Source organism: Streptomyces sp. NPDC048639 (genome assembly GCF_043199075.1).
Lineage (GTDB): Bacteria > Actinomycetota > Actinomycetes > Streptomycetales > Streptomycetaceae > Streptomyces.
In genome coordinates, this window is record NZ_JBICVP010000003.1 from 16966 (window position 1) to 247651 (window position 230686).

Annotated in this window: 190 protein-coding genes, 3 tRNA genes, 2 pseudogenes and 1 riboswitch (1 of these 196 cut by a window edge); of the genes and pseudogenes, 58 read left to right on the forward strand and 137 right to left on the reverse strand. The window is 70.6% G+C overall.

All coding sequences use genetic code 11. The features are described 5' to 3' along the window. Positions 1–268 precede the first annotated feature (268 nt). Positions 269–1450, reverse strand: a complete 1182-nt coding sequence (locus ACGFNH_RS08435; RefSeq protein WP_393652285.1) for a WXG100 family type VII secretion target — start codon at positions 1448–1450, stop codon at positions 269–271. Beyond that, positions 1447–1755, reverse strand: coding sequence for a hypothetical protein (locus ACGFNH_RS08440; protein WP_393652286.1), 309 nt, complete (start codon positions 1753–1755; stop codon positions 1447–1449). The genes ACGFNH_RS08435 and ACGFNH_RS08440 overlap by 4 nt, the downstream gene beginning before the upstream one ends. A 318-nt stretch (positions 1756–2073) precedes the next feature. On the opposite strand from ACGFNH_RS08440, the gene ACGFNH_RS08445 reads away from it, so the two are divergent. The 8 genes from ACGFNH_RS08445 to ACGFNH_RS08480 all read left to right on the forward strand — a co-directional run bounded on the left by ACGFNH_RS08445 (position 2074) and on the right by ACGFNH_RS08480 (position 18728). Beyond that, entirely contained in the window at positions 2074–2475 is a 402-nt protein-coding gene (locus ACGFNH_RS08445; RefSeq protein WP_393652287.1) for a hypothetical protein, read from the forward strand. Between the two features lie 117 nt (positions 2476–2592). Beyond that, positions 2593–3078, forward strand: a complete 486-nt coding sequence (locus ACGFNH_RS08450; RefSeq protein ID WP_393652288.1) for a hypothetical protein — start codon at positions 2593–2595, stop codon at positions 3076–3078. Between the two features lie 119 nt (positions 3079–3197). Further along, positions 3198–11081: a toxin glutamine deamidase domain-containing protein gene (locus tag ACGFNH_RS08455; RefSeq protein ID WP_393652898.1), complete on the forward strand. Its 7884-nt coding sequence runs from the start codon at positions 3198–3200 to the stop codon at positions 11079–11081. Next, the gene (locus tag ACGFNH_RS08460) at positions 11078–11374 is read left to right on the forward strand and encodes a hypothetical protein (RefSeq protein WP_393652289.1); all 297 of its coding nucleotides are present in this window, start codon (positions 11078–11080) and stop codon (positions 11372–11374) included. Before ACGFNH_RS08455 ends, ACGFNH_RS08460 begins: the two co-directional genes overlap by 4 nt. Positions 11375–11601: 227 nt before the next feature. Then, on the forward strand, positions 11602–13767 hold the full coding sequence (locus tag ACGFNH_RS08465; RefSeq protein ID WP_393652290.1) for an SUKH-4 family immunity protein: 2166 nt from the start codon (positions 11602–11604) through the stop codon (positions 13765–13767). 1013 nt (positions 13768–14780) lie between these two features. Further along, positions 14781–15098, forward strand: coding sequence for a hypothetical protein (locus ACGFNH_RS08470; RefSeq protein WP_393652291.1), 318 nt, complete (start codon positions 14781–14783; stop codon positions 15096–15098). A gap of 126 nt (positions 15099–15224) precedes the next feature. Further along, the gene (locus ACGFNH_RS08475) at positions 15225–17294 is read left to right on the forward strand and encodes an ATP-binding protein (protein ID WP_393652292.1); all 2070 of its coding nucleotides are present in this window, start codon (positions 15225–15227) and stop codon (positions 17292–17294) included. Positions 17295–17408: 114 nt separating this feature from the next. Next, positions 17409–18728, forward strand: a complete 1320-nt coding sequence (locus ACGFNH_RS08480) for an SUKH-4 family immunity protein (protein WP_393652293.1) — start codon at positions 17409–17411, stop codon at positions 18726–18728. 169 nt (positions 18729–18897) lie between these two features. Here ACGFNH_RS08480 and ACGFNH_RS08485 read toward each other — a convergent pair whose 3' ends face one another. Together ACGFNH_RS08485 and ACGFNH_RS08490 are read right to left on the reverse strand one after the other, a co-directional pair. Further along, positions 18898–19260, reverse strand: coding sequence for a hypothetical protein (locus tag ACGFNH_RS08485; protein ID WP_393652294.1), 363 nt, complete (start codon positions 19258–19260; stop codon positions 18898–18900). 134 nt (positions 19261–19394) lie between these two features. After that, positions 19395–19787, reverse strand: a complete 393-nt coding sequence (locus ACGFNH_RS08490) for a hypothetical protein (RefSeq protein WP_393652295.1) — start codon at positions 19785–19787, stop codon at positions 19395–19397. A gap of 111 nt (positions 19788–19898) precedes the next feature. On the opposite strand from ACGFNH_RS08490, the gene ACGFNH_RS08495 reads away from it, so the two are divergent. After that, a complete protein-coding gene (locus tag ACGFNH_RS08495) occupies positions 19899–20960 on the forward strand; it encodes a hypothetical protein (RefSeq protein WP_393652296.1) in 1062 nt (353 codons plus the stop codon). 69 nt (positions 20961–21029) lie between these two features. Then, positions 21030–21431 (forward strand): hypothetical protein, encoded by a 402-nt coding sequence (locus ACGFNH_RS08500; RefSeq protein WP_393652297.1) that lies wholly within the window; start codon positions 21030–21032, stop codon positions 21429–21431. 97 nt (positions 21432–21528) lie between these two features. Here the strand turns inward: ACGFNH_RS08500 and ACGFNH_RS08505 are convergent, their stop codons facing one another. From ACGFNH_RS08505 to ACGFNH_RS08555, 11 genes are all read right to left on the reverse strand, one after another. Then, the gene (locus ACGFNH_RS08505; RefSeq protein WP_393652298.1) at positions 21529–21900 is read right to left on the reverse strand and encodes a hypothetical protein; all 372 of its coding nucleotides are present in this window, start codon (positions 21898–21900) and stop codon (positions 21529–21531) included. A gap of 247 nt (positions 21901–22147) precedes the next feature. Then, a complete protein-coding gene (locus ACGFNH_RS08510; RefSeq protein ID WP_393652299.1) occupies positions 22148–23473 on the reverse strand; it encodes a S8 family serine peptidase in 1326 nt (441 codons plus the stop codon). A gap of 83 nt (positions 23474–23556) precedes the next feature. Then, the gene (locus ACGFNH_RS08515) at positions 23557–25026 is read right to left on the reverse strand and encodes a hypothetical protein (protein ID WP_393652300.1); all 1470 of its coding nucleotides are present in this window, start codon (positions 25024–25026) and stop codon (positions 23557–23559) included. A 59-nt stretch (positions 25027–25085) separates the two neighbouring features. Continuing rightward, entirely contained in the window at positions 25086–25403 is a 318-nt protein-coding gene (locus ACGFNH_RS08520) for a hypothetical protein (protein WP_393652301.1), read from the reverse strand. Between the two features lie 496 nt (positions 25404–25899). Continuing rightward, the gene (locus tag ACGFNH_RS08525) at positions 25900–27258 is read right to left on the reverse strand and encodes a S8 family serine peptidase (protein ID WP_393652302.1); all 1359 of its coding nucleotides are present in this window, start codon (positions 27256–27258) and stop codon (positions 25900–25902) included. A gap of 89 nt (positions 27259–27347) precedes the next feature. Continuing rightward, on the reverse strand, positions 27348–28982 hold the full coding sequence (locus tag ACGFNH_RS08530) for a hypothetical protein (RefSeq protein ID WP_393652303.1): 1635 nt from the start codon (positions 28980–28982) through the stop codon (positions 27348–27350). Between the two features lie 52 nt (positions 28983–29034). Continuing rightward, a complete protein-coding gene (locus ACGFNH_RS08535) occupies positions 29035–29343 on the reverse strand; it encodes a hypothetical protein (RefSeq protein WP_393652304.1) in 309 nt (102 codons plus the stop codon). Then, positions 29336–30529: a type VII secretion-associated serine protease mycosin gene (gene mycP / locus ACGFNH_RS08540; RefSeq protein WP_393652305.1), complete on the reverse strand. Its 1194-nt coding sequence runs from the start codon at positions 30527–30529 to the stop codon at positions 29336–29338. Before mycP ends, ACGFNH_RS08535 begins: the two co-directional genes overlap by 8 nt. A 214-nt stretch (positions 30530–30743) precedes the next feature. After that, the gene (locus ACGFNH_RS08545; protein ID WP_393652306.1) at positions 30744–31034 is read right to left on the reverse strand and encodes a WXG100 family type VII secretion target; all 291 of its coding nucleotides are present in this window, start codon (positions 31032–31034) and stop codon (positions 30744–30746) included. A 77-nt stretch (positions 31035–31111) separates the two neighbouring features. Further along, positions 31112–31432: a WXG100 family type VII secretion target gene (locus ACGFNH_RS08550; protein WP_393652307.1), complete on the reverse strand. Its 321-nt coding sequence runs from the start codon at positions 31430–31432 to the stop codon at positions 31112–31114. Positions 31433–31637: 205 nt separating this feature from the next. Beyond that, positions 31638–33257, reverse strand: coding sequence for a type VII secretion protein EccB (locus ACGFNH_RS08555; RefSeq protein ID WP_393652308.1), 1620 nt, complete (start codon positions 33255–33257; stop codon positions 31638–31640). A gap of 206 nt (positions 33258–33463) precedes the next feature. Here ACGFNH_RS08555 and eccE point away from each other — a divergent pair, with 206 nt between their 5' ends. From eccE to ACGFNH_RS08570, 3 genes are all read left to right on the forward strand, one after another. Further along, positions 33464–34789 carry a type VII secretion protein EccE gene (gene eccE / locus ACGFNH_RS08560; protein WP_393652309.1) on the forward strand — a complete coding sequence of 442 codons (1326 nt, stop codon included), beginning with the start codon at positions 33464–33466 and terminating at the stop codon, positions 34787–34789. Then, positions 34789–35634, forward strand: a complete 846-nt coding sequence (locus ACGFNH_RS08565) for a hypothetical protein (RefSeq protein ID WP_393652310.1) — start codon at positions 34789–34791, stop codon at positions 35632–35634. The genes eccE and ACGFNH_RS08565 overlap by 1 nt, the downstream gene beginning before the upstream one ends. Before the next feature lie 226 nt (positions 35635–35860). Then, on the forward strand, positions 35861–39085 hold the full coding sequence (locus ACGFNH_RS08570; protein ID WP_393652311.1) for an SCO5717 family growth-regulating ATPase: 3225 nt from the start codon (positions 35861–35863) through the stop codon (positions 39083–39085). Between the two features lie 208 nt (positions 39086–39293). On the opposite strand, the gene ACGFNH_RS08575 is transcribed toward ACGFNH_RS08570, so the two are convergent. From ACGFNH_RS08575 to rimP, 8 genes are all read right to left on the reverse strand, one after another. After that, positions 39294–40244 (reverse strand): bifunctional riboflavin kinase/FAD synthetase, encoded by a 951-nt coding sequence (locus ACGFNH_RS08575; protein WP_393652312.1) that lies wholly within the window; start codon positions 40242–40244, stop codon positions 39294–39296. Between the two features lie 187 nt (positions 40245–40431). Further along, positions 40432–41337, reverse strand: a complete 906-nt coding sequence (truB, locus tag ACGFNH_RS08580) for a tRNA pseudouridine(55) synthase TruB (RefSeq protein WP_393652313.1) — start codon at positions 41335–41337, stop codon at positions 40432–40434. Further along, a complete protein-coding gene (rbfA, locus tag ACGFNH_RS08585) occupies positions 41334–41792 on the reverse strand; it encodes a 30S ribosome-binding factor RbfA (protein WP_393652314.1) in 459 nt (152 codons plus the stop codon). The genes truB and rbfA overlap by 4 nt, the downstream gene beginning before the upstream one ends. A gap of 61 nt (positions 41793–41853) precedes the next feature. Beyond that, positions 41854–42150, reverse strand: a complete 297-nt coding sequence (locus ACGFNH_RS08590) for a DUF503 domain-containing protein (protein WP_393652315.1) — start codon at positions 42148–42150, stop codon at positions 41854–41856. A 169-nt stretch (positions 42151–42319) separates the two neighbouring features. Beyond that, positions 42320–45412 (reverse strand): translation initiation factor IF-2, encoded by a 3093-nt coding sequence (infB, locus tag ACGFNH_RS08595; RefSeq protein WP_393652316.1) that lies wholly within the window; start codon positions 45410–45412, stop codon positions 42320–42322. A gap of 161 nt (positions 45413–45573) precedes the next feature. Continuing rightward, positions 45574–45849, reverse strand: a complete 276-nt coding sequence (locus tag ACGFNH_RS08600; RefSeq protein WP_393652317.1) for a YlxR family protein — start codon at positions 45847–45849, stop codon at positions 45574–45576. A 151-nt stretch (positions 45850–46000) separates the two neighbouring features. Then, on the reverse strand, positions 46001–47002 hold the full coding sequence (gene nusA, locus ACGFNH_RS08605; RefSeq protein ID WP_393652318.1) for a transcription termination factor NusA: 1002 nt from the start codon (positions 47000–47002) through the stop codon (positions 46001–46003). 2 nt (positions 47003–47004) lie between these two features. Continuing rightward, positions 47005–47532 (reverse strand): ribosome maturation factor RimP, encoded by a 528-nt coding sequence (gene rimP / locus ACGFNH_RS08610; protein WP_393652319.1) that lies wholly within the window; start codon positions 47530–47532, stop codon positions 47005–47007. 246 nt (positions 47533–47778) lie between these two features. Here rimP and ACGFNH_RS08615 point away from each other — a divergent pair, with 246 nt between their 5' ends. From ACGFNH_RS08615 to ACGFNH_RS08625, 3 genes are all read left to right on the forward strand, one after another. Continuing rightward, a complete protein-coding gene (locus tag ACGFNH_RS08615; RefSeq protein ID WP_393652320.1) occupies positions 47779–48351 on the forward strand; it encodes a hypothetical protein in 573 nt (190 codons plus the stop codon). A 67-nt stretch (positions 48352–48418) separates the two neighbouring features. Then, positions 48419–48922: a ferritin-like domain-containing protein gene (locus tag ACGFNH_RS08620; RefSeq protein WP_393652321.1), complete on the forward strand. Its 504-nt coding sequence runs from the start codon at positions 48419–48421 to the stop codon at positions 48920–48922. Between the two features lie 88 nt (positions 48923–49010). Further along, positions 49011–49949, forward strand: coding sequence for an aminoglycoside phosphotransferase family protein (locus ACGFNH_RS08625; protein ID WP_393652322.1), 939 nt, complete (start codon positions 49011–49013; stop codon positions 49947–49949). A 279-nt stretch (positions 49950–50228) separates the two neighbouring features. Here the strand turns inward: ACGFNH_RS08625 and ACGFNH_RS08630 are convergent, their stop codons facing one another. The 11 genes and pseudogenes from ACGFNH_RS08630 to ACGFNH_RS08680 form a co-directional block, all read right to left on the reverse strand. Continuing rightward, entirely contained in the window at positions 50229–51926 is a 1698-nt protein-coding gene (locus ACGFNH_RS08630; RefSeq protein WP_393652323.1) for a proline--tRNA ligase, read from the reverse strand. 79 nt (positions 51927–52005) lie between these two features. Then, on the reverse strand, positions 52006–52545 hold the full coding sequence (locus ACGFNH_RS08635) for a GNAT family N-acetyltransferase (RefSeq protein WP_393652324.1): 540 nt from the start codon (positions 52543–52545) through the stop codon (positions 52006–52008). A gap of 48 nt (positions 52546–52593) precedes the next feature. Next, the gene (locus ACGFNH_RS08640; RefSeq protein ID WP_393652325.1) at positions 52594–53439 is read right to left on the reverse strand and encodes a GNAT family N-acetyltransferase; all 846 of its coding nucleotides are present in this window, start codon (positions 53437–53439) and stop codon (positions 52594–52596) included. Positions 53440–53635: 196 nt separating this feature from the next. Next, positions 53636–54790, reverse strand: coding sequence for a flavodoxin-dependent (E)-4-hydroxy-3-methylbut-2-enyl-diphosphate synthase (gene ispG, locus ACGFNH_RS08645; protein WP_393652326.1), 1155 nt, complete (start codon positions 54788–54790; stop codon positions 53636–53638). Positions 54791–54956: 166 nt separating this feature from the next. Further along, positions 54957–56258, reverse strand: coding sequence for a M50 family metallopeptidase (locus tag ACGFNH_RS08650; RefSeq protein WP_393652327.1), 1302 nt, complete (start codon positions 56256–56258; stop codon positions 54957–54959). Further along, the gene (gene dxr / locus ACGFNH_RS08655; protein WP_393652328.1) at positions 56255–57505 is read right to left on the reverse strand and encodes a 1-deoxy-D-xylulose-5-phosphate reductoisomerase; all 1251 of its coding nucleotides are present in this window, start codon (positions 57503–57505) and stop codon (positions 56255–56257) included. The genes ACGFNH_RS08650 and dxr overlap by 4 nt, the downstream gene beginning before the upstream one ends. Positions 57506–57637: 132 nt before the next feature. Continuing rightward, entirely contained in the window at positions 57638–59575 is a 1938-nt protein-coding gene (locus ACGFNH_RS08660) for an acyl-CoA dehydrogenase family protein (protein WP_393652329.1), read from the reverse strand. A gap of 350 nt (positions 59576–59925) precedes the next feature. Beyond that, on the reverse strand, positions 59926–61371 hold the full coding sequence (locus tag ACGFNH_RS08665; RefSeq protein ID WP_393652330.1) for an aldehyde dehydrogenase family protein: 1446 nt from the start codon (positions 61369–61371) through the stop codon (positions 59926–59928). Between the two features lie 353 nt (positions 61372–61724). Further along, positions 61725–61878, reverse strand: a pseudogene (locus tag ACGFNH_RS08670) (NlpC/P60 family protein); the annotation flags it as partial. A 99-nt stretch (positions 61879–61977) separates the two neighbouring features. Then, positions 61978–63624, reverse strand: coding sequence for a PucR family transcriptional regulator (locus ACGFNH_RS08675; protein WP_393652331.1), 1647 nt, complete (start codon positions 63622–63624; stop codon positions 61978–61980). A gap of 378 nt (positions 63625–64002) precedes the next feature. After that, positions 64003–66309, reverse strand: coding sequence for an ATP/GTP-binding protein (locus ACGFNH_RS08680; protein ID WP_393652332.1), 2307 nt, complete (start codon positions 66307–66309; stop codon positions 64003–64005). A gap of 328 nt (positions 66310–66637) precedes the next feature. Here ACGFNH_RS08680 and gabT point away from each other — a divergent pair, with 328 nt between their 5' ends. Further along, positions 66638–67987 (forward strand): 4-aminobutyrate--2-oxoglutarate transaminase, encoded by a 1350-nt coding sequence (gene gabT, locus ACGFNH_RS08685; RefSeq protein ID WP_393652333.1) that lies wholly within the window; start codon positions 66638–66640, stop codon positions 67985–67987. A gap of 404 nt (positions 67988–68391) precedes the next feature. Further along, a complete protein-coding gene (locus ACGFNH_RS08690) occupies positions 68392–69066 on the forward strand; it encodes a phosphatase PAP2 family protein (protein WP_393652334.1) in 675 nt (224 codons plus the stop codon). Here ACGFNH_RS08690 and ACGFNH_RS08695 read toward each other — a convergent pair. The 6 genes from ACGFNH_RS08695 to ACGFNH_RS08720 are packed head-to-tail and all read right to left on the reverse strand — an operon-like array spanning position 69026 to position 76203. After that, positions 69026–70468: an NAD(P)/FAD-dependent oxidoreductase gene (locus ACGFNH_RS08695; protein ID WP_393652335.1), complete on the reverse strand. Its 1443-nt coding sequence runs from the start codon at positions 70466–70468 to the stop codon at positions 69026–69028. The genes ACGFNH_RS08690 and ACGFNH_RS08695 overlap by 41 nt on opposite strands. Before the next feature lie 4 nt (positions 70469–70472). Then, on the reverse strand, positions 70473–71258 hold the full coding sequence (locus ACGFNH_RS08700) for an ABC transporter permease (protein WP_393652336.1): 786 nt from the start codon (positions 71256–71258) through the stop codon (positions 70473–70475). Beyond that, entirely contained in the window at positions 71258–72193 is a 936-nt protein-coding gene (locus ACGFNH_RS08705) for an ABC transporter permease (RefSeq protein WP_393652337.1), read from the reverse strand. Before ACGFNH_RS08705 ends, ACGFNH_RS08700 begins: the two co-directional genes overlap by 1 nt. Beyond that, the gene (locus tag ACGFNH_RS08710) at positions 72190–73368 is read right to left on the reverse strand and encodes an ABC transporter ATP-binding protein (protein ID WP_393652338.1); all 1179 of its coding nucleotides are present in this window, start codon (positions 73366–73368) and stop codon (positions 72190–72192) included. The genes ACGFNH_RS08705 and ACGFNH_RS08710 overlap by 4 nt, the downstream gene beginning before the upstream one ends. 45 nt (positions 73369–73413) lie before the next feature. Further along, positions 73414–74661, reverse strand: coding sequence for a spermidine/putrescine ABC transporter substrate-binding protein (locus ACGFNH_RS08715; RefSeq protein ID WP_393652339.1), 1248 nt, complete (start codon positions 74659–74661; stop codon positions 73414–73416). 27 nt (positions 74662–74688) lie between these two features. After that, entirely contained in the window at positions 74689–76203 is a 1515-nt protein-coding gene (locus ACGFNH_RS08720) for a gamma-aminobutyraldehyde dehydrogenase (RefSeq protein WP_393652340.1), read from the reverse strand. Between the two features lie 211 nt (positions 76204–76414). On the opposite strand from ACGFNH_RS08720, the gene ACGFNH_RS08725 reads away from it, so the two are divergent. Continuing rightward, positions 76415–76999: an NADAR family protein gene (locus ACGFNH_RS08725; RefSeq protein WP_393652341.1), complete on the forward strand. Its 585-nt coding sequence runs from the start codon at positions 76415–76417 to the stop codon at positions 76997–76999. 52 nt (positions 77000–77051) lie between these two features. On the opposite strand, the gene ACGFNH_RS08730 is transcribed toward ACGFNH_RS08725, so the two are convergent. After that, entirely contained in the window at positions 77052–77789 is a 738-nt protein-coding gene (locus tag ACGFNH_RS08730) for a DUF4190 domain-containing protein (RefSeq protein WP_393652342.1), read from the reverse strand. Positions 77790–78000: 211 nt separating this feature from the next. Between ACGFNH_RS08730 and ACGFNH_RS08735 the strand changes: the two genes are divergently transcribed. Then, positions 78001–79023 carry an adenosine deaminase gene (locus ACGFNH_RS08735; protein ID WP_393652343.1) on the forward strand — a complete coding sequence of 341 codons (1023 nt, stop codon included), beginning with the start codon at positions 78001–78003 and terminating at the stop codon, positions 79021–79023. Beyond that, positions 79011–79691: a glycerophosphodiester phosphodiesterase gene (locus ACGFNH_RS08740; RefSeq protein ID WP_393652344.1), complete on the forward strand. Its 681-nt coding sequence runs from the start codon at positions 79011–79013 to the stop codon at positions 79689–79691. Before ACGFNH_RS08735 ends, ACGFNH_RS08740 begins: the two co-directional genes overlap by 13 nt. A 188-nt stretch (positions 79692–79879) precedes the next feature. Here ACGFNH_RS08740 and ACGFNH_RS08745 read toward each other — a convergent pair whose 3' ends face one another. Together ACGFNH_RS08745 and ACGFNH_RS08750 are read right to left on the reverse strand one after the other, a co-directional pair. Beyond that, on the reverse strand, positions 79880–81079 hold the full coding sequence (locus tag ACGFNH_RS08745) for a spermidine/putrescine ABC transporter substrate-binding protein (RefSeq protein WP_393652345.1): 1200 nt from the start codon (positions 81077–81079) through the stop codon (positions 79880–79882). A 120-nt stretch (positions 81080–81199) separates the two neighbouring features. Next, positions 81200–82636 carry a gamma-aminobutyraldehyde dehydrogenase gene (locus tag ACGFNH_RS08750; RefSeq protein ID WP_393652346.1) on the reverse strand — a complete coding sequence of 479 codons (1437 nt, stop codon included), beginning with the start codon at positions 82634–82636 and terminating at the stop codon, positions 81200–81202. 178 nt (positions 82637–82814) lie between these two features. Between ACGFNH_RS08750 and ACGFNH_RS08755 the strand changes: the two genes are divergently transcribed. Then, positions 82815–83288, forward strand: coding sequence for an Lrp/AsnC family transcriptional regulator (locus ACGFNH_RS08755; protein ID WP_393652347.1), 474 nt, complete (start codon positions 82815–82817; stop codon positions 83286–83288). Beyond that, a complete protein-coding gene (locus ACGFNH_RS08760) occupies positions 83273–84652 on the forward strand; it encodes an aspartate aminotransferase family protein (RefSeq protein ID WP_393652348.1) in 1380 nt (459 codons plus the stop codon). Before ACGFNH_RS08755 ends, ACGFNH_RS08760 begins: the two co-directional genes overlap by 16 nt. Before the next feature lie 197 nt (positions 84653–84849). On the opposite strand, the gene ACGFNH_RS08765 is transcribed toward ACGFNH_RS08760, so the two are convergent. Then, positions 84850–86448, reverse strand: a complete 1599-nt coding sequence (locus ACGFNH_RS08765; protein WP_393652349.1) for a PucR family transcriptional regulator — start codon at positions 86446–86448, stop codon at positions 84850–84852. Between the two features lie 144 nt (positions 86449–86592). On the opposite strand from ACGFNH_RS08765, the gene ACGFNH_RS08770 reads away from it, so the two are divergent. The 4 genes from ACGFNH_RS08770 to ACGFNH_RS08785 all read left to right on the forward strand — a co-directional run bounded on the left by ACGFNH_RS08770 (position 86593) and on the right by ACGFNH_RS08785 (position 92300). Next, positions 86593–88068: a sodium:solute symporter gene (locus ACGFNH_RS08770; RefSeq protein WP_393652350.1), complete on the forward strand. Its 1476-nt coding sequence runs from the start codon at positions 86593–86595 to the stop codon at positions 88066–88068. 449 nt (positions 88069–88517) lie between these two features. Next, a complete protein-coding gene (locus tag ACGFNH_RS08775) occupies positions 88518–90158 on the forward strand; it encodes a thiamine pyrophosphate-binding protein (protein WP_393652351.1) in 1641 nt (546 codons plus the stop codon). 220 nt (positions 90159–90378) lie between these two features. Then, the gene (locus ACGFNH_RS08780) at positions 90379–91107 is read left to right on the forward strand and encodes an ABC transporter ATP-binding protein (protein WP_393652352.1); all 729 of its coding nucleotides are present in this window, start codon (positions 90379–90381) and stop codon (positions 91105–91107) included. Further along, positions 91089–92300, forward strand: a complete 1212-nt coding sequence (locus tag ACGFNH_RS08785; protein WP_393652353.1) for a hypothetical protein — start codon at positions 91089–91091, stop codon at positions 92298–92300. The genes ACGFNH_RS08780 and ACGFNH_RS08785 overlap by 19 nt, the downstream gene beginning before the upstream one ends. 64 nt (positions 92301–92364) lie before the next feature. On the opposite strand, the gene ACGFNH_RS08790 is transcribed toward ACGFNH_RS08785, so the two are convergent. The 5 genes from ACGFNH_RS08790 to ACGFNH_RS08810 form a co-directional block, all read right to left on the reverse strand. After that, positions 92365–93396 carry an ABC transporter ATP-binding protein gene (locus ACGFNH_RS08790; RefSeq protein WP_393652354.1) on the reverse strand — a complete coding sequence of 344 codons (1032 nt, stop codon included), beginning with the start codon at positions 93394–93396 and terminating at the stop codon, positions 92365–92367. Continuing rightward, the gene (locus ACGFNH_RS08795; protein WP_393652899.1) at positions 93397–95049 is read right to left on the reverse strand and encodes an ABC transporter permease; all 1653 of its coding nucleotides are present in this window, start codon (positions 95047–95049) and stop codon (positions 93397–93399) included. A gap of 56 nt (positions 95050–95105) precedes the next feature. After that, the gene (locus ACGFNH_RS08800) at positions 95106–96182 is read right to left on the reverse strand and encodes a thiamine ABC transporter substrate binding subunit (RefSeq protein ID WP_393652355.1); all 1077 of its coding nucleotides are present in this window, start codon (positions 96180–96182) and stop codon (positions 95106–95108) included. Beyond that, a riboswitch (TPP riboswitch) is annotated at positions 96178–96287 on the reverse strand. Its footprint overlaps the gene before it by 5 nt. 31 nt (positions 96288–96318) lie before the next feature. Beyond that, the gene (rlmN, locus tag ACGFNH_RS08805) at positions 96319–97425 is read right to left on the reverse strand and encodes a 23S rRNA (adenine(2503)-C(2))-methyltransferase RlmN (RefSeq protein WP_393652356.1); all 1107 of its coding nucleotides are present in this window, start codon (positions 97423–97425) and stop codon (positions 96319–96321) included. Positions 97426–97757: 332 nt separating this feature from the next. Next, positions 97758–98531 carry a hypothetical protein gene (locus ACGFNH_RS08810; protein WP_393652357.1) on the reverse strand — a complete coding sequence of 258 codons (774 nt, stop codon included), beginning with the start codon at positions 98529–98531 and terminating at the stop codon, positions 97758–97760. A 127-nt stretch (positions 98532–98658) separates the two neighbouring features. Here ACGFNH_RS08810 and ACGFNH_RS08815 point away from each other — a divergent pair, with 127 nt between their 5' ends. Then, the gene (locus ACGFNH_RS08815; protein WP_393652358.1) at positions 98659–99642 is read left to right on the forward strand and encodes an asparaginase; all 984 of its coding nucleotides are present in this window, start codon (positions 98659–98661) and stop codon (positions 99640–99642) included. 78 nt (positions 99643–99720) lie between these two features. Here the strand turns inward: ACGFNH_RS08815 and ACGFNH_RS08820 are convergent, their stop codons facing one another. From ACGFNH_RS08820 to rpsB, 5 genes are all read right to left on the reverse strand, one after another. Continuing rightward, on the reverse strand, positions 99721–100842 hold the full coding sequence (locus tag ACGFNH_RS08820; RefSeq protein WP_393652359.1) for a phosphatidate cytidylyltransferase: 1122 nt from the start codon (positions 100840–100842) through the stop codon (positions 99721–99723). Next, complete coding sequence (frr, locus tag ACGFNH_RS08825) at positions 100842–101399, reverse strand: ribosome recycling factor (RefSeq protein ID WP_393652360.1); 558 nt, start codon at positions 101397–101399, stop codon at positions 100842–100844. Before frr ends, ACGFNH_RS08820 begins: the two co-directional genes overlap by 1 nt. A 151-nt stretch (positions 101400–101550) precedes the next feature. After that, the gene (gene pyrH / locus ACGFNH_RS08830) at positions 101551–102336 is read right to left on the reverse strand and encodes a UMP kinase (protein ID WP_393652361.1); all 786 of its coding nucleotides are present in this window, start codon (positions 102334–102336) and stop codon (positions 101551–101553) included. A 190-nt stretch (positions 102337–102526) separates the two neighbouring features. Beyond that, positions 102527–103363 (reverse strand): translation elongation factor Ts, encoded by an 837-nt coding sequence (tsf, locus tag ACGFNH_RS08835; RefSeq protein WP_393652362.1) that lies wholly within the window; start codon positions 103361–103363, stop codon positions 102527–102529. Positions 103364–103454: 91 nt separating this feature from the next. After that, positions 103455–104381 (reverse strand): 30S ribosomal protein S2, encoded by a 927-nt coding sequence (gene rpsB, locus ACGFNH_RS08840; RefSeq protein WP_393652363.1) that lies wholly within the window; start codon positions 104379–104381, stop codon positions 103455–103457. Between the two features lie 656 nt (positions 104382–105037). Between rpsB and ACGFNH_RS08845 the strand changes: the two are divergent. Continuing rightward, positions 105038–105472: pseudogene (locus tag ACGFNH_RS08845) on the forward strand (peptidoglycan DD-metalloendopeptidase family protein); the annotation flags it as partial. A 339-nt stretch (positions 105473–105811) separates the two neighbouring features. Here ACGFNH_RS08845 and ACGFNH_RS08850 read toward each other — a convergent pair. From ACGFNH_RS08850 to proS, 18 genes are all read right to left on the reverse strand, one after another. After that, positions 105812–106369 (reverse strand): TetR/AcrR family transcriptional regulator, encoded by a 558-nt coding sequence (locus ACGFNH_RS08850; protein ID WP_393652900.1) that lies wholly within the window; start codon positions 106367–106369, stop codon positions 105812–105814. 106 nt (positions 106370–106475) lie between these two features. Continuing rightward, positions 106476–107312 carry an RNA polymerase sigma factor WhiG gene (gene whiG / locus ACGFNH_RS08855; RefSeq protein WP_393652364.1) on the reverse strand — a complete coding sequence of 279 codons (837 nt, stop codon included), beginning with the start codon at positions 107310–107312 and terminating at the stop codon, positions 106476–106478. Between the two features lie 242 nt (positions 107313–107554). After that, positions 107555–108766: a DNA-processing protein DprA gene (gene dprA / locus ACGFNH_RS08860; RefSeq protein ID WP_393652365.1), complete on the reverse strand. Its 1212-nt coding sequence runs from the start codon at positions 108764–108766 to the stop codon at positions 107555–107557. Then, positions 108763–110376 carry a YifB family Mg chelatase-like AAA ATPase gene (locus ACGFNH_RS08865; RefSeq protein ID WP_393652366.1) on the reverse strand — a complete coding sequence of 538 codons (1614 nt, stop codon included), beginning with the start codon at positions 110374–110376 and terminating at the stop codon, positions 108763–108765. Before ACGFNH_RS08865 ends, dprA begins: the two co-directional genes overlap by 4 nt. Beyond that, the gene (locus ACGFNH_RS08870; protein ID WP_393652367.1) at positions 110376–110750 is read right to left on the reverse strand and encodes a YraN family protein; all 375 of its coding nucleotides are present in this window, start codon (positions 110748–110750) and stop codon (positions 110376–110378) included. The genes ACGFNH_RS08865 and ACGFNH_RS08870 overlap by 1 nt, the downstream gene beginning before the upstream one ends. Positions 110751–110859: 109 nt before the next feature. Further along, the gene (locus ACGFNH_RS08875; protein ID WP_360846720.1) at positions 110860–111186 is read right to left on the reverse strand and encodes a DUF2469 domain-containing protein; all 327 of its coding nucleotides are present in this window, start codon (positions 111184–111186) and stop codon (positions 110860–110862) included. 54 nt (positions 111187–111240) lie between these two features. Then, positions 111241–111771, reverse strand: a complete 531-nt coding sequence (locus ACGFNH_RS08880) for an NUDIX hydrolase (protein ID WP_393652368.1) — start codon at positions 111769–111771, stop codon at positions 111241–111243. Then, complete coding sequence (lepB, locus tag ACGFNH_RS08885) at positions 111755–112510, reverse strand: signal peptidase I (RefSeq protein WP_393652369.1); 756 nt, start codon at positions 112508–112510, stop codon at positions 111755–111757. Before lepB (ACGFNH_RS08885) ends, ACGFNH_RS08880 begins: the two co-directional genes overlap by 17 nt. 38 nt (positions 112511–112548) lie before the next feature. After that, a complete protein-coding gene (gene lepB, locus ACGFNH_RS08890) occupies positions 112549–113358 on the reverse strand; it encodes a signal peptidase I (protein WP_393652370.1) in 810 nt (269 codons plus the stop codon). 40 nt (positions 113359–113398) lie between these two features. Further along, positions 113399–114466 (reverse strand): signal peptidase I, encoded by a 1068-nt coding sequence (gene lepB, locus ACGFNH_RS08895; protein WP_393652371.1) that lies wholly within the window; start codon positions 114464–114466, stop codon positions 113399–113401. Next, positions 114459–115244 carry a signal peptidase I gene (gene lepB / locus ACGFNH_RS08900; RefSeq protein ID WP_393652372.1) on the reverse strand — a complete coding sequence of 262 codons (786 nt, stop codon included), beginning with the start codon at positions 115242–115244 and terminating at the stop codon, positions 114459–114461. The genes lepB (ACGFNH_RS08895) and lepB (ACGFNH_RS08900) overlap by 8 nt, the downstream gene beginning before the upstream one ends. A gap of 44 nt (positions 115245–115288) precedes the next feature. Then, positions 115289–115639, reverse strand: a complete 351-nt coding sequence (gene rplS / locus ACGFNH_RS08905) for a 50S ribosomal protein L19 (RefSeq protein WP_393652373.1) — start codon at positions 115637–115639, stop codon at positions 115289–115291. Between the two features lie 134 nt (positions 115640–115773). Continuing rightward, complete coding sequence (trmD, locus tag ACGFNH_RS08910) at positions 115774–116595, reverse strand: tRNA (guanosine(37)-N1)-methyltransferase TrmD (protein WP_393652374.1); 822 nt, start codon at positions 116593–116595, stop codon at positions 115774–115776. Then, on the reverse strand, positions 116592–117113 hold the full coding sequence (gene rimM, locus ACGFNH_RS08915) for a ribosome maturation factor RimM (protein WP_393652375.1): 522 nt from the start codon (positions 117111–117113) through the stop codon (positions 116592–116594). Before rimM ends, trmD begins: the two co-directional genes overlap by 4 nt. 148 nt (positions 117114–117261) lie before the next feature. Further along, a complete protein-coding gene (locus ACGFNH_RS08920) occupies positions 117262–117501 on the reverse strand; it encodes an RNA-binding protein (RefSeq protein ID WP_360846703.1) in 240 nt (79 codons plus the stop codon). 2 nt (positions 117502–117503) lie between these two features. Continuing rightward, positions 117504–117947 carry a 30S ribosomal protein S16 gene (gene rpsP, locus ACGFNH_RS08925; RefSeq protein ID WP_393652376.1) on the reverse strand — a complete coding sequence of 148 codons (444 nt, stop codon included), beginning with the start codon at positions 117945–117947 and terminating at the stop codon, positions 117504–117506. A gap of 217 nt (positions 117948–118164) precedes the next feature. Next, positions 118165–118755: a hypothetical protein gene (locus ACGFNH_RS08930; RefSeq protein ID WP_393652377.1), complete on the reverse strand. Its 591-nt coding sequence runs from the start codon at positions 118753–118755 to the stop codon at positions 118165–118167. Between the two features lie 245 nt (positions 118756–119000). Continuing rightward, on the reverse strand, positions 119001–120416 hold the full coding sequence (proS, locus tag ACGFNH_RS08935; RefSeq protein WP_393652378.1) for a proline--tRNA ligase: 1416 nt from the start codon (positions 120414–120416) through the stop codon (positions 119001–119003). A gap of 267 nt (positions 120417–120683) precedes the next feature. Between proS and ACGFNH_RS08940 the strand changes: the two genes are divergently transcribed. Next, positions 120684–121529: a class I SAM-dependent methyltransferase gene (locus ACGFNH_RS08940; protein ID WP_393652379.1), complete on the forward strand. Its 846-nt coding sequence runs from the start codon at positions 120684–120686 to the stop codon at positions 121527–121529. A gap of 112 nt (positions 121530–121641) precedes the next feature. On the opposite strand, the gene ffh is transcribed toward ACGFNH_RS08940, so the two are convergent. From ffh to ACGFNH_RS08965, 5 genes are all read right to left on the reverse strand, one after another. After that, positions 121642–123219, reverse strand: coding sequence for a signal recognition particle protein (ffh, locus tag ACGFNH_RS08945; protein ID WP_393652380.1), 1578 nt, complete (start codon positions 123217–123219; stop codon positions 121642–121644). A 112-nt stretch (positions 123220–123331) separates the two neighbouring features. Then, complete coding sequence (locus ACGFNH_RS08950; protein ID WP_393652381.1) at positions 123332–125899, reverse strand: [protein-PII] uridylyltransferase; 2568 nt, start codon at positions 125897–125899, stop codon at positions 123332–123334. A gap of 53 nt (positions 125900–125952) precedes the next feature. Next, complete coding sequence (locus ACGFNH_RS08955; RefSeq protein WP_360846688.1) at positions 125953–126291, reverse strand: P-II family nitrogen regulator; 339 nt, start codon at positions 126289–126291, stop codon at positions 125953–125955. Further along, a complete protein-coding gene (locus ACGFNH_RS08960) occupies positions 126288–127649 on the reverse strand; it encodes an ammonium transporter (RefSeq protein ID WP_393652382.1) in 1362 nt (453 codons plus the stop codon). The genes ACGFNH_RS08955 and ACGFNH_RS08960 overlap by 4 nt, the downstream gene beginning before the upstream one ends. A 439-nt stretch (positions 127650–128088) precedes the next feature. After that, complete coding sequence (locus ACGFNH_RS08965) at positions 128089–129579, reverse strand: hypothetical protein (RefSeq protein WP_393652383.1); 1491 nt, start codon at positions 129577–129579, stop codon at positions 128089–128091. A 437-nt stretch (positions 129580–130016) separates the two neighbouring features. On the opposite strand from ACGFNH_RS08965, the gene ACGFNH_RS08970 reads away from it, so the two are divergent. Continuing rightward, positions 130017–130688, forward strand: coding sequence for a bifunctional DNA primase/polymerase (locus ACGFNH_RS08970; RefSeq protein ID WP_393652384.1), 672 nt, complete (start codon positions 130017–130019; stop codon positions 130686–130688). Positions 130689–130899: 211 nt separating this feature from the next. Here the strand turns inward: ACGFNH_RS08970 and ftsY are convergent, their stop codons facing one another. Beyond that, the gene (gene ftsY / locus ACGFNH_RS08975) at positions 130900–132123 is read right to left on the reverse strand and encodes a signal recognition particle-docking protein FtsY (RefSeq protein WP_393652385.1); all 1224 of its coding nucleotides are present in this window, start codon (positions 132121–132123) and stop codon (positions 130900–130902) included. Between the two features lie 208 nt (positions 132124–132331). Here ftsY and ACGFNH_RS08980 point away from each other — a divergent pair, with 208 nt between their 5' ends. Together ACGFNH_RS08980 and ACGFNH_RS08985 are read left to right on the forward strand one after the other, a co-directional pair. After that, positions 132332–133858 carry a purine-cytosine permease family protein gene (locus ACGFNH_RS08980; RefSeq protein WP_393652386.1) on the forward strand — a complete coding sequence of 509 codons (1527 nt, stop codon included), beginning with the start codon at positions 132332–132334 and terminating at the stop codon, positions 133856–133858. A 99-nt stretch (positions 133859–133957) separates the two neighbouring features. Further along, complete coding sequence (locus ACGFNH_RS08985) at positions 133958–134947, forward strand: LLM class flavin-dependent oxidoreductase (protein WP_393652387.1); 990 nt, start codon at positions 133958–133960, stop codon at positions 134945–134947. A 43-nt stretch (positions 134948–134990) separates the two neighbouring features. On the opposite strand, the gene ACGFNH_RS08990 is transcribed toward ACGFNH_RS08985, so the two are convergent. The 4 genes from ACGFNH_RS08990 to ACGFNH_RS09005 all read right to left on the reverse strand — a co-directional run bounded on the left by ACGFNH_RS08990 (position 134991) and on the right by ACGFNH_RS09005 (position 141801). Continuing rightward, positions 134991–136418, reverse strand: coding sequence for a sugar porter family MFS transporter (locus tag ACGFNH_RS08990; protein ID WP_393652388.1), 1428 nt, complete (start codon positions 136416–136418; stop codon positions 134991–134993). A gap of 196 nt (positions 136419–136614) precedes the next feature. Then, positions 136615–140730 carry an AAA family ATPase gene (locus ACGFNH_RS08995; protein WP_393652389.1) on the reverse strand — a complete coding sequence of 1372 codons (4116 nt, stop codon included), beginning with the start codon at positions 140728–140730 and terminating at the stop codon, positions 136615–136617. A gap of 192 nt (positions 140731–140922) precedes the next feature. Then, the gene (locus ACGFNH_RS09000) at positions 140923–141135 is read right to left on the reverse strand and encodes a hypothetical protein (RefSeq protein WP_360846670.1); all 213 of its coding nucleotides are present in this window, start codon (positions 141133–141135) and stop codon (positions 140923–140925) included. Between the two features lie 384 nt (positions 141136–141519). Then, on the reverse strand, positions 141520–141801 hold the full coding sequence (locus tag ACGFNH_RS09005; RefSeq protein ID WP_393652390.1) for an acylphosphatase: 282 nt from the start codon (positions 141799–141801) through the stop codon (positions 141520–141522). Positions 141802–141934: 133 nt separating this feature from the next. On the opposite strand from ACGFNH_RS09005, the gene ACGFNH_RS09010 reads away from it, so the two are divergent. Then, the gene (locus tag ACGFNH_RS09010) at positions 141935–142789 is read left to right on the forward strand and encodes a CAP domain-containing protein (protein WP_393652391.1); all 855 of its coding nucleotides are present in this window, start codon (positions 141935–141937) and stop codon (positions 142787–142789) included. 28 nt (positions 142790–142817) lie between these two features. Here the strand turns inward: ACGFNH_RS09010 and ACGFNH_RS09015 are convergent, their stop codons facing one another. The 11 genes from ACGFNH_RS09015 to ACGFNH_RS09065 all read right to left on the reverse strand — a co-directional run bounded on the left by ACGFNH_RS09015 (position 142818) and on the right by ACGFNH_RS09065 (position 155083). Further along, on the reverse strand, positions 142818–144107 hold the full coding sequence (locus ACGFNH_RS09015; protein ID WP_393652392.1) for a glycosyltransferase 87 family protein: 1290 nt from the start codon (positions 144105–144107) through the stop codon (positions 142818–142820). A gap of 245 nt (positions 144108–144352) precedes the next feature. Continuing rightward, positions 144353–145234 (reverse strand): bifunctional DNA-formamidopyrimidine glycosylase/DNA-(apurinic or apyrimidinic site) lyase, encoded by an 882-nt coding sequence (mutM, locus tag ACGFNH_RS09020; RefSeq protein WP_393652393.1) that lies wholly within the window; start codon positions 145232–145234, stop codon positions 144353–144355. Between the two features lie 292 nt (positions 145235–145526). Next, positions 145527–146363 (reverse strand): ribonuclease III, encoded by an 837-nt coding sequence (gene rnc / locus ACGFNH_RS09025; RefSeq protein WP_393652394.1) that lies wholly within the window; start codon positions 146361–146363, stop codon positions 145527–145529. 19 nt (positions 146364–146382) lie between these two features. Then, positions 146383–146556, reverse strand: coding sequence for a 50S ribosomal protein L32 (gene rpmF / locus ACGFNH_RS09030; protein WP_065965136.1), 174 nt, complete (start codon positions 146554–146556; stop codon positions 146383–146385). A 2-nt stretch (positions 146557–146558) separates the two neighbouring features. Continuing rightward, entirely contained in the window at positions 146559–147188 is a 630-nt protein-coding gene (locus ACGFNH_RS09035) for a YceD family protein (protein WP_393652901.1), read from the reverse strand. Between the two features lie 183 nt (positions 147189–147371). After that, positions 147372–148445: an ATP synthase F0 subunit B gene (locus tag ACGFNH_RS09040; protein WP_393652902.1), complete on the reverse strand. Its 1074-nt coding sequence runs from the start codon at positions 148443–148445 to the stop codon at positions 147372–147374. Positions 148446–148571: 126 nt separating this feature from the next. Further along, complete coding sequence (gene coaD / locus ACGFNH_RS09045) at positions 148572–149057, reverse strand: pantetheine-phosphate adenylyltransferase (protein WP_393652903.1); 486 nt, start codon at positions 149055–149057, stop codon at positions 148572–148574. Between the two features lie 26 nt (positions 149058–149083). Next, on the reverse strand, positions 149084–149683 hold the full coding sequence (gene rsmD / locus ACGFNH_RS09050; protein WP_393652395.1) for a 16S rRNA (guanine(966)-N(2))-methyltransferase RsmD: 600 nt from the start codon (positions 149681–149683) through the stop codon (positions 149084–149086). A gap of 128 nt (positions 149684–149811) precedes the next feature. After that, positions 149812–150330, reverse strand: a complete 519-nt coding sequence (locus tag ACGFNH_RS09055) for a hypothetical protein (protein ID WP_393652396.1) — start codon at positions 150328–150330, stop codon at positions 149812–149814. Between the two features lie 214 nt (positions 150331–150544). Further along, positions 150545–152761 (reverse strand): ATP-dependent DNA helicase RecG, encoded by a 2217-nt coding sequence (recG, locus tag ACGFNH_RS09060; protein ID WP_393652397.1) that lies wholly within the window; start codon positions 152759–152761, stop codon positions 150545–150547. Positions 152762–152893: 132 nt separating this feature from the next. After that, complete coding sequence (locus ACGFNH_RS09065; RefSeq protein ID WP_393652398.1) at positions 152894–155083, reverse strand: DAK2 domain-containing protein; 2190 nt, start codon at positions 155081–155083, stop codon at positions 152894–152896. Between the two features lie 254 nt (positions 155084–155337). On the opposite strand from ACGFNH_RS09065, the gene rpmB reads away from it, so the two are divergent. Beyond that, on the forward strand, positions 155338–155523 hold the full coding sequence (gene rpmB, locus ACGFNH_RS09070; protein ID WP_014628431.1) for a 50S ribosomal protein L28: 186 nt from the start codon (positions 155338–155340) through the stop codon (positions 155521–155523). Between the two features lie 136 nt (positions 155524–155659). Here rpmB and thiD read toward each other — a convergent pair whose 3' ends face one another. Beyond that, on the reverse strand, positions 155660–156484 hold the full coding sequence (gene thiD, locus ACGFNH_RS09075; protein ID WP_393652399.1) for a bifunctional hydroxymethylpyrimidine kinase/phosphomethylpyrimidine kinase: 825 nt from the start codon (positions 156482–156484) through the stop codon (positions 155660–155662). A 104-nt stretch (positions 156485–156588) separates the two neighbouring features. After that, complete coding sequence (locus ACGFNH_RS09080; protein WP_393652400.1) at positions 156589–157557, reverse strand: thiamine-phosphate kinase; 969 nt, start codon at positions 157555–157557, stop codon at positions 156589–156591. 188 nt (positions 157558–157745) lie between these two features. Between ACGFNH_RS09080 and ACGFNH_RS09085 the strand changes: the two genes are divergently transcribed. Both ACGFNH_RS09085 and ACGFNH_RS09090 read left to right on the forward strand, forming a co-directional pair. Then, positions 157746–157979: an Lrp/AsnC family transcriptional regulator gene (locus ACGFNH_RS09085; protein ID WP_064070330.1), complete on the forward strand. Its 234-nt coding sequence runs from the start codon at positions 157746–157748 to the stop codon at positions 157977–157979. Positions 157980–157999: 20 nt separating this feature from the next. Next, entirely contained in the window at positions 158000–158503 is a 504-nt protein-coding gene (locus tag ACGFNH_RS09090; RefSeq protein ID WP_393652401.1) for a DUF3515 domain-containing protein, read from the forward strand. A gap of 50 nt (positions 158504–158553) precedes the next feature. Here ACGFNH_RS09090 and ACGFNH_RS09095 read toward each other — a convergent pair whose 3' ends face one another. Genes ACGFNH_RS09095 through ACGFNH_RS09105 form a run of 3 tightly spaced genes read right to left on the reverse strand, consistent with a single transcriptional unit; the run spans position 158554 to position 161547 of the window. Then, complete coding sequence (locus ACGFNH_RS09095; protein ID WP_393652402.1) at positions 158554–159699, reverse strand: D-alanine--D-alanine ligase family protein; 1146 nt, start codon at positions 159697–159699, stop codon at positions 158554–158556. A gap of 34 nt (positions 159700–159733) precedes the next feature. Further along, the gene (locus tag ACGFNH_RS09100; RefSeq protein ID WP_393652904.1) at positions 159734–160684 is read right to left on the reverse strand and encodes an NAD(P)H-dependent glycerol-3-phosphate dehydrogenase; all 951 of its coding nucleotides are present in this window, start codon (positions 160682–160684) and stop codon (positions 159734–159736) included. Between the two features lie 47 nt (positions 160685–160731). Further along, positions 160732–161547, reverse strand: a complete 816-nt coding sequence (locus tag ACGFNH_RS09105) for a lysophospholipid acyltransferase family protein (protein ID WP_393652403.1) — start codon at positions 161545–161547, stop codon at positions 160732–160734. Positions 161548–161696: 149 nt separating this feature from the next. Between ACGFNH_RS09105 and cofC the strand changes: the two genes are divergently transcribed. Both cofC and ACGFNH_RS09115 read left to right on the forward strand, forming a co-directional pair. After that, the gene (gene cofC, locus ACGFNH_RS09110; RefSeq protein ID WP_393652404.1) at positions 161697–162479 is read left to right on the forward strand and encodes a 2-phospho-L-lactate guanylyltransferase; all 783 of its coding nucleotides are present in this window, start codon (positions 161697–161699) and stop codon (positions 162477–162479) included. A 99-nt stretch (positions 162480–162578) separates the two neighbouring features. Beyond that, entirely contained in the window at positions 162579–162782 is a 204-nt protein-coding gene (locus ACGFNH_RS09115) for a hypothetical protein (RefSeq protein ID WP_393652405.1), read from the forward strand. A gap of 151 nt (positions 162783–162933) precedes the next feature. Here ACGFNH_RS09115 and ACGFNH_RS09120 read toward each other — a convergent pair whose 3' ends face one another. From ACGFNH_RS09120 to leuC, 4 genes are all read right to left on the reverse strand, one after another. Then, a complete protein-coding gene (locus tag ACGFNH_RS09120; protein ID WP_393652406.1) occupies positions 162934–163584 on the reverse strand; it encodes an HU family DNA-binding protein in 651 nt (216 codons plus the stop codon). Positions 163585–163732: 148 nt separating this feature from the next. Further along, entirely contained in the window at positions 163733–163960 is a 228-nt protein-coding gene (locus tag ACGFNH_RS09125) for a hypothetical protein (protein WP_393652407.1), read from the reverse strand. 114 nt (positions 163961–164074) lie between these two features. Then, positions 164075–164668: a 3-isopropylmalate dehydratase small subunit gene (leuD, locus tag ACGFNH_RS09130; RefSeq protein WP_393652408.1), complete on the reverse strand. Its 594-nt coding sequence runs from the start codon at positions 164666–164668 to the stop codon at positions 164075–164077. Between the two features lie 5 nt (positions 164669–164673). Beyond that, positions 164674–166098, reverse strand: a complete 1425-nt coding sequence (gene leuC / locus ACGFNH_RS09135) for a 3-isopropylmalate dehydratase large subunit (protein WP_393652409.1) — start codon at positions 166096–166098, stop codon at positions 164674–164676. A 187-nt stretch (positions 166099–166285) separates the two neighbouring features. Between leuC and ndgR the strand changes: the two genes are divergently transcribed. Further along, complete coding sequence (gene ndgR, locus ACGFNH_RS09140; RefSeq protein ID WP_393652410.1) at positions 166286–167002, forward strand: IclR family transcriptional regulator NdgR; 717 nt, start codon at positions 166286–166288, stop codon at positions 167000–167002. A gap of 3 nt (positions 167003–167005) precedes the next feature. Here the strand turns inward: ndgR and ACGFNH_RS09145 are convergent, their stop codons facing one another. Then, positions 167006–167491, reverse strand: a complete 486-nt coding sequence (locus tag ACGFNH_RS09145; protein ID WP_393652411.1) for a DUF4188 domain-containing protein — start codon at positions 167489–167491, stop codon at positions 167006–167008. Between the two features lie 86 nt (positions 167492–167577). Between ACGFNH_RS09145 and ACGFNH_RS09150 the strand changes: the two genes are divergently transcribed. After that, the gene (locus ACGFNH_RS09150; RefSeq protein ID WP_393652412.1) at positions 167578–168216 is read left to right on the forward strand and encodes a MerR family transcriptional regulator; all 639 of its coding nucleotides are present in this window, start codon (positions 167578–167580) and stop codon (positions 168214–168216) included. A gap of 66 nt (positions 168217–168282) precedes the next feature. Here ACGFNH_RS09150 and ACGFNH_RS09155 read toward each other — a convergent pair. The 4 genes from ACGFNH_RS09155 to ACGFNH_RS09170 form a co-directional block, all read right to left on the reverse strand. Further along, a tRNA-Glu gene (locus ACGFNH_RS09155) sits at positions 168283–168355 on the reverse strand. A gap of 66 nt (positions 168356–168421) precedes the next feature. Continuing rightward, positions 168422–168494: transfer RNA gene (locus tag ACGFNH_RS09160), tRNA-Glu, on the reverse strand. Positions 168495–168532: 38 nt separating this feature from the next. Continuing rightward, a tRNA-Gln gene (locus ACGFNH_RS09165) sits at positions 168533–168604 on the reverse strand. Between the two features lie 157 nt (positions 168605–168761). Continuing rightward, a complete protein-coding gene (locus tag ACGFNH_RS09170; protein ID WP_393652413.1) occupies positions 168762–169214 on the reverse strand; it encodes an ATP-binding protein in 453 nt (150 codons plus the stop codon). Positions 169215–169335: 121 nt separating this feature from the next. On the opposite strand from ACGFNH_RS09170, the gene ACGFNH_RS09175 reads away from it, so the two are divergent. Genes ACGFNH_RS09175 through ACGFNH_RS09185 form a run of 3 tightly spaced genes read left to right on the forward strand, consistent with a single transcriptional unit; the run spans position 169336 to position 170595 of the window. After that, positions 169336–170175 (forward strand): Scr1 family TA system antitoxin-like transcriptional regulator, encoded by an 840-nt coding sequence (locus tag ACGFNH_RS09175; RefSeq protein WP_393652414.1) that lies wholly within the window; start codon positions 169336–169338, stop codon positions 170173–170175. Between the two features lie 2 nt (positions 170176–170177). After that, positions 170178–170378 carry a DUF397 domain-containing protein gene (locus ACGFNH_RS09180; protein ID WP_393652415.1) on the forward strand — a complete coding sequence of 67 codons (201 nt, stop codon included), beginning with the start codon at positions 170178–170180 and terminating at the stop codon, positions 170376–170378. Positions 170379–170391: 13 nt separating this feature from the next. After that, a complete protein-coding gene (locus ACGFNH_RS09185; protein ID WP_393652416.1) occupies positions 170392–170595 on the forward strand; it encodes a DUF397 domain-containing protein in 204 nt (67 codons plus the stop codon). A gap of 68 nt (positions 170596–170663) precedes the next feature. On the opposite strand, the gene gltX is transcribed toward ACGFNH_RS09185, so the two are convergent. The 3 genes from gltX to ACGFNH_RS09200 form a co-directional block, all read right to left on the reverse strand. After that, positions 170664–172139, reverse strand: coding sequence for a glutamate--tRNA ligase (gltX, locus tag ACGFNH_RS09190; protein ID WP_393652417.1), 1476 nt, complete (start codon positions 172137–172139; stop codon positions 170664–170666). Continuing rightward, the gene (locus ACGFNH_RS09195; protein WP_393652418.1) at positions 172132–172914 is read right to left on the reverse strand and encodes a fumarylacetoacetate hydrolase family protein; all 783 of its coding nucleotides are present in this window, start codon (positions 172912–172914) and stop codon (positions 172132–172134) included. Before ACGFNH_RS09195 ends, gltX begins: the two co-directional genes overlap by 8 nt. Before the next feature lie 202 nt (positions 172915–173116). Continuing rightward, complete coding sequence (locus ACGFNH_RS09200) at positions 173117–173296, reverse strand: hypothetical protein (protein WP_393652419.1); 180 nt, start codon at positions 173294–173296, stop codon at positions 173117–173119. Between the two features lie 472 nt (positions 173297–173768). Here ACGFNH_RS09200 and ACGFNH_RS09205 point away from each other — a divergent pair, with 472 nt between their 5' ends. The 8 genes from ACGFNH_RS09205 to ACGFNH_RS09240 all read left to right on the forward strand — a co-directional run bounded on the left by ACGFNH_RS09205 (position 173769) and on the right by ACGFNH_RS09240 (position 183977). Continuing rightward, the gene (locus ACGFNH_RS09205) at positions 173769–177350 is read left to right on the forward strand and encodes a nitrate- and nitrite sensing domain-containing protein (RefSeq protein WP_393652420.1); all 3582 of its coding nucleotides are present in this window, start codon (positions 173769–173771) and stop codon (positions 177348–177350) included. A 9-nt stretch (positions 177351–177359) separates the two neighbouring features. Further along, complete coding sequence (locus tag ACGFNH_RS09210; protein WP_393652905.1) at positions 177360–177773, forward strand: roadblock/LC7 domain-containing protein; 414 nt, start codon at positions 177360–177362, stop codon at positions 177771–177773. A 133-nt stretch (positions 177774–177906) separates the two neighbouring features. Further along, entirely contained in the window at positions 177907–178314 is a 408-nt protein-coding gene (locus ACGFNH_RS09215) for a DUF742 domain-containing protein (RefSeq protein WP_360846608.1), read from the forward strand. Beyond that, positions 178295–178876, forward strand: a complete 582-nt coding sequence (locus ACGFNH_RS09220; RefSeq protein ID WP_393652421.1) for an ATP/GTP-binding protein — start codon at positions 178295–178297, stop codon at positions 178874–178876. The genes ACGFNH_RS09215 and ACGFNH_RS09220 overlap by 20 nt, the downstream gene beginning before the upstream one ends. Before the next feature lie 330 nt (positions 178877–179206). Continuing rightward, positions 179207–182326 (forward strand): nitrate- and nitrite sensing domain-containing protein, encoded by a 3120-nt coding sequence (locus tag ACGFNH_RS09225; RefSeq protein ID WP_393652422.1) that lies wholly within the window; start codon positions 179207–179209, stop codon positions 182324–182326. Between the two features lie 10 nt (positions 182327–182336). Beyond that, positions 182337–182750 carry a roadblock/LC7 domain-containing protein gene (locus ACGFNH_RS09230; RefSeq protein WP_356195306.1) on the forward strand — a complete coding sequence of 138 codons (414 nt, stop codon included), beginning with the start codon at positions 182337–182339 and terminating at the stop codon, positions 182748–182750. Positions 182751–182845: 95 nt separating this feature from the next. Next, positions 182846–183418, forward strand: coding sequence for a DUF742 domain-containing protein (locus ACGFNH_RS09235; RefSeq protein ID WP_393652423.1), 573 nt, complete (start codon positions 182846–182848; stop codon positions 183416–183418). Then, a complete protein-coding gene (locus tag ACGFNH_RS09240; protein ID WP_360846600.1) occupies positions 183399–183977 on the forward strand; it encodes an ATP/GTP-binding protein in 579 nt (192 codons plus the stop codon). Before ACGFNH_RS09235 ends, ACGFNH_RS09240 begins: the two co-directional genes overlap by 20 nt. A gap of 103 nt (positions 183978–184080) precedes the next feature. Here the strand turns inward: ACGFNH_RS09240 and ACGFNH_RS09245 are convergent, their stop codons facing one another. Both ACGFNH_RS09245 and ACGFNH_RS09250 read right to left on the reverse strand, forming a co-directional pair. Beyond that, positions 184081–184287 carry an acyl-CoA carboxylase epsilon subunit gene (locus tag ACGFNH_RS09245; RefSeq protein WP_393652424.1) on the reverse strand — a complete coding sequence of 69 codons (207 nt, stop codon included), beginning with the start codon at positions 184285–184287 and terminating at the stop codon, positions 184081–184083. A 29-nt stretch (positions 184288–184316) separates the two neighbouring features. Then, positions 184317–185900 carry an acyl-CoA carboxylase subunit beta gene (locus ACGFNH_RS09250; RefSeq protein WP_393652425.1) on the reverse strand — a complete coding sequence of 528 codons (1584 nt, stop codon included), beginning with the start codon at positions 185898–185900 and terminating at the stop codon, positions 184317–184319. 325 nt (positions 185901–186225) lie between these two features. Here ACGFNH_RS09250 and ACGFNH_RS09255 point away from each other — a divergent pair, with 325 nt between their 5' ends. Further along, positions 186226–186852 carry a YceI family protein gene (locus tag ACGFNH_RS09255; RefSeq protein WP_393652906.1) on the forward strand — a complete coding sequence of 209 codons (627 nt, stop codon included), beginning with the start codon at positions 186226–186228 and terminating at the stop codon, positions 186850–186852. A gap of 109 nt (positions 186853–186961) precedes the next feature. Here ACGFNH_RS09255 and cimA read toward each other — a convergent pair whose 3' ends face one another. The 3 genes from cimA to ACGFNH_RS09270 all read right to left on the reverse strand — a co-directional run bounded on the left by cimA (position 186962) and on the right by ACGFNH_RS09270 (position 191546). Next, complete coding sequence (gene cimA / locus ACGFNH_RS09260) at positions 186962–188575, reverse strand: citramalate synthase (protein ID WP_393652426.1); 1614 nt, start codon at positions 188573–188575, stop codon at positions 186962–186964. A gap of 442 nt (positions 188576–189017) precedes the next feature. Further along, on the reverse strand, positions 189018–190121 hold the full coding sequence (locus ACGFNH_RS09265; RefSeq protein ID WP_393652427.1) for a branched-chain amino acid aminotransferase: 1104 nt from the start codon (positions 190119–190121) through the stop codon (positions 189018–189020). Positions 190122–190505: 384 nt separating this feature from the next. Then, positions 190506–191546: a 3-isopropylmalate dehydrogenase gene (locus ACGFNH_RS09270; RefSeq protein ID WP_393652428.1), complete on the reverse strand. Its 1041-nt coding sequence runs from the start codon at positions 191544–191546 to the stop codon at positions 190506–190508. A 130-nt stretch (positions 191547–191676) separates the two neighbouring features. On the opposite strand from ACGFNH_RS09270, the gene ACGFNH_RS09275 reads away from it, so the two are divergent. Next, positions 191677–193263 (forward strand): purple acid phosphatase family protein, encoded by a 1587-nt coding sequence (locus ACGFNH_RS09275; protein ID WP_393652429.1) that lies wholly within the window; start codon positions 191677–191679, stop codon positions 193261–193263. A 427-nt stretch (positions 193264–193690) separates the two neighbouring features. On the opposite strand, the gene ACGFNH_RS09280 is transcribed toward ACGFNH_RS09275, so the two are convergent. From ACGFNH_RS09280 to ACGFNH_RS09290, 3 genes are all read right to left on the reverse strand, one after another. Further along, positions 193691–193828 (reverse strand): hypothetical protein, encoded by a 138-nt coding sequence (locus ACGFNH_RS09280; protein WP_393652430.1) that lies wholly within the window; start codon positions 193826–193828, stop codon positions 193691–193693. A gap of 633 nt (positions 193829–194461) precedes the next feature. Further along, positions 194462–196093, reverse strand: a complete 1632-nt coding sequence (gene pruA / locus ACGFNH_RS09285; RefSeq protein ID WP_393652431.1) for an L-glutamate gamma-semialdehyde dehydrogenase — start codon at positions 196091–196093, stop codon at positions 194462–194464. 65 nt (positions 196094–196158) lie between these two features. Continuing rightward, on the reverse strand, positions 196159–197085 hold the full coding sequence (locus tag ACGFNH_RS09290) for a proline dehydrogenase family protein (RefSeq protein WP_393652432.1): 927 nt from the start codon (positions 197083–197085) through the stop codon (positions 196159–196161). 234 nt (positions 197086–197319) lie between these two features. Here ACGFNH_RS09290 and ACGFNH_RS09295 point away from each other — a divergent pair, with 234 nt between their 5' ends. Further along, on the forward strand, positions 197320–198795 hold the full coding sequence (locus ACGFNH_RS09295; RefSeq protein WP_393652433.1) for a helix-turn-helix domain-containing protein: 1476 nt from the start codon (positions 197320–197322) through the stop codon (positions 198793–198795). A 225-nt stretch (positions 198796–199020) separates the two neighbouring features. On the opposite strand, the gene serA is transcribed toward ACGFNH_RS09295, so the two are convergent. The 6 genes from serA to ACGFNH_RS09325 form a co-directional block, all read right to left on the reverse strand. Further along, the gene (gene serA / locus ACGFNH_RS09300) at positions 199021–200613 is read right to left on the reverse strand and encodes a phosphoglycerate dehydrogenase (protein WP_393652434.1); all 1593 of its coding nucleotides are present in this window, start codon (positions 200611–200613) and stop codon (positions 199021–199023) included. Between the two features lie 266 nt (positions 200614–200879). Next, on the reverse strand, positions 200880–201878 hold the full coding sequence (ilvC, locus tag ACGFNH_RS09305) for a ketol-acid reductoisomerase (RefSeq protein WP_393652435.1): 999 nt from the start codon (positions 201876–201878) through the stop codon (positions 200880–200882). Between the two features lie 73 nt (positions 201879–201951). After that, positions 201952–202476 (reverse strand): acetolactate synthase small subunit, encoded by a 525-nt coding sequence (gene ilvN, locus ACGFNH_RS09310; protein WP_393652436.1) that lies wholly within the window; start codon positions 202474–202476, stop codon positions 201952–201954. A gap of 43 nt (positions 202477–202519) precedes the next feature. Next, positions 202520–204397 (reverse strand): acetolactate synthase large subunit, encoded by a 1878-nt coding sequence (locus tag ACGFNH_RS09315; protein ID WP_393652437.1) that lies wholly within the window; start codon positions 204395–204397, stop codon positions 202520–202522. 202 nt (positions 204398–204599) lie between these two features. Continuing rightward, the gene (locus tag ACGFNH_RS09320; protein ID WP_393652907.1) at positions 204600–207518 is read right to left on the reverse strand and encodes a putative bifunctional diguanylate cyclase/phosphodiesterase; all 2919 of its coding nucleotides are present in this window, start codon (positions 207516–207518) and stop codon (positions 204600–204602) included. A gap of 383 nt (positions 207519–207901) precedes the next feature. Continuing rightward, positions 207902–208840 (reverse strand): 2-hydroxyacid dehydrogenase, encoded by a 939-nt coding sequence (locus ACGFNH_RS09325; RefSeq protein WP_393652438.1) that lies wholly within the window; start codon positions 208838–208840, stop codon positions 207902–207904. Positions 208841–208917: 77 nt separating this feature from the next. Here ACGFNH_RS09325 and ACGFNH_RS09330 point away from each other — a divergent pair, with 77 nt between their 5' ends. Next, positions 208918–209979: an aldo/keto reductase gene (locus ACGFNH_RS09330; RefSeq protein WP_393652908.1), complete on the forward strand. Its 1062-nt coding sequence runs from the start codon at positions 208918–208920 to the stop codon at positions 209977–209979. Between the two features lie 28 nt (positions 209980–210007). Next, positions 210008–211207 carry a PQQ-dependent sugar dehydrogenase gene (locus ACGFNH_RS09335; protein WP_393652439.1) on the forward strand — a complete coding sequence of 400 codons (1200 nt, stop codon included), beginning with the start codon at positions 210008–210010 and terminating at the stop codon, positions 211205–211207. 72 nt (positions 211208–211279) lie between these two features. Here the strand turns inward: ACGFNH_RS09335 and ACGFNH_RS09340 are convergent, their stop codons facing one another. From ACGFNH_RS09340 to mnmA, 13 genes are all read right to left on the reverse strand, one after another. Beyond that, positions 211280–211492 carry a hypothetical protein gene (locus ACGFNH_RS09340; protein ID WP_393652440.1) on the reverse strand — a complete coding sequence of 71 codons (213 nt, stop codon included), beginning with the start codon at positions 211490–211492 and terminating at the stop codon, positions 211280–211282. An 827-nt stretch (positions 211493–212319) separates the two neighbouring features. Beyond that, positions 212320–214809 carry an MMPL family transporter gene (locus tag ACGFNH_RS09345; protein WP_393652441.1) on the reverse strand — a complete coding sequence of 830 codons (2490 nt, stop codon included), beginning with the start codon at positions 214807–214809 and terminating at the stop codon, positions 212320–212322. 198 nt (positions 214810–215007) lie between these two features. After that, positions 215008–217113, reverse strand: a complete 2106-nt coding sequence (locus tag ACGFNH_RS09350; protein ID WP_393652442.1) for a phosphocholine-specific phospholipase C — start codon at positions 217111–217113, stop codon at positions 215008–215010. A 409-nt stretch (positions 217114–217522) separates the two neighbouring features. Next, positions 217523–219028, reverse strand: coding sequence for an Asp-tRNA(Asn)/Glu-tRNA(Gln) amidotransferase subunit GatB (gatB, locus tag ACGFNH_RS09355; protein ID WP_393652443.1), 1506 nt, complete (start codon positions 219026–219028; stop codon positions 217523–217525). A gap of 14 nt (positions 219029–219042) precedes the next feature. Continuing rightward, positions 219043–219282, reverse strand: a complete 240-nt coding sequence (locus ACGFNH_RS09360) for a hypothetical protein (RefSeq protein WP_393652444.1) — start codon at positions 219280–219282, stop codon at positions 219043–219045. Continuing rightward, positions 219279–220772, reverse strand: coding sequence for an Asp-tRNA(Asn)/Glu-tRNA(Gln) amidotransferase subunit GatA (gene gatA, locus ACGFNH_RS09365; RefSeq protein WP_393652445.1), 1494 nt, complete (start codon positions 220770–220772; stop codon positions 219279–219281). The genes ACGFNH_RS09360 and gatA overlap by 4 nt, the downstream gene beginning before the upstream one ends. A gap of 2 nt (positions 220773–220774) precedes the next feature. Beyond that, entirely contained in the window at positions 220775–221071 is a 297-nt protein-coding gene (gatC, locus tag ACGFNH_RS09370; RefSeq protein WP_393652446.1) for an Asp-tRNA(Asn)/Glu-tRNA(Gln) amidotransferase subunit GatC, read from the reverse strand. Between the two features lie 787 nt (positions 221072–221858). Continuing rightward, positions 221859–223988: a putative bifunctional diguanylate cyclase/phosphodiesterase gene (locus tag ACGFNH_RS09375; RefSeq protein ID WP_393652447.1), complete on the reverse strand. Its 2130-nt coding sequence runs from the start codon at positions 223986–223988 to the stop codon at positions 221859–221861. A 218-nt stretch (positions 223989–224206) separates the two neighbouring features. Further along, positions 224207–226387, reverse strand: coding sequence for an NAD-dependent DNA ligase LigA (gene ligA, locus ACGFNH_RS09380; RefSeq protein ID WP_393652448.1), 2181 nt, complete (start codon positions 226385–226387; stop codon positions 224207–224209). A gap of 15 nt (positions 226388–226402) precedes the next feature. Then, positions 226403–227413, reverse strand: coding sequence for a methionine synthase (locus tag ACGFNH_RS09385; RefSeq protein WP_393652909.1), 1011 nt, complete (start codon positions 227411–227413; stop codon positions 226403–226405). Positions 227414–227418: 5 nt separating this feature from the next. Next, positions 227419–228108, reverse strand: coding sequence for an SDR family oxidoreductase (locus ACGFNH_RS09390; RefSeq protein WP_393652449.1), 690 nt, complete (start codon positions 228106–228108; stop codon positions 227419–227421). A gap of 15 nt (positions 228109–228123) precedes the next feature. Then, positions 228124–228663, reverse strand: a complete 540-nt coding sequence (locus ACGFNH_RS09395) for a TIGR00730 family Rossman fold protein (RefSeq protein ID WP_393652450.1) — start codon at positions 228661–228663, stop codon at positions 228124–228126. Positions 228664–228783: 120 nt separating this feature from the next. Continuing rightward, entirely contained in the window at positions 228784–229959 is a 1176-nt protein-coding gene (mnmA, locus tag ACGFNH_RS09400; RefSeq protein ID WP_393652451.1) for a tRNA 2-thiouridine(34) synthase MnmA, read from the reverse strand. A 79-nt stretch (positions 229960–230038) separates the two neighbouring features. Between mnmA and ACGFNH_RS09405 the strand changes: the two genes are divergently transcribed. After that, on the forward strand, positions 230039–230686 hold the 5' portion of the coding sequence (locus ACGFNH_RS09405; protein WP_393652452.1) for an N-acetylmuramoyl-L-alanine amidase. Its footprint extends 54 nt past the window's final position; only the first 648 of its 702 coding nucleotides appear in the window; its start codon is at positions 230039–230041; its stop codon lies beyond the right edge, outside the window.

Here is a 230686-nt window from a genome sequence, read left to right on the forward strand (position 1 = left end):
CCGCCCCCCCCCCGGGGGCGGGGCGGGGGGGGGGGGGGGGGCCCCCCCCCCCCCCCCCCCCCCGCCCCCCCCCCCCCCCCGGGGGGGGGGGGGGGTGCCCCCCCGGGGCCCCCCCCCCCCCCCCGCTTCTGTCGGGCCGTGTTGGGCCGTGTTGGGCCTCCCGAGGGGAAGTTCACCGGGGGCGGTACGCGGTGAGTTTGCGGCACAGAGGGTGTGTGCGGCTCGGGCTCAGCGCGTCGTCGCCGCCTCGCCCCCGTGGGTATGGGTCTCAGCCGAAGGTGCCGCGGCTGCGCGGGTCGACCGCGGTCTTGTCGAGGCGGGCTCCCTTGCGGGGCCGAGGTTCCTGTCCCGAACGGCCCGTCCCGCCGGTTCCCGGTGGCTGATCGGCGCCGGAGTTCTCCCCGGTGCGGGAGGTTCGATCGTTTCCGCTCGCCCCGGCCTGCTCACCGGGGCGAGAGGGGCGTCCCCCATCGGCCCCTGGGCGGCGCGGATCCGCCGGGGCGTTCCCGTCCGCGCCTTCCGCATCGGGTTCGGGGCTGCGAGCAGCCCCTCCGGCCCTGGTCCCGCCGACGGATTCGCCGGGTGGTGCTCCGGCCCCCGCCCCGCCCGTCGCCGCAACCGTCGTGGCCGTCGTCGCCGCGGGCCTGTCCTCGGACCGTGCAGGCGCTGCCGCCTGCCCCGCGGGGCAGGCGTCCGGCTCCGCGGAGCCGTCGAGCCGTGGAAGAACCGGGGCGGGCGATCCCGTACCGCCTGTCCTCCTCCCCCGGGCGATGCCGAGCCCACCGCTCAGCCGCTGCTTCCGCTGGTCGTTCGTCTCCGGCGGGCCGAACGGATCGGCTGTGCGCGGGGCTTCACTCTCACCGTGGGCCCCGGCCCGGGCCAGCGAGGAACGCCCTCCCTTGCCCGCGCCCGACCCTCCTCGCTGGAAGGAGGAGAGGGCAGCGCCGATCTGAGTGAGGGCGGTCATGGCGTAAGCGGCCTGGAAGGCAGGCGGAGTGGAGACCTCCCCCTGCTCCGGTCCACCGTGGGGCGTGGATGCCGTGTCCGAGGAGTGCACCGTGGTGGATGTCGACTCCGGATCACGGCCGGCTTGCAGCTGGCCCTCCTCCCACCCCTCCCCACCGAGGCGGTTGTTGGAGGCGGCTCCTGAGGAGCCCTCGACGGGACGCCCCGCAGCGGCGCCCCGGGGCCTCTCCATGTGCTCGGCTGCGGAGTCCAGATCTGTCGCGGCCGATGCGAAGGCCGGCAGGGCCTCGTCCACGGATTTCCTCAGCCGGCTCCAGTTCTCGCCGAAGGCTTCCGCCGCCGGACCCTTCCAGTAGGTGGCGAAGGCCGAGCCCGTGCTCTGGTCGAGAGAGTTGATGATCTCTTCCAGCTGACGTGCCATGTCGCGCCAGCCGGCGGACGCTTCGCGGAGCGTCTCCGCGTTCCCACCGGCCTCGTCGGTCACCGGACCCCCCTTATCAGCGCGGCCATGTCCAGCTCGGTGGCCTCGGTGTCGATGGCCCCGGTCCTCATTCCGCTCCCCATCTCGTCCAGCTGATCCTGGAGTTGCCCGAGAATACTTCCGGCCAGCTCGGAGAGCTCGGCGTAGCGCTCCGCGTCCTCCGACCCCCCCAGGCTCTGGCGCAGCGCCTCCGCGTCGGTGCGCCGCTTGAAGTCCGAGAGGTGGCGCCCCAGGTCGTAGGCGTGCGTCGCGAACGCCGCACCGAGTCTCCGCAGTTCATCGGTATCGGTGTGGACTTCGTCGGACATTTTCTCTCCCGGCGTGAGGACTCGGCGACGCGGCCGACCCAGGTCTAGCACACCCCCTTGCGCGCCCTGGGGCGCGCGTCCCCGGTGGGGGACGGCGCCTTCGCGGTACGAAGCGGACGGCCCGGACTCCGACGGGTCCGGCCTCGCCTCCGTACACGCGTTTGGGGAAGGTTCCGGTTTCCTCCCCGCGCGGCTTCTTCCTGGCTGCTCCATCTGTTACATAGCCCTGACAGGTGATGGATTGACGGTGCGTTCGATGCCGTCGCTAGACTCGTGGCAGCTACACATTCGCCATGGCCATGCTCGAAGGGGGATCGAATGAGCCAGGAGCGGGAGATCCGCGACGACGACCTCAGGGACGTCGCGCAGAACGACGAACAGGCCCAGCGCCTGCACAAGGCGCTGCGAACTCTGGCCACCAACCCGAATGTCGGCGGACCTCTTCAGCAGATGGCCAAGGAAGTCCTCTCCGGCAGGATCGGGATGCGGGACGCCATCCAGACCGAGTCGTACATGGACGCGCTGGGCGCCCGTATGACCGAGATCCGGCGAGCCGCCGAGAACGAGACGCCCAAGGAGCGGGAGGCCAAGCGGGAGCAGGTCGACCGCTGGCAACAGGCCCAGCAGGCGGAGGACGACCGCGAGCGTGCGCAGCGCGACGGACCGTCCCGGCGGGTCCACGGTACCGACCGGCACCGGCCCCGCGGCCACCGGCCGTAGAGCCCAGAGTCGGTCAAAGTCTGGCGCTGCACTGGTAGTTGAAGTGTTGTCAGCCCGCGCCGCTAAGCTCTGGCGCAAAGATCGCGGTGCGTGATCACGTGGAGAACGGGGGACGTTATGGGGCTGGACGGCCTCAAAGCCAATGCGACCACCCTCAAGAGCGAGGGTCGCCAATTCACGGACATCGGCAAGGACTTCGACGGTGCGGTCAGGCGCCTCATGGACAATCTCCATGCGCTGAACGCCGGTCCTCCCAGCAAGCAATCCGCGAAGGACGCCCCGCCACCTCCGCCCCAGCCGGGTGTGGTGGACCAGTTCGTGACCGGTCTGACGACACTGGACAGCAAGTCGGGCGCCCCGCCGTGGGGCGACGACGAGATCGGTGAGAATTTCGGCGTCGCCTACGAGGGCCTGCGCGACGGCATGTACGAGTCCATGGGCCACTTGGCCGCCAAACTCCAGGAAATCGGCAAGGCACTGGAGGGCATGGCCAAGAACCACGAGGCCAACGAGGACTTCAACGAATCGCTGATGAAGCAGCACGTGGCCAACTCCCAGGGCAACAGCAAGGCCATCTGGTCGATGAAGTCACCTCACCACTGAACCGCCCGACAGCACCGTCACCGAGCCGCCCGGCGGCTCAATCGCTGAACCGGTGAACCACCGAACTCGCCGTTCGACGAACTGCACATGCATGACAACGGGGGAACACAACTGTGTTGATGCTGCCTGACTCGCTCGAGTGGGTCCTGGAGATGCTGGGCTTCCAGTGGCCGACCGCGGACGAGGACAAGCTCATCGAATGCGCGCAGGTCTGGCGGCAGTTCGCGAACGAGGTCACCGAAGTCCAGGTGAGAGGCGTCACCTCGGCCGGCAATGTCCTGAGCGAGAACTACGGCGACTCCATCGAGGGCTTCAGCACGACCTGGGAGAAGTTCTCCGGCGGCTCGGGCTACCTCGACGACGCGCGGATGGCGGCCGAGACGATCGCCTTCACGCTCGAGGCGGCCGCGGCACTGGTCATCGGAATGAAGATCGCCGTGATCGCACAACTGGTGATCCTGGCGGTGGAAATCATCGCCGCCCAAGCGGCGGCCCCCTTCACACTGGGCCTGTCCGAACTCGGTGCGATGGGCGCTGTGGCGGCGACCCGTCTCATCGTCCGCCAGATCATCAAGGAGTGCGCCCAGCAACTGCTGCAGGCGGTCCTGGAGGCCGCCAAGGAGCCGTTCGTCTCGGCCCTCCAGGCCATGATCTCGGACGTCATCGCCCAGACGGTCAACCAGAACTTCGGCGCTCAGAGCGGCTACGACCTCGGGCGGACCGCCAAGGAGGGCAAGGACGCGGGCGTCGACGCCTTCAAGAACACCGGCCAGACGCTGGGCGAATCGCTCCGCGACGGCGCGGGCAGCCGGGCAGGGCGCAGTGCCCGCGACGGTATGGATTCCGCCGCGGGCCACGGCAGCGACGGTGGCGACGACGGCGGGGACGGCGGGAGCGGCGCGTCGGACAGGGGTTCGCCATCGAGCGGTTCATCGTCGGGTGGGTCGTCCTCGGACGGGTCATCCGGTGGTTCGTCGACCGGCGCTTCGTCGACCGCAGGCGCGGGGTCGTCGTCCGGCTCGGGCTCCGGCTCGGGCTCGGGCTCGGGCTCGGGCTCGTCATCGGGCGGGACGGGCGGCACGACATCGACGGGCGCCAACTCCAGTGGATCCAGTGACAGTTCCGGCGGAACGGGTGGGTCCTCGGACGGTTCGTCCGGCAGTCCGTCGGGCGACGGCGCGGACAGCGACTCCTCCAACTCGCGGAACGACCCCAGGTACGCCCCTCCCACGGATACCAGCAACCAGGACTACGCCGACAACCCCTTCGACGCGCCGCGCAACGCAGACGCCGGGCAGAGCCCTGCCTCCTCCGGCCCCGACTCCTCGCCGTCGTCCGACGGCGGCACGACGCCGACACGGTCGGACGAGGGGGCACCGCGAGGCGAGAACATCCCGGACGACAACGCGCCGACCCGCCCGACCGGCGAGACGCCGCGCGGGGAGAACATCCCCGACAACAACTCACCCACGGCCGGGGACAACGGGCGCCCGGAACCCTCGCCGTCGGCCGACAGGTCCGCCGCTCCCGATCCCCGTACAGCCGCAGACACCAACGGCCCGTCGAGCTCGCCCACGCCGGACGGCGCACGCTCGGCCACCCCCGACTCCGGTCCGTCCTCGTCTCCGTCTTCATCCCCGTCCCCGTCCCCGTCCCCGGATGCGGCACCGCATTCCAGCCCCTCGCCGAGTCCGGACTCCGGTAACCAGAACGCCGGTACGCCGGACTCCGGCCACCGCGCCACCCAGGACACCCCGTCACCGTCGCCCGACAACGGCACCCCGGCGGCCGCCCAGCACGCCACCACCGCGCCCTCCTCAGACGGCAACGGCCAGACGCAGAACGACAACAGCGGCAATCAGGGCACCGGCCGCACGTCGATGCCGCAGACATCGATGCCGCAGGGCGGTGGACCGGACCGTTCGCACGCCAACCCGTACCAGCAGCAGTCGCAGTCCCCCTCGCCCGACCCGGACGACGACGGCATGCAGCTCCAGGGGTCGGGCACGGCCACGGCTCCTCCGCCCACCACGACCACTCCCCCTGCCGACCCCACGCCCTCGCCCGCCCAGACGAACCAGCAGGCGAACACGCCGCAGACCGGGCCCATACCGGGGCCGACCCCGGGTGCCCAGCAGGCACAGCCGGGGCCGGCCACGAGCAGCAACCGCCCGACCGACCCCCGTACGAACCGTCCCGCCCCGCCGAGGGACGGCAACATCGCCGACGCCTCGCGTCAGACGCCGACCTCGCGCCCGCACAACCCGCGCCTCGACGGCTCGCGCCGGGAAGAAACGTCCCGGCCCTACAACCCGCGCCTCGACGGGCCACTCGGGGACGACGGCCGCCCGCGGAACACGGGCAACCCCTGGGACGACGCGTCCGGCAGGGACGCCGGCCCCCGCGACGAAGGCCCCAACCGCCGCGACGAGACGGGCCGTCCGGAGTCGCCGCGCATTCCCGAGCAACGCCAGGACAGCGGCACTCGGCAGGAACCGCAGCAGCAGCGACAGGACGACCGCGAACGCTCCGAACGGCCCGACCACGCACCCCACGAGGACAGCTCCACGCCGGACCCTGCCCATTCGGACCAGCCGAGCTCCGACCAGCCCGAGGGCGGCATCCCCGACTCCAGCGGGCCCAACAACGAGAGCACCGCACCGACATCGCCGACTCCGCCCGACGCCGGTGCGGGAGCGTCCCTCCACGACATCCGAGCCGGACTTCAAGGGGGCACCGGCGGACTTCGCCCGCCGTACGCCATCGACCAGCGTCTGCTGGAAGACGCCGTTCCTCGCAACCCCGACGGGACCCCGCAGCGCCATCCCGATCCGTTCCAACAGTGGAGCCGACTCCAGAACGACGGCGGCCCGACGATCCCGGGCCGGTCGAACAACTGCGCCGACTGCAGCAGGTCCTTCCTGGAGACGTGGTACGGCCGTCCGCAGGTGTCCGCACCACGCACGTGGGACACCGGCCCGGATGGCAATCTGGATCGGCGGTCACCGGAGCGGGGAAGCACGGACAACGTTCAGCTCTGGGCAGGCACTCCTCTCCGGTATACGGGCGAAGGAACCGCCAGCTACGGACAGATCGCGCGTGACCTCGAAGCAGCCGGGCATGGCGCGTCAGCCGTCGTTGTTGTCGAGTGGCCTTCCCCTCCAGGCTCGAATGTGCGCAGCGGCCATGCCTTCAACGCTGTGAACCACAACGGACATGTGGTGTGGGTGGACTCGCAGAGCGGCCAGGTCAGTCATGACCCCATCCACATGCAAGCGGTGAAGGTCTGGCACCTGACCCTTGACTCGAACGCGAATCCGGTCATCCAGCAGCCTTCAGCCCAGCCCAACGTCAGCAATCAGCAGTCGAATCAGCCACATCAGCACACGAGCCCGCAGCAACAGCCCCAGGCTCAGCAGCAACAAACCCCGTATGCGGCGCCGCAGCAGAATCCGCATACGCAGCCGAGTCCGTACACGCAGACCCCGTACACCCAGCCAAGCCCGCAGCAGTTCCAGAATCCGTACACCCAGCCATACCACCCACAGCACCCGGCCGGGGCGCCCCCAGAGTCCTCGGGCAGCGCTCCCCCATCCGACACACCTTCCGAGCGCACCGAACCGCCCAGCGCGGCAGATGCCACTATCGGAGAGCCGGCGCAGGGCAATGTCCCGGACACCCCCAACCCAGACACCGGAGCCGATCCGGTCGAGGGTCGGGACAGTGAGACGGACACCAGCCCTAACTCGGAGCCTGACACCGAGCGGGCGCAAGACCAACCGACGTTCCCGTCGTCGGAGAACCGTCCCTACGACATCGACCCCGGAGGCGTCCAGCGCCCCGACCCGTGGGACCAGCAAGCCCTGGAGAACAGCGTCCCGCGCAACCCGGACGGCACCCCGCAACGCCACCCCGATCCCAACGAGGGCAGCTGGCTCAACGACGTCAACGGCCAGAACACCAACGACGACGGCCGCAACAACAACTGCGCCGACGCAGCCCTTTCCTTCGCCGACACCTACTCCGGCCACCCCACAGTCGCCGCCCCCCGCACCCCCGACCTCACCCCAGAAGGAACACCCTCCGACCGCGGCGAGACCGCGGGCCGCGACCGCATCGAGAACACCCTCGGCGCTCAATTCAGCGACCAGGGCGACGGCCCTGAAGCCTTCAACCGCTTGGAGACCACTCTCCTCAACAGCGGCCACGGCTCTCAGGCAGTCATCATCACTCAAGACTCCAACGGCCGCGCCCACGCCTGGAACGCCGTCAACCACAACGGCCAGATCACCTACGTCGACCCCCAAACCGGCCTGCGCAGCAACTCCCCTCTCCACAACGGCAACAACGGCGTCTTCGCCATCCCCCTCGACACCAACCGCCGGCCGATATCCGGCACCCGACCCACCAACACGCCCACCACGGAGAGCGCGTCGAACCGGGAGACAACGGCAAGCCGAATAGATCAGTCCCGCAGGGCCGGGGCTGATGCAATCGCGGCCCCATTCGGCAGTAACCGTCATCCGACGGCATCCCCGGCCGGGGCAACCAGCCCGCTTCAGGATCCGAACAGCGCAGATGCCACACGCGCAGAACGGAACGCGACTCTCCCTGCCCCTGAACGCGTCGATGCAGAGCAAGCCAGTCTCGCGCCGGACGAGTCCCAACAGAGAGTCCGCGATCACGAGGGCGAGGGCCACCAGGTCCACAGGATTCCGCTGACCACGGTCCATGACCACATGCGACAGTGGGCCCAGCGCGACGATGCACCACTCGCCCGACTCCTACAGATCTCCGGCGAGCGTCGGCGTGCCTACGAGGCGACCACTCAGCCTGTCAGGGATGCCAAGAAGGCCCTCGACCAGGCGAGAAAAGACGTCGCCGACGCCAAGCGGGCCCGGACCAAGGCACGCAAAGACGCGAAGAAGGCCACAGGCGAGGCGAAGCAAGCAGCCGAACAGGCACTCGCAGAAGCCAGGCAGGCCCTGGAGGAGGCAAAGAAGGCTGTTCCCGAAGCCGAGAGGGCGCACAAGGCCGCCCAGGAGGCACACAGGGATGTCAGGGTCCCGGAGACCGCCTTCACGGAACGCGAACTTCGGGAGATCCTCGCTCCGGAATTCGCGCAGATGAATGACGGGGAAAGGTACGCCGTCGTTGCAACCTTGGCCCGGATGAGCCTGGCGTTTCACGCGAACCAAGCCGTGGGCCGCGGGCCGGAGCCGACACACGACAACGCACCATACGCGGACGCACCGCCCAAGAGGAGCGGGGCGGACGATCCAGCCACCGAACACCATGAATCAGTTGCCGCATGGCGACGGGAGAGCGCTGCAGAGACCCCGGACACAGCACGGGCGTTCCCCCCCATGTACCGGAGAGAGAACAGTCCCACCGATCGAGCACTCCGCGACCTCCAAGAGGCGTCCCATCGGGAAAGCATTATCGACCTGTTGGAGGACGCCGAACGCAATGTCCCGGATTTTTCAGACAAGAATTATGCCGTTCTGGAACTGGTCGATGAGAGCGGCAACAGCACATACATCGTCGACTCCTCACTTCCCACAGGGTCGGACGGAGTCGTTCCGCGTCACTCGGAGAAACATCTCCTGGATTGGGTGAATCGACTCAACGAGGGCAGGCAGACGGAGCAGGCACCCGGGTACAAGATTGCTGGCCTATACACCGAGCGGGAGCCCTGTGGCCTCCGGACGGGCAATTCCGGGCATGCAGACTGCTCGAAGGTCATCCGCGATGCCATGTCCATGCACGGCGTTCCTGTCTACTACAGCACCACATACCGAGTCGATCCTGCCCGACGAGACTTGCAGCAAGCCGTGCGCGCCGAACTGCGCGAGCAAGGCAGGCCTGCCTCCGAAATTCAGAGAGTGGCCTCGGACACATACACACCCAATCAGCAGCGGATGAAAGCGGAGATGCGCCGCCACCTTCGCGTCGTTGGCGAATTGTGGGCCCGAACCAGGCTCCAGATGGTTCGAATTGAGCAGGATGACTCCGACTCAACGGCTTCCGATGGCCGCACACCACCGCCCGACCCGGCCGGCGCCAATCCCATGACCGAGACGCCGACCAACGCCACCAGCCTGAACCCGCAAGCCGTTCAGGGAGCTGAGAACCGGGAGGACGCTCAGACCACGGAGCCGGGCGGGACTATTGCAGCCGAAGCCTCCCCTTCCCAGGAAACGCCGCAGTCGACGGAACCGGACACTCCCACGTTCCCGTCGTCGGAGAACCGTCCCTACGACGTCGACCCCGGAGGCGTCCAGCGCCCCGACCCGTGGGACCAGCAAGCCCTGGAGAACAGCGTCCCGCGCAACCCGGACGGCACCCCGCAACGCCACCCCGATCCCAACGAGGGCAGCTGGCTCAACGACGTCAACGGCCAGAACACCAACGACGACGGCCGCAACAACAACTGCGCCGACGCAGCCCTTTCCTTCGCCGACACCTACTCCGGCCACCCCACAGTCGCCGCCCCCCGCACCCCCGACCTCACCCCAGAAGGAACACCCTCCGACCGCGGCGAGACCGCGGGCCGCGACCGCATCGAGAACACCCTCGGCGCTCAATTCAGCGACCAGGGCGACGGCCCTGAAGCCTTCAACCGCTTGGAGACCACTCTCCTCAACAGCGGCCACGGCTCTCAGGCAGTCATCATCACTCAAGACTCCAACGGCCGCGCCCACGCCTGGAACGCCGTCAACCACAACGGCCAGATCACCTACGTCGACCCCCAAACCGGCCTGCGCAGCAACTCCCCTCTCCACAACGGCAACAACGGCGTCTTCGCCATCCCCCTCGACACCAACCGCCGGCCGCTGGAGAGGATGGCCTCCTCTGCCCACCCCAGGACTGGGCAACCACCGGCGCCTCGCACCAGCCGTACGGCTCCAAGCACCCCTGGCAACGCCGAGCGCCCGACCGACGTATCAGCAGGTACAGCTGAGGACAGCCCCAAGCGCCCTCGGGACCCTGTCCAGTCAGAGGCAACTCGGCCACCGGACCACCAGCCCGGTCCTTCACGCGACGGCAGGCAGAACGACATCCCGCCCGAGGTTCTTGCCAGGATTGACGCCGTGCTGGAAGACCACCCAGACCTTGCCGACGTCGTCGTGAAACTGGTCATGGACCACGGCGATCACCCGCTCAATGTGAACGGGGATATCCTCAACCCAGACCTCCGGGATCGAGCACTCGAACTTCTTCGAGAACTGGCTGAGGGGCGGGTCTTGCATGACCGCGACTTGCAGACCTACCTGAGAGAGTGCCCCGGTCGCGGCCCGGTCTTCGACAGCATTCACGAGGACGTCAACGTCACGGAAGACGGCAACTCCCGTAAACAGGAGTTTATCGACGAGAGCAAGCGCCGCGATCCGGCGCGAAACATCGGCGCGGAACCAAGTGACGACGAGCGGCGTCTGCTCCAAGAGTACGCGGACACATTGGCAATCTCCGTCGAGTCGGCGGTGCGCCGTGAAATTGCGGCCATCTGCCCGGAGGGCGCGAGTTCCAGCGTCCGAACCAAGGCCGCCAATGCCCTACTTGACAAGGTAAGGCGGATGAGCCAGGGCAGCCCTGGCCGGCCTGGGCGTCCGAACTATCGGGTGGGCGATGTCATCGACGCCGTGGGCGCACGGATCACGGTCGAAGACATGAACCAGCTGGCCGAGGCGCTGGGCAATGTGCAGCAGAGATTCGGAGTGGGAGACACAGGACGTATCCTCGAGGTTGAGAACATGTATGCCGAGCCCAAGTCCAAGAACCCCGAGTATCGGGTGATCCCCATGGTGGTGAGAATCGACGTCGACGGCGATCCGTTTACGTTCGAACTACAGCTGACCACCCGTAGGGCCTCGGTCGCTGCCGACGTCGAGCACAACACGCTGTTCAAGCCGTATCACGAGCTCAGCGACGCGCAGCGCGAACAGATCAAGAGAATGCAGTCCGAGGCGGCTGCGCTCGACCAAGAGGAGACCCGGTCGTGACCGAGGAATCGGACAACAGCGAAGAACTGCGACTTATCAGAACCTGCTTCGTTGCCAAGCCTGATGGTGACGTCATCGCCGCCTTCGCAATCGACGGACGCCGCTACACCGATGCTCACGTTGCGCGCCAGATCTACGAAGAGGCAAGAGGTGAGATGAGTCGGCGCTGGGCGGCTTGGGAGTGGGAGACACATACCTCAACCCCGAACGAGCCCTATTCGAAGCTGCCGAGCTGGGAGGAGTATCGGATGAGCCTTGACGAGACGCACCCCCTCCCACGTTTCAATTCATGAAGACAGTCTCCCACTTGCCCCCAGCAAACTACCTGTCCAGGTATCGCTCTTTGCGAGGGAGTCCGATCCGTCTCTGATATCGCCAAATTCAACATGTGTAACATTCCTGCATCACCACATGGCACACGTCTCTGAGGTGGCGACGGGTTGGAGCGCGGAAAATACACCTCCGGCGCTTGAGCATGAAGCAACCAAGCCGAGCATGAACTGGAAACGACAGGAGCAGAATGACCGAAGTACCGGCTGAGTTCCCGGGCACCAAGATCGCTGCCCTTGTACGCGACTGGTGGCGCGAACACCGCCCCGGAGCCAATACGGCGTACGTCGTCGCCCCGCCCGGCACGGATGGCGAGCCGGTCTTGGGTGAGATTCACCGCTGTATCGAGGGCAGCGTCCTCCTGGATGCCTCCGGGTTCACCGCAGAAGAAGTACATCGGCAGGCTCTTCTCCACCTCGGGGTAGAGCTTGGCGAAGGTGAGTGGGATGACTGGCCATACGCTCTGGACAACCTGGCCGAGGACCGGTTGTTGGTGATCGTCAACGTGCACCGGGCGGGGGCAACTCGCCGCTCGCATGAACCGGAACGTCTGATGTCAAGGAGCGTCACCGCGCTGGCCCGAAGCAAGGTGGCAGTACTGGCCCACGTCACTCCACACGAACTCTCTGACGACGGTGCACGGGCCGGGGTCGTATTTCGCCTGCCGACACCGGACGCCACAAGGACCGTGGAGTCGGCGGCGCTGCACGCGCTTGCATTGGCAGAGCCTCGGGTGGTGCCGATGCAGGCATGGTCCGAACTCGTTATCGGTCTGACAGGCCAATCAGTGACCGAAGGTGGGCTCAATGCCCTGCTGCAGGACCATCCCGACACACTGGTGTCGAGCCCGAATGGCATCTCGTTCGTCGATGACGCTCTGGCAGACGCACTGCGTCGGGAGACAGATGCGGATGAGTTGCGCCAGGTCAACCGGCACATGGTCCGGTGGCTGGGGGGCCTAGAATCTGACATCCGCAATCCGGACGGGTGGGCGCACTCCGGCCCTCTAGGCCGTTACGCCGCAACCGGTCTAGCCATGCACGCAGTCCAAGCGGGCACATTCGAAGAGTTGTTGCGAGATGGCGGTGCTCTCGCCAACATTCCGCAGACGGTGCTGATGGACGCCGCTCACTGTGCTCTGGAAGACGGCATTCCCGGAAACAGTGCGGCGGCCGACGGCATCTATCTCTGGTCCTACGGCGTGACACCTTCCCGGCAGTCCGAGTGGGCCTCGTGGCTGCATCTGATGGCCTCCGCTCGCAACGACCACATCTTCGCGTCAGCCGTTCGCGAGTCCGGGGTACACCTCCCATGGCAGGTCAAGTGGACGCACTGGCGCCCGCCGGGCGGCTATCACGTGAGCTACCTGCGCACGCAAATGATCGATGAGTTGGTCGAGGTTCGCTGGCGAGGGCGCCCTGCTGTTGCGGGCCTGCGCCATTCCCGGTCTCAGACCACGATCTGGGATGCTGAAACCGGAGAACTCCTCGCCGGCCCATGGCTCGGGGAGACGATTCCCGAGGATCATCACGCGGAACTCGCCTGGCCCACCTCATCCGGACATGACAGCCTGGGCCCGAGGACGTTCCGGGAGCTGCGCGCTGACCCTCCGATCGGCCGCGGGGTGCATCCGTACATCCTCCCTTCCCCGGCGCTGACGGTCGGAGACCTTGTTGTCCTCGGAGGGCCCGGCGGTCTCTTTGCGATCGAGTCCACTACGCTGGACAGCATCTCAGGCCTTGCCTCGCCAGGTCTTGAGCCGTTGACGGGGTCGTTCGCACCCGCAGGCGAGATCTGCCCCGTCGATGCAGATCCGCCGAGCCCGGCAGACCTGTTGGAGCTGTACGGAGACGAGGAAATCGTCGAACTCGAGCCGGATGAAGTGCCCGACGGACTGAGCCACGAACCCACCCGTCGGCTGCTCCTGGAATTCGGTCTGCCCGACCTTCACGAAGGCGGCATGGGTATCTATCCATACGGGGACCACCGCATGGATGTTCTCGACGAAATGCCCTGGCCTGACGACATCGACCCCGTGGCGGAGAGTGGACCGTTTTTCCAAATCGGCTTCTGGATGGGCGGCGAACTTGTCATCGACGGCAGCACCGGGCACGTTCTTCGAGTCCCCACAGAGCCTGACCAAGAGCACCTCGCCGGGCTTCCCGCAGCGACCAGCCTGGAGAAATTCCTCACCATGATCGCGCTGTGGGTCACAGGCATGCGCACTCGGGAGACCATCGTGGGAAGTGACCACGAAGCATCCTTGTTGCCCCAACACGTGCTCGTTGCCCTCTTGCACGTTGACCGCAGATGCGGCCTTGCGCCAGCCTGGTCGCACATATTCTACAACGAGTGAAATGGGCTCTTATTCGATTAGAGATGAGTCACCCGCATCCCCGTCGGATCGACCTAGTCGAGTGACCCACCATCCATGAAGATCCAAGGAGGCCAACATGGATCCACATTCTGAGAACGAGAGTCGGCGTGTTCCAACGAATTCCGACGAGGCGCGAGAGATAGGAAGAACCCAATTCCCTGCCGTCTGGCCGGACGGCACTCCGGTCGCCCTCCACGTGCACGAGTTCGACATCGGATTTCTGGTCTACGCGTTTCCGACATCCACTGACTCTGACGACACACCCCCCCCTGTGGGCGGAAGCAATCTTGTGATCTCGAAGATCAATGGAGATATCTCCGACGTTCCCAACTATCCTCCGGAGTCTGCCATCGAGACGTACCGCAGATTCCATCGCCCCCCTACCACATAGCACCTGCGATCGCGGGCAGACCGGCACACCGGTTCGGCCACTGACTCCGGGCATTCCGCCGGCTATCCGGCTCGGCCCGAGGCGAGGAGCTGGTGAACAACTCGCCACAAGTAGGCCACGTCGGGTACATCGCCTTTGCGGTCTTGTGGAGCCGTGGTCGGACACCACGATGCAGTCCAGCATGGTTCGCCCCGTCGTATTGGACTGGTCTCAGCAGGAGGAGCGATGGTCATGCATGCTCGGTCCAGAGGCGATGGACCGGCAAATGCCGAAGACGCGCTGAGGGCGGCCCGTGCACGATTCACTCCCGTCTGGCCGGACGGCAGCCCGGCCCCGCTCGATGTCCGGGAGTTCGACATCGGCTTTCTGGTTACCGCCCGGCTTCCCCCGCGGCCCGAGCCGACGGAGCAGCCGACGGGTCGGCCTCGCCCCCGGGGCAATCCGGGGGGCACCTGCGTCGTCGTGTCCAAAGCAACCGGCAAAGTCAGCACCCTGCCCTACCGGCCCCCGGCCACAGCCATCGCGCTCTACCGCAAGACCCACGGCTCGGACTCGCAGTAGACCAGCGCCCCTTCAGCCGCACACGCAAACGGAAGGACCCATGACACAGCCCCACGACCCCGAGTCATCACCGTCCCGACCGCCCACCAGTGCTGAAGAGGCACTCGACATCGCCCGCGTCGAGTTCCAGCCCCGCCTCCCGGACGGCACACCCGCCCCACTGCGGGTCCACGAATTCGACCTCGGATTCCTCGTGACCGGCGTCTTCCCGCCCCGCACCGACCGCACGGCCCCCTCCCCTCAGGGCGGCAGCCACGTCGTGGTCTCCAAGGCAACCGGCAAACTCGGCTATGTGCCCAACCTCCCACCAGAGGTGGCGATCGACGTCTATCGCAAGCAGTACGGTCCCCACGCCTGACGCCGCAACAACCACCCGGGGCAGAGATGCCCGCGGACGTTATCCACAGGCTCACCGGCCATAAGATCAGTCCCGTACGGTTGGCATGTCATCGGTAACGGCGGCGGACGTATCACGGGGGAGAGCATGACCAGTCCGACCCAGGGTCACGGCCACGTACAGGCCGAAGTTCCGGGCCAGTACCAGCCGGGAGCCCAGTCGCAGACGCAGGCGTACGAACCGCACCCGTTCATCGGCGGGCGGAATGCCGCTCTGCGCGCGCTCACCGCCTGGCGGGCCGGAGCACCCGAAGCGCCACGCGTCGTCGCGCTCACCGGCAGCCCGGGGACGGGGTGTTCGCGGCTGCTGACCGGGTTCCTGATGCTGTGCGATCCCGAGTACCGCAAGCAGTTGCCGCTCGACGCGCTCGACCCCGCGACTGTGCCGCCGGAGTTGCCGGCCCCAGCCGTGCCCGGTCCCGACGGGCTGACCGCGGCCCAGCTTCTGTGGGTGCTCGCCGACCACTACGACCTGGCCGCCACCCGCGCCGCCGACGTCTACGCCGAACTCGGGGCGCGGACCGGGCCCGTGACGGTCGTTGTCCCGGACGTCGACCGTGCCGGACCCGTTCGGGCCGCGAGCGAGCCCGCACGCCTCGTACGGGAGGTGCTGAAGCCTCTCGCGGCTGTCGAGACCGTACGTCTGCTCGTTGACGTTCCGCGCACCCTCGCCACCGAACTGGTTGAGGGCCTCCCGCCCGGCACCGCCCTGATCATCGATCTCGACGACCCCCAGTGGGCCGACCCGGAAGGGCTGGTCCTGCAGGCCGATGCCATGCTGCGGCCGGAATTCGGTGCTCCTGAACTGCCGTTCACCACTGATGACGCCGCGCGGCGCGCGCTCGCCACAGCCATCGCGCGCCGGGCCGGCGACGGAGCTGGCAGCCGGCTGACCGTACAGCTCGCCGTGCAGTCCATCCTCACGCAACCGGACGGATTCGACCCCGCCAACGAGAGTCAACTGCCGCGCAGCATCGGCGAAGCACTCAATCTGCACGCAGTGCGCCTGGGCGCCGAACCGCTGTCGCTGCGCCGGATCCTGGCACCACTCGCCCTGGCGGAAGGTGACGGGCTTCCCCCCGCGCTGCTGGCTCCGCTGGCGTCCGCCGCGGCGGGCGAGGACATGAGCGAGGCCGTGGCGGGTGGCATGCTCCTCGCGGCGCCGTTCATCCAGGCCTTGGGGATTGAGGACGAGAGCGTCCCCGAGCCCGACCGCACCCTGATCCGACTGCAGCATCCCGGTATCGCCGCAACGATCCGCGCCGGCCTGCCCGACATTCCCGGCGCCCAGGCCCGGATAGCGATGCACCTGCTCGAGGGGGTCCCCGAGCAGAACTGGGCCAAGGCCGCGCCGTACGTACGCGACCACATCGCCGCGCACACCCTCGAGGCGGGGATCCTCCCCCAACTCCTCACCGATCCGGGGCTGTTCGTGCACTCAGACCCCGTGCACCTGCGGGCGGCCGTCGAAGCCGTGCCCGTCGAGTCGCTCGATTCCCCTGCGCGCACCTATCTGCGCACCGCCCCGCTGCTCACCCGCACCGAAGCGCCGGCCGTGTTGAGGGCAGCCCTGCTGGAGACGGCGTTCGTCGAGGACGGTCTGTCCGACTACGCCGATGCGGTGCGCCGCACCGTTGCCGGTCTCCCCTGGCACACCCTGTGGAGCGCCCCCGTCGAGGGCGTCAGCGCCGTGAGCGTGGGCCGGCTCCCCCGGACCGCAGCCGCACAGAGTCCGGGTGAGAACCCCGAGAGCGCGTCGGACAGGGAACCCGAGAGTGCATCGAGCGAGCAGGAAGCCCTCCCGGTCGTCGCACTCGTCGTCCCCGTCGGCACCCCGGGCGCCCGCCCTGTCGATGATGCCGACGGTCCAGCCGTGCTGCTGTACGGCCTGACGGAGCCCGGCCATGCGGACGGCGACCCCGCGCAGGTCCTGCGCCCTTCCGAGGACGAACGGGCCGCCGCCCCGCTCGCCTTCAGCAGGGGCGCCGACTATGTTCGGGTCTGGGACCGTGCCGACGAAGATGTCGTGGCCGCGCTGATCTCCGACACCCCCGTCACCGCGGCCGACCTCTCCCCCGACGGTGTCCTGGTCGTGGCGACGGAACGCGGGGTGAAGGCTCTGCGCATCCTGTCGCACACACCAGCGATAGCCTCGTAGCAGACAAGCTGACGTACTGCCCAACCTGCCGTACGGACCCCGCTGTCGTACCGACCGCACGCTGCCGAACCACCCACAGCCTCCCCACCCCGAAGGTCTCGAAGGAGTCCCGTCTTGATCAGCCAGGCGCAGGCCGTCGCCATCGCAGACCGGTGGCTCAATCCGCAGGGCGCGCAAGCTCCGCAGCGCCAGGTGGCCACGCATGAGTTCGACCTGGGCTGGGTGGTCTGGGCTGTGCCGCCCCCTCCCGAGCGCGACCCGGTGACCGGGCAGCGCCGCCCTCCGGCCGACATCGGGAACGCGTGCGGTGTCGTGGACCGCCGCACCGGCGAGCTGACCGTGTGGCCGTCCGTGCCCGTCGAAGAAGTCGTGCGGATGTACCAGCAGAAGCATGGGGGCGCCGCCGTGTCCGCTGCCGAGCGCCCCGTGACCGGCCCCGGCAACACCACCGTGTTCACCTACGTCGACCCGTCGAACGGCGAGGAGACCAGCCTCTTCCGCAACTCGGCGCCCGGCCTGCCGCACTCCGAGTATCAGGCGATGGCCGAGATCCAGCGGATGGGCGTCCCGCCGCAGAACGTGGTCGCGATCCACACGGACCTGAGCTCGAGCCTGCTCCCCGGCGGCTACCCGGGCGACATGCTCCGCGGCGCCTTCCCCAACGCCCAGTTCTCCTGCACGCAGAACTACGGTCTGCGTCCCGAGGAGCGCGCCGAGGGTGTTGCCGCTCTGCTCCAGCACGTCGAGATGATGCACCAGATCTCCGGGCAGCAGCCCCCGCCCCGCCCGCATCGCGTACCGGTGCCGTCGGCTGTGACGCTGGCCGAGCCCATGCGGGACGTGGCTCTCGGCCGCCGCCTCGCCGAGGTGTTCGGCCCCGACGGCGTACGACGGTACGACGCGGACGATGTGGCGCATACGCAGCTGCCCGAAGACGCCAAGGCGACGCTCACCTGGGGCGGACTTCCCGCGGACATCCCGTTCTTCTTCACGGCCGACCGGGCCGACGCTCCTCCGCAAGGCGGGCTGTTCACGGATGCGGCGACCTTCATGCGCGAGGTCGGGACCCGGGCCAACGAGACGACGCTGGAAGTGCTGTCCGGGCACGTCAGGATCGGCTCCGACGGCGTGGCCGCCATGACCGTCCAGTGCACCTCCCCGGAGCACATGCCGACCCCGGTCGGCCAGGTCTGGGCGGTCCCGCCGCAGGATGCCATGGGCCGCCGTGTGAACGTGTCGGTGTCCGCCTTCGTCCGCTCGCTCTCGCTCCTCTCCACCACGCGGGAGCTGATGCAGGGCATGGACCCGATCGCGGCGGGCGAGGCGGTCGCCGCCTTCCAGGAGCAGTTGGTGGCGATCGACGCGTCGGCGCTGGACGACCCGAAGAACTGGTGGTCCGTGATCGTCGAGCAGATGTGGCACGGGCTGTTCTGACCGCGCCGCCCCGCAGGGCGCTCATCCGCGTTCCCGCAGGGGCGCTCATCCGCGATCGACGCCACGCTGGCGCTCGTCCCGGACCTGCACGCAGGCACCGTCCATTCTCCGGACCGCACTGTCGATCCGCAGGAGCGCCCTGCCACAAGGGCCGTTGGGACCAGGGCCGTCAGCGCTGGAGCGCCTCGACGAGCGATGCGCCGAGCATGCACAGGACGATCGCCCAGAATGCGGCACGGGTACGTCCTCGACGCCCCAGTTCGGCGGCCACCCCGCATACAGCGACGGCCACCCCGAAGGCGGCGATGAGCGCACCGGACGCTCCGGAGCCGATCGCCTTGACCAGGCCCGTGATCGCCCCGGCCATGAGGACCAGGCCCACGAGCACCATGGCGTGACGTGCCGTCTGCGGAGCGGTGCGCGCCCGGTCCTCGCGCAGCATGGTGCGCCGCTCGGCATTCGTCGTCGACGTCGCCCAGCGCAGGGCAAGGTTCTGCTTGTGCTCGAGGTCGTCGTCCTGGGAAGGCGCCATGGGCCGACAGCATAGACCGCGCCGTGCAGGTGCTTGCACGACGTTGTACGGGTGCACTCGACGGAGGCGCCCCCCGGGGGCGCTCGACGGGTGCGTCGCTGCCGGGCCCACGGGCGGCCGAGCGTGCGGAGCCCTCAGGCGCGCACGGTCAGCACCAGGACGGCGGCCCAGGCGAGTTCCGCCACGATCGCGCCCGCCAGCCACCGCAGGTTGCGGTTGCGCCGCGCCCTTAGGGCGAGCACGCCGGCCGCGGCGATGACCGGAACGCCGATGCCGGCCGTCACGCGGGCCGCGGTTCCGTAGCGCGACGGGTCGGTGGTGAAGCCGATCACGAGCAGGGCCAGGCAGGCACCTCCGATCATGGCCGCCAGGAGCAGGGCGAAGATCAGGCCCTGGCTCCACATACGGTCGGACAGCTCGGGGTCGGCGAAGCGCCCGCTCCCGCGATTCCCTCCGGAGCCGCTTCGCGAGCCGGTTCCCGAGCCGTCAAGATCAAAATGGACGTCGTCATTCCTGTGGTTCCACACGCCCTGTAAGGTACCCACGCCCCGGACGGCGGCGAAAGGCGCCGCGAACAGGGGCCGGATTTCGGAACGTCGGGGGTCTTCGTGGGCGACTTCGCAGTGGAACATGCCGATTTGACCGGCTACTCGAAACAAATCGCACGTGCTGCCGAAGATCTTGAACAGGCCAAGCGGTACTGCGGCGACAACAGCGAAGTCGGCGTCTCCAACGAGGGCCTGATCACCCTCTGCCTCACCACGCACACGGCGACCGTCCAACAGGTCACCGCTGCGCTGAGGACCTCTCAGGAAACCGTCCGGGCATCCGGCCGCGAAATGGCCGGCGCCGGCACGTACTACCGCGAGACGGACGCCGAGAACGCCGCGAACGTCGACGCGACATACCCGGCGAGCAAGCGCGGGAACAGCGCTCCGCCGCCATCGGGCGGCAGTGCGTCCGCATTTCCCGACAAGGTCGAACCGACCAGCTTCATGACTCCCCCGAAGCCTCCGGAGGAGTTCTCACAAGGGCTCCTCCTGGACACGTTCAACGACGCCAGCGATCTCATGAGCCCGACGTACTGGATCACCGAGGCGTACAACATGATCTTCGGGTTCAATCCGCTCGACGAGGTCATCCAGTGGTTCGCCGGTGACTGGGAATCCTTCGCCAAGTGCGCGGAGTTGTGGACAAAACTCGGCAAGGCTTTCGAAGGCGTGGCGTCGAATCTCGCTGCCGGCAACACCACGCTCGACGGCACCTGGAGCGGCAACGCGGCCGACGCCGCCTTTGTCTATTTCGAAGGGCTCATCAAGAACCTCAACGAGGCGAAGGACACCCTGGATTCGCTGTGCACCGAGTACGGACAGCTGGCCCATGCCGCGTACTCGTCCGCCGAGGCCATCAAGGGAGTCATCGGGGGCATCATCGACGGACTGCTCATCGTCGCCCTCGAAATGGCGGCCGGCACGCTGCTGTCGTGGACCGGCGTGGGGGCCGCGGTCGGCTACGGCCTGGCCGCCCTGGAGATCGCCAACATCCTCCGGCTCTGGGGTCAGGCCACGGCGATGTTCGCCAAGGCTCAGGCGATCGTCAACGGCGGCGTGGGCGTGATCGAGGCCCTCGGCACCACGATCTACCACTCGTCGGTGACATTCCCCGCGCCCGGCAAGACTTACGACCATCCCGCCGCCTAGCCCGGCCGATCGCGACATCAACCATCCGACTCCGCCCCTCGCAGCACCCCACACGGAAAGCACCCGCCCATGAGCCACGACGACCGGCAGATCGGCGACGCCGACCTCACCGACATCACCCGCGGCGACGAGGTCCGCGCCCGCGCGCTGCGCAAGACCCTGCAGAAGCTGGCGGGCAGCGAGCAGGCCGGTCCGGCGCTCCAGGAGATGGCACGGGAGGTTCTCTCCGGGCGCACAGGCCTGCGAGACGCGATGCGGAACGGCTCGTACGCGGAGGCCCTCGGCGAACGCGTCGCCCAGGCACGCCAGGCGTACGAGCAGCTGCCTCCCGACGAGCTCGAGCGGCAGAAGGAGGAGGCGCAGCGCTTCCTCGACGCCCAGCGCGAGGAGATCGAGGAGGAGCGGCGGGAACGGGGCGGTTCCGGCCCCGGGCGCCCGCCTCGCCATGACGGCCGGGACTGGAGGCTGTAGGCCGTCGCTACGGGGCTGTCGGGTCGTGGGAAAGCGGCCTCGGGGACGAGTGCGGTGCGACGGTTCGGCCGTAGTGAACTACGGCCGATTCGCGGCCTCAAGAGCGGAGCAGCAGCGCGTCCCCCGCGATAGTGGCAAGAACTCCGGTGATCATCATCCACATCCCCAGCCGGGTCCGGCCGCGGCGGCTCAGCTCGATGACCACGCCGCACAGGATGAGCGCCAGTCCGTAGACACCCACGACGAGCACCGACGACTGCTGGGCAAGCCGTAGGGCGAGACCGGCCGCCATAGCGACCATGAAGAACACGCTGATGCCGATGTGAATCCGGCGCGCCTGACGAGGCGTCAACGCCCTCCGCTGGGCTTCGTCCGGCAGGGACTCCCCGGACGGGGCATCCAAGACAGCGGCCCCGACCGGGGGGACTTGCTGATCGCGTTCGAGTTCATCATTGCCGGTTGAGGTCATGGCCCAAAGCCTAGACGCTCAGCGACAGTTGGTGCGCAGAGGGCGACTGCAGTGACGGATCGGCGGCCGTCGAGACGGTCAGCGGCCGACCCCGCGGATCACGGAGAGCGTCGAGACGTACGAGGCAGACGTCACGCGGGCCATCCTCGGCCTGGAGCAGGATCAGGACTCTGGACAGAGAACCCGAAAAACCCTTGGTGCGGCGACCCCACCAAGGGTTCCCAGGAGAGCCGTCCGGCTCCCGGTGCTACTGGCCGGGCGGCTGAGTCGGAGGACCGGACTGATAGCCGCCGGGGGACGTGGGCTGCTGCTGCGGGTTGTACTGGTGCGGCGGCACCTGGCCCGGACCAGGCTGCCCCGGGTACGACGCGTACGGCGCGCCGCCACCTGGGCCTTGCCCCTGGCCACTGCGGCGACGCCTGGAGAGGACGATCAGCAGGGCGATGATGCCGCCGACGACCACGATACCGCCGCCGATGAGGGCGAGTTCGGTGGTGCCGATGTTGCCGGAGGAGGACGAGGAATCACTGGCCTTATCAGGAGTGGTTCCGGAGTCCGACGCCTTGGGCATCGGAAGCGGACCTTCCTTGGGCCCTGCGGGGATGTCCCGCGACAGCGCGGCCCTGGGCTGGATGTAGCCGTAGCCATAGTGCTCGTCGGGAAGCTTGGCGTTCTTCATGTCATCTGGAAGGCCCGCGGTCTTGACCAAGCGGTTTGCTACCTGACCAGCGGTCAGGTCGGGGAACTTGGCACGAACGAGGGCGGCGGCAGCGGCGACGTAGGCGGTGGAGAGGGAAGTACCTTCACCATCCACCTGATACCGGATTCCCTTCCCCACGGCGGCGTTCGGAACGTCAACGCCGGGGGCCAACAAATCGACGGAAGAGTTGTAGTTGCTGCCGTCCCAAACCTTTCCGTATTTGTCAACCGCACCGACACCAATCACCCCAGGATACGCAGCCGGGTATTGATCTTTCGGAAGGCCATCATTTCCGACACCGGCGACTAGAACGACGTTACGTTCCAACGCATACTGGATCGCCTTAGGAGTGTCTCCGTCGGCAGAACCAGCAAAAGACATGCTGATCACTTTTGCTCCGTGATCCACTGCATAGCGAATGGCGTGGTAGAACTGGTTCCCCTCAGGTCTACCACTGATCTGAGTCTTCACGGGCAGGATGCGCACATCAGGAGCCAACCCCTTCAGCCCCTTGCTCCCTCCCGGACCATGCCCCCGAGCTGCGATGATGCTCGCCATAGCAGTTCCATGGTCCCGCCTGTCGACTACCCCGTCATTGGGATCCAGGTTTTTCCATTTGCCGCCAGTGACGTCGGTCCCGGGAAGGAACCTCCCCTTGAGATCGGGATGGCTCCTGTCGAACCCTTCGTCAATGACAGCGACGGTGACGCCCTTGCCCGTCGACATCTTCCAGATATCTGCAGCGATGAATGCCTCAAGGGGCCATTGTGCATCGCGAACTTCATCCGCGGCAGCCGAGCCGCCCGTGCCGATGAGCATCGCTCCCGTCAGCACGGCAGCGCCGACGGACCGCCGCATGTGCGTGAAGCTCATTGCCATGTCCTCTCTCAGGCAGTGGGGGCGCAACCACAAGGCTGCGCCCCCACATTTCCTTGCTTCTAGGCGTCCATCAAACGCTACTCGACGACCTTAGGAGCAACATTGCGATCCGGCGTCCACGTCTCCTCGTCCTCGACAAGGTAGTCGGGACGCTTGCCACGCTCCTTCTCATCGTTCGCGTTTGCGCCGCGTCCGCCAGGCACACCCATACCTGGGCGGCCTGTGTTTTTGCCCGCTTGGCTACCACCACGACTGCGGTGCAGACCGGATCCACCCTGGCCACCGGTTCCGGCGCCCTTCGCGGCACCCACTACGCCGCCGCGCTGGCGAGCGAGGCCACCTTTACCTCCGGCGCCCTTGGCGCCTCCGGTACGCCCGCCGGGCCCACCACCCATGCCCGGCGCCCCAGCACGTCCGCCGGCACCCCCACCACCGCGAGTCATGCCACCACTGACAGGGCCTGGCAGTCCTACGCTCCCGTTGCCCGAGCCAGCTCCCACGTTCCCGGAGCCTGCACCGAGGCTGCCACCGCCGCCGAGCTTTCCAGCGCCACTACCGGTTCCAAGGCCACTACCTCCACCCGAGATGCCGTCGAGGCCTGTACCGATCTGGGAGCCGGACTTCGGGGAGTTTCCGATGCCTCCGGAGATTCCGTTGGTCCGAGATCCTGTCGGGGACTGGCCCGGCTGAACCATGCCGATGCCCTTGTTCGCCCCAGCTGAGTACGGCTTCACGCTCTTGGGGCTTGCTGCGCCCCCCGGGGTGGGCATGACCACGGGAGGAGGAGGCGTGGCTGCTATGGGCTCCGTGGGCCAGTCACCCCCCGGGGGGTCTTCCGGAGGCTTGATACCCCTGTGACGCGAGTAGTTGAATGCCAGCTCCTCCATCACGATGACTGCCTCAACCTGACGCTCCTTGCTCAGCGACAGATTGCCTCTGTTGAGCTCAAGTGCCGTGCGGGCGTCGATGTTGGGGTTGGCCATGTCACGGTGGAACTGGGAGTCGTCCCGAGAGCCATCGTCGAGCTTGTCCTTGGCTCTGTCCACTGTGCCCGGGGGTTCGATCTGCTTCATCGTCGCCTGGGCCTTGCGCAGGTTCGCCGCGATGCCGACGTCCCGGCCGGTCTCCCGCGTGCCGATCATGGACATCTCAGCGTTTCGCGCGTGGCCGTACGTGCGGTCGATCTTCTTCAGGACCTCGTTCGCCGCATCGAGGAACTTCTCCGACGCGGGACCATGCCAGTGCTGAAGGGCGTGATCGATCGCGTCCTTGAAGGACTTGCGGATACCACCAGTGCCGTCGACGCCACAAAGCTGGTCGGCCGCTGCGCGCCAGTGATCGCCGGCCCGGTCCACCTGGTCCGGGTCGGCGTTCTCGATCATGGACTTGAGCTGCTCAAGGCCATGGTGATGGAAGTCCGAGGCAGATACAGGAATCTTCCTCTTGCCGTCCGGCTGCAGTTCCTTCAGCTTGGCATCGCGCTCGCGCTTGTCGTTGGCCTTCTCGTACTGCTGCGCCGCTCTGTGCTCGCCCATTGCGTCAGCCACGGTGCTCCCCCTCTTCCGACATCGACGTATCAGCCGCCTGCCTGCTCACTCGCACTCCGTCAGCCACCCATGGACTTCTGGGTGTCATGCTCTGCATCGTCGTAGGCACCGTGGACCGACTGCGTCTTCTTCCCGAAGTCCTGGATGAACTGCTGCAGCTTCTTGAGCGTCTCAGTCATGTACGTCTGCATCTCATCGTGAGCCGACGCGAGTTCCTCGGCCTCGCCGAAGTTCACGCCCAGAGCCGTCTTCGAGATCGAAGTGCCGTAACCCACCTTGGAGCAGGGCTCATCCATGTCCTTGTCCAGGGACTTGAGCCGTGACACGACGCCGTCCAGCTCACTGAGGTCAACCCGGTACTGCTCCCGTTCAGCCATTCACTGCCTCCCCGTTACCCATCCAACCTGCTTGAACTCTGCTGTGGCGTCGGCCCACCCCAGACTGACCGGTGCTCCCGTGCGGCGAGCACAGCAACCACCGGATGTCGGCCAGCATCTGACGTCGATTCCTGGCACGTCTAGTGTAGTTGGCCGGTGAGACACGGCCCTGGGGTGGTTCGGTCGACGAGATCTCAAATCGGCGACTCTTTTGGAGCCCCCGCTGCGAGGGGTGCGGTCCTTGCCCAACCCACTCGCTGTTACGCCAGGCGACCCAAGAACCGGCGTATGCCGAATGGCACAAAATTCGGCAACTGGGGTGTACCGCCCCAGCCCTGACCTTCGAGACCTTGAACTCCCTGTCGCACGATCGTCGTTGGCTGACGGCAAGGGTCCGTCGAACCCGGATGCACCCTGACTGGCGGCGCAGCACTGGCTCTCCTTTGGGAAGCGACGTGTTCGATCGAGTGGCGCAAGGTACGAGATCTGATCGGGCCTACTGACCAGGCGGCTGTTGCGGCGGCCCAGGCGGGTAGTAACCCGGCGCAGCAGGCTGCTGGTAGGCGCCCGGCTGCGGGGGATACTGGCCCGGCTGCTGCTGCGGGAAGCCCGGGGCACCCGCGCCAGGGCCTCCCCAGCCTCCCGGACCGCCGGGGCCGCCCGGAGGCGGGCCATTGCGGCGGTTGCCGCGCCGCACGACCACGATGACGACGACGATGATCGCGATGACCGCGAGCCCACCGACAGCGATGCCGACCACAACGCCCGTTCCCAGCCCGGACTTCGGCTTCTTCAGCTTGGCACCGCTCTGCGTCGCCTTGCCGTCGCTGCCGTCGGGCCCGTTCGCCCCCGCTGACGGCGCCTCAGGCATCTTGAGCGGGCCGTTCTTGGAGCCCGCCGGAATGTCCGCGGTCAGGGCGGTGTAGGGACGGATGAAGCCGTAGCCGTACCTGCGGTCAGGAAGCTTGAGGCCCTTCTTCTGCTTCGGAAGACCAGCTGTCTTCACCAGGCGGTTGGCGACCTGCCCGGCTGTGAGATCGGGGAACTTCGACCGAAGGAGAGCAGCGGCCCCCGAGACGTAAGCCGCCGAGTCGGAGGTTCCGTTGGAGAGCCGGTACGGCTTGTTGGCCCCCGCGGACCTGATGTAGACGCCCGGTGCTGTCAGCATGAGTTGGGGACCGGAATCCGAGTCCTCCCACACCGCAAGGTACTTGTCGACGGCCCCGACACCGACCACGCCCGGGTAGGCCGCAAGAGCATCCAGTTCGTCATCGCCCTCGTTGCCGGCGGACGAAACGAGGAGGACGTCCTTCTTCAGGGCGTATGCAATCGCCTCCTTCTGTTCGTCAGTCAGCACGAGGATGTCAATGGACATGTTGACGACGCTGGCGCCTTCGTCTACGGCATATCTCAACGCCTCTGCAAAACCGTTGCGAACGGCGTACTCGGTGTCTCCCCTGAAGAAGTCAACGGGAAGGATCTTGGCGTCAGGGGCAAGTCCCTTCACACCATCGGCGCCGCCCGGGCCATGTCCGTGCCCGGCGATAAGAGCCGCCATGGCCGTACCGTGGTTCTCCCGGAGTTCGATATTGGCCGGCCCACCGGTCTCGATCTTCTTGCCCGGGAGGACGTTGCCCTTCAAGTCCGGATGGTCACCCTGAACACTGTGGTCGAGAACAGCAACCTTCACGCCCTTGCCCGTGGATTCCTTCCACACCGCTTCGGCGTCGAAAGCCTTCAAGGGCCACTGGTCGTCTCTGATCTCATCCGCCGAGGCAACCGGCGCGGACCCGAAGAGCAGCGCTCCCGTCACCACCACGCCACTCACTACTCGCAGCGCTCGTGTGAACCTCATGCTGTAACACCTCTCCTGCCGAACAGGGCCCGCAGCCCGGGACTGAGGGCCCTGTCGTGCTCTACCGGTCGGTCACTCGGCCGTCATGCCTATTCGATGACCCGCGGTGCCACATTACGTTGCGGCAGCCACGTCTCCTCTTCCTCCGTCAGGTAGTCAGGACGCTGACCACCCTTTCCGTCCTTACCGGCGTTGGCTCCGGCGGCCCCGGGGGCGCCGGCCGCGCCCATACCGCGACCGCCGCGGGATTGACCGGCCTCCGATCCACCGCGGCTGCGGTGGAGACCCGAACCGCCCTGCGCCATACCGCTCGAGGCTCGGCCACCAGCGCTGCCGACGACTCCACCCGCCCGACGGGCCATGCTGGATCCTCCGCGGCCGGCGCCTCCGCCCTGACCGGCACCGCCTGCACCCTGTCCGCCCGCCATTCCGGGCATCATTCCGGCCCTGCCCGATCCCGTGCCGGACGTCGCGCCGGTCTTACCCGTGCCTCCGCTGCCGACGGCGGTCTTGCCCGTGCCCGTTCCGGACGTACGTCCGGTGCCGGACGTGCCGGTGCGTCCTCCGCCGATGCTGGCAGCACCACCGATGGGCATCGAGCCTCCGCCCGCGCCTCCACCCCCGATGCCTCCGCCGCCTCCACCCGAGCCAACGCCGAGGCTGCCACCGCCCGAACCCGGCTTCTGCGAGCCGTCGGTGACACTGTCCAGTCCTGTTCCGATCTGGGATCCAGGTCGGGTGCCCTTGCCTACCGGAGGCTTGAGCTTGATGGGGTCTCGGCCCCCCACGCCAATGCCTCCGCGGCGGGGCATCTTGGCGCCGCCTCCGCCGATGCCGCCGACCCCGCCACCGATACCGCCGCCACCGATACCTCCGGTGTCGCGATTGCCGCCGCCGTTTGGACGCTCAGGAATCTCACCGTCCTTGGTGGCTACGGGGGTCTTGAGCTTGGAGGACTGGGTGACATAGGAGGTGCCCAGCTTCTCCATGACGACCGCGGACTCGAGGTCCTGTCGCACGAACTTGGGGAGGCCCAGGTCTCCACGGACGCCGTCCCATTTCTTCAGAACGGCCTCGGTGCTCATCCCGCTCTTCAAGTCGGCCTGGACACCGTTGTAGGACTCGATCTTGCCCTTGAGGTTGCCCTCTTCGGTGAAGAAGTAGCTCACCGGCGAGATCGCCACCATGATCGCGCGTTTGTCGTCGGAGTCTCCTTCCTGGTCCCGCACATACTCGTAGCTCAACTGGCCGCCACCGTGCTCGATATGTGCCTGGATGGCCTGCTCGGCCTGCTCCTGTGCGGAACCCTCGCCGCGCATGGCACTCCAGTCGATGCCCCCCATGCCGTCGAGCGCCTTCTGCAGGTCGTCAGCGGACTGGCCCATCGCATTGGCGACGTCCTGCGCATACGGAGCACCACGCTCGAAGTTCCCGCTGATCTTCTGCGCCTGCTGCCAAAACTTGTCCGCCGACTTCCCATGCCAGGTCTTGAGGACTTTCTGGACAGCATCGTCGAAGCTCTTCTTGATGCCGCCCTTGCCGTCCTCGCCGACCAGTTCGTCGTGAACGACCTGCCAGTGTCGCGCGACTTCCTTGACGGATGAAACCTTGGCCCCGTCGAGCATCGTCTTCAGCTCTTCGCCCCGCATGGCGTTGAAGACCGTGTAGTGCGATACGTCTTCATACCTGCCGCTGTGCCCACCGCTCGCTGGTGGTGTCGTCATGCCCCGACCCCCTGTTCCGACCTTCGACTGATCGACCGCTCACCAATGCCGTTCACTTCATGGAGTTCTTGGCCTCGGCGTCGTCATAGGCTTCCTTCACCTTTTTCGTCTTCTTGCCGAAGTCGTCGACGAGGCCCTCGATCAACCCGAGGATGTTCTTCTCGATGAAGGTCTTCATTGACTCATGGGCAGCTTGCAATTCCTTCTGTTCATCGAAGTTGTTGCCCAGAGCACCGTTCGGCAGGTACGTGCTGTTCTTCGCCTTGTCCTTCGGGCCACCCATATCCTTCAGGACCTGGTTGAGCTCCTTCATGACCTGGTCCAAGGCGTCCAGGTCCACTCCGTACTCTTCTTTAGCCATGAACGGCCTCCCCGTTACCACTTATTGAGTTCTTGCGGCGCCAGTCCCGGATCGCCACGGAGGAGCCGACCACCACTCCCAACATGGCGAGTCCGCCGGCGAAGACGTAGATGCCGTACCGGGTACGCCGCTCCTGCGGGGTTTCGCCCAGCGTGAGCTTGGCCGGGTAGATGTTGTCGGCGCTTGCGCCGGCCCGGGCGGTGTCCGGCGTCGGCGGCCCCGTCGGCTCGGTGTTGTCGCTCATCGCTGCGACGGGGTCGACGACGCCCCAGCCGACGTTGTCGTCCCGGTCGGGCCTGACCCGTTCGGCTGTCTTCTCCATGTGCCAGATGACCTGCTCCGGCGTCCACTTCGGATGCTTGGACATGATGAGCGCCGCAACGCCCGTGGCGTAGGGCGCCGCGAAGCTGGTGCCCTGGTCGACACAGTGACCGTCACCCGGAACCGTGGAGACCATGTCCACGCCCGGTGCGGCGATGTCGACGAAGTCGCCGGGCTGCGAGAAGGCGGCGCGCTCGTTGTTGCGGTCGGAAGCCGCGACGGCGAGGACACCGTCGAAGGCCGCGGGATAGGTGTCCTTCTCCTGGCCGCTGGCTCCGTCGTTCCCGGCCGAGGCGACGACCAGGATGTCCTGGCTCGTGGCTCTCTTGACGGCCTTCTCGAGGTCGCTCCCGGGGTCCAGCTTCGTGTTGGTTCCCTGGGAGATGTTGATGATGTTGGCGCCCTGGTCGACCGCGTAGTCGATCGCGGCCACCATCTTCGGCACCGTGCCGCTCTTTTCGTTGTCGTTCTGCCGGATCGGGATGATCTTGGCTTTCGGTGCGATGCCCACGAAGCCCGTGCGGGAGTCCGGCTGCGCGGCGATGATGCCGGCGACCTTGGTCCCGTGTCCCACCTCGTCGTTGGTGCCGTTGCCCTTGGCAATGACGTCCTTGCCCCGTCCGAGCGCGGGGGCGATCTGGCCGTTCTGGTCGTCGACTCCGGTGTCGATGACCGCGACCTTGACGTTCTGGCCCCTGGTCTCGGCCCACATCTGGTCGAACAGAAGGCGCTGCAGCGACCAGGGCGTGCCCTTGATGGGGTCCGAAGGGAAGTTGCACTCCCCGCTGTTCAGCGGCACGCCGTCGTCCGCGGCGGCCGGCGGAGCGGCGATGCCGAACAATCCGACGGCGGACAGCGCTGCCACCAGGACACCGATGGTGCCCCTCCGACGCCCGACGACATGTTCAACAGCGCGAGTTCCCACGGATGTTCTGCTCTTTCCATCAGCACGTATGCACGCGCATGGGTTCATACGGAAGATTTGGGTCCAACGGAAAATGAGGGCGAGCGCACCATGCAGCGCGCCCGCCCTCGATCACTGTGCGAGCCTGAATGGCTGCTCAGTCACTTCTCTGCCACTAGTGCCAGATGCCCGTGTTCTTCTGCTCCGTGCTCTGGTAGTTCTGAGCGGCGGTGTCCAGGGCCTTGGCGATGGACTCCAGGGTGGCGTGGAGGGAAGCGGCGCGCTTGTCCCACTCCGCCTGCTTCTGCTGGTAGCCCTCCTGCGCGGCACCCTGCCAGCTCTGGGCGATCTTCTTCACGCCGGTCTCGAGGTCGTCGAGCTGCGTCCTGATGTTGGTGGCCGTCCCACGGACGTCACTGGAGGCCTGGGAGATCGTCGAAAAATTGACGAGCACTTCGCCGGACATGGTGTCTCCTCGGGGAGTTGATGCGATCGAGTCGGTTCAGATTGCTGCGCACGCACCGCGATCGCGGTGCGGCCCGGTTATCCGAAGGGAGACGACTGAGCGCCCGCCTGCGACACGATCTGCTGCTGCTCCTCTTCGGAAGCCACGTAGTTCTTCGTGGTCGCGTCGACGGCTTCCTTGATGTCCATCAGGATCTGGTTGAGCTTGTTCGCGTCCTCGTTCACCTGCGTCTGCATGGAGTTGAAGGCGGTAGCCGCAGCGCCACGCCACCCGCCGGTGATCGTGTCGACCACCGTCTGCAGACGCTTGATCTCGCCCTGGATCGAGCTGCTGACCGTGGAGATGCGGCCGCTGAAGGCCACCATCTCTGCTTCGGTCGTAGTGAACTGTCCAGCCATCAGTCAACGTCCCCCATGAGACTCGCACCTCGACCGCACGCGCTGCGGAGGCTCTCGCACGGCTCGGCATCGCTTATTTGATGCCTACTCTCACTCTAACCATCTGGTCTGACATCGCCCAACGGGGGCAGGAGAGTTGTGACGCGTTCACAACATTCACACAACTGACCGCTTCCCGTGTCCGGTTGTCGATTCGCGGCTTACGTCAGGAACCCTGCGGCTGTTTGGCATCATCGGTATTCAGCGAGGGCCCGGCCGACAGCAGGCTCGACCACTCCTTCGGCACGCCCGGCGGGTTGGTGATGCCCTCATATCCCAGCCTGACCCTCGCCTGGTCCTGTTCCTGGCTCTCGGCGTTTCCCGAACCGCTGCCGCTGTCGTTGTTCCGCTGGACCGAATAGCGCAGACCCGTGTCCGTCACCAGAAAGAGCGTCCCGTCCGTGGCCTTGCCCGCCGTCTGCTTGTAGAGAAGGCCGCTGCCAGGCGTGACGTACGCACTACCGCTGTCCGTGTTGACGGGTGCCGGGTAGTCCTTGCCGGCCCATGCGGACATCTCGGGGACTCCCAGCGGCTTGCCGGCGATCTTCCGGTCACTGCCGTAGTAGACGCTGCAGACGACCCGGTCGCCCTCTTCCTGCTCCCAGGTGTTGGCGCGTCGCGCACGCTCCGTCGGCCAGGGGATCTCGCGCCCGTCGAACTCCTCGAAGAAGCCCTCGTTGTCCGCCGGGTCGATGTCCGCCTCCACGACGCCGATGCTCTTCGGGGTCTCGTCCGGGTAGGCCGCTTGGCCCACGGGCCCGTGGATCAGCAGCTCGGCGACGAAGTCGGACACGCGCTGCAGCTCGTCTCCGAGCACGACGTAGTGCTGTCCCCGGGACTCGAGCACCTTGCCGATCGTGCGGTGCTCCTCCGGAACGCCCTCGGCGCTGGACGGCTCACCCGCGCCGGGAACCGTCGGAAGGACGATGGGGAACGGGCTCTTGTAGACCGTGTCCATCCACTCCTTGGTCACCTTCTGCGGCGGCTCTTCACCGAAAAGGATGCGGCGCAGCAGGTCCTGCTGGGACTGCCGGTCGCCGGGCAGCGGCGACTGCCCCGGGAGCCGCTGCGCAGCCGCCGCGTCCAGCTTGTGGGCGACGCCCCGTTCGTCCACCAGGTACTGGATTCCGTCCGGGTCCTCGACGAACAGTGCCTCGCGCTTGTTGAGCGCGCCGCGGTCGTCTTCCTTGAGCTTCTCGAGGTGCCTGTCGCTCGAGCCGAAAACGAAGACGGCACGCTGCGCCTTCGAACGCTCGTTGACCCCCGGCCGTTCGCAGAGCGCCCAGGTCTTCTTCGTCTTGGCGTCCTCCTGGTCGGGCAGCCGGTCCGGCGCGTACGGGATGCCGATGGTGGGGCCGTGCTTCGGAGCAGTCGGCCCGTCGAGGACCGACTCCTTGACCTTCACCACATCTTTGCTCTTCCCGCCCAGGACCAGCCGTGCGGACGCGAGGTTGAGCACCGGGTGCAGGACGTCCTTGCCCTTCGGGCAGGCTTCGCCCTCCTTGGTCTCGACGCCGCAGAGCACCACGTACCGCGTGGTGGACTCGTCACCCACGATCACGCTGCCGCCTGGCGTGTTCCAGCCCTGCGGTGCTACGGGCTTGATGAGACCGCAGGCCCCGAACCCGACGAGGATCACGGTGCCGAGCAGAATGGTCGGCACGATCGTCCTCATCGGCCGCGGGGCGCTCTCCGTCGAGCCGTTGGGGAGGGGCTTCAGGAAGGAAGCCACTGTGCGCTTGCGTGCGAAGCTGTAGGCGTTCAGCTCGTCCCGCCGTGATGCCATTGCTGCCTTGACTCCCCGTCTGTCCGTTTGTCGGATCCCTCGGTGACCGCACTCGCCAGTCGCACCGAAGCGCCCTCTACTATGCCGTGCGATGATCGGACCGTACGGTACGGGTGCCGAGTTGGGCTCACCAACCTCGGCCCACCGAAGCGGCGGTCGCCACGTCGAGGTAACAACCCAGTACGAGTAGAGGAGCTTGCCGGGGGATGTCCAGCGCCACCAGGTCCCGACGCCGCGATGGGCGGCAGCAACAGCCCGCGCAACCAGGAGGCCGCAGAGCGGCCCGCCCGGACACCAGGACACCCGCACGCTCGGCCGCGGCGCCCCGCCTGCGCCCGCAGAGCGGCAACATCGTCGGCAGTGTGCGTGTGCAGCAGCTCGTGCTCGTCGAAATCGCCGCGGCTCTGCTGCTGGTGGGCCTCGTGACCCACCCGGTGGTGCTCGCCGTCGCCGGTGTCGTCGCCGCCCTGCTGCTCGTCGTCGCGCTGGGTCGCCGGCGCCGTATCCCGCTGCCCGACTGGATCTCCACGGTACGGGCGATGAAGCGGCGCCGTTCCGACGTCGTCCCGGTCCCCCAGAGCATCGAGTCCGCCTTCGCCCCGGTCGTCGAGTGCGACCCCAGCCTGCGGACGTACGAGTACATGGACCGCGACCAGCGGGCCATCGGCTTCGTGGGGGACGGCACGTTCCTGACGGCCGTCGTCCGGGTGGAGGCGCAGGACGAGCCGCTGCGCCCGTTGCCGGGCAGCCGCCCGGTGCCGCTGCATCTGCTGCACTCCGTCCTGGACATCGAGGACATCCACCTCGAGTCGGTGCAGTTCGTCCAGTACACGCAGCCGGCCCCGGCCCCGCACCTTCCCGAACAGGCCGTCGCCGCCCGGAGCTACGCACCTCTGCAGGCCCAGGCGCAGACCCCGGCCGTCCGGTTGACGTGGATCGCCCTGAAGCTCGACCCCGAACTGTGCCCCGAGGCCGTGGAGGCGCGCGGTGGCGGGATCGGCGGGGCGCAGCGGACGCTGCTGCGCGCCGCCGACCATCTGGTCAGCCGGCTCGACGGCTACGGCCTGCGCGCCCACGTCCTGGAGGAGCGGGAGGTGGTGAGCGCCCTGGGCATCGCGGTCTGCGCCAACCCGCGGGCCAACGCCGCCCCGGGCCGTGACGGGCGGAGTTCGCGCCGCACGCAGGAGACCTCGCGCGCGTGGCGGTGCGACGACCGCTGGCACAGCTCGTACTGGGTCAGCCGCTGGCCGCAGCTCGGTCCGGGCGCGGCGCCGATGGCGGGCATCGCCCAGTTGTTGAGCGGGACGCGGGCCATGGCGAGCACGTTCAGTCTGACCACGGCCCGCGGAAGCGGCAGTTCGCGCGGTCTGACCGGCTATGTCCGGTTGTCGTCCCGCAGTGAGAACGAACTGACGGCCGCGCAGGCCGAGCTGGAGCGCCGTGCCGGTTCGGTGAAGCTGGGGCTTGTACGGCTCGACCGTGAGCAACTTCCCGGCGTTCTGGCCACGCTGCCCCTCGGAGGTACCCGCTGATGTCCGCGCCCGTCCATCCTCAGCGCGCCGACTGGAGCAACAACAGCTGGGGCCGGCAGAACAGTTGGGACGGCCGCCCCGGCCGCCCCTCGCACCTGCCCACCCCCGAGCCCGAGGCGCCTCAGCCCTCCGCACCCGAGCAGCGCTCCCAGCCCGGCTACGGGCTGCGCGGACCCAAGCGTGACCGGCACCTCCTCCCGGCCGAGGTGCTGGACCAGCTCACGCTGCCGGTCGGCGACGACGGAATCGTCATCGGCGTCGATCCGGAGAACCAGCCGGCCGTCCTCGGACTCCTGCGGCCCAAGCCGCTGGACGTACTCGTCGTCGGCAGCATGTGGATCGCCCAACTGCTGTCCCTGCGCACGGTCGCCGTGGGGGCCCGGGTCGCGGTCGAGACCGCGCGCCCTCAGGCCTGGACGCAGATGGCGCAGGCCGCGGGCGGCGGTCAGCAGTGCGTGTCGATCCACGATGTCCGGCAGATCGCGCCGCAGGGCCCGTCGGTTTCCAGCCCGGTACTCGTGGTCCGCGACTGCGGCGCGCAGCCGCCGCGCAATCAACTGGCCCCCAGCTCCTGGCAGTCGGTCCTCACGCTGCTGCCGTTCCTCGGCCCGCGGGCTCCCCGGCTGCTGGCCCGCGCGGACCTGCTCGGCCTCCAGCGGCTCTCGCCCCAGGAGGCGGATGTGATCGCGCGCATCATGCGCCTGCCGCGCCAGGTGGCGGAGACACTTCCGACGTTGAGCGACAACGCGATGCTGTGGTGCACGCGGAACCACCACCAGTTCGTCCTGACCCAGCCGACCGACTCCGAGAACGGTCTGCTGGGCGCGCCCCGGCGTATGGACTAGCACGGCCCCAGGCCGCGCTGGACGGGGTGGAGGGTGACTCGACCTCAGCTGCTGAACACCGGCCCGAATGATTAGGCTGTCCTCAGAGCGGCAGGAGTACACGAGGGCAGCTTTACGGGGAGGAACCGCCGGTGACGCTTGAGGCGGCATGCCGCTGCGCCCGCGACCATATGATCCGCCTGTATCCGGTCCTGCCGTTCAGGTGCATGTCAGTGCAGGAGGCACAGTGAACAGCGATCGGAACGACTTCCGCTCGGACGGCTCGTACCCGGACGACGACCAGTCGGAACAGGAGCTGACGGGCGAGTTCAAGCTCGATTTCGCCGCCCCCGACTGGTACGCCCAGAACACCGGCGGTACGTCCGGTGGCGGTGCGCCGTCACCACCACCGCCGATGGGTGATCCGCTGCCGGTGAACGGGCCGCCCTCCTATGGCGGTCCCGCGTCCGGCGGTCCCGTGGCCGGGGGGCAGCCCACCGGGCCCACTGCACCGCCTCCGCATGCGCCGGCACCACCGGTCCCGACGCCGCCTCCCGCTCCGATGACACAGGGCATCCCTCCGGCAGCCCAGGCGTCGTCGGCTGGCGGTGGTCCTTCGGGAGCTGCTGCAGGTGGTCCGCCGCCGCCTTCCTTCCCGATGCTGCGCCCCGCCGAGGGGGACACCCCTGCGCCGGCTGCCCCGGCACCTGCTCCCCCGGCACCTGCTCCCCCGGTACCCGTCCCGGTCGCCTCCGAGCCCGAGGCGCCGTCACCCCAGTCCGACGGTAGTGACGGCGAGGGGCCGTCCAACAGCGGTGAGGCGCCCACCGGTTCGCGGGTGCGCAGCGGTGTGGGAGTCGATCCCTCGGCCGCGCTCTGGGGCGACGACGACCCGGAGCAGGAGCAGGACCGGACACAGGACGAGGTGACGGGGTCCGACTCCGGCGCGGGATCGTCCGAGGGGACCACGGCACCAGCGGCGGACGGCGCGTCCGACGACGCCGCTCCCGCGACCGGTCCGCAGCAGGCGCAGCCGGAAACTCCGCAGCGCGACGCAGGAGGTGCCGAGGAGCGGGCCGCCCAAGCCCCCGTGGCGCCGCCCCAAGCCCCGGTGGCATCGCCGCAGTCCGCCCCCGCGCAGCCTGCGCCCGACCATCGGGCACAGGCCCAACAGGCACAGGCACAGCAGGCACCGCCGCAGCAGACTCCCGCGCAGCCGATGCCCGTACAGCAGACGCCCCCGGCGGACGGGCCCCAGTCCGGCGTCAACCAGCAGGGCGCGTACCAGCCTTCGTCCGCGGCGTCCCCGCCGAGCCACGGCGCTCCCTGGAGCTCCACGCCTCCGCAGGGCACCATCCCTCCCCTGCCCCCGGAGTTCCAGCCCGCCGATCCGGCACAGCAGACCCCGCCCCCGGCCCAACCCCCGTCGAACGCGCAGGGACAGGGCTATCCCCCGCCCCACGGCCAGCCGCACGCGCAGCCCCACTCACCGATGCAGGGGTACCCGGCACCCCCGGCACAGCCCGGGCCGGGTTACGGCTACCCGCAGGCCGGCGTCCCTGCATCGCACGCGGGCGGGCCACCCACCGGCACGCCGCCTCAGGCGCAGGACACTGCCGCAGGGCCTCAGCCCCCGTACGCCCAACACCCGAACCCGAACCCGTACGCGCAGCCCGCTCAGGCCGGCCCGCACGCGGCTCCGGCGCCCCCTCCCCACGTCCCCGGCCCTGCACCGGCCCCGAACGCGCAGCAGCAGGCGGCCCAACAGGCGTACGCCCAGCAGGCCCAGCACGCTCAGCACCCCCAGCAGCACCCCCAGCAGCAGCCGCAGACACCCGCGACGCCCGGGCCGCACACGCCCAACGCGCCCGAACAGCAGCAGGCTTACGGCTACCCGCACGCCGGGCCGCCGACGCCGCAGGCCGGTGGATACGGCTACCCGCAGGCAGGGCAGCCGACGCCGGAGGCCGGCGGTTACGGCTACCCGCAGGCGGACCCCCAGGGTGCGCACGGCGGGCAGCCGCAGGCCGCCCCGAACCCCGCTCCCGTGCAGCCCAACGCCCCGCGGACGGACGACTGGAACCCCTCGGCCGGCCCGGGCCAGCAGCAGCGCTCCGCCCCCGGGGCGCCGCTGGGTTACGGCGCATCGGTCGAACTGACCTCGGACCGACTGCTGAGGGGGCAGCCCAAGAAGAAGAAGCCGGGCAACAACATCCCCCAGGCGTCCCGGTTCAAGCTGGGCAGCAAGCGTGAGGAAGCGGAGCGGCTGCGCAAGCTGGAGCTGATCCGTACGCCGGTGCTGTCCTGCTACCGGATCGCCGTGATCAGTCTCAAGGGCGGAGTCGGAAAGACCACCACGACCACCGCTCTCGGCGCCACGCTCGCGACCGAACGCCAGGACAAGATCCTCGCGATCGACGCCAATCCCGATGCCGGCACGCTGGGCCGCCGAGTCCGCCGGGAGACCGGGGCGACCATCCGCGACCTGGTGCAGGCGATCCCCAGGCTGCACAGCTACATGGACATCCGCCGGTTCACCTCCCAGGCGCCGTCGGGGCTGGAGATCCTCGCCAACGACGTGGACCCTGCCGTCTCCACGACGTTCAACGACGACGACTACCGGCGGGCCGTGCATGTGCTCGGCCAGCAGTACCCCGTCATCCTCACCGACTCGGGTACCGGACTGCTCTACAGCGCGATGCGCGGTGTGCTGGACCTCGCCCACCAGCTCATCATCATCTCCACGCCGTCCGTGGACGGTGCGAGCAGCGCCAGCACCACGCTCGACTGGCTGTCCGCGAACGGCTACGCGGACCTGGTCCAGCGCAGCATCACCGTCATCTCCGGGGTCCGTGAGACCGGAAAGATGATCAAGGTCGACGACATCGTGTCGCACTTCGAGACACGGTGCCGCGGCGTGGTCGTGGTGCCCTTCGACGAGCACCTGGCAGCCGGTGCCGAGGTGGACCTCGACATGATGCGGCCGAAGACCCGTGAGGCGTACTTCCATCTCTCGGCGCTGGTCGCAGAGGACTTCGCGCGCGCACAGCAGGCCGAGGGACTGTGGACGGGCGACGGATCCGGGCAACCGCCGCACATGGCACCGCCGATGCCGGGCCAGCAGCAGCCCCACGCGCAGCCCACCGGATATCCGCAACCCCCCAGCGGTCACCCGCAGCAGCCGGGACAGCCGTACGGGCAGCAGCCGCAGGTGGACCCGCGGACCGGGCAGCCCGTACCGCCTCAGTACCCGCAGCCGGGAGCGCAGTGGCAGACAGGTCAGCAGGCGCCGCAGGGTCAGCCCGGGCAGCCGCCCGCTCAGCAGCCGCAGCAGGGGACCGCGATCCCCGCGGCCTGGACGCAGCAGCCGGCCCAGCCGCCGCAGCAGCAGGCCCCCCGGCCCGGGCCGGACGAGCAGCCTCAGCAGCACCAGCCCGGATACGGCTACCCGCCCCCGCAGCAGCAGGGCTAGCCGAAGGCACCGCACGACGCGCGTCGGTCGTCACCATTCCGTTGAGGTGGTGACGACCGACGCGTTCGTATGGGAGAAGGGTGCGGAACGGGAGACGGAACCTCACCGGCCGGTCCGCCGACCCATCGAGCGGGCACCATGGAGCCCTGGCACTCCCGGGCTTCGGCCCGGTGGCGTTCGCGGGCGCCCGGCGCTCGCCTGTGACGGCTCAGCGCTCGGCGGCGCCGGTCAGTTCCCGCGAGCGCTTCACGTCGTTCGCGATGCCCTCGAGCAGCGCCTCGATCGAGGCGAACTTCTCCTGTCCGCGCAGATAGGCGAGGAAGTCCACCGCCACGTGCAGCCCGTACAGGTCCAGTCCGACGCGGTCGATCGCGTACGCCTCGACGGTCCGCTCGGTCCCGTCGAACTGCGGGTTCGTGCCCACCGAGATCGCCGCGGGCATCGACTCGCCGTCGACTTCGAGCCATCCCGCGTAGACGCCGTCGGCGGGGATCGCGGTGTGCGGCAGGGTCTCGACGTTCGCCGTCGGGTAGCCGAGCTCGCGGCCGCGCTGTGCGCCCCGTACGACGACGCCCTCCACGCGGTGCGGGCGCCCGAGGATCTCCATCGCGCCGGCCACGTCCCCTCCTGCGACCAGACGCCGCGTCAGGGTCGAGGAGAAGGGATCGCCGCCCCCGGCCTCGCCACGCACGAACAGGTCGACGACCTCGACCTCGTAGTCGTACGTGGTTCCCAGCTCGGCCAGGAACTCCACGTTGCCCGCCGCCTTGTGCCCGAAGCGGAAGTTGGGACCCTCCACGACGACCTTCGCGTGCAACTTGTCGACCAGTACCTTCACCACGAAGTCGGCGGGCGACAGCTTCGAGAACTCCGCCGTGAACGGCAGGATCAGTACGGCGTCCACGCCCAGCTCCGCCATCAGCTCCGCGCGCCGGTGGTGCGGGGCGAGCAGCGGCGGATGGCTGCCCGGTCGCACGACCTCGCTGGGGTGCGGGTCGAAGGTGACGACGACCGAGGGGATTCCGAGCTCGCGCGCGCGGGCGACGGCACGGCCGATGATGAGCTGGTGCCCGCGGTGCACGCCGTCATAGGAGCCGATGGTGACGACACTGCGCCCCCACCCCTCGGGGATCTCCTCCAAGCCACGCCAGCGCTGCACTGTGACCGCTCCTCGCCCGAACCCGTGTACGTGATCCACGTGATGCCTATCCGATTGCGCAGGTCTAAGACTGCCATGCCGGATGCCCGCCTCCGTCACCGGCGTCGGCCCGCGGGCCCGGCCCGCGGCCGCCTGCCGGTGCCCGTCGAGCCCGGCCCATCGGGCGGCATGGAAAGCCGTACCCGTCCTACGACGCGAAGACCGCCAGGCTCTTCGCCTTGCCCTGGTACTCCTCCACCAGCGCCAGGAAGCGCCCGTCGGGATCGAAGACCGCGATCGGACCGCCCGTGGCGAGCCCGGGCGCGTCCAGCCGTACCCCGTTGGAGAGCAGCCGCGCCTGCTGCGCGTCCACATCCCAGCGCGGGAACGCGGCCGCCGCGGCCTGCGCGATCGGCATGACGGTCAGCTCCTCCTGGAGCTGGTCCAGCGTGCGCGCCGTGTCCAGCCCGTACGGCCCGACGCGGGTGCGGCGGAGGGCGGTCAGATGTCCGCCGGTGCCGAGTGCCGCGCCGAGATCGCGAGCCAGGGCCCGGATGTAGGTGCCCGAGGAACAGACCACGGTGACATCCACGTCGACCACCGGTGTGCCGTCCTCCGCGACGGCCTCCCGCACGTCGTGCACGACGAACGAGGACACGGTGACCGGCCGGGCGGCCAGCTCGAAGTCCTCGCCCTCCAGCACGCGCTTGTACGAGCGCTTGCCGTCGATCTTGATGGCGCTGACCTTGGACGGCACCTGCTGGATGTCGCCGGTCAGCGGGGCGATCCCGGCGTCCACTGCCTCGCGGGCGAGGCCCGCTGCACCCGCCGACTCCGTGATCTCGCCCTCGGCGTCGTCGGTCACCGAACTCTGCCCGAGCCGGATCGTCGCCGCGTACTCCTTCTCCGTCAACGCGAGATGCCCGAGCAGCCTTGTCGCCTTCTCGACGCCGAGGACGAGCACTCCGGTCGCCATCGGATCGAGGGTCCCGGCGTGCCCGACGCGGCGCGTGCGGGCGATGCCGCGCATCTTCGCGACGACGTCGTGCGAGGTGAAGCCGGACGGCTTGTCGACAATGATCAAGCCGTCCGGCCCCGTTGACCTGCGCTTCATTCGGACGCTTCGTCCTCGTTCTCGTCGTTGTCGTCCTCACCGGGCCTGCGGTACGGATCCGCTTCCCCGGCGTACTTCGCGCCCGTGGACGCCTCCCGCACCTGTTCGTCCTGGGCGCGGGCACGGTCCAGCAGGTCGTCGATGGTGCGGGCGGTCTCCGGGAGGGCGTCCGGCACGAACGTCAGGGTGGGGGTGAACCGCACCCCGGTCTGCCGCCCGACCTCGGACCTCAGGATCCCCTTCGCGCTCTCCAGGGCTGCCGCCGAGGCGGTGCGCTCCTCCTCGTCCCCGTAGACCGTGTAGAAGACCGTGGCCTCCCGCAGGTCGCCGGTGACCCGCGCGTCCGTGATGGTCACGAACCCCAGCCGGGGGTCCTTGATGCGCCGGTCCAGGGTCTCCGCGACCACGACCTGGATGCGGTCCGCCAGTTTGCGGGCCCGCGCGTTGTCGGCCACTGGTCCGTCTCCTTCTTTCTTCTCTCTTCCACGATGATGCATTCGGCGACAGCCGACGGGGTCATGCGTCGTTCTCGCCGTGGAAACGCCGCCGTACGGACAGCAGCTCCACTTCGGGACGGCCGGCGACCATGCGTTCGCACCGGTCGAGTACGTCCGCGAGGTGCCCGGCGTCCCCGGACACGACCGCCAGGCCGATGACGGCCCTGCGGTAGAGGTCCTGATCTCCGACCTCGGCGACGCTGACCGCGTATTTGCGCTGCAGCTCGGCGACGATCGGGCGGACGACGGAGCGCTTCTCCTTCAGCGACCGAACGTCGCCGAGAAGCAGGTCGAAGGACAGCGTCCCTACGTACATGCAGTCCGGGTCAAGCCACCCGTGGGGCCGTCGGGGTACCTCCCAGCGGTGGCTGGGCGGGGGTACCTCCCAGCGTTAGCTGGGGGAGTGCCGCTCGAAACCGTACACGCAACGGCCGGGGCCGATCGACGGATTTCTCCGCCGACCGGCCCCGGAGAGGTGCGATGGATCAGCCTCGCGGCTTCTCGCGCATCTCGTACGTCGCGATGACGTCGTCGATCTTGATGTCGTTGAAGTTGCCGAGGTTGATACCGCCCTCGAACCCTTCGCGAATCTCGGTGACGTCGTCCTTGAAGCGGCGCAGCCCCTCGATGTTGAGGTTCTCCGCCACGACCTTGCCGTCGCGGACCAGGCGGGCCTTGGTGTTCCGCTTGACCTCGCCGGAGCGGATGAGAACACCCGCGATGTTGCCGAGCTTGGACGAGCGGAAGACCTCGCGGATCTCCGCGGTGCCGAGCTCGACCTCCTCGTACTCCGGCTTCAGCATGCCCTTCAGGGCCGCCTCGATCTCCTCGATCGCCTGGTAGATGACCGAGTAGTACCGGACGTCCACGCCCTCGCGCTCGGCCATCTGCGTCGCACGCCCCTCGGCGCGCACGTTGAAGCCGATGACGATCGCGTCGGAGCCGGACGCCAGGTTGATGTCGGACTCCGTGACGGCACCCACACCGCGGTGCAGCACGCGGATGTCGACCTCTTCGCCGACGTCGAGCTGGAGCAGCGAGGACTCGAGAGCCTCCACCGAACCGGACGCGTCGCCCTTGATGATGAGGTTGAGCTGCTGCACCTCGCCGGCCTTGAGCACCTTGTCCAGGTCCTCCAGCGAGACCCGGCGGGTCCGCTTGGCGAACGCGGCGTTGCGCTCACGGGCCGCACGCTTCTCGGCGATCTGCCGGGCGGTGCGGTCCTCGTCGACGACGAGGAAGTTGTCGCCGGCGCCAGGGACGTTGGTGAGACCCAGGACCAGGACGGGGGTCGAGGGACCCGCTTCCTCCACGTTGTTGCCGTTGTCGTCGAGCATCGCCCGGACACGGCCGTACGCGTCACCGGCGACCATCGTGTCGCCGACGCGCAGCGTGCCGCGCTGGACGAGCACGGTGGCCACAGCGCCGCGACCGCGGTCGAGGTGGGCCTCGATCGCGATGCCCTGCGCGTCCTGCTCATCGTTGGCGCGCAGGTCGAGCGAGGCGTCCGCGGTGAGGACCACGGCCTCCAGCAGGCTGTCGATGTTCAGACCCTGCTTGGCGGAGATGTCGACGAACATGGTGTCGCCGCCGTACTCCTCGGCCACGAGGCCGTACTCGGTCAGCTGACCGCGCACCTTCGTCGGGTCCGCACCCTCGACATCGATCTTGTTCACCGCGACCACGATCGGCACCTCGGCCGCCTTGGCGTGGTTCAGCGCCTCGATCGTCTGGGGCATCACACCGTCGTTGGCCGCCACCACGAGGATCGCGATGTCGGTCGACTTCGCACCACGGGCACGCATGGCGGTGAACGCCTCGTGACCCGGGGTGTCGATGAAGGTGATGCGACGCTCTTCCTCGTTGACCTCGGTCGCGACCTGGTAGGCACCGATGTGCTGGGTGATGCCGCCGGCCTCGCCCTCGATGACGTTGGTCTTGCGGATCGCGTCCAGCAGGCGCGTCTTACCGTGGTCGACGTGACCCATGACGGTCACGACCGGCGGACGCGCGACGAGCATCTCGTCGCCACCCTCGTCCTCGCCGAACTCGATCGAGAAGGACTCGAGAAGCTCGCGGTCCTCCTCCTCCGGGCTGACGATCTGGACGACGTAGTTCATCTCCTCGCCGAGGAGGTGAAGCGTCTCGTCGGGGACCGACTGGGTCGCGGTCACCATCTCGCCCAGGTTGAACATCACCTGGACCAGCGACGCCGGGTTGGCATTGATCTTCTCGGCGAAGTCGGTGAGCGAGGCACCACGCGACAGGCGGACGGACTGCCCGTTGCCGCGCGGCAGCATCACGCCGCCGATGGACGGGGCCTGCATGGCCTCGTACTCCTGGCGCCTCTGCCTCTTCGACTTGCGGCCACGACGCGCCGGACCGCCGGGACGGCCGAACGCACCCTGCGTACCACCGCGGCCACCGGGGCCGCCGGGACGACCGCCGAAGCCGGGACGGCCACCGCCGCCACCGCCGAAGCCACCGCCGGGACGACCGGCGAAGCCGCCGCCACCGCCGGGACGACCGCCGCCGCCACCGCCACCACCGGGACGACCGGCGAAGCCGCCGCCGCCACCGGGACGACCGCCGCCGCCACCGCCGCCACCGGGACGACCGGCACCCGCGGGACCGCGACCGCCACCGCCACCGGGGCCCGGACGCGGGCCGGCGGACGGACGCTGCGGCATCATGCCCGGGTTCGGGCGGTTACCGGCGGGGCCACCGCCGGAACGGGGCGCCTGCGGGCGCGGCATGCCGCCCGGGGACGGACGACCGCCACCGGCCGCCTGCGGACGGGGGCCACCGGGGCCGCCCTGACCGCCGGGACGCGGGCCGCCGGGGCCGCCCTGGCCGCCGGGACGCGGGGCACCGCCGGAACGGGGCGCCTGCGGGCGCGCCATGCCGGTGCTGCCACCGGAGGTGAAGGGGTTGTTGCCGGGGCGCGGGCCGGACGGACGACCGCCCGGACGCGGGGCGCCGCGGTCGCCACCGGAACGCGGGCCGGACTGGCGGGCGTCGCCGCGACCGCCCTGACCGCCCTGGCCACCGGGAGCGGCCGGACGCGCGGGACGCGGACCGGGGGTGCTACCGGGCTTGGGGCCCGAGGGAGCCTGCGGCGGCGCGCTGAACTCCGGCGCGGCCGGAGCGGGAGCGGGCGTCGCGGGCTGTGCCGGACCGGGCTTCGGCGCCGCGGTCTTCGGACCCGGGGTGGGACGCGGACCCGGAGCCGCCGGCGTGACGGGGCCACCCGCCTCTTCCACGGCGGCGGGCTTGGCCGCACCGGGCTTGGGCGCAGCGGGACGGGCCGTCGCATCCTGGGCGGGGGACGGCGAGGGGGTTTCACCCGCGCGCTTCGCGGGGGAGGGCGCCGCCTTGCGGGGCGCCGAAGGCTTGCCTGCGGCACGGCCGGAGCCGTTGCCCTGCTGGAAAGCGTCAGTCAGCTTGCGTACAACCGGCGCCTCGATGGTCGAGGACGCCGAACGTACGAATTCGCCAAGTTCTTGGAGCTTGGCCATGACGACCTTGCTCTCGACTCCGAACTCCTTGGCGAGCTCGTATACCCGGACCTTAGCCACTTCGCTCCTTGTTGGTCCGGGGTGTCCGCCGGACCGTCGCTACTTCATGGGCGTACTCATCGCGTACTCATCGAGTGCTCATCGCAATCTCGACCTACTTCCGACTCGCGAGGTACCTGACCGCACGGTTTCCCGTGCCGTTCTCTTACGGTGTTGCCTGCTTACTTTGCCTGCTCGACGTACTGGCGCAGCGCCGCGGTGTCGAGCGGGCCCTGGCCTCGGAAGGCCCGGGCGAACGCCCGGCGGCGAACCGCCAGGTCGAGACAGACCGGGGCGAGGTGCACATAAGCACCCCGGCCGGGCAGCGTACCGCGTGGATCAGGGGCGCAGGCGCCCTCGATCACCGCAATGCGCAGCAGATCGTCTTTGGCCGCTCGCTCCCGGCATCCCACACACGTTCGCTCAGGGCATGCGCGGGCATGCGTCCGGCCAGACACGCTAAGTCTACCTCCCCGTACCGACGCCACCCTGCCCGGGTAACGGCCGTACGGCCACTCGATATTTCGTTGCCCGGACGCCGCTCGAAACGGCCGGGCCCAGCGGTGCCGAGCCGGCCGTCCCGATGCCGACCCGAGCGTGACGGAGTCGCTACTCGGCGGCCTGCGCCACGGGCTGCTGCTCGGTGTCGGGACGGATGTCGATCCGCCAGCCGGTCAGGCGGGCCGCGAGCCGGGCGTTCTGCCCTTCCTTCCCGATCGCCAGCGAGAGCTGGTAGTCGGGAACGGTGACGCGGGCCGAGCGCGCGGCGAGGTCGACGACCTCGACCTTGCTCACCCTGGCGGGCGAGAGCGCATGGGCGACCAGCTCCGCCGGGTCGTCCGACCAGTCGACGATGTCGATCTTCTCACCGTTGAGCTCGGCCATGACCGCACGCACCCGGCCGCCCATGGGGCCGATGCAGGCACCCTTGGCGTTCAGACCCGAGCGGGTGGACCGTACGGCGATCTTGGTGCGATGGCCGGCTTCGCGGGCGATGGCCGCGATCTCCACCGAGCCGTCCGCGATCTCCGGCACCTCCATGGCGAACAACTTCTTCACCAGGTTGGGGTGGGTCCGCGAGAGCGTGACGGACGGACCGCGGACGCCCTTGACCACGCGGACGACATACGACCGCAGGCGGGTGCCGTGTGCGTAGTCCTCGCCCGGGACCTGCTCCTGCACCGGCAGGATCGCCTCGAGCCTGCCGATGTCGACCAGGATGTTCTTGGGGTCCTTGCCCTGCTGCACGACGCCCGCGACGACATCGCCCTCACGGCCCGCGTACTCGCCGAAGGTGATCTCCTCCTCGGCGTCCCGCAGCCGCTGCAGGATGACCTGCTTGGCGGTGGTCGCCGCGATGCGGCCGAAGCCGGAGGGGGTGTCGTCGAACTCGCGGGGCTCCTTGCCCTCCTCGAGATCGGCCGGGTCCTCGGTCGCCCACACGGTCACGTGGCCGGTGTTGCGGTCCAGCTCCACGCGTGCGTGCCGGCGGCTTCCCTCAGTGCGGTGGTACGCGATGAGGAGGGCCGCCTCGATGGCCTCGACCAGCAGATCGAAGGAGATCTCCTTCTCCCGTACCAAACCCCGCAGGGCGCTCATGTCGATGTCCACGGCTACGCCTCCTTCTGGCTCTCGTCGTCAGCGGCCGCGGCATTCTTCTCGGCGGCCTTGCGGTTGAACTCGATCTCCACCCGGGCCTTGGCGATGTCGGCGAAGGCGAGTCGGCGTGCGGTGGGCTTGCGGCCTTTGACGCCCGGGACCTCCAGGTCGAGACCCTCGTCGTCGACGGCGGTGATCCGGGCCACCAGCTCGCCGCCATCGGCGAGTTGAGCCTTGATGAGCCGGCCGGTGGCGCGGCGGTAGTGACGCGGTTCGGTGAGCGGGCGGTCGGCGCCGGGGGACGTGACCTCCAGGACGTACGGGTTTCCGCCCATGGCCTCGGACTCGTCCAGCTTCTCGGAGGCCGACCGGCTCAGCTCGGCGCAGGCGTCCAGGGACACGCCGTCGTCGGCGTCCACCACGATCCGCAGCACGCGTCGCTTCCCCGCCGGCGTCACCTCGATCTCTTCAAGATCCAGGTCTCGTGCGGCGACCAGCGGTTCGAGCAGTCCGCGCAGCCTCTCGCTCTGGGTGGTGCTCATCCGGGTGACTCCTCGGCCGCGTGTGCTGTTGTGGGAAGGGCGCGTGTCAGCTCAAAGGGTATCGGGTCGCGGGGCGTGGTGCTGTCCGCCTTTCGCGGGCGTGCCACGGTACCGACGAGCCGGTCGACGATCTTCGGGGTACCCGCAGGTAGGCTCGCTCCAGCCGCCGGTCCCGACGCCTGTTCCGGTCGGCTCCTCCCGACCACCGGCCCCATGCGCCCCTCACTCCCCGACAGGATGTGAACCGTGCCGCTCTCCTCACCGTTGCGGCCCCCGTCCGGGCCGGACTCCGGGCCGGATCCGGTCTCCGCGGGCACCGGGTGCGGGCCGCGCCGGAGGAGCCTGCTGGCCGGCGCACTCGGCGCCACGGCGGCCACCGCCGTTCTCTCCGGCTGCTCGGACTCCGGCTCCACCGCCGAGCGGGCCGAACGGACCACCGAGGCGCTGAAGCTCCGCGACCGCAGTGCCGCGGAGTCGAAGGCCCTGCTGGCCCGGTACGACGCCACGGTCAAGGCCCATCCGCCCCTCGCCGCCCGGCTGGCCCCGCTGCGGGCCGAGGTCGCCCGCCACGCGGACGCACTCGTCACACGGCGGGCCGCCTCCCCCTCGGCGTCCGCCTCGCGTGAGGACCGGCCGCGGGATCCCGAGGTCCCGCAGGACGAGGGCGAGGCGCTGGCCGCGCTGGCCGAGGCCGAGCGCAGGACGGCCGACGCCCGCACCGCGGCCCTGATGGGTGCGCCCCCGGAGCTGGCCCGCCTGCTCGCCTCCATCGCGGCGGCGGGCGCCGGCCACGGGTACCTGCTGACGAAGGGCGCCTGAGCGTGCCCGGCGCGCACCGTGCGCCCGCCCCCGCATCCCCTTCAGGAGACGGCTCAGGAGAGACGCGATGACCACCCATGCCCCCCGCACCCGCCCGGCGTCGCAGGACGCCGTACTCGCCGCGGCGCAGGCCGCGTTGGGGGCGGAGCATGCCGCGGTGTACGGATACGGCGTCGTCGGGGGCCGGATAGGAGAGAAGCGGCGGGCCGAGGCCCGCGAGGCGTACGACGCGCACCGGGCACGCCGCGACGACCTGGGCCGTACCGTGCGCGACCTGGGCGGGAAGCCCGAGGCGTCGGCCGCTGCCTACGCCCTGCCGTTCCCGGTCCCGGACGAGGCCGCCGCCCACCGGCTGGCCGCCGAGCTGGAGGACAGGGTCGCCGGGGTGTACGGCGATCTGGTGCGCTCCGCGGACGGTTCGCTGCGCCGCGAGGCCGCGGCCGCGCTGCGCGAGGCGGCAGTGCGGGCGGTCCGCTGGCGGGGCGGGAGCGTAGCCTTCCCTGGGCTTGCCGAACGGCAGGCCGCCAACGGCTCGTCCGAGCCGGCGGGCCCCACGGCGGACACGCTCTGACCGTCGGGCGGACCCGCGCGGGGCGTACGAGCCACGGGGCGCGGCCCGTACGGGCTCGTGCGCAGTGAGGGAAAGGGACGGCTCAGGCATGGCTTCAGCGGCACGGCCCGGCGCCGGCACTCCTTTTCAGCCACCGCAGCGCTTGGTGCGCGCGCTGGCCGAGGAGTACGGGGACGCCGGTGAGGAGTGGCTGCCGGCCCTGCCCGTTGCGCTGGACGCGGCCCTGGGCCGCTGGGATCTGGAATTCGAGCGTGTGCTGACGCCGGGCGGACGCAGCGGTCTCATCACGCTCGTACGGCGGCCCGACGGCACCCCCGCAGTGCTCAAACTCCTTGCCCCGGGCGCCCGTTCGCGGCCCGAGCACGCCGCGCTGGCGCGCTGGGACGGCTGGGGCGCCGTTCGCCTCCTGGACGCCGACCCGGACTCCGGCGCGCTCCTGCTGGAGCGGCTGCACGGGGAGGTCGGCCTGAGTTCTCTGCCGGAGGGCAAGGCGCAGCTCGAGGCAGCCGGGACCGTGCGGAAGCTGTGGGTGGAGCCGGGCGAGGGCCATCCCTTTGAAGCGGTGGCCGACCGGACCGCTCGCGCGGCGGAGGCGCTGCGCGCCGCGGTGGCCGAGCCGGCCGCGGAGAGCGCCGGCCCGATGGTGGACGAGGCGCTGGCCGTTCGGGAGGAGCTGACGGCCGCTCCCCCGGAGTCCGTGCTGCTGCACGGGCGGTTCCGGCAGGGAAAGGTGCTGTCCGCGGAGCGGGTGCCGTGGGTGGCGGTGGGGCCGCAGCCGCTGGTCGGTGAGCGCGCCTACGACCTGGCACGGCTCGTCCGCGACCGGCTGGAGGATCTGGTGGCCTCGCCGGGGGGCGCGGCGGCGGCGCGCCGCCGGATCGCGAAACTGGCGGACTCCCTGGAGGTGGACCGCGAACGGCTGCGCGGCTGGACCGTCTTCCGGGCGATCGAGTCGGGGGTGAGGGCGCTGTCGGTGGGCCGCCCCCAGGACGGCGAGCTGCTGCTGGAGTTCGCCGGCTGGCTCTGACGGCCGCGGCGGGCGAAGCACGCGCCGGTTCGACTCCGCGCAGGGCCCCGGTCCGTGCGGCTCTCCGGCTCATGTGCCGCTGCCGCAGCCGCTGTTGGGAAGTCCGTCGTCTTCAGAGGTGAATTCGCGCCACTCCGGCGCCCGGGCGTACGGGCAGCGGACCCGCGCGTGCGACGACGGCCCGGCCCGCACGCCTCCGCTCGTGAGCGGGGGCCGCGCGGCCGGGCCGTCCCGGTGGTGCCCTACATGCCTGTAGGGGTGCCCGCGTGCCGCGCGTACCTACGCCTTCGCGACCCGTGCCAGGGCCTCGTCCACCGGCAGTTCCTCGCGCTCGCCCGTACGCCGGTCCTTCAGCTCGACGACGCCCTCACCCGCGCGCCGCCCGACGACGAGGATCGTCGGAACGCCGAGCAGCTCGGCGTCGGTGAACTTCACGCCGGGCGAGACGCCGGCGCGGTCGTCCACGAGCACCCGGACGCCGGCCGAGTGCAGCTTCTCGGCCACCTCCAGGGCGAGTTCGGTCTGCTGCGCCTTGCCCGCCGCGACCACGTGGACGTCGGCGGGCGCGATCTCCCGCGGCCAGCACAGGCCCTGCTCGTCGGCGGTCTGCTCGGCGAGGGCGGCCACGGCGCGGGAGACGCCGATGCCGTACGAGCCCATGGTCACCCGTACCGGCTTGCCCTCGCGGCCCAGCACGTCGAGCTCGAAGGCGTCCGCGTACTTCCGGCCGAGCTGGAAGATGTGGCCGATCTCGATGGCCCGGCCGATCTCCAGCCCGGTGCCGCAGCGCGGGCAGGGGTCGCCCGGCTCGACGACGACCACGTCCAGGTATTGGTCGACCTCGAAGTCCCGTCCGCACACCACGTTCCTGGCGTGCTTGCCCTCCTTGTTGGCGCCGGTGATCCAGGCGGTGCCGGTGGCGACGCGAGGGTCGGCGATGTAGCGGAGGGCGGACCCGGCCAGGCCCTGCGGGCCGACGTAGCCGCGGACGAGGTCGGGACGGTCCTCGAAGTCCTCGGCCGTCACCAGCTCCACGGTCGCCGGGGCGAGGTGCTCGCCGAGCTTGCCGAGGTCGACCTCCCGGTCCCCCGGTACGCCGACGGCCGTGATCTTGCCGTCGACCTTGACCAGCAGGTTCTTCAGCGTCGCGGAGCGCTCCACGCCCAGGTGCTGGGCCAGGGTCTCGATGGTCGGGGTGTCAGGGGTGTCCAGCTCCTCGACGGCCGCGTGCTCGACCTGCCCGACCTCGGGAACGGGCACGGTCACCGCCTCGGTGTTGGCCGCGTAGTCGCAGGCCGGGCAGTCCACGAAGGTGTCCTCGCCCGCGGCCGCCGGGGCGAGGAACTCCTCGGACGCCGAGCCGCCCATGGCCCCGGAGACGGCGGAGACGATGCGGTAGTCCAGGCCGAGCCGCTGGAAGATCTTGGTGTACGCCTCGCGGTGCAGCGCGTACGAGGCGGCCAGACCCTCGTCGTCGGTGTCGAAGGAGTACGAGTCCTTCATCAGGAACTCACGGCCGCGCAGCACGCCGGAGCGGGGCCGGGCCTCGTCCCGGTACTTGGTCTGGATCTGGTAGAGGACGACCGGCAGGTCCTTGTACGAGGTGCACTGGTCCTTGACGACCTGGGTGAAGATCTCCTCGTGGGTGGGGCCGAGCAGATAGTCGCCGCCCTTGCGGTCCTTGAGCCGGAACAGCAGGTCGCCGTACTCCTCCCAGCGCCCGCTCACCTCGTACGGCTCCTTGGGGAGCAGCGCGGGCAGCAGGACCTCCTGGGCTCCGGCGGCGTCCATCTCCTCGCGGACCACGCGGGAGACGTTCTCCAGGACCCGCTTGCCCAGCGGGAGCCAGGTCCAGATCCCCGCGGCAGAGCGGCGGACGTACCCGGCGCGGACCAGCAGCTTGTGGCTGGTGGTCTCGGCATCGGCCGGGTCGTCGCGCAGCGTCTTGAGCATCATCCGGGACATGCGCTGGACCATGAGGTTTGTCTCCTGCGTCTACTGCGGTGCGAAGTGCGATGCCCTGGAGGCTATCCAACCCGGGGAGGGCCCCGTGCCGTCAGCCCCTGCGCAGCGGGAGGAACGCCCCCATCACCGCATACGGGCTCGGCGCGCTGGGGAAGACGACGCGGCGGGCGAGGTCCTCGTAGCCCAGGGCTCGGTAGAGCGTGCGGGCGGGGCTCCGGTCGGCGTCGATCGCGGACAGGATGCTGCGGGGCTCGTCGGCGCCGTCCGTGATCGTGGTGATCAGAGTGCGGCCGATGCCGCGCTTCTGGAACGCGGGGTGGACGTGCAGTTCGGTGATGACGAACGAGTCGTCGAGCCAGTGGTCCTGTCCGACGTAGCGGAGGTAGGGCTCGACGACGGTCGACCACCAGTGACCGCGGTCGTTGGGCATGCCGTACACGAAGCCGACGAGGCGTCCGTCGGAGGCGGTGGCGCCGAGCGCGCGGGCGCCGGGGCTGGTCAGATGGCGCAGCACGATGTGGCGGCGGACGCCGATCTCGTCGTGGGTGAGCCCGAACGCGAGCGCCTGGACCGCGAGTGCCTCGTCCACCCTTGCGGCAAGGTCGAGCGGCCCGACCACGACGTCATTCATGGTCGCGACCCTACCGGTGGCGGGGTCGGGCGGGACCCGCCGACCGGCTCAGAACAGCACGCTCATGAACGCGCCGGTCTCCCGGAATCCGACGCGTCGGTACGCGGCGCGAGCTGGGGTGTTGTAGTCGTTGACGTAGAGGCTGGCCACGGGGGCGACCTCGCCCAGCGCGTGGTGGAGAATGGCCGACATTCCGGTCTCGGAGAGGCCGCGTCCGCGGAACTCGGGGTCGACCCAGACGCCCTGGATCTGGCAGGCCTTCGGGGTCGCGGCGCCGATCTCCGCCTTGAAGATCACGCGACCGTCCTCGATACGGGCGAAGGAACGGCCCGTGCCGACGAGCTCGGCGACCCGGGCCTGGTAGAGCAGTCCGCCGTCCCCGGCGAGCGGCGAGACGCCGACCTCCTCGGTGAACATCGCCACGCAGGCCGGCATGACCTGGTCTATCTCGTCCTTGCGGATGCGCCGCACCAGCGGGTCCGGGGGTACGTCCTCGGGGACGGTGTCGGTGACCATGAGCGGCTGGTGGGCGCGGACCTCGCGGGCCGGCCCCCAGCTCGACTCCAGCAGCGACCAGAGCCGGCCGACGGGCTCCGACGGGCCGACGATCGAGGAGCAGCGGCGCCCGGCACGGCGGGCCCGGTCGGCGAAGCCGCGCACGGCCTCGGGGCTCGCGCAGATGGGGACCAGGTTGGCTCCGGCGTAGCAGAGGGACTCCAGCCTGCCGTCGGCGTACCAGCCCCACATCTCGCCGCCGAGGCGCCAGGGGTCGAGCCCGGCGACATGGACACGGGCAGCCACGAAGGCGTTGGCGACGGGGTCGCGGTCGAGGACCGCGAGGGCGGCCCCGAGGTCTCCGGGTTCGAGAACCCTCGTCGTGGTCGTGGTCAACACCTGTCGGAATGCCTCACCGTGCGGTCTGCTGGTGTCCGCACTTTACCCGCAGCCGCTGGTGAGCGCCGCTCCCAAGGAAGAGCCCCGCTCCTGGCGCAGGGCCGGGTGCCTGCTCATGAACGGGGCTTGCGGTGGTGCGTACGCGGGCGCGCGGGCCCGGACCGCACCACCGGCCTTCGGCGGCAGGGGCGCCGGGTCAGCTCACCGACACCTGCGGCTCGCCGGACAGGACGCCGTCCTTCTCCATCTGCTCGGCGATCTTCATGGCCTCGTCGATCAGGGTCTCCACGATCTTGGACTCGGGCACGGTCTTGATGACCTCGCCCTTCACGAAGATCTGGCCCTTGCCGTTGCCCGAGGCGACGCCGAGGTCCGCTTCCCGCGCCTCGCCGGGGCCGTTGACGACGCAGCCCATGACGGCGACGCGCAGCGGCACCTCCATGCCGTCCAGACCGGCGGTCACCTCGTCCGCCAGCTTGTAGACGTCCACCTGGGCCCGTCCGCAGGAGGGGCAGGAGACGATCTCCAGGCGGCGCTGACGCAGATTCAGCGACTCCAGGATCTGGATGCCGACCTTGACCTCTTCGGCCGGCGGCGCGGAGAGGGAGACGCGGATGGTGTCGCCGATGCCCTCGGCGAGCAGGGCACCGAAGGCCACGGCCGACTTGATGGTGCCCTGGAAGGCGGGGCCCGCCTCGGTCACACCGAGGTGGAGCGGGTAGTCGCACTGCGCCGCGAGCTGGCGGTAGGCGTTGACCATGACCACCGGGTCGTTGTGCTTCACGGAGATCTTGATGTCGCGGAAGCCGTGCTCCTCGAACAGCGAGCACTCCCACAGCGCCGACTCCACCAGCGCCTCGGGGGTGGCCTTGCCGTACTTCTGGAGCAGCCGCTTGTCCAGGGAGCCGGCGTTGACGCCGATCCGGATCGGGACGCCGGCCTCGGAGGCCGCCTTGGCGATCTCCTTCACCTTGTCGTCGAACTGGCGGATGTTCCCCGGGTTCACGCGGACCGCCGCGCATCCGGCGTCGATGGCGGCGAAGACGTACTTGGGCTGGAAGTGGATGTCGGCGATCACCGGGATCTGCGACTTCCTGGCGATGACCGGCAGGGCCTCGGCGTCGTCCTGCGAGGGGCAGGCGACGCGTACGATCTGGCAGCCCGATGCGGTCAGCTCGGCGATCTGCTGCAGCGTCGCACCGATGTCCGCGGTGACGGTGGTGGTCATCGACTGCACCGACACGGGGGCGTCACCGCCCACAGCGACCGATCCGACCTGGATCTGGCGGCTGACCCGCCGGTCGGCGAGCTTGGCCGGAACGGACGGCATTCCGAGCGAAATCGCAGTCATCTTGCTTGCAACCCCAGAAGGTGTCGGATCGAGGTCCCGAGATCGGCGGGCTCCGGTCAACGAGATTACGGCACCGGTCCCGGCCGCAGCACATCCCGTCGATGAACACACACAAATGCCGACAGCCGGGCACAAAGTTCGCCCGGCTGTCGGAATGCGTTTCCCGCTAGGAAATTCTGACGGGATTGACCAGGTCGGCCACGAGCACCAGCAGCGTGAAGCAGATGAAGATCCCGGCCACCACATACGCGACCGGCATCAACTGGGCCACGTCGAACGGGCCGGGGTCGGGCCGCCGCATCAGCCGGGCGGCCTGCCGCCGCAGCGACTCCCACAGGGCGCCGGCGATGTGCCCGCCGTCCAGCGGCAGCAGAGGCAGCATGTTGAACAGGAACAGCGACAGGTTGAAGCCCGCGACCAGGAAGAGCATGGTCGCCACGCGCTGCTCCGGTGGGATGTCGAGGTTGAAGACCTCACCGCCGACGCGAGCCGCTCCGACCACGCCCATCGGCGAGTCCGCTTCGCGCGGCCCGTCGCCGAAGGCCGCGTCCCACAGCGCCGGCACCTTCGAGGGCAGGTCCACCAGGGACTGCACACCTGAGGTGATCATGTCGCCCATGCGGTCCACGGACTGGCCGAAGGACTGCTGGACGACGCCGGTGGCGGGGCTGAAGCCCAGGAAGCCCGCCTTCACGTACTCGCCCGGGACCGGGCGTCCGCTGCCGTCGTTCTTGGCGACCTGGTTCTCGACGAGATCGGCGCGGAGGGTCTTGGTCGCGCCGTCCCGCTCGACGGTGATCGCGGCCGGGCCGATGGTCTCGCGGATACGGTCCTGGAGCGTGCTCCAGTCGTCGGTCCGGGTGCCGTTGAAGGCGACGATCTTGTCGCCCGGCTCCAGACCGGCCGCCTTGGCGGGGGACGCCGGGTCGTCCTTGGCGCAGGTGTCGCGGTTCTCGCTCTGCGCGATCACACAGACCGAGACCGTGCTGACGGTGGTCGTCTGGCTGTTGATGCCGAAGCCCATCAGCACGCCGAGGAAGACCACCACGGCCAGGATCAGGTTCATGAACGGGCCGGCGAACATGACGATGACGCGCTTCCACGGCTTGCGCGTGTAGAACAGCCGCTTCTCGTCACCCGGCTTGAGTTCCTCGAACGCCGCCGAGCGGGCGTCCTCGATCATGCCGCGCCAGGGCGAGGTGGAACGGGCCTTCACCTTGCCGTCGTCGCCGGGCGGGAACATCCCGATCATGCGGATGTAGCCGCCGAGCGGGATGGCCTTGACGCCGTACTCGGTCTCGCCCTTGCGGCGGGACCAGATGGTGGGACCGAAGCCGACCATGTACTGCGGCACACGGATGCCGAAGAGCTTGGCCGTGGAGAGGTGCCCCAGTTCGTGCCAAGCGATGGAGAAGAGCAGACCGACGGCGAAGACGACTATGCCGAGTACCGTCATCAATGCCGTCATGCGCGAGCCTCCGGTGTCGCCTGTCCTGCCATGTCACGGGCGCGGGCGCGCGCCCAGGTCTCCGCTTCGAGGACGTCCGCGACGGTCAGGCCCGTTCCCCGCGGTGTCCCGTGTTCGGCGACCACGTCGGCGACCGTATCCACAATTCCTGTGAACGGCAGCCTTCCTTCGAGAAAAGCGTCCACGCACTCCTCGTTGGCGGCGTTGAAGACGGCCGGGGCCGTGCCCCCCAGTTCGCCCACGTGCCGGGCCAGGTCCACCGACGGGAACGCCTCGGTGTCCAGCGGGAAGAACTCCCAGGTCGATGCCGTGGTCCAGTCGCACGCGGGCGCGGCGTCCGGCACCCGGTCGGGCCAGCCCAGGCCCAGCGCGATCGGCATCCGCATGTCGGGCGGACTCGCCTGAAGGAGTGTCGAGCCGTCGATGAACTCGACCATCGAGTGGACGTAGGACTGCGGGTGGACGACGACCTCGATGCGGTCGAAGGGGATGTCGTAGAGCAGATGCGCCTCGATGACCTCCAGCCCCTTGTTGACCAGGGTGGCCGAGTTGATCGTGATGACCGGGCCCATGTTCCAGGTGGGGTGGGCGAGCGCCTGCTCGGGGGTGACCTGCGCCAGCTCGGGCTTCGTACGGCCGCGGAACGGGCCGCCGGACGCGGTGACGACGAGCTTGCGGACCTCGGAACGCGCACCGCCCATGAGCGCCTGGAAGAGCGCCGAGTGCTCGGAGTCGACCGGCACGATCTGGCCGGGCTTGGCGATCGCCTTCACCAGCGGGCCGCCGACGATCAGCGACTCCTTGTTGGCCAGGATCAGCACCCGGCCGGCCTCGAGGGCGGCGAGCGTGGGCGCGAGCCCGATGGAGCCGGTGATGCCGTTGAGGACCGAGTGGCAGGGAGAGGCGGCCAGCTCGGTGGCGGCGTCCGGGCCGGCCAGGATCTCGGGCTGCGGCTCTGACCCGTACTGCGCGGCCAGCGCCTCGCGCAGCGGCGGTACGGCGTCCTGGCGGGAGACGGCTACGGTACGGACTCGCAAGCGCCAGGCCTGCTCGGCCAGCAGATCGATCCTGCCGCCGGCGGCGGAGAGCCCGGTGACGCGGAAGCGGTCGGGGTGGCGCAGCACGACGTCGATGGCCTGGGTGCCGATCGATCCGGTGGAGCCGAGGATCACGATGTCGCGTGGCCCGCCGGTGGCGGCACCGGCCGCCGGGAAGCGGTCGTGCGGATGAGCGAGAGAGTCCGTCATCCCCCCATTGTGGCCGCAGTCCCCTCCCGTTCCGGACGGGTGCCCCCTCCGGGGCGGCGTGGCGTGCCGCACGCGGACGCGGCGGCGCGGCGCACCGCGGGATGCGGTACGCCGCGCCGGGGCTTGCCTGCGTCAGCGAATGGGGCGGTGGACGTTGTCCCGCTGGGCCGGGCCCGGGGTGGCGTCGGCGATCCACGGGCCGTCGCCGCTGAGGTCGACCATGCCCTCTTCCATCCACGTGTACTGCCCGCCGAGGATGCCCTTGACGAGCTTGCGGTCGAGGTCGTCGGTGTTGTTCCACAGCCGCCCGAAGAGCTCCTCGACGCGGACGCGGGACTGCTTGCAGAAGACGTCGGCCAGCTTGTACGCCTCGCTGCCGTGGTCGCCGGTCGACCGCAGGTGCTCGGCGCGTACGCACGCCGCGCTCATCGCGAACAGCTCCGCACCGATGTCGACGATGCGGCCGAGGAAGCCCTGCTTGGTCTCCATCCGGCCCTGCCAGCGCGACATGGCGTAGAAGGTGGAGCGGGCGAGCTTGCGCGAGGCGCGCTCGACATAGCGCAGGTGGACGGACAGGTCGGGTTGGCCGGCGCGGTGGAACTCGCCGTAGCTGCCCGGGAGTTGGCCGGGTCCGGCGACGAGCTTGGGCAGCCAGCGGGCATAGAAGCCGCCGGCCTTGGCGCCCGCCTTCGCCTTGTCCGAGAGGGACTTGTCGGGGTCGATCAGGTCGCCCGCGACGGAGAGGTGGGCGTCGACCGCCTCACGGGCGATCAGCAGGTGCATGATCTCGGTCGAGCCCTCGAAGATCCGGTTGATCCGCAGGTCGCGGAGCATCTGCTCGGCGGGCACGGCACGCTCGCCGCGGGCGGCCAGCGACGCGGCCGTCTCGAAGCCGCGGCCGCCGCGGATCTGCACGAGCTCGTCCGCCATCAGACAGCCCATCTCGGAGCCGTACAGCTTGGCCAGGGCCGCCTCGATACGGATGTCGTTGCGGTCCTCGTCGGCCATCTGGCTGGAGAGGTCGACAACGGCTTCCAGCGCGAACGTGGTGGCCGCGATGAAGGAGATCTTCGAACCGATGGCCTCGTGGCTGGCGATCGGCTTGCCCCACTGCTCGCGGACGCTCGACCACTCGCGGGCGATCTTCAGGCACCACTTGCCGGCGCCCACGCACATGGCGGGCAGGGAGAGGCGCCCGGTGTTGAGCGTGGTGAGGGCGATCTTGAGGCCGGCACCCTCGGGGCCGATGCGGTTGGCGGCGGGCACCCGTACCTGGTGGAGGCGGGTGACGCCGTTCTCGATGCCGCGCAGGCCCATGAACGCGTTGCGGTTCTCGACCGTGATGCCCTCGGAGGCCGCCTCGACCACGAAAGCGGTGATCCCGCCCTTGTGGCCCTCCGACTTCGGCACCCGGGCCATGACCACGAGCAGATCGGCCACGACGCCGTTGGTGGTCCACAGCTTCACGCCGTCGACGATGTAGTCGTCCCCGTCGGGCACGGCGGTGGTCGCCAGCCGCGCCGGGTCGGAGCCCACGTCCGGCTCGGTGAGGAGGAACGCCGAGATGTCCGTACGGGCGCACCGCGGCAGGAAGGTGTCCTTCTGCTCCTGGGTCCCGAAAAGCTTCAGCGGCTGCGGCACACCGATCGACTGGTGGGCGGAGAGCAGCGCGCCGAGGGCGGGATTGGCGGTGCCGACCATGGACAGGGCGCGGTTGTAATAGACCTGCGTGAGGCCGAGACCGCCGTATTTCGTATCGATCTTCATGCCCAGCGCGCCGAGCTGTTTGAGACCGTTGATCACTTCGTCCGGGATCTGCGCCTCGCGCTCGATCCGGGCGCTGTCGATCCGGGTCTCGCAGAAGTCGCGCAGCTTGGCGAGGAACTCCTCACCACGCCGTACGCCCTCGGCATCCGGCATGGGGTGGGGATGGATCAGGTCGAGCCGGAACCTGCCCAGGAACAGCTCCTTGGCGAAGCTCGGCTTGCGCCAGTCCTGCTCACGGGCCGCCTCGGCGACCTGGCGCGCTTCGCGCTCGGAGACGGTTGGCCTGGTGGGTGTGGCGGTCATGACGGGGTCACCTCGCCGCGGAGTCGGGGCTGCACCGGTCGACTTGCTTCCAGTCTGAGCTACTCGCTACCTGTCGGTGCTACTCGACCGTATTTACCCGATCCACGACGGCTCTACCAGACTTCGCGCACGACTCACCGTAAGGATGTAGTTGACTTTCGGTGATTCTTCGCTGTGGTGTCCCGGGGGACGGTGGCCGGAACCGTCCCGGACACGGCGCCGGGCGGATCGGGCCCTCGCGCCCGGGTGCGTCCGGACGGCCCATGGGCGTCCCGCCCCGGGTTGCGCACAGCGCGGCGGCCGGGGACGCGCCCCCACGGTGCGTCCCCGGCCGCCGGAAGCGGCAACGCTCAGAGGTCGATGCCCGTGAGCACCATGACCCGCTCGTAGGTGTAGTCGTCCATCGCGAACTTCACGCCCTCGCGGCCGACACCGGACTGCTTGATGCCGCCGTAGGGCATCTGGTCCGCGCGGTAGGACGGGACATCGCCGATGATGACACCGCCGACCTCGAGCGCACGGTGGGCGCGGAACGCGGTCTGCAGGTCGCGCGTGAACACCCCGGACTGAAGGCCGTACTTGGACCGGTTGACCGCCGCGAACGCCTCGGCCTCGCCGTCCACCTTCTGCAGAGTCAGCACCGGGCCGAAGACCTCCTCGCAGGCGATCGTGGCGTCGTCCGGCACGCCTTCGAGGACGGTCGGGGCGTACGAGGCGCCGTCACGCTTGCCGCCCGCGAGCAGCTTGGCGCCCGCCTGGACGGCCTCGTCGACCCAGGACTCGACGCGCTTGGCCGCGTCCTCGCTGACCAGCGGACCGACGTCGGTGGCGCTGTCCGACGGGTCGCCGGTGACCTGTGCCTCGACGGCCGCGATCACCTTCGGCACCAGCCGGTCGTAGACCGAGGCGTCGGCGATGACGCGCTGCACCGAGATGCAGGACTGGCCGCCCTGGTAGTTGGAGAAGGTCGCGATACGGGTCGCGGCCCAGTCCAGGTCGGCCTCGGAGGAGAAGTCGGGGAGGACGACGGCGGCGCCGTTGCCGCCCAGCTCCAGCGTGCAGTGCTTGCGCGGCACCGACTCCATGATCGCGAAGCCGACCTTGTCGGAGCCGGTGAAGGAGATGACCGGAAGCCGCTCGTCCTGAACGAGGGCGGGCATGCGGTCGTTGGGCACCGGCAGGATGCTCCAGGCGCCGGCCGGCAGCTCGGTCTCGGAGAGCAGGTCGCCGAGGATCAGGCCGGAGAGCGGGGTCGCCGGGGCGGGCTTGAGGATGATCGGCGCGCCGACCGCGATCGCCGGGGCGAGCTTGTGGGCGCACAGGTTCAGCGGGAAGTTGAACGGGGCGATGCCCAGGACGACGCCGCGCGAGAAGCGGCGGGTGAAGGCCAGCCGGCCGACACCGCCGGGGTCGGTGTCCAGGCGCTGCGCCTCGCCGCCGTTGAAGCGGCGGGCCTCCTCGGCCGCGAAGCGGAAGACGGAGATGGCGCGGCCCACCTCGCCGCGGGCCCACTTGAGGGGCTTGCCGTTCTCGGCCGAGATCAGGCGGGCGATCTCCTCGGTGCGCTCGACGAGGCGCCGCGAGACGTGGTCGAGGGCTGCTGCCCGTACGTGGGCGGGTGTGGCGGCGAACTCGTCGCGTACGGCGTGCGCCGCGGCCACGGCCTCCTCGACCTGGGCCTCGGTGGGAACGCTGACGGTGCCGACGAGGCCACCGTCCCAGGGGGAGGTGACGTCGAGCGTGTCGTCGCCGGTCGCCTCGCGCCCGGCCAACCAGAAGGCGTGATGAGTGGTCACAGCGGATCCCGGCCCTTCCGAAGTGGTGGGATTGTCTCTCGTCCCCACGGTAGGGGGAGGGGCGCCGAATGTGGTTTGTCCGGCGTGGAGTGGTATCCCCGCTCCCCCCGCCGGATTGGCACCGTCGGGCTTCCGCTGTGGTGCGGGAGTGACGGCGCGGTCGCGCGTGTCGAGGCGCGGGAGTGAAGGTCCGGCGGGCGCGTGCACCCGATGGTCCGGTAGGGCCGCCGATGGGTCCCGGGGCCGTCGTCGGTACCGGCCGCGGTACGAGCGGCACCCAATGGCGCGGGCGGACACGCGCGGCGCCACCCCCGGCGGCGCCTGCGGGCTCCTGCGCCGAGCCGGTCGACCGCCTACGCCGGGCGCGTGGCGCCCGAGAACGGCATCTGGTCGATCGGGGCGATGCGCACCCGGGGCGCCCGGGCGGGGGGCGTGGATCATCTGGCCGCCACCGATGGCGAGGTCGACGTGGCCGACGCCCGAGGAGAAGAACACCAGGTCGCCGGGCGAGCGGGGCGGACCCCGATGGCGGGCAGTCCGGGCCGGATGTCCGGGTGGCACGGTCGATGGCGGGCGTAGCCTCCCCGGCCCCGGCCTGGCGGCCGGTCAGCCCGGGCCGGGGGCCGTGGCCTTGAGAGCCAGCCACAGCTCCATCCGGACGTCCGGATCGTCCAGGGAGCGGCCGAGGATCTCCTCGACGCGGCGCATGCGGTAGCGCAGCGTGTGCCGGTGGACGCCGAGGTCCGCGGCTGCCGCGTCCCACTGGCCGTGGCGGGAGAGCCAGGCTCGCAGGGAGGCGACCAGGTCTCCGCGGCCGGTCGCGTCGTGGTCGTGGAGCGCCCGGAGCATGCCGTCGGCGAAGGCGCGTACGGCGTCGTCGGCCAGGAGCGGGAGGACCGAGCCGGCGGCGACCTGCTCGTGCTCGACGATCACGCGGCCGCGGCGGCGGGCGACTGACAGGGCCTGTTCGGCCTGGCGGTACGCACCCGCCGCGGCGATCGGCCCGGCCGGCGCCGACAGCCCTATGACCGGCTCCGGCCCGCCGCCCGCAGCGCTCTTGTCGTGCGGTCCGGCGGCCGCGGGGCGCTTGCCCTCCAGCGCCTCGGCGTGGGCGAAGCAGGCCGCCGCGGCCGTCCCCCCGTCGGGGACCAGGACCACCAGGCGCTCCCCGTCCGGCACGACGAGGACGGCCTCGCCGCCGCGGGCCGCCGCGGTCTCCACGGTGTCGGCGAGCACGCCGAGCGGGTCGGGCGCCGGCCCGCCGTCGGACCCCGCCGTAACGCCGTCCGCCGCGGCCGCGGCCGGGGCCGTCTCGGCGAGGAGCATGCGGAACGGCGCGTCGAGCAGCCCGCCGTAGAGCCCGCCCGCGACGGCCCGCGCGTGGTCGGGTTCGCCCGCCAGCAGCATCCGCAGCACCGCGGCGCCGAGCCGCTGCTCCGCCTCGTGCAGGGAGCGGGAGCGCTCGGTCGTCAGGGTGAGCAGGGCGATGGCGGAGTGCACGGCATAACGCTCCGCGGTGCCCAGGGGGGCTCCGGTGCCGACGGCGAGCACACCGCGGGACCGTCGCCCGGTGCCCAGGGACTGCAGCTCGACCCGGTCCTCGCCCTCGTCGGTTCCCCCGGCCACCGCGGTCGCCGGGGCGGGCCGCTCGTGGAGCCTGGCGGCGTCGGAGGTGAGCCGGGCGGCACGGCGCGCTGCCCAGTCGGGGGCGGCGGCCACGACGGCGCCGGACGCGTCGTACAGCGCGGCCCATCCGTCGATGTGGGCGGCGAGCCGGGCGAGGAGGGCGGCGGGCCCGTCGGTGCCGAGCGCGGCGCGGGTGAGCTCCCGCTGGGCGTCGAAGCCTGCGGTGACGGCGCGGTACTGGTCGGCGGCTATGGCGGCCGAGACCGCCTTGCTGATGGCGATGAACGGGGTGCGGCGCGGGACTTCCAGCAGCGGGAAGTCCCGTTCCCGGGCGGCGTCGACCAGTGCCTGCGGGATCCGCTCGTAATTGACGCCGACGGCGAAGCCGAGCGCGACGACGCCGGCGCCGGCCAGCCTCGTGACGTACCGGCGCATCGCGTCCGCGTCCTCGGCGTCGAGCTTCATGGCGGTGGTGAGCAGCAGTTCGCCGCCGTCCATGTACGGCACGGGGTCGTCGAGTTCACTGGGGTGCGCCCAGCGGACCTCGGTCTCCAGGCGGTCCTCGCCCGCGCGGACACCGAGCTTGAGCGCGGAGTGCTGGACCAGGGACGCGAGGGTGGGAGCCATGGCACCTTCAGACTGACTTCGCCGCTCCGTATGAACGGCATGGGCCAATTCTGCCTCAGCGGACGAATCCGCCGCACGCAGTTCCCGAGCCCCGGAGGGAGTGCGGAGGCAGTGCTTCCGCGGGATGCGCGGGTTTCCCGCGCCCCCGCGCTTCGCGAGCGGCTGGCCGACCGGACCCCGCCCGCCGCCGGGCGGTTGAGCGACACCACCACGGACACCGGCACGGCGACCACGACGAGGACACCCCGGACGAATCCGGTCCCGTTCTTCAGCGCCATCCGCGCACCGGCCAGCCGCCTGAACCACGCCTCGGACCAGCCGTCGGCTGCGCACCTGACGTACGCACCCGGTCACCGTCGCCGGATGCGCACGGCAGGCCTAGCCCCGCAGGTCGACCAGCACCGGCGGGGCGTGTTCGCCCCGGACCGTGGTCAGGGAGAGCACGGCGTGCCCGGCCGGGACGGAGTGGGCCAGTTCGGAGGCCGACCAGCGTTCGCGCTCCACCCTCCGTACGGTCACCGACTCCGCCGTCACGGCCCGCCCGGTGACGAGGCGGCGGACGGTGTGCATCACGCGGGTGAGGGGCTCGTCGGCGATGATCTGCCGATTGGTGATGTCGCGGGCCTCCACCCACTCCTTGCCCCAGACCTCCGCGAACCGGGCCCCGTCCCACGTCGTCACCCCGGCGAAGGCCATACGGCAGCCGACCGCGCCGAGCAGCGGCGTCCGCAGCGCGTCCGGTACGTCCTCCAGCGTCCGCAGCGCCAGCACTGCCCCGGCGTTCGCCGAGCGGAGCCGCTGGATACCGCGCAGCGACTCGGCCGTGACGGTCTGCGTGGCGTCGTCGAGCACCACGCAGGTGAACAGCGAACGATCGGTGCGCGCCGTGGCGCACTCGGCGAACTGCGCGAGCACCAGGCGGGCCAGCAGGCGGGACGCCTCCGCGTGACCGCGCTCGGGCAGGTCGATACGGACCCTCAGCGGGTGCTCCAGGGCACGCAGCGAGAACGGCTTCCCCTCCCCCGCCGGGTCGAAGAATCCCGCGAAGGCGGGACGGTCCAGCAGGGCGATCCGGTCGGCCAGCAGGGCGCCCGCGTCGCCGGCACGCCCCGACTGCCGTTCGCGCGCATCGAGTTCACGGAGTTGGGTGGCGTCCCCGGACGCCTCCAGCGCGGAGCGGAGCGCGCCGAGCGCGGCCTCCGATCCGTCCAGCAGCTCGCGCAGCTCCGGTACGGCGGGAAAGCGGCCGTGGACCGCGCGGAACGGTCCGAGCACCTGCGCGAGCGCGGTGGCCGCCCGGCGGCTGTCCCCGCCCGGCAGGGTGGCGGCCAGGTCTCCGACGAGGGCCTCGGCGAGCATCGCGGCCGCGGCGTCCGGGTCGGCGGTGCCGCCGTAGAGGTCCAGGTCGTAGGCCGAGTCGGGCTGCCCGATCCGGATCACGACGTCGAACGCCTCGTCGGGCCCGAGCGCGGCGCCGGCCGCACCGACGGCGACGACCGCGGCCTGCCCGGCCAGCGCCTGCAGGCAGAGGGCCTCGACGACGGGCCGCACCAGCTGCGCGGTCTTGCCCGAGCCGGGAGGCCCGACAGCGAGCACCGAGGTGCCGAGGAGGGTCGGGTCGAGCGCGGAACCGGCGCCGCGGTACGCGTACGGGTTGCGCGGATCGTCGGCCGTGGTGCCGATCCGCACCTGGCGGGCGCGCAGGTCGTGGCGGCCGGTGCGGACGGGCAGGTCGCGCGCGCCCGAGGGGTGCGCACAGGCGGCCGCACCCTGCTGCCGCACGGTGTCGACGAAGGCAGCCAGGCGCGAGGGCCGGGCCTGCACGGACTGCCAGGCGCGGCTGATCCGCGCATGGTCCACGTCGTTCATCCGCCCGGCGCGCGCGTCGGCGGCGAGCGCGTCCGCGGCGGTCGCCGCCCCCGCGGCCCGCAGCTCGGGCCACTCGGCCGGATCCTCCTGCGGCTCCGGCGGGGCCTGGTCCGGGGCGGTCCGCCGCTGCCGCATCATCGGCCAGGTCCCGGCACGCCCGACGACCGCGACGACGGCGGCCACCAGCAGGACGTAGTAGAGGTTCGACACGAACTCGAGCCAGGATGCGGTGCGCGGCATCTCGCGCCAGACGCCCGGCAGCAGCGCGAACAGCGGCCAGAGCGGGACGCCGTAGCGGCGCCAGACCTCATGCCAGTTGCCGACCCGGCCGAAGCCGATCGCGAGGCCGGTCAGCACGAGGGCGTAGTAGAGGTAGGAGACGGCGACGAAGCCCTGGGTCGCCTTCCAGTCGTCGGGCACCAGCAGCAGCATGGGCAGCAGCCACCAGTCCTCGACGAAGATCCACCACCCCTCGAGGTACTGGTTCCACAGCAGCGACCAGAGCAGCCAGCCGCACAGGAACGCGATCAGCGCGCCGCTGAGGAGCTGGCGGCCCGGGATACGGTCCGGTTCCTCCGGGGGCCGGGGGCGGTGGCCGAAGGCCCAGATGCCGGGGGCGGCCCGGTTGCGCGGCGTGCGCAGCCAGGCCAGGAAGTCCCCCTCCCCCGGGCGGCCGGGCGGGACCGGGGGTACGGGCGGTGCGGACGGTGCGGACACCGGGCGCGGGGGGACAGCTCCGGCCGGCGGCGGTCCCGCGGGCCGTGGCACGTGGTCCGATCGCGTGCTGCGCGGGTCGTACGTGCCCTCGGTGTCCATCTGCTGCTGTGCCCCCTGACAGGCCCGGGTGTTCGGTAAGCGCCGCCGCTCAATCTAGTGCCCCCGCCTGGGGAGTTCAGCGATCCGCCGGCCGCGGACGACGGTGCGCCGGGCGGCGCAACCGGTACCGGGGGTTCCGGGGGCGCGCACGGGCCGCCGGGTGCGCGGGGCGCCGCTATGGCCACCGCGGACAACGTGACACGCACACCGCTACCGATCGGAGCATGCCCCGGGCCGCTGTCCGGCCCTAGCCTGCGTGAGTAGGACCAGTAGGCCCGCGTAAGCCCGGAATGGGCTGCGTTCATCCCCGGACCACAGGAGATCCACCATGACCGCAACCGCCGGAGGCCCCTCGCTCCCGCAGGAGCGCCGCGTCGTCACCGCGATCCCCGGGCCGAAGTCCCAGGAGCTGCAGGCCCGCCGGACCTCGGCGGTCGCCGGGGGCGTCGGGTCCGTGATGCCGGTGTTCGCCGCGCGGGCGGGCGGCGGCGTCCTCGAGGACGTGGACGGCAACTCGTTCATCGACTTCGGCTCCGGCATCGCCGTGACCACGGTCGGCAACAGCGCCGAGGCCGTCGTACGCCGGGCGTCCGCCCAGCTCGCCGACTTCACCCACACCTGTTTCATGGTGACGCCGTACGAGGGCTACGTGGAGGTGTGCGAGGAGCTGGCCAAGGTCACGCCGGGTGACCACGCCAAGAAGTCGGCGCTGTTCAACTCCGGCGCCGAGGCGGTGGAGAACGCGGTGAAGATCGCCCGCTCCTACACCAAGCGGCAGGCCGTCGTCGTGTTCGACCACGGCTACCACGGCCGGACGAACCTGACGATGGCGCTCACGTCGAAGAACATGCCGTACAAGCACTCGTTCGGCCCCTTCGCGCCGGAGATCTACCGCGTGCCCGTCGCGTACCCCTACCGCTGGCTGACCGGTCCCGAGAACTGCGCCAAGGAAGCCTCGGACCAGGCCATCGACATGATCACCAAGCAGATCGGCGCCGAGAACGTCGCCGCGATCGTGATCGAGCCGCTTCTCGGCGAGGGCGGTTTCATCGAGCCGGCCAAGGGCTTCCTGCCCGCGATCGCGCAGTTCGCCAAGGACAACGGGATCGTCTTCGTCGCCGACGAGATCCAGTCCGGCTTCTGCCGCACCGGCCAGTGGTTCGCCTGCGAGGACGAGGGCATCGTGCCCGACCTGATCACCACCGCGAAGGGCATCGCCGGCGGCCTGCCGCTGGCCGCCGTGACCGGCCGCGCCGAGATCATGGACGCCGCGCACAGCGGCGGCCTGGGCGGCACGTACGGCGGCAACCCGGTCGCCTGCGCCGCGGCGCTCGGCGCGATCGAGACGATGCGCGAGCTGGACCTCCCCGCCAAGGCCCGGCGGATCGCGGACATCATGAAGCCGCGGCTGGCCGCGATGCAGGAGAAGTACGACGTCATCGGCGATGTCCGCGGGCGTGGCGCGATGATCGCGATCGAGCTGGTGAAGTCCGGCTCGAAGGAGCCCAACCCGGAGGCGACTGCCGCGCTGGCCAAGGCGTGCCACGCGGAGGGGCTGCTCGTCCTGACCACCGGCACGTACGGCAACGTGCTGCGCTTCCTTCCGCCGCTGGTCATCGGTGAGGACCTGCTGAACGAGGGCCTGGGCATCCTCGAGGGCGCTCTCGCAGGGCTCTGATCCGGCCCGGGGAACCGTACGGATGTTCTGCCCGGCCACCGGCCCTCCCACCATGATCCACTGGGTCATCTGTGATGCCTCGTGAAGAATGTGTGGGGGGCCGATGGCGGACGGGCAATCCGTCTGTCGGGCCCGCCCCGCCTGGCGTACGGTTCCTGCAGATGAGAGAAACACCCCGCTCGCAGGGGACTGCGGGCGATGTCGAGTCGATGCATCCCCAGCCTCGGCCCGGCCGTGCCCTCGCGCACACCATCGGAGCTTCCGGCTCCGGAACTCCTCACCGATCGGACGGCCGCCCGCCCCATACCCCCCGGGGCGCGCGGCACACCGGTCGCGACGACCGCCCTGGAACTCTCCCCCCTGTTCCGGGGCGGTCGTCTTTGTGGCGTCTGTTCATTCCCGTAGTGCTGCCCGTCCTGTGCGGGGTCCTCTTCGCCCTGCTCACCTGGCAGGTCGCGGCCGGCGGGTGGCTCGTCGCCCTGGACGAGCGCGTGGGCTACCAGCTCTTCCGCCCCGGTACCGCGCACCCCCTCGCCGAGTTGGCCGCCGATCTGGGCAACACGCAGATCGCGCTGATCGCCCTGGTGGCGGCGATGGGCTTCTCGGTGTGGCGGGGCCTGCGGATGCGCCTACGGCGCTGGTGGCTGCCGCCGCTCACCGCAGCCGCCGCGATGGCGTCGGTCCCGGCGCTCGTCGTCCCCCTGAAGGACCTGATCGGCCGCCCGGGTCCGCTCGGCCCGGCGGAGAACTACGGCTGGTACCCCTCGGGCCACGCGGCGACCGCCACCATCGCCTACGGCGCAGCGGCCCTCCTCCTCGCGCCCGCGCTGCGCCGCGCCCTGGCCCGCCTGCTGCTGGCCGGCGCGGCGCTGCTGCTCAACCTCCTCGTCGGGGCGGGGCTGATCCGGTGCGGATACCACTGGCCGATCGATGTGCTCGGCAGCTGGCTGCTGTTCGGCGGACTGCTGTGCGCACTGTGCGTACCGGCGATGCGCCGACCGTCCGCCCCATGGCACGCACCCGCGGCGGGGGGTTCGGCTACGAGTCGAAGCCCAGCCCGATCCGGTCCATCGCCTTGAGCCAGAGGTTGCGCCGGCCGCCGCCCGCGTCCGCGCGAGCCAGCGACCACTGGGTGATCCCGATGCCCGCCCAGCGCACCGGTTCGGGCGGGAAGGGCAGCGGCTTGGAGCGCACCATGTCGGTCTGGGTGCGCTCGGTGCGCTCGCCTGCGAGCAGATCGAGCATCACGTCCGCGCCGAACCGGGTGGCTCCGACGCCGAGGCCCGTGTAGCCGACGGCGTACGCGACGCGCCCCCGGTGGGCCGTGCCGAAGAAGGGCGAGAACCGCGAGCAGGTGTCGATGACCCCGCCCCAGGTGTGGCTGAACCGGACGCCCTCGAGCTGCGGGAAGCAGCGGAAGAAGTGGTCGGCGAGCTTGAGATAGGTCTCGGGGCGCTGGTGGTACTCCTCGGCGATACGGCCGCCGTAGTGGTACACGACGTCGTAGCCGCCCCACAGGATCCGGTTGTCCTCGGTGAGCCGGAAGTAGTGGAAGTGGTTGGCACTGTCCGACAGGCCCTGACGGTTCCGCCAGCCGATCGAGGCGAGCTGCTCCTGGCTGAGCGGCTCGGTCATCAGCGCGTAGTCGTAGACCGGCACCACGTACGGGCGGACGCGCCGCACCAGGTTCGGGAAGGCGTTGGTGCCCAGTGCCACCTGCCCGGCCAGCACCCGGCCGTACGGGGTCCGCACCCCCATGCCGGCGCCGCGCGGGGCCAGTTCGGTGGCCGGGGTGTTCTCGTGGATCCGCACCCCCTTCTCGAGGCAGGCGCGCTTCAGGCCCCAGGCGAGGCGGGCCGGGTTGAGCATGGCGACGCCGGTGCGGTCCCAGAGCCCGGCGAGGAAGGTCGGCGAGTCGACCTCGGCCCGTACGGCGTCGCGGTCCAGGTAGGACAGCTCGGTGCCGAGCTCTGCCGCCTGTTCGGCGGTCTCGCGCAGGTCGGCGACCTGGTGCGGTTCGGTGGCGAGGTCGATCTCGCCGGTGCGCTCGAAGGAGCAGTCGATGCCGTAGCGGTCGACGGCGGACTCGATGGCGTCGAGGTTGGTCCGGCCCAGCTCCTGGAGCGTGGATATCTCGCCTGGCCAGCGGGAGAGCCCGTTGGCCAGGCCATGGGTCAGGGAGGCGGCGCAGAAGCCGCCGTTGCGGCCCGAGGCCGCCCAGCCGATCTCCTTGCCCTCGATGAGGACGACATCGCGGGCGGGGTTGCGCTCCTTGGCGATCAGCGCGGTCCACAGTCCCGAGTACCCGCCGCCGACGACGAGCAGGTCGCACTGCTCGTCGCCGACGAGAGCGGGCCGGGCAGCGGGCTTGCCCGGATCGTCGAGCCAGTACGGGACGGGGAGGGCCTCGGCGAGCGAACGGGCGGCGGAGGACGGTGCGGTGTGTCCCCCGGAGGGGAGAGGCATGGCACGGACGGCCATGGTTTCAGCTCCTCTTGCGGCGGCCGCTGAGCAGTTGCCCGGCGAGCACGCACAGGACGGCGACGGCGAACATCGCCGTACCGATGACATTGATCTGGACGGGCGTGCCGCGCTGCGCCGAACCCCACACGAACATGGGGAAGGTGACGGTCGAGCCCGCGTTGAAATTGGTGATGATGAAGTCGTCGAAGGAGAGCGCGAAGGCGAGCAGCGCTCCGGCGGCGATGCCGGGGGCGGCGATGGGCAGGGTGACCCGCAGGAAGGTCTGCACCGGGCCGGCGTAGAGGTCCTGGGCGGCCTGCTCCAGGCGCGGGTCCATGCTCATCACCCGGGCCTTGACCGCGGTGACGACGAAGCTCAGGCAGAACATGATGTGCGCGATGAGGATCGTCCAGAAGCCGAACTGCGCGCCCAGGTTGAGGAACAGGGTGCCCAGCGAGGCGCCCATGACGACCTCGGGCATGGCCATCGGCAGGAAGATCAGGCTGTTGACGGCGCCGCGCGCGCGAAAGCGGTAGCGGGCCAGCGCGAAGGCGATCATCGTGCCGAGGGCGGTCGCGCCGACGGTCGCCCAGAACGCGATCTGCAAACTGAGCGAGAGCGAGCCGCACAGATCGGCCACACCGCAGGGGTCGGTCCAGGCGTCGGTGGAGAACCGCTGCCACTCGTAGTTGAACCGCCCGTTGGGCTTGTTGAACGAGAAGACCAGAACGATGACGTTCGGCACGATCAGATAGGCGAGCGTGAGCACACCCGCGATCACCACGAGATTGCGTCGGAGCCAGCTCATCAGACGAGGTCCTCCGTCCCGGACTTGCGGATGTAGACGGTGACCATCGCGAGGATCGCCGCCATGAGGATGAAGGAGAGCGCGGCTGCCGTCGGGTAGTCGAGCACGCGCAGGAACTGCGACTGGATGACGTTGCCGACCATCTTCTCGTCCGTGGAGCCCAGCAGTTCGGCGTTGATGTAGTCGCCGGTCGCCGGGATGAAGGTGAGCAGGGTGCCCGCGACGACGCCCGGCATCGACAGGGGGAAGGTCACCTTCCGGAATGCCGTGGAGGGACGGGCGTAGAGGTCGCCCGCGGCCTCGTGCAGCCGGCCGTCGATCCGCTCGAGCGAGGTGTAGAGCGGAAGGATCATGAACGGCAGGAAGTTGTACGTCAGACCGCAGATCACCGCGAGCGGTGTGGCGAGCACACGGTTCCCGTCCGTGACGCCCAGCAGCGAGGTCACGTCCAGGACGTGCAGGGTGTTGAGCACCTCCACCAGCGGGCCGCTGTCGGCGAGGATCGTCTTCCAGGCCAGCGTGCGGATCAGGAAGCTGGTGAAGAACGGCGCGATGACCAGGATCAGAACGAGGTTGCGCCAGCGGCCCGCGCGGAAGGCGATGGTGTACGCGAGCGGGTAGCCGACCAGCAGGCACAGCACGGTGGCGGTGCCGGAGTACAGGACCGACTTCAAGAACTGCGGGTAGTACTCGGTGAGCGCGTCCCAGTAGGTCTCGACGTGCCAGGTGACCTGGTAGCCGGTCTCCAGGGTTCCGGTCTGCACCGACGTCGACGCCTGGTAGATCATCGGCGCGAGGAAGAAGACCACCAGCCAGACGATGCCCGGCAGCAGCAGCCAGTAAGGGACGAGCCGCTTGCGGGTGGCCGGTTTCCGTACGGGGGCCTCCGGCGAGGGCGGTGCGGGGGGCGCTTCGGCCGCCTGGGTCGCGGTCATGCGCTCTCCTTGACGATCTCCGTGCCCGCGGTGCCCACGGTCCCGGCAAGCACGGACTGGGCCGCGTCGAGACCGAACGTATGGGCCGGGTTCCAGTGCAGGACGACCTCGGCGCCGGGCACCAGACGGCTGTCCCGCTCGACGTTCTGCTCGTAGACGGCGACCTCGGGGCAGACGGAGGTGTGCACTACGTACTGCGTGGAGACGCCGATGAAGCTGGAGTCGGCGATGCGTCCGGTGATCCGATTGCGGCCCTCGGGGATGGTCCCGGCATCGTCGGCGTGCGCGAGGGACACCTTCTCGGGACGTACGCCGGCCAGAATCTTCCCGCCGGTACGGACCGTCGCCGAACATCGCTGCGCGGGCAGCCGGAGCTTGGACTCCCCCGCCTTGAGCAGGACCTCGTCGCCGTCGGTCTCGGCGACCTCGGCCTCGATGAGGTTGGAGGTGCCCAGGAAGTTGGCGACGAAGGTGGTGCCGGGGTTCTCGTAGAGGTCGGCGGGGGCGCCGAGTTGCTCGACGCGGCCCGCGTTCATCACCGCGACCGTGTCGGCCATGGTCATGGCCTCCTCCTGGTCGTGGGTGACGTGCACGAAGGTGATGCCGACCTCGGTCTGGATCCGCTTGAGTTCGAGCTGCATCTGGCGGCGCAGCTTCAGGTCGAGCGCACCCAGCGGCTCGTCGAGCAGCAGCACCTGCGGGTGGTTGATGAGCGCGCGGGCCACGGCCACGCGCTGCTGCTGGCCGCCGGAGAGCTGGTGCGGCTTGCGGCGCGCCATCTGCCCGAGCTGGACCAGCTCCAGCATCTCCCCGACCTGCTTCTTCACGGACTTGACGCCGCGGCGGCGGAGCCCGAAGGCGACGTTCTCGTAGATGTCGAGGTGCGGGAAGAGCGCGTAGTTCTGGAAGACGGTATTGACCGGGCGCTTGTACGGCGGCAGGGCGGTGACGTCCTTGCCGCCCAGCAGGACCGTGCCCGTGGTGGGCTCTTCCAGGCCGGCGATCATGCGCAGCGTGGTGGTCTTGCCGCAGCCGGAGGCGCCGAGCAGGGCGAAGAACGAGCCGGCGGGTATGGAGAGGTCGAGCGGGTGGACGGCGGAGAAGGACCCGTACTTCTTGCTGATCCCGGTGAGGCGGACGTCTCCGCCGCTGCTGTTGGAGGCGGTCTCTTTCATGGGGGCAGTCCAGTGTTCTCGTGGGCGGTCGGGAGCCGGTGGCCGTCAGGCGCCGATGAGCTTGGCGAACTTCTGCTCGAACGACGTCTCTTCCTCGGCGGAGAGCAGCCGGAAGTTGTGCGACTTCTTCGTGAACTCCGCGTCGGGGAGGATCAGCGGATTGGCCGCGAGCTCCTTGTCGATCTTCGCCAGCTCGTCGCGCACGCCGTCGACGGGACAGACGTAGTTGATGAACGCGGCGATCTTCGCGGCGACCTTCGGCTCGTAGACGTAGTCGATGAAGCGCTCGGCGTTCCGCTTGTGCCGGGCCTTGTTGGGGATCAGCAGGTTGTCGGTCGCCATCATGAAACCGGCGTCCGGGATGGTGAACTTGATCGCCGGGTTGTCGGCCTGGAGCTGGACCAGGTCGCCGGCCCAGGCCACGCAGGCGGCGATGTCGCCCTTGCTGAGGTCGTCGACGTAGTCGTTGCCGGTGAAGCGGCGGATCTGCTTGTTGTCGACGCCCTTCTGGAGGCGCGCGATGGCGGCGTCGTAGTCGTCGGCGCGGAAGTCCTCGGGCCGCTTGCCCATGTCCAGGAGCGTCAGCCCGACGGTGTCGCGCATCTCCGTCAGCATGCCGACCCGGCCCTTGAGGCTGGGGTCCTCCAGGAGCTGGGTGACGGAGGTGACCTTGCGGCCGTCGGTCGCCTTCTCGTTGTACGCGATGACCGCGGGGATGCCGGTCCAGGCGTAGGAGTGGGCGCGGACCGGGTCCCAGTCGGGGCTGCGGAATCCCTCGGCCAGATTGGCGTACGCGTTGGGCACGTTGGTCTGGTCGAGCTTCTGCATCCAGCCGAGCCGGATCATGCGTCCGGCCAGCCAGTCGGTGACGCAGATCAGGTCACGGCCGGTGTCCTGGCCCGCGGCGAGCTGCGGCTTGATCTTGCCGAAGAACTCGACGTTGTCGTTGATGTCCTCGGTGTACTTGACCCTGACGCCGGTACGGCGTTTGAACTCCTCCAGCGACGGGCGGTGCTTGTTGTCGTCGCTGACGTCGATGTACTCCGTCCAGTTGGAGAAGTTGAGCCACTTCTCCTCGTCGGAGTGGTCGTCGGCCTTGCTCGTCTCCGCGGTCCGGGTGGCGGGCGGGATGCCGCAGCCGGAGAGGGCACCCAGCCCCCCCACGGCCAGTGCTCCCGCACCGGCGGAGCGCAGCAGGGCCCGGCGGCTCATCGCCATGCGGCCCTCGGTCATGCTGCGGCGTATCGCGGCGAGTTGGGGCGCCGACAGGGACTGAGGCTCGTACTGCTCCATTGCGCTGTGCCCTTTCACGGCTGTCGGTCAGCGGTCACCGAAGACGGTGCGGTGCCAGTCCTTCCGCGCCACCGCGGTGTTGTCGTACATCACGTGCTTGACCTGCGTGTACTCGTCGAAGGAGTACGCCGACATGTCCTTGCCGAAGCCGGAGGCCTTGTAGCCGCCGTGCGGCATCTCGCTGAGGATCGGGATGTGGTCGTTGATCCACACGCAGCCCGCCTTGATCTCGCGGGTGGCACGGCCGGTGCGGTAGACGTCGCGGCTCCAGGCGGAGGCGGCGAGGCCGTAGGGGGTGTCGTTGGCCAGCGCGATGCCCTCGTCGTCGCCGTCGAAGGGCAGGACGACCAGGACCGGCCCGAAGATCTCGGCCTGGACGATCTCGCTGTCCTGGGCGGCGCCGGTGACCAGGGTCGGGCGGTAGTAGGCGCCCTTGGCCAGCTCGCCCTGCGGGGCTTCTCCCCCGGTGACGACCGTGGCGTAGGAGCGGGCGCGGTCGACGAAGCCCGCGACGCGGTCGCGCTGCGCATGCGAGATGAGCGGGCCGAGGTCGGTGGCGCGGTCGGCGGGGTCGCCCAGGCGCACGGTGGCCATGAGGTCGGCGACGCCGGAGACGAACGCGTCGTAGAGCGGCCGCTGTACGTAGGCGCGTGTCGCGGCGGTGCAGTCCTGGCCGGTGTTGATGAGGGCGCCGGCGACGGCGCCGTGCACGGCGGCCTCCAGGTCGGCGTCGTCGAAGACCACGAAGGGGGCCTTGCCGCCGAGTTCGAGGTGGAGGCGCTTGACGGTGCTCGTGGCGATCTCGGCCACGCGCTTGCCGACGGCCGTCGAGCCGGTGAAGGAGGTCATGGCGACGCCCGGGTGGCCGACGAGGTGCTCGCCCGCGTCCCGCCCTGCACCGCTGATGATGTTGATCACCCCGGCGGGGATGCCTGCCTCGTCCGCGGCCTGGGCGAACAACAGCGAGGTGAGCGGGGTGAGTTCGGCCGGCTTCAGCACGATGGTGTTGCCCGCCGCGACAGCCGGGAGGACCTTCCAGGCGGCCATCTGCAGCGGGTAGTTCCACGGCGCGATGGATCCGACGACACCGATGGGCTCGCGACGGATGTACGAGGTGTGGTCCCCGGTGTACTCCCCCGCCGACTTGCCTTCGAGGTGCCGGGCCGCACCCGCGAAGAAGGAGGCGTTGTCGATCGAGCCGGGGACGTCGAACTCCCTCGACAGCTTGATCGGCTTGCCGCACTGGAGCGTCTCGGCCTGCGCGAACTCCTCGGCCCGGTCGCCGAGGACGGCCGCGAAGCGGTGGAGGGCCTCGGACCGCTCGCCGGGGGTCGCGCCCGCCCACTCGGGGAAGGCGCGGGCGGCGGCGTCGACGGCAGCGTCGACCTCGGCGGTACCGGCCAGTTCGTAGGTGTACACCGCCTCGCCGGTGGCCGGGTCGACGACCGCGTGCTCCCGGCCGGAGGTGCCGGGACGCAGTTCACCGGCGATGTACTGGGCACCGTCGGCGAAGCGTTCGTCCGCCTGGAAGGGATTGCTCATATCGCTCTCCTCCGCCGACCCGGCCCCCTGTGACAGCGGTCGGCGTAGCTCCAGCTTCGATTGAACGCCGATCCTGACAGAGCAGGGGGCATTCAACAAGTGATTCCGTTGTTGCCTTTTGGTTACGCGACGGAATCTGTCGGTCATTGTGTCGGGCGGTCCATGAATTCGATGGACGCAGTGTCAGGGGACGGTGCGAGACTCCCATGCCATGGGGACGAACGACGAGAGCACGTCCGCGCTGATCGGGCGGGCGGAGCAGGGCGAAAAGATCATGTTCGTGCACTTCTGGCGGCACCACCCGCAGCAGGAGGGCCGCGTGGACGCGGCGTGCTTCTCCCAGTGGTGGCCCTCGCCGTTCACGGTCGACGGCATCGCGTATGCCACGGCGGAGCACTGGATGATGGCGGAGAAGGCCCGTCTCTTCGGGGACGGGGAGGCCGAGCGCAGGGCGCTGGAGGCGACGAGCCCGGCGGCCGCGCAGAAGGCCGGCCGCCTGGTCAGCGGCTTCGACGAGGAGACCTGGCGGACGCACCGCTACGGAATCGTGTTGGCGGGCAGCCTGCACAAGTTCGGCCGCGACCCGGAGCTGCGCGCGTATCTGCTCGGCACCGGCGACCATGTGCTCGTCGAGGCGAGCCCGGTGGACCGGATCTGGGGGATCGGGCTGGCCGAGGACGCCGAGGCGGCGCACGATCCGGCCCGCTGGCGGGGGCTGAATCTGCTGGGCTTCGCGCTGATGGAGGCCCGGGAGCGGCTGCGCGCGGACGGTGGCGCGGAGGCCGGCACGGCCTGACGGCTTGCCCGGCCTGACGGCGGGCGCGGGACCCGGTCGTGAGCAGCGCGCGCTACGGCGTGACGCTCACGGCCGCCCGGGAGGGGGCAGACGCGTCGCCGGTGTAGTTGTCGCCGTCGTCCTGGGAGCTGGCGATGAGCAGCACCAGCATCAGCGCTCCGGCGACGACCGCGACGACGCCGAGGATCACCCCGGCCAGGGCCTGACCTCCGCCCCCGGCCTCTCCCCGGGTCGCCTTTCCGCGGCCGAGGGCGCCGAAGATGATCGCCAGCACACCGAGGATGATCGCGAAGACGCTGGTGAAGAAGAGGACGGTGCCGACGATGCCGACCACCATGCCCGCGATCGCCAGCCCGTTCGTCGGAAGAGGCTGCCCGGACTGCCAGCCGGCGCCGTAACCGCCCGACCCGTAGCCGCCGGGAGCCCCCGAGTAGCCGGGGTAGGCCGGGTAGCCGCCGTACGGGCTGCCGCTGCCGTAGCCGGTGGAGCCGTAGGGGTCGGCGCCGTACGCGGGCGCGTACGAGGCGGGGCCGGTGGGGGCGATCGGAGGTGGCGGCACCGCGCCGGCTCCGCCCGGGGGCAGAGGCTGGTGGGCCGCCGGGGGCTGAGGCGGAGGCTGATGGGCACCGGGAGGCGGAGGCTGATGGGCGCCGGAGGGCGGCATGCCGGAGGCCGTGGGGGGAGCCGCCACCGGCGGTACGGGCCGCTGCTTGTCCAGGGGCACCGGCTGCTCCGGCGGCGCCCACGGGTCCCGCCGTTCGGGCTGCTGGGGCTTCTCGGCGTCGGACATGTTCCTCCCCTTCGAACGTCCGGCAATGCTACGGCCTGGGGCCCGGACGGTCTCCGGAACTGCTGCACCCCGGATCCCGGCCGCCCCTCGCCGGTCCGCCCGCTCGCTGTCCGCCCCCAACAGGGCCCCCGCCAGGCCGCGCCGTGCCCCGTGCCTACGATGATCCCTGCCCGCCACCACGGAACCAGCACGCTTGTCCCCAGGAGGACCGATGGCCGATCTCCACACCTTCATCGCGGGACTGCCCAAGGCGGAACTCCACGTCCACCACGTCGGCTCGGCCTCTCCGCGCATCGTCGCCGAACTGGCCGCCCGCCACCCCGACTCCAAGGTCCCCACCGACCCCGAGGCGCTGGTCGACTACTTCACCTTCCGGGACTTCGCCCACTTCATCGAGGTCTATCTCTCCGTGGTGGACCTGGTGCGCGATGCCGACGACGTACGGCTGCTCACGTACGAGGTGGCCCATGAGATGGCCCAGCAGAGCATCCGGTACGCCGAGCTGACCGTCACCCCCTTCAGCTCCGTCCGGCGCGGAATCCCCGACGTGGCGTTCGTCGAAGCCATCGAGGACGCCCGCAGGGCGGCGGAGGCCGACCTCGGCGTGATCCTGCGCTGGTGCTTCGACATCCCGGGCGAGGCAGGGCTGGAGGCGGCGGAGGAGACGGCGCGGATCGCGGTGGACCTGAACCCCGAGGGGCTGGTCTCGTTCGGTCTGGGCGGCCCCGAACTGGGCGTTCCCCGGCCGCAGTTCAAGCCGTACTTCGACCGCGCCATCGCGGCCGGGCTGCACAGCGTGCCGCACGCGGGCGAGACCACGGGCCCGGAGACGATCTGGGACGCCCTGACCCATCTGCGCGCCGAGCGCATCGGGCACGGCACCAGCTCCGTCCGGGACCCGCGGCTGCTGGCGCACCTCGCCGAGCACCGCATCCCGCTGGAGGTCTGCCCGACCTCGAACATCGCGACGCGCGCCGTGGCGCACCTCGACGAGCACCCCATCAAGGAGATGGTGGCGGCCGGCGTGCTGGTGACCGTCAACAGCGACGACCCGCCGATGTTCGGCACCGACCTCAACACCGAGTACGGGGTGGCCGCCCGGCTGCTGGACCTGGACGAGCGCGGCGTCGCCGGCCTCGCCAGGAACGCCGTCGAGGCGTCCTTCCTCGACCCGTCCGGCAAGGAGAAGCTCATCGCCGAGATCGACGGGTACACCGCCTCATGGCTGCAGTAGCCGTCGCCCATCGCGGCGACCCGTACCGCGTACGCGAGAACACCCTGCCCTCCCTGCGCTCGGCGGTCCGGCAGGGCGCGGACGCGGTCGAGTTCGACGTACGGCTGACCCGCGACGGCGTGCCGGTGCTGCTCCACGACGCGACCCTGGAGCGGCTCTGGGAGGTGGAACGGCCGCTCTCCGAGGTCACCGCCGCCGAGGTACGTGTCCTGACGGGCGGCGGTGTCCCCGCGCTCGCCGAGGGCCTGGCGGCGGTATGCCAAGGGTCCGCGGCCCGCCCGATGATCGATCTGCCGGATCCGGCGGCGGCGCCTGCCGCGGTCGCCGAGGTCCGCGCGGCCGGGCTCGCCGGCCGCGCCTACTACTGCGGCGGAGCCGCCGGCATGCTGGCCCTCCGCGCGGCGGACCCGGACGCCGAGATCGCCCTCACCCGGACCACGCTCGCCCCGCCGCCTCCCGCGCTCCTCGCGGCCGTGCGCCCGCGCTGGCTCAACTACCGCTTCGGGCTGGTGAGCGAGGACCTCGTGGCCCGCGACCACGCCGGCGGCATGCTGGTCTCCGCCTGGACCGCGGACACCGGCCGCACGATGAAGCGCCTGCTGCGGCACGGCGTCGACTCGGTCACCACCAACCGCATCGACTGCCTGCGCCGCCTGCTCGACCGCTGAGCCCGCCGCCGTACGAACCCGGGACCGCCGTCCGTACGAGCTCGGGACCACCGTCCGTACGGCCGTGGCACCGGGCCCGGGCAAGGAACCGGGTCCGTACGGGCCGGGTCCGTACGGGCCGGGTCCGTACGGGCCGGGTCCGTACGCACCGGGTCCGCGCCGCCGACTCCCCTGACCGGCACGCCCGTTCAGAGGCCGACGATGGCGTTCCACTCCCGGGCGAAGTCCCGGCGCTCCCGCGGGGTGATGTCGCGCGCCACGGCCAGCCGTGCGCGCATCGCCTCGTCCGGGAAGATCAGCGGATCCTCGGCCAGTTCGGCGGTCTCCTCGTCCTTGGCGGAGGCCAGGACGTCGCGGGCCGCGGGCACCGGGCAGACGTAGTTGACCCAGGCGGCGAGCGCGGCCGCCGTCTCCGGCTCGTAGTAGTAGTCGATCAGCGCCTCGGCATTGCGCTTGTGGCCGGCTCTGTTGGGGATCATCAGGCTCTCCGACCACAGCTCGGCGCCCTCCTCCGGCACCACGAACTCGATGCCGGGGTGGTCGGCCCGGAGCTGGATGACGTCACCGGAGTACGCCTGGCAGGCGAGTACGTCACCGGAGGCCAGGTCCTTGATGTAGTCGTTGCCGGTGAAGCGGCGTATGTGGTGGCGGGAGACCAGGCGGCGCACCTGGTCGGTGACCGTATGGAAGTCGTCCGCCGTCCAGCGCGTGATGTCCGCGCCGTTGCCCTGCATGAGGAGGGCGAAGGCCTCGTCGAGGCCGGCGAGCAGCGTCACCTTGCCGCGCAGGTCGTCGCCGAAGAGCTCGGCGGTGCTGCGGATCTCCCGGCCCAGGGCCTCGCGGTTGTACGCGATGCCGGTGATGCCGGACTGCCACGGCACGGCATGCCGGCGCCCGCGGTCGAAGGCCGGGTCGCGCAGCAGCGGGTCGAGATGGCGTGTGACGTTCGGCTGCGCGGCACGGTCCATCTCCTGCACCCAGCCCAGCCGGACGAACCGCCCGCACATCCAGTCGCTCATCACCACGAGGTCCCTGCCGGTGTCCTGATGGTTCATCAGGGCCGGGCCGACCTTGCCGAAGAACTCGTCGTTGTCGTTGATCTCCTCGGTGTAGTCCACGGAGATGCCGGTGCGTTTCTCGAACGCCGCGAGCGTGGGCCGCAGTTGCGCGTCGCCGTCGTCGACGTCGATGTAGAGCGGCCAGTTGGCGAAGGCGAGCCGCCGTTCTCGTACGGAGCGGTCGGGCACCGTACGGTCCGCGGGTGCCACGTAGGCGGGCGGGATGCCGCATCCGGCGAGTGCAGTGGCCGCGGCCCCGCCGCTCAGGGCGCGCAACACGGTTCTGCGGGACGGCGCGTGGCGCCTGGTGACCGTCGTGATCTCCGGCATTGGCGCAGGATGCCGTGGACATGGCGGGGCGGCAAGGGACGGTGCGTCCGGAACGGCGACGGCGCGCCCCGACGATGGGTCGGGGCGCGCCGTCTTCCGGTCTCCGGGACGTCCGTGTGCTCAGTCCAGGGACGTCATCACGTGCTTGATGCGGGTGTAGTCCTCGAAGCCGTAGGCCGAGAGGTCCTTGCCGTAGCCGGACTTCTTGAAGCCGCCGTGCGGCATCTCGGCGACCAGCGGGATGTGGGTGTTGATCCACACGCAGCCGAAGTCGAGCGCCTTGGACATCCGCATGGCGCGGCTGTGGTCCTTGGTCCACACCGAGGAAGCGAGCGCGTACTCCACGCCGTTGGCGTAGGTGACGGCCTGCTGCTCGTCCGTGAACCTCTGGACGGTGATGACGGGACCGAAGACCTCCTTCTGGATGATCTCGTCGTCCTGCTTGAGGCCGGAGACGACGGTCGGGGCGTAGAAGAAGCCCTTGTCGCCGACCCGGTGGCCGCCCGCCTCGACCTTGGCGTGCGAGGGCAGACGGTCGATGAAGCCGGAGACCTGGGCGAGCTGGTTGGCGTTGTTGAGCGGGCCGAAGAGGACGTCGTCGTCGTCCGGCTGACCCGTCTTGGTGTCGGCCGCGGCCTTGGCGAGCGCGGTGACGAACTCGTCGTGGATCGACTCGTGGACGAGAACGCGGCACGCGGCCGTGCAGTCCTGGCCCGCGTTGAAGAAGCCCGCGACCGAGATGTCCTCGACGGCCTTGGGGATGTCGGAGTCATCGAAGACCACGACCGGGGCCTTGCCGCCGAGTTCCAGATGGACCCGCTTGAGGTCCTTGGAGGCGGTCTCGGCGACCTGCATGCCGGCCCGCACGGAGCCGGTGATGGAGGCCATCGCCGGGGTCTCGTGCTCGACCATCAGGCGGCCGGTGTCACGGTCGCCGCAGACGACGTTGAAGACGCCCTTGGGGACGACGGAGCCGATGATCTCGGCGAGCAGGACCGTGGACGCCGGAGTGGTGTCCGACGGCTTCAGGACGACCGTGTTGCCCGCGGCGAGCGCCGGGGCGAACTTCCACACGGCCATCATCATCGGGTAGTTCCACGGGGCGACCTGGGCGCAGACGCCGACCGGCTCCCGGCGGATGATCGAGGTCAGCCCCTCCATGTACTCGCCGGCCGAGCGGCCCTCCAGCAGCCGGGCCGCACCCGCGAAGAAGCGGATCTGGTCGACCATGGGAGGGATCTCCTCGGACCGGGTCAGTCCGATGGGCTTGCCGGTGTTCTCGCTCTCCGCGGCGATCAGCTCCTCGGCACGCGCCTCGACCGCGTCGGCGATCTTGAGCAGTGCCTTCTGGCGCTCGCCCGGTACGAGGTCGCGCCAGGCCGGGAACGCGGCCTCGGCGGCCGCCATGGCGGAGTCGACGTCCGCGGATCCGGACAGCGGAGCGGTCGCGTACACCTCTCCTGTGGCCGGATTGACCACCTCGGTGGTCCGCCCGTCGGCGGCATCCCGGAACTCCCCGTCGATGTAGTTGCGCAGACGACGCAGCTCGGTGGTCACTGCCACCCCTCCTAATCGGTGTCCGATGGGTGAGACATCCAGCCTACTGACTGTGGCGACGCTTTCGACATACCCGCCACCCACTACCTACGGAATCAGTGATATTCGACGATCGCAACAACGAATTTCATCGCTTGGTAGTTGCCAGACTGTCGACTACTCATGCACAGTGTTGCCCGTGGCCACACGAGACAAGAACGGCAACGCGACGATCGACTCCGTTTCCCTGGCGATCATCGAGCAGCTCCAGGAAGACGGACGGCGTCCCTACGCGGCGATCGGCAAGGCCGTGGGCCTCTCCGAGGCCGCGGTCAGGCAGCGCGTCCAGAAGCTGCTCGACCAGAACGTGATGCAGATCGTCGCCGTCACCGACCCGCTCACCGTGGGCTTCCGGCGCCAGGCGATGGTCGGCATCAACGTCGAGGGAGACCTCGACCCGGTGGCGGACGCGCTGACCGAGATGGGCGAGGTCGAGTACGTGGTCGTCACCGCGGGCTCCTTCGACCTCATCGTGGAGGTCGTCTGCGAGGACGACGACCACCTTCTCGCAATGATCAACAAGCGGATACGCGCGCTTCCCGGCGTGCGCTCCACCGAGAGCTTCGTCTACCTCAAGCTCAAGAAGCAGACCTACACATGGGGAACCCGATAGCCATGAGCGCCGACCTCTCCAAGACGGCGTACGACCACCTGTGGATGCACTTCACCCGCATGTCGTCGTACGAGAACGCCCCCGTCCCGACGATCGTCCGCGGCGAGGGCACGTACATCTACGACGACAAGGGCAGGAAGTACCTCGACGGCCTCGCGGGCCTGTTCGTGGTTCAGGCCGGCCACGGCCGCCAGGAGCTGGCCGAGGTCGCCGCCAAGCAGGCGGCCGAGCTGGCCTTCTTCCCCGTGTGGTCCTATGCGCACCCCAAGGCCATCGAGCTGGCCGAGCGCCTGGCGAACCACGCACCCGGCGACCTGAACAAGGTCTTCTTCACCACCGGCGGCGGCGAGGCCGTCGAGACCGCCTGGAAGCTGGCGAAGCAGTACCACAAGCTCACCGGCAACCACACCAAGTACAAGGTGATCTCGCGGGCGGTGGCCTACCACGGCACCCCGCAGGGCGCCCTGTCCATCACCGGTCTGCCCGCCCTGAAGGCACCCTTCGAGCCGCTGGTCCCGGGCGCGCACAAGGTGCCCAACACCAACATCTACCGCGCGCCGATCCACGGCGACGACCCGGAGGCCTTCGGCCGCTGGGCCGCCGACCAGATCGAGCAGGAGATCCTCTTCGAGGGCCCGGACACCGTCGCCGCCGTCTTCCTGGAGCCGGTGCAGAACGCGGGCGGCTGCTTCCCGCCCCCGCCCGGCTACTTCCAGCGGGTCCGCGAGATCTGCGACCAGTACGACGTGCTGCTCGTCTCGGACGAGGTCATCTGCGCGTTCGGCCGCCTCGGCCACATCTTCGCCTGTGACAAGTTCGGCTACGTCCCGGACATCATCACCTGCGCCAAGGGCATGACCTCCGGCTACTCCCCCATCGGTGCCGCGATCGTCTCCGACCGCGTCGCCGAGCCCTTCTACAAGGGCGGCAACACCTTCCTGCACGGCTACACCTTCGGCGGCCACCCGGTCTCCGCCGCGGTCGCCCTGGCCAACCTCGACATCTTCGAGCGCGAGGGCCTCAACCAGCACGTGCTGGACCAGGAGCCGGCGTTCCTGCGGACCCTGCAGAAGCTGTACGACCTGCCGATCGTCGGCGACGTCCGCGGCAACGGCTTCTTCTACGGCATCGAGCTGGTCAAGGACAAGGCGACCAAGGAGTCGTTCACGGACGAGGAGTCCGAGCGGATCCTCTACGGCTTCGTGTCCAAGAAGCTCTTCGAGTACGGCCTGTACTGCCGTGCCGACGACCGCGGCGACCCGGTCATCCAGCTCTCGCCGCCGCTGATCTCGAACCAGTCGACGTTCGACGAGATCGAGCAGATCATCCGTCAGGTCCTCACCGAGGCCTGGACCAAGATCTGACGACGGCCCGGAGCCCGTCGGCTCCAGGTCCGGCCCTCCCCCGTGGCCCCATCCCTCCACGGGGGAGGGCCGACGCCTTTCCGGGACGGCTGCGGTTGTGCGGGCCCTGGTTCTGCTGGCCCCCGGTTCTGCGAGCCTTGGTTCTGCGAGCCTGCGTCGGTTCGCCGGGGCCGCTCCCGCCGGGCAGTTCGGCGCCGTCAGGGCCCGAGCCACTTGAGCGCGAACCAGAGATCCATGCGCACGTCCGCATCCCCCAGGTCCGCCTCCAGCAGCTCCGCGGCGCGGGCGATCCGCTGCCGCACGGTGTTGCGGTGCACCCCGAGCGCCACGGCCGTACGGTCCCAACTCCCGTGCAGGGAGAGCCAGGTGCGCAGCGTCTCGGTCAGGGCGGGTGACGCGGACAGCGGAGCCAGCCGGGTGCGTGCGAGCGCGCGGGCCTCGCCGGGCGGGACGAGCGAGGCCACACCGGCCGCCGCGTCGTCCCGGTGCCGTACGAGCGGGGCGCGTTCGGCCAGCGCGCGGCGCAGGGCGCGCTCCGCCTCCTCGTCGCCGCGGGCGAGTTCGCCCGCGCGCACGGGCGGCCCCGCGCCCAGGGTCCAGCCGGCCTGGGCCGTCACCGGTTCGCCGCCGGGCACCAGCGCGCGCAGTTCGTCCCCGTCCACGTCGATGAGCGAGGTCCGCAGGCCGGCGGCGAGTTCGGCCGCCCACAGGGCCTCGCCCGCACGCGCCCGTACCCGACGGCGTCCGCGCACCACCGTCCACAGGTCCGGCGGCGCGCTCTCCTCCGAACTCCCCGTCACCGTACGGCCCTTGGTACCGCCACGACCCGACTCCTCGTCCGGCGCCGGGGCCCGCGGAGCCGTGCCCCGGCCGGAGGCGAGGAGCAGCGGCGCGACGGCTTCCGGTGCGGCGCCGAGCATCAGCCGCACCAGGGCCGCCGTACGCCCGGCGCCCGCACCCGCCGTACGCGCCCCGGTCAGCAGGGAGAGCAGGACGACCGCGACACCCGCGATGGCCCCGTCGACCGCGTCCCGGTGGGCGGCGCACACCCCGAGAGCGAGGCGGCCTCCCGCGGGCGCCGGGCCCGGCAGGCCGTACACGCTCAGGTGCAGCTCGCCCTCGGGCCCGGTCACGGTGTCTGACGCCGACGACAGCCGGCCCGGGCGGAGCCGCGCGGCCAGCGCCGGCAGTGCCGCGCGCACCGCGGACCCGGTCCGGGTGCCCGCCGCGGACAGCTCCGCACCGTCGGGTCCGAGCAGGACAGCCCAGCCGCCGATGCGCTGCGCGAGCTGACGCAGGACGGCGGGGACCGGGTGCGCCCGCGCCGCCGCGCCCGCGAGCGCCTGCTGTGCCTCGGTCAGACGTCGCAGCTCGTGGTGGCGGCGCTCCGCCGACGCCTGCCACATCGCGCGTGCCACCGCCGTGAAGGTGGTGTCCCGCGGAACCTCGACCAGGGGAAGTCCGTGCAGGTCGCAGGCGTCTGCCAGCGCCCGCGGCACGGTGTCGTGCACCGGTGCGATCCCGAAACCGAGCGCCGCCGCGCCCGCCTCCACCGTCCGGGACACATACCGGTCCCAGTAGGCCCCGGTCCCCTCGGTCTCCGGGCAGTGCACCCCGGCGCTGAGCAGCATCTCGCCGCCCAGCAGATACGGCACCGGGTCCTCCATCTCGCTGGTGTGCACCGCGTACACGGGCCGGTCCTCGCGCGCACCCGCGACCTGGCGCAGACCGAGTTCCCGCTGGCCCAGCAGGAGGGACAGCGGTACGGGGACGGTGGGCGGGGTGAGCTCGGACATGGCCGGATCCCTATGGATGGTTCGTATGGTCCAGGGGGTCCTGGTGGAGGAAACGTACACTTCTCGGCCACGTCGACGGCCCCTAGGGTCACACCCCAGACATGCCGCCCCCATGAATCAGCCACCCGACTCCGAGGAGCACCCATGGCCGTCGACTACGCGGTGATCGTCGTCTATCTGGTGGGCATGCTCGCCGTGGGCTGGTGGGGCATGCGCCGCGCCAAGTCCAAGAGCGAGTTCCTGGTGGCCGGGCGGCGGCTGGGCCCGACGATGTACTCCGGCACGATGGCGGCCATCGTGCTCGGCGGCGCCTCCACCATCGGCGGCGTCGGCCTCGGCTACCAGCACGGCCTGTCCGGCGCGTGGATGGTGATCACCATCGGCCTCGGTCTGCTGGCCCTGAGCATCTTCTTCTCGGCGCGGATCGCGCGGCTGAAGGTCTACACGGTCAGCCAGATGCTGGATCTGCGCTACGGCGGCTCCTCCGGCCTCATCTCGGGGATCGTGATGTGGTCCTACACCCTGATGCTCGCGGTCACCTCGACCATCGCCTACGCCACCATCTTCGACGTGATCTTCGGGCTAGAGCGGTTCGTGGCGATCATCCTCGGCGGGACCATCGTGGTCGCCTACTCGACGCTCGGCGGCATGTGGTCGATCACCCTGACCGACATGGTGCAGTTCGTGGTCAAGACGATCGGCGTCCTGCTGCTCCTGCTGCCCATCGCGGTCGTCAAGGCGGGCGGCTTCTCGAAGATGGCCGCCGAACTCCCCGACGACTACTTCTCGCCGATGAGCATCGGCGGCCAGACCGTCTTCACCTACGTGCTGATCTACTCGTTCGGCATGCTCATCGGCCAGGACATCTGGCAGCGGGTGTTCACCGCCCGCGGCGACAGGGTCGCCAAGCTCGGCGGCACGGCCGCGGGCGTCTACTGCCTGGCCTACGCGGTGGCCGGCGCGGTCATCGGCACCGCCACCAAGGTCCTCTACCCGAACCTCGGCAGCCCCGACGACGCGTTCGCGACCATCGTGAAGGACGCCCTGCCGATAGGCGTGAAGGGCCTGGTGCTGGCCGCCGCGCTGTCGGCCGTCATGTCGACGTCCTCCGGCGCCCTCATCGCCTGCGCGACCGTCGCCAACAACGACATCTGGTCGCGGCTGCGCGGCAAGGTGGCCCCGGACGGCGACGACGCCCCGCACGACGAGGTGAAGGGCAACCGCATCTTCATCCTCGTCATGGGTGTGGCGGTCATCTGCACCTCGATCGCGCTCAACAACGTCGTCGAAGCGCTGACCGTCGCGTACAACCTGCTCGTCGGCGGGCTGCTCGTGCCCATCCTCGGCGGCCTGCTGTGGAAGCGCGGTACGGGGGCGGGCGCGCTCGCCTCGATCGGCGTCGGCGGCGTGACGGTCCTCGCACTCATGGCCTGGAAGGGCATCCTCGCCAACGAGCCCGTGTACTACGGCCTGCTGGCCTCCCTCGCCGCCTATCTCGTGGTCTCCCTCGCCACGAAGCCCACCGACGCCGAGGTCCTCGCCGCCTGGCGCGCCCGCCTCGCGGGCGGGACACCGACCGACGCGTCCGCCGAGGCATCCCCCGCCACGGCGGGCGCGTAACCCCTGCCGCTGGTCACGGCAGGGACGGCCCCCGCTCCCGGGGGGCCACGGCGTGGGGGGGGCGCCCCCCCCCCCCCGGGCCCCCCCCCCCCCCCCCCCCCCCCCCCCCCCCCCCCCCCCCCCCCCCCCAACCCCCCCCCCCCCCCCCCGCCCCCGGCCCCCCCCCCCCCCCCCCCCCCAGCCCCCCCCCCCCCCCCCCCCAAACCCGCCGCGCCCCCCCCCGCCCGGGGGGCGCCCCCCCCCCGGGCGGGGGGGGGGGGGGGGCCCGCCCCCGGGGGGGGGGGGGGCGGGGGGGGGGGCCCCCCCCCCCCCCGCGGGCCCCCCCCACGCCCACCGTCTCGCGCCACCGGCCAACCGGCCGCAGAATGACGGGACTTGACTCCCGTACGCGCATCGGCCCGCCTCCGCATGCCGCGGAATCGGCCACGAACGGAAAGGCACCCCACCCCATGAGCAGCGCCCAGCGGCCCCCGCGGAACGGCGGCGACGTCGTCGTCGAGTCCCTCGCAGCGCTCGGCGCCGGCACCGTCTTCGGGCTGCCGGGGCAGCACGCCCTCGGCGCGTTCGACGCGCTGCGCCGCTCCCCGCTGGAGTACATCGGCCTGCGGGTGGAGAACAACGCCGGCTTCGCCGCCGACGCGTACGCCCGGGTGACCGGACAGGTCGCGCCGCTGCTGGTGTCGACCGGCCCCGGCGCCCTGATGACGCTGGCTGCGCTGCAGGAGTCGGCCGCCGCCTCCGCACCGGTGCTCGGCATCGGCAGCCAGGTGCCCACGGCCGGGCTGGGCGGCGGCCGCCACGGCTATCTGCATGAACTCGCCGACCAGAAGGCGTCGTTCCGCGATGTCGTGAAGTCGGTGCACACCGTCCGCACGGCCTCGCAGATCCCCTCGGCGCTCGCCGCCGCCTGGGCCTCGGCACTGGAGGCACCGAGCGGCCCGGTGTGGGTGGAGATACCGCAGGACGTACTGCTCTCGCCCACCTCCGTACCGCCCGTCGAGTCGCTGAGCGCCGACCCGCGCCCGCTCGCGCCCCGCACCGAACTGGTCGACGCGGCGGCGGAGTTGCTGGACGGCGCGGAGCGGCCGGTGATCCTCGCCGGCGGAGGAGTCGTACGCGCCGGGGCGCAGGCGGCCCTCCGCGCGCTGGCGGAGAAGCTCGACGCGCCCGTCGCCACGACCTTCGGCGGCAAGGGCGCCTTCCCCTGGGAGCACCGGCTGTCGCTGCAGTCGTGGCTGGAGGACCGCTACACCACCGACTTCCTGGAGGACGCCGACGTCCTCCTCGTCGCCGGCTCCGGACTCGGCGAACTGTCCTCGAACTACCACACGTTCCGCCCCCGCGGCCGGGTCGTCCAGATCGAGGCGGACCTCGGCAAGCTGGAGTCCAACCACCCGGCCCTTGGCATCCACGCCGACGCCCGGCTCGCCCTCGACGCCCTCGCGGACCGGGTCGGGCGGCGCCCCGAGGGCCGCGCAGCCAAGGCCGCGGCGGAGCTGCTGACCCGGGTGCGGGACCGTATCGCCGCCCAGGGCCTGGAGCTGGAGCAGCAGGTCCTCACCGCCGTGCGCGGCGCGCTGCCCGACGGCTCCCCCAGCTTCTGGGACATGACGATCCTGGCCTACTGGGCCTGGTCCGCCTTCGACCCGCGGGCCGGCGCGATGCACACCGCCCAGGGTGCTGGCGGCCTCGGCTACGGCTTCCCCGCCGCGCTCGGCGCCGCCGCCGCCGATCCGTCGAAGCCGGTACTGGCCGTCTCCGGTGACGGCGGCGCCATGTACTCGATCGCCGAACTGGCCACGGCACGCCAGTACGGACTCCCCGTCACCTGGCTGATCGTGGACGACGGCGGCTACGGCATCCTCCGCGAGTACATGACCGACGCCTTCGGCGAGGCCACCGCGACCGAGCTGGCCCGGCCCGACTTCGCCGCCCTGGCCGAGTCCTTCGGCGTCCCCGCGCTGCGGTCCGCACCGGACCGGCTCGCCACCGACCTGGCCGCCGCCCTCGGCACCCCGGGGCCGTCGGTGGTTGTCCTCCCGGCTCTGCTGCGGATGTTCGCACCCACGCACCTCGCCGACCCCACCTGACGGTCCCGCACGGGGGCCGCGGGCCCCTCCGTCCGGGTTCGGCCGGACGAGGGAACCCCATCGGTTCATATGAGCCTTTCGAAGGAACATCGGCCGACCCGGGCCGTGCGAGCCGCGTCCCGCACGGCCGAGTCCTTACGGTGCCAAGTGACCGATTGGGCTCATGTTCGTTCACCCGGCCAGGGGAACGGACTGTCGCAACCAAGCCGAGGTGTTCGCCATGGAGGCCCCACCGGACAACGACGTGCTCTGGGCACGTTCCCTGCACTATGCGCACGGCGAGACACCCGCACTCGCCGGTGTCTCCGTCGGTGTGCGGGAAGGCGAGATCCTTGCCGTCACCGGGCCGCGCGGCAGCGGGAAGACCACGCTGCTGCGGTGCCTGGCGGGGCAGTTGGCCCCGCAGAGCGGCGAGGTCTGGTTCAACAGCGCCCCGGTGCACACGCTCGGCCCGGTGGGGCGCGAGCGGCTGCGCCGGGACCGGTTCGGCTGGATCGACACCGAACCCCAGCTCGTACCGGAACTGACCGGCTGGGAGAACGCGGCCCTCCCGCTGCTGCTGCGCGGCACGCCGCACCGGGCCGCGAAGACGTCCGCGCTGGAATGGCTGGACCGCCTCGACGTCGGGGATGCCGCCCGCAAGCGGCCGTCCGCGATGCTCCAGGCCCAGCGGCAGCGCATCGCCATCGCCCGCGCGCTCACCTCCGAGCCGTCGGTGCTCTTCGCCGACGAGCCCTCCGCGCCCCTGCACCGCGCCGACCGTGCCCATGTGCTGCGCACGCTCACCACTGCGGCGCGCTCGCACAGCATCACGGTCGTGCTCGCCACGCACGACGCCGAGGTGGCGGCGCTCGCGGACCGTACCGTCGCGCTGGTGGACGGCCGCCGGGTCGGCGGCATCCCCCTTCCGGACAAGGAGGGTAGAGCCGAGTGCTCGCTCTCCGTCTAGCCCGCGGCACCCATCCCCTCGTCCTGCTGCGGCGGCTGATGGTCGCCGCGGCCTCCGCCGGCATCGGCTTCCTGCTGCTGTCCGCGCTCGGCCACGCGCTCGCGCACCCCGAGCAGGCGACCGGTTCGGCCGTCCGCCTTCTGTGGTGTCTGGTCCCGATCGTCGCCGTCGTCCAGCTCGCCGTAGCCGTGGCCCGTACGGACCCCGCGGCACGCACACAGCCGGGCCTGTCGTCGGTCGGGCTCGGCCCGGTCGGCATGGCGCTGCTCGCGGCGGTGTCGACGGCCGTGTCCTGCACGCTGGGCAGCGTGTTCGCGCTGGTGGCCTTCCTGGGGCTGCGCGGCGACATCGGCCGCGCCCCCTACAGCGGCGTCGCGGACATGCTCGGCGCCGGCCATCCGCTGCCCTACGCCGGGCTGCTGACCCTGCTCTTCGTCGTGCCGGTGCTCTCCGGTGTGACCACGGCCGTCGTGCTGCGACCCCGCAAGCCGGCGCCCGGCAACTCCCCGGAACCCAGCCGTCCCGCGGCCGCCGAAGGGCAACCCGCGTCCGCCAGCGCCGCCGTCTCCACAGGGCTGCCCTGGGGTGTGGCGCTGACGGCGGCCGGCATCGCCCTCGGCTCGTACGCTGCGAGGACCACCCCGGCCTCCTCCGACCGCCTGCTGCCGCTGCCCGGCCGGCTGGACACGATTCCGCCGGGCGTCGTCGGCGGCTGGGTGTTCATCGTGATCGGGCTCGTCCTGGCCTGCCCGGGCCTGACCCACCTCTGCGGCAAGCTGCTGGCCTCGGGCCGCCCCGGCGCCCTGCGGCTGCTGTCCGGCCGCGTCCTTCAGGAGGAGTCGACGCGGCTGGGGCGCCCGCTCGGCGTGCTGTGCGCGGTCGCCTCCGGCGTGCTCGCCGCGACCCAGCTCTACGGGACGGCGCTCGACTCGACCGGCCACCGCCCGTTCGGGCCGCTCACCGGGGTCGGTGCGGCCCTGGTGATGGCCTGCGCCACCGCGACGGTCCTCACAGTCGCCCTGGAGACCAAGGGCGCGCGCAGCGACACCACGGCGGCACTGCTGCGGATCGGGGCCTCCTCGTCGCTGCTGCGCCGTGCGGCCGCGCTGCGCGGCGTGGTGATGCTCGCCGTCCTCGCGCCCATCTCGTGGGCCGTGGCCGAACTCGCCGCGCTGCCGCTCTCCTCCCGATGACCCCGACAGCCTGAATCCGGCGGCCTGTTGCCGGACGCCCCCGCTGCCCTCCGCCGATGCCTCGTCAGCCGGCGGAGGGCAGCATCACGACATCCTCGCCCCGGAAGGCGACGCCCACGTCCGCACCCGGCTCAGGAGCCTCGTGCAGGGCGCAGGCGGCCTCCAGGCGCGGCCCGCCCGCGGGGTGGAGCAGCAGCGCGACGTGGTTGCCGCGGAAGGTGCGGGCCGCGACCGTGCACGGCAGTCCCTCGGCGACCGGGACGAGCCGGACGCCGGCGGGGCGGACGAGCAGGCGGCACGCGCCCTCGGCGGTCCCGGGCGGTACCGGGATCTTGCCCCACGCGGTCTCGGCCGCCTCACCCCGTACGGTCGCCGGAACCACGTTGTCGAAGCCGAGGAAGCGGGCGACGAACTCCGACGCCGGATGCTGCCAGACCTCCAGCGGCGTGCCGGTCTGCTCGATCCGCCCCTCGCGCATCACCACCACCCGGTCGGCGAGCGCGAACGCCTCCCCCTGGTCGTGGGTGACGGCCAGGACCGTGGTCCCCAACCGGCCGAAGAGTTCGCGCAGTTCGACGACCAGGCGCTCCCGCAGGCTCCGGTCGAGCTGGCCGAGCGGCTCGTCGAGCATCAGCAGCCGTGGCTCCGGCGCCAGAGCGCGGGCGAGCGCGACCCGCTGCTGCTCGCCGCCCGACAGCTCCGTGACGGCCCGCCGCTGCGCCCCGGGCAGTCCGACGAGATCCAGCAACTCCCCGACCGCACGGCGCTGTTCCGCGCGCGGGACCCGGCGCATCCGCAGCCCGAAGGCCACGTTGCCGCCCACGTCGCGCTGCGGGAAGAGCTGGTGGTCCTGGAACATCAGGCCCACTCCGCGCCGGTGCGCGGGCACACCGCTCTGGTCCCGCCCTGCGAGCAACACCCGCCCGGCGTCGGCCCGTTGCAGCCCGGCGACCACGCGGAGCAGGGTGGACTTGCCGCTGCCGCTGGGCCCGAGGACGCAGACGGTCTCGTGTCCGGCGACTTCCAGGTCCACCGAGTCCAGCACCGCGCGCCCGCCGAAGCGTACGGTCACGCCGTCCAGTCGCAGCAGGGACATCTAGAACCCTCCCGGGCGGTCGGCCGGTGCCCCCGCAGACGTCCGCGGGGCGATGCGCTCCAGCGCCAGCAGCGCGCCCGCGCACACCAGCATGAGGATGGTGCTCAGGGCCATCGCCTGCCCGTAGTTGAGCTCGCCCGCACGCCCCAGGAAGCGAGCCACGGCGACCGGAAGCGTCGGGGTGCCGGGCCGGGCGATGAACACCGTCGCGCCGAACTCCCCCAGCGACACCGCGAACGCGAAGCCCGCCGCCACCAGCAGCGCCCTGCGCACCAGCGGCAGGTCCACCTCGCGCCAGGCGCGCAGCGGGGAAGCACCGAGGACAGCGGCCGCTTCGCGCAGCCGCTCGTCGACGGCGCGCAGGACGGGCAGCATGGTCCGTACGACGAAGGGCACGCCGACAAGGGCCTGGGCCAGCGGCACCAGCAGCCACGAGGAGCGCAGATCGAGCGGCGGCTCGTCCAGGGCGATCAGGAAGCCGAAGCCGACGGTCACGGCGGAGGTGCCGAGGGGCAGCATGAGCAGCGCGTCGAAGCCCCGTACGAGCCGTCCGGCGCGCCGGGTCAGGGCGGCGGCCGCGAGTCCGCCGATCAGCAGGGCGATGACCGTGGCCGCGGCGGCGTACCGCAGGGAGTTCCCGACGGCCTCCAGCGGGGCCACGAGGAATGTGCCGCCGCTGCCGGCGGCCGACTGCAGGGCCCGGTAGAAGGTGAACCCGTACCCTCCGGGTGCGGCGAGCGACCGCTCGATCAGGACACCGAGGGGCAGCAGGATCAGGACCGCGACCACGGCCAGCACGCCCGCGAGCAGTGCCCATTGGCCGGGCCCCTGCGGGCGCCGGGCCGTCCGCGCGGGGTCCACGAGCGCGAGGGCGCTCTCCCGGCGCCGTACCGTCCAGGCGTGCAGCGCGAGGATGGCGGCGACCGCGGCGAACTGGACGAGGGTGAGGACGGCGGCCGTCGGCAGGTTCAGGAGCTGCGCGGTCTGCCGGTAGATCTCGACCTCCAGCGTCGCGTAGCGCGGCCCGCCGAGGATCTGCACGGCCCCGAAGGAGGTGAAGGTGAAGAGGAACACCATGAGGGCGGCGGCCGCGACCGAGGGCGCCAGCGCGGGCAGCGTCACCCGGCGCCAGGCCGCGAAGCGGCTCGCGCCCAGGACGCGCGCCGCCTCCTCCTGACGCGGGTCGAGCTGGGCCCAGAGCCCGCCGACGGTGCGGATCACGACCGCGTAGTTGAAGAAGACATGGGCGAGAAGGATCGCCCAGACCGTGGTGTCCAGGCGGAAGCCCCACAGGTCGTCGAGCATCCCGCCCCGGCCGAGCAGCGCGAGGAAGGCGGAGCCGACGACGACCGTCGGCAGCACGAACGGCACCACCACGACCGCCCGCAGAACTTCCTTGCCGGGGAAGGCGAACCGGGCGAAGACATAGGCGCCGGGCAGCGCGATCGCGAGGGTCAGCGCGGTGGAGGCGGCGGCCTGCCAGGCCGTGAACCACAGGACGTCCAGGACGCCCGGATCGGTCAGCGCCTGGGCGGCCCGCCCCAACCGCCAGTGTCCGCCCTCCTTGAGGCCCCGGCCGACGATTGCGGCGACCGGGTATCCGAAGAAGACACCGAAGAAGGCGGCGGGCACGGCCATGAGCGCGAGCCGCAGCGCCGTCTCCCGGCGGCCACGGGGCCGGGACCGGACGGGTTCCGCCTCGGCGGTGGTTACTTCAGGACCAGCGAGGACCACTGTTCGACCCACTGCTCACGGTTCTCGGCGATCTTCCCGGGCGCCATCGTCGCGGGCTTGTCGATGCTCTCGCCGTACTTGCTGAACAGCTCGGGCAGCCGGGCGTCCTGGCGCGCCGGGTTGACGAACATCTTCAACGGGACGTCCTCCTGGAAGGTCTTGCTCAGCAGGAAGTCCAGCAGCGCCTTGCCGCCCTTCTCGTTCTTCGCGCCGTTCAGCAGCCCCGCGAACTCGATCTGCCGGAAGCAGGTGCCGGTCGCGACCCCCGTCGGCGCCTCCTTCGGCTGCGGCTTCATCTCCAGGACCCCGGCGGGCGGGCTGGAGGCGTACGACACCACGAGCGGCTTGTCGCCCTTGCCCGCGCCCGAGAAGCGGTCGAAGTAGGCCTGCTCCCAGCCGTCGACGACCTCGACGCCGTTGGCCTTCAGCTTCTTCCAGTAGTCCTGCCACGTGTCCTCGCCACGGGACGCGGCCGTGCCGAGGAGGAAGCCGAGGCCCGGGGAGGACGTGGCGGCGTTCTCCGTGACCAGGAGGTTCTTGTACGCGGGCTTGAGCAGGTCGTCGAAGGTGCGCGGCGGCGCGAGCTTCTTGCCGGCGAAGTACTTCCGGTCGTAGTTGACGCAGATGTCGCCGGAGTCGACGGGTGTGACGCGGTGCCGGTCCCCGTCGAGCCGGAGCGCGGCCGGGACCTTGTCCAGGTCCTTGGCCTCGTACGGGGTGAACAGGCCGGCGTCGAGGGCCCGGGAGAGCAGGGTGTTGTCGACGCCGAAGAAGACGTCGCCCTGCGGATTGTCCTTGGACAGGACGGCCTGGTTCACCGCCGAACCGGCGTCACCGCCGCGCAGCACCTCGACCTTGTAGCCGGTCTCCTTCGTGAACTGCTTGAGGACCTTGGCCGAGGCCTGGAAGGAGTCGTGGGTGACAAGGGTGACGGTCCTGCGGTCCGCGGCCTTGTCTCCGGTGTCGTCCGAGCCGCCGCACGCGGCGAGTGCCGAGACACCGAGGGCGCCGAGCAGCGCCGCGCCCATGGCACGCCGAAGGTTGGTGTTCATCGTTGAGCAGACTCCCTACGCCGGTATTACCCGGATCAGGTCCGAGGGTCTGCGGCGTCGCACGGCCGCACTCTCAGCGCTCGGTGCGCTCCCCTGTCGGAGTGTTCATTTGTACGAATGCACGCTATCAGCGCCGTCAACGCTCGGTCGCGGCCAGCTGCCCGCAGGCACCGTCGATCTCCTGCCCCCGGGTGTCCCGTACGGTCACGGGCACACCGTGCGCCTCGAGTGCGGCGACGAACGCCCGCTCGTCCTCGGGGCGGGAGGCGGTCCACTTCGACCCGGGGGTCGGGTTCAGCGGGATGAGGTTGACGTGCACCCGGCGGTTCTTCAGGAGCCGGCCGAGGAGATCGGCCCGCCACGCCTGGTCGTTGATGTCCCTGATCAGGGCGTACTCGATGGAGATCCGGCGGCCGGACTTCTCCGCGTACTCCCAGGCGGCGTCGAGGACTTCGCGCACCTTCCAGCGGGTGTTGACCGGCACGAGGGTGTCGCGCAGCTCGTCGTCGGGGGCGTGCAGGGACACCGCGAGACGGCACTTGAAGCCCTCGTCGGCGAAGCGGAGCATCGCGGGCACGAGACCGACGGTGGAGACGGTGATGCCGCGCTGCGACAGGCCGAGGCCGTCCGGCTCCGGGTCGGTGAGGCGGCGGATGGCGCCGACGACCCGGTTGTAGTTGGCGAGCGGCTCACCCATGCCCATGAAGACGATGTTGGACAGCCGCGCCGGGCCACCCGGGATCTCGCCGTCGCGCAGCGCCCGCATGCCGTCGACGATCTGGTGCACGATCTCGGCGGTGGAGAGGTTGCGGTCGAGCCCGGCCTGGCCGGTCGCGCAGAACGGGCAGTTCATGCCACAGCCCGCCTGCGAGGAGATGCACATGGTGACCCGATCGGGATAGCGCATCAGCACGGACTCGACGAGCGTGCCGTCGAAGAGCCGCCACAGCGTCTTACGGGTCGTGTCGTCGTCGCAGGAGATGTGCCGCACCACGGACATCAGCTCGGGCAGCAGCCCGGCGGCCAGCTTCTCGCGCGAGGCTGCGGGGATGTCGGTCCAGGCCGCGGGGTCGTCGGCGTACCGGGCGAAGTAGTGACGCGACACCTGACCGGCGCGGAACGGCTTCTCACCGAGCGCGGCCACGGCGTCACGGCGCTCGGCGGGCGTGAGATCGGCAAGGTGCCGCGGCGGCTTCTTGGCACCGCGCGGCGCGACAAAGGTGAGTTCTCCGGGTGCAGGCATAACTGCACCAGTGTGGCAGATCAACTACGGCGCCCCAGGCCGGAGCGGTGGGAGACCGGTCACCCCCGGGCCCCGTCTCCTATGGCCGAAGGCGGTCGATGGCCTCTCTGCCGTATGAGACCTCGGGGGCCGGACGAACTCATCGGCGGCACAAGGTCACGTCCAGCGGCTACGACAACGGCCCCGCGCCCACCGCGCCAGGACATCGGACGGAAGGCAGCGAGCAGGGCACGCCGGAGTGGTAGCAGAACGTTCCCGCAGGGCGGCCTTCCGTAACCGTTCGCCCTCCGATCCTGTGCGGTCCCCCTTGCATCACCACGCCTGGCATCCGTTCACGCCGGGCCGTCGTCCCCCGTGCCCCGGGCCGTCTCCGCGCGGGTGCGTTCGTACGCGGCGCGGTCGCGGATCTCCCAAGCGGCCTGGCCGATGGCGAGGACTCCGCGTGCGGGGAGGGTGACGTCCCCGATGCGCGGACTCTCCCGGAGGCGGACCGGGGACCCCAGGTCGATGCCGTCGAGCGTGGCCCGCGCATGGTCGATGAAGTACATCTGCTGCGGCATCAGCGTTCCGGTGTGACCGCTGGGCATCACACCGGACAACTGAAGCCGCCCCAGGCCCAGGGCGCCTGCGAGGCGCTCTCGCAGCCGGAGCAGGAAGGGGGAACGCCAGGTGGCGGCCGGCATGCCTGCACCGGCGGCGTTGAGGAGGGTCAGCAGCGGGGTGACGGACGCGGTCAGGGTCCAGTCCAGTGCAGGTGAGTCGGCCCCGTCCATCACGACCCGCAGGGACGCCGGCCCCGTCCAGGTCAGCTCGATACGAGCATGCGCCGTACGGACACACGCCGGGCCGTAGTAGCGGGGGCAGGCGGTGTCGAGACGCGGCCCGTCGACGTAGAGCGACCACCGGCCCTGCGGGTCCCGGTGCCAGAGCGTGCGGTAGGGGGCGAAGGAGTTCTCAGGGAAGACCCGCAGGGCGAGGACGTGCCCGGAATCGAGGGGGAGCCCGAAGACGCCCCAGCCCTTCACGTACTCACAGCCGGGCCATGGGGCCTCGCCGCGCCCCATGGGGAGTGCCGAGAGCCGGGAGGCCAGGTCGAGCATGCTCATCACCCCGCGCGGTCGGGCGGCCCCCGCCTCAAGGGTAGGGCGGTACGCAGCCGGACGCGGTCCGCGCTCCGGTACGGTGAGGCGGCCCGGCGGCCGTGCCGGGTACAGGGGATGGGGGGAACGGCGCATGCGCGTCGCACTGTTCGCACTCGGCGGCACCATCTCGGTGTCCGGCGGGCCCGGCCGCGACGGCGGGGTGCCGCGACTGACCGGGGCCGAAATCGCCACGGCCGTACCGGGGTTGGCCGAGGCCGGGATGGAGCTCGATGTCCGCGACGTCCAGGCCGTGCCCAGCGCGAGCCTGACCTTCGCGCAGGTGCTGGACGTGGTGGCCGCCGCCTCCTCTGCGGTGCGGAACGGTGCCCTCGGCGTCGTCGTCACCCAGGGCACGGACACCCTGGAGGAGACGGCTTTCCTGGCCGATCTCGTCTGGCCGCACGAGGCACCCCTCGTCTTCACCGGTGCGATGCGCAAGCCCACGCTCGCCGGCGCGGACGGCCCGGCGAACGTCCTTGCGGCCGTACGGGTCGCTGCCTCGGACCGCGCCCGGTCCCTGGGCGCGCTGGTCGCCGTCAACGACGAGATCCACGCGCCGCGATGGGTCCGCAAGGCCCACAGCACCAGTACGGCGACCTTCGTCTCCCCCAACGCCGGCCCCGTCGGGCACGTCGTCGAGGGACGGGTGCGGATCATGGCAGTGCCGCCGCGCCACGAGCCTCTACCGCTCCCCGCGGAGCCCTTCGCCGCGGCGCGCGTCGCCCTCCACTGCGTCACGTTCGACGACGACGCCGCACTCCTCGGCACGGCCGCGGACACCTGTGACGGTCTCGTCGTCGCCGGTTTCGGGGTCGGCCACGTGCCTTCCGCGCTCGCGCCGGTGCTCGGCACCCTGGCCGAACGTATGCCGGTCGTGCTGACGTCACGGACGGGCAGCGGGTCCGTGTTGCGGAACGCCTACAGCGCGGCCGGGTCCGAGACGGACCTGCAGCGGCGGGGGCTGATCAACGGCGGGATGCTCGACCCGTACAAGGCCCGGGTGCTGCTGCGTCTGCTCCTGGCCACCGGTGCGGGGTCCGAGGAGATGGCGGCGGCCTTCGTCCGGCATGGCTGAGCGGGGCCGACGGGCACGGCGACATGGCGAAGGGGCCCGCACGCAGAGCGGCGGACCCCTTGATGTCGTACGTCCCGGTCAGCCCGAGCCGACGAAGACCACCAGCAGCAGCCAGACCACGGGCGCGGTCGGCAGGAGCGAGTCCAGCCGGTCCATGATCCCGCCGTGGCCCGGCAGCAGGTTCCCCATGTCCTTGATCCCGAGATCTCGCTTGATCATGGACTCGCCGAGGTCGCCGAGGGTGGCGCTGACCGCCACGGCGAGACCGAGCAGCAGCCCCTGCCACCAGCTCCCGCCGTCGATCAGGTACTCCATGCACAGCGCGCCCGCGGCCATCGCGAAGCCCACGGCGCCCAGCAGCCCTTCGCGGGTCTTGCCGGGGCTGATGCGCGGGGCGAGCTTGTGCCGGCCGAAGCGCCAGCCGATGGCGTACGCGCCCGTGTCGCTGACGACCGTGAGCAGCAGGAAGGTGAGCACACGCCACGGGCCGTCGTCCGCGGCGAGCATCAGGGCCACGAACGAGGCCAGGAACGGCACGTAGAACGCGGCGAAAACACCGGCCGTGACGTCCCGCAGATAGTCCTCGGGAGGCTCGGCCATCCGCCACACCAGTGTGGCGAGCGCGGTCAGGGCCATGGCGACCGACGCGCCCTCCGCGCCCCGCAGATAGCCGGCCACGACCATGGCGGCCCCGCCGACCGCGAGCGGTACGAGCGGGATGCGGATGTACTTCTTCTCGGAAAGCCGGGAGGAGAGTTCCCACAGGCCGACGATCACCGCGGCAGCGATCACCGCGACGAAGACGGCCTTCTCGATGAAGAGCGACGCGATGATCACCGCGCCGAGGCCGAGACCGACCCCTATCGCGGCGCGCAGGTCCCGCCCGGCCCGCTTTTTCTGCGGGGCGGCCGGCGGCTGCGGCGGAGGGCCGCTGTGGCGAGCGGCCCCCCGGTCACGGTCGTCCTGGTTACCGCCGGAGTCGGACACGCTGGGCATGGCCCGAGTCTGCTGCCCTTCGGGCATCCCGTGCGCGGGACCCGCCGGTGCGGACCCCTGGTCTATCGGTCTCCAGAAGCCGGCGGCCGACGGCACCGCGCCGTGGCTCCCCCTGGCTTCGCCGGGGACACCCCGTTCGGCATGGGGAACCGGTGCCCCACCGGCCCAGGGCATGGGGCGGCCCCCCCAGGAAGAGTCGTTCATCAGACCTCGAGCAGCTCGGCTTCCTTGTGCTTGAGCAGCTCGTCCACCTGCGTCACGTGCTTCGCCGTGGTGTCGTCGAGCTCCTTCTCGGCGCGGCGGCCCTCGTCCTCACCGACATCGCCGTCCTTGATGAGCTTGTCGATGGACTCCTTGGCCTTGCGGCGGACGCTGCGGATCGAGATCTTCGCGTCCTCGCCCTTGCCCTTGGCGACCTTGATGTACTCGCGACGGCGCTCCTCGGTCAGCTCCGGGAACACCACACGGATGATGTTGCCGTCGTTCGACGGGTTGACCCCGAGGTCGGAGTCGCGGATCGCCTGCTCGATATTGCGCAGCGCGCTCTTGTCGAAAGGAGTCACGACCGCCATGCGCGGCTCGGGCACCGAGAACGACGCCAGTTGGTTGATCGGCGTCATCGCACCGTAGTAGTCCGCCACGATCTTGTTGAACATCGCCGGGTGCGCACGCCCGGTGCGGATCGCGGCGAAGTCTTCCTTGGCGACCACGACGGCCTTCTCCATCTTCTCCTCGGCCTCGAGGAGGATCTCTTCGATCACCACTTGCTCCTGGTCTCGTGAGTGAGCACAGCCTCGCCCCTCGCGCGTGTTTCCTGCACGGTGTAGGACCGGCAGGTCGTTGTCCATCCCCGTGCCGGGCTGTTCGTGCGGCCCGGAGTTGCCGGGTTTCCCCGGCCGTACGGGTCGGTGGTCAGGCCCGCGTACCCTGATCGCTGACGAGCGTGCCGATCTTCTCACCCTTCACCGCACGCGCGATGTTGCCCTCGGCGAGCAGCTCGAAGACGAGGATCGGAAGCTTGTTGTCCATGCACAGAGTGATGGCGGTGGCGTCGGCGACCTTGAGGCCGCGGGCGATGACCTCGCCGTACTCGAGCGCGTCGAACTTCACCGCGTCGGGGTTCTGCTTCGGGTCGGAGTCGTAGACCCCGTCCACGCCGTTCTTGCCCATCAGAAGCGCCTCGGCGTCGATCTCCAGGGCGCGCTGGGCGGCGGTGGTGTCGGTGGAGAAGTACGGCATGCCCATGCCCGCGCCGAAGATGACGACGCGCCCCTTCTCCAGATGCCGTACTGCCCGCAGAGGGATGTACGGCTCCGCGACCTGTCCCATGGTGATGGCGGTCTGGACGCGGGAGTCGATGCCCTCCTTCTCCAGGAAGTCCTGGAGGGCGAGGCAGTTCATGACCGTGCCGAGCATGCCCATGTAGTCGGAGCGGGCCCGGTCCATGCCGCGCTGCTGCAGTTCGGCACCGCGGAAGAAGTTGCCGCCGCCGATGACGACCGCGACCTCGTAGCCGTCACGGACCACCGCGGAGATCTCACGGGCCATCTTGTGCACCACGTCGGGGTCCACACCGAGCGCCCCTGAACCGGCGAATGCCTCGCCGGACAGCTTCAGCAGGAAGCGGTGGCGTTTCTTCCCGTAATGGCCGTGGCCGGCCTCTTCTGCCGTGTCAGCGGTGTCCGCGCCCTGATTCATGGAGATCTCCTCATGCACATACGAGAAGGCCATTGCCGTTGGGATCTGGTCGAGCCCTCTGCGGCAATGGCCTCCTCGTCACATCTGCGGTCGTCCGGCGTAGAGGCGGCCGACTGCCCCCGACCCTAGCGGGTCGGGCGAATTCCGTCGCTGAACGGAGTTGTACCGAGCCGTACGACGTCGGTACGGATCAGGCGCCGACACGGAAGCGGGCGAACCGCTTCAGGGTAACGCCGGACTCGTCCAGAATCTTCTGCACGCTCTTCTTGTTGTCCTTGGCGAACGCCTGGTCCAGGAGCACGTTCTCCTTGAAGAAGCCGTTCACCCGACCCTCGACGATCTTCGGGAGGGCGGCGTCGGGCTTGCCCTCCTCGCGGGCGGTGGCCTCGGCGACACGGCGCTCGTTCTCCACGGTCTCGGCCGGGATCTCCTCACGGGAGAGGAACTTCGGCGCGAACGCGGCGATGTGCTGCGCGACGTCCTTGGCCACCTCGGCGTTCTCCTGGTCCAGCTCGACCAGGACGCCGACCTGCGGGGGCAGGTCCGGGCTGGTGCGGTGCAGGTAGGAGGCGACGTAGCCACCGGAGAACTGCGCGAAGCGGTCGAGGACGATCTTCTCGCCGAGGGTCGCGTTGGCCTCGTCCACGAACGCCTGGACGGTCTTGCCGGCCTCGATCTCGGAGGCGAGCAGGGCCTGCAGGTCGGCCGGGGAGGTCTTGGCGACGTGCTCGGCGATGGTGTCGGCGACGACCACGAACTTGTCACCCTTGGCGACGAAGTCGGTCTCGCACTTCAGCTCCACCAGAACGCCGGAACCGTTGTCGGCGGAGAGGCGGGAGACGAGGGCGCCGTTCTCGGCACTACGGCTCTCGCGCTTGGCGACGCCCTTCTGGCCCTTGACGCGGAGAATCTCAACGGCCTTGTCGACGTTGCCCTCGGCCTCGTCCAGCGCCTTCTTGCAGTCCATCATGCCGGCGCCGGTGAGCTCACGGAGCTTCTTGACGTCAGCGGCGGTGAAGTTCGCCATGGTCTGTCAGTCTCTTCTCGAAAGTCGATCGGATCTACGGGTGGGACGGCGGGGGCACAGGCCCCCGCCGTCGGCAGCCGTGACGGTGTCGTCAGGCCTGCTCGGCGTCCGCGGGCTTGGCCTCGGCCTCGGCCTCGGCAGGCTTCTCGGCCTCGACGGGCTTCTCGGCCTCCGCGGGCTTCTCAGCCTCGACGACCTTGGCCTCGGCGGGCTTCTCGGCCTCGGCGGCCGCCGGCTCTTCGGCCTTCTTCTCGCCCTCGAGCAGATCGCGCTCCCACTCGGCGAGCGGCTCGCCCGCGGCCTTCTCGCCCTTGCCCTCGGCGGAGCCGGAGCGGGCGATGAGACCCTCGGCGACCGCGTCGGCGATCACGCGGGTGAGCAGGGTGACGGACCGGATCGCGTCGTCGTTGCCCGGGATCTTGTAGTCGACCTCGTCCGGGTCGCAGTTCGTGTCGAGGATCGCGACGACCGGGATGTTGAGCTTGCGCGCCTCACCGACGGCGATGTGCTCCTTCTTGGTGTCCACGATCCAGACGGCGCTGGGCACCTTCTGCATCTCGCGGATACCGCCGAGGGTCTTCTCCAGCTTGGCCTTCTCGCGGGAGAGGACGAGGAGCTCCTTCTTGGTGAGGCCGGAGGCGGCCACATCGTCGAAGTCGATCCCCTCGAGCTCCTTCAGGCGCTGCAGGCGCTTGTAGACGGTCGAGAAGTTGGTGAGCATGCCGCCCAGCCAGCGCTGGTTGACGTACGGCATGCCGACCCGGGTCGCCTGCTCGGCGATGGCCTCCTGGGCCTGCTTCTTCGTGCCGACGAACATGATCGAGCCGCCGTGGGCGACGGTCTCCTTGACGAACTCGTAGGCGCGGTCGATGTACGACAGCGACTGGAGCAGGTCGATGATGTAGATGCCGTTGCGCTCGGTGAAGATGAAGCGCTTCATCTTCGGGTTCCAACGGCGGGTCTGGTGCCCGAAGTGGACGCCGCTCTCCAGCAGCTCCCGCATCGTGACGACGGCCATGGCCGTTCTCCTTGAGGTACTCGGTTCCACGTCGGCCGGTCGGCCGTCGTGCCTGACGCCCCGGCGCGTCTGCCATGGAGGGCACTCTTGCGAGGACCTGCCGTGGACCGAGGGACGCGGCCGCGGAGCTGCCCGATGGGAAGTGGAAGCGCCGGCGGCGGGGCGTGCGAAGTCGACCCGGTGACCCGGATCGCCACCAGAAGTGTACGGGACCGCCGAGCCGCCGAGCGACACACGGCGGCTTCCCGCCGGGGCCCGCGGGCGGCCTGCCGGACGCGGCGTCGCTCGCCGGAGATGCCACCCGTACGAGTGACCCCTTTGTCCACATGCGGCGGCCCGTCCACAGCTTTTCACCATGATCCCTGAGCGCGGTGAGAACGGGCCAGGCTCGGGCCATGCGAGGAGATGAGGGACGGCGGGCAGAGTCGCGGTGGCGGTGGCCGGGGCACCCGGGGCGGAGTGACCGGGGCCGGGACCGGATGCGAAGCCGGGGATCGTTGTGGGGGCTGCCGGGCGGGGTCCCGTGGTGGCCGGTGCGCTGGCCGGTTGGGCCGGCTCTCCTGCCGGCCATGGCCCTGGTACTGGTCCTGATCTCGACGGTGCGGGCGCCTGGCCAGGGTTCGGGTGGCGTGGCTTGGGCCAATCCGGCACCAGGGATGTCCTCGGCGTCAGCCGGGCTCTCGGCCGCCGCCGAGGACAGGCACAGAGATGCCGAGGACAGGGATGGAGATGGGTACGGGGACAGCGGGCCCTCGGGCCGAAGCGGCGTGCGCGCCTGGCCGCTGGACGGCTCGGCGGGCAGTCCGCGCCCTGAGGTGGTGCGGGCCTGGGAGCCTCCCCCGTCGCCATACGCGGCGGGGCACCGCGGAGTGGATCTCGCGGCCCGGCCGGGCCAGGAGATCCGGGCCGCGGGCGCGGGCCGGGTCTCGTTCGCGGGGAGTGTCGCGGGCCGGGGGGTGCTGGCCATCGAACTGGACGGCACGGGGCGGCCACCGCTGCGCATCACCTACGAACCGGTGCGCCCGGACGTCGCGAAGGGAGACCGTGTCACGGCGGGCGAGCGGGTCGGCGCGCTCGACGATGGCCCGTTCCACTGCCGGGAGGGCTGCCTCCACTGGGGACTCAGGCGCGGTGATCGCTACCTCGATCCGCTGTCCCTCTTGCCCGGCTGGATGCTGCGCGGCGGTCCGTCCCGGCTGCTCCCGGTCTTCGGGGTGCCGGAGCCGCGTACGGGCACGAAGGACGAGGCGGCGGCTTCACGTGGCACACCAGGGCCGGCCGCGACGAAGGAGACGGTTCCCGCGCGGCCCACGGCCGCGTCCGGTCCCGGCCCGGTGCCGTTGGGGTGGAGTGCTGCCCTTGCCGCGGCTGCGCTCTGGGCGCACCGTCGTCTGCGTGTTCGGCGGGTGAGCCGCGGACCAGCGGGCGATTCAGCCCCGGACGCCGCGCAGGGCCATCCCGACGGCGGCTTCGGTGATCTGTCCCGGATCCTCGGCCGCGCCGATCTCGATACGGCGCACCGCCGCGTCGACGACACCCTGCAGCAGCATTGCCGCGAGCCGCGGCTGCTCGTGGCCGAGGGCTCCGAGCGCTTCGACGATCATGGCGATGAGTCCGCCGTGCGCGGCGCGGATCTTCTCGCGCGCACCGGCGTCCAGCTCGCCCGCCGAGATCGCCACGACGGCCCGGTGCCGCCGGTCGCCGACGAGTGCGAGCTGCTGCCGCACATACGCCTCGATCTTGCCCTCGGGCGTCTCGGCGCGCTCCATGGCGGCCTCGACCTCCGCTGCCCAGACCGGGAAGTCGACGGCGCACAGCTCCTCGACGACGGCCGCGCGAGAGCGGAAGTACTCGTAGACGGAGGAGCGCGCGAGCCCGGTGCGTTCGGCGAGAGCGGGGAAGGTCAAGGCTTCCGTGCCGCCTTCCGACAGGAGGGATCGGGCAGCGTCCAGCAGGGCGTTGCGCTGCATGGTCCGGTGCTCGGCCACGGAGGCCGCTCGAATCCTTGGCACGCCTCCACTGTACGGACGACATGTGGGCCGTTGCACTCCCCGCGGCGACATCGCGTCACAGCGGAGGGACGATTCAGCAGATTCAGCGGCCCACGTCGGCGAGTTTCGCCCGGAGCTGGAGCACGGACTTGGTGTGGATCTGGCTCACCCGGCTTTCGGTGACGCCCAGAACCTGGCCGATTTCCGCAAGGGTGAGTCCCTCGTAGTAGTAGAGGGTCACCACCGTCTTCTCGCGCTCGGGCAGGGTGTTGATGGCCCGGGCGAGCAGCCGGCGCAACTCGCGGTCCTCGGCGACCTCCACCGGGTTGTCGGCGGCGGTGTCCTCGAGGGTGTCCATCAGACTGAGCCGGTCGCCGCCCTCGCCGCCGACGTGCAGCAACTCCTCCAGGGCGACCACATTGGCCAGGGACAACTGGCTGAAGACGTTGTGCAGTTCGTCGAGGCCGATGTCCATCTCCTCGGCCACCTCGGCCTCGGACGGGCTTCGTCTGAGCTTCGCCTCGAGGGTGGCGTAGGCCCGTTCCACGGCACGGGCCTTCTGTCGGACCGAGCGGGGGATCCAGTCGAGTGCGCGCAGTTCGTCGATCATCGCCCCGCGGATCCGGGTGATCGCATACGTCTCGAATTTGATCGAACGGTCGAGATCGAACTTCTCGATGGCGTCGATGAGCCCGAAGACTCCCGAGGAAACGAAGTCCGCCTGCTCGACGTTGGGGGGCAGGCCGACGCTGACCCGGCCCGCCACGTACTTGACCAGCGGGGAGTAGTGGAGGATGAGCTGCTCCCGCAGCCGGCCGTCAGCCGTGGCCTTGTACGACCGCCACAGCTCGTCGAGTGACGAGGGTGCGGGCGGGCGCACGCTGCCGCGGGCGGCGGGTGGCACTGCCGCGCGGTCAGACCCGGAGGTGTGCTGGGGCATTCGTCGCCTTGAGCTGTTCTGCCGTCACTGGGGTGAGGACGTCTGTCGTGGTCGGAACGCTTGTGAGCGTAGCGTGACTGACCTGTCGCAGCGTGCGAACGCTCCAGGCTCGCGCTGGGGCAGATACGTTCCGCGTGCCGCTCTGCAGGGTTACGACACCCCGGGTGCTCGGCGGTCGTGAACGGAACACAGAGTCGGCTGTTGCGGTCATCGGCCCCACCCTGTCACCCGAACGTCGCAGGTCAAGGACCGCCTCGCGGTTCACCTCCGGACCCCGGTGAATTGCGTGTCAACTGCCAGCGTTCGCCGTGCCGTTCGACGAACCCCAGTGACTGGAGTTCGTACAGCTTTGCCAACGCCTCGTCATGTCCGGTCCCTGCATCCCGCGCGAGCCGCCGCGTGTTTCGGCTCGCGCTCGCGGGCAGCGCGTCGAGCACCTTCGCCGAGACAGGATCCAGCAGATCCCTCGCGATCACGGGTCCATGGCGCTCGGGGGCCAGTTCGCCGATGCGTCCGATGAGTTCATTGACCTCCGCCGCGTCGGTGACGAGGGCGGCCTCGCCGCGCAGCAGTTCGTGGACACCGGCCGAGAGCCCCGAGGTCACGGGACCCGGTACGCCCATGACCACCCGCCCCAGCTTCTGGGCACGGCGAGCGGTGCCCAGCGATCCGCTGCGGTACTCCGCCTCCACCACCACGGTGCCCCGGGTGAGCGCGGCGATGACGCGGTTGCGCATCACGAACCGGCTGCGCGTGGGATGGCCGCCGGGCGGCAACTCCGCCACCAGCAGGCCGCGTTCGGCGATGCGGGCGATCAACTCGGTGTGTCCGCGGGGATAGGCGGCGTCCACACCACAGGCCAGAACGCCCAGGGTCGCGCCGTCCACGGCCAGGGCACCGCGGTGGGCGGCACCGTCGACACCGTAGGCCGCCCCGGAGACCACGACCCAGCCCGCCTCCGCGAGCCCTGCGCCGAAAGCCGCCGCAACGTGGGCGCCGTAGTCGGTGCAGGCCCGCGCGCCGACGACGGCGACGGACCGCAGGGCCCACTTGCGCAGCGAAGGCCGCCCTCGCACCCAGAGGCCGATCGGCCGCGCGTCCCGGAGGTCGTCGAGCTGCCGGGGCCACTCGGTATCCCCGGGGCATACGAAGCGGCCGCCCACGGCTTCCACCGCGGCGAGGTCCGCGGCCGGGTCGAGCCCTGCGGCACGGATGCGGTAGCCGGCCATCCGCTCCGCGCTCACCGCCTTCCCCGCGACCACCGGTGGCGGCTCCGCTGCGCCGGTGAGAAGCCGTATCAGCGGGACGGGGCCGATGTCCCGCAACCAGGCGCCGATGACCTCGTCGCCCGGTTCCGCGACTCTGCTGAGCGCGGCTCGCGCCAGCCGCTCCCGGTCCGTGCAGGGCCCCGGCCCCGGCCGTGGCCCGGCGTGTGTCGCGCAGTCAGCGCTCATCGCGGACCTCCCGTCAGCACCGCGGCGCGCTCGACTCCGGTCCGCAGCTGGAGCGCAAGGTTCACGTCCTGCGCCTCGGGGACGTCACGCCCCGAGAGGTCGGCAGCTGTCCAGGCCACGCGCAGCACCCGGTCCAGCCCCCGAGCGGTCAGCAGCCCCCGCTCCATGTCGCGCTCGGCCTCCAGCATCGCCCCCGGCGCCGGCCGCCAGCGGGTGCGCAGTTCGTGCCCGGGGACCTCGCCGTTGAGCCGCCAGGGCGTGTCCCGCATCCGTGCGGCGGACCGCTGGCGCGCGGCCAGCACTCGGGCGCCCACGGTCTCGCTGGATTCGCCGCCGCCCGTAGCGCCGATCAGCTCGGCCCGTCCGACCGCCTCGACCTCGACCCGCAGGTCCACCCGGTCCATCAGAGGCCCGGATAACCGCGACCGGTAGCGGCGCACCACGGATGGCGGGCACTCACAGCCGGTACGGACCGTGTGCCGTCCGCACGGGCACGGATTGGCGGCCAGCATCAGCAGGAACCGTGCGGGCAGCCGCACCACTCCGGCGCTGCGGGCCACGACCACATGCCCGGACTCCAGCGGCTGGCGCAGAGCGTCCAGGACGCGGCTGCTGAACTCCGGTGCCTCGTCCAGGAACAACACACCCCGGTGCGCCAGCGAGACGGCTCCCGGCCGGGGCAGTCCGTTCCCGCCGCCGACGAGGGACGGCATGGTCGCCGAGTGGTGGGGAGCGCAGTAGGGCACCGACTCGACCAGCGGCCGGCCGGGCGGGAGCAGCCCGGCCACCGAGTGCACGGCGGTGACTTCCAGGGACTCCTCCCGGGTCAGCGGCGGCAGGATGCCGGGCAGCCGCTCGGCCAGCATCGTCTTGCCCGCTCCCGGCGGCCCCTTGAGGAAGATGTGGTGGCCTCCGGCTGCCGCGATCTCAAGGGCCAGGCGCGGGCCTGCCTGTCCGGCGACGTCCGCCAGGTCGGGCGCCGGCCCGGTCTCGGAGCGCAGGAGTCCCGCACCCATCCCACCGCCGGGCACGATGAGCCCGGCGAGCATCGGGTCGGGACCGCCGTGGTCCCGGAACTCCTCCTCCTCGGGGACCGGTTCATCGGTCAGGACCGCGATGAGCTGGCGCAGGCTGCGCACACCGAGCACCGAGACGCCGGGGACGAGCGCCGCCTCGGCCGCCGTGCGCTCGGGGACCACCACCTGGCGGTAGCCCGCCTCAGCGGCCGCCAGGACGGCGGGAAGCACCCCGCGCACGGGCCGCACCCGGCCATCGAGACCGAGCTCGCCGATCATCACCAGGTCGGTGAGTTCCCGTGGATCGATCCGCTCGGCGGCCCCGAGCACGGCGCAGGCGACCGCCAGGTCGAACCCGCTGCCGCCCTTGGGCACCGACGCGGGGCTGAGCCCCACCGTGAGCTTCTTCTGCGGCCAGCCCACCCCCGAGTTGACCACCGCGGCACGGACCCGGTCCCGGCTCTCCACCAGGCTCTTGTCCGGCAGACCCACCAGAGTGAAGGCCGCGACTCCGGGTTCGAGGTCCGCCTGGACCTCGACCATCACGCCCTCGACCCCGACCAGCGCGACCGAGCAGGTACGGGCGAACGCCATCACGCCACCCCCCGTACGTGTTCCACGACCGGGGCGCCGCGCCGCGGCAGCAGCACGCCGACAAGATCGATCCGCACCCCGCCCTCAGGCGGGCCGTCGTGGCTCGCCAGCCAGCGGTCGGCGAGCCAGCGCTCCGCCAGCCGTCTCAGCCGCTCGGCCTTGCGGGGTGTGACGGCCGCCATCGGATGCTCGTAGGCACTCTCGCGCCGGGTCTTGACCTCGCACACCACGACCGCGTCACCATGCGCGGCGACGATGTCGATCTCACCGGCCCGGCAGCGCCAGTTGCGCTCCAGAACCGTCATGCCGCTCTCGGCCAGCTTGCGGACCGCTACGTCCTCCCCGTAGCGGCCGAGCGCTCCTCGCGCGTTCATCGGCCCCACCTCCGTCACCGACAGTGACGTATGAGGCGGGTTTCAGGGGATCATGGTCGAGATCGGTGGACAGCCTGCGGATTGTGGATATCCCGGCCACTCGATCGGGTTACTCGTTGAAGCCGGACTCCCCGGACGGCAACTCGAGGTCGTTCTTGTTGAGCTCCTCGATGTTCACATCCTTGAACGTGAGCACCCGGACCTGCTTGACGAAACGGGCCGGCCGGTACATGTCCCACACCCAGGCGTCAGCCATGGAGACCTCGAAGAACACCTCACCCTGAACCGAGTGCACCTGCATCTCGTAATCGTTGGTGAGGTAGAAGCGACGCTCCGTCTCGATCACGTATTTGAACAAGCCGACGACGTCGCGGTACTCCCGGTAGAGCTTCAGCTCCATCTCGGTCTCGTACTTCTCGAGGTCCTCGGCGCTCATGGCATGTTCCCCTTCAGCCGTGCGTCCCCCTATTGTGCGTCAGACGCGCGGGCCCTAGACGACTTCCGCCGCCAGGATCACCGGCTTGCTCGGGGGACCCTCGTCGAACAGCGTGCGCAGCAGCCCGGCGAGCCTGGTCGGATACACCGTCTCACGCGTCGCCGACAGCTCCTCGTACGTCCACCATCGCAGGCCCGTGACGCTGCGCCGCTCCAGGTCGGTGTGCCCGCTCGTCTCCGTCCGCGTCTGGTCCGTGCGGGCCAGGTAGTACCACTCGTCCTGGTCCCAGCGGCGCCCGTCGAACGGGAACGAGCAGCGGCGCCGCCACAGCACGGGCCCGAGTCGGACGGCCGTGATCCCGGTCTCCTCGGCGAGCTCCCGCCGGGCCGCCTGCTCGCGGCTCTCGCCCTCCTCCAGGCCGCCGCCAGGCGTGAACCACCACGTCGACGCGGGATCGGCGGGCTCAAAGCCGTGCAACAGCAGGATCCGGTCCTCGGGGTCCAGCAGAACGACCCGCGCGACCTTGCGCGCACCAGCTGGAACGGAACCCCCTGCGACCACGCCGGCCTCAGGCGGTCCGGACACCGGCCCGCCCCTTCCGGCTGCGCCCCGAGCGCCGTGCAAGCGGCCCGTACGCCGCGCCGCCCAGGATGAGCACCGCGCCCGCCACCACGGCCAGGAAGATCGACCGCAGCGGCCCGGGCTCGGAGATCCCGCCGGGCAGATCCTCGAACGGGGTGGCCTGCGCGAGCATCCCGAAGCCGTCCAGCGGCCATGCCGTCCCCTCCACGCGGGCGTTCACGGCTCCGCGCGGCACCGACCCGTGGTCCCCGTCGGCCATGTGGACCCGCGAGTCCTGGGACGTGCTGCGGTGGTCGCCCAGCAGGAAGAGGTTCCCCTTGGGGACCGAGGTGTCGAAGTCGGACGGCGAGGCCGGCTCGCCCTTGGGGAGATACGACTCCGCGACCGGCTTTCCGTTCACGGTCAGCCGGCCCTGCTTGTCGCAGCACGCGACCTTGTCCCCGCCGACACCGACAACGCGCTTGACCATGGGCAGGTCGCCCCAGACCTCGTCCTTGAAGACAACGACGTCCCCGCGCCGGACGTCGCCGCCGTCTATGCGCTGGGCGAGCACCCGGTTCCCGGCGTCCACGGTGGGCGCCATGGAATCGGTGGGGACCGTATAGGGCTGGTACAGGATCGCGCCGAAGACGAAGCCACCGAGGAAGAGCACGCAGCCGACGGCCACCGCCAGGCCGGACAGCTTGCTGCCCAGCCGGCCGTGGCCGTCACTCGTACCACCGGTACGTACTGCTGCGCTCATCCCAGCTCCTCGGGTGCGTCGAAGATCTGGGCGGCACCCTACCCGGCGGTACCCCCGGCAGTCAGCCGCCGCCGGCGCCAGAGCACCAGCGGGACCGCGCCGGCGAGCCCGAGGGCGCCGGGGGCCACGGCGCCGGCCGCGCCCATCGCCTGCTGGGCGCCCAGGCCGGGCTGGTCGAAGGTGCCCGGGACGGGCAGCGTCGCCCAGCGGTTCAGGGGCCAGGCCACGACGATCGCCCGGCCGACCACGTCGTCCTCGGAGACCGTGCCCTTGCCCGGGAGGTTCTGGTGGTAGCGCGAGTCCAGGGAGTTCTGGCGGTTGTCGCCCATCACCCAGATCCGGCCCTCCGGCACCTTCACCGGGCCGAACGGCTTGTCCCCGCAGGGCGTGCTGCCCGGCCGCAGGTACGGCTCGTCCAGCTGCTTGCCGTTGACCTCGACCTTCTGGCTGCCGCCCTTGCACTCGACGGTGTCGCCGCCGACCGCGATGACCCGCTTGATCAGGTCCTTCTCCTCGGAGGACGGCATCAGCCCGATGAAGCTCAGCACGTTCTGGATGCCCTCGGCCACCGGCCCCGCGTCGGACTGCGGCACCTCGCCCAGCCAGCCGCCCGGGTCGTGGAAGACGACGACCTCGCCGCGCTCGGGCTCCGAGCCGAACCACGGGGTCAGCTTGTCGACGAGCACCCGGTCGCCGCGCTGGAGCGTGTCCTGCATCGAGTCCGAGGGGATCGAGAACGCCTGCACCAGGAACGTCTTGATCAGGAGGGCGAGCAGCAGCGCGATGCCGATGAGAATCGGCAACTCCTTCCAGAAGGAGCGTTGCTTGCTGCTCCTCTGCTGCTTCACGCGGCTGTCGTCCTCCTTCGCCGCGGGTGGTTCAGCGAGCTCATCGCGCCGTTCTTCCGGCTGGTTCTCGGGCTCTTCGTGACCGGATCGTGCGCCGACCGCCAAATCCCCCACATCCACTCCTCACTCCGCGCTGCCGCCTGCCCCATGCACGGTGCAGGCCCACCACTCCCATAACGAGCGGGAGTTCCGCAGGGCTCGGGAGACGGGGCGCCACTTGCACGTCCGGGGATTTCCGGGACCCTTCGGGCCCCGACGACAGCCTAGAGGCAGCGGACCCCGCAGCCGTCGACGCACCGCCCGAGTCGGGCACGGAGGCGTACGTGCCGGGTTCCTCGAGTCGGCGCCAGTGGCCGAGCGGCCAGGCGATGACCTCGGCCCTGCCGACGACAAGGTCCTCCGAAACCGTGCCGTTTCCGGGCTCGTTCAGGTGAAAGCGGGAGTCGGCGGAGTTGTCCCGGTGATCGCCCATGACGAAGATCCGTCCCGGCGGGACGGTGACCGAGAACTTCATCTCGGACGGGGCGTTCCCGGGGTGGAGATAAGGCTCGTTCAGCGGAGTGCCGTTGACGGTGACCCGCCCGTCCTTGCCGCAGCACTTGACGGTGTCCCCGCCCACGGCGACGACCCGCTTGATCAGGTCCTGCTCGTCCTCCGAGGGCAGCAGACCGATGAAGGTCAGGAACTCCTTGCCCTGCTTGATGACGACCGGGTCCTCCTTGGGCGGCGCCTGCTCCTTCTCCAGCCAGCCGCCGGGGTCCTTGAAGACCACCACGTCGCCGCGCTCCGGCTTGGACCCGAACCACGGCGTGAGTTTGTCCACCAGCACCCGGTCGCCGATCCGGATGGTCTGCTCCATCGAGCCGGAGGGGATGACGAAGGCCTGGACGAGGAACGTCTTGAGCACCAGCGCGATGAGCAGGGCGACCCCTACGAGGATCGGCACTTCGCGCACCGCTTTGGTCCGGCGGCGCCGCTTGACCCGCTTCGCGGCCTTGCGCCGCTCGGCCCGTCCGGGCGTGACCCGGCCGGTGGTCGGGCGCGTGCCGGTGGGCAGCCGCGTGTCCATGCGGTGCTGCCCGTACTTCGGCCGCCCTCGTTTACCCATGCCCGCGCCCGTGGTCCAGCTCGGTCCAGCGCTCCTGCGGCCAGCCGATCCAGTCCGCTCTGCCGATGACCCGGTCCACGGGAACCATGCCCCCGCCCGGCTCGCCGAGATGGTCGCGTGAGTCCCGGGATTCGCTGCGGTGGTCCCCCATCATCCACAACTTGCCTTCGGGTACCACGATGTCGAAGGGCACCCGCGACGGGGCGTCCCCGGGGTAGAGGTAAGTCTCCTCGACCGCCTCGCCGTTCACTGTGATCCTCCCCCGCTTGTCGCAGCAGGTGACCCGGTCGCCGCCGACGCCGACCACGCGCTTGACGAAGTCGGTCTCGTCCGGCTCGGCAAGGCCCACTGCGGCCGCCCCCTCGCGCAGCAGTCCCGTGACCGGGTCCCCGGTCGGTCCGCCGCGGACGAACGAGTCGGTGCCGTCGAACACCACCACATCGCCCCGCCGCGGCTCATCACCGAAACGGTACGCCAGCTTGTTCACGAGTACTCGGTCTCCGGCCCTCAGCGTCGGCTCCATCGATCCGCTGGGGATCAGGAACGGCTGGACCACATAGGCGCTGAACAGTCCGACGAGAACCGCGCTGATGCCCATGAGCACAGCGGCGCGACGCCACATGCCACGCCGCCGGAGCCAGGAGAGCCGTTCCTTCCCCGGAGCCTCCCTTCGCGGAAGTTCCCCTCCCGGAATACGCACGGAGCGCGACCGGTGTTCATGCCCCTGGTCGGGGGCCGAAGAGCGGTCGCGCTCCGAAGGCTGCGTGTCGGTGTCCATCGGGCCAGAGCCTATCCGGCCGGGCCAGGACGCCCGGCGAGAACTCAGTTCTCGCGCTTCTCCTTGATCTTCGCGGCCTTGCCGCGCAGCTCGCGGAGGTAGTAGAGCTTGGCGCGACGCACGTCACCACGGGTGACGACCTCGATCTTCTCCACGATCGGGGTGTGCACCGGGAAGGTGCGCTCGACGCCGACGCTGAAGCTCACCTTGCGGACCGTGAAGGTCTCGCGCACGCCGGCGCCCTGGCGGCGGATGACGACGCCCTTGAACTGCTGGACACGGGAGCGGTTGCCCTCGATGACGCGAACGTGGACGTTCACGGTGTCGCCCGGGCGGAAGGCGGGGAGGTCGCTGCGCAGCGAGGCCGCGTCGACGGTGTCGAGAAGGTGAGCCATGGTGTCGTCTGCTTTCCTCGCCGATGCCACAGGTCATCGGCGGTACGTCGTGATGAGTTTCGGGAGCCGCGTCGTCGGGCGGGCGTCGTTCCCCCTGTGGCAGGGGACACGCGCCGGACGCACACAGCAGCGGCTTATTCTTCCATGCCACCCTGCGGCCGCAAAATTCGGCCCTCGGGGTCCTCGGTCCAGCCCAGCCCAGCGAGGATCTTGCGGTCGTGCTTGTCCAGCGCGGCCGGGTCGCAACACTCCAGCAGTTCGGGCCGGTTGGCGACCGTACGGCGGATCGCCTCGTCGCGCCGCCAGCGGGCGATACGGCCGTGGTGGCCGCTGAGGAGGATCTCGGGGATGCCGCGGCCGCGCCACTCGGGGGGCTTGGTGTAGACGGGGCCTTCCAGGAGGTTCTCCATCGCCCCGGGGGCGAACGAGTCGTCCTGATGCGAGGCCGCGTTGCCTAGTACGCCGGGCAGCAGGCGGGCGACCGCCTCCGTGATCACCAGTACCGCGGCCTCGCCGCCGGCCAGCACGTAGTCGCCGATGGAGACCTCGTGCACATCGAGCCGCTCGCCGTACTCGTCGATCACTCGGCGGTCGATGCCCTCGTAGCGGGCGGGCGCGAAGACCAGCCAGGGGCGCTCGGAGAGCTCGACGGCGAGGGCCTGGGTGAACGGGCGGCCGCTCGGGGTCGGGACGACGAGGGTGGGCCGCGCCCCCTGGGGACCGGCGCCCGACGCGATGACCGCGTCCAGCGCCTCGCCCCACGGCTCGGGCTTCATGACCATGCCCGGCCCGCCACCGTAGGGAGTGTCGTCCACGGTGTTGTGCCGGTCGTGGGTCCACTGCCGCAGGTCGTGGATGTGCACATCGAGCTGCCCGCGCAGGCGCGCCTTGCCGACCAGCGAGACGTTCAGCGGCTCCAGGTACTCCGGGAAGATCGTGACGATGTCGAGCCTCATGCCGTTTCACCCTCGTCGAGCAGGCCCGGGGGCGGGTCGATGATCGCCTTCTGCTCCTCCAGGTCGATGTCCGGCACGATCTCGCTCACGAACGGCACCATGACCTCGCTGCCGTCGGGGCGCTTGACGATCAGCATGTCCTGGTACGGGAGATGGCTGATCTCGCTGATCCGCCCGACCTCCGTGCCGTCCACGGTCACCACGTCGAGGTCGATGAGCTGGTGGTCGTAGAACTCCTCGGGGTCCTCGGGGGTCTCCTCCGGATCCACTTCCGCGATGAGCAGGGTGTTCCGCAGCGCCTCGGCGCCCGTACGGTCGTGGACACCCTCGAAGTGCAGCAGCAGCCGTCCACTGTGGACGCGACCGCTCCGGATCGTCAGCGGACCCGCCGAGGCCGGGTCCGTGGCCAGGACGGCTCCGGGGCCGAGCCGCAGCTCCGGCTCGTCGGTGCGCACCTCCACCGTGACCTCGCCCTTGATCCCGTGGGCTCGGCCGATCCGCGCGACTACCAACTGCACTGTTGCTGCTCCCTTTTGCGGCTGAACCACCGCCGCTCTCCCGCGGAGGTGGTTTCCCACCAGAGGTTCTCCATCGATGGTGGGCTGTCGACAAAGGCCGGGGAGGGCCCTGGCCCTCCCCGGCCTCAGCCGGTGTTCTGCGCGCCGCTCAGCGCACGTGATCCACGTCGACGAGGTCGACGCGGACGCCACGGCCGCCGATGGCGCCGACGACGGTGCGCAGAGCGCGCGCGGTGCGGCCGTTGCGGCCGATCACCTTGCCGAGGTCATCGGGGTGGACCCGGACCTCGAGTACGCGCCCCCGCCGCAGGTTGCGCGAGGCGACCTGCACGTCTTCGGGGTTGTCGACGATGCCCTTCACCAGGTGCTCGAGGGCCTCCTCGAGCATCCTCAGGCCTCGGTCGACGCGGTGGACTCGGCGGACTCGGCCGCCTCATCCGCCTTCTTCTCGGCCTTCTTCGCCTTCGGGGTGATGGCCTCACCCTTCGGCTCGTCACCGGTCTCCTTGGCCGCGGCCTCGAAGAGCGCGCGCTTGTCGGCCTTCGGCTCGGCGACCTTCATCGGCTCCGGGGCGGGCAGGCCCTTGAACTTCTGCCAGTCGCCGGTGACCTTGAGGATGGCCATGACGGGCTCGGTCGGCTGCGCGCCGACACCCAGCCAGTACTGGACACGCTCGGTGTCGACCTCGATGCGCGAAGGGTTCTGCACCGGGTGGTACAGACCGATCTCCTCGATGGCCCGGCCGTCACGGCGGGTACGGGAGTCCGCAACGATGATGCGGTAGTGCGGCGACCGGATCTTGCCCAGGCGCTTCAGCTTGATCTTGACTGCCACGAGTGTGGTGTCTCCTGCTCTATGACGTGTTTGAGCGCGACGGTTTCCACGTGGGGTTGTGGGATCCGGGGCGCCCGGTGGACGCGTCAGCCGAGGGAGAGAGGGGTCCGAACCGGCTGTCGAGTACTCAGCGGACTATTGTGCCACACCCCAGACATGCCGCCGTACGCCCCCGGGTGACCTCGACGATCACTACGGGGCCGTACAACGTGCGGGCCTAGGCCGCCGCGGCCGTCTCGGGGATCCTGAAGGGCTTGCCGCACCCGCCGCAGACGATCGGTGCCTGGGCGAGCACGGACGGAACCACTCGCACATTCCTCCCGCAGTCGCACACCGCCTTGACGCGCACGCCGCCGCCGGAGGAGCCGTGCCGGGCGGCAGGGCCCCGGAAGCTGCGGGTGGTGTCCGCCGTCGTGGCGACCGAGTGCGCCTTGAGGGCGCGGTGGAGCCGCTCGATGGTGGTGCGATAGCGCTTCTTCGCGTCGGGGCTGAGCACGACCAGGGAGAAGCCACTGCTGGCATGCGGCTCGTCGGGGTGGTCGAGTCCGAGCTCCTCGGCGATCGCGAGGAATCTGCGGTTGTGGTAGCGGCCGGCCCGCGAGGTGTCACGGACGCCGCGGGACGCGGCGATGCCGTGGACGGCTTCGTGGAGCAGCCGCTCGAAGGAGAGCTCCGCGCCGCAGGCGGACGAGGATTCTCCGATCAGCGATTCAGGGGCGGCGAGATCCGGCAGCTCGGGGTGGTGCCGTTGAATATCGGCCCACGCCTGCGCCAGCTCCGCGGCGAGAACAGGTGGTGTCGTGCTCACGTCGTAAGAACGATCCGAGGTGCCCTGGTGTTCCGATTCCGGGCCATCCCAAATATTTTGCACGTACCAGTCAGTTTCAGCTCATGCGCCGTGACGAGGGCAGGATCCGTAGATCTATGGAGAAGCGGCGCAGCTCCTGCCAAGCCGGTGCGTACCGGCCCGTACGCCCCGGCGCGTAGAAAATCTGCGACACCGGAACGCTTCCTGCCCGGGACATGGAGGCCCCGCGCCCGCCGGGCGGGCGATCAGTAGGAGCGGGCGACGACCGCGAGCGTACCGGGGGCGTCGTCGGAGGCCGGGACGGACCCGTCCTCCCCCACCAGGCAGCGGACGGTCACCGCCTGCTCGGCCAGCTTCGCCTCGCCCTCCTCGCCGAGCACGGCCCAGGGGATCCGGGCCCAGCCGCCCGCCACCGCCGCCTCCGCGGCCTCCTCGACGGTGGTCACCTCCGAGGTGCGCGCCTCACGGCGCTCGCGGGACTGCCGCAGCAGGAGCGCCTGGTCGTCCTCGAGGATCTTGGGGAGCAGCGTCTCCAGGGCCTCGGTCCGCACCGGCTCCTTGCCGCCGGGGATACGGCGGGCCACCATCGCCGTGCCGTTCTCCAGGTCCCGGGGGCCGATCTCGACCCGGACCGGTACGCCCTTGAGCTCCCAGTCGACGGCGCGGCGGCCGAAGGGGGTGTCGGTGCGGTCGTCGACCTGGACCCGGATGCCCGCGGCGGCGAGCCGGTCGCCGATCTCGCGCACCGCGGCGATCACCGCGTCGTCGCCCTTGATGGCCAGGACCACGACCTGGACGGGCGCCAGGCGCGGCGGGACGCGCAGGCCGTTGTCGTCGCCGTGGGACATGATCAGCCCGCCGACCATGCGCGTGGAGGCGCCCCAGGAGGTCTGCCAGACCAGCTCCTGCCGGCCGTCCTTGGAGAGGTACTGGGTGTGGAAGGCCTTGGCGAAGTTCTGCCCCAGCTCATGGCTCGTGCCCATCTGGAGCGCCTTGCCATCGCCCATCATCCCTTCCAGGGTGAGGGTGTTGATGGCGCCGGCGAACCGCTCCTTGGCGGTCTTGCGGCCCAGGACGACGTCGATCCCGAGGACGTTGGCCATGAAGTCGGCGTAGACGTCGGTGTGGATGTGCGCCGCGTAGTCCCGGGCGTCCTCGTACGTGGCGTGAGCGGTGTGGCCCTCCTGCCAGAGGAACTCGGTGGTGCGCAGGAAGACGCGGGGGCGCATCTCCCACCGGACCACATTGGCCCACTGGTTGATGAGCAGGGGCAGGTCGCGGTAGCTCTGCACCCACTTCGAGAAGTACTCGTTGATGATCGTCTCGGAGGTGGGCCGGACGACGACGGGCTCATCGAGCTCCTTGCCGCCGGCGTGCGTGACCACCGCGAGTTCGGGGGCGAAGCCCTCGACGTGCTCGGCCTCGCGGGTGAGGTAGGACTGCGGGATGAAGAGCGGGAAGTAGGCGTTCGAGGCGCCCGCGGCCTTGATACGGGTGTCCAGCTCCTGCTGCATGCGCTCCCACAGGCCGTAGCCGTACGGCCGGATGACCATGGTGCCGCGCACCGGGCCGTTGTCGGCCAGCTCGGCCTTGTTGATCAGGTCCTGGTACCAGCGGGGGAAGTCCTCCGCCTGGGGAGTGAGCACGGGAGCTTTTGCCATGGCGGAGATGGTACGGGGGTGTCACCCTGAAATGTGAATCCGAGGGTGCACGGGCTGACACCGGGGGCGCACGCAGGGTGCACGCAAGCACCCTCGCGCAACCCCTGGACTCCGGGACGGATCGGCAGTTACCTGGCATCGGGGATTCCCGGCTCCCCCGGGCTGCGACCCGGGACCGGCGCCGGGGGGATCTGGCTGCATGCACATTCTCACGGGGGCGGATCAAGGGCAGGACGGCAACGGCTCTCGGCGGATTGGGGCGCATCGATGACACCCACGCTCGTATCGCAGCACCACCTTCACCCCGTATCCCCTCCCGATCGCAGCGGCTCCTCGCGCGACCGCGACTGGGCGGAGATCCAGGAACGCATGCTGGTGCCGCTGTACGAAGCGGTGTACGAACGCCTGGAGGTCGGCTCCTCGACCCGGATGCTGGGCCTGGGGTGCGGGTCCGGCCTGGCCCTGCTCATGGCGTCCGTACGGGGCGCGAGCGTCGCCGGGACCGATGCCCATCCGCGGCGGCTCGCACTGGCGCGGGAACGCCTGTTCCCGGACGACGGCGGGCCGGAGGGCCGGGTCCCCGGGCGACTGCTGGGCGGCACCCCGGAGGAGGTCGCCGATCCCCACGGCGCCCGGTTCAACCTGGTGACGGCCTTCGACCCGCACGCGTACACCGGAGGCGACCTGGTGGTGGCGCTGGCCGAGGCGGCCGCGGCCGCCGAGCGCGGCACCGCGGTCGTCCTGGCCGGCTGGGGTCCCGCCGAGCGGTGCGCCACCGCCTCGGTGCTGCGGATCGCATCCCGTCTCGCGGAACCGCTGCCCGCGCCCGGCGGCGGCCGGCAGCCCGGCGGCCGGGACGACCTGGAGGAGCTGGCGCGCGGGGCGGGGCTGTGGCCCGACGGCTCGGGCCGGGTGGCCTGCCCGTTCGGGTACGCCGACATGGACAGCGCCGTGCGCGGCCTGCTGTCGACCGGGCTGTTCGACGCCGCCGCCGAGGCCACGGACCAGGCGCAGGTCGACAAGGAACTGACCGAGGCCCTGCACCCGTACGCACGCCCGGACGGCACGGTCTGGATGCCCAACGTCTTCCGCTACCTCATCGCCCGCGTCTGATCCACCCGGCCCACGACGACGGCCGCGGCCGGGAGACCTGCTCCCGGCCGCGGCCGTAACGCGTCGTGGCGTACGAACGCGTGGTGGTGGCTGAACGCGCCGTGGCGCGCCCCTACTTGTCCTGGGGCGGGAGCATGTCCCGGAATTCCTTGGGGAGTTCGAAGGAGCTCGCGTCCTGGCCGGCACCGGGAAGGCCGAACGCGCCGCCCTGCTCGCCGCCCGCGCCCGCACCCGCCGCCTTGCGCTCCGCCGCGGCCTGCTCCTCGGCCTTGCGCTTCATCGGATTCCCGCTGCGCTGCTTGCCCTTGGCCTGCTTCTGCTTCTTCTTCTGCCGACCGGGGCCGCCACCCATGCCCGGCATCCCGGGCATCCCCGGCATGCCGCCGCCCTGGGCCATGCGCGACATCATCTTGCGGGCCTCGAAGAAGCGCTCCACCAGGTTCTTCACCGCACTGACGTCGACGCCGGAACCCCGGGCGATACGGGCGCGGCGCGAGCCGTTGATGAGGTGCGGGTCCTGGCGCTCACCGGGCGTCATCGACTTGATGATCGCCGCCGTGCGGTCCACGTCCCGCTCGTCGAGGTTGTTGATCTGGTCCTTCATCTGACCCATGCCCGGGAGCATTCCGAGCAGCTTGGAGATGGAGCCCATCTTGCGGACCTGCTCCATCTGGGCCAGGAAGTCGTCGAGCGTGAACTCCTTGGGGCCCTTGGCCAGCTTGGCGGCCATCTTCTCGGCCTCGGCCTGGCTGAAGGTCTGCTCGGCCTTCTCGATCAGGCTGAGCATGTCGCCCATGCCGAGGATGCGGGACGCCATGCGGTCCGGGTGGAACGCGTCGAAGTCGTCCAGCTTCTCGCCGTTGGAGGCGAACATGATCTGGCGGCCGGTGACATGCGCGATCGAGAGCGCGGCACCACCGCGGGCGTCACCGTCGAGCTTGGAGAGCACGACACCGTCGAAGCCGACGCCGTCGCGGAACGCCTCTGCGGTGTTGACCGCGTCCTGGCCGATCATCGCGTCGACGACGAAGAGGATCTCGTCCGGGCCGACGGCATCGCGGATGTCCGCGGCCTGCTGCATCATCTCGGCGTCGACACCGAGACGTCCGGCGGTGTCGACGATCACCACGTCGTGCTGCTTGGAGCGGGCGAACTCGATCGAGTCCTTGGCGACCTGCACCGGGTTCCCGACGCCGTTGCCCGGCTCGGGCGCGAACACCGCGACCTCGGCGCGCTCGCCGACGACGCTGAGCTGGTTCACCGCGTTGGGGCGCTGGAGGTCGGCGGCGACGAGCACCGGGGTGTGGCCCTGTGCCTTCAGCCAGAGGCCCAGCTTTCCGGCGAGGGTGGTCTTACCGGCACCCTGCAGACCGGCGAGCATGATCACTGTCGGCGGCTGCTTGGCGAACCGCAGCCGGCGGGCCTCGCCGCCGAGGATGCCGACGAGCTCCTCGTTGACGATCTTGATGACCTGCTGAGCGGGGTTCAGCGCCTGGGAGACCTCGGCGCCGAGCGCGCGCTCCTTGATCTGCTTGATGAAGGCCCGCACCACGGGCAGCGCGACGTCCGCCTCGAGCAGCGCGATGCGGATCTCCCGCGCCGTGGCGTCGATGTCCGCCTCGGTGAGGCGGCCCTTGCCCCGGAGGCTCTTGAACGTCGCTGCGAGGCGGTCGGAAAGAGTGTCGAACACGGCGGTCGCGAATCCTCGGATCAGGGGGCAGTCGGGCGGATGACTCCCAAGGGTATCCGTACGGTCCGGGTGCGGTCTGCCCCGCATCCGGACCGGCCCCCGCGCGGGGGACTCATGCCAGGGCGTTCTCCACGGCACGGGCGACCTGTGCGGCCTGTCCTTCGGGCAGCGGACCGCCGGCCGGATCCGTGACGTAGAACGCGTCGACGGCGTTCGCGCCGAGCGTGCTGACATGGGCGCTGCGCACCCGTACGACCTCGGCGTCCAGTGCCCGGCCGATGCGGTGCAGCAGCCCCGGCGCGTCCTGGGCACGCACCTCGATGACGGTGGCGAGGCGGGAACCGGCCGGGGCGACGGTCACCCGCGGCGGCGGGGCCACCACACCGCGGCGGCGCGGGTAGGCGGCCTCGCGTTCGGCGAGGCGGGCGGCGATGTCGAGCGAGCCGCCCAGCGCGCGGACCAGGTCGTTGCGCAGCCGCGCCGCCTGCGGCAGGGAGCCGTACTCGGCGGCCACCCGCCAGCTCAGCAGCAGCACATCGCACGGCCGCTGCCCGCCCGGCGGCTGCGCGGCCACGTCGGCGGGCAGTTCGACGGCGCGCAGATCCGCGGCGCGGACGGTCAGCCGGTGCATGGCCAGGACCCCGGCGACCGCGGGCAGGACGCCCTTCTGGTCGGGTACGGCGATGAGCAGTTCCACGCCGACGGGTTCGGGCCGGGCGTCCGCGTCGGGGGCGCCGGTCTCCTCCTCGCCGGGCAGCGCGGGCTCGGTCTGCGCGTGCAGTGCCAGGACGGGCCCGCCCGTGCGCAGGGCCTCGACGGCCAGACGCTCCTGCTCGGCGGTGGTCTCCTCGGACACGGCCTGGTCCTCGACCGGTTCGCCGGCGAGCACCGCGGTGACACGTTTCACCAGATCGGCGACCAGCGAGCCGCGCCAGGCGCTCCAGGCCGCGGGTCCCGTGGCCAGGGCGTCGGCCTCGGTGAGGGCGTGCAACAGCTCCAGGGTTCCGGCGCTGCCGACGGCCTGCGCGACCGAGGCGATGGTGGCCGGGTCGTCCAGGTCGCGCCGGGTCGCGGTCTCCACGAGCAGCAGGTGGTGGCGTACGAGGGTGGCCAGGACCGCGGTGTCCGCACGGTCGAAGCCGATCCGTGAGGCCACGTCCTTGGCGATGACCTCGCCCGCGACCGAGTGGTCGCCGGGCCAGCCCTTGCCGATGTCGTGCAGCAGGGCCGCGACGAGCAGCAGGTCGGGGCGGCTGACGCGGCGGGTCAGCGCGGCGGCCCGTACGGCGGTCTCTACGAGGTGGCGGTCGACGGTCCAGCGGTGGACGGCGTTGCGCTGCGGGCGGCACCGTACGCGCTCCCAGTCCGGCAGGAACCGGGTGATCAGCCCCTCCGCCTCCAGCGCCTCCCACACGGGGATCGTGGGCGCACCCGCGCCGAGCAGGGTGACGAACTGCTCCCGGGCCTCGGCCGGCCACGGCACGGGCAGGGGGCGTGCGTGAGGTTCCCCCTGCCGAAGACCGGGCGAGGCCATGCGCCGTACGGCGTGCAGCGAGAGGGGCAGCCCGGCCTGGGCCGCCGCGGCGGCGGCACGGAGGGGGAGCACAGGGTCGCGGTCGGGGCGCGCGGCCCGTGCGAGCACCACCTCGCCGTCCTGTTCCACGACGCCTTCGGCGAGCGGCGTCCGCTCGTACTCGCCCTGCGGTCGGCCCGTGCGGCCGCGACCGCCGAGCAGGGACCGCAGCTTCGGCCGCGCCGACCGGGCGCGCAGCACCCGCCCGACCTCGCGCCAGGTCACGTCCCCGGCGTACGCGATGCGGCGCGCGGACTCGTACACCTGGCGCAGCAGAGTGTCGGCGTCCAACAGACCCAGATCGGCGGCCACTTGGTCCTGTTCCTGGAGGGCCAGCCGGTCGGTGGCCCGCCCGGTGGCCAGGTGCAGCGCGTCGCGGACGTCCAGCAGTCGGCGCCGGGCGTCCTCGAGACCCTCGCGGGGCGCGTCGGCGAGCCAGGAGGCGGCGACGGCACGGAGAGCGGTCACATCCCGCAGTCCGCCCCGGGCCTCCTTGAGGTCCGGTTCCAGCAGGAACTGCAACTCGCCCTGCCGCTCGGCCCGTTCCTGGCACAGCTCCCGTAGTTCGGGCAGCCGTTTGAGAGCCTGGTTGCGCCAGTCGGCGAGTACGGCGGTGCGCATTCCGGCCGTCAGCCCGGCGTCGCCCGCGACATGGCGGGCGTCGAGCAGGCCGAGCTGCACCTTGAGGTCCTCCCCCGCCATACTGCGTGCCTCGGCGGGGGTGCGGACGGAGTGGTCGAGGGCGAGCCCGAGGTCCCAGACGGGGTACCAGAGGCGGTCGGCCAGCGAGGCCACCGCAGCGGCGTCCGCGGACCCGTCGTGCAGGAGGAGCAGGTCGAGGTCGCTGCGCGGGGAGAGTTCGCCGCGTCCGTAACCGCCGACGGCCACCAGGGAGACGCCGCCGAGACCGGTGTCCCGGACGCCCCGGCGCAGCAGCCCGGTCAGCCAGTCGTCGGTGAGACCGGACAGCGCGGAACGGCGCGGCGGCCCGGGCTGCGTCTCCTCCTGGAGGAGGCGCAGCCGGGCCGCCGCATAGCTGCCGGGTCCCGAGCCGGAGGCTTCCCCCGTGGGTCCGGGGTTCTGCTCGTCGAGGCGTTCCGCCGTCACTCGGGCTCCTTGTCCGGTCGGTTCCGGTGGGTTCCGGTGGGTTCCGGTGGGTGTCAGAGGGCGTCCGGCCCGCGTTCGCCGGTCCGTACGCGGACCGCCGAGTCGACCGGGACGCTCCAGACCTTGCCGTCGCCGATCTTGCCGGTGCGCGCCGCCTTCACGACGACATCGATGAGCTGGTCCGCGTCGGCGTCCTCGACCAGCACCTCGATGCGGATCTTCGGGACGAGGTCGACGGTGTACTCGGCGCCGCGGTAGACCTCGGTGTGGCCGCGCTGGCGCCCGTAGCCACTCGCCTCGGTGACCGTCAGGCCCTGAACGCCGAAGGCCTGCAGGGCCTCCTTGATCTCGTCGAGCCGGTGCGGCTTCACGACTGCGGTGATGAGCTTCATACGTCCACCTTCTTGTTCGCCGCAGCGGCGGCGCGGGCGTCCTGGTTCGTGGCGGGGACGGCCTTGCGTGCCACCGAGCCGCCGCCGGCTCCGCTGAAGTCGTACGCGGTCTCGGCGTGTTCGTCCTGGTCGATGCCGGAGACCTCGACGTCCTCGGAGACCCGCATGCCGATGACCTTGTCGACGGCGAAGGCGAGGAGCGCGGAGACGACGAGAGAGTACGCGAGGACAGCGAAGACGCCCGTGGCCTGCTTGCCGAGCTGGTCGAGGCCGCCGCCGTAGAACAGGCCCTTGGCGTCGGACTGGACCCCGCCGGTGGCGAAGAGGCCGACCAGCAGGGAGCCGACGACACCGCCGACGAGGTGAACGCCGACGACATCGAGGGAGTCGTCGTAGTTGAGGCGGTACTTGAGGCCGACGGCCATGGCGCACAGGACACCGGCGATGGCGCCGACGGCGATCGCGCCGAGCGGGCTGATGGCGCCGCCGGCCGGGGTGATGGCGACCAGGCCGGCGACCGCGCCGGAGGCCGCGCCCAGGGTGGTGAACGCGCCGTGCCGGATCTTCTCGTACGCGAGCCAGGCGAGCATCGCCGCGGCAGTGGCGACCTGGGTGTTGATGAACATCACCGCGCCCACGCCGTCGTCGTTGCCCAGCCAGGAGCCGGCGTTGAAGCCGAACCAGCCGAACCACAGCAGACCGGCGCCGAGCATCACCAGGGGCAGGCTGTGCGGACGCATCGGGTCCTTCTTGAAGCCGACGCGCTTGCCGATCACCAGGATCACGCCGAGGGCCGCGGCACCGGCGTTGATGTGGACCGCCGTACCGCCCGCGAAGTCGATGACGCCCATCTCGAAGAGCCAGCCGCCCGCGCCCCAGACCCAGTGGGCGACCGGGAAGTAGACGACGGTGACCCAGAGCGCGATGAACAGGGCCCAGGCGGTGAACTTCACGCGGTCGGCGAGAGCACCGCTGATGAGAGCGGGCGTGATGATCGCGAACATGAGCTGAAAGACGGCGAAGACGTAGATCGGGATCGTGTAGCCGTCCCAGAGCTGGGTGATGCCGATGCCGCTCAGTCCGACGAAGTCGGAGGACCAGCCGATCAGGCTCCCCGAGTCGGTGCCGAAGGCGAGGCTGAAGCCGTACAGCACCCACAGGATCGTGACGATCCCCAGGCTGATGAAGCTCATCATCAGCATGTTGAGGGTGCTCTTGACCCGGACCATGCCTCCGTAGAAGAAGGCGAGGGCCGGAGTCATGAGCATCACCAGGGCGGAGCAGATGAGCACGAATCCGGTGTTGGCGGCAGACAGCTCAGGAGCTTCTGCGGCGAGTGTGGTGATGCCTGGGGGCATCGGCGTCTCCTCGTCGTGTGCGGCCCGTGCGGGCGGTGCCTGAAGCGGAGGGGGGTGGGCCGGTTATGCGCCTCGACATTGACGCAGGCCGGTTTCAGTCGATGCCGCACGGTGTTTCGCCGCCGTGACGAAGAGGGTGGGCGTGTTACGCGCGGATGAACTGCGGGTGGTCCGCGGGGCACCGCCGATACTCTGCCGCGAGCAGGCGCCAAAGGCGCGGCGCCCAACCGGCTGACCTGGGGAAAAGGAGCCGGTTGGGCGTACGGGAGCGGTAGGGGCGGGCGGCTGCCCACGGCAGGGAGTAACGGTGCCGTTACGTCGCGAATGGGCCGGGACGTGGTGTCGTAACGCGCGCGACGGTCACGGACGGGCCCGTACGGACCGTGCAGTGACCCCGCGCAGGACCCGGTTCACCGGTTCACCAGGTCGTCGGGAGCGGTCAGACCGCCTGCGCCGTCTCGACGCTGTCCGGGAGCTGCAGCGCGAGCTGATCGGCGACGTGGGCGACCTCGGCCACGTCCGCGTAGTCCCGGGCCGCGGTGTCCACGGTCTTGCGCAGCCGGGTGTTCACCCGCTCCGACCGGACCCGCCTGGCGACGGTCAGTGCCTTCTCGGCCGCGGCCGCCGACTGCTCGGGCTCCTTCTCCAGCAGATGAACCGTGGCCATGCCGATGAGGTTCAGGGCGTACGAGCGCTGGTGGATGTCGTCCTTGCCGAAGAGCTCGACGGCCCTCTCCATCTCGGGCCGGGCGAGCGAGGCGTACGTCGGGCTGCGCCCGGCCACATAGGCCAGGTCGCGGTAGGAGTGCGCGTTCTCGGCGTGCAGTTCGGCCTCGGAGAAGAACCGCATCCAGTCCGGGTCTCCGTCGGACCCGGCGATCTCGGTGAAGGTGTCCTGGGCCATCCGTACGGCACGGTGGCACTTGTTCGGCTGGCCCATGTTCGCGTACGCCCGGGCCTCCATCGCATACAGCATGGCCTGGGTCCGCGGGGTCGAGCAGTCCCGGCTGCCGTACTGGGCGAGGTGGATCAGCTCCAGCGCATCGTCCGGCCGGCCTACATGGATCATCTGCCGGCTCATGTTGGACAGTACATAGGAGCCGAGCGGCTTGTCCCCGGCCTCCTTGGAGGCGTGCAGGGCGAGGACGAAGTACTTCTGAGCGGTGGGCTGGAGACCCACGTCATAGCTCATCCAGCCCGCCAACTCTGCCAGTTCGGCGGCAACTTTGAAAAGGCGGCCGGAGACCGCGTCCGGCTGCGGCTCCTGCAGAAGATCGGTGACCTCGTGGAGCTGGCCCACCACCGCTTTGCGGCGCAGTCCGCCGCCGCACTGGGCGTCCCACTGCCGGAACATCCTGGTGGTCGCCTCGAGCAGATCCAGCTCCGGCCCGGACAGCCTGGTCGCACGGCGCGGGGCGGCCTGGGCGGGCACCACCGGGAAGTCGGCCGGCACACCGGGGGGGCTGGGCACCAGCCAGCGCTGCATCGGCTCGATGAGGGCGGGGCCCGCCGCGAGGGCGAGGGAGGTGCCGAGGAAGCCGCGTCGGGCCAGCATCAGGTCGCTGCGCGAGAACTCGCTGATCAGCTCGACGGTCTGCTGCCCGGCCCAGGGAAGGTCGACGCCGGACACGGAGGGTGACTGGTGGGCGGCGCGCAGGCCGATCTCCTCGATCGCGACGACACAGCCGAAGCGCTCGGAGAACAACTCGGAGAGGATCCGCGGAATCGGCTCGCGCGGCTGTTCGCCGTCGAGCCAGCGGCGTACGCGGGAGGTGTCCGTGCTGATGTGGTGCGCGCCCATCTGGCGGGCGCGGCGGTTGACCTGGCGCGCCAGCTCGCCCTTCGACCAGCCGCTGCGCACGAACCACGAACCGAGCTGCTCATTGGGGCGCTTGTCGATGCTCGACCCGCCACCGCTGTTGCCGCTCACCGGAACGCCCCCAACCCACACTTCGACGTCGTCCGCGAACCGTCCCCAGGATGCCGCCTCGTGCGGTGCCCTGTCCCACGAAGTGGCCTGCAGGGAGGGCGGGAAGACGGGGCGTCATGCCACCGGCATACCCAACAGCGGGCGCGCTCACGGGAGTTCGTGCACTCAAAGTAATCCCGCGATCACCGTGCTCGCGAGGCGATTCCCGGAATCGCCACCATTCGCCACCCCTTCGAATGAACTCACCCGCAGCGCTTCGCGATTCACTTGACACAGGGCGACGAGAAGGGGGCGGAGAGGCGCACACGGGAGCGCACACTCCGACGCACACCACCTGCTGAGCCACGCCACGCCGCCGCGGACGCGGGATGACAACGGACGGTCACGGCGAGACTCCATGACGTAACCATCGGCGACTTTGACCCGTTGGAGGGAGCATGGGCTTCACGATCGGCGGCATCCGCGACATGCGGTCCGGCTCACGCAGGCGTACCCGTGCGACCGAGTGCACGGCCGTGGCGGAGTACACGGGCCTGTGGGGATGGGACGTCGCCCCCGGCGCCCGCGCGAAACGCGGACCCGGTGACGGCGACGGCGAGTGCTCCTGCGGGGCGGTCGACTGCCTCCGCCCCGGGGCCCACCCGCTGGACTTCGCACCGGAGGTGAAGGCGGGCGCCACGCTGGATGAGGTCACCACCGCCTGGGCCGAAGTGCCGGGCGCCGCCGTGCTCCTGCCGGTGGGCAGGTCGTTCGAGGTGATCGAGGTCGCCGAGACCGCGGGGCGGCACGCCCTGGTCCGCCTCGAGCGGATGGGGCTGCCACTCGGCCCCGTCATGGTGACCCCGCACGGCAGGGCGCAGTTCTTCGTCGCCCCGGGCGGCGCGGCCGAACTCCCCGAGCTGCTCTACCGGATGGGCTGGGACGACACCGGCCTCGACCTGCACGGCATCGCCGCAGGCAGCCACATCACCGCGCCGCCCTCCGACCTGGCCGGCCTGGGTCCGGTGCGCTGGCTCCGCCCTCCGACCCTCGACACCGCGGGCCGACCGCCGCAGGCCCGGCTCCTGCTGGGCACGCTCGCCTACGTCTGCCACCGCTCGGCGGCCTGAGGGCCCCCGGCGGCACCGGACCGCAGGTCGGCACCGCACCGGCCGCATGTCCGCACCGGACCGGCCCCAGGTCGGCACCCGCACCGGCCCCCGGCGGACACCTGCCCCAGGGACACGGAGGCCCAAGGGGTCCTGACAACGGGAACGGCCGGGCCCCGCCGCATCGGTCACCTGCGACGGGGCCCGGCCGGGCCACCCACGTGGGTACCGCTCAGTCGCCGATCAGCGCGTCCACGAACGCCTCCGGCTCGAACGGCGCGAGGTCGTCGGCCCCCTCGCCCAGCCCGACCAGCTTCACCGGCACGCCCAGCTCCCGCTGAACGGCCACGACGATGCCGCCCTTGGCGGTGCCGTCCAGCTTGGTGAGCGCGATCCCGGTGATGTCCACGACCTCGGCGAAGACCCGCGCCTGCACCAGGCCGTTCTGCCCTGTGGTGGCGTCGAGCACCAGCAGGACCTCACTGACCGGCCCGTGCTTCTCGACGACCCGCTTCACCTTGCCGAGCTCGTCCATGAGCCCGGTCTTGGTGTGCAGCCGGCCCGCGGTGTCGATGAGGACGACGTCCGCGCCCTCGGCGATGCCTTCCTTCACCGCGTCGAAGGCGATCGACGCCGGGTCGCCCGCCTCGGGCCCGCGGACCGTACGGGCGCCGACCCTCTCGCCCCACGTCTGGAGCTGGTCGGCCGCCGCGGCGCGGAAGGTGTCGGCCGCGCCGAGGACCACGCTGCGGCCGTCGGCGATGAGCACCCGGGCCAGCTTGCCGGTGGTGGTGGTCTTGCCGGTGCCGTTGACGCCGACGACCATGACGATGCCCGGGATCTCCTCACCGTCGGCGGCTCCCACGGAACCGTCGGTGTGCACGGAGCGGTCGGCCTCGGTGCCGATCAGCGTGAGCAGCTCTTCGCGCAGCAGGGTGCGCAGTTCGTCGGGCGTACGGGTGCCGAGCACCTTCACGCGCTCACGCAGCCGCTCGACCAGCTCCTGGGTCGGGGCGACGCCGACGTCGGCGGTCAGCAGGGTGTCCTCGATCTCCTCCCAGGTGTCCTCGTCCAGGTGCTCGCGGGAGAGAAGGCTGAGCAGGCCCTTGCCCAGGGTGTTCTGGGAGCGGGAGAGCCGGGCCCGCAGCCGGACGAGGCGGCCGGCGGTGGGCTCGGGGACCTCGACCGGCGGGACCGGCTCGGTGACGATCGGCGCCCCGGGGGCCGGAGCCTCGGCCTCCGTATCGGGGAGGCCGACTTCTTCGATGGTGCGGCGCGGTTCGTCGCGCGGGGTCTCGGCCTCATCGCCGACATGTGGCTCGGCGGGGGGCGCGGTGATGGTGGGCGAACTCGACGGGCTCTCGGGCTTCTTCTTCCGGCGGCTGCCGATCACGAGCCCGCTGATCGCGCCGAGCGCGATCACGGCGATGACTACAGCAAGGATGACGGTGTCCATAACGGACCCAGTATCGGCCACACGGCCACGATGGCGAGCCCTAGGGCGGCCGCATCCGCAAACGTGGCAAATCGCACGTCGTGGCCGCACATCCGTGCCCCCCTACACTGGTTCGGGGCCGTACGGCGCACCTGGCGTCCTTCCGGCCCTTTTCCCTGCCCCCACCAGGCCATTCAGTCGCCGCCAACCGCTTCGGAGCCGCTTCTTCATGGGCACCTCTGCGTCCACTTCCCCGGCCACGCCCGAGACCGACCGCGCCGTCGAGACCCGTGGCATCGAACCCGTCCCCGACCGTGAGCGCGGAGGCAGGGTCCGCGAGCTGTTTCCCACCTGGGTGGCGGCGAACATCAGCGTCCTCCTGCTCACCATGGGTGCCGGGCTGGTGGTGTTCAACGGGCTGAGCCTCTGGCAGGTCCTGCTGGTCGGCGTGTGCGCGTCCGCCGTCTCGTACGGGATGGTCGGGCTGCTGTCCGTTTCCGGGAAGTGGGGCGGGGCGCCCGGCCTGATGCTGTCGCGCGCGACCTTCGGCGTGCGCGGCAACTACTTGCCCGGAGCGATCATCTGGGTCGCCCGGTTCGGCTGGGAGACGATCAATGCGGTGACCGGGTCGTACGCGATCCTGACCGTGCTGGACCTGGTCTTCGGCATCGAGAGCGGCGGCGTGCTGATCGCCGTCACGCTGGTCGCCTTCGTCGCCTGCACGTTCCTGGTGAGCGGCATGGGACGCAAGGTGCTGGCCGTGTGCAACACCTGGTCGACGTATCTCTTCGGCGCGTTCAGCGTCCTGGTCCTGGGCTACCTCATCACCCATGTCGACTGGCACGAGGTCCTCTCCCGACCCGCGGGCAGCACATCCCTGCTCGTGGCCGGAATCGGCACCATCGCGGCCGGCGGGATCAGCTGGGTCCCCTCGGGCCCGGACTTCACCCGGTATCTGCCGCACCGCGCCTCCGGCCGCGGGATCGTCGGCGCGACGGTCTCCGGCGCGGGACTGGTCGTCGTCCCCATGGTGGCGATGGGCGCGGTGATGGCGGTGGTGACGCCCGACCTGGCGTCGGCGAAGGATCCGGTCTCCTTCCTGGGCGATGTGCTGCCGACGTGGATCGCCGTCCCTTACCTGGTCACGGCCCTGGTAGGGATGCTGCTGATCAACAGCCTGTCGATGTACTCGGCGGGCTTCACGGCGCAGACGATGGGTGTCCGGCTCCCGCGGGCGCTCGCTGTGAGCGTCAACGCGGTCATCAGCCTCATCGGCGGCCTGCTCCTGATGCTGGTCGCGAAGAGCTTCCTCGGCTCCTTCATCACCTTCCTGACCCTGCTGGCCGTCTCGTTCTCGGCCTGGATCGGGGTGTACGGCGTCGACATGGCCCGCCGCCGGCGGAAGGCGGTGCGGTACGACGTGAGCGGCCTCATGGACACCGGGCGCACCAGCCGCTACTGGTACCGGGGCGGCTTCTGCTGGCAGGCGCTCACGGCCTGGGGCGTGGCCCTGGCGGCGGGGGTCTGCCTCACGAAGCTGGAGTGGTTCACCGGCCCGCTGGCCACCACCTGGATCGGCCGGAACGGTCTGGGCTGGGCGGCCACCATCGCGCTGGCCGCCGTCGTCTTCGCGGTCCTGCCGACGCCCCGGGAGAACCACCGGCGGGAGGAGGCGGACCGGGAGAGCGTATCGGCGGGCGAAGCGACGGCGGACGGGGACGCGGGCAAGGTCCCCGCGCAGGCCCCCGCCCGCTGATCCCACCGGCCGCACCCGGCCGGAACCCCTGGCGATCTGACGCATCGTCAACTACCGTCCCCTCGCCCGCTCACCGCGAAGGCGAAGGGGACGTCCGCCATGCCCGTCACCGTCGTACGGTTCAACCTCGTCGACCCCGGCGCCTCACCGGAGTCGCTGTCCCACCGCTACCGCTCCGCCGTGGAGATGGCGGCCTACGCCGACGACCGCGGCATCACCATGATCCAGACCGAGGAGCACCACGGCGCCGAGAACGGCTGGCTGCCCTCGCCGCTGGTCTTCGCCGGCGCCGTCCTCGGCGCGACCCGCCGCGTCTCCGTCACCGTCTCCGCTCTCATCGCCCCGCTCTACGACCCGCTGCGCCTGGCCGAGGACCTCGCCGTGCTCGACCTCACCAGCGCCGGGCGGATCATGACGGTGGCGGGCATCGGCTACCGGCAGGAGGAGTACGCGATGCTGGGCCGCCCGTGGGAGCGGCGGGGCCGGCTCCAGGACGAGGCACTGGAAACGCTGCTGACGGCGTGGACGGGCGAGCCGTTCACCTACGAGGGGCGGACGGTCCGCGTCACCCCCCGCCCGTACACCCGGCCCCACCCGCTGCTGCTGGTCGGCGGCAGCTCCAGGGCGGCGGCCCGGCGCGCGGCCCGCCTGGGCCTGCCCTTCTTCCCGAGCGCCCATCTGCCGGAGCTGGAGGCGTACTACCACGCATGCCGCGAGGAGTTGGGCACGGACGGCTGGTGCATGATGCCGCCCGCCCGGACCCCGCTGCTGCACATCGCGGAGGACCCGGACCGCGCCTGGGCGCTGTACGGCGAACACCTGCTGCACGAGGCCCGGATGTACGCGTCCTGGCAGTCCGCCGGCGGTATCCACTCGGCCGTACGCTCCCGGGCCGACGCGGTCGGGGAGCTGCGCAGCGAAGGCGTCTACCGCATCCTCACCCCCGACGCATGCGTGGAGCTCGCCGAATCCGCCGACGGCGCGGGGAGTTTGGTGCTGCATCCGCTGTGCGGCGGCATGCCGGTGGACGAGGGCTGGCGCAGCCTGCATCTGTTCGGCGAAAAGGTACTGCCCCGGCTTCAGGGATGAGCCGGGGCAGCGACCTGCCACGAGGAGAGGGCGGCGGGGGGGGTTAGCCCATCTCCTCCAACGCCTTGCCCTTGGTCTCCGGCACCCACTTGAGGATGAACGGGACCGAGAGCAGAGCGAAGACCGTGTAGATCACGTACGCGCCGGAGAGGTTCCAGTCCGAGAGGGACGGGAAGCTCACGGTGATCAGCCAGTTGGCGACCCACTGGGCGGAGGCGGCGACACCGAGCGCGGCGGCGCGGATCCGGTTGGGGAACATCTCGCCCAGCAGCACCCAGACCACCACGCCCCAGGAGAGGGCGAAGAACAGCACGAACGCGTGGGCGGCGACGAGCGCCACCGTGCCCTGGAGGTCGGGCATGGAGATGTCGGCGCCGCTGCCGGTCTTGTACGAGAACGCCCAGGCTGCCGCGCCCAGCGAGAACGCCATGCCGATGGAGCCGATGAGGGCGAGCGGCTTGCGGCCGATGCGGTCCACGAAGACCATCGCGATCACCGTTCCGGCGATGTTGATGATCGACGTGGTGAAGCTGTAGAGGAACGAGCTGCTCGGGTCGATGCCGACGGACTGCCACAGCGACGACGAGTAGTAGAAGATCACGTTGATGCCGACGAGCTGCTGGAAGACCGAGAGGCCGATGCCGATCCAGACGATGGGCAGCAGGCCGCCGCGGCTGCCGAGCAGGTCCCTGAACGTGGACTTGTGCTCGCTGCGCATCGCCGTCTCGATCTCGGTGACGCGGGTGTCGAGGTCGACGCCCTTGCCCTCGACGTCCGCCAGGACCTTGCGCGCCTCGTCGGTGCGGCCGGCGGATATCAGGAAGCGGGGGGACTCCGGGATCACGAAGGACAGCGCGCCGTAGAGGACGGCGGGGACCACCATCACGCCGAGCATCCACTGCCAGGCCTCGAACCCGGCGATCTCGCCGCGCTGTTCACCGTCGGCCAGCTTCAGGACGCCCCAGTTGACGAGTTGGGAGACGGCGATGCCGATGACGATGGCGGCCTGCTGGAAGGACGCGAGCCTGCCGCGGTACGCGGGCGGGGCGACCTCGGCGATGTAGGCCGGGCCGATCACCGACGCCATACCGATGGCGACACCGCCGAACACCCGCCACATCGCCAGGTCCCAGAGCGCGAACGGCACCGCGGACCCGACTGCGCTGACCGTGAAGAGGGCGGCAGCGATCTGCATCACACGGATACGGCCGATGCGGTCGGCGATCCGGCCCGCGGTCGCGGCACCGACGGCACAGCCGATGAGCGCGGCCGCGATGACCTGGGCGAGGGCTTCGGAGCCGATGCCGAACTTGCCGCGGATGGCTTCGACGGCACCGTTGATGACCGAGCTGTCGTATCCGAAGAGGAACCCGCCCATCGCGGCGGCGGCCGTGATGAAGATGACGTGGCCGAGATGCTCCGGGCGGGCTTTGCGCCCTTCGGTCTGCGGTGGCTGCGCGGTGGTGGTCAACGTGTACTCCTTGGCCCGGCAGCGCCGCCGGGTCTGGGGGTCGGCCCTTCTGATGGCACGCGGACATGGGTGTGCCACCACTTGAAGGTAAAAGCAATGTTACAGAGACTATGCCTTCAAGTTTCGAAGTCAATAGCCCATGGGAAACAAGCACCGTTGACGGGATGTGAGGATTTCGTTCAACACTTGTAGTTGATCATCGCAGGCGCTGGCTGATGACCTTCGAGACGCCGTCACCCTGCATCGACACGCCGTACAGCGCGTCCGCGACCTCCATGGTCCGCTTCTGATGGGTGATCACGATGAGCTGGGAGCTCTCCTGCAGCTCCTCCATGATCCGGATCAGACGCTGCAGATTGGTGTCGTCGAGGGCGGCTTCGACCTCGTCCATCACATAGAACGGGCTCGGCCTGGCCTTGAAGATGGACACCAGCATCGCCACCGCGGTCAACGACCGCTCGCCGCCCGAGAGGAGCGAGAGCCGCTTGACCTTCTTGCCCGGCGGGCGCGCTTCGACGTCCACGCCCGTGGTGAGCATGTTGTCGGGGTCCGTCAGGATGAGCCGGCCCTCGCCGCCGGGGAACAAACGGGAGAAAACACCCTCGAACTGACGGGCGGTGTCCCGGAACGCCTCGGTGAAGACCTGCTCGACGCGCTCGTCGACCTCCTTCACCACCTGAAGAAGGTCGGCCCGGGTCTTCTTCAGGTCCTCGAGCTGCTCGCTGAGGAACTTGTGGCGTTCCTCCAGCGCCGCGAACTCCTCCAGCGCGAGCGGATTGACCTTGCCGAGCTGCTGGTACGCCCGCTCGGCTGCCTTGAGCCGCTTCTCCTGCTGCGCCCGGACATAGGGGACGGGCTGATTGCGCGGATGCTCCGGATCCTCCGGCAGCTCCTCGCCCTCGGCCGGCGGGGACGGCGCTACGAGCTGCTCAGGACCGTACTCGGCGATCAGCCCCGCCGGTTCGACGCCCAGCTCCTCCAGCGCCTTCGTCTCCAGCTGCTCGATCTTCATCCGCTTCTCGGCGCCCAGCACCTCACCGCGGTGCACCGAGTCGGTCAGCTTGTCGAGCTCCGACTTCAGATCGCGCCCGTGACCGCGCTCGGTGCTCAGCTCCCGCTCGCGCTCCGCCTTGGCACGCTCGGCCGCCGCACGCTCCTCCTCGGCGCGTACGAGCGAGACCTCGACGTGGGCCAGCAACTGCCGGGCGCCGTCCGCGACGGCCGCGGCGACCTCGGCCTCATGCCGCATCCGGGCACGCCGCTGCTCGGCACGCGCCCGCGCCTCACGTTCGGCGCGGGCCGCCCGGTCGAGCGAATCCGCCCGCCCGGCAAGGCCCTTGACCCGCTCCTCGTGGGTACGGACCTGCAGCCGCGCCTCCATCTCCGTCTGCCGCGCGTTGGCCCCGTCGGCCGCGAGCCGGTCCCGTGCGGAGGTATCGGGCTCCTCCTCGGCCGGCGCTTCCTCGGCGGTGCGCAGCCGCTCGGCGAGCTCCTCGGCCTCCTCCGTCGCCCGGCCGAGTGCCTCCTCGGCCTTGGCCGCGGCCGCGGTCATCCGCTCGGCCTCGCCCGCGGCACCGCGGGCCTGCCCGGCGAGCCGGCCGAGCGACTGGGCGACGGATGACTTCTCCCGGTCGGCGGCGCTGCGCTGCGCGGCCAGTTCCTCGACGAGCGCCGCGCTCGCGATGCGCTCCTCGTTCGCACGGTGCTGCGCCTGCGCCAGGTCCTCGCACCGTACGGCCAGCTCTTCGAGCTCGGCCGCCGCCTCGTCGACGGAGGCCTGCACCTCCAGCAGGCTCGGCGCACCGGCCGAGCCGCCCTGCGCGAAGTGCGCGCCCAGCACGTCGCCTTCGGCGGTGACGGCGATGATCCCCGGGCGCGCGGCGACCAGGTCCTCGGCGTCCTCCAGGGTTCCCACGACCACCACGTCGCGCAGCAGCCGCCGCAGAGCGGGCATCAGGTCCGCGGGGCCACGGACGAGGTCATGGGCGTACGGCGGGTCCCCGGCGCCCGTCTCCGTCGCGCCGTCGTGCGGGGCCTCGGAGCCGCGGGGCTGCGGTGCGTCGGACCGCTGCCCGGGCAGCGCGCCCGGCCCGCCGGCCGCTGCCGTGTCCGCGTTCGCCTCGCCGCCCGACGCTGCCTCTCCGGAGCGGGGCGCGCCCAGCGTCCCCTCCCCCGGTCGCGCGAAGGCCTCAGGACCGCCGCCGGTGTGCGCCTGCTGCGGAGCCGCCCCTCCGGCCGGGCTGTTGCCCAGCGGGTCCTGCCGGCTCAGCTGCCCGGTCACGCCGGGGTACGTCCTGGCGTCCGCCGCTGCCGTTCCCGCGGGCGCCGGGCGGCCCTCGCCTCCCACCCCACCGCGGTCGTCGGCGGGGCGTGAGTACGGGACCTCGTGGCCGTCGCCCGGAGTCGTGCCGGTCCGGCTGGAAACGGACGTGACAGGCTCCGCCGCCTCTGCTGCGGGGAGGGAAGTTCCGGCGTCCTGGGCGCCCACCCCCACCCGGTCCCCCGCGTCGCCGGGCGCCGGGGCGGGGCCGGGAACCCTTCCGGACGACCCGCCGGCCGACTCGTACGCCGTCGCGACGGAGCCGGGCTCCGGAACCGCGGCCAACAGGATCGCCGCGCGGCCCGCGTCCTGCTTGCGCAGCAGGCGGATCGCGTCGGCGGCGGTGGCCGGGTCGGCCACCGCGACGGCGTCGGCGGCGGCGCCCAGGGCGGCGGCGACCGGCACTTCGTAGCCGGGTGTGACGGTCAGCAGTTCGGCGGCGGGACCCAGCAGGCCGCTCAGACGGTCGGCGGCGGCCAGGAGCGCGCCCGTACCGTCCTTGCGGCGCAGGCCCATGGCCAGGGCGTCGTGCCGGGCCGAGGTCGCCGCGCGCTTGCGCTCGGCAGCGGTGGCGGCCTCGCGTGCCTCGCCCAGCGCGGTCTCGGCGTCGGCGAGCTCGCGCTTGGCCTGTTCGTGGCGCTCGGCCAACGCGGCGTCACCCGCGTCCAGTCCGTCGACCTCGGCCTTGAGCTGCTCGTACTCCTCCTGGGCCGCCACCGCGCGCTCCTGCGCCTCGTCGCGCGCGCTGGCCAGCCGGTCGATCTCGGCCTGGGCGGAACCGGCCCGGCTGCGGGCGGCGTTGACCTGGCCGTGGAGGCGGGCCAGACCCTCACGGCGGTCGGCGATGGCGCGGGCGACGTCCTTCAGACGCCGCTCCTCCATGGCCAACTCGCGCTCGAGTTCGGCCCGGTGGGCCACCGTGTCGTCCAGCGCCCGAGTCGCCGCATCGAGCGCGGCCTCCAGTTCCGCCTCCTGCTCGCGGATCCTGGCGGCCTCCCGCTCCATGTCCTCCGGGTCGCGGCCGCGCCGCTCCTCAGGAGGCGCGGAGGTCGCGCTCTTCACACGGGCGTCCGCGAGGCTGATGGTGCCGCGCACCCGCTCGGCGAGCTGCGACAGCTCGTACCAGGTCTGCTGGGCCTGCTGAAGTCGCGGTGTGAGCCGGCGCACCTCGTCCTCGAGGGCGGCCTCGCGCTGCAGCGCCGCGCGCAGTTGGGCCTCCGCGGTCTCCTTCCGCTCCTTGAGCGCCGCCTCGTCGGCGACCTCGGCGCTCAGCGCCTCGCGGAGCGTCACCAGGTCGTCGGCCAGGAGCCGCAGCCGCGCGTCGCGGAGGTCGGCCTGGATGACGGCGGCCCGCCGGGCCACCGCGGCCTGTCGGCCGAGAGGCTTGAGCTGTCGCCGCAGTTCGTCGGTGAGGTCCTGCACGCGCGCGAGGTTGGCCTGCATCGCATCCAGCTTCCGCAGCGCTTTCTCCTTGCGCTTGCGGTGCTTGAGGACGCCGGCGGCTTCTTCGATGAAAGCCCTGCGGCCCATCGGGTCGGCGTGCAGTACGGAATCGAGCTGCCCCTGGCCGACGATGACGTGCATCTCGCGGCCGATACCGGAATCGGAGAGCAGCTCCTGAATATCCAGGAGCCGGCAGGTGTCCCCATTGATCTGGTATTCGCTGCCGCCATTGCGGAACATGATCCGCGTGATGGTCACTTCGGCGTAGTCGATGGGCAGGGCGCCGTCGGCATTGTCGATCGTGAGGGACACCTCGGCGCGCCCGAGCGGCGGCCGGCCGGTGGTCCCGGCGAAGATCACGTCTTCCATCTTGCCGCCGCGCAGCGACTTCGCACCCTGCTCGCCCATGACCCAGGACAGGGCGTCCACGACATTGGACTTGCCCGAGCCGTTCGGGCCCACGACACACGTGATGCCGGGCTCGAATCGCAGCGTCGTGGCCGACGCGAAGGACTTGAACCCGCGCAGGGTCAGGCTCTTGAGGTGCACGCCGTCGGACTCTACCTTCGCGCTCGGGTGTCTCCGGAGAGTTTCACCGGAGGATACGCAGGGCACATCTGTCGATAAGGGAGGCGCCCTACGGATGACCGGGCGGAAAGAAAGAAGGGACGCCGAAGCGTCCCTTGCAGATTCTTGAGCGGCTGACGTTGCAGCCCGACCGGCCGATGATGACGGCTGCGGTCAGGTCAGCGCAGGCTCCGCCTTGGGTACGTCGATGTCGATGCCGTCGAGCAGCGAGTCGCCGTGGTGAGCGGCAGCTGCGAGCGCGTCGTTCTCGGCCTGAATCCGTACAAGCTCGGATTCGAGGTCCTGTACACGCTGCTGCAGCCGTCGCATCTCGGCGAGGAGTCGCGGGTCGGATCCGCCGACGTAACCGAGAAGCGCCTTTGCCATGATGGATGGTCCTCCACAAATGAGTGACCGACCGAAGCGGTGTGGGTCGTGAGGGAATGTCGCACCCGCGATGTCTGCCATCACCGTTGTTCACAATGTCAAACAGGTAGGGTGCGCGGGGATTCCAGCGTCTCACCAAAAGGTTGGACGGTCAACACGATCACACGCCGTACGGCCGGGCGGCCCGGTGGCGCGCGGCGGCTGCATGCGCGGCGCTGCTCACTCCAGGAGGCCCGTGGCGCTTGGAGATCATCCTTACGGCCGCAGCTTTCCATGGCCGCGCGTTCTTGGCAACCACCAGGTCATCCCGCCCCCGCGCACATGACAGCAGCACTTCGGAGCCCCTTCCCGGCACCTACGGAAGGGGTCGGGACGCGGAGTGGATCAACGGATCTCGAAGCCCTCGTACCCGCCCCGCGGAATGTCCCAGATATCCGTCACACCCTTGACCTGCCCGGGCGTGTCGCCGGCGCGCAGCCACCCCAGCAGCTTCTCGCAGCCCTCACGCGAACCTTCGGCCACGACCTGCACGCGGCCGTCGTAGAGGTTCGAGGCGAAGCCTGAGAGACCACCGATCTCCAGAGCCTCCGCTCGGGTGAACCAGCGGAACCCAACACCCTGGACACGGCCCCGCACCCACGCGGTGAGCCGGACATCTTCGCTCATGTCACCACGCTAACCGGCCAATTGCTCAAGAAGCACACGGGCCCCATCCGTGATGGCGTACAGTGCCCGCGAATAACAGCTCACTCATCCGAGTGAAACATGGTGTCTCCAACGCATGTGGAGGAAGGCAGCGATGGGCCGCCACCGACGCACTGCTTCCGCGCCCCCGCCGAGGATCGGCGCCGGCCGGCACCGAGGTGCACGACGGGGCTACGCGCCAGTCAGGACGGGTCTCCTCGGCGCTTCGGCCGCCATGGCCGTAGGAGCCGTGGCCATGGCCTCCGGGCTGCTGCCGGGAGGCGACGAGTACACGGTCGGCGGTGCCGTCGGCCAGGGCAGCCAGGTGGAGACCGGGGGCATACCCGGCTTCGACCCCCAGGGCACTGCCTCCACGAACCCCACGAGCCGCCCCTCGAGCCCGATCGGCCGCGGCAACGACCCCACGGGATCGCCCAGCTCGATCCCGTCCCGGTCGCAGCAACCGGAGAAACCCTCCGAACCGTCGCAGCGGCCCTCTGCTCCCTCGGACGACGAGAGCAAGCCGTCCACCTCCCGTCCGCCCAAGGAGAAGCCGGAGAAGCCGAGGCCCGGTACCGGCTCGCCCGGCTCCGAGTCCTCCGCCGAGGCCACGGTCCTGAGCCTGGTCAACAAGGAGCGGAAGGAAGCCGGTTGCCGTCCGGTGAAGCGCGACAAGGGCCTCGCCGATCTGGCCGAGGCCTTCAGCGAGGACATGGCCGACCGCGACTTCTTCGACCACACGGACCCCGACGGCGAGAATCCCTGGGATCGGGCGGATGTGCTCGGGATCCTCGGCCTGGGCGGCGAGAACATCGCCCGCGGCCAGCAGGACGCCGAGGGAGTCATGGACGCCTGGATGGCCAGCCCCGGGCACCGCGCCAACATTCTCAACTGCGACTACAAGAAACTGGGCGTGGGCGCCCAGTTCGGCGACGGCGGCCCCTGGTGGACGCAGGACTTCGGCTTCTGAACCGTCCGGTCGCGGACCGCCGCCCCGGCTAGGGCAGGCGGTCCGCCCCACGCGGACAACGCGGCACCGTCGTCCGCCACAGCCGTACGCAGGACAGCAACGTCGCCGCGAGCAGCAGGCCGTTCCGCAGCACCACCACGGCGACCCCCTGCCATGAACTGCCCACCACAGCACCGAAGAACAGCGGATAGTCGACGGTGGTCACCGCGGCCGCGAGCAGCAGCAGCACCGCCACCGGGCGCTGCGTCGTCCGCCCCACCGTCAGGCACACCGCGGCCAGTCCGATCAGCCAGATCAGGTACTGCGGGCTGATGACCCGGCTCGTCGCCGTGAAGAGGAGTACGGCGGCGAGCGCGGCATCGTAGGGCGTGGCATCGGTCCAGCGGCGGGCGCGCACCCGCCACAGCAGCAGCCAGGCGAAGGCCACGGCGGTGAGCAGCAGCGACGCCCCCGCCACCGTGGAGACGTACGGGCCGACGAACTCGAACGAGCCGTACTGATGCTTGATCTCCCCCGGCCAGCCGAACAGCCGCGCCGCGTGCAGCACCGCGCCGCCCATCGACTCGATCTCCACACCCCGCTCCTGCTGGGCGAAGAGAAAGGCGAACGCGCCCCGGAATCCCACCGCGAGCAGCAGCAGCAGGACACCGGCGGACGCGGCGAGGGCGAACCAGGCCTCGCGCGTCGTACGACCCCGGGGTGTGCCGAGCACGGTCAGCACCGGCCAGACCTTGATCACCGCGGCGAGGCCGGCCAGAGTGCCGCCCAGCCGCGGGCGGACCGGCAACGCGAGCAGCGCGAGGACGGCGAGACCGGTGACCAGGACGTCGTAGCGGGCGAGCGGCAGGCTCAGCAGCAGCGGGAGGGCGAGCGCCCACATCCACGCTCCTGCCAGGCTGCGTCCACGGCCCCGGTGCGCGGCCAGCACCAGGGCCAGCAGGACCACGGCGTCGGCGACGAGCATGAGCAGCACGAAGGCCTGGAGGTAGCTGATCCGGGGGACCAGGCCGGGCACGACCATGACGAACGCGGCTCCGGGCGGGTACTGCCAGCTCACGTCCCCGATGGGGAACGATCCGCCGCGGAGCTGCTCGTCCCACCCGTGGTAGAGCACATGGACCTCTGCCGCGATGTCGTCGTGCCCCTGGCGGAGCAGGGCCAGCATCAGCAGGCGGGAGGCGGTCCAGTACGCGGCGAGGACCAGCCAGTCGCGCGGCCAGGTCCGCGGCCGGTGCCAGCGGAGCCGACCGTCCGGAGCGTCCCGTACCGGAGCGGGGCCGGCCTCCTTCCGCGCCGACGGCGGGGCGGCTTCGCGCACCCTTCTGGGCTCTTCCAGGCCAACCGCCGTGGGCGCTTCCGTCACCATCGCCTCCGCGTACGCCGATGAGGGTTCGTGAGGATCCCTGAACCGAAGTAGGACAAACCTCACTGAATATAGGCAATTAGTGACCTTGTGTGGTTCACGCGCGCCGGGCGGAACGGACGCAGGAACCCGCGCGGCAGGGCCTGTTCGGATGCGGCGGGGCGACGGGGCGGCGGGGGCTCAGGGCGGGGCGGCCGGGCTCAGCGCGGGGCGAGGGTTCTGCGGACCGGAGGGCGCTGGCAGCGAGGGCAGTAGTAACTGGAGCGGTTCATCCAGGGGCGGCGGCGGATCGGGGTGCCGCAGCGGCGGCAGGGCTCGTCCTCGCGGCCGTAGACGTCCAGGGAACGGTCGAAGTAGCCGGATTCGCCGTTCACATTGACGTAGAGGCTGTCGAAGCTGGTGCCGCCGACGGCGAGGGCTGCGTTCAGCACATCCCGTATGTGGCCGAGCAGTTCGGCGCTCCGGGGCCGGGTCAGGGTCGCCGTCGGCCGGTCGTAGTGCAGCTTGGAGCGCCACAGGGCCTCGTCGGCGTAGATGTTGCCGACGCCGCTGATGAGGGACTGGTCGACGAGGGCGCGCTTGACGGTCGTACGGCGGCGGCGCAGCGCGGCATGGAACGCGGGCTCGTCGAAGGCCGGATCGAGCGGATCGCGCGCGATGTGGACGATGGCGTCCGGCAGCCCGTCCGGCGCCCCCGGCACCTGGGCGTGCAGGGACAGACCGCCGAACGTCCGCTGGTCGACGAAGCGCAGCTCCGTCCTCGTATCGTCGGCGAAGCGGAAGCGGATGCGCAGATGGGTCTCGTCGGGGGCGTCCTCGGGCTGGACGAGCAGCTGACCGCTCATGCCGAGGTGGCCGAGGACGGAGGTGCCGGTGCCCTCGACGGGCAGCCAGAGGTACTTGCCGCGGCGGTGGACCGGGCCGAAGGTGGCGCCGACGAGCCGGTCGGCGAAGTCGGCAGGGCCGGCCAGGTGGCGGCGGATCGCGCGGGCGTGCAGCACCTCGACCGAGGCGATGGTGCGCCCGGACACCCACCGGTCCAGGCCGCGGCGGACCACCTCGACTTCGGGCAGCTCTGGCACGGGGGTTCCTCCGGGAGGATCGACGGATCACAGGCGCGCCCCAGGTCATTCCCCCGGGCGGCGCGCGGACACGTCCGCGAGTGTGCCGGGCGGAGTGGTGTGCCCCACGTCCGCGGCGGACGTGGGGCCATGACCGGTTTTGCGGACCCCGTGCGGTGCGCGTGGGCGCGAGCGGACATGACGGTGCCCGCGACCGCACGAACAGCGGCGGCCCGGCGCAGGCCGGGCCGCGGGAGAAGCCTTCGTGACGCCTCCCGCCCGTCCCCGCGGAGGGGCCGGGCGGGCCGCTGCGTCAGCCTGCCGAGTGGTCGGCGTTGGCGCGGGAGTCCTTCGACCCGCCGTCACCGACGGCTTCGGGCTTTCCGGTGCCGGAATCCCCCTCCGCCTTCGCCTTGGCCGCGGCGTCCGCGGCCTCGCGGATCGCACGCCAAGCGGTCTCCGCCGCCTGCTGCTCGGCTTCCTTCTTGCTGCGGCCGGTGCCGGTGCCGTACGCGACACCACCGACGCGGGCAGCAGCCGTGAAGGTCTTCTCGTGATCGGGCCCGGTCTCGGTGACCAGGTACTCGGGCACACCGAGCCCCTCGGTGGCGGTCAGCTCCTGGAGGCTGGTCTTCCAGTCCAGGCCCGCTCCGAGATTCGAGGACTTCTCGATCAGCGGGTCGAAGAGCCGGTGCACCAGCTCACCTGCCGCCTCGAGACCCTGATCCAGATAGACCGCGCCGATCACCGCTTCCAGGGTGTCCGCGAGAATCGATGCCTTGTCCCGGCCCCCTGTGCCCTCTTCGCCCCGGCCGAGCCGGATGAACGAGCCCAGTTCCAGGCCGCGGCCGACCTCCGCGAGCGCGCGCGAGTTGACCACCGCGGCCCGCAGCTTGGCCAGCTGGCCTTCGGGCAGGTCGGGGTGGATGCGGTACAGCGTGTCGGTGACCACCAGCCCGAGCACGGAGTCCCCGAGGAACTCCAGCCGCTCGTTGGTGGGCAACCCGCCGTTCTCGTACGCGTAGGAGCGATGGGTCAGCGCACGCACCAGAAGGGCGGACTCGAGCCGATAGCCGAGCCGCCCTTCCAGAAGCGCATGGGACGAGGCCTTGTCTGCCTGAGCCTTTTTCGGCTTACTGGCGTCCGACATGAAGCCTGTCACCCGCCGTTCAGACCTCGAGGACCTGGCGGCGGTTGTAGGTGCCGCAGCTCGGGCACGCGATGTGCTGCAGCTTCGGCTCGTGGCAGCGCTCGCACGCCACCAGGGTGGGGACCGCAGCCTTCCACTGCGACCGGCGGTGGCGCGTGTTGCTGCGCGACATCTTCCGCTTCGGAACAGCCACGGCTACTTCTCCTGCTTCTCGTCGACGCCCGCTTCGGCGCCGCTCATGTCGTCCTTCTCGCCGCCCTTGAGTGAATCGGCGAGTCCCTGCAGTGCCGCCCAACGGGTGTCGGCGGCGTCGTGTCGGTGGTCCGGGTCGTCCGCGAGCCGTGCCCCGCACTCGGGGCACAGTCCGGGGCAGTCCTCCCGGCACACCGGCTGCAGCGGCAGTGCGAGCACCACCGCGTCCCGCAGCACGGGTTCGAGGTCGAACATGCCGTCCTCGAGGAAGAGCATGTCCTCGTCCTCGGCGTCGTCGCCGGATTCCGCTTCGCGGCTCCGGTCATCGGCGTCGGGGTAGGAGAACATCTCCTGGAAGTCCGCTTCGAGCTCTCGCCCCAGCGGCTCCAGACACCTTACGCACTCCCCCTTGAGCGGCGCACGGGCGGTGCCTGTGACAAGCACCCCTTCCATGACCGACTCCAGGCGGAGGTCGAGCTCCACCGTCGCGTCGCCGGGCACCCCGATGACCTCGATGCCGAGGTCCGCCGGGGCGTCGACGGAGCGGGTGAGCCGCTGGAGCGCGCCGGGACGCCGACCCAGCTCATGCGTGTCGAACACGAGCGGGTTGCGGTGGTCGAGGCGGGCGTTCAGGGCTTCCTGCTTTCTACGCTGCGGTTCCGGCCGCCCGGACGTCCGGAGCGATCACTCCGGGCGGGTGCGGGCAGCCTTGATCGCGGACGTACACGCGACCGAAGGGCCCAGGATACTGGACGGGGCGCTGTGGACCCAATCCGCCCGCTGCCGGGGCCGACCCGGCCCCGGAGCGCGGGTCGGTCAGCGGCCCTGTTCGTACTGCCGGAGCTGGTCGAGGTCGATCATGCTCGTGTCGAACAGGCTCGTCTCGTCCAGCGCCGCCGCGCTCTGTGGCGCCTGTTGCTGCTGTTGCTGCTGCTGCTGGGCCTGCTGCTGCGCGTACGCCGGGTCGTACCCCTGCTGGTATCCGTACGGGTCCTGGTAGGTCCCGTACGCGTCCTGCTGCGGGTACGCCTGCTGGTATCCGTACGGGTCCTGCTGCTGATAGGCGGCGGAGGCCGTGTAGTAGTCCTGCTGGGGTTGCATCTGCGCCGGCACATGGGCCTGGGCCGCGGCCTGCTGGGGCTGGGCCGGGACCCGGACCTGCTGGTCCTGGCCGGCCAGGCCCGCCAGGTACTCCGCGTCGGAGGTCTGCGGGACCTGAGCCATGCCGTCCTGCGCGGCCATGTGCGCGCCCAGCTCGTCGCTGGCCTGCCGCCCGTGCAGCTTCTGCCGGCCGCGGCCGACCGCCTCCAGGGTCTTGGACAGCACGGCCTCGAAGGCGCCGAGCTTGGTGTCCACGTAGACGTCGGCACGATCGCGCAGGGTGGCGGGGTCGGCGCTGCGCTCGGGGGCGTCCTCGTCCTCGTACCCCTGCTCGTCGAGGCCGGGGCCGCGGCCGAGCAGCTTCTCGCGGCCGCGGTCGACGGAGCCGATGGTCTTGGTCAGGACGACCTCGAAGTTGGCGAGCTTGCTGTCGACGTAGTCGTCGGCCTCGGCCCGGATCTCCTCGGCCTCGCGGCGGGCCTCGGCCACGATGCGGTCGGCCTCCTGCTGGGATCGCAGGGCGACCTCGGTGCCGGACACCATGGAGCCGCGCTCGGCGTGCGCGCCCTGGATGATCCGCTCGGCCTCGGTGCGGGCCTCCTCGACCATCCGCTCACGGCCGCCGAGCAGTTCCTGGGCCTGGGCGAGCGAGCCCGGCAGAGCGGCGCGGACCTCTTCGAGCATGGCGAGCAGCTCGGAGCGGTTGACCACGCACGAGGCCGACATGGGCATGGACCGGGCGCTGCCGACGGCCTCGACGATCTCGTCGAGTTTCTTCTGCACGTCCACGTTGGGGTTCGCCACTCTCTACCGGGATGGGTCGGGTCGTGACGACTGTACGACCACGGGGCACCCGCCGACACCTGTTGACGAACTGTCAGATCGGAGGGGAGTCCGGCGAGTCGCCGCCCGTCGTCATGCGTCGCGCTCGCCGAGCCGCTTGACCAGCTCCTCCAGCACCAGCGGCGGGACGAGATGGGACACATCACCGCCCCAGGCCGCGACCTCCTTGACCAGGCTGGAGGAGAGGAAGCTGTAGGTGGGGTTGGTGGGGACGAAGAGGGTCTCGACGCCCGAGAGGCCGTTGTTCATCTGGGCCATCTGCAGCTCGTAGTCGAAGTCGCTGACCGCGCGCAGGCCCTTGACGATCGCCGGGATGTCGCGCTGCTTGCAGAAGTCGACGAGCAGGCCGTGGAAGGCCTCGACCTTGACGTTGCCGTACTCCGCGGTGACCTGTCGCAGGAAGTCGATCCGCTCGTCGACGCTGAACAGGCCCTTCTTCGACTTGTTGATCATCACGGCGACGTACACCTCGTCGTACAGCTTCGAGGCGCGGCCGATGATGTCGAGGTGTCCATTGGTGACGGGGTCGAAGGACCCCGGACAGACGGCGCGGCGCAACTGTGGTTCCTCGCTCTCCGGTCCGGTCATGACACGCGGGTGGGTGGTGCTGCGGTGCGCGTCGAGGCGGCGCGACCGTACCAAAGCGTGCCCTCGCCGTAGCGACGGGCTCGCAGCCCTTCGAACCCGGCCGGCCACCGGAATTCTCCGCTTCTGGTGCTGCGCTCCACGGTGACCAGCGTGTCACCCGCGAGCCAGCCCTCCGCACGGAGTGTGAGGAGGATCTCGCGAAGATCGTCATCCGTGACCGCGTAGGGCGGGTCCAGGAAGACCACGTCGTACGGGTCGGCCGGAGCGGGTCCCGTCAGCAGCTGCTCGGCCCGGGCGTTGCGGACCTCGGCGCCGGGGAGGCCGATCACGCGCACGTTGTCCCGTATGACCCGGGCCGCGCGGGTGTCGGCCTCCACGAGCAGCACATGCCCGGCCCCGCGGGACAGCGCCTCGAGCCCGACGGCACCGGATCCGCCGTACAGGTCCAGGACCCGGGCTCCGTCCAAGCCGCCGAGCAGCGACTCCCAGGTGGAGAACAGGCCTTCGCGCGCCCGGTCGGAGGTGGGGCGGGTGCCGGTGCCCGGCGGTACGGCCAGGCGGCGTCCGCCGGCGGCTCCGGCGATCACGCGGGTCATGGGTGTCCGGTCCTTCTCGTCTGGAGGGGCAGCGGCCCCGCACGGCCGCTGCCCCTCCACGATATGGCGTCCGGCGCCGTCCGAACCCCCGCACCTCGCCAGCACGGGAGTCCGGACGGCGCCCGGGGCTAGTTCTGCGCGGGCGCCTCGACCGCGCCGACGAGCGCGGGCGAGGCGTACCGCGACCAGGACAGGCAGCCGTCGGGCGGGCAGGACTCGGGACGGCGCGGGTCGTGGCCGAGCTCGCGGAGCTTGGCGCGCACCGAGTCCGGCGTACGGCCGAAGCGCGCGGCTATCCGGGCGATCGTCTCGCCCTCGTGGAACCGCTGGGTGAGGTCCTCCTCGTGCTGCGGCACCCAGGGTGCGCCGTGACCGGGGAACAGCTCGCGCAGCACGTCGCGGTCGGGGATGGGCTCGGCCACGTCGGCGACGAGGGCGAGGGCGCGCAGGGCGCGGTTGAGCGCGATGCGCAGCGGCGGGACTTCGGTGAGCGGGAGAGTGAGGGCACCGGAGGCGAGGAGGGTCTCCGGGGTGTCTTCGTGCCAGCCGGTCAGGGTGAGGGTGACGGTGGAGTCGTCGTCGCTCGCGAGCTCGATCCGGAAGATCTTGTCGCCGAGCGGCAGTTCGTTCAGATGCCGGAATGCCATGAAACAAGCCCCCAATGGTCCAAGTCGGCCGATCACAGGGCGGATCGGTTCGGACTGGTTCCATCTTCTCAGGGGGGTCTGACAATCGGGCCTGCCGCCAAGGGAGTTGGGGCGGTGTGCGGAGAGGTGCGGAGGAGATGTTCCGAGGCACCCACGCCCGCGCCCCCTGCGCTGGTCGCGGCGGCTCTCAGCCCTTGTCGAGATCGCGCGGCTCTCAGCCCTTGTCGAGATACTGCTCGCGCTCGGCGTCCAGCAGCGCGTCCAACGCCGTGCGCAGCTCGGGGAGTCCGGTCAGCTCGGGGTCGGCGGAGACGATCGCCACGGCTTCCTCGCGGGCCGCCGTGATCACGTCCTCGTCCTCGATGACGGCGAGCATCCGCAGCGAGGACCGCACGCCCGACTGGGCCTGTCCGAGCACATCGCCCTCGCGCCGCTGCTCCAGGTCGATCCGGGACAGCTCGAAGCCGTCGAGGGTGGCGGCGACGGCGCCCAGCCGCGCGCGGGCGGGGCTCGCCTCCGGCATGTCGCTGACCAGCAGGCACAGTCCCGGTGCGGTGCCGCGGCCGACACGGCCGCGGAGCTGGTGGAGCTGGGAGACGCCGAACCGGTCCGCGTCCATGATCACCATCACCGTGGCGTTCGGCACGTTGACGCCCACCTCGATGACCGTGGTCGCGACGAGGACGTCCACCTCCCCCGCCCCGAACCGCCGCATCACGTCGTCCTTCGCGTCGGGATGCATCCTGCCGTGCAGGATCTCCACCCGGAGACCGGCCAGCGGGCCCGTCGTCAGCTTCTCCGCGGTCTCCAGCACGGCGAGCGGCGGCCGCCGCTCGGCGTCGTCCTCCGGGGAGGTACGCGCCTTGGCGGCCTTGTCGTCCTCGTCGTCCCCGATGCGCGGGCACACCACATACGCCTGATGGCCGTTCCCGGCCTCCTCGCGCACCCGCTCCCAGGCGCGCGTGAGGAAGTGCGGCTTGTCCTGGGCAGGTACGACATGGCTGGCGATCGGCGAACGCCCGGCGGGCAACTGGTCCAGGACGGAGGTCTCCAGATCTCCGAACACCGTCATCGCGACGGTGCGCGGGATCGGGGTCGCCGTCATCACCAGCAGATGCGGGGGCCGTTCGGCCTTCGCGCGCAGCGCGTCGCGCTGCTCCACCCCGAAGCGGTGCTGCTCGTCGACCACGACCAGTCCGAGGTCGTGGAACAGCACCTTGTCCTCGATCAGAGCGTGGGTGCCGATGACGATCCCGGCCTCGCCGGTGACCAGGTCGAGCAGCGCCTGGCGGCGGGCGGCGGCACCCATCGAGCCGGTCAGCAGCACGACCTTGGTGGCCTCCTCCGCCCCTCCGAGCATGCCGCCCTCGGCCAGCTCGCCCATCATCTCGACGACGGACCGGTGGTGCTGCTGGGCCAGCACCTCGGTAGGCGCGAGCATGGCGGCCTGCCCGCCCGCGTCGACGACGCCGAGCATGGCGCGCAGGGCCACCATCGTCTTGCCGCTGCCGACCTCGCCCTGGAGGAGCCGGTGCATCGGGTGCTCGCCCGCGAGATCGCCGAAGATCTCGGCGGAGACCTTCCGCTGGCCTTCGGTGAGCGTGAACGGCAGCTTGGCGTCGAAGGCGTCCAGCAGGCCGCCCTCGCGCGGTGCGCGGGGCACGGCGGGCAACTGGCCCTCGGCGTGGCGGCGCCGGGCCAGGGCGACCTGGAGCACGAACGCCTCGTCCCACTTCAGGCGGTCCCTGGCCAGGGCGATATCGGCCTTGGTACGCGGCCGGTGGACGCGGTGGAACGCCTCGGGGAGCGTGGCCAGCCCCCGGCTCTCCCGCAGCTCCGGGGGCAGCGGGTCGACGAGGTCGCGCCAGCCGTCCGCCTCGAAGGTGTCCAGCAGCGCGCCGACCGACTTGGCGATCTTCCAGGACGGGAGCTGCTTGCACGCCGGGTAGAGCGGCAGCAGCTGGTTCGCGAAGGCGTCGGCCGCCTCGGCGGCGTCGCCGTCTCCGGCGCGGTCCAGCAACTCGTAGTCGGGGTGGGCGAGCTGGCGGACGCGGTTGAAGACCGAGACCTTGCCGGCGAACATCCCCCGCCGTCCGGGCAGCAGTTCGCGCTCGTGGTGGTGTGCGGCACGGCCGAAGAAGACCAGGGTGAGGGAGCCGCTGCCGTCGGTGACGACGACCTCCAGCCGGACCCCTTTGCCGCGGTTGAAGGTCTTCTTCGCCGCCTTGGCGACCTGCGCGACGACCGTGACGTGCTCGTCCAGCGGGAGGTCGGCGAGGCGGGTCAGCTCTCCGCGCTCGGCGTAGCGCCTCGGGTAGTGGTGCAGCAGGTCGCCCACCGTGTGCAGGCCGAGATGGTCGGCCATCACCTTCGCGGTGGTGCCGCCGACGGTCTTCTTCAGGGATTCATCGAGCGCGGGCACGCGGTCCATTGCACACCATGGGTGTGACAGAACCGGCACTGCTCCGTCCCCGCGTGCCCCGGGCGTCCCGTCCGCCGCACCCGCCTCACGAGCAGCACGCCGCCCGTACGGGCCGTCGTACGCCCTGCCCGGACTCCGGCCTCACTCGACGCCGATGAGCAGCGGTACGGACGGCTGGCCGCCCCGGTAGATCACGGTGTCCACGGCGAGATGGCTCTCCCGTACCTGCGCCTCCAGGGTCTCGCCGAGGTCGTCGGGGATGCCGGAGCCGAGCACGAGGGTGACCATCTCGCCGCCGGCGGCGAGCATCCGGTCGAGCAGGACGGCGGCGGTTCCCGCCAGATTGGCGCCGATCACCGCCACGTCGCCGTCGATCATGCCGAGGACGTCCCCGGCCTCGCAGACCCCGGCCGTGGTGAACGACTGCCGCTCGGCGACGGCGAGTTCGGCGTAACGGGTGGCGCCGGCGGCGGAGGTCATGGCGACGACGTCCTCGTCGAAGCGGCGGTCGGGCTCGTGCACGGCGAGGGCGGCGATCCCCTGGACGCTGGAACGGGTCGGGATGAGCGCGACCCGGATCCCTTCGGCGCGCGCCTGCTCGACGGCCGCGGCGGCGGTGTGGCGCAGGGCGGGGTCGTTGGGCAGCAGGACGACCTCGCGCGCGTGCGTCCGGCGGATGGCATGCACCAGTTCGCCGCTCGCGGGGGGCTCCCCGGGGCGCGCGGTGACGACGGTCGCACCGGCCTCCCGGCACAGTCCGGCGAGCCCTTCGCCGGGGACGACGGCCACGACGGCGCGTCCGGCCCGTTCGGTCCGCTCGCGCTCCTCGCCCGGGGCGCCCGGGGTGCTCTCCGCGGCGGCCGCTGCCGCGCCGAAGTGGGTGATCCGGATCCGGTACGGGCGGCCGGCGTCGACACCCGCCTCGACGGCCGCTCCGGCGTCGTCCACATGCACGTGGACGTTCCAGAGCCCGTCACCGCCGACGACGACGAGGGAGTCGCCGAGTACGTCGAGGCGTGAGCGCAGGACGGCGACGGCCTCGTCGGTCGCCTCCAGGAGGTAGATCACCTCGTAGGCGGGCCCCGAACGGGTCTCGCCCGGCGGATGGCCCTCCCCGGAGGGGCGGCCCTCGCCGGGGTGGTGGAACGCGGCGGGGAGCACGGCCGCGGACAGGGGCCCGGTCGACGAGGCGAGTTCGGACGCGGTCGCCTGTGGGGGCGTACAAGCGGCCTCGTACGCCGCGTCGCGGTGTTCCCGTGCCGTCCGGCGAGGGGCGGTGCCCGCGCGGTCGGAGGCGTCCCCCGGCCCGCCCTCGGCGACGTGCGCCCCGGCGGGGCCTTCGCCCGGGAGACCGGTGGGCCCGGCCGCGCCCGGCAGCGGCGCGGCATCCGTACGCCCCTCAACTGCCGCAGCACTCTGCCCGGTTGACGGCCTCCCCGTCGGTGCGCCCACGACCTCCGGGGACAGCGGCGTCACCCTGTGCATCTCCCCCGCGGCGACCGCGGCAGCGTCGGTGGCGCGCCGCTGCGCGGGCGCCGAGGCCGCGGTTGCCGTACGGGCGGGGGCGGAATGCCGGGACGAGGTGGCGGCGTGGCGGGACGGTGCCGCCGCGATGGGGCCCATGGCCGTCTCGCCCGAGACGGCCTCGACCAATGACCCCAGGACCGTGACGAGTCCGGAGCCACCCGCGTCCACGACACCGGCACGGGCCAGGACGTCGAGCTGCTCAGGGGTGGCGTCCAGGGCCGTACGCGCTCCCTCGTACGCCGCGCGCGCCACTGCCGCCGCGCCGCCTTCCGCGGCTTCGGCGGCGTCGGCGGCCGCGGAGGCCACGGTGAGGACGGTGCCCTCGACGGGATGGGCGACGGCCTCGTACGCCGACTCCGCGGCCCGTCGCAGCGCGCGCCGCAGCACCTCGGCGGCGTCGGCACGCCGCGGTCCGACCGGGCCGTCGTCCCGGTCACCGGAGCCGGTGCTGCCGGTGCCGGAGTCGCCGGGCTCCGCCGCCAGCACGTCGGCCATGCCGCGCAGGAGCTGGGCCAGGATCGTGCCGGAGTTGCCGCGTGCACCGATCAGCGCGCCGTGGGCCATGGCCCGTACGGCGTCGGGCAGGTCGGGCCCCTCCTCGTCGGCCACCGCCGCGTGGGCCGCGAAGACCGCGTCCACGGCCTGCGCCGCCGACTCCAGGGTCAGGTAGAGATTGGTCCCGGTGTCCCCGTCCGCGACCGGATAGACGTTGATCGCGTCGATTCCCTCACGGGCCTGCCCCAGGGCTTCGAGGGCCAGGCCGCACCACGTGCGTACCGTGGAGGCGTCGAGGGTGTGCGGCACCAGCGTCCTCCTCGGACCGGGGCGGAGGGATTGCGCGGAGGGGATGCTCCGCAGGGTAGCCGCGGGGCCGGACGAGGCCGGGGCCGGGGCCCCGGCCGGTCATGGTAGTTTCGTTCTACGGGAGCGGCCGTTGTATGCTGCTCCGGTTGCCCGGCGAGAGCCGGGCCATTCCCACCCGGAACTGCCGGTCAGTGACTGATTTCGGCGAGGCCGGAATTTCACTGTAAGTGCATCTGAAGTCTTTGGAGTGACCCGTGGCTGCCAACTGCGACGTCTGCGGCAAGGGGCCGGGCTTCGGCAACAACATTTCGCACTCGCACCGCCGCACTCGCCGTCGTTGGAATCCCAACATCCAGACGGTGCGCGCAGTGGTCGGGCGGACGCCGAAGCGGCTCAACGTCTGCACCTCGTGCATCAAGGCCGGCAAGGTCGCGCGCTGACGTAACGTCGTAGCGCAGCCCTCGCCGGTTGCCGAAGCCGGTCCGCCCATGGCGGGCCGGCTTTTTCGCTTGCCCGCATGCCTGAGCGCCCGCGCTCCTGACCACGCGTACGCCGCCCGTACGCGCGCACGCGGTCCTAAGGGCCATCCTGGCGCCACCGCCACCCGTGGTCGACCGGGCCGATCCCCTCACCCAGCGGGAAACCCGCGGCGATCGCCCCCGTCACGTACTCCTTCGCCGCCGCCACCGCCTCCGGTACCCCCTGCCCCTTGGCCAGTTGTGCGGCGATCGCGCTCGCCAGGGTGCAGCCGGTGCCGTGCGTGTGGCGGTTGTCGTGGCGTTCGGCCCGGAGCCAGTGCTCCTCGGTGCCGTCCGTGAGCAGGTCCACGGCATCACCGTCCAGGTGCCCGCCCTTGATCAGAGCCCAGCGCGGGCCGAAGGCGAGCACGGCGTCCGCGGCCGGGCGCAGATCGGACTCCGCCGCGACGCGCACGCCGGTGAGTTGTGCCACTTCGTCGGTGTTCGGGGTGGCGACCGTCGCGAGCGGCAGCAGCGCGTCGCGTACGGAGTCCAGGGCCTCGGTGGCGAGCAGCGGGTCACCGTGCTTGGAAACGCTCACCGGGTCGACGACGACGGGGACTTGGAGGCCCGCGAGCAGATCCGCGACCGCACCGACGAGTTCGGCCGTCGCCAGCATGCCGGTCTTCACGGCCTGTACGCCGATGTCGTCGACGACGCTGCGGAACTGCGCCCGTACGGCGTCGGCCGGCAGCTCCCACGCGCCTTGCACGCCACGGGAGTTCTGCGCCGTGACGGCCGTCAGCACGCTCATCCCGTGCGTGCCCAGCGCCAGCATCGTCTTGAGGTCGGCCTGGATGCCCGCGCCTCCGCCGGAGTCGGAACCGGCGATCGTCAGAACGCGCGGCGGTATGCGGGGCGTCGCCCCCGGGCCAGTGTCCATACGGCGCTCCCTGCGGCGGTCACTGCCTGCGGCAGATCCGGCGGTGCCTGCGGAGGATCTCACGACCACCGCATCCGGATCACGGGATCCGCAGCCGCGTCAGTCTAGGGGGCGTCCTCGATGTCCCCGAAGTGGTCCCAGCCGCCCTTGTCCCACGGTGCTCCGTCCACCGTGACCCGGGGCAGCGCGGAGGGGTTGAGGACCTCCCCGATCACGCGCCAGCGGGCCGGGAGTTTCACGTCCGGCGGGAAGGTCGCGACGATCGCATGGTCCTCTCCCCCGCCCAGCACCCAGGTCATCGGGTCGACGCCGACCGCCTGTCCGATGTCGGACATCTGCGTGGGGATGTCGATGGCCGCGGCCTGCAGGTCGATCCGCACCTTGCTCGCCTCGGCGATGTGCCCGAGGTCGGCGACCAGTCCGTCGCTCACGTCCGTCATCGCGGTCGCGCCGAGCCCCGCGGCGGCCGGGCCCGCGTGGTACGGCGGTTCGGGCCGCCGGTGCGCCTCGACGAACGCGCGCGGCGAGCGGAATCCGCGGGAGAGGACCGCGTGCCCGGCGGCGGACCAGCCCAGCCAGCCGGTCACCGCCACCACGTCCCCGGGCTGTGCGCCGGCACGGGTCACCGGCTCGTGGTTGCGCAGATCACCGAGTGCGGTGATGGCGAGGGTGATGGTGTCCCCGCGGACTACGTCACCGCCGACCACGGCGGCGCCCGCCACCTGGCACTCGTCCCGGATGCCGTCCATCAGCTCGGTCGTCCAGGTCACGGGCAGGTCGGCGGGGACGACGAGGGCCAGGAGGAGAGCCGTCGGTACGGCGCCCATGGCCGCGATGTCGGCGAGGTTCTGCGCGGCCCCCTTGCGCCCGACGTCGTATGCCGTGGACCAGTCGCGACGGAAGTGCCGTCCTTCGAGGAGTACGTCCGTACTGGCCACCACCCTCCGGTCCGGCGCGGCAACGACCGCGGCGTCGTCCCCCGGCCCGAGCCGTACGGCGGGGGTGGTGGTGAGCCGCGAGGTCAGCTCCCTGATGAGCCCGAACTCCCCCAGCTCGCCCACGGTGCCCTTCATCGGTGTGCCCCTTCTGCCCCAATGGTTTTGCGCTCGCGTGCCGACTGTGGTGCCGGTACGGTCATCCTGTTCCACTCCGCCGCGGTGAGCACGCCGTGCGCCGCGCGGGTCTCCCCGTGCCGCTGCGCGACGCGATACCGTGGCGTCCCTTCTCTCCACATGATCCTCGTGGCCGCCCTGGAGGTTCCGTGGTACAGGCGTACATCCTGATCCAGACCGAGGTCGGCAAGGCCTCGACCGTCGCCGAGACGATTGCCAAGATCCCGGGGGTGATCCAGGCCGAGGATGTGACCGGTCCGTACGACGTGATCGTGCGGGCGCAGGCCGACACCGTGGATGAACTGGGTCGCATGGTGGTGGCGAAGGTCCAGCAAGTGGACGGCATCACGCGGACCCTGACCTGCCCGGTGGTTCATCTGTAGCCCCCGTCTATGCTCGGCCGGTGAGTGATTCTCCTCTCCGGCGCTTCCCCCTGCCCGTTGCCGCACTGCTGACCGCCGTCGGTCTGTCCGCTCTTTCCGGCTGCTCCTTCAGCGACGAGAGCGGCGGCCGCCCGGTTCCCACGCCGTCCTCGGAGGCCGCCGACCTGTGCCGGAAGCTCCAGGAGCGGCTGCCGGGAACCCTGGACGGGCTCGACCGGAGTGCCGACGGGCCCGATTCGGACTTCGCGGCGGACTGGGGGGACCCAGCCGTGCAGCTGCGCTGCGGGGTGCCGCGGCCCGAGCTGCTCACGCATGGAAGTGAACATTACAACCCCACGGCCAAGGGGTTGGAGGTGAACGGCGTGCTGTGGCTTCCCGAGAAACAGGACGACGGCTACCGCTTCACCACCACGGGACGCCTGGCGTACGTGGAAGTGACGGTGCCGGGGACGTACGCGCCCGAGACGAACCCGCTGCTCGACCTCGCCAAGGCCGTGAAGAAGAGCGTGCCGAACGAACTCTGAGCCCCGGGCTCGGGGCCCGGGGCTCTGGGATACCGCGTGCCGTACGGGATTCAGCGCAGCCCGGTGGGGCGGCGCAGCGCGGCCTGGATCAGCCGGTCGATCAGCTCCGAGTAGCTCACTGCGGTCTCCTGCCACATCCGCGGGTACATGGAGATCGGCGTGAAGCCCGGCATCGTGTTGATCTCGTTGATCACGAACTCCCCGCTGTCCAGCAGGAAGAAGTCCGCGCGGACCAGGCCCTCGCAGGAGGCGGCCTCGAAGGCCCGGACGGCCAGTTCCCTGACGCGTGCCGTCTCCTCCTCGGTGAGCGGGGCGGGCACGATCCCCGCGGCGGAGTCGATGTACTTCGCCTCGAAGTCGTAGAAGTCGTGGTCGCTGCCGGAGGGGATCTCGGCGGGGACGCTCGCCCGCGCTCCGTCCTCGAACTCCAGCACCCCGCACTCGATCTCCCGGCCGCGCAGCAGGGACTCGACCAGGATCTTGGGGTCGTGGCGCCGGGCCTCCTCGACGGCCTCGTCCAGACCCTCGAGTCCGCTGACCTTGGTGATGCCCATCGAGGAGCCCGCGCGTGCGGGCTTGATGAACAGCGGCCATCCGTGGTCGCCGGCGAAGTCCACGATCTTCTTGCGGGCGGCCGCGGGATCCTGCTCCCATTCGCGGGGCCGGATCACCTCGTACGGGCCGACGGGCAGCCCGTAGGAGATGAACACCCGCTTCATGTACTCCTTGTCCATGCCGACGGCGGAGGCGAGGACACCCGAGCCGACGTACGGGATCCCGGAGAGCTCCAGCATGCCCTGGATCGTGCCGTCCTCGCCGTACGGCCCGTGCAGGACGGGGAAGACGACGTCGACCTCGCCGAGCGCCTTGGGCACCGAACCGGGCTCGGAGTACACGACCTCGCGGCTGGCCGGATCCACCGGCAGCAGCACGGCCCCCTCGGAGGAGGACTCGGCGAGCTCCTCGACGCTGGGCAGCTTCCGGTCGGCGATCGCCATGCGCTCGGGGGCATCGGCGGTGAGCGCCCAGCGGCCGTCGGGGGTGATGCCGATCGGGAGCACGTCGTACTTCTCGCGGTCGATGGCGCTCAGCACGGCGCCCGCGGTGACCACGGAGATCGCGTGTTCCGAGCTGCGCCCGCCGAAGACGACGGCCACACGCGGCTTGGGGCTCTGGGGGGAGTGCTCGCTGCTCATATCGCGACGACCCTACCGAACAGTTCGGGCCACGTCAGTGCCGCTCGGCCTTGGCGCTCCGCGACATCAACTCCTTCAGCGCCACAAGCGGCTGCTTTCCGTCGTGCACGATGCCGACCACGGTCTCCGTGATGGGCATGTCGACCCCGTGGCGCCGGGCCAGATCGAGTACGGACTCGCAGGACTTGACGCCCTCGGCGGTCTGCTTGGTGACCGCGATGGTCTCCTCCACCGTCATGCCGCGGCCGAGGTTGGTGCCGAAGGTGTTGTTGCGGGACAGCGGCGAGGAGCAGGTGGCGACGAGGTCGCCCATCCCCGCAAGACCCGCGAAGGTACGGGCATCGGCGCCCATGACCAGTCCCAGGCGGGTGGTCTCGGCCAGACCGCGGGTGATGAGGGACGCCTTGGCGTTGTCGCCCAGCCCCATGCCGTCGGCGATGCCCACGGCGAGCGCGATGACGTTCTTCACGGCGCCGCCCAGCTCGCAGCCGACCACATCGGTGTTGGTGTACGGCCGGAAGTACGGCGTGTGGCAGGCGGTCTGGAGGCGCTGGGCAACCGCTTCGTCGGCGCAGGCGACCACGGCGGCGGCGGGCTGCCGGGCGGCGATCTCCCGGGCTAGGTTGGGTCCGGTGAGAACCGCGACGCGCTCCGCAGGAGCCTTGGCGACCTCCTCGACGACCTCGCTCATGCGCTTGGCGGTGCCGAGCTCGACACCCTTCATCAGGCTGACGAGCACGGTGTTCGCGGGCAGCAGCGGCGCCCACTCGGCGAGGTTGCCGCGGAGCGTCTGGGAGGGGACGGCGAGCACGGTGAACTCCGCACCGCGGGCCGCCTCCGCGGGATCGGTCGTCGCGGTGACGGAGACGGGAAGTTCGGTCCCGGGAAGGTAGTCGGGGTTCGTGTGGCCGGTGTTGATGGCGTCGGCCACTTCCGGGCGGCGGCCCCACAGGGTCACCTCGCAGCCGGCGTCGGCGAGCACCATCGCGAAGGCCGTGCCCCAGGATCCGGTGCCGAAGACGGCGCAACGCGTCACGAGCTCTCCCCCTGCTCCTGGACCTTCTTCCGCTCCGGGGCGTTCGTCTGCTCCCGTTTCGCCCTCTCCGCCTGCAGGCCCGCCTTTCTGCGCTGCTCGGCGCGCGCCTGGCGGTGGTCGTACGGCTCCGCGGGCACGGGCTCCTCGCGCAGTTCGGCGAGGAGTTCCGTGACGGCCGCCATGATGGTGTCGGTGACGGCGCGCAGGACCTCGGAGCTCGGCTCCATCCCGTAGTAGGCGGAGAGGTCGACCGGCCGACCGGCCTTTACCAGCAGCGTCTTGCGCGGGAGGAGACGGAACTTCCTCTCCACCGCGTAGGGCGGCATCGCATGGTTGGCGCCCCACTGCGCGACGGGGATGACCGGCGCCTTGGTCATCAGCGCGACGCGGGCGGCGCCCGTCTTGCCCTGCATCGGCCAGTGGTCGGGGTCGCGGGTGAGAGTGCCCTCGGGGTAGAAGGCCACGCACTCACCGCGTTCGATGGCGTCCACGGCGGCGCGGAAGGCGTCTATGGCGTCGGTGGACTCGCGGTAGACGGGGATCTGGCCGGTGCCGCGGAGCATGGTGCCCACGAAGGGCGCTTTGAAGAGCCCGGCCTTGGCGAGGAATCGCGGGACGCGACCGGTGTTGTACTGGAAGTGCGCATACGACAGCGGGTCCAGATACGAGTTGTGGTTCACCGCCGTGATAAATCCGCCCTCGGCCGGAATGTGCTCCATTCCTCGCCAGTCCCGCTTGAACAGCACCACCAGCGGCGGTTTTGCGATGACCGCGGCCAAGCGGTACCAGAAGCCGATTCTGCGGCGGGACACTCGGACACCCTCCTCGTGGGACCTGCTGAGCTGCGGATCGACAGCCGCACAAGTGTCGCCCCAGGGTCCCGGTCTGTCGAGAACACCGTAACCCCGTGCCATCCGGGCGGCTGCGAGGGCCACCGAGGTGCCAGGCGAGAATGGACGCGATGCGAAGAGTCGGAGAAGCCGTCCCGGACGCCGGTTGGTCACTGGTGGTGCCGCTCAAACCGCTGCCCCTGGCCAAGAGCAGGCTCGCGGAGACGGCCGGCAACGGTCTGCGGCCCGGCCTTGCCCTCGCGTTCGCCCAGGACACCGTGGCCGCCGCCCTGTGCTGCCCGGCGGTTCGGGAGGTCGTCGTGGTCACGGACGACCGGAAGGCAGCCGCGGCGATGACCGCGCTGGGGGCACGGGCGGTGCCGGACGCTCCGGGCGCCGGGCTGAACGCGGCGCTGGCGCATGGGGCGCGAACGGTGCGCGTGGCCGTCCCGCGGGCGCGGATCGCGGCACTCAACGCCGATGTGCCGGCTCTGCGACCGGCGGAGCTGGCCCGTGTTCTGGCGATTGCCGGGACTTTTCCGCGGGCTTTTCTCGCCGATGCGGCGGAAATCGGCACAACGCTTCTCTCGGCGGCTCCGGGAGTGGACCTGGCCCCTGCTTTCGGAGGAGCCTCCCGGGAACGGCACAGGGCGTCCGGAGCGCGGGAGATCGTGCTGGACGGCGTCGATTCGGTGCGCCGTGACGTGGACACCGGTGAGGACCTCCGCGCCGCTCTGGCTCTGGGCGTGGGGCCCTACACGGCCCGGATGTGCGCGACCGTGCCCTCCGGATCGGCCGCGGGCCAAGGCTCGCACCCGCCCCAGGACTCCCGTACGGCGCCGGGAGCCGGCGATCCGTCGCCCTGGTCCGCTACGGGTTCACAGACCCGTAGCGCGGCCGGGGACGGCGACTGACGGGGGCTGTGACGGTGACCGGCACCACGGGCCCGCCGAGCTGCGGGAGCGCAGGGGCGGCGGGCGGGTCCGGGGCGGCGCCGGACTAGGCTGAGCCGCATGCAGGCGACCTCGTTCACGTACGACTCCGAGACCCGCAGCGGCAGTGTGCTGCTCGACGACGGGACTCCCCTGTCCTTCGACGCGGCGGCGTTCGACGCGGGCGGCCTGCGACTGCTGCGGCCCGGCCAGCGGGTGCGGATCGAGGTGGAGGGCGACGGCGACGGACGCCGGATCGCGTTGGTGACGCTCCAGACGCTCTGAGGTGCGGCGGCGGACGCGTTGCGAAAACGCCGCCCACGCCTGAGCCGTACGGGGCTGTGAGGCGGCATGTGTCCTCTCCCGCAAAACACCGCGGGCCGGGCTCCCTGAGGGGAGTCCGGCCCGGCGCGTTGGGGAGGGGAGGGGAGGGTGCTTACCTCGCCGCCGCCCTCTTGGCGGTGGTCTTGCGGGCCCCGGTCCTACGGCCCGGCGCCTTCTTGGCCGTGGTCTTCTTCGCCGGCGACTTCTTCGCCGTGGTCTTCTTGGCGGTGGTCTTCTTCGCCGCGGCCTTCTTGGCGGTGGTCTTCTTCGCCGCCGTCTTCTTGGCCGTGGTCTTCTTCGCCGTGGTCTTCTTCACGGTCTTCTTCGCGGCCTTCTTCGCCACCGACGTCCGCTTCGCCGCCGCCTTCTTGGCCGCCGCCGCCTTCTTGGCGGTGGTCTTCTTCGCGGCAGCCTTCTTGCCCGTGGTGACCTGGAGGCTGCCCTTGGGCGCCTTCTTCACGGCGACCTCGCCGCCACGAGGCAGCCTCTTGGAGCCGCTGACCAGGTCCTTGAAGCCCTGACCCGCACGGAAGCGAGGCACCGAGGTCTTCTTGACCCGGACGCGCTCACCGGTCTGCGGGTTGCGGGCGTACCGCGCCGGGCGGTCGACCTTCTCGAATGAGCCGAAGCCGGTGACGGAGACCCGCTCCCCGGATACAACTGAACGGACGATTGCGTCCAGTACAGCGTCGACAGCCTCGGCGGCTTGCTGCCTGCCGCCCATCTTGTCGGCAATCGCTTCTACGAGCTGCGCCTTGTTCACGTCTTCCCCTTCGGAGACATTGCCGGAACGGAACTGTTCAAGCCTTTTCGCACGTTAGGCAGATATATACCGCAAATCAAACGCGAAACGGGCTAATCACCCTTGTGCCGCAACCGACTCGACCATCACGCCCGGTTCGGTCGCAGCCTCAGCCGCCTTCGGGAAAGCGGCCCTCGTCGAGGTCCTTCATGAAGCGGTCCAGCCGCCTTGCCGCGTTGGCGAGATCGTGCTTGGACGCACCAGTGATGACCAGCAGCTTCCGGGACAGTGCCATACGCACGCCCTCCGGGACTTGCAGCGAGCGCACCCTGCTGTGCGCCTCCTTGAGCCGGTCCGCGACGAGCCGGTGTAGCTCGAGTTGGCTTTCGCGGTCCATGCACCGATTGTGCCACCTGGGGCGAGTTGTCGCTTCGCGAGATCTCAACAGACCCCTCAACCCGACTGCGCCCCCAGCCGGTCGGCTGGGGGCGCAGAGGGGAAACCGTGCTGATCAGACCTCTAGAGTCCGCGGTTTGAACGACGGACGGCCCGCCTCGTACTTCGCAATGTCGGCTTCGTTCTTGAGAGTGAGACTGATGTCGTCCAGACCCTCCAGAAGCCGCCAGCGGGCGTTCTCGTCGAGCTCGAACTCGGCGGTGATGCCGTCGGCTCGGACCTCCCGCGCGACCAGGTCGACGGTGATCTCGGCGGTCGGGTCGGCCTCGCTCAGCTCCCACAGGCGATCCACGGTCTCCTGCGGCAGCACGACCGTGAGCAGGCCGTTCTTGAGCGAGTTGCCACGGAAGATGTCGGCGAATCGGGACGAGATCACGGCCTTGAAACCGTGGTTCTGCAGCGCCCAGACGGCATGTTCGCGCGAGGAACCGGTGCCGAAGTCGGGTCCTGCGACCAGTACGGTCGCGCCCTTTCGCTCGGGCCGCTCCAGCACGAACTCCGGGTCCTTGCGCCAGGCCTCGAAGAGCCCGTCCTCGAAACCGTCGCGGGTGACCTTCTTCAGCCAGTGCGCGGGGATGATCTGGTCGGTGTCGACGTTGCTGCGCCGCAGCGGGACGGCCCGGCCGGTGTGCGTGGTGAAAGCTTCCATGGTCCTCAGGCCTCCACGAGGGTCGGGGCGTCGGCGAGGTCGGCCGGGGAGGCGAGATGCCCCAGGACCGCGGTGGCGGCGGCCACCTGCGGGGAGACCAGGTGCGTACGCCCGCCCTTGCCCTGCCGCCCCTCGAAGTTGCGATTGGAGGTGGAGGCGGCGCGCTCACCGGGCTTGAGCTGGTCGGGGTTCATGCCCAGGCACATCGAGCAGCCCGCGTGCCTCCATTCGGCCCCAGCGGCGGTGAAAACCTTGTCCAGGCCTTCTTCGACGGCCTGGAGGGAGACGCGTACGGAGCCGGGGACGACCAACATGCGGACGCCGTCGGCGATCCGGCGGCCCTCGACAACGGCCGCGGCCGAGCGCAGGTCCTCGATGCGGCCGTTGGTGCAGGAGCCCACGAAGACGGTGTCGACGGTGATCTCGCGCAGCGGCTGACCCGCCGTCAAACCCATGTATTCCAGGGCCTTTTCGGCGGCGAAGCGCTCGGATGCGTCGGTGTACGAGGAGGGGTCCGGCACCGTCTCGGAGAGGGGCGCACCCTGGCCCGGGTTGGTGCCCCAAGTGACGAACGGCGCGAGCCCGGAGGCGTCGATGACGACCTCGTGGTCGAAGACGGCGTCCTCGTCGGTGCGCAGCGTCCTCCAGTACTCCACCGCCGCGTCCCAGTCCTCTCCCTGAGGTGCGTGATCGCGGTCCTTGATGTAGGCGAACGTCGTCTCGTCCGGGGCGATCATGCCGGCGCGGGCGCCGGCCTCGATCGACATGTTGCAGATGGTCATCCGGGCTTCCATCGAGAGCTTCTCGATGGCCGGACCGCGGTACTCGATCACGTAACCCTGGCCGCCGCCCGTCCCGATGCGCGCGATGATCGCCAGGATCAGATCCTTGGCGGTGACGCCCTCGGGCAGCTCGCCCTCGACCGTGATCGCCATGGTCCTGAAGGGGGCCATCGGCAGCGTCTGCGTGGCCAGCACATGCTCGACCTGGCTGGTGCCGATGCCGAATGCCAGCGCGCCGAACGCTCCGTGGGTGGAGGTGTGGCTGTCACCGCAGACCACGGTCGTGCCGGGCTGGGTGAGTCCGAGCTGTGGTCCCACAACGTGGACAACGCCCTGCTCGACATCGCCCAGCGGGTGCAGCCGGACGCCGAACTCCGCGCAGTTCTTGCGCAGCGTCTCGAGCTGCGTACGCGAGACGGGGTCGGCGATCGGCTTGTCGATGTCGAGGGTGGGGGTGTTGTGGTCCTCTGTGGCGATGGTGAGGTCGGTTCGCCGGACCTGCCGAGCGGTCTTGCGCAGGCCGTCGAACGCCTGCGGGCTGGTCACCTCGTGCAGCAGGTGCAGGTCGATGAAGAGAAGGTCGGGCTCGCCCTCCGCGCGCCGGACGACATGGTCGTCCCAGACCTTCTCCGCGAGTGTCCGTCCCATCGCTTTCCCTCCGGCCGGCCGGTCCGCCGGCCCTGCTCGATTCCCTGGGTCGATTCCCATGGGCGTCCGCCCGCCCCCGTGCTGGGCGGCGCCTGCGGGCCGTGGTCTGCGCCCGCCTCAACCAGAGTGACGGGTTACGCAGGAAATTGAACTTGCGTTTCACAGAGTGAGACGCGAATATCGTTTCATGGACAACTCTAGCGGCGTCGGTGTTCTCGACAAGGCAGCGCTGGTTCTCGGCGCCCTCGAATCCGGTCCGGCCACCCTGGCCGGGCTCGTCGCCGCGACCGGTCTCGCCCGCCCCACGGCACACCGGCTCGCGGTCGCCCTGGAGCACCACCGCATGGTGGCGCGCGACATGCAGGGCCGTTTCATCCTGGGACCGCGGCTGGCGGAGCTGGCCGCGGCGGCCGGCGAAGACCGGCTGCTGGCCACGGCCGGCCCGGTGCTCACGCATCTGCGGGACGTGACCGGGGAGAGCGCACAGCTCTACCGGCGCCAGGGCGACATGCGGATCTGCGTGGCCGCGGCGGAACGGCTGTCCGGACTGCGGGACACCGTGCCCGTCGGCTCCACGCTGCCCATGAAGGCGGGCTCCGCGGCGCAGATCCTCATGGCCTGGGAGGAGCCCGAGCGGCTGCACCGGGGCCTCCAGGGCGCCCGTTTCACGGCCACCGCGCTCTCCGGCGTACGGCGCCGGGGCTGGGCCCAGTCCATCGGCGAACGGGAGCCGGGCGTGGCCTCGGTCTCCGCTCCTGTGCGGGGTCCGTCCAACCGCGTGGTCGCCGCCGTCTCGGTCTCCGGACCGATCGAGCGGCTGACCCGCCACCCGGGCCGGATGCACGCCCAGGCGGTCATCGACGCGGCGGGCCGGTTGAGCGAGGCCCTGCGGCGCAGCAGCTGACCCTCAGCCCCTGCGGAGCCGCTGCGCGGCGCTGTCACCGCGGCGACCGACCGGCTCGACCCCGGTGGCCGCACCCAGGCCGAACGCGGGCATGTTGACGTACACCGACTCATGACCTCCGGCCGGGACGACGTACGTCTCGTGCCAGAAGCCGACATGCCCCTTCCCCTCGCGCATACGGCGGTTGAACGCGGCCCACGCCGGGCGGTGCTCCTTGCCCGCGTCCGCGGCGTACGCGAAGAGCTTCTCGTGCGACTCCCAGTACTGGACCACGTACAGGACGCGGGGGCCGCCGAGCAGGAAGCGGAAGCCGAGCATTCCGATGCTTCCGTCGCGCGCCAACTCCTTGAGCATCCGTGGCATCGCGGTGAAGACCGGCCACCAACTGCGCACGGCGCGAAGGCGGTTGATCCGCATGCCGATGAGGAAGACGGTCACCTCCCCGTCCGCCGCCGCGGTCTGCCGTCCCGGAATCACTGCACTGCCCATGACCATTCCCCCTGCCGTCCATCGATTGGATAGTGTCGCTATCCATGATTGGATAGTGCCACTCTCCAATGAAGGGTGCAAGGGCAATGCGGCTCGCGGAGTTGAGCGAACACAGCGGGGTCCCCACCGCGACGATCAAGTACTACCTGCGCGAACGCCTGCTCCCTCCCGGCCGCCGGATCAGCGCCACCCAGGCCGAGTACGGCGAGGAGCACCTGCGCCGACTGCGGCTCGTACGGGCACTGATCCAGGTGGGGCGCATGCCGGTGACGACCGCGCGCGAGGTGCTCGCCGCCGTCGAGGACGAGTCGCTGGACCAGCACATGCGACTGGGAGCCGCGACCTGGTCGCTGCCCCAGGGCCCGGAGCCGGACGAGGACGACCCGGCGGCCGAGACAGCGCGCGCGACGGTGGCCGAACTCCTGCGGCAGCTCGGCTGGACCTTCGAGGAAGGGGGCGAGCCGTCCCCCGCCCGCCAAACGCTGGTCGCCTCGGTCGCCGCCCTGGAGCGGCTCGGCTACCGGTGCGACACGGCCCACTTGGAGCCCTACGCCCGCGCTGCGGCCGAGATCGCCGCCCATGACCTGGATCTGGTCGAGGAGTACGCGCAGCCGGCCGAGCAGGTGGAGGCCGCGGTGGCGCTGACGGTGCTGTACGAGCCGGTGCTGCTCAGTCTGCGGCGGATGGCTCACGCGGAGGAATCCGCGCGGCGGTTCGCCCGCTGAGCGGGTGGCAGAGACGGGAAGCGGGCACGAAAAAAGCCCCTCCGCGAGGAGGGGCTTTCTCTGCTGTACCCCCGACCGGATTCGAACCGGCGCTACCGCCTTGAGAGGGCGGCGTGCTAGGCCGCTACACAACGGGGGCCCTGGCGATCCTTGACTCGTCGCCGCCTCCGGGAGCGACCCGGATGGTGACGGAAGGCAGGATCTGTACCCCCGACCGGATTCGAACCGGCGCTACCGCCTTGAGAGGGCGGCGTGCTAGGCCGCTACACAACGGGGGCTAGGCACTGCTCCAAGAGCCACGCGAGGTGAACTCTTGCTGGGGTACCAGGACTCGAACCTAGACTAAGTGAACCAGAATCACTCGTGCTGCCAATTACACCATACCCCACCAAAACGCAACCCCCTGCGGGGGGTTTTGTCCGGCTTGCGCTTCCTGGTCGACCTTTCGGCCCGCTCGGCGGCGCAGGAAGAACATTACCCGATCGAAGACCACGCTCCAAAACGGGTATCGAGCACGCCGAGCCGTGCCGCGGGCACGGCTCCGTTCAGGTTCCGACCTCGGCCCACACCATCTTGCCGGGCCCGTCCGCACGGGCGGCGACCCCCCAGCGCAGCGCGAGTTGGGAGACCAGCCACAGCCCCCGGCCCGACTCCGCCGACGGCGGTGGCTCGGCCACGGCGCTCGGTGGCCGACGTTCGGCCCGGGTGTCGGTGATCTCGACCCGGAGGCACGCGCGGCGCAGCTCGAGCCGGAGGCGGAAGTCGCGGCCGGGTACATGACCGTGCCGCACCGCGTTGCCCGCCAGCTCGGCCACGATCAGGGTCGTCTCGTCGTTCACCCGCGTCCCGTACGGGTGCCCGCAGCTCTCCAGCCGCTGCGACGCCAAACGCCGCGCCAGGCGTGCCCCGCGCGGCGTGGAGGTGAAACGCATCGTGAACTCATGGGTGAGCGGGGCCGGTTGGCCTGTGGCCGAGGACGAGGGAATTGCGGTCGTCATGCGTACGAGCGTGCCGAGACGCCCCTAGCCTGACCAGCAACGGCATGCGTACGGAGCGTGACTGTCGGGGTCGGTCCCCCGACTGTCGGGGTCGTGCGGGGACGCGGGCGGAGGACACACGGTGACGGAGCCGAAGCGGGAGACGGCATCGGGCCGCGAGGATCCGAGCGGCGAGTTCATGCGGTCGTTCGGGCGGCAGATCAAGCTGTTCCGGGAGCGGGCAGGGCTCACCCAGGCGGAACTGGCCGGGCACCTCGGGTACGGGGAGGCCCAGATCGCCGCCGTGGAACAGGGCCGCCGCATCCCCCGCCCGGAGCTGATCGAGAAGGCGGACGACCTCCTGGACGCGGGCGGCGTCCTGCTCGCGATGAAGCAGCAGGTGGCCCGCGCCCGCTACCCGGCGTTCTTCCGCGACGCGGCACGGGTGGAGGAAGAGGCGATCGAGTTCCACGCGTATGCGACGCACGTCGTGCCGGGGCTGTTGCAGACGGAGGAGTACGCGCGGGCCGTGTTCGCGATGGGACGCCCACGCTGGGACAAGAGCGCCGTTGAGCGTCAGGTCACGGCACGGCTTGCCAGGCAGGCCATCTTCTGTCGCAAACCAGCGCCCACGCTCAGCTTCGTCCTCGAAGAGATCGTGCTCCTACGGCACTTCGGCGGGCCCTACGTCCGGAGAGGCCAACTCGAGCAACTTCATCTCACCGGACAGAACCCGGATGTGGAGATCCAGGTCATGCCGTTGGACGTCACCGACAATGCCGGTGTGGATGGGCCCTTCACACTGATGACGCCTATGAACGGTGACCAGGTGGCCTATCTGGAGAGTCAAGGTCACGGGAGGCTCATCTCCGAACGGGAGAGGGTCCGAGTGCTTGCTCTGCGGTATGGAATCATCCGGGCACAGGCGCTGAGCCCGCAGGAATCCCTGCTGCGCATCGAGAAGTTGCTGGGAGAAGCATGATGATGAAGCAGTCCGAGACTGGTCAGCTCACCTGGCTGAAGAGCAGCCACAGCGGAGCCGAAGGCGGCGAGTGCATCGAGGTCGCCGCTACCCCCTGCGCCGTGCATGTGCGGGACTCCAAGAACCCCACCATGGGCACGCTCACCTTCACATCCGAGGAGTGGGCCGACTTCGTCGACTTCGCACGACGTTCCCATCGCTAGGTCCGGAGGCGGCATGGCATCGGAACAGCACACGACTTATCCCACCTGGGTGAAGAGCAGCCACAGCGGCGGCGCCGGAGGCGAGTGCGTCGAGGTCTCCGCCGGTCCCTGCGCCGTGCACGTACGGGACTCCAAGAACCCCACCGGCCGCCATCTCACCTTCACACCCGCCGCATGGGCCGACTTCGTCGACTACGCACGGCAGCACGCCTGTTAGAGGCGGGAGTTGACGCACGAAGGGCCCGGAAGCGCGCGCTTCCGGGCCCTCCGCCGTGCGTGCGGCCGTTACGCCGACAGCTTCGCCAGGGCGGCGTCCACGCGGGCCAGGGTGCGGTCGCGGCCCAGGACCTCCAGGGACTCGAAGAGCGGGAGGCCGACCGTACGGCCGGTGACCGCGACGCGGACCGGGGCCTGGGCCTTGCCGAGCTTGAGGCCGTGCTCCTCGCCGGCGGCGATGACGGTCTCCTTCAGCGCGTCGGCGTTCCAGTCGGAGGTCGCGAGCTTCTCGCGAGCCGTCCTGAGCAGCGCGTCGGCGCCCGGCTTCATGGCCTTCTGCCAGGACGCCTCGTCCTCGACGGGCTCATCCAGGAAGAGGAAGTCGACATTGGCCGTGATGTCGGACAGGACCGTGAGCCGCGTCTGGGCGAGCGGGGCGAGGGCTGCGAAGGCCTGGGCATCGAACGCCTCGGACGTCCAGGGCGCGTGGGGCGCGCTCAGCCACGGCTCGCAGGCGGCGATGAAGTCCTTCACGTCCATCATCCGGATGTGGTCGGCGTTGATGGCCTCGGCCTTCTTCAGGTCGAAGCGCGCCGGGTTGGCGTTGACGCCGTCGATGTCGAACGCGGCGACCATCTCGTCGATGGTGAAGACATCGCGGTCGGCGGCGAGCGACCAGCCCAGCAGGGACAGGTAGTTGAGGAGTCCCGCGGGCAGGAAGCCGCGCTCGCGGTAGAGGTTGAGGTTGGCCTGCGGGTCGCGCTTGGAGAGCTTCTTGTTGCCCTCGCCCATCACGTACGGCAGGTGGCCGAACTGCGGGGTGGTGCCGTTGCCGACGCCGATCTCGGCGAGGGCGGCGTAGAGCGCGATCTGCCGCGGGGTGGAGGACAGCAGGTCCTCGCCGCGCAGCACGTGCGTGATCTCCATCAGCGCGTCGTCGACGGGGTTGACCAGTGTGTAGAGCGGAGCGCCGTTGGCCCGGACGATGCCGAAGTCGGGCACGTTCTCCGGGCTGAAGGTCAGCTCGCCGCGCACCAGGTCGGTGAAGGTGATCGGCTCGTCGGGCATCCGGAAGCGGATGATCGGCGTGCGGCCCTCGCGCTCGTACGCCTCGATCTGCTCGGCCGCCAGGGTGCGGCACGCGCCGTCGTACCCGGAGGGCTTGCCCGCGGCGCGGGCGGCCTCGCGGCGCTGCTCCAACTCCTCGGTGGTGCAGTAGCACGGGTAGGCGAAGCCGCGCTCGCGCAGCCGGCGGGCGACGTCAGTGTAGACGTCCATGCGCTGCGACTGGCGGTACGGCTCGTGCGGGCCGCCGACCTCGGGGCCCTCGTCCCAGTCGAAGCCCAGCCAGCGCATGGAGTCGAGCAGCGCCTCGTAGGACTCCTCGGAGTCGCGGGCCGCGTCGGTGTCCTCGATGCGGAAGACCAGGGTGCCGCCGTGGTGGCGCGCGAAGGCCCAGTTGAAGAGGGCGGTGCGGACCAGGCCCACGTGGGGGTTGCCGGTCGGCGAGGGACAGAAACGTACGCGTACGGGTGCGCTAGCCACGCTTGATCACCTTGTTGGTGAGAGTGCCGATGCCTTCGATGGTGACGGCGACCTCGTCGCCGACGTTGAGCGGGCCGACCCCTGCCGGGGTGCCCGTGAGGACGACGTCGCCGGGGAGCAGCGTCATCGCCTCCGTGATGTGCACGATCAGGTCCGCGACGGAGTGGACCATGTCGCTCGTACGGCCGAGCTGACGTTGCTCACCGTTGACGGTGCACATGATCCCCAGGTCGGCGGGGTCGAGTTCGGTCTCCACCCAGGGGCCGAGCGGGCAGGAGCTGTCGAAGCCCTTGGCCCGCGCCCACTGCGACTCGCTCCGCTGGACGTCCCGTGCGGTGACGTCGTTGGCGCAGGTGTAACCGAGGATGACGTCCTTCACGCGGTCCCGCGGCACCTCGCGGCACATGCGGCCGATGACGACGGCCAGCTCGGCCTCGTAGTGCACCTCGCTGGAGAAGGCGGGGTACGCGATGGGGTCGCCCGGGCCGGTCACGGCGGTGGACGGCTTGAAGAAGGCGACCGGGACGTCGGGGACCTCATGGCCCAGTTCGGCGGCGTGCTCGGCGTAGTTGCGGCCGATCGCGACGACCTTGCTGGGCAGCACGGGCGGCAGCAGCCGGACCTTGCCGATGGGAACCGTCTGGCCCGAGCGCTCGAATTCGGCGAAGGGATGGCCCTTGATGATGTCGAGGACGGGTCCCTCCTTGGCGGAGGAATCTCCTTCCACCACGCCGAAGGCGACGTTGCCGTCGATGGAGAACCTGGCGATGCGCACGCGAAGCCGCTGCCCCTCTGGATCACTGCTGAAGACTGACACTCCAGGCTATCGCGGGGGCGCGGCCCGGCCTCGCGGGCGTTCTCGGGGCGAGCGGAGCCACGGACGGAGCGGGATGCGCGAAGATCCCGGCCCACGACATGAGGCCGGCCCCCGCAGAAGGGGGCCGGTTCGTCCGGACCGGATCACGCGCCTACGGGATTCAGACCTCGGGCACGTCCATGAGGACGGTGCGACGCGGGTTGGCGGTCTGCGCGGGCAGATCGGCACTGTGCTCTGCTGTGACGGCGCCTGCGGTGTGCATTTCCTCGGCGTCCTCGAGGTGGGCGAGGGTGGTGCGGCGCGGGTTGGCTATGTTGCCGAACAGCATCGTGGTCTTCACCGGTGTCTGCCTCGTGTCGTCGCTTGTCGAATCACTTATTTTTGTCAACCAGAAGGCTAGACGCGCCATTCCCATGCCCTTGCAGCGGGAAGCCTCAACTCCCTTGATCCTCATGTGATTTTGGTCACCGACCCCACCGCAAATCACCCATTACGGACACGACTTACAGCAACCCGAAACGGACAATGGCCACTGAAGGGAATGTTCCGCTCCTGATCACCGCTACTGGGACACCGGAGCCGACCGCGCGTCTGGTGGAAAAAAGTCCGTTATCGCTGAATTCGGTTTCCACGGGCGGTGATTCCCCGCGTACACAGCGTCATGTCTGTCACGCTCTCACCCGCCGGTCTTGTTGCAGATCCGGCACTGTGCTGGAATTCCACGGACCGCCGGGGCCGATGTTCCCCACAATGACTCGACACCGTCCCACTGCTGACGCAGCGGGACGCCTGGTCCAGAGGTTGCGACGCTAGTGCAGGGACGTTTCAAGAGGGATGACAGCGCTGCGGCGGAGCCCGAGCCGCGCGGTGGAACCGATCGTGGCTCCACACCCCAGCGTGCCCAGGGTGCGGGTTCCACGCCTGAGAGCAACGGGACGCTGAGTCCTGCCCGCCCGGGCCCGATGGGCAACGGCGAGTCCGCCGAACCGCCCCGGACGAGGCCCGCGCCGAGTGCCGGCTCTCGGATGGCCCTGCGCAACTGGCGCATCAGCACCCGTCTGGTGTCCCTGCTCGCGCTGCCCGTCGTCGCCGCGACGACCCTGGGCGCGCTGCGCATCGACAACTCGATGGACAATCTCAAGCAGCTCGAGAACATGAAGCTGCTGACCGAGATGACCAAGCAGGCCACCGAGCTGGCGTCCGCACTCCAGGAGGAGCGCGACCACTCGGCGGGGCCGCTGGCCACCGGGGACGACAAGAACGACGACGTCGTCTACTCCCGCATCAAGAGCGACCGCGCCAAGCAGTCGTTCCGCGAGGCCACCCAGGACATCGAGGCCTCGAACTCCGAGGCCCTCGTCGGCGTCAACTCCTCGCTCGTCAACATCCTCAAGCAGCTCGAGAAGATCAAGACGATCCGGGCGAACGCGTACGACGACAGCGACTACATCGCGCAGACCGCGAGCAGCTACAACGAGCTGATCACCTCGCTGCTCTCGCTGTCCCAGGACATGGCCCAGGCGACCAGCAACAGCGAGATGATCCGCTCCACCCGCGCCCTGGCCGCGTTCTCCTCGGCCAAGGAGTACGCCTCCATCCAGCGCGCGGTCATCGCGGCCGGTCTCGCCAACGAGCCCAAGCCGAAGCTGTCCGCCAACGACCGGCTCTACGGCCAGTCGGCGCAGCAGAGCGAGGAGTCCGCGCTCGCCCAGTTCATCCAGGTCTACCGCGGGGGCAGCAAGTCGACCTCCCAGGAGCTGCTGCAGGCCCTGGAGGACGGCGGCAACTCCGAGATCATCCTGGCGGACACCTACGCCGCCCGGGTCCTGAAGACCGACGGCCAGATCTCCAACGAGAAGCGCTCGTACAAGGACTGGTACGACCAGGACAGCACCAAGATCGACGAGATGTCCCGGATCGAGCAGACGCTGCTCTCCGAGATGGAGGAGAAGGCGCGCGAACTGCGCTCCGACGCCCAGCAGGAAGCCATCCTCAACGGTGCCGTCATCCTGCTCGTCCTCGGTGTCTCGCTCGTCGGCGCGTTCGTCGTGGCCCGCTCCATGGTGCGCTCGCTGCGCCGGCTGCAGGACACCGCGCAGGACGTCTCGCAGAAGCGCCTGCCCGAGCTGGTCAAGCAGCTTTCCGAGTCCGACCCGCAGGACGTGGACACCTCCGTCCAGTCCGTCGGTGTGCACAGCCGGGACGAGATCGGCCGAGTGGCCGCGGCGTTCGACGACGTGCACCGCGAGGCGGTCCGCCTCGCGGCCGAGCAGGCGCTGCTGCGGGGCAACGTCAACGCGATGTTCACCAACCTCTCGCGCCGCAGCCAGGGCCTCATCCAGCGCCAGCTCTCGCTGATCTCCGAGCTGGAGAGCCGCGAGGCCGACCCGGACCAGCTCTCCTCGCTGTTCAAGCTGGACCACCTCGCGACCCGTATGCGCCGGAACGGCGAGAACCTCCTCGTCCTCGCCGGCGAGGAGCCCGGCCGCCGCTGGACCCGCCCGGTCCCGCTGGTCGACGTGCTCCGCGCCGCCGCCTCCGAGGTGGAGCAGTACGAACGGATCGAGCTGAGCGCCGTCCCGACGACCGAGGTCGCCGGACGCGTCGTCAACGACCTCGTGCACCTGCTCGCCGAGCTGCTCGAGAACGCGACGTCCTTCTCCTCACCGCAGACCAAGGTCAAGGTCACCGGTCACGCGCTGCCCGACGGCCGCGTGCTCGTCGAGATCCACGACACCGGTATCGGCCTCTCCCCCGAGGACCTGGCGGCGATCAACGAGCGGCTGGCCAGCCCGCCCACCGTGGACGTCTCCGTCTCGCGGCGCATGGGCCTGTTCGTGGTCGGCCGCCTGTCGCTGCGGCACGGCATCCGCATCCAGCTCCGCCCCTCGGACTCCGGCGGCACGACCGCGCTCGTCATGCTGCCCGTCGACGTCGCCCAGGGCGGCGCGAAGGCGGCCGGCAAGCCCGGCTCCGCCCCCTCGGGCGCTTCGGGCGGCGGCGCTCCCGCTCCCGGAACCAACCGCCTCGCCGGCATGACGCCGCGCGGCCAGGTGTCGGGCGGCGGTGCGCGCGCCGCGCTGCCGAGCCGCGACCCCGGCGGGACCCCGGGCCCGAGCGGCCCCGGTTCGAACGGTCCGGGCTCGGGCGGCCCCGGCTCCGGTGGCTCCGGTGGCCCCGGTGGCCAGCAGAGCCGTACCAGCGGCAACCCGCTGCCCGCCCGCCCCACCGCGGGTGCCGGCACGGGCAGCGCCTTCGCTCCCGGCGGCCGTCCCGGCGGCGCCGAGGACACCTCCCGGACGCGCGACGGCGGGCTCTTCTCCCCTGCCGCACGCCCCGGCAGCGGTCCGGGCCGCCCCGGCGGTTCCGCACCCGCCGGAGCAGGCGCGGGCAACGCCCCGGGCTCCCGTACGGGCATGCCTCCGGCGGCACCGGGCCGGACCGAGGACCAGGGCCGCGCTCCCGCCCTCCCGCCGCGTCCCGGCGCGAGCGACGGACGCGGCTCCGCTCCGACCGTCGCCTCGCCCAGCGGGGCCCCCTCCACCGGTCCCGCGGGCCGAGGGCCGGCGTCCGGCTCCGACCGCGGCGGACGGCCTCAGCTTCCGCCGCGCGGACCCGCCGCCGAGCTGCCGGGCGGCTCCGGCGGCCCGGGAAGCCAGCAGCCGGGGACCAGTTGGGGCGCCCGCCGCGCCGCCGGTTCCGACGACTGGCCGACCACGGCCCCCCGCGACAACGCCGACACCCCGCGCGGCCACGAGGACGTCGAGTCGACGGCGCAGTTCCCGCGCCCGGACTACGACGAGGCACCTCAGCAGCAGCAACAGCCCCAGGAGAGCGGCCAGTTCGCGCTGCCGCCCTCCGAGCTGGACGGGCCGGCGAGCGTTGGTGGGGACGCCCGCACGCCGCTCTTCGACACTCTGGAGTCCGACTGGTTCCGCGGTGGCGGCCGGCTGGCCGAGCGCCCGGGCCGCACGCAGGGCCACGAGCCCCGCCCCGCGCCGCAGCAGCCCTCGGGACGCCCGGCGTCCTCGGTGCCGCCGCAGCAGCCCGCACCCCGGCACGAGCCCGCCCGCGGCCAGAACGGCTCGGAGTCCTGGCGCTCGTCGCCCAACGACGAGCTCGGCCGGCAGGCCGAGCGGGTCCGGCAGCCCGCCTCCGGCGGTGTCACCACCTCGGGCCTCCCGCGCCGCGTCCCGCGCGCCAACCTCGTGGCGGGCACCGCGTCACAGCAGCAGACCCACCCCACGGCACCGCAGGTCTCCCGTGCGCCCGACGACGTGCGCGGACGGCTGACCAACCTCCGGCGGGGCATCCAACGAGGCCGCCAGGCCGGGACGGACGGCCACGACAGCAACAACCAGGGCTACGGCCCCACTTACCAGCAGGAGCGTTAGTTGAGTCCGATGAGCCAGGCGGCGCAGAACCTGAACTGGTTGATCACCAACTTCGTGGACAACACCCCCGGGGTGTCGCACACGGTGGTGGTTTCGGCCGACGGCCTGCTGCTCGCGATGTCCGAAGGGTTCCCGCGCGACCGTGCCGACCAGCTCGCGGCCGTGGCCTCGGGTCTGACCTCGCTGACATCCGGTGCCTCCCGCATCTTCGAAGGCGGCGTGGTCAACCAGACCGTGGTGGAGATGGAGCGCGGCTTCCTCTTCATCATGTCCGTCTCCGACGGTTCCTCCCTGGCCGTCCTCGCCCACCCCGATTGCGACATCGGCCTCGTGGGCTACGAGATGGCTCTGCTCGTCGACCGCGCGGGCAGCGTCCTCACCCCGGACCTGCGCGCCGAATTGCAAGGAAGCCTTCTCAACTGAACACGAACGACCTTTCCGAACCGACTGACCGAAACGCCCGTCCGACGTACGCTCAACCGACCGACCTCGTCGGGCCGATCGCACCTCCCAGCGGCCCCGCGAGACGACAACCGTTGTCCCGCCCGGAGGACTCATGACCCCGCCCCATTCGCTCGGCCCGTACGGCGCCTACCAGGACGCGCCGTACGGGGACGATGGCGACCAGCCGCTGGTGCGGCCGTACGCCATGACCGGGGGCCGGACCCGGCCGCGCTACCAGCTCGCCATCGAGGCCCTGGTCAGCACCACCGCGGATCCGGCCCAGCTGGGCGGACTGCTCCCGGAGCACCAGCGCATCTGCCACCTGTGCCGCGAGGTCAAATCCGTCGCCGAGGTATCCGCGCTGCTGGCGATACCGCTGGGAGTGGCCCGGATCCTCGTGGCCGACCTGGCGGAGGCCGGCATGGTGGCGATCCACCAGCCAGGCGGCGCCGACGAGGCCGGCGGTACGCCGGATGTGACTTTGCTCGAAAGGGTGCTCAGTGGACTTCGGAAGCTCTAGCGGCGGAGCGGCCCGCTCCACCACTTCCGCGAAGATCGTGGTGGCGGGCGGCTTCGGCGTGGGCAAGACCACGTTCGTCGGCGCGGTCTCGGAGATCAATCCGCTGCGCACCGAGGCCGTGATGACCTCCGCCTCGGCGGGGATCGACGATCTGAGCCATGTCCAGGACAAGACCACGACGACCGTGGCGATGGACTTCGGCCGTATCACCCTGGACCAGGACCTGATCCTGTACCTCTTCGGTACGCCCGGACAGGACCGCTTCTGGTTCATGTGGGACGACCTCGTCCGCGGCGCCATCGGCGCGGTCGTGCTGGTCGACACCCGGCGGCTGGCGGACTGTTTCCCCGCAGTGGACTACTTCGAGAATTCGGGCCTTCCGTTCGTGATCGCCCTCAATGGATTCGACGGACATCAGCCGTACACTCCGGAGGAAGTCCGCGAGGCGCTGCAGATCGGACCCGACGCCCCGATCATCACCACCGACGCCCGCCACCGCAGCGAGGCCAAGAGCGCGCTGATCACGCTGGTGGAGCACGCTCTGATGGCTCGGCTCAAGTAGCCGTCCGGAGGCGGAAGTTGATCGACCGGCGGGCTGTGTCCTTTGACACGGCCCGCCGCTGTGTTCATAACGTTTCGACAGAGAATTGTTCAGCGGTCAACACCCGATGCATTCGGGTGGCTTCGCTGTGCGCACAATCTCCCGGAGCTTTGCGGGAAATTCAGAGGTGATGCCCCAATTATCTCGCCCTTATGCCCGCCGGAACGGCCCCCACCGGGTGTTTGGAATGCGCGCCCCTGACGTGCTGCAATTCCCTGAACTGCCGAGTAGTAACGGCTCTGAAAGTCCCGGCACACCCCTGGGTGCCGACGCCGAGAGGTTGTTGGTCGAGTGAGGCGAAGCAAGCCCGGTCCCGCGTCGCATCAAGCGGCACGAGGCAACTTCACCCCGGCGCCGCGCCCCGCGGCGTCCACCGCCGATGTGCCTGACGTCGCCCCGGCGAGCGGCAGCCGGCTGTCGCCCCGCAACTGGCGGGTGCCCACCAGGCTGAACGCGATCCTGCTCATACCCGTGCTCGTCGGGCTCGTCTTCGGCGGTTTCCAGGTGAGCAGTTCCATCGACACCTGGCGCGAGGCGCAGGACGCCGAACGCACGGCGCGTCTCGTCAGGGCGGCGGAAACTTATGGTCACGCTCTCATTGACGAGCGTGACCGCACGGCGGTTCCACTTCTGAGCGGTGATCGTGACAGCAAAGTCGTCACGGACGCGCGGGCGGCGACCGACAACGCCCGCAAGGACTTCGAAACGGCCGTCGCCGACATGCCGGACCGCCCCGGACTCCAGCGGCGTCTGAAGGCCTTCCGGGACGGCGAGGGCAACCTCGGCAAGCTCCGTCAGGCCGCCTACTCCTCGGCACTGCCCGCGGTGCAGACCGAAGAGGGCTACGTCCAGGTCCAGCACCCGTTGATGGAGTTCGCCAACGAGCTCGGCCTCGGCACCGGCAACATCACCAGCTACGGCCGTACGGTCTACGCGATATCTCTGGCCAAGGGTGCTGAATCGCTTCAGCGCTCCATCGGCACCCACCTCCTGGTGAAGCCCGGCCCGGCCGCGAAGGACCGCAGCGCCCAGGTCACCGCCTTCACCTCGTACGCGTACCTGGAGAACATCGCCCTCGCCGAGTACGTCTCCGGCGGCACCGCCCAGGACCAGACGGCGCTGCGCAAGGCGATGGCCGACGCACAGGCCAAGGGCAAGCGGCAGGTCGCGGAGGCCAAGCAGCAGGCCGAGGCCGCCGACGTACCGTTCGTCGAACCGCCGGCCATGAAGGACATGGTCACGGCCATCGGCCGGGGCACCGGCGCGAAGGACCTCAAGCCCGAGGGCATCACCCCGGAGACCTGGTTCGCCACGGCGACCGGCAAGTTCGACGCCTACCGGTCGGTCGAGACGGACCTCATCGACAAGGCCGTGAACGAGGCCTCGCAGATCGCCGACGACGCCAAGCAGGACGCCATCGTCAACGCGGCCATCGTGGTCGTCGCGCTGCTCACCGCGTTCATCATCGCCGGGCTGATGGCCCGCTCGATGAGCCGCAGCATGCGGCGGCTGCGCACCGCCGCCTTCGACGTCGCCGAGCAGCGCCTGCCGATGCTGGTCGACCAGCTCTCCCGTACGGACCCGGGCCGCGTCGACACCCGCGTCAAGCCGATCCCGATCACCAGCCAGGACGAGATCGGCGAGGTCGCCCGCGCCTTCGACCAGGTGCACCGCGAGGCGGTCCGGCTCGCCGCCGAGCAGGCGCTGCTTCGGGGCAACGTCAACGCGATCTTCACCAACCTCTCCCGCCGGAACCAGGGCCTCATCGAGGGACAGCTCACCCTGATCACCGAGCTGGAGAACAACGAGGCCGACCCGGACCAGCTCGAGAGCCTCTTCCGCCTGGATCACCTGGCGACCCGCATGCGGCGGAACGGCGAGAACCTCCTCGTCCTCTCGGGCGAGGAGCCCGGCCGCCGCTGGAACCAGCCCGTCCCGCTGGTCGACGTGCTCCGCGCCGCGACCTCCGAGGTGGAGGCGTACGAGCGCATCGACATCACCGGCGTACCGGAGAGCGAGATCCACGGCGCCGCCGTGACCGACCTCGTGCACCTGCTCGCCGAGCTGCTGGAGAACGCCACCACGTTCTCCTCGCCGCAGACCAAGGTGCGGGTCACCGCGACCCGGCTGCCCGACGGCCGCGTGATGGTCGAGATCCACGACAAGGGCATCGGCCTCACCGCCGAGGACTTCGCGGACATCAACCACAAGCTGGCGAACCCGCCGACCGTGGACGCCGCGATCTCCCAGCGCATGGGCCTGTTCGTGGTCGGCCGGCTGGCCGACCGGCACGGCATCCGCGTCCAGCTCCGCCCCTCCGGCGAGCAGGCCGGTACGACGTCGCTCGTCATGCTGCCGGAAGCGATCACCCACGGTGGTGGCGGCGAAGAGGCGCCCGAGGACGACTTCACGGTCTCCCGGATCATGCCGGAGCAGGACGCGCCCTCGTTCAACGGCTTCGCTCAGCCCCCGTTGCGCACCGCCGCCGAGCTGGGCTTCGACGACAGCCGTTACGAGGTGCCGGACGACGCCCGCGAGCTCGACCCTGTGGGCCGTTCGCTGATGCGGGAGGAGCTGCGGGCCCAGCTCGAGGCGCAGGCCGCCGACCACTACCAGGACGGCCGCTACCAGGACGACCGGGACCGGAACGGCTACCAGGACGAGCAGCGGGGCTACGACACCGCCGAGTTCCCTCGCGCCGCCTATCCGGAATCCGGATACCAGGCCCCGGCGTACCAGGAGCCGGCCTACGACGAGCCCGCCTACAACGAGCCGTCGGACACCGAACACGGTACGTATGCCCAGTACGACGCCCCGTCGCCGCGTGCCGACTGGGATGCGCCCCTCTCCTACGAGCCGCGTCACAGCGCAGGCTACGGAGCGGAATCGGAATCTCGGGCGGCTCCCGCGGAAGCGTCCGAACGCGTAGGCTTCGACCGTCCGGGACCGACCTCGAGCGGTACCCACTCCACGACCGGCGCCGGCCTGCCGCGCCGGGACAGGGCGTGGCAGCCTCACGAGGAGGCGGAGCGGACCCAGCAGGTCCCGCAGGCCCGGAGCGTCCCGCAGGACAGGCAGGAACCGCAGGACCGGCAGGACCGGCAGGACAACGGTGACGACTGGCGCACGTCGAACGACGACCGCTGGCGGCGCGCCGAGCAGCTCCGCGACCCGAAGGCCGGCGGAGTCACACCGTCCGGACTCCCCCGGCGGGTGCCCAAGGCCAACCTGGTCGAAGGAACCGCAGAGCAGACCCCGCAGGGCGGCCCTCAGGTCTCCCGCGCTCCCGAGGACGTCCGTGGCAGGTTGAGCAACCTGCGGCGGGGTGTCCAGCGGGGACGCAACGCAGGGATGAACACCAACGGCCAGGGCTTCGGCCCCGGCGGCAGCACCTACGATCAGGAGCGTTAGTGTGAGCCCGATGAGCCAGGCGGCGCAGAACCTGAACTGGTTGATCACCAACTTCGTGGACAACACCCCAGGGGTGTCTCACACCGTGGTGGTCTCCGCCGACGGACTCCTTCTCGCGATGTCCGAAGGGTTCCCGCGCGACCGTGCCGACCAACTTGCGGCCGTGGCTTCCGGCCTGACGTCACTGACGGCCGGCGCCTCCCGCATCTTCGAGGGCGGATCGGTCAACCAGACCGTGGTGGAGATGGAGCGAGGCTTCCTCTTCATCATGTCCGTCTCCGACGGTTCCTCCTTGGCCGTCCTCGCCCACCCCGATTGCGACATCGGCCTTGTCGGTTACGAGATGGCCCTCCTCGTCGACCGCGCGGGCAGCGTCCTCACCCCGGACCTGCGCGCGGAACTGCAAGGAAGCCTGCTCAACTAGCAGACAGCCGTGCGTTTCGCGTCACCGCGCCATAGGGTGCGGTGGCGCGGATCCTCAGCAGGGACCGGCAGAACGGAAGTTGGAGGAGGAGAATCGTGGCAACACCCCCAAGCGGCTACCCGTACGGCGGTGGTCAGCAGCCTCATTCGCAGGGTGGTGAGCAGCCCAACCGCTTCAACTTCCCCTCCACGCCGAGCCGTCAGGGACCGCCGCACCGCCGGCAGCAGCCCGGAGGACCGTACGAGCCGTACGACCCGCCGCCGCCGCGGATCCAGCCGGTGCAGCCTCAGCGTCCGGCGCCGCCGCCCGCTCCGGCCGGCGGCAGCTCCAACCCGCTGGTGCGTCCCTACGCCATGACGGGCGGCCGGACCCGGCCGCGCTATCAGCTCGCGATCGAGGCGCTGGTGCACACCACCGCGGCGCCCTCGCAGCTCCAGGGGCAGCTTCCGGAGCACCAGCGCATCTGCCACCTCTGCCGGGAGATCAAGTCCGTCGCCGAGATCTCCGCCCTGCTCTCCATCCCCCTCGGCGTCGCCCGTATCCTCGTCGCCGACCTGGCCGAGGCCGGGCTCGTCGCCATCCATCAGCCCGGCGGCGACGCGGCCGCCGGCGGACAGCCAGACGTGACACTGCTCGAAAGGGTGCTCAGTGGACTTCGGAAGCTCTAGCGGTGCAGCCCGCTCCACCACCTCCGCGAAGATCGTGGTGGCGGGCGGCTTCGGCGTGGGCAAGACCACGTTCGTCGGCGCGGTCTCGGAGATCAACCCACTGCGCACCGAAGCCGTGATGACCTCCGCCTCGGCGGGGATCGACGACCTCACGCACGCCCCGGACAAGACCACGACGACCGTGGCGATGGACTTCGGCCGTATCACCCTGGACCAGGACCTGATCCTGTACCTCTTCGGTACGCCCGGACAGGACCGCTTCTGGTTCATGTGGGACGACCTCGTCCGCGGCGCCATCGGCGCGGTCGTGCTGGTCGACACCCGGCGGCTGGCGGACTGTTTCCCCGCAGTGGACTACTTCGAGAATTCGGGCCTTCCGTTCGTGATCGCGCTGAACGGATTCGACGGGCACCAGCCGTACACCCCCGAAGAGGTCCGCGAGGCGCTGCAGATCGGACCCGACGCCCCGATCATCACCACCGACGCCCGCCACCGCAGCGAGGCCAAGAGCGCGCTGATCACGCTGGTGGAGCACGCCCTGATGGCCCGGCTGCGCTAGCACCTCCGGGCACGAGCACACGAAATCCCCCTCCAACTCCGGGAGTTGGAGGGGGATTTCGTCGTTCGGGCGACGCTCTCAGCGCCGTTCTCAGGGCCTGGTGCTAGCCCTGCCAGCTGTGCGGCGCACGGAACCCGGACTGGCGCTCCAGACGGCGCCAGCGGGCCGTGGAGCGGTGGTTGCGGGCAGCCGCCACATCACGGTGGTGACCGCCGCCGGCGGCGCGGGCGAGCAGGACCGCGGTGAGCGCGGCCAGTTCCTCGGGCTCGGCGTGGCCCTTCTCGACGCGAAGGAAGTTCTCTGAACTCATGGGATTCTCCGTGCCTTTCGTGGGCCGCGTCACTGCGGGGGGTTGCCGTGCTTGCGGGAGGGCAGGTCGGCGTGTTTGGTGCGGAGCATGGCCAGGGAGCTGATGAGGACGGCGCGGGTCTCGGTCGGGTCGATGACATCGTCGACCAGACCACGCTCGGCCGCGTAGTACGGGTGCATCAACTCCGCCTTGTACTCCTTGACCATCCGGGACCGCATCGCATCCGGATCATCGGCCTCGGCGATCTGCTTGCGGAAGATGACATTCGCCGCACCCTCCGCACCCATCACCGCGATCTCATTCGTCGGCCACGCATACGTCAGATCCGCCCCGATCGACTGCGAATCCATCACGATGTACGCCCCGCCGTACGCCTTCCGCAAAATCAACGAGATCCGCGGCACCGTCGCATTGCAGTACGCGTACAACAACTTCGCCCCGTGCCGGATGATCCCACCGTGCTCCTGATCCACCCCCGGCAAGAACCCCGGCACATCCAGCAACGTCACAATCGGAATATTGAACGCATCGCACATCTGCACAAACCGCGCAGCCTTCTCCGACGCCTCGATGTCCAGCACACCCGCGAGCGTCTGCGGCTGATTCGCAACGATGCCCACCACCTGACCGTCAAGACGCGTCAACGCACAGATGATGTTCCGCGCCCAACGCTCATGAACTTCCAGATAGTCACCGTCATCGACGATCTCCTCGATGACCTTCCGCATGTCATACGGCCGGTTGCCATCAGCAGGCACCAGATCCAGCAACACATCCGAACGCCGATCCGCCGGATCCTCCGACGCCGAGACCGGCGGATTCTCCCGATTGTTCGACGGCAGCATCGAGATCAGATACCGCACCTCCGCCAGACACGTCTCCTCGTCGTCATACGCGAAGTGACACACCCCCGAAGTCTCGGCGTGCACATCCGCACCACCCAGACCGTTCTGGCTGATCTCCTCACCCGTCACCGCCCGCACCACATCCGGACCGGTGATGAACATCTGCGAGGTCTCCCGCACCATGAACACAAAATCCGTCAGCGCCGGCGAATACGCCGCACCACCCGCACACGGACCCAACATCACCGAAATCTGCGGAATCACACCCGAAGCACGCGTATTGCGCTGGAAGATGCCGCCGTAACCCGCCAGCGCCGAAACACCCTCCTGAATACGCGCACCCGCACCGTCGTTCAGCGAGACCAGCGGAGCACCCGCCGAGATGGCCATGTCCATGATCTTGTGGATCTTCGTCGCATGAGCCTCACCCAGCGCCCCACCGAAGATCCGGAAATCATGCGCATAGACGAACACCGTCCGCCCCTCGACCGTCCCCCAACCCGTCACCACACCATCGGTGTACGGCTTCTTCGCCTCCAGACCGAAACCCGTAGCACGATGCCGCCGCAACGGCTCCACCTCATGGAACGAACCCTCGTCCAGCAGAAGGTCGATCCGCTCACGCACAGCCAGCTTGCCCTTGGCCTTCTGAGCCTCGGTCGCACGATCACTCGGCCCACGCAGAGCCTGCTCACGGATCGCGTGCAGCTCGGCCACTCGCCCACGGGCATCGTTCGCCCCGGTGGGCGACTCGTCGAGAAGGGTCATGTAACGACCCTACGAAAAGAGGGCCCGAAATCGGCCCGTTGACTTCTAACAGTCTCCTCAGGGTTTTCCTGGAACCCTTGGACAGAACCGCCACCGTAGACCTGAGTAGCTACGACTGAGGCGGCTCTGCGCTGTGCACATCCCACAAAGGCGTTCCGCCGTGTCCCCCGCGTTCACGCAGTGGAGACCGTACAGCCATGCGTGTTGCCTGCCTACAGCCGGGACCTGTGCGCCACTCCACACCCATGATGTTGATTCATCAACCACATTCCCCTACAGTGGAGCTTGCTAGTTGAACCTTAAACCAATGCACCTGGAGGAAGCCATGGCTCTGTTCAACCGCAAGAGCGCAGACGTCCCGGCCGCCGGCTCCGCCGCACCGGCCGCCCTTGATGCGGCGCTCGCCGCGCTCACCGGGGACTACACCATCGACCCGGCGCACAGCAGCCTCGGCTTCACCGTCCGCCACGCCATGGTCACCAACGTCCGGGGCGTCTTCGGCGACTTCGAGGGGACCCTCTCCCTCGACGGCAGCGACGTCTCCCGCTCCGGCGCCTCCCTCGACGTACGGATCGCCGGCATCGACACCGGCATCGCGGACCGCGACGGCCATCTGCGGAGCGGTGACTTCTTCGACGCCGAGAAGTTCCCGCTGATGACCTTCCGCTCCACCGCCGCGGAGCACATGGACGGCGACACGTACCGGATCACCGGCAATCTGACGATCAAGGACGTGACGCGTCCCCTCAGCATCGACCTGGAGTTCAACGGTTCCGCCACCGACGTCTACGGCAACGAGCGCGTCGGCTTCGAGGGCCGCGCCGACATCCTCCGCTCCGACTGGGGGCTGACCTGGAACGCCGCCCTGGAGACCGGCGGCGTCATGGTCAGCGACAAGGTCAAGTTGTCCTTCGACATCTCCGCCATCAAGTCCGCGCCGCAGGCGGCGTGACGACCACGCGCGTGCGGCCGGACCCCGGCCGCCCCACGGCACCGCGCCCCGGCCGGGGTCTCCCCTCCCCGGCCGGGGCGCCGCGCTCCCGCCGGTCGGGGAGGGGCAGCTACTCCTGCGGGTCGACGCCCGCCCGCAGCAGCCCGTAGGTGTACGCGTCCTCCAGCGCCTGCCAGGACGCGGCGATCACGTTGTCCCCCACGCCGACCGTCGACCACTCGCCCTGACCGTCGGTCGTTGCGACCAGCACCCGCGTCGTGGACTGCGTACCGTGCTTGCCCTCCAGGATGCGGACCTTGTAGTCGACCAACTCCAGCTTCGCGAGCTGCGGGTAGATCCGCTCCAGGCCCACGCGCAGCGCCCGGTCGAGGGCGTTGACGGGGCCGTTGCCCTCGGCCGTCGCGACGATCCGCTCGCCCTTGGCCCACAGCTTCACCGTGGCCTCGTTGGCGTGCGTCCCGTCCGGGCGGGTCTCGACGATCCCGCGCCAGGACTCGATGCGGAAGTAGCGCCGGGCACGGCCCTCGGCCTCCTCGCGGAGCAGCAGTTCGAAGGACGCGTCGGCGGCCTCGTACGTGTAGCCGGCGAGTTCGCGCTCCTTGACGCGCTCCACGACCCTGCCGACCAGTTCCCGGTCCCCGCCGAGATCGACGCCCAGCTCCTTGCCCTTGAGCTCGACGGAGGCGCGGCCGGCCATGTCGGAGACCAGCATCCGCATGGTGTTGCCGACGCACTCGGGGTCGATGTGCTGGTAGAGGTCCGGGTCCACCTTGATGGCGGAAGCGTGCAGCCCGGCCTTGTGCGCGAAGGCGGAGACACCGACGTAGGGCTGGTGCGTGGAGGGGGTGAGGTTCACGACTTCGGCGATGGCGTGCGAGATGCGGGTCATCTCCTCCAGCGCGCCCTCGGGCAGCACCTGGCGCCCGTACTTGAGCTGGAGCGCGGCGACGACGGGGAAGAGGTTGGCGTTGCCGACCCGCTCGCCGTAACCGTTGGCCGTGCACTGGACGTGGGTGGCACCGGCGTCGACGGCGGCGAGCGTGTTGGCGACGGCGCAGCCGGTGTCGTCCTGGGCGTGGATGCCCAGCCGTGCGCCGGTGTCCGCCAGCACGGTGGCGACGACGGCCTGGACCTGGGCGGGCAGCATGCCGCCGTTGGTGTCGCACAGCACGACCACGTCCGCGCCCGCCTCTGACGCGGTGCGCACGACGTCCTTGGCGTAGGCGGGGTTGGCCCGGTAGCCGTCGAAGAAGTGCTCGCAGTCGACGAAGACGCGGCGGCCCTCGGAGCGGAGGTGGGCGACGGTGTCGCGCACCATCGCCAGGTTCTCCTCCAGCGTGGTGCGCAGCGCCAGTTCCACATGGCGGTCGTGCGCCTTGGCGACCAGCGTGATCACCGGGGCGCCCGAGTCCAGCAGGGCGCGCACCTGCGGGTCGTCGGCGGCGGACACCCCCGCGCGCCGGGTCGCGCCGAAGGCCACGAGCCGGGCGTGGCCGAAGTCGATCTCGGCCTGCGCACGGGCGAAGAACTCGGTGTCGCGGGGGTTCGCACCGGGCCAGCCGCCCTCGATGAAGCCCACACCGAAATCGTCCAGGTGCCGGGCGATGGTCAGCTTGTCCGCGACGGTGAGGTTGATGCCCTCGCGCTGGGCACCGTCGCGCAGCGTGGTGTCGAAGACGTGGAAGTCGTCCCCGGGAGAAGAGGGACCGTTTGCGTCCGTCATGCTGATCTGACTCCTGTTGGATCTCGGTCTACCTGGGACCCCCGGAGGTGAGCCACGGGGGATCCGGCTCCACCGTCCCTCATGACTCCTCGCGCTCCGCGTCCGGCACGAGTGGGCCGGAAAACGAAAAAACCCCTCGCGGGTGCGAGAGGTCTGCGCGCGGGTCATAGGACACGGTGCCCGCTCCGTAATGGGTTCTACGGGGCGGTCACTGCGGACCGGCGCGCCCTGCCAATAATCATGGCGAACGAGAGCACGCGGGCATTCTTGCACGGAATCCGCTCAGGGCGAGACAAGGTCTCACGATGTGGGCAGATCGGGGCGGTGGCCCCCGCACGCGGTGCCGGTGACCGGCCCGCACCCGGTGAGCCCGACGGCCAGGGCCGCACCCCGACGACGTGTATCCGTCGGTGCGCGGCCCTGGTGCCGTCGTACGGGGACGTCAGCCGCCCAGCGGGTGCATCCAGCCGTGCGTGTCCGGAGCCTGGCCCATCTGGATGTCCAGCAGCGACTTGCGGAGCCTGGTGGTGACCTCGCCCGGCTCACCGTCGGCCACGGTCCAGTTCCCCTTGGCCGACTTCACCGAGCCGACCGGGGTGATCACGGCGGCGGTGCCGCAGGCGAAGACCTCGGTGAGCGTGCCGTCGGCGTTGCCCTCACGCCAGTCGTCGACCGAGATCCGTCCCTCGGAGACCTCGTACCCCAGGTCGGCGGCGATCTGCAGCAGCGAGGCGCGGGTGATGCCGGGCAGCAGCGATCCGGACAGCTCCGGCGTCACGATCCGGCGCCTGCCGTCCTCCTCCCCGTACACGAAGTACAGGTTCATCCCGCCCATCTCCTCGATCCAGCGGCGCTCGATCGCGTCCAGCCAGACCACCTGGTCGCAGCCCTGCTCGGCGGCCTGCGCCTGGGCGACCAGGGAGGCGGCGTAGTTGCCGCCTGCCTTCGCCGCGCCGGTGCCCCCGGGCGCGGCCCGGACGTACTCCTCCGACAGCCACACCGAGACGGGCTTCACGCCGCCGGGGAAGTACGCGCCGGCGGGAGAGGCGATGACCATGAAGAGGTACTCGTTGGCGGGCCGCACCCCCAGCCCGACCTCGGTGGCGAAGAGGAACGGCCGCAGGTAGAGCGACTGCTCACCCTCGCTCGGCACCCACTCCTTGTCCTGGGCGACCAGGGCCTCGCAGGCCGCGATGAAGGTCTCGACGGGCAGCTCGGGCATGGCCAGGCGGCGGGCCGACGCCTGGAAACGCTTGGCGTTCTCCTCCGGGCGGAAGGTGGCGACGCTGCCGTCGGGCTGCCGGTACGCCTTGAGCCCCTCGAAGATCGTCTGCGCGTAGTGCAGCGTCATGTTCGCGGGGTCGATCGAGAGGGGGGCGTAGGGCACGAGCTGGGCGTCGTGCCAGCCGCGCCCCTCGGTCCACTTGATCGTCACCATGTTGTCGGTGAAGTGCCGGCCGAAGCCGGGGCTGGCCAGGATCGCCTCGCGCTCCGCGTCGGCGAGCGGGTGGGCCGATGGCTTGAACTCGATCGAGGGGGTCGTCATGTCTGTTCTGTCCTTCACCGTGAGGTCGTGGCGGACCGCGCGCTCCGCCTTCGCCATGGCGCGCCGCCTCAGGCGATGCTAGGACGTCCGAGCTTCTCTCCGGGATGCGGCCCTCGTTCGATTATCGCGAATCGCGCCGCAAGGGAGAGTACGGGCGCCGGCGGGCTCGGCAGTCGCGGTCCAGCATTGATGGTCGCACCCGGGCTCCGCCGTTGTCAGCGGGCCGAGCCGTCAGCGGTGCGGTGTGTCACCGACAGGCCGGGGTGTGAGGCTCGCGGGATACGCGAGTGAGCAAGACTGCGGCGCGGCGCCCCGGGGAGGGGCGGACGCGTCGTGAAAGCGGGTGCACTGCCGGGGGCGGCTCCCAGCGGTGGCCGAAAAGGGTCAGCCGGATACTCGGGCGGCCAGCGCGTCACCGATCGTGTCGGTGGTGCGCGGCGCGTCGCCCCTCCCCGCGAGGTCCGCGGCGACGGCGGCCTCGATGCGGGCCGCCTCGTCCGCGTAGCCGAGGTGCTGGAGCAGCAGAGCGACGGAGAGGATCGTCGCCGTCGGGTCCGCCTTGCCCTGGCCCGCGATGTCGGGCGCCGAGCCGTGGACCGGCTCGAACATCGACGGGAACCCGCGGGTGGGGTTGATGTTGCCGGAGGCCGCGAGGCCGATACCGCCGGTGACGGCGGCGGCCAGGTCGGTCAGGATGTCACCGAAGAGGTTGTCGGTGACGATCACGTCGAACCGCTCGGGCTGCGTGACGAAGAAGATCGTCGCCGCGTCCACGTGCAGGTAGTCGGTGGTGACCTCGGGGTACTCCTCGCCGACCTTGTCGAAGATGCGCTTCCACAGGTGACCGGCGTGGACGAGGACGTTGTTCTTGTGAACGAGCGTCAGCTTCTTGCGGGGGCGCGCCTTCGCCCGCTCGTACGCGTCCCGGACCACGCGCTCCACGCCGTACGCCGTGTTGAGGCTGACCTCGGTCGCGACCTCGGCGGGCGTACCGGTGCGCAGGGAACCGCCGTTGCCCACGTACGGACCCTCGGTGCCCTCGCGGACGACGACGAAGTCGATGTCGGGGCGGCCGGCCAGCGGGGTGGCGGTGTTCGGGAACAGCTTCGACGGACGCAGATTGATGAAGTGCTCGAAGGCGAACCGGAGTTTGAGCAGCAGCCCTCGCTCGAGGACGCCGGACGGCACGGACGGGTCACCGATCGCGCCGAGCAGGATCGCATCGTGTCCGGCGAGGGACTCCAGCTCCGTGTCCGGGAGGGTCTCGCCCGTGGCGTGCCAGCGCCGGGCGCCCAGATCGTAGGTCCTGGTCTCCAGCTTCACATCCTGCGGGAGGACGGCGGAGAGGACCTTGAGGCCCTGGGCCACGACTTCCTGGCCGATGCCGTCACCCGGAATCACTGCGAGATCGATGCTGCGAGACATGCTTGGCACCCTACTCCCCGTCCCATCGTTCGACACGCCCTGTCCGCCATCCGGACAAGCCGGGCCGCGGCCAAACTCTGTTCACCTGGCGGATAGCGGGGAGTTGAAAGCTACTGGCAAGTTGTTCGACATGACTGATACCCCACGTGTCGGCATCCCGGAGCAACTGCAGAGCCGGATGAGCATGCCGGAGCAGCACGAGTACCTGCGCTCGAAGCTGTCACGCCGCAAGGTGCTGGTGGGCGGTGCGGCCACCGCGGGGACGGCCGGGGGTCTCGGCCTCCTCGCCGGTTCCGCGGGAACCGCCCACGGCAACCCCTCCCCCACACTCGTCACCGCCCGCGCGACCGCCGAGGTCGACGGCGCGCTGGTGGCCCCCTTCGGTCGCCATCTGGCCTTCGGCGCCGACCCCAGGACACAGATGCGGATCTCATGGCAGGTGCCGTTCGCGGTCAAGCGGCCGTATCTGCGCGTGGGGACGAAGCCCTGGGAGCTCAGCCGCAAGATCGAGGCGGAGGTGCGCGATCTGCACACCCCGTCGCTGTCGAAGAAGCTCCCGGCTGTCGACCAGTACTACCTCCACGTGGCCTTGGACGGGCTGCGCCCGGGAACCACGTACTACTACGGCGTCGGACACGACGGGTTCGACCCGGCCGAGGCGAGCCGGCTCTCCACCATCGGATCGTTCCGCACGGCCCCGGCCTCGGCGGAGAAGTTCGTCTTCACGGCCTTCGGCGACCAGGGCGTGAGCTACGACGCCCTCGCCAACGACCAGTTGATCCTGGGGCAGAACCCGTCCTTCCATCTGCACGCGGGCGACATCTGCTACGCCGACTCCTCGGGACAGGGCAAGGAGTCCGACACCTACGACGCCCGCGTGTGGGACCAATTCCTGGCGCAGACCGAGTCGGTGGCGGCGAGCGTGCCGTGGATGGTGACCACCGGCAACCACGACATGGAGGCCTGGTACTCCCCCAACGGCTACGGCGGCCAGTCCGCCCGCTGGTCCCTCCCCGAGAACGGGCCGGACCCCGCGCAGGCGCCGGGCGTCTACTCCTTCACGTACGGGAACATGGGCGTCGTCGCCCTCGACGCGAACGACGTCAGCTACGAGATCCCGGCGAACCAGGGCTGCACCGACGGCAAGCAGACGGAGTGGCTCGACAAGCGCCTGCGCTCACTGCGGGCGGACTCCGGCATCGACTTCATCGTGGTCTTCTTCCACCACTGCGCGTACTCCACGAGCACGCACGCCTCCGACGGCGGAGTGCGGGACGCGTGGGGGGACCTCTTCGAGAAGCACCAGGTCGACCTGGTCATCAACGGGCACAACCACGTCTACGAGCGCACCGACGCCATCAAGGGCGGCGAGGTCGGCAAACCGCTGCCGATCGGCGCCACGACGGACCCGACCCGCGACGGCATCGTTCATGTGACGGCGGGCGGCGCGGGCAAGGACCTCTACGGCTTCGGGCCGGGCGTCAAGGACAGCTACGAGGGCCATGTCCACGACCACGACCACATCCTGACCTTCCACTGGACGAAGTCGCGGCTGCCGGACCCGGACACGGTGGAGTGGTCGCGCGTCCGCTACACCGGCTTCTCGTTCCTCGCGGTGGAGGTCGAGCCGGGCAGCCGCCCGCGGATGAAGGTCACCGCGCTGGCGGAGAGCGGCGAGCGCATCGACGCGTTCGAGATCGTACGGCCGGGCAGCTAGCGGGTGCTCCATGTCGCGGTACGGCGCGAGCGGGTGGTGCCGGCGCATGGGGCGATGCTCGTGAGGCACCCCCACGCCATGGGTCGGGGGGGGGGGGGGGGGGGGGGGGCCCGCCCCCCGCGGCGGGGGGGGGGGGGGCGGGGGGGGAGCTCGACCCTGTGGGGCGGGGGGGGGGGGGGGGGGGGGGGGGGGGGGGGCCCGCCCCCCCCCCCCCCCCGGGCGCGGGGCCCCCCCCCCCCCCCCCCCCCCCCCCCCGACCCGGTGTGCGCAGACGCATGCGGCCGTGCTGCAGCGCGGCCGTATCGCGTGGAGGCGACCGTGGTGACACGGCACCGCACCGCCCTGTACCCGGCGACGGGCGCTCAGGCCGGGGCAGTGCCGCGCCGGGACGCCGGTCGCGGCGTCCCGGCGCTCGCTGTCGTGGTGGTCAGTTCCCGTGCCCGGTGGAGCCGCCGTTGTCCCGGCGGTCCAGCGCCCGCTGAAGGGCGGCCGCGGCGTTCTTGCGGGCATCGGCGTCGGCGTTGCGGGCGGCGGTGTGGCGGACCTTGCGGAGGGTCTCGTTCATGAGTGCACGTCTCCAATAACAGAGCGAGGAAGATCCCCGAGATTGCTGTTCGGGACGCCGGAGGGGCGGGGGGCCATGGCTCAGCAGGGGTCACCTGCGAGGGAGCGCTTGCCCTCATCCGCCGATCGCTGGATCGAGCGAGACGTTCGGCTCCTACAAAAGTAAGCGAGGTGAGCGCTGCTGTCTGCACAAATACTTGGGCTTCCTACTATCTGAGACGCCCACGGCGAACATCACACGTGTGGGTGCGCTCAGCGTGCGCCGGGCACGACCCCTTCGCCCCGGGCCGGCGACCCTCTCGTCGTCCCGTTCCGCCCGTGCGGGGGGCCGGTCGGAACGGCGGCTGCGGCATGACCGGGCTCGGGGCCGCCTGCGGGAGACCAGGTCTCCAGGGCATGCGGAGGACCGTCGAACCGTTTCGTGGATCTCGCGGTCACCGCGCTCGTGCCCTCTCCCTGCTCCCCGTGGGCAGGGATCCGCTCAGGTGCCCGCGGACCTCCGCGGTACCTGGACGGTCAACCGCGCCCGGCGCTACGGGAATTCACCATCCGCGACGCCAACCGCCCCCGCCCGGAAGCGAATCCGGTGCGGGGGCGGCGAGATGCCCGAAGGCCACGAGCTTGTGACGAGGTGTCAGCCCATGTGCGGGTAGCGGTAGTCCGTCGGCGGGACCAGCGTCTCCTTGATCGAGCGGGTGGAGGTCCAGCGCATCAGGTTCTGCTTGGCGCCCGCCTTGTCGTTCGTGCCCGAGGCACGGCCGCCGCCGAAGGGCTGCTGGCCGACGACGGCGCCCGTCGGCTTGTCGTTGATGTAGAAGTTGCCCGCGGCGAAGCGCAGCATCTCGCCGGTGTGCGCGGCGGCCGCGCGGTCCTGGGCGATGACGCAGCCGGTGAGGGCGTACGGCGAGGCCGACTCCATCTGCTGGAGCATCTCGTCGTAGCGGTCGTCCTCGTAGACGTGGACGCCGAGGATCGGGCCGAAGTACTCGGTCTTGAAGATGTCGTTGTCCGGGTCGGAGGAGACCAGGACCGTCGGGCGGACGAACCAGCCCTCGCTGTCGTCGTACGTGCCGCCCGCCACGACCTCGATCGTCGGGTCGGAGGTGGCCCGGTCGATCGCCGCCTTGTTCTTGGCGAAGGCGCGCTCGTCGATGACGGCGCCCATGAAGTTGGACAGGTCGGTGACGTCGCCCATCTGGAGGGAGTCGACCTCGGCCGCCAGCTCCTCCTTGAAGCCGCTCTCCCAGATCGAGCGCGGGATGTACGCGCGGGAGGCCGCGGAGCACTTCTGACCCTGGAACTCGAACGCGCCGCGGGTCATCGCGGTCCTCAGCACGGCCGGGTCGGCCGACGGGTGGGCGACGATGAAGTCCTTGCCGCCGGTCTCGCCGACCAGTCGCGGGTACGTCCTGTACTTCTCGATGTTGTTGCCGACCGTCTTCCACAGGTACTGGAAGGTCTTCGTCGAGCCGGTGAAGTGGATACCGGCCAGGTCCGGGTGCTCCAGGGCCACGTCGGAGACGTCCTTGCCGTCACCGGTCACCAGGTTGATGACGCCCTTCGGCAGGCCGGCCTCCTCCAGCATCTCCATCAGCAGCACGGCCGCGAGAGTCTGCGTGGGGGACGGCTTCCAGACCACCACGTTGCCCATCAGGGCGGGGGCGGTGGGGAGGTTGCCGGCGATGGCCGTGAAGTTGAACGGCGTGATCGCGTAGACGAAGCCCTCGAGCGGGCGGTGGTCGGAGCGGTTCCACACGCCCGTGGCGTTCGCCATCGGCTGCTCGGCCAGGATCTGGCGCGCGAAGTGCACATTGAAGCGCCAGAAGTCGATCAGCTCGCAGGGGGTGTCGATCTCGGCCTGCTGCGCGGTCTTGCCCTGGCCCAGCATGGTCGCGGCGGCCAGGGTCTCGCGCCACGGGCCCGACAGCAGCTCGGCGGCCTTGAGGATGATCGCGGCGCGGTCGTCGAAGGCCATGGCGCGCCATGCCGGGGCCGCGGCAAGGGCGGAGTCGATCGCGTCCTGCGCGTCCTGGTGGGTCGCGTTGGCGTACGTGCCGAGGGTGGACGCGTGGTTGTGCGGCTGGACGACGTCGAAGCGCTCGCCGCCGCCCATCCGCTTCGCGCCGCCGATCGTCATCGGCAGCTCACGCTGGTTGCCCGCGAGCTCCTTCAGCTTCTTCTCGAGCCGGGCGCGTTCCGGGCTGCCGGGTGCGTAGGTGTGCACCGGCTCGTTCACCGGCGCGGGGACCTGGGTCACAGCGTCCATGGTTGGCCGTTGTCTCCTTCGATCGATCGGGGACGGAGAGTCGGGGGAACGGTGTCGGGGCGGCCTCAGCCGCGGGTGGCGAGCGAGCGGAGGAAGAAGGCGAGGTTGGCCGGCCGCTCCGCGAGCCGCCGCATGAAGTATCCGTACCAGTCCGTTCCGTACGGAATGTAGACCCGCATACGGTGCCCTTCCGCCACGAGGCGCTGCTGCTCGGCCTCGCGGATGCCGTACAGCATCTGGAACTCGTAGTCGGCCGGCTTGCGGCCGGCGCGGAAGGCGAGCTCCTGGGCGATGGCGACCATCCGCGGGTCGTGGGAGCCGATCATCGGGTAGCCCTGGCCCGCCATGAGGATCTTCAGGCAGCGGACGTATGCCCGGTCGACCTCTCGTTTGTCCTGGTGGGCGACGGATGCGGGCTCCTTGTACGCGCCCTTCACCAGTCGCACCCTGGATCCTTCCCCGGCGAGTGCGCGGCAGTCGTCCTCGGTGCGGAAGAGGTAGGACTGCACGACGGCACCGGTCTGGGGGAAGTTCTTCCGCAGCTCGGCCAGGATGGCGAGCGTGGAGTCGACCGTGGTGTGGTCCTCCATGTCGAGGGTCACGGTCGTCCCCGCCGCCGCGGCCGCCTCGACGACCGGGGTGACATTGGCCAGGGCCAGGTCGTGACCGCCGGACAGGGCCTGCCCGAACGCCGAGAGCTTCACGGACATCTCGGCCCGCACGCCCAGGTTCTCGCGGCCCAGGGCCTCGGCGAGCGCGAGGTAGGCGTCGCGGGTGCGCAGCGCCTCGACCGGATCGGTGATGTCCTCGCCGAGGTGGTCGAGCGTGACCTCCAGGCCGCGAGCGCTCAGCGACCGTACGACCGCCATCGACTCGTCGAGATGCTCACCGGCGACGAACCGGTCCACCACGGGCCGGGTGACCGGTGCGGCCGAAACAAGGCGTCGGATGCTGTCGCTGCGCGCGGCGGCGAGGAGCACGGGACCCAGCACGGGGCACCTCCACGATGAGGACGGAAGCGCCGTTGCGGAAGTTTCCGCAACGGCAAGGAGAACCACCGTGAAACCTAGGGATCGCTTTGATGGTCGGCCATCGACAGCTGTCACGCATCCGTGGGACGGATCTCAGACAGATGTATGAGAATGGGTTTCGGTCACGGAATCACGGTGGCGGCGGCGAGGAACTCCGGCACCAGGACCACCTGCACGAACAACCGGAGCGGTGTCATGCGCGGCGACTATCAGCAGCTCGTGGACGAGATCTCGTCGGTGCTCGGCGCCCCCGCGACGCTCGAGGACCGCGACTTCGGGCTCATCGCCTTCGGTGCGCACGGCAGCGCCTCGGACGACGACAGCCAGCTCACGATGGATCCCGTACGGACCCGGTCGATCCTGCACCGGCGCTCGACCGCGGCCGTACGGGCGTGGTTCGAGGCGTTCGGCATCACCCGCGCCACCGGTCCCCTCCGCATCCCGCCGGACCCGGCGGCCGGGGTGGTCATGGGGCGGATATGTCTGCCGGTACGCCACGCCGGCGTCGTCCACGGCTACGTCTGGCTGCTCGACGACGGCCATCTCTCTCGGCTGGAGACCGGCCGGCCCGGGGTACCGCCCGACCCGGTGCTGGAGCAGGCCATGGACACGGCGGCCCGTATCGGCGCGCTGCTCGCGGCGGAGGTCCGGTCGGGGGCCGAGGCCGGTGAGCTGCTGCTGGAGTTGCTGACCGGACCGCCGGGCGGCCGCGACGCCGCCCTGTCCGGCCTCCGGGGCGCGCTCGGCACAGCGGCCGACGGCCCGCTGGCGATGGTCGCGGTGATGCCGTGGCGGAGCGGGACCGGTAGGGGCGGGGACGGCTTCGGTGAGGGCCCCGGCTCAGGGTTGGCCGGACAGCCGGGCGTGGCCGCGATGTGCATCGTGCCGGTTCCCGGCGGGGCGCAGGGCACCGGGGATGCCATGGCTTCGCACGGGCGGCAGGCCGAGGGGACCGCGGAGGCGGACGGTACGGCCGAGGGACTCGCGGCGCTCGTACGGCTCCGGACGACGACCGCCCTCGACCCGGCACATGCGGCGGCGGAGCGCCTGCTGCGCTCGCCGCGCGCGGGGACCGGCGGCGGCGGTCGCGGTCGCCGCGACGCCGATGCGACGGCACTCTCCCCGGGCGGCCCGAACGCCCGGACAGGCGCGGGCCCCAACGCCCGGGCGGGCAGCGGGGTCTCCGCCCGGAACGGGACCGCCACCGCCGAGCGCCCGGCCGCCGACCGGGCCGCAGCCGTCCAACCGGCTGAACAGGCAGATGGAGCGGCCGGGATCAGTGAACCGCGGCGCGGCCTGAACGGCCTGCACGCCGCATGGCACGAAGCCGTGGCCGCGGCCCGCGTCGCCCGGGGTGACGCCCGGCTCGGCCCGGTCGCCGAATGGGCGGCGATCGGCCCGTACCGTACGCTCACCCGGCTGCCGGTCACGGGCCCGGCGGATCCGGCGGTCGCCCCGCTGTTCGAGCCCGGACAGGTGCAGCTCGCGCACACGGCCGAGGTGTTCCTCGACTGCGCGGGGCAGGCGGGGCGGGCGGCGGCGGCGCTCGGGATCCACCGTCAGACGCTCTACTACCGGCTGTCGAGGGTGGAGAAGCTCACCGGGCTCGATCTGAACGTGGGCGAGGACCGTCTGCTGCTCCACATGGCGCTCAAGGCCGCCAGGATCTAGCGGTGCCGCTCCGGCGGTCCGGGGTCATCGCAGGCGCATGCCGGCTCCGCACGCGCAGCCCACTCGGTACGGAGTGGGCTCCTCACGCGCAGCCCACTCCGTACCGATGAACCGGGGCAGCGCCGGTCAGCGGCGCCGGAGATATGGCGAAGCCCGGCGCGGGATCGCGCCGGGCTTCGCTCTGTGCACCGCTATCGTGGCCCGCTGCCGTGCGGGCGGACCGCGTCAGTCCTGCAGATTGACCGTGCGGGCGGAGGCGGCGCCGATCTCCTCGGAGATCTCGGTGAGCACACCCGCCGGAACGACATCGTCCACGGTCAGGACGACCAGCGCCTCACCGCCCTGCGCGTTCCGCGAGACCTGCATGCCGGCGATGTTGAGGCCGGCCTCGCCCAGAATGCGGCCGACGGTGCCGACGATGCCGGGCCGGTCCGCGTAGCGCAGGAAGACCAGGTGATCGGCGACCGTGAGGTCCACGTCGTGCTCGCCGACGGCGACGATCTTCTGAATGTGCTTGGGACCGGCCAGGGTGCCGGACACGGCGATTTCCTCGCCGTCGGCGAGGGTGCCGCGGACCGTCACCACATTGCGGTGGTCGGGCGACTCCGAGCTGGTGGTCAGCCGGACCTCGACGCCGCGCTCCTGCGCGAACAGCGGCGCGTTGACGTACGAGACGGTCTCGTCGACGACATCCTCGAACACGCCCTTGAGCGCGGAGAGTTCGAGCACCTTGACGTCGTGCTGGGTGATCTCGCCGTAGACCTCGACGTCGAGCCGGACCGCGACCTCGCCCGCCAGGGCGGTGAAGATCCGGCCGAGCTTCTCGGCGAGCGGCAGACCGGGCTTGACGTCCTCGGCGATGACACCGCCCTGGACGTTGACGGCGTCCGGCACGAGCTCACCGGCGAGCGCGAGGCGCACGGACTTGGCGACGGAGATGCCCGCCTTCTCCTGGGCCTCGCCCGTGGAGGCACCCAGGTGCGGGGTGGCCACCACGTTGTCGAACTCGAACAGCGGGGAGTCGGTGCACGGCTCCTTGGAGAAGACGTCCAGACCCGCGCCCGCGACCCGGCCCTCCTTCAGCGCACTCGCCAGGGCGGTCTCGTCCACGATCCCGCCGCGCGCGGCGTTGACGATCCGCACCTCGGGCTTGACCCGGTGCAGCGCCTCGTCGCCGATCAGGCCGACGGTCTCCGGGGTCCTCGGGAGGTGGACGGTGATGAAGTCCGAGACCTCGAGCAGCTCGTCGAGAGAGAGCAGCTTGACGCCCATCTGCGCGGCGCGCGCGGGCTGCACATAGGGGTCGAAGGCAACGATCTTCATGCCGAAGGCGGCCATCCGCTGGGCGACCAGCACGCCGATGCGCCCGAGGCCGACGACGCCGAGCGTCTTCTCGGACAGCTCGACACCGGTGTACTTGCTGCGCTTCCACTCGCCGTCCTTGAGGGCGGCATTGGCCTGCGGGATGTTGCGCGCGGTGGCGACGATCAGCCCGCAGGCGAGCTCGGCAGCGGTGACGATGTTGGAGGTCGGAGCGTTCACGACCATGACGCCGGCCTTGGTGGCGGCGGAGACGTCCACGTTGTCCAGGCCCACACCGGCGCGGGCGACGACCTTGAGCTTCTTCGCGGCGGCGATGGCCTCGGCGTCGACCTGGGTGGCGCTGCGCACGAGGATCGCGTCGACCTCGGCGATCGCGGGGATCAGTGCGGCTCGGTCGGCGCCGTTGCAGTGGCGGATCTCGAAGTCGGGGCCGAGCGCGTCGACGGTGGCGGGCGACAGCTCTTCGGCAATGAGTACGACAGGTTTCGGGCTCACGGGGTCCTCAGTCCTCACTTGTCCTTTGGGGGCCCCTCCCGGACCCGAAGGGTCACGGGGGAGGACGGCCGTCCCGACGGCCGCAGGCGTGAAGGGGGGCAGCCGCGTGGAAGACGCACGACGCTGTGAGCCTGACGCGCTTGTCTTTGCAGTGTATCGGCGTATCGGGGCGCGTCATGCGCCTCCCGGGAAGGATCACTCGGTCGTGGCCGGCCACGCTGGACAAGGGGCCGCGGCGCCGGCCGCGGCCCCTCGGGCGTGATGCCTTACGCGTCCTCGTCGACCCAGCTCATGAGCTTGCGCAGCTCCTTGCCGGTGGTCTCCAGCTTGTGACCGGAGTCGGCCTTCTTGTACTCGTTGTACTTCGGCAGACCGGCGTGGTACTCCTCCATCCACCGACGGGCGAAGCTCCCGTCCTGGATCTCGGAGAGGACCTTCTTCATCTCGGCCTTGGTCTGGTCGTTGATGATCCGCGGGCCGGTGACGTAGTCGCCCCACTCGGCGGTCTCCGAGATCGACCAGCGCATCTTCTCCAGGCCGCCCTCGTACATGAGGTCCACGATCAGCTTGAGCTCGTGGAGGCACTCGAAGTACGCGATCTCCGGCTGGTAGCCCGCCTCGACCAGGGTCTCGAAGCCCGCCTTGACCAGGGCGGACGCGCCGCCGCAGAGGACGGCCTGCTCACCGAAGAGGTCGGTCTCTGTCTCCTCGGTGAAGGTGGTCTTGATGACGCCGGCGCGGGTGCCGCCGATGCCCTTGGCGTAGGAGAGCGCCAGCGGGAAGGCGTCGCCGGAGGCGTCCTGCTCGACGGCCGCGATGCAGGGCACGCCGCGGCCCTCTTCGTACTGGCGGCGGACGAGGTGGCCCGGGCCCTTGGGGGCGACCATACAGACGTCCACGTTGGCCGGGGGCTTGATGAAGCCGAACCGGATGTTGAAGCCGTGGCCGAAGAACAGCGCGTCGCCGTCCTCCAGGTTGTCCTTGATGGACTCCTCGTAGACCGTGGCCTGGATCGGGTCCGGCACCAGGACCATGATCACGTCGGCCTCGGCGGCGGCCTCGGACGGGGTGGTCACGCGCAGGCCCTGCTCCTCGGCCTTCGCCCGCGACTTGGAGCCCTCGGGAAGGCCGACGCGCACGTCGACGCCCGAGTCGCGCAGCGACAGCGCGTGGGCGTGGCCCTGGCTGCCGAAGCCGAGAACCGCGACCTTGCGGCCCTGGATGATGGACAGGTCGGCGTCGTCGTCGTAGAAGAGCTCGGCCACTTCGGGTTTCTCCTTGATTGGGGTTGTGCGCCCCACCGTATGACGGCGGGGATGGGAAGGAATCTCGGTCTCGTTATGCGGATCGGTCGAGCGCGCGGAGCGACCGGTCGGTGATGGAGCGGGCACCACGGCCTATGGCGATCGTGCCGGACTGGACCAGTTCCTTGATGCCGTACGGCTCCAGCATCTTGAGCATGGCGTCGAGCTTGTCGCTGCTGCCGGTGGCCTCGATGGTGACGGCCTCCGGGGAGACGTCCACGGTCTTGGCGCGGAAGAGCTGGACGATCTCGATGATCTGCGAGCGCGTCTCGTTGTCGGCGCGGACCTTCACCAGGACGAGTTCCCGCTGCACGGCCGCGCCCGGCTCCAGCTCGACGATCTTCAGCACGTTGACGAGCTTGTTGAGCTGCTTGGTGACCTGCTCCAGCGGCAGTGATTCCACGTTCACGACGATGGTGATACGGGAGATGTCGGGGTGCTCGGTGGTGCCGACCGCCAGGGAGTCGATGTTGAACCCGCGGCGGGAGAACAGGGCCGTGATCCGGGCCAGGACACCGGGCTTGTTCTCCACCAGGACGGAGAGCGTGTGCTTTGACATGGGCTGCTCGAATCTCTCTGCTTGAGGGGCGCTGGTCCCGGTCTCAGTCGTCTTCGTTGTCGCCGAAGTCGGGACGGACACCCCGGGCGGCCATGACCTCGTCGTTGGAGGTGCCGGCCGCGACCATCGGCCAGACCATCGCGTCCTCGTGGACGATGAAGTCCACCACCACGGGGCGGTCGTTGATGGCATTCGCCTCGGCGATGACCTTGTCCAGGTCGGCGGGGTCCTCGCAGCGCAGCGCCACACAGCCCATGGCCTCGGACAGCTTGACGAAGTCGGGGATGCGGGTGCCGGCGCTGGGCTGCTTGCCCTCGGCGGAGGCGGCCCGCAGCGCCTCGGGGCCGGAGTGCAGGACCGTGTTGGAATACCGCTGGTTGTAGAACAGGGTCTGCCACTGGCGGACCATGCCCAGCGCGCCGTTGTTGATGATCGCGACCTTGATCGGGATGTTGTTCAGCGCGCAGGTGACCAGCTCCTGGTTGGTCATCTGGAAGCAGCCGTCGCCGTCGATCGCCCAGACCGTACGGTCCGGGGCGCCCGCCTTGGCACCCATCGCGGCCGGGACCGCGTAGCCCATGGTCCCGGCGCCGCCGGAGTTCAGCCAGGTGCCGGGCTTCTCGTAGTCGATGTAGTGCGCGGCCCACATCTGGTGCTGGCCGACTCCGGCCGCGTAGACGGTCCCCTCCGGGGCGAGCCGGCCGATCTGCTGGATGACCTGCTGCGGGGAGAGGCTTCCGTCGTCGGGCTGGTCGTAGCCCAGGGGGTAGGTGTCGCGCCAGCGGTTCAGGGAGCGCCACCACTCGGTGTAGTCGCCGCTGCGGCCCGCGTCGTGCTCGGCCTGGACCGCGACGACGAGGTCGGCGATCACCTCGCGGGCGTCACCGACGATGGGGACGTCGGCGGCACGGTTCTTGCCGATCTCCGCCGGGTCGATGTCGGCGTGGACCACCTTGGCGTACGGGGCGAAGGAGTCCAGCTTGCCGGTGACGCGGTCGTCGAAGCGGGCGCCCAGCGCCACGATGAGGTCGGCCTTCTGCAGTGCGGTGACAGCGGTGACCGAGCCGTGCATGCCAGGCATGCCCACGTGCAGCTGGTGGGTGTCGGGGAAGGAGCCGAGCGCCATCAGAGTGGTGGTGACCGGGGCACCGGTGAGCTCGGCGAGGACCTTCAGCTCGGCGGTGGCACCGGACTTGATCACGCCGCCGCCGACGTACAGCACGGGGCGGCGGGCCTCGGCGATGAGCCGGGCGGCCTCGCGGATCTGCTTGGCATGCGGCTTGGTCACGGGGCGGTAGCCGGGCAGGTCGGTCTGCGGCGGCCAGACGAAGGTGGTGCGCGCCTGCAGGGCGTCCTTGGCGATGTCGACCAGGACCGGTCCCGGGCGGCCGCTGGACGCGATGTGGAACGCCTCGGCGATCGTCTTCGGGATCTCGGCCGCGTCGGTGACCAGGAAGTTGTGCTTGGTGATCGGCATGGTGATGCCGCAGATGTCCGCCTCCTGGAAGGCGTCCGTGCCGATCGACTTGGCGGCGACCTGGCCCGTGATCGCGACCATGGGGACGGAGTCCATGTGGGCGTCGGCGATCGGGGTGACGAGGTTGGTGGCACCGGGGCCGGAAGTGGCCATGCACACCCCGACCTTGCCGGTCGCCTGGGCGTAACCGGTGGCCGCATGGCCGGCGCCCTGCTCGTGCCGGACCAGGATGTGACGGACCTTCGAGGAGTCCATCAGCGGGTCGTAGGCCGGGAGGATCGCACCACCGGGAATGCCGAATACCGTGTCGGCGCCGACCTCCTCGAGAGAACGGATGAGGGACTGCGCACCCGTGACGTGCTCGGTGATGGAGGGCTGCTGTCCGCCGTTACGGGCCCGTGGGTGCGGATGCTGGGCCCCGGAGGCCTGCTCGGTCATCGGCATTCTCTTCTCGAAGATGAGGGTTTTGTGGTGTTCTGCGAAGTTCGGTGCAACAAAAAACCCCTCGTGCCGTGAGGCAAGCGAGGGGAGCGCGCCGGTGCGGTCCGCAGGGCGATCAAGTGGGCCCTGCTTCAGCCGACGCGCTTTCCAAGTACGAGAATTCGGGTGCGCATGGCTTGACCCTCCCCCCGGCGCCTAGGAGGTGTCAAGTGGGTGGGACGGGCGTCTCACTATTTGAGCGCAATGGTGGATGCACAACGGAGTCCGGAGCTGCCGCTCCGCCCAACCGTACGGGCAGTGCACCGCTGGTCAGAACGGCCTTGCGGGCAGCGCCCGCCGCGTCGGCGAAGTCCGGCACCGGGTACTCCCCCAGGGTGAGGGCACGGCGCAGCCGGTGCTCGTCGAGCGGCCCGGAGAAGGCCATGCCCTGTCCGTGGGTGCAGCCCATCGACTGCAGCGCCACGACCTGCTCGGGCAGGTCGACACCGTCGGCCACGGACTGGACCCCCAAGTCCGCCGCGATGCGCAGCAGACCCGCGGTGATCTTGTGAAGCCGTGCGGAGTCCACGACCCCCGCGACGAGTGACCTGTCGAGCTTGAGTACGTCGACGGGAAGCCTGCGCAGCGCGCCGAAGGCCGCGCACCCCCCGCCGAAGCCGTCCAGCGCGATCCGGACGCCAAGGCGGCGGAGCGCCACCAGACGCCGCTCCAGCTCGTCGAGGGGAACCCGTGGATCGCTGTCGGCCAGCTCGAGGATGAGCGCGCCCGATGGCAGGCCGTGCCGCGTGAGCAGCGTCTCCACGCTGCGCTGGCCCATTCCGCGGTCCATCACGCGCCGGGGCGAGAGACGGACGGCGACGGGAGAGGGGTGACCCGCGCGGTGCCGCTCGGCCGCCTGCGCGACGGCCTCGTCGAGCAGCCACCGGCCGAGCTCCGCTCTGCCGGAGCCCTCTTCGCCTCCGGGGCGGGGGCTCCGCTCCCCGCCGCTGTGCTCGCACACGCGCAGGAAGTCGGCGGGGGTGAAGAGGATGCCCTGCTGGGAACGCCAGCGAGCCTGCGCCGCCACCGCGGTGATCCGGCCGCTGTCGAGCGCCACCACGGGCTGGTGCAGCAGCGCGAACTCGCCGTCGTGGAAGGCGGCTCGGGGCCGGGCCGCCAGCTCGGTGCGGCGGACGAGGTCGGCCTGCATCTGCGGGGCGTACAGCTCGACCCGTCCCTTGCCGGCCGCCTTGGCGCGATACATCGCCAGGTCGGCGTTGCGCATCAGGTCGGTGGGGGTGATCCCGGGCTCGGCGAAGGCCACGCCGATGCTGGCGGCGACGCGCACGTCCGTGCCGGAGACGCGGTAGGGGCGGGAGAGCCTGTCGCGCAACCGGTCGGCGATCTCCAGGATGCGGCACTCGCGTTCGGCGTCGTCGAGGGTGCCGTCGCCGAGGATGAGCGCGGCGAACTCGTCGCCGCCGAGCCGGGCCGCGGTGTCCCCGGCCCGTACGGACTCCTGGAGGCGGCGGGCGGCATGGATCAGCAGCTCGTCGCCCGCCTGGTGGCCGATCGTGTCGTTGACCGCCTTGAAGCCGTCGAGGTCGATGAACAGCGCGGCGGTGCCGGGGTCGGTGGTGCGGCGGCCGCCGAGAGCCTGGCGGACCCGCTCGGTGAACAGCGCGCGGTTGGGCAGGTCGGTCAGCGGGTCGTGCTCGGCGCTGTGCTGCAACTGCTCCTGGAGCCGGACGCGTTCGGTCACGTCGCGGCTGTTGAGGATCAGGCCGCCGTGGTGGCGGTTGACCGTGGACTCGACGTTGAGCCAGGGGCCGCCGCCCGTACGGCACCGTCCGGCCCGGAAGCGGCACTCGATACGGGTGTTGGGCTCGTCGTCGGCCCGGGCGGCGATGAACCGGCGCAGCTCGTGGACCACCGAGCCGAGGTCGTCGGGGTGGATGAGGGACGAGAGTTCGCTGCCGACGAGGTCGTCCGGTTCGATGCCGTAGACACCGGCGGCGGCCGGGCTGACGTAGCGCAGCACTCCGCTCGGGGCGGCGATCATGATGACGTCGCTCGACCCCTGGACCAGGGAGCGGAAGTGGTTCTCCTTCTGGGCCAGTTCCTGGGTGAGGTTGATGTTGTCGAGCAGCATGATGCCCTGCCGAACGACCAGGGCGAGGACGACCGTGCACGCGGTGAAGATCACCACGCGGTCGGGGACCCTGCCGTCGATGATGTTGGAGAGGATCCCCAACGTGCAGACGGCGGCGGCCAGATACGGGGTGAGCGCGGCGATGGAGCCCGCGGTGGGGCGGGTGCCCTGGGCGGGCCGGCGGTAGCGCGCGGCGGCGGCCGGATCCCATCCGTCGATGTCGCGGCGGCTCACCCAGGGCGCGTAGGCCAGGAGTATGGAGCCCGCGAACCAGCCCGCGTCCAGGAGTTGGCCCGAACGGTAGTGCTCGCGCAGCATCGGCAGGGTGAACAGGGCGTCGCAGAGGACGGTCAGGGCGAGCGCCGCGATGGCGGTGTTGATGGCCGGGCGGTTCGTGGGGCGCACGGCAGTCCGGTTCGCCGCCCGGTTGGCGGAGGCGGACCGGAAGTGCAGGGCCAGGACCATGCTGACGAGCACGATGTCGAGCAGCGGGTAGGCGAGCGAGAGAGCGGCACGGGCCACGGACTCGCCTTCCCAGTGCGCGGTGTGGGCGAGCGCCAGGCTCCAGGAGAGCGTCAGGAGCGAACCACCTATGAGCCACGCGTCGAGCGCCAGGCAGGTCCAGCCGGCCTTGGTCACGGGCCGCTTGGCCAGGACGAGCAGGCCCACGATCGCGGGCGGTGCGAACAGAAGGAAGCAGAAGTCGGCGGCGGACGGGGTCGGCACCGGCTGCTGCAGCACGACCTCGTACCAGCCCCAGATCACATTGCCGAACGAGGCCATGGCCGAGGAGACGGCGAAGAGTACCCAGGCCGGACGGAGGCGGCTGGAGCTGATCCGCGCGTAGCACAGGCAGGAGACTGCGGCGATCATGGCCGCTGCTCCCAGCCCGAAGTCGCCCATGACGAGGGCGAACCACTGCGACCCCCAGCCCATCGCGGAACCGAGGGCGTATCCCCCGCAGACCAGGGCGAGAGCGAGTTGGGGAAGCATTCCGGTCCCGCCACCGGAGATCACCCGGCGGGAGATCGCCTCCCCGGGGGAGCTCACCGGACCGCCCTGGGGGGCTCGGTCCTCGGCTCTTGTCTGCGCGGGGATACGTACAACAGGGGCTGTCCGCAGCCGGGTCCGCGCCGTTTCGGGAAATTCGTCCATTGGCCGTGCACTGCCCGTCGCCCCCCTAGAGTCCTGTCCGTCGCTGCCGCCGCCGTACTGCTCCGCGGGACAGCCCCCGTCGGGACGATACACCAGGAATGTCACTCAGGGACATAGCATCTCTACACAGCGTAACTACCAGGGGAATTAAGGAAACTGCGCGCAACTGAACGATCTCAGAGCGTGCCGAAACGAGCAGAGAGTGACTCTGGGACCCCTGCTCAGCCCGTCGTCGCGACGACGTTGGCCAGGGGTTCACCTGCCTCGAACCGGAGCAATTGCTCACGCAACAGGCGCTTCGCACGCGGCAGGAAGGCCGACGTCGGACCGCCCACATGCGGCGTGATGAGCACGCCGGGGGCGTGCCACAGCGGGTGCCCGACCGGCAGCGGCTCGGGGTCCGTCACGTCCAGCGCGGCCCGCAGCCTCCCCGACTCCACCTCCGTGAGCAGGGCTTTGGTGTCCACGACCGCACCGCGGGCGACGTTCACCAGCAGCGCTCCCGTCTTCATCCGGGAGAGGAAGTCGGCCCCCGCCAGGCCTCGGGTGCCGTCGGTCAACGGGGTCGAGAGGATGACGACGTCCGCATCCGGAAGCAGTGAGGGAAGTTCGGCGAGTGGATGCACGGGACCGCGCAGGGTGGTGCGGGCAGAGCGCGCAACGCGCACGATGCGGGCGCACTCGAACGGCGTGAGCCGGTCCTCGATGGCACTGCCGATCGCGCCGTAGCCGACGATCAGTACCGACTTGTCGGCGAGCGCCGGGCGGAAGCCCTGCCGCCACTCCTCGGCGTCCTGGCCCCGCACGAAGTCGGGGATGCCGCGCAGGGATGCGAGGGTGAGGGCCAGCGCGAGCTCGGCGGTGCTCGCCTCGTGCACACCGCGGGCGTTGCAGAGGCGTACGCCGGGCGGGAGCCCGGCCAGTGCGGGGAGTACGTGGTCGATGCCGGCGGTGAGGGTCTGCACCACGCGCACGGACGTCATCCGCGGCAGCGGACGGGCCGGAACATCCGTCCCCTTCATGTAGGGGACGCCGTAGAACACGCACCGTGCCGGATCCGCGGGGAAATCCTGGTCACCGTCCCAGAAGAGGTAGTCGAAGCCGTCGGGGAGCCCGTCGATCCCACCGGGCGGCATGGGCAGCCATACGTCAGCACTCATGGTCGAGAGGCTAGGCGAAGAAGGGCCGGCGGCAGAGGTTAGTTTGGAGGACCGATCAGGGAGGGGTGCAGGACGAGGTGGAGCTTCGGACCGTCGGTGCGGGCGCGCTCACGGTGGGCGCGATAGGCCTCGGATGCATGCCGATGAGCTGGGCGTACACCGCCTCCCAGCAGCGGGGCGAGAGCTCGCTGCGGGCCGTGCACACCGCCTTGGACCAGGGCATGTCCCTGCTCGACACCGCCGATATGTACGGGCCGTTCACCAACGAGCTGCTGGTCGGCCGGGTGCTCAAGGAGCGCCGCTCGGAGGCCTTCGTCGCCACCAAGTGCGGGCTGCTGGTGGGCGAGCAGCACATCGTCGCCAACGGCCGGCCCGGCTATGTGAAGCGGGCCTGCGACGCCTCCCTGCGGCGGCTGCAGACCGACGTCATCGACCTCTACCAATTGCACCGGGCGGACCCGGAAGTGCCCGTCGAGGACACCTGGGGTGCGATGGCCGATCTCGTCACGGCGGGCAAGGTGCGGGCCCTGGGGCTGTGCGCCGTCCAGAAGGGCGGTGCGGAACGTGTCCGCCGGAGGCCGGCAGGCGGCGAGCGGGAACGGACGCGGGCCGAGCCCCGGGCGGGAGCCGGGACACCGGGGGCCGGGGTGTACGACGCGACCGTGCGGCAGTTGGAGCGCGTGCAGCAGACCTTCCCGGTGAGCAGCGTGCAGGCCGAGCTCTCGGTGTGGTCGCCGGAGGCTCGGCACGGGCTGCTGCCGTGGTGCGAGTCACGGGGCATCGGCTTCCTCGCCGCGATGCCGCTGGGCAACGGCTTTCTGACCGGCACGCTGACCCCGGGGCAGGGGTTCGAGCGGGAGGACGTACGGGCCCGGCATCCCCGGTTCACGGCGGAGATGATGGCGGCGAACCAGCCGGTCGTGGCCGGGCTGCGTCGGGTCGGTGACCGGCACGGGGCGACGCCGGCGCAGACCGCGCTGGCGTGGGTGCTGGCGCAAGGGCGGCACGTCGTGCCGCTGCCGGGCACGAAGAAGGACCACTGGGCGGAGGAGAACGCTCGGGCGGCGACGCTCCGGCTGACGGCCGAGGATCTCGCGGAGATCGGCGCGCTGCCGCCGGCGAAGGGTTCCTGGGACTGATCGGGAACCTCATTCGTTGCACCGGTGTATGAGAGGTGTGATGCACTTCTTGCGAGCGAGAGGACCGGCCATCGTGCGACGCCCTGCTGTGACTGCCGTATCCGCCGCTGCCGCCGCGCTGCTGCTGGCCGTGGGCTGTTCGTCCGGGGACGGGGACACCGGCCCACCCGAGAAATCGCCGGAGACATCCGCTGCGAGGACCTCCCCTCCCCCGAGCGCCTCGGCGCCGCCTGCGAAGGGCTCGGTGAAATTGGAGCGCACGGTCGCCACGGGCCTCAAGTCCCCCTGGGGGCTCGCTGCGCTGCCCGACGGTGAGCTGCTGGTCTCCTCCCGTGACGACGGGAAGATCTTCCGGGTCTCGGCCGAGAGCGGGAAGAAGACCGAGCTCGGTTCCGTGCCGGGGGTCTCCCCCGCCGGTGAGGGCGGTCTGCTGGGTCTCGCCATCGCGCCGACGTTCGGCGAGGACCACCTGATCTACGCCTATCTGACGACCGAGTCGGACAACCGCATCGTGCGGATGATCTACGACGAGAAGAGGCCCGAGGGCAGTCGGCTGGGCGCGCCGGACACGGTGCTGAAGGGCATCCCCAAGGGGGTCATCCACAACGGCGGCCGGATCGCCTTCGGCCCGGACCGGATGCTGTACGCGGGGACGGGCGAGAGCGGTGACGAGGGTCTGGCCCAGGACAAGAAGTCGCTGGGCGGCAAGATCCTCCGGATGACCCCGGACGGCCAGCCGGTGCACGGCAATCCGGACGCGGACTCGGTTGTCTACTCCTACGGTCACCGCAATGTGCAAGGTCTGACCTGGGACGCGGACAAGCGTCTCTGGGCGGCCGAGTTCGGCCAGAACACCTGGGACGAACTCAACCTCGTCCAGCCGGGAAAGAACTACGGCTGGCCGGAGGTGGAGGGCAAGGGCGACAAGCCCGGCTATGTCGATCCCGTCGAGCAGTGGACGACCGACCAGGCTTCACCGAGTGGCATCGCGTATGTGAAGGGCTCGATATGGATGGCGGGTCTTCGCGGCGAGCGGCTGTGGCGCATTCCCCTGTCCGGCACCAAGCCGGTCGCCGAGCCACAGGCCTTCCTGGACGGTCGCTACGGCCGGCTGCGGACCGTGCTGGCCGACGGCTCGGACGGCCTGTGGCTGGTCACCAGCGAGACGGACGGCCGCGGAAGCCCGGGCGGAGGGGATGACCGCATCCTCCAACTGCGGGTGAGCTGAGGCCGGTTGGGCGTTCGCCCCCCGGCCGGGCCGTTACGCGGCGGGCTTCCCTCCCGTGCAGGGATGGCGGTCTCAGCAGGTCTGGGCGGTGCGCGACGGCCGGCGTGCGACCTTCCGGAGAGCTCTGCTCACCCGCCCCTCGGCTTCCGGTTCGCCGGACGCCGGCTTCGCGGCGGACCCGCGGGTGCCGGCCTGGGCCTGGCGGGCGCGGCGGTACTCCTCGGCCTGGCGCCGCAGCTCCGCGGTGCGGTTCCGCATCAGTTCGTGCTCGACCATCTCGAACATGTCGTATCTCCTGGTGACGAAGGTGTCGTGGTGTCGTGCATCCACTTTCGTCTCGCAGGTGGGATCGCCACATCGGGCGACTTCCCGATCTCTCCGGGGGCTGATGCCTTAGTCCGCCGCAGCGAAGGCCTTAGACAGCTCAGGAGCCCGGGTGCGGCCCCGAGTTACGGGCCCGAGCTACGAGGGTTGCCGGTGGCGTGATTCGGGTTCGTCGTCCGGAGCGTCAATGCGTCGATGCTTCGCGTGGGCGAAGCGGGGGTGGGCAAGGCGTGCCGTAGAGAAGCGCGACAGGGAGGAGCGAAACCGGGGAGGTGTGGACGGGCATGCGGCAGGGGCGCTGCCCATAGGGACTGAGCCAGGTGAGGCGGCAGAGTCCTGGGAGAGCGGAGCCGAGGAACGGAACGGGCCGGGAGGGGCGGAGCCGCGGCGGAGCGGGACCGGGACTGGGACTGGGACTGGGACTGGGACTGGGACTGGGACCGCAGCTGGAACGGGGTGGAGCCGCCGGGCGTAACGGAGTCTGGCGAACGGCCGGAGCCGCGGGGACGGGACCGGTGTCAGGGGCGAAGCCGCGGAACGGGAGCGGAACGGCGGGGACGGGACGGGCTCGCGGGCGAAGCCGCGGAACGGGAGCGGTGGCCTCGGGGCGGGGCGGTGGCCTCGGGGCGGGGGCGGGCCAGAGCTGCCAGGAGGGAGCCGAGTGAAGGGCGGAGCCGCGGGAATTGGCGGCGCCCCTCCACCCGCCTGACCTCGGGTGGAGGGGTGCCGTGCTGGGGGCGCCTGCGACGCCGGGACATGCCGTCAGGCACGGCCCCTGCGCCCGACGCTCAACTCTCGCGCTCCGTCCGGGCCTGGGCGTCACGCCCTTCGGCCGTCCCCGTCGTGTCGGCCGTCCTGATCGCGCCCGTCGTGCCGTGCGTGCGGGGCTCCCGGATCGCACGGGCATTACCGCCCGCGCGCTGTGAGGGAAGGAGGATCTTCGACGGGTCGGGCTCCCGCCCGAGTTCGTTGCCGCGCTCCGGCTTGGAGAACGACACCGGCACCCGATCCCGCTGCATCGCGGGCTCGGACACGGGCACCCGCCGCGCGCCTCCGGACGGAACCGGCTCGGGAACCAGGTCCGGCTCCGGCACCAACTCGGGCTCCGGGGTCGCGGTCGGGGCCTCCTCCGGCGCCTCGATGCTGAAGCGCGGCAGGATGCGGTCCATCCACTTGGGGAGCCACCAGTTGGCGCCGCCGAGCATGTGCATCAGCGCCGGAACCAGGAGTGTCCGGAGCAGAAAGGCGTCGAGAGCCACGGCGGCTGCCAGCCCGATGCCGAACATCGCGATGATCCGGTCGCCGCTGAGCACAAAGGCGCCGAAGACCGAAATCATGATGACGGCCGCGGAGTTGATCACCCGGCTCGTCTCGGCGAGCCCGACCCGTACGGCCCGCCGGTTGTCGCCGGTCTGCCGCCATTCCTCGTACATCCGACTCACCAGGAAGACCTGATAGTCCATGGAGAGCCCGAAGAGTACCGAGACCATGATCACGGGCAGGAAGGGTTCGATCGGTCCCGCGCTGCCGAGTCCGAGCAGCTCGCTTCCCCAGCCCAGCTGGAAGATGGCGACAACGATCCCGAACGAGGCGGCGACCGCGAGGATGTTCATCAGAGCCGCCTTGAGCGGTACGCCGATGCTGCGGAAGGCGAGCAGCAGCAGCGAGCAGCCCAGCGCCACCACGACGGCGACGAACAGCGGGAGCTTCCCGATGATCACGGAGCCGAAGTCCTCGTACGCCGCTGTCTGGCCGCCGACGTGCGTGTCCAGCGAGGTGCCCTCCTGCGCCTTGGGGAGCACGTCGTCCCGCAGTTCGTGGATGAGCTGCGAGGTCTCCTCGTCCTGGGGTGCGTTCTCCGGGACGACGGTGATCACGCCGGCGTCACGACTGCCGTTGAGCGCGGCGGGCGACACCTGGGCCACACCCTCGGTGTCCCGCAGGGTCTGCGGCAGCTTCTCGAAGGCGACCCGATCGCCGGCGTCGTCGAGATCGGCGACGAGCGTCAGGGGACCGTTGAAGCCGGGCCCGAAGCCGTCGGAGAGCAGGTCGTACGCCTGCCGCGTGGTCGAGGTGGTCGGGTTGTTGCCCTGGTCGGAGCTGCCCAGATGGAGATGGAACGTGGGGATCGCCAGCACGACCATGACGACGGCCGCCACGGCGCCGAGCAGCTTCGGGTGCCGTTCGACGAACGCCGACCAGCGGGCCGCGAAGCCGGTGGGCAGCTCGGGCTGCGGTCCGTGTTCGAGCAGCCTGCGGCGCTCACGCCGGTTGAGGGCCCGCATCCCGATCATGCCGAGCAGCGCGGGCAGCAGCGTGATCGAGGCGGCCACGGTGAGCACGACGGTGAGCGAGGCCGCGATCGCGACACCGTTGAGGAAGTCCAACCGCAGGACCAGCATGCCGAGCAGCGCGATACAGACGGTCACGCCGGCAAAGATGACGGCACGCCCCGAGGTGGAGACCGCCCGTGCTGCGGCCTCCTCCACCGATAGCCCCTGTCTGAGGCCCTTGCGGTGGCGGGTGACGATGAAGAGCGCGTAGTCGATCCCGACGCCGAGGCCGATGAGCATGCCGAGCATGGGAGCGAAGTCGGCGAGGGTCATGGCGTGCCCCAGCAAACCGATGGCCAGATAGCCGGTGCCGACGCTCACCAGCGCGGTGGCGATGGGCAGCAGCATCGCGAACAGCGAGCCGAAGGCCAGGAAGAGGACGACCGCCGCCGCGAGGATGCCGACGACCTCACTGATGTGCGCCGTCGACTTCTCGGTCAGCCCGATGCCGGTGCCGCCCAGCTCGACCTGGAGTCCGTCCTGCTCGGCCGACTTCGCCGTGTCCACGACCTTCTGTACTTCCGCGCGGTCGAGGTCGTCGGCCGGCTTGTCGAAGGTGACCGTGGCGTACGCGGTGTGGCCGTCGCGGCTGATCTGGCCGGCGCCCTCGGTGCCGTAGGGGCTGGTGACGCCCGAGACACCGGGGAGGTGCTCGATCTCGTCGATCGTCTCGGTCATCCGGTCCTCGACCGAGCCCGCGCGGACGCTGCCGCCGTCGCCGTCGCCGGTGTGCCAGACGATCGTGTCGCTGTCGCCGCTCTGGCCGGGGAAGGCCTCCTGCACGATCTGCGTGGCCTTGCCCGCTTCGGTGCCTGGGATGTCGTAGTCGTTGGAGTACGAGGACCCCGCCACCCCCGCGGCGACGGCGACGCCGACGAAGGCGGCGAGCCACAGCAGGATGACGGTGAGACGGCGACGAAGACACCACCGGGCAAGTGCGGGCATTCCCTGAACTCCCTGAGGGTTGTCGTGGATCTTTTCGGGACAACAGCCGTTAAAGATCACAAGACGTACGCCGAACACTGTGGCAGTGGCGCAAGATCAATGGACCCTTTCGTGTGGTTAGTCACACCAAAATGCCCGGAAGGCAGATCCTGCCCTGGAACCACCCTTTTCGGGATGTGACAGCGTGCGTACCCCGGGTCAGCCGCTGAGGCTCTCCTGTCCGTTCTCGATGTGCCCCATCAGCCGGCGATGGAAGGCCGGGGCCTCCGCGACGGCGACGATCAGGTCGTACCAGCCGTGCGCGTCCGCCGCCGAGTGGACGACCGACCGGCTGCGTCCGGGCTTTACGACGATCTCGCGCGTCCAGTCCCCCAGGTCCTCCTCGTCGAGGTAACCCGTGGGGCGCACGGTGAAGGTGAGAGGCGTGGTGCCCCGGTTGGCGAGAGTGAGGTGGACGTCGCGGTCCCGCGGGTCGATACGGGTGGCGAGCTCGGCGGCGGCGCCCGCCCCCGTTACGGACCCCGCGAACTCCCGGCGGAAGCCGTTCGGCCCGGTGACCGTGAAGCGGTACTCCTCCTTCACGATCGGCACCTCCCAGCCCGCGATGCCCTTCACATCCCGGTGCTGCGGCGCCGGGAACTCGCCCGCGTAGGGGTAGAGGGCGAAGTGGGCGCTCCGCCTGCCCGTGTTGACCAGGAGCAACCGGACTCGGCGTCCGTCGACCCGACCGTGCGCGTCCGGCTGGTACGGCAGCGGGCGCGCCCGCCGGCACCCCGGCTCCTGGACCGGCATCTGCTGCTCGGACGGGGGCTCGGGCCGCCATCGCCCGGTGAACGGCGGGATCGGTGCGGGACGGTCCGGCGCGGGCAGCGGCCGCGCGCGGCGGAAGTCGAAGGCGGAGGTGAGGTCACCGGTGATCGCACGGCGCCACGGGGTGATGTTGGGTTCCTCGACGCCGGTCCACCGCTCGAGGAACCGCACGAGCGAGGTGTGGTCGAAGACCTCGGAGCAGACGTAGCCGCCGACCGTCCATGGGGAGATCACCAGCAGCGGGACGCGGACCCCGAGGCCGGTGGGACGGCCGCGCCACATCTCGTCGGCCTCGCCCCGCGGCGGAACCGGCGGCGGGACGTGGTCGAAGAAGCCGTCGTTCTCGTCGTAGGTGACGAACACGGCGGTATGGCGCCAGACGTCCGGGTGGGAGGCCAGCGCGTCGAGCACCTGGTGGACGACGGTGGCGCCGGCCACCGGGGAGGACGCGCCGGGATGCTCGGAGTCCGCCGCCGAGGGCACGAGGTAGGAGACCTCGGGCAGCCTGCCCGCGGCGACATCCGCACGGAAGTCCGTGGCCAGACGGCCCGTTTCACCACGCCGCAGGCCGCGCTCGAAGAGGTTGCGGTCGGCCGGGCTCAGCGCGGCGACCCCCTCCTCGAGCAGGCCGAGCAGACGCCTGCGCTCCGCCTCGGGCGTCGTGGCGGCCCGGACTCGGGCGTAGAAGGCCTCGGTGTTCCGGAAGTCGCCCGCCCGGGAGAGGGCTTTGCGGGCGACTGCCTTGAACGCCGCGAAGAACTCCAGGTTGTTGTCCTGGAAGTTGTCCCACTCCTGGTAGGTCTTCCAGGACCGTCCGGCGTTCTCCAGCCGCTCGGCGTACGTGGTCCAGCTGTATCCGGGGTGGTGGTCCTCGTCGTAGGCGTCGTTCCCGACGGCGCGGTTCCCGTTGGGCTCGTAACCGGTCCAGCCGCTGACGAGGTGGTTGCGGTTGGGGCTGGTCGAGCTGTGGATGGAGGAGTGGTAGGCGTCGCAGATGGTGAAGGCGTCCGCGAGTTCGTAGTGCAGGGGCACGTCGCGGCGGTCGTAGTACGCCATGGTGGCCGCGGTCTTGGCGGAGACCCAGCGGTCCGACCAGCCGTTGTCCCAGGCGCCCGCGCCGCCGTCCCAGCTGTGGTCGAGATCGCCGATGTACTGCAGGTCCTTCTTCTGCGCTTCGGCGGCGTCACGTACGGGGAAGGGGAGGACGGGTCCCAGCGGCCCCGGCTGCTCGAACACGGGCCGGCCGGTGGGCAGGGTGATCGCGTTGCGGTCGCCGAAGCCGCGTACACCGCGCAGGGTCCCGAAGTAGTGGTCGAAGGAGCGGTTCTCCTGCATCAGGATCACCACATGCCTGATCGCGCGCAGTCCGCCGGGGGCGGGCTCGGCGGCCAGGGCCGCCTGGAGCGAGGGCGGCAGCAGGGAGCCCGCCGCGGCGGCGCCGGCCGTGCCCGCACCGAGGGCGAGCAGCCGCCGCCGTGAGATGTCCGTTGCCAAAGCAGCCTCCCGATCGTCCTGTTGACGGCCGGGACGGTAGCGAGGGCAGGTGGCGACGGACAGACATGTGGACGGCTTGGCGGAAAACGTACGGGGCCAGCGGTCCCGAGGTGCGCCGCACGACCGTATGTCCGGCCGCTTACGGGGCCCGTGCTCCGGTGCCGGTACACCTCCCGGGAACGGCAAAGGGCCCTCCCGGTCGCCCGGGAGGGCCCTCCGTCCGTGAGCCGGCGGGCTCCTGTGAGGCGTGAGCCCCGCGAGACATCAGGTTCGCGAGGTCAGCGCGGAGAGACGTCAGGGTCGAGAGGCGTGAGCCCCGTGAGAGTCAAGGTCACGAGGCGTCAGACCCGCGAGACCTCAAGGGTCACGAGGCGTCAGGCCCCGTAAGCCGTCTCAAGGTCGCGGCACGTCAGCCCTGAACACCCAGCTTCTCCAGGATGAGTTCACGCACACGCGCCGCGTCCGCCTGCCCCCGCGTGGCCTTCATGACCGCGCCGACCAGTGCGCCCGCGGCCTGCACCTTGCCGCCGCGGATCTTGTCGGCGATGGCCGCGTTGCCCGCAATGGCCTCGTCGACAGCGGCACCCAGCGCCGAGTCGTCCGAGACGACCTTCAGGCCGCGCTTCTCGACGACCTCGTCCGGGCCGCCCTCGCCCGCGAGCACGCCCTCGATGACCTGCCGGGCCAGCTTGTCGTTGAGCGACCCCTCGGCGACGAGCGTGCACACCCGGGCGACCTGCTCCGGGGTGATGGGCAGGGCGGTCAGGTCGACGCCCTCCTCGTTGGCGCGGCGGGCCAGTTCGCCCATCCACCACTTGCGGGCCTGGTCGGCCGGGGCGCCCGCGTCGATCGTGGAGAGGATCGGGCCGATCGCGCCCGCGTTGAGGACGGACTGCATCTCGTGCTGCGAGATGCCCCACTCCTCGCGCAGCCGGTTGCGGCGCAAACGCGGCAGCTCGGGCAGCGTGCCCCGCAGTTCCTCCACCCACTCCCGCGCGGGGGCGACGGGCACCAGGTCCGGCTCCGGGAAGTACCGGTAGTCCTCGGCCTCCTCCTTCACACGGCCGGACGTGGTCGATCCGTCCTCCTCGTGGAAGTGGCGGGTCTCCTGCACGATCGTGCCGCCATCGGACAGCACCGCGGCGTGGCGCATGATCTCGAAGCGCGTCGCCCGCTCCACACTGCGCAGCGAGTTGACGTTCTTCGTCTCGGAGCGGGTGCCGAACTTCTCGGCACCGTGGGGGCGCAGCGACAGGTTCACGTCGCAGCGCATCTGGCCCATCTCCATACGGGCATCGGAGACGCCGAGCGCCTTGATCAGCTCGCGCAGTTCGGCCACGTACGCCTTGGCGATCTCGGGTGCCTTGTCCCCGGCACCGACGATCGGCTTGGTGACGATCTCGATGAGCGGGATGCCGGCGCGGTTGTAGTCCAGCAGCGAGTGCGTCGCGCCGTGGATACGACCCGTGGCGCCGCCCACGTGCGTGGACTTGCCGGTGTCCTCCTCCATGTGGGCGCGCTCGATCTCGACCCGGAAGATCTCGCCGTCGACGTCGACGTCCAGGTAGCCGTTGAAGGCGATCGGCTCGTCGTATTGCGAGGTCTGGAAGTTCTTCGGCATGTCCGGATAGAAGTAGTTCTTCCGGGCGAAGCGGCACCACTCGGCGATCTCGCAGTTCAGGGCGAGGCCGATGCGGACGGCGGACTCGACGCCGCTCGCGTTCATCACCGGGAGCGAGCCGGGCAGGCCGAGACAGGTCGGGCAGGTCTGCGAGTTGGGCTCGGCGCCCAGCTCCGTGGAGCACCCGCAGAACATCTTGGTCGCGGTGCCGAGCTCGACGTGGACCTCCAGGCCCATGACGGGCTCGTAGGTCGCCAACGCGTCCTCGTACGACACCAGTTCAGTGACGGTCACTTTCCCAAAACCCTTCAGCCCAGGAGGACGTCGTCGTCGCCGATGCGGCGCAGCTCGCGAACGAGCAGGGCGACGCCGGTGACGATGGCGGCCGCCGAGACGACCGCGTCGGCGAGCATCAGCGAGTCGTTCTCGACACGGGCCCTCTTCACCTGCTTGACGATGCCGAAGGAGCCCAGGAGCGATGTGCCGATGGACAGGTACAAGCCCGGCTTGGACTTCTTGAAGCCTTTGGCCTTCTGCAGGTTGCTCACAGCGACGGTGCCTCCTCGAGCAGGGGGTGTCCCCAGCGTTCGGTGTACGCGGCCTCGACCGCGGCGCCTACCCGGTAGAGCCGGTCGTCAGCCATGGCGGGCGCGATGATCTGCAGCCCCACCGGCAGCCCGTCCTCGGGGGCGAGACCGCAGGGCAGCGACATGGCGGCGTTGCCCGCCAGGTTGGACGGGATGGTGCACAGGTCGGCGAGGTACATCGCCATCGGGTCGTCGACGCGCTCCCCGATCGGAAACGCGGTCGTCGGGGTGGTCGGCGAGACCAGCACGTCGACCTGCTCGAAGGCGCGGTCGAAGTCCTGCTTGATGAGCGTGCGGACCTTCTGCGCGGAGCCGTAGTACGCGTCGTAGTAGCCGGAGCTGAGCGCGTATGTGCCGAGCATGATCCGGCGCTTGACCTCGGCGCCGAAACCCTCGGCGCGGGTGAGGGCGGTGACGTCCTCGGCGGAGCGCGTACCGTCGTCACCGACGCGCAGGCCGTAGCGCATGGCGTCGAACCGGGCGAGGTTCGAGGAGCACTCGCTCGGCGCGATCAGGTAGTACGCGGCGAGCGCCTTGTCGAACGACGGACAGGAGATCTCGACGACCTCGGCGCCCAGTTCGCGCAGCAGCTCCACCGACTCGTTGAACCGCTGCATCACGCCGGGCTGGTAGCCCTCGCCGCTGAACTCCTTCACGACACCGATCCGCAGGCCCTGGACCGAGCCGTTGCGGGCCGCCTCGACGACCGGCGGGAGCGGGGCGTCGATGGAGGTGGAGTCCATCGGGTCGTGCCCGCCGATCACCTCGTGGAGCAGCGCCGCGTCCAGGACCGTACGGGCGCAGGGCCCGCCCTGGTCGAGGGACGAGGAGAAGGCGACGAGGCCGTACCGGGAGACGCCGCCGTAGGTCGGCTTGACGCCGACAGTGCCGGTGACGGACGCGGGCTGGCGGATCGAGCCGCCGGTGTCCGTGCCGATGGCGAGCGGGGCCTGGAAGGACGCGATGGAAGCGGAGGAGCCGCCGCCGGAGCCGCCGGGGATACGGGTGAGGTCCCAGGGGTTGCCGGTGTGTCCGTACGCGCTGTTCTCGGTGGAGGACCCCATGGCGAACTCGTCCATGTTGGTCTTTCCGAGGATGATGACGCCCGCCTCCTTGAGGCGGCGGGTCACCGTGGCGTCGTACGGCGGGATCCAGCCCTCGAGGATCTTCGACCCGACGGTGGTCGGGATGCCCTCGGTGGTGAAGACGTCCTTCAGCGCGAGCGGGACGCCGGCGAGCGGGCCGAGCTCCTCGCCGCGGGCACGCTTCTCGTCGACGGCCCGGGCCTGCGCGAGCGCGCCCTCCCGGTCGACGTGCAGGAAGGCGTGCACCTTCTCGTCGACGGCCTCGATACGGGCCAGGTGGGCCTCGGTGACGGCGACCGCGGTCACCTCGCCCGAGGCGATCTTCGCGGCGGTCTCGGCGGCCGTGAGCCTGGTGAGGTCGGTCATGCTCAGTCCTCCCCCAGGATCTGCGGCACCTTGAAACGCTGCTGCTCCTGCGCCGGAGCGCAGGCCAGCGCCTGCTCCGGGGTCAGTGACTGACGGACCTCGTCGGCCCGCATGACATTCGTCAACGGCAGCGGGTGGGAGGTCGGCGGTACGTCCTCGTCGGCGACATCGGAAACGCGGGCGACCGCGCCGATGATCACGTCGAGTTGTCCGGCGAAGTGGTCGAGCTCTTCACCGGACAGCTCCAGACGCGACAGCCGGGCGAGGTGGGCGACCTCCTCGCGCGTGATGCCAGGCATGCAGCGATCCTCAGGGTGGGTGTGTAGGTTTCCGCCCAATCCTATGGCTGCGGCAGGGGTGGGAGCGAAACGCATTGATATCCCGCCGCCGACGGCGCCCGCGGCCCCGCCCCGGCCGGCCGACGTCGCCCCCCGCGCAAGCCCTGCTGACGGGCCGCGCCGGTCGCCCGCGCGGAGTGATCACCATGGGTACGAGGTGCAGGCCGAGGGCGACCGTCCACCACGGGCATCGGGCCGTGAGCCTGGATTCGCCGGCCGGGCAGGCGGGCCGGATACGCCGCGCGCGGAAGGCCGGTTCGGCGTCCCCGGACCGGCAGGCGCGGAGCGGTCTGCTGTCGCGACGGGCAGATGATGCGCAGCCCTCGATGCACGAGGCCGCCGGGGAATGGACCAATCCACCGCATCGCCGGGTCCGCGCCACGACACATTCCGCCACCGGTACGCGTCCCCCGAACCGGAAAGCGCGGAGCAGCCCCCCATCGCGACAAGCAGACGATGCGCCGCGCCCGCGACGCGCTGAGCCGCCTCGAACCACCCGAGCCGCTCACCCGCTCACCCGCTCACCCGCTCACCCGCCACGGTGCGCAAGGTCCGCATCACGACAGATGCCACCACCGTTGCGGCACCCCCGGACCCGGCAGACACGAAGCGTCCCTCCACCGCCACCGCGCCCCCGCCACCGCGACCCCGACCGCCACCACGACCGGACAAAAGATGGACCGCCGCGCCTTCTCGAACCCCTTCGCCCCACCCACCCGCAGGACGGAGGGAGGCGAAGGGCCTGGCGTCAGTTCACCGGCTGGCTCGAGGGGTGGTCCGCTTCCTCGATCGCCGCGTGTTCGGGCTCCGGTTCGGTGCCGTCCTCGGCCGGGACCACGCGCTGCCAGCCGCGTTCGCCGCGGAGACGGAGCCAGGCCGTCGTCTCGTCCGGCGGCATCGCGGCCGCGACCAGCCAGCCCTGGACCGCGTCGCAACCGAGGTCGCGCAGACGCTCCCAGGTCTCGTCGTCCTCGACTCCCTCGGCTACCACGAGCAGGCCGAGCGAGTGGGCGAGGTCGACCGTGCAGCGAACGATCTCCGCGTCCTCCGTGTCGACCGCCAGCCGTGCCACGAACGAGCGGTCGATCTTCAGTTCGCTGACCGGCAACCGCCGCAGGTGGACCAGCGAGGAGTAGCCGGTGCCGAAGTCGTCGAGCGACATCTTGACCCCGTGGCCGGTGAGCCCGGCCAGGGTGTCGGCCGCGCGCTGCGGGTCCTCCAGCAGCACGTGTTCCGTTATCTCCAGTTGCAGCGCGCCGGGCGGGACGCCGTGGCGCGCCAGGCGGGCCGCGACCGCGCCCGCGAAGCCGGGGGTGTGGACGTCGCGCGGCGAGACGTTGACGGCGACCGGCACCTCCAGGCCGGTGGCGCGCCACTGGGCGACCTGGCAGAGCGCGGTCTCCAGGACGTACTCGGTGAGGTGGGGCATCAGGCCGGAGGATTCGGCGATGGCGATGAACTCGTCCGGGCTGACCCGCCCGCGCTCCGGGTGGACCCAGCGGACGAGCGCCTCGAGGCCCACGACCCGGCCGTCGAAGCCGACCTTGGGCTGGTAGTGCAGTTCGACGTCGCCGGCGTCGAGGGCGCGGCGGAGGTCGCCCAGAAGGCCGAGGCGGTCGGGGGTGTTGCCGTCCCGCTTCGCCTCGTAGACCTCGACGCCGCTGCGGTCCCGCTTGGCCTGGTACATCGCGACGTCCGCGCGGCGCAGCAGACCCTCGGCGTCCAGGGCGTGGTCGGGGAAGACGGCGACTCCGGCGCTGGCCTCCAGTACGAGCGTGAGCCCGTCGAGGTCGAGTGGTGAGCCGAGGGTGGCGACGAGCTGGCGGGCCACGCGCTGGGCACTTGTGGTGGAGTCCGCGGTGGGCAGCAGGACGGCGAACTCGTCGCCGCCGAGCCGGGCCGCCTCCGCGCCGCGGGGCAGCGCCACACGCAGCCGCTCGGCGATCTGGAGCAGCAGCCGATCGCCCGCCAGGTGTCCGAGCGTGTCATTGACCGAGCGGAAGCGGTCCAGGTCGATCAGGACGAGCGCCGATCGCGCACCGATCCGCTCGGCTTCGTCCAGCGCCGTCCACGTACGCTCCAGCAGCCACTGACGGTTGGGCAATCCCGTGAGGGGGTCGCGGAGTTGCTCCTCCGCCCTGGCGCGGGCGATCCACAGCGTGGAGTCCAGAGCGACCAACGGCACGGCGAACAGCGGCAGCAGCACCGGCATCGTGGTGGCCACGACGCAGATGAGCGGGGCGATGCCGAGCAGAGCGACCCCGACGAGCGCCTGCCGCGCCAGAGCGGTACGGGCAATGGTCCGCAGGCCGCCGTCGCGCGAAGTGCGGGAGTACCAGAGCAGGGCGCGCGTCACCGCGAGGTAGGTGAGCGCGGCCAGGATCACCTGGGGGACGGCGTAGAAGTCCCAGGTCGAGGGCAGCCACGGCTCCTCGACGGTGGGGACGGTGCCGCAGGCGGCGAGCGCGAGTCCGGCCGCGCCGATGCCGAGGATGTCCACGGCGCCGTGGAGTACGCCCTGCTTCCAGCGGTGCCGTCGGGCGGTGCTGACCAGGACGACGACGGCCAGGCTGACCAGGACGGCGGGGATCCAGCCGTGGAGGAGCAGGACGGCGAGGGTGAGGGCGGCGCCGGAACCGGTGCCGCCCCACCATCGGTCACGGCCGAGGGCCACCAGGTGGCCGACGATGATGCCGGTGAGGACGGCGAGCGACCAGCCCACCGTCGCGTCGGGGAAGAGCGCATGGCCGTCGCCGAGAACCCGGATGACCCCGGCGGTCAGCGCCGCGACGGCCACGACGACCACGAGGGCCGGTAGTCCGGGCACAGCGACCCGGCGCGGTGGTGACGCCGAATCGGCGCCTTCGGTGGGTTTCATCTCCCGTCCCTCTCACAGCCGGCGGTGCCCACGCGACAGAGCGGCACCCCTTCCGATGCCACCACGTCAAGTCCCACCACGCAGCCGTGCACGGGAGGCGCACACCTCAACAGTAGGCCGCGAAAGGCTGGAACGGGCAGCGATCCGCAGCGGTTGCCCGAATGCGACCCTGGCACCCGGAACCATCTGATATGCGCCGTACGGGTGATCCCTGACGGCTATTCGGGTGACACCTCGGCAACTTCCCGGGCGGCGTCGGGCCCTTGCTGCAGCAGTACGGTGAAGCCGTCCTCGTCCAGCACGGGGACCTTCAACTGGAGTGCCTTATCGTACTTCGAACCCGGGTTGTCACCTACGACAACGAAGCTGGTCTTCTTCGAAACGGAACCGGCTGCCTTCGCCCCCAGGTTCTGCAACGCCTCTTTCGCGCCATCTCTCGTGTAGGACACGAGCGTTCCCGTGACGACCACCGTGAGCCCCGCGAGCGGGCGAGGACCGACGTCCTCACCGCCCTCCTCCTCGAGCCGGACTCCAGCGGCACGCCATTTCTCCACGATGGCGCGATGCCAGTCCTCCGCGAACCACTGCTTCACCGAGGCCGCGATGGTCGGCCCGACGCCCTCCACGGCCGCCAGTTCCGCCTCGTCCGCCTCGGCGATCCGGTCCACCGAGCGGAACTCCCTGGCCAGGGCCTCCGCAGCGACCGGTCCGACGTGGCGGATGGACAGGCCGGTGATGATGCGGGCGAGCGGACGCTGCTTGGCCTCCTCGATGTGCTGGAGCATCGCGAGGGTGTTCTTCTTCGGCTCGCCCAACTGGTTGGCGAAGAGCGTGACGACCTTCTCCTCGCCGGTCTTCGGGTCCCGCTTGGGCAGCCCGGAGTCCATGTCGAGGACGTAGGACCTGATGGGCAGGAGCAGGTCCACTGTCAGGTCGAACAGATCGCCCTCGTCGGTCAGTGGCGGCTGCGACGGCTCCAGCGGCTGGGTCAGCGCCGAGGCCACGACATAGCCGAAGTTCTCGATGTCCAGGCATCTGCGGCCCGCGAGATAGAAGATCCGCTCCCGCAACTGGGCAGGGCAGGAACGGGCGTTGGGGCACCGAAGATCGATGTCGCCCTCTTTCATCGGGCGCAGCGCGGTGCCGCAGTCCGGACACCGGGCCGGCATGACGAACTCGCGCTCGCTGCCGTCCCGCAGATCCACCACGGGCCCGAGGATCTCGGGGATCACATCGCCCGCCTTGCGCAGCACGACGGTGTCCCCGATGAGCACGCCCTTGGCCTTGACGACGTCCTGGTTGTGGAGCGTGGCGAACTCGACCTCGGAGCCGGCGACCTTGACCGGCTCGACCACTGCGTAAGGCGTCACCCGCCCGGTGCGGCCGACGCCGACGCGGATGTCGACCAGTTTGGTGTTGACCTCCTCGGGCGCGTACTTCCACGCGATGGCCCAGCGCGGGGCGCGCGATGTGGACCCGAGTCTGCCCTGCAGCGGCACCTCGTCGAGCTTGACGACCACGCCGTCGATCTCGTGCTCCACCGCGTGGCGGTTCTCGCCGTAGTACGCGATGAACTCCCGCACGCCGTCGAGGGAGTTCACGACCTTGTACGCCTTCGAGGTCGGCAGGCCCCACTCGTGGAGCAGCCCGTACGCCTCGGACAGGCGGGCGATGTCGAAGCCCTCGCGGGCGCCGATGCCGTGGACCACCATGTGGAGCGGGCGAGTGGCCGTGACCTTGGGGTCCTTCTGCCGGAGCGAACCGGCCGCGGCGTTGCGCGGGTTGGCGAACGGCGGCTTGCCCGCCTCCACCAGACCCGCGTTCAGCTCCACGAACTTCTCCATGGGGAAGAAGACTTCGCCGCGGATCTCCACCAGGTCCGGGACGCGGTCCCCGTGCAGCCGGTCCGGGATCTCGGCGATCGTCCGGATGTTGGGCGTGATGTCCTCGCCCGTGCGGCCGTCGCCGCGGGTGGCGGCGCGGGTGAGACGGCCGTGCTCGTAAGTGAGGTTGACGGCGAGTCCGTCCACCTTCAGCTCGCACAGGAAGTGGTAGGCGGAGCCGCTCAGTTCACGGGCGACACGGTCGGCCCAGGACTCCAGCTCCGCGTCGTCGAAGGCATTGTCGAGGCTGAGCATCCGCTCGCGGTGCTGCACGGCGGTGAACTCGGTCTCGTACTGCCCGGCGACCTTCTGGGTGGGAGAGTCCGGGGTGCGCAGCTCCGAGTACTCCTCCTCCAGCGCCTCCAGGGACCGCAGCAGCCGGTCGAACTCCCCGTCGCTGATGACGGGAGCGTCGTTGACGTAGTAGCGGAAGCGGTGCTCCTCCACCTGCTCAGCGAGCTGTGCATGCTCCTCCCGCGCCTCGGCGGGCACGCTCGCCTGCTGTTCGCCAGCCACCGTTGCTTCCTCCCGTTACTCAGGGTTGTCCGCGAGCCGTCTCGCGGCCCGGACGCAGTGGGCCAGCACCTTCCGGGCGTACGCCGGTGAGGCACCCGCGAGACCGCACGCCGGAGTGATCACCACGGACTCGGTGAGAGTCCCCGGTGACAGCCCCAGCCTGCGCCACAGCGTCCTGACACCCCCGACGCTACCGGCAGGGTCCGACAATGAGGTGTCCGTGCCGGGCACGATTCCGGCGAAGAGCGCGGTGCCGCCCTCGACCGTCTCGCCGATCTGCTCGTCCTCACGCTCCGTGAGGAGAGCCGCGTCGAACGAGATGCCCGTCGCACCCGCGCGCCGCAGCAGCGCGAACGGCACATCGGGCGCGCACGAGTGCACCACCACCGGGGCACCCCCGGCCGCGCCGAACGCCTCCCGCAGCGTGCCCTCGACCACGGCCCGGTCGACGGCGCGGTGCGTGCGATAGCCGCTGGCCGACTTCACATGGCCGCGCAGCACGGCGGTGAGCGACGGCTCGTCGAGCTGGAGCACGACCTCCGCACCGGGCACCCGGCGGCGCACCTCGTCGAGGTGGCCGCGCAGCCCCTCGGCCAGCGACCCCGCGAGGTCCCGGCAGGCACCCGGGTCTGACAGGACGGCTTCGCCGTTCCTCAGTTCCAGCGCGGCCGCGAGTGTCCAGGGCCCGACGGCCTGCACCTTCAGCGGGCCCGTGTACCCCTGGGTGAACTCCTCGAGCGCGTCGAGGTCCTCGCTCCGCCAGGACCAGGCGCGCCGGGTGTCGCGGCCCGGCCGGTCGCCGATGCGCCAGCCGCTCGGCTCCACGCGCGCGTACATCTCGACCAGCAGCCCGGCCGTGCGGCCGATCATGTCGGCGCCCGGTCCGCGGGCGGGCAGTTCGGGCAGATACGGGAAGGTCTCCAGCGCACCGGTGACGGTCTTCGCCGCCTCCCGCGCGTCCGTCCCCGGCATCGAGCCGATGCCCGTCGCGGCCGCGGGTCCCCAGGGGAAGCGCGGTGCGTCCACGCCGCTCACCGGCCGGGCCGTACGGAGAGGTCGGTGACCTCGGCGTCGCGGGGCAGATCGAGGGCGGCCAGAATCGTGACGGCGACGGACGCGGGGTCGATCCAGCGGGACTCGTCGTACATCCTGCCTTCCTGCCGGTGCACATCTGCCTGCATGGGCGTCGCCGTACGGCCCGGGTAGACCGAGGTGACGCGCACACCGGCGTCGTGCTCCTCCAGGCGGAGGGAGTCGGCCAGCGCCTTGAGGCCGTGCTTGGTCGCGGCGTACGCGCCCCACTCGGCATTGGCGCGGAGGCCCGCGCCGGAGTTCACGAAGACCACATGGCCGTGTGCGACGCGGAGTTGGGGCAGCAGCAGGCGGGTCAGCTCGGCGGGCGAGACGAGGTTGGCGGCGAGCTGCGCGTTCCAGCTCTTGGGGGTCATCTCCCCGATGGTTCCCAGCTCCACGACTCCGGCGATGTGCATCAGGGAGTCCAGCCGGTCGGGGAGTTCCTGGTGGCCGAACGCCCAGGACAGCTTCTCCGGGTGGGCCAGGTCGCCGACGACCGTACGGGCACCGGGAAATCGCTTCTGGAGCTCCTTGCCGCGGCCCGCGTCGCGCGCCAGCAGCCACAGCTCGTCACCGCGTTGGGCCAGCCGCTCGGTGACGGCCGCGCCGATGCCGGATCCCGCCCCGGTGATCAGATGTGCAGTCATGTCCCTCAGCTTGCCTCACCGCAGGCGCGCTGCTTCCTCCAGGTGCGCCAGAGCTCGCACCGGATCCTCGGCGAAGACGACGAGTTCGCTGAGCGGCAGGGGCAGGAAGCCTTCGTCCTCCATGCGCTGGAACTGCTGTTCCAGACCGTCGTAGAAGCCCGCGGTGTTGAGCAGCAGGACCGGCTTTTCATGGATGCGGTGCTTCTTCAGCTCCAGGATCTCTGTCGCCTCGTCGAGCGTGCCGGTGCCGCCCACCATGATCACGACTGCGTCGGCGCGTGCCAGCATCTCCGCCTTGCGCTCGGCGAGGTCCTTGGTGATCACCATCTCGTCCGTGCCGGTACGGGCCACGTGGGACAGGAACTCCACCGAGACCCCGGCCAGCCGGCCGCCCGCCTTCTGCACCCCGTCGGCCACGACCTTCATCAGACCGACGTCCGAGCCACCCCAGACGAGCGTGTGCCCGGCCCTGCCGAGCAGCTCGGCGAACTCGCGGGCGGGGCGCGTGTAGCGCTCGTCGAGGTCGGCCGCGGAGCAGAAGACGCAGATGTTCATGCCCGCCACTCTACGAGCGCTCTGCCGTGCGCCCCCGGCCCGCGGAGGCCCGGGGCATGAGGCGTGAGGCGTGAGGCGTGAGGCGTGAGGCGTCACGCGTCAGGCGTCAGGCGTGAGGCGTCAGGAGGACGAGGGCACGGCCGGCCGGGCACGCTCCGTCGTCGCGATCGTCGCCGAGCCCACGACGCGCGAGCCGTCGTACAGGACGATCGCCTGGCCGGGGGCCACACCGCGGACGGGCTCGGCGAAGGCGACCCGCAACTCCCCGTCGGCGAACTCGGCGCTCACCTCGGTCTCCCCGCCATGGGCACGGAGCTGCGCGGTGTACGTGCCGGGGCCGGTGGGAGGCGTACCGCACCAGCGCGGCTTGATCCCGGTGAGGGCGGTGACGTCGAGGGCCTCGGAGGGGCCGACGGTGACGGTGTTGTCCACCGGCGAGATGTCCAGGACGTAGCGCGGCTTGCCGTCGGGCGCGGGGACACCGAGCCGCAGGCCCTTGCGCTGGCCGATGGTGTAGCCGTACGCGCCGGTGTGGGTGCCGACCTTGCTGCCGTCCTCGTCGAGGATGTCGCCGTCGGAGGTGCCGAGGTGCCGGGAGAGGAAGCCCTGGGTGTCGCCGTCGGCGATGAAGCAGATGTCGTGGCTGTCCGGCTTCTTGGCCACGGCCAGGCCCCGGGCCTCGGCCTCCGCGCGGATCTCGTCCTTGGTGGTGCGGGTGTCGCCGAGGGGGAACATGGCGTGGGCCAGCTGCCGCTCGTCCAGGACGCCGAGGACGTACGACTGGTCCTTGGCCATGTCGGTGGCGCGGTGCAGCTCGCGGCTGCCGTCCTCGCGCAGGACCACGGTCGCGTAGTGGCCGGTGCACACGGCGTCGAAGCCGAGGGCGAGCGCCTTGTCCAGCAGCGCCGCGAACTTGATCTTCTCGTTGCAGCGCAGACAGGGGTTGGGGGTACGGCCCGCGGCGTACTCGGCGACGAAGTCCTCGACGACGTCCTGGCGGAACCGGTCGGCGAGGTCCCAGACGTAGAAGGGGATGCCGATCACGTCGGCGGCACGGCGGGCGTCGCGGGAGTCCTCGATCGTGCAGCAGCCGCGGGCCCCGGTCCTGAAGGACTGGGGATTGGCGGAGAGCGCGAGGTGCACACCGGTCACATCGTGGCCCGCTTCGGCGGCGCGGGCCGCGGCGACGGCGGAGTCGACGCCGCCGGACATGGCGGCGAGCACGCGGAGGCGGCGGCCGTCGCGGGGACCCGCGGGCGCGGCCGGGCTGGGCTGGGGGACGGGAGAGGCGTTCATAGCGTCTCCAGGGTAAGGGGAACCGCGCGGGACCCCGAAGGCGTTATGTAGCGGAGGACCGCGCACATGAAGGGGGCGGATGGACGAGCAGGCCCGCGGGGAGACCCGCGCGGAGCGCCGCACCGGCAGCGGCACACCGCGCCGTGCCGGGCTGAGCCGTCGCGCCCTGATCGCCGGCGGAGCCGCCGCGGCCCTCGGCACGGCCGGGGTGCTGGGCTCGGAGCAGCTCTCCCGCTTCTGGTGGCGGATCCCCGGCAACGACAAGCCGCGCAAGGAGGGCGAGCTCGACCACCGCGGCGCCCAGTGGATCGCCGCTTCCACGGCGAACTGGCGCATGGCCGACCGGCCGGACGACTACGCGATCGACCGTGTGGTGATCCATGTCGTCGAGGGCAGCTATCCGATCGCGCTCAAGGTCTTCCGGGATCCGGAGCACGGCGCGGCCACCCACTACGTCGTGCGCAAGGACGGGCACATAGCGCAGATGATCCGCGAGCTGGACGTCGCGTACCACGCGGGGAACCGGGGGTTCAACGAGCGCAGCATCGGGATCGAGCACGAGGGCTTCGTGGACCGTCCCGGCTCGTTCACCGACGCGATGTACCGCTCCTCCGCGCGGCTGACCGCCGGGATATGCGCGCGGTACGCGATACCCGTCGACCGCGCGCACATCGTCGGGCATGTGGAGGTGCCCGGCACCGACCACACCGACCCCGGGCCCCACTGG

What these genes read in the sequence shown, in the direction of transcription:
- ACGFNH_RS08440 (WP_393652286.1), bottom strand. Translation starts at nt 1,755, where the DNA reads ATGTCCGACGAAGTCCACACCGATACCGATGAACTGCGGAGACTCGGT.
- ACGFNH_RS08445 (WP_393652287.1), top strand. Translation starts at nt 2,074, where the DNA reads ATGAGCCAGGAGCGGGAGATCCGCGACGACGACCTCAGGGACGTCGCG.
- ACGFNH_RS08450 (WP_393652288.1), top strand. Translation starts at nt 2,593, where the DNA reads ATGGGGCTGGACGGCCTCAAAGCCAATGCGACCACCCTCAAGAGCGAG.
- ACGFNH_RS08455 (WP_393652898.1), top strand. Translation starts at nt 3,198, where the DNA reads ATGCTGCCTGACTCGCTCGAGTGGGTCCTGGAGATGCTGGGCTTCCAG.
- ACGFNH_RS08465 (WP_393652290.1), top strand. Translation starts at nt 11,602, where the DNA reads ATGACCGAAGTACCGGCTGAGTTCCCGGGCACCAAGATCGCTGCCCTT.
- ACGFNH_RS08470 (WP_393652291.1), top strand. Translation starts at nt 14,781, where the DNA reads ATGACACAGCCCCACGACCCCGAGTCATCACCGTCCCGACCGCCCACC.
- ACGFNH_RS08475 (WP_393652292.1), top strand. Translation starts at nt 15,225, where the DNA reads ATGACCAGTCCGACCCAGGGTCACGGCCACGTACAGGCCGAAGTTCCG.
- ACGFNH_RS08485 (WP_393652294.1), bottom strand. Translation starts at nt 19,260, where the DNA reads ATGGCGCCTTCCCAGGACGACGACCTCGAGCACAAGCAGAACCTTGCC.
- ACGFNH_RS08500 (WP_393652297.1), top strand. Translation starts at nt 21,030, where the DNA reads ATGAGCCACGACGACCGGCAGATCGGCGACGCCGACCTCACCGACATC.
- ACGFNH_RS08505 (WP_393652298.1), bottom strand. Translation starts at nt 21,900, where the DNA reads ATGACCTCAACCGGCAATGATGAACTCGAACGCGATCAGCAAGTCCCC.
- ACGFNH_RS08510 (WP_393652299.1), bottom strand. Translation starts at nt 23,473, where the DNA reads ATGAGCTTCACGCACATGCGGCGGTCCGTCGGCGCTGCCGTGCTGACG.
- ACGFNH_RS08520 (WP_393652301.1), bottom strand. Translation starts at nt 25,403, where the DNA reads ATGGCTGAACGGGAGCAGTACCGGGTTGACCTCAGTGAGCTGGACGGC.
- ACGFNH_RS08525 (WP_393652302.1), bottom strand. Translation starts at nt 27,258, where the DNA reads ATGAGGTTCACACGAGCGCTGCGAGTAGTGAGTGGCGTGGTGGTGACG.
- ACGFNH_RS08530 (WP_393652303.1), bottom strand. Translation starts at nt 28,982, where the DNA reads ATGACGACACCACCAGCGAGCGGTGGGCACAGCGGCAGGTATGAAGAC.
- ACGFNH_RS08535 (WP_393652304.1), bottom strand. Translation starts at nt 29,343, where the DNA reads ATGGCTAAAGAAGAGTACGGAGTGGACCTGGACGCCTTGGACCAGGTC.
- ACGFNH_RS08545 (WP_393652306.1), bottom strand. Translation starts at nt 31,034, where the DNA reads ATGTCCGGCGAAGTGCTCGTCAATTTTTCGACGATCTCCCAGGCCTCC.
- ACGFNH_RS08550 (WP_393652307.1), bottom strand. Translation starts at nt 31,432, where the DNA reads ATGGCTGGACAGTTCACTACGACCGAAGCAGAGATGGTGGCCTTCAGC.
- ACGFNH_RS08555 (WP_393652308.1), bottom strand. Translation starts at nt 33,257, where the DNA reads ATGGCATCACGGCGGGACGAGCTGAACGCCTACAGCTTCGCACGCAAG.
- eccE (WP_393652309.1), top strand. Translation starts at nt 33,464, where the DNA reads ATGTCCAGCGCCACCAGGTCCCGACGCCGCGATGGGCGGCAGCAACAG.
- ACGFNH_RS08565 (WP_393652310.1), top strand. Translation starts at nt 34,789, where the DNA reads ATGTCCGCGCCCGTCCATCCTCAGCGCGCCGACTGGAGCAACAACAGC.
- truB (WP_393652313.1), bottom strand. Translation starts at nt 41,337, where the DNA reads ATGAAGCGCAGGTCAACGGGGCCGGACGGCTTGATCATTGTCGACAAG.
- ACGFNH_RS08590 (WP_393652315.1), bottom strand. Translation starts at nt 42,150, where the DNA reads ATGTACGTAGGGACGCTGTCCTTCGACCTGCTTCTCGGCGACGTTCGG.
- rimP (WP_393652319.1), bottom strand. Translation starts at nt 47,532, where the DNA reads ATGAGCACCACCCAGAGCGAGAGGCTGCGCGGACTGCTCGAACCGCTG.
- ACGFNH_RS08620 (WP_393652321.1), top strand. Translation starts at nt 48,419, where the DNA reads ATGACCACCCATGCCCCCCGCACCCGCCCGGCGTCGCAGGACGCCGTA.
- ACGFNH_RS08625 (WP_393652322.1), top strand. Translation starts at nt 49,011, where the DNA reads ATGGCTTCAGCGGCACGGCCCGGCGCCGGCACTCCTTTTCAGCCACCG.
- ACGFNH_RS08630 (WP_393652323.1), bottom strand. Translation starts at nt 51,926, where the DNA reads ATGGTCCAGCGCATGTCCCGGATGATGCTCAAGACGCTGCGCGACGAC.
- ACGFNH_RS08635 (WP_393652324.1), bottom strand. Translation starts at nt 52,545, where the DNA reads ATGAATGACGTCGTGGTCGGGCCGCTCGACCTTGCCGCAAGGGTGGAC.
- ispG (WP_393652326.1), bottom strand. Translation starts at nt 54,790, where the DNA reads ATGACTGCGATTTCGCTCGGAATGCCGTCCGTTCCGGCCAAGCTCGCC.
- ACGFNH_RS08650 (WP_393652327.1), bottom strand. Translation starts at nt 56,258, where the DNA reads ATGACGGCATTGATGACGGTACTCGGCATAGTCGTCTTCGCCGTCGGT.
- dxr (WP_393652328.1), bottom strand. Translation starts at nt 57,505, where the DNA reads ATGACGGACTCTCTCGCTCATCCGCACGACCGCTTCCCGGCGGCCGGT.
- ACGFNH_RS08660 (WP_393652329.1), bottom strand. Translation starts at nt 59,575, where the DNA reads ATGACCGCCACACCCACCAGGCCAACCGTCTCCGAGCGCGAAGCGCGC.
- ACGFNH_RS08675 (WP_393652331.1), bottom strand. Translation starts at nt 63,624, where the DNA reads ATGGCTCCCACCCTCGCGTCCCTGGTCCAGCACTCCGCGCTCAAGCTC.
- ACGFNH_RS08680 (WP_393652332.1), bottom strand. Translation starts at nt 66,309, where the DNA reads ATGGACACCGAGGGCACGTACGACCCGCGCAGCACGCGATCGGACCAC.
- gabT (WP_393652333.1), top strand. Translation starts at nt 66,638, where the DNA reads ATGACCGCAACCGCCGGAGGCCCCTCGCTCCCGCAGGAGCGCCGCGTC.
- ACGFNH_RS08695 (WP_393652335.1), bottom strand. Translation starts at nt 70,468, where the DNA reads ATGGCCGTCCGTGCCATGCCTCTCCCCTCCGGGGGACACACCGCACCG.
- ACGFNH_RS08700 (WP_393652336.1), bottom strand. Translation starts at nt 71,258, where the DNA reads ATGAGCTGGCTCCGACGCAATCTCGTGGTGATCGCGGGTGTGCTCACG.
- ACGFNH_RS08705 (WP_393652337.1), bottom strand. Translation starts at nt 72,193, where the DNA reads ATGACCGCGACCCAGGCGGCCGAAGCGCCCCCCGCACCGCCCTCGCCG.
- ACGFNH_RS08710 (WP_393652338.1), bottom strand. Translation starts at nt 73,368, where the DNA reads ATGAAAGAGACCGCCTCCAACAGCAGCGGCGGAGACGTCCGCCTCACC.
- ACGFNH_RS08715 (WP_393652339.1), bottom strand. Translation starts at nt 74,661, where the DNA reads ATGGAGCAGTACGAGCCTCAGTCCCTGTCGGCGCCCCAACTCGCCGCG.
- ACGFNH_RS08720 (WP_393652340.1), bottom strand. Translation starts at nt 76,203, where the DNA reads ATGAGCAATCCCTTCCAGGCGGACGAACGCTTCGCCGACGGTGCCCAG.
- ACGFNH_RS08725 (WP_393652341.1), top strand. Translation starts at nt 76,415, where the DNA reads ATGGGGACGAACGACGAGAGCACGTCCGCGCTGATCGGGCGGGCGGAG.
- ACGFNH_RS08730 (WP_393652342.1), bottom strand. Translation starts at nt 77,789, where the DNA reads ATGTCCGACGCCGAGAAGCCCCAGCAGCCCGAACGGCGGGACCCGTGG.
- ACGFNH_RS08735 (WP_393652343.1), top strand. Translation starts at nt 78,001, where the DNA reads ATGGCCGATCTCCACACCTTCATCGCGGGACTGCCCAAGGCGGAACTC.
- ACGFNH_RS08740 (WP_393652344.1), top strand. Translation starts at nt 79,011, where the DNA reads ATGGCTGCAGTAGCCGTCGCCCATCGCGGCGACCCGTACCGCGTACGC.
- ACGFNH_RS08745 (WP_393652345.1), bottom strand. Translation starts at nt 81,079, where the DNA reads ATGCCGGAGATCACGACGGTCACCAGGCGCCACGCGCCGTCCCGCAGA.
- ACGFNH_RS08760 (WP_393652348.1), top strand. Translation starts at nt 83,273, where the DNA reads ATGGGGAACCCGATAGCCATGAGCGCCGACCTCTCCAAGACGGCGTAC.
- ACGFNH_RS08765 (WP_393652349.1), bottom strand. Translation starts at nt 86,448, where the DNA reads ATGTCCGAGCTCACCCCGCCCACCGTCCCCGTACCGCTGTCCCTCCTG.
- ACGFNH_RS08770 (WP_393652350.1), top strand. Translation starts at nt 86,593, where the DNA reads ATGGCCGTCGACTACGCGGTGATCGTCGTCTATCTGGTGGGCATGCTC.
- ACGFNH_RS08775 (WP_393652351.1), top strand. Translation starts at nt 88,518, where the DNA reads ATGAGCAGCGCCCAGCGGCCCCCGCGGAACGGCGGCGACGTCGTCGTC.
- ACGFNH_RS08780 (WP_393652352.1), top strand. Translation starts at nt 90,379, where the DNA reads ATGGAGGCCCCACCGGACAACGACGTGCTCTGGGCACGTTCCCTGCAC.
- ACGFNH_RS08790 (WP_393652354.1), bottom strand. Translation starts at nt 93,396, where the DNA reads ATGTCCCTGCTGCGACTGGACGGCGTGACCGTACGCTTCGGCGGGCGC.
- ACGFNH_RS08800 (WP_393652355.1), bottom strand. Translation starts at nt 96,182, where the DNA reads ATGAACACCAACCTTCGGCGTGCCATGGGCGCGGCGCTGCTCGGCGCC.
- rlmN (WP_393652356.1), bottom strand. Translation starts at nt 97,425, where the DNA reads ATGCCTGCACCCGGAGAACTCACCTTTGTCGCGCCGCGCGGTGCCAAG.
- ACGFNH_RS08810 (WP_393652357.1), bottom strand. Translation starts at nt 98,531, where the DNA reads ATGAGCATGCTCGACCTGGCCTCCCGGCTCTCGGCACTCCCCATGGGG.
- ACGFNH_RS08815 (WP_393652358.1), top strand. Translation starts at nt 98,659, where the DNA reads ATGCGCGTCGCACTGTTCGCACTCGGCGGCACCATCTCGGTGTCCGGC.
- ACGFNH_RS08820 (WP_393652359.1), bottom strand. Translation starts at nt 100,842, where the DNA reads ATGAACGACTCTTCCTGGGGGGGCCGCCCCATGCCCTGGGCCGGTGGG.
- pyrH (WP_393652361.1), bottom strand. Translation starts at nt 102,336, where the DNA reads ATGAATCAGGGCGCGGACACCGCTGACACGGCAGAAGAGGCCGGCCAC.
- tsf (WP_393652362.1), bottom strand. Translation starts at nt 103,363, where the DNA reads ATGGCGAACTTCACCGCCGCTGACGTCAAGAAGCTCCGTGAGCTCACC.
- rpsB (WP_393652363.1), bottom strand. Translation starts at nt 104,381, where the DNA reads ATGGCCGTCGTCACGATGCGGGAGCTGCTGGAGAGCGGCGTCCACTTC.
- whiG (WP_393652364.1), bottom strand. Translation starts at nt 107,312, where the DNA reads ATGCCCCAGCACACCTCCGGGTCTGACCGCGCGGCAGTGCCACCCGCC.
- dprA (WP_393652365.1), bottom strand. Translation starts at nt 108,766, where the DNA reads ATGAGCGCTGACTGCGCGACACACGCCGGGCCACGGCCGGGGCCGGGG.
- ACGFNH_RS08865 (WP_393652366.1), bottom strand. Translation starts at nt 110,376, where the DNA reads ATGGCGTTCGCCCGTACCTGCTCGGTCGCGCTGGTCGGGGTCGAGGGC.
- ACGFNH_RS08870 (WP_393652367.1), bottom strand. Translation starts at nt 110,750, where the DNA reads ATGAACGCGCGAGGAGCGCTCGGCCGCTACGGGGAGGACGTAGCGGTC.
- ACGFNH_RS08875 (WP_360846720.1), bottom strand. Translation starts at nt 111,186, where the DNA reads ATGAGCGCCGAGGACCTCGAGAAGTACGAGACCGAGATGGAGCTGAAG.
- lepB (WP_393652369.1), bottom strand. Translation starts at nt 112,510, where the DNA reads ATGAGCGCAGCAGTACGTACCGGTGGTACGAGTGACGGCCACGGCCGG.
- lepB (WP_393652371.1), bottom strand. Translation starts at nt 114,466, where the DNA reads ATGGGTAAACGAGGGCGGCCGAAGTACGGGCAGCACCGCATGGACACG.
- lepB (WP_393652372.1), bottom strand. Translation starts at nt 115,244, where the DNA reads ATGGACACCGACACGCAGCCTTCGGAGCGCGACCGCTCTTCGGCCCCC.
- rplS (WP_393652373.1), bottom strand. Translation starts at nt 115,639, where the DNA reads ATGGCTCACCTTCTCGACACCGTCGACGCGGCCTCGCTGCGCAGCGAC.
- trmD (WP_393652374.1), bottom strand. Translation starts at nt 116,595, where the DNA reads ATGAGGCTCGACATCGTCACGATCTTCCCGGAGTACCTGGAGCCGCTG.
- ACGFNH_RS08920 (WP_360846703.1), bottom strand. Translation starts at nt 117,501, where the DNA reads ATGCTCGAGGAGGCCCTCGAGCACCTGGTGAAGGGCATCGTCGACAAC.
- proS (WP_393652378.1), bottom strand. Translation starts at nt 120,416, where the DNA reads ATGGCAAAAGCTCCCGTGCTCACTCCCCAGGCGGAGGACTTCCCCCGC.
- ACGFNH_RS08940 (WP_393652379.1), top strand. Translation starts at nt 120,684, where the DNA reads ATGACACCCACGCTCGTATCGCAGCACCACCTTCACCCCGTATCCCCT.
- ACGFNH_RS08955 (WP_360846688.1), bottom strand. Translation starts at nt 126,291, where the DNA reads ATGAAGCTCATCACCGCAGTCGTGAAGCCGCACCGGCTCGACGAGATC.
- ACGFNH_RS08960 (WP_393652382.1), bottom strand. Translation starts at nt 127,649, where the DNA reads ATGCCCCCAGGCATCACCACACTCGCCGCAGAAGCTCCTGAGCTGTCT.
- ACGFNH_RS08970 (WP_393652384.1), top strand. Translation starts at nt 130,017, where the DNA reads ATGGGCTTCACGATCGGCGGCATCCGCGACATGCGGTCCGGCTCACGC.
- ftsY (WP_393652385.1), bottom strand. Translation starts at nt 132,123, where the DNA reads ATGGACACCGTCATCCTTGCTGTAGTCATCGCCGTGATCGCGCTCGGC.
- ACGFNH_RS08980 (WP_393652386.1), top strand. Translation starts at nt 132,332, where the DNA reads ATGGGCACCTCTGCGTCCACTTCCCCGGCCACGCCCGAGACCGACCGC.
- ACGFNH_RS08985 (WP_393652387.1), top strand. Translation starts at nt 133,958, where the DNA reads ATGCCCGTCACCGTCGTACGGTTCAACCTCGTCGACCCCGGCGCCTCA.
- ACGFNH_RS09000 (WP_360846670.1), bottom strand. Translation starts at nt 141,135, where the DNA reads ATGGCAAAGGCGCTTCTCGGTTACGTCGGCGGATCCGACCCGCGACTC.
- ACGFNH_RS09005 (WP_393652390.1), bottom strand. Translation starts at nt 141,801, where the DNA reads ATGAGCGAAGATGTCCGGCTCACCGCGTGGGTGCGGGGCCGTGTCCAG.
- ACGFNH_RS09010 (WP_393652391.1), top strand. Translation starts at nt 141,935, where the DNA reads ATGGGCCGCCACCGACGCACTGCTTCCGCGCCCCCGCCGAGGATCGGC.
- rnc (WP_393652394.1), bottom strand. Translation starts at nt 146,363, where the DNA reads ATGTCGGACGCCAGTAAGCCGAAAAAGGCTCAGGCAGACAAGGCCTCG.
- rsmD (WP_393652395.1), bottom strand. Translation starts at nt 149,683, where the DNA reads ATGACCCGCGTGATCGCCGGAGCCGCCGGCGGACGCCGCCTGGCCGTA.
- ACGFNH_RS09055 (WP_393652396.1), bottom strand. Translation starts at nt 150,330, where the DNA reads ATGGCATTCCGGCATCTGAACGAACTGCCGCTCGGCGACAAGATCTTC.
- recG (WP_393652397.1), bottom strand. Translation starts at nt 152,761, where the DNA reads ATGGACCGCGTGCCCGCGCTCGATGAATCCCTGAAGAAGACCGTCGGC.
- thiD (WP_393652399.1), bottom strand. Translation starts at nt 156,484, where the DNA reads ATGGACACTGGCCCGGGGGCGACGCCCCGCATACCGCCGCGCGTTCTG.
- ACGFNH_RS09080 (WP_393652400.1), bottom strand. Translation starts at nt 157,557, where the DNA reads ATGAAGGGCACCGTGGGCGAGCTGGGGGAGTTCGGGCTCATCAGGGAG.
- ACGFNH_RS09095 (WP_393652402.1), bottom strand. Translation starts at nt 159,699, where the DNA reads ATGAGCAGCGAGCACTCCCCCCAGAGCCCCAAGCCGCGTGTGGCCGTC.
- ACGFNH_RS09100 (WP_393652904.1), bottom strand. Translation starts at nt 160,684, where the DNA reads ATGGTGCTCGCCGACGCCGGCTGCGAGGTGACCCTGTGGGGCCGCCGC.
- cofC (WP_393652404.1), top strand. Translation starts at nt 161,697, where the DNA reads ATGCGAAGAGTCGGAGAAGCCGTCCCGGACGCCGGTTGGTCACTGGTG.
- ACGFNH_RS09115 (WP_393652405.1), top strand. Translation starts at nt 162,579, where the DNA reads ATGCAGGCGACCTCGTTCACGTACGACTCCGAGACCCGCAGCGGCAGT.
- ACGFNH_RS09125 (WP_393652407.1), bottom strand. Translation starts at nt 163,960, where the DNA reads ATGGACCGCGAAAGCCAACTCGAGCTACACCGGCTCGTCGCGGACCGG.
- leuD (WP_393652408.1), bottom strand. Translation starts at nt 164,668, where the DNA reads ATGGAAGCTTTCACCACGCACACCGGCCGGGCCGTCCCGCTGCGGCGC.
- leuC (WP_393652409.1), bottom strand. Translation starts at nt 166,098, where the DNA reads ATGGGACGGACACTCGCGGAGAAGGTCTGGGACGACCATGTCGTCCGG.
- ndgR (WP_393652410.1), top strand. Translation starts at nt 166,286, where the DNA reads ATGGACAACTCTAGCGGCGTCGGTGTTCTCGACAAGGCAGCGCTGGTT.
- ACGFNH_RS09145 (WP_393652411.1), bottom strand. Translation starts at nt 167,491, where the DNA reads ATGGGCAGTGCAGTGATTCCGGGACGGCAGACCGCGGCGGCGGACGGG.
- ACGFNH_RS09150 (WP_393652412.1), top strand. Translation starts at nt 167,578, where the DNA reads ATGCGGCTCGCGGAGTTGAGCGAACACAGCGGGGTCCCCACCGCGACG.
- ACGFNH_RS09170 (WP_393652413.1), bottom strand. Translation starts at nt 169,214, where the DNA reads ATGACGACCGCAATTCCCTCGTCCTCGGCCACAGGCCAACCGGCCCCG.
- ACGFNH_RS09180 (WP_393652415.1), top strand. Translation starts at nt 170,178, where the DNA reads ATGAAGCAGTCCGAGACTGGTCAGCTCACCTGGCTGAAGAGCAGCCAC.
- ACGFNH_RS09185 (WP_393652416.1), top strand. Translation starts at nt 170,392, where the DNA reads ATGGCATCGGAACAGCACACGACTTATCCCACCTGGGTGAAGAGCAGC.
- ACGFNH_RS09210 (WP_393652905.1), top strand. Translation starts at nt 177,360, where the DNA reads ATGAGCCAGGCGGCGCAGAACCTGAACTGGTTGATCACCAACTTCGTG.
- ACGFNH_RS09215 (WP_360846608.1), top strand. Translation starts at nt 177,907, where the DNA reads ATGACCCCGCCCCATTCGCTCGGCCCGTACGGCGCCTACCAGGACGCG.
- ACGFNH_RS09230 (WP_356195306.1), top strand. Translation starts at nt 182,337, where the DNA reads ATGAGCCAGGCGGCGCAGAACCTGAACTGGTTGATCACCAACTTCGTG.
- ACGFNH_RS09245 (WP_393652424.1), bottom strand. Translation starts at nt 184,287, where the DNA reads ATGAGTTCAGAGAACTTCCTTCGCGTCGAGAAGGGCCACGCCGAGCCC.
- ACGFNH_RS09250 (WP_393652425.1), bottom strand. Translation starts at nt 185,900, where the DNA reads ATGACCCTTCTCGACGAGTCGCCCACCGGGGCGAACGATGCCCGTGGG.
- ACGFNH_RS09255 (WP_393652906.1), top strand. Translation starts at nt 186,226, where the DNA reads ATGGCTCTGTTCAACCGCAAGAGCGCAGACGTCCCGGCCGCCGGCTCC.
- cimA (WP_393652426.1), bottom strand. Translation starts at nt 188,575, where the DNA reads ATGACGGACGCAAACGGTCCCTCTTCTCCCGGGGACGACTTCCACGTC.
- ACGFNH_RS09265 (WP_393652427.1), bottom strand. Translation starts at nt 190,121, where the DNA reads ATGACGACCCCCTCGATCGAGTTCAAGCCATCGGCCCACCCGCTCGCC.
- ACGFNH_RS09270 (WP_393652428.1), bottom strand. Translation starts at nt 191,546, where the DNA reads ATGTCTCGCAGCATCGATCTCGCAGTGATTCCGGGTGACGGCATCGGC.
- ACGFNH_RS09275 (WP_393652429.1), top strand. Translation starts at nt 191,677, where the DNA reads ATGACTGATACCCCACGTGTCGGCATCCCGGAGCAACTGCAGAGCCGG.
- ACGFNH_RS09280 (WP_393652430.1), bottom strand. Translation starts at nt 193,828, where the DNA reads ATGAACGAGACCCTCCGCAAGGTCCGCCACACCGCCGCCCGCAACGCC.
- pruA (WP_393652431.1), bottom strand. Translation starts at nt 196,093, where the DNA reads ATGGACGCTGTGACCCAGGTCCCCGCGCCGGTGAACGAGCCGGTGCAC.
- ACGFNH_RS09295 (WP_393652433.1), top strand. Translation starts at nt 197,320, where the DNA reads ATGCGCGGCGACTATCAGCAGCTCGTGGACGAGATCTCGTCGGTGCTC.
- ilvN (WP_393652436.1), bottom strand. Translation starts at nt 202,476, where the DNA reads ATGTCAAAGCACACGCTCTCCGTCCTGGTGGAGAACAAGCCCGGTGTC.
- ACGFNH_RS09315 (WP_393652437.1), bottom strand. Translation starts at nt 204,397, where the DNA reads ATGCCGATGACCGAGCAGGCCTCCGGGGCCCAGCATCCGCACCCACGG.
- ACGFNH_RS09320 (WP_393652907.1), bottom strand. Translation starts at nt 207,518, where the DNA reads ATGCTTCCCCAACTCGCTCTCGCCCTGGTCTGCGGGGGATACGCCCTC.
- ACGFNH_RS09325 (WP_393652438.1), bottom strand. Translation starts at nt 208,840, where the DNA reads ATGAGTGCTGACGTATGGCTGCCCATGCCGCCCGGTGGGATCGACGGG.
- ACGFNH_RS09335 (WP_393652439.1), top strand. Translation starts at nt 210,008, where the DNA reads ATGAGAGGTGTGATGCACTTCTTGCGAGCGAGAGGACCGGCCATCGTG.
- ACGFNH_RS09340 (WP_393652440.1), bottom strand. Translation starts at nt 211,492, where the DNA reads ATGTTCGAGATGGTCGAGCACGAACTGATGCGGAACCGCACCGCGGAG.
- ACGFNH_RS09345 (WP_393652441.1), bottom strand. Translation starts at nt 214,809, where the DNA reads ATGCCCGCACTTGCCCGGTGGTGTCTTCGTCGCCGTCTCACCGTCATC.
- gatA (WP_393652445.1), bottom strand. Translation starts at nt 220,772, where the DNA reads ATGACCGACCTCACCAGGCTCACGGCCGCCGAGACCGCCGCGAAGATC.
- gatC (WP_393652446.1), bottom strand. Translation starts at nt 221,071, where the DNA reads ATGCCTGGCATCACGCGCGAGGAGGTCGCCCACCTCGCCCGGCTGTCG.
- ACGFNH_RS09375 (WP_393652447.1), bottom strand. Translation starts at nt 223,988, where the DNA reads ATGAAACCCACCGAAGGCGCCGATTCGGCGTCACCACCGCGCCGGGTC.
- ACGFNH_RS09390 (WP_393652449.1), bottom strand. Translation starts at nt 228,108, where the DNA reads ATGACTGCACATCTGATCACCGGGGCGGGATCCGGCATCGGCGCGGCC.
- ACGFNH_RS09395 (WP_393652450.1), bottom strand. Translation starts at nt 228,663, where the DNA reads ATGAACATCTGCGTCTTCTGCTCCGCGGCCGACCTCGACGAGCGCTAC.
- mnmA (WP_393652451.1), bottom strand. Translation starts at nt 229,959, where the DNA reads ATGAACGCCTCTCCCGTCCCCCAGCCCAGCCCGGCCGCGCCCGCGGGT.